We start from the raw sequence: 230,686 nt of genomic DNA on the forward strand, positions 1-230,686 counted from the left end.
GAGTCCCGGCGTCGACGACGAGGGTCGCACCGAGTGCCTGTGCCTCGGCGGTGGCGGCGTGCGGGTCGTCGGTGTGGATGTCGAGGTGGACTCCACCAGGTCCGTCGTCGATCCGCTGGACTCGCAGATGCGGGTCGCCGTAGAAGGGCTCCAGCGAGGCGAACTCGCGGTGCTCACCCCGCGGCGGGGAGACCGTGCTGCCCGAGATCGCGCGCCAGAAGGTCACCTCGCTGCCGAACACCTCCGCGGGGAAGTCGAGGAATGCGCTGAGCCACCGCACCTGCACCCGGCAGATTCTACGGTGCGTCCCACGTCGCGGACTGTCGCGGCGCGTGGGAGAACAGCAGGCGGGTCGCCGTCGTTACACTCGGACAGATGACTGCAGGACCGCTGGGGGCGGTGGGGAAGAAATTCTCGAAGGCGCGGACCGAGCAGGTCGCGGTCGTCCGTCTCGACGGCCCGATCGGGATCGCGGGGATGGGCAAGCACGGCGTCAACACCGAGTCCGTCGAGCCGGTTCTGAAGAAGGCATTCGCCACGGAGCGATTGCGGGCCGTCGTGGTCGTCATCAACTCGCCCGGTGGCTCGCCTGCGCAGTCGGAGTACATCGCCGAACGCATCCGCCAGCTGTCGGCGGAGAAGGGCGTGCCGGTCCTCGCGTTCTGTGAGGACGTCGCGGCCTCCGGCGGCTACTGGATCGCCTGCGCGGCCGATGAGATCTTCGCCGCCCACACCTCCATCGTCGGCTCGATCGGTGTCGTGTCGTCGGGCTTCGGTTTCTCGGCCGTGCTCGACCGCTTCGGTGTACAGCGCAGGCTGTACACGACCGGCGAGAACAAGGCGCGACTCGACACCTTCTCGCCCGAACAGCCCGAGGACGTCGAATGGCTGAAGGAATTGCAGGGCCAGCTGCACGAGGCGTTCATCGCGTGGGTCCGGCAGCGCCGCGGTAAAAAGCTGACCGCTTCCGACGCGGAACTCTTCAACGGCGACGTGTGGATCGGTCACCGCGCCGCGGAACTCGGGGTCGTCGACGGGATCGGGGTGATGCGCTCGGTCGTCGCCGAGCGGTACCCCGACGCGGAGATCACCGTCGTGGAGACGCCGAAGCCGCTGCTCATGAGACTCGTGGGAAGCCAGACATCGGTTGCCGGATTTGCGGAGAGCGTGACGACCGGCGTTCTGGCGGCATTCGACCGCGCCCCGTCGTTGCGGCTGTCGCTGCTCCACCGGGACTGAAAGGCCCGATCACAGCCCGTTCACATGGTTTTGCTTGTAAATTGTCCCCACGTTATCCACAGGTGCTGTTCATCGAAGGAAGAGTTCACGACGTTCCGGCGTGTGCACTTTCGTGAATTTCCTACGCGCACATTCGGCTAAACGAGTGATCGCGGTCACAAGTCGCGGGCCGGTGGCCAGCGTTTTTCCACAATTCCACAGTCTCATCCCCAAGTAGACGGTCAGTGCGCGAACGAGGGACAAATGTCCAGGACGTACATGTGGATAAATTTATGTAGGTCTACATAGCGCCTTGCTCCACACCCGTCTCGGTGATGACAGCGGGGCGCGCGGGCAGTGGTCCGGTCGAGCTGCCGCCGCGCCCGGCCGTCTCTGTGCCACCATGGAAAACGTGAGCATGGGCGACATCACTCAGGTGCCGGTGACCGACCTTCCGGATGACTTCACCGGGCAGACCGACGCGGTGATGCTCGACGTCCGTGAGGACGACGAATGGGCGTCCGGTCACATCCGGGGCGCCGTGCACATCCCGCTGGCCGAGGTGCCCGGCCGCCTTGCCGAACTCGACCCCGATCACGATCTGTACGTGGTCTGCCACTCCAGCGGCCGATCGATGCGCGTGCTGCAGTACCTCGCCCAGGTCGGATACGACGGGATCTGCGTCCGCGGCGGCATGCTCGCCTGGCAGGAACACGGCAAGCCCGTCGAGATCGGTGATACGCGACCCGCGGGCGACGCCGGCCGATGATCGACCTGTGCCCGCGGTGTCGAATCCAGGCACCGCACCGTCCCGGCCGTGAACACTGCCCCCGATGCGGCGGACCGCTCAGCGTCGTCGAGGATGCCGCGCGGGCGCTGGCCGCCCGGCAGACGCCGGCACGATCGCCGGCGCCCGGCGCGGTGCGCCCGCCGCACGTCCCGTCTCGCTCCGGCCCGGCCCCGGTGTCCGCCGGACGTCTCTACCGCAGTCGCAACGTCCGGTGGGTGGCCCGCCGCCCACCCGAGGCGATTCCTGTCCGCCGCGGCCCCTCGGGTCGACGTGGCCCCCGACTGATTCCCCGGTACGTCTACATACCCACCTGGGGTCTGCACGACGAACCGGCGGAGGTCGACACCGCGCACCAGAAACTCGAGAGTTCGCGTGTCCGACTGCAGTTCGCCCTGAACGTGGCGGGCTCTGCGCTGGCCGCGTCCGCACTGGTCCATCTCGTGCGCTACCTCCTGCTGGTCGTCAACCGCGACCGTCCGCTGCCCGAATTCCTCATCGTCGCGTCCGACTGGCTGACCATCTTCGTCGGTGTCGTCGCATTCCTCGGATTCGTCCTGGCGACGCTGGCTTTCATGCGCTGGGTCCTGGAGTTGCGCGCGGACACCTACGCCGCGGCCGGTCTCGTCGACCCGCGCCGGCCCGGTTGGGTCGCCGCGCTCGCCGGCCTGCCGCTGGTCAACCTCATCGGTGCGCCGCTGGTGGTGCAGGAGGTCGCTGTGCATCGGGTCGGCCAGGACCCCGCGCTCGATGCCGACCTCGTCGGCCGACGACTCCGCAAGTTGTGGGTCGCCTGGGTGGTGGTGAATGTGGCGGCCGGGGCGGCGATCATCGCCCGGCTCGTCGCGTGGCGCTCGGACTCGCTGCAGACCGGGGCGAACGCGATGGTGATGGTCATCGTCAGCGCAGCGGTCTCGGCTGCCTTCGCCTTCTGGATGGCACGCCGGGTGCGGACACTGTTCGACGCCGCCGCGGCGGCCCCGGTCCCGACGAGACGGTGGGTGGCGGTCGGATGAACTCAGGGGTGAACGTGGGCGCGGCCGAAAAGGTCTCCCGATCGGGCAAGCCGGCGGTGGTGGCGCACCGCGGGGCGTCGGGCGACTGTCCGGAACACACCCTGGCCGCCTACGAGCTGGCTCTCGCACAGGGCGCGGACGGCCTCGAGTGCGATGTCCGGTTGACCGCCGACCACGAACTCGTGTGCGTGCACGACCGGACCGTCGACCGGACGTCCGACGGCTCGGGGATCGTCAGCGAGATGACGCTCGCCGAACTGCGCGAGCTCGACTTCGGGAGCTGGCATGCCGCTGGTGGACCCGCGTCGATCCTGACGCTGCGGGAGCTGCTCACGCTGACCCTGGACTGGCGCCGACCCGTCCGCCTGTTCATCGAGACCAAGCATCCGGTGCGGTTCGGCAGTCTCGTCGAGCAGAAGCTCCTCGAGATGCTGCACGAGTTCGGGGTGGCGACGCCGCCGTCGGCCGATCACAGCCGCGCCGTGGTCATCTCGTTCTCGTCGGCCGGGGTCTGGCGGATCCGGCGCCACGCCCCGATGCTGCCGACGATCCTGCTCGGTGACACCGCCCGGGTCCTGGGCGGGGGCGCCGCGACCGCGGTCGGGGCGACCGGCATCGGACCGTCGGTGATGACCCTGCGGCAGTACCCGGACCTGGTCGATCGCGCCGCCGCCGCCGGTCGGGTCACCTACTGCTGGACCGTCGACGAGCAGGTCGACGTCCAGCTGTGTGCCGATCTCGGTGTGCGGTGGCTGGCCACCAACCACCCGGCGAAGGTGCGCGACTGGCTGGTCACCGTCGACTGAGCTGCCGCCCGCACGACCTGTCGGGCGCCGCGGGCCGACGTGAGAGAGTGGACCGATGGGCAAGAAGAGCAAACGGGGTAGTGGACCACGTCCGGGAAGCAATCGCGCCGAGCGCGTCGCAGCACGTAAGGCACGCCAGGCCGCAGCTCTGGCGCCGCCGCCCCGGCCCTTCGCCGGGTTCGCGTCCGAATGCGATTTCGTCGCGCTGCGGACCTTCGTCGCCTCGGCGACTGCGCGGTTGGAGCTCACCGAGCCGGCCGGTTCCCGCAACGACGTCTCGATCGTGACGATCCTGCCGGGCGCGGTACCTGCTCTCGCGCGCGACCTCGACGGTGCGACAGAGGGTTTCGTGGGTCTGCAGACCGACCCCGATCGCTCGGCGCTGACCGTCGAACTCGCCGCGGCCATCGCGTGGGCCGCTCACGCCGACGCCGGCAGTGAGTTCGACCTCGAGGCTGCCGACGAGGCCCCGAGCCTCGACGAGGTCGTGAAGACCGACGCCGCCTTGGACATCACGGTGCACCAGGACTTCGGCTGGTGGTTCGTGGAGGGCACCGAGGTCCCGGCGGAGATCACGGCCATGTTCGAGCGCGCCAACGACTCGGTGCTGCCGACCGCGCGGCTCGTGGTCGACAGCGGCGCCGGTGCGCCCTGGTGGGTCGATGCGGGCGAACGTGCGCACCTGCGCTGGATTCGACCCGAGCCGGAGGACGACCTGATGTCGGCGATGGCCCGGCTCCACGCGGCCGGTCATCTGACGATGGGTGAGGGTTCGCGGTTCGCCGGATCGTTCCGCACCCACGGATTGCTCGTCCCGGTCTTCGACCTCGACAACGAGATGCACCACGAAGAGTGGTACGCCGGTCTCAACGAGCTCGATCGCCGCCTCGGCGAAGCGCTCGCCGACACCTCGCCGCTGACGATCGAACAGCGCAGCTCCCGCAACGGCATTCGCGGTCGCCAGGTCACGCTGCGCTGACCGGCGTGGTCCGTAACCGCGCTGTTTCTGCTCCCTGAGAGCCTTCTTCTGCTCCCTGAGGTGCGAGCGAAGCGAGCCACGAAGGGGCGTGGTGACGTCCGTCGCCAGCCCTTCGTGGCTCGTCGCTTGCGCTCCTCGCACCTCAGGGAGCGAGGGTTATGTCGTTCTCTCGGATCTGGAGCGGGGGTTTCGCGGCTCTTTCGGATTGGGGCGGATGGAACTCCGTCAGATGTTCCCGCCGGCCGCGACCGGTGCGGTGGCGTCGGATGTCTTCTCGCCGTTGAACTCTCGCTCGACGAAGTTCTCCAGGTCGAAGAGGTTCCCGTTGCAGCGTTCGGCGATGGTCTGCAGGGTCGTCATGGTCGCGACCTCCTCGACCTGTTCCTTGAGGAACCACTGCACGAACTGCTCGCCTAGGTAGTCGCCGGTGTCGCGGGCCGACTTCGCCAGGTCGACGACCTGCTGGGTCACCGTCTTCTCCTGTGCGAGAGCGAGATCGATGGGCGCACGGTAGTCCTCGAACCGGTTGTTCGGTGCCGGGATGCCGGGGATCTCGACCTCCATGTCGCGGTCGAGGAAGTACTGCACGATCATCATCGCGTGATTGCGCTCTTCGACGGCCTGGCGGTAGAAGAGCTTTGCCAGCTGGGGCATGTCGTGGTTGTCGAAATAGGTGGCGACCGCGATGTACTGCTGCGAGGCGTAGAACTCGTTGCTGATCTGGTCGTGCAGCAGCTGATGGAACTTCGTGTGTTCGGACATGCGACCCATCGTAGAGACGAAAAATGGCTCTCACCAGCAAGTTCAGGCTAAGTAAGGCAAGTCTGGCCTGCGTTTGGCGACCCTTTCACGACGGCCCGCCGGCGTCGACGAGAAGCTCGTCGGGGACGGGCTGACCTGCGCGGAGGTAGCCGAAGAAATCCTCGGTCTGCTCGGTGACGGGCAACGCCAGTCCTTCGTCGGTGAAGGTGCTCTCGCCGGCCGGCGTCGTCGTCGTGATGGGGTCGCGCAGCGCGAACATGAGGGACGCGAGGTTCCAGATGTGATCTCGCTCATCGACGGTGAGCGCGTCGATGGCGCCGCCGACGAACCCGAAGAGTCGGAACGGGTTGAGCAGGACCGACGGACTGGTCGCGCGAGACACGAGTGCGGCGAGGAACTTCCGCTGATTGACCACGCGCTCGAGGTCGGCGCGCGGGAATGCGCGGGTCCGGACCAGCCCGAGAGCCTGCCGACCGTCGAGACGATGACAGCCTCTCGCCAGGCGCAGACCGGCTTTGGGGTCGTTGAGCGGTTGGTCGAGACACATGTCGACGCCACCGACCGAGTCGACGAGGGTGTCGAATCCGCCGAAGCCGATCTCGGCGTAGTGGTCGATGCGGATGCCGGTCAGGTTCTCGACGGTCTGCACGAGCAGCGCCGGACCACCGATGCTGAACGAGGCGTTGATCTTCAGGCTGCCGTGGCCCGGCACCTCCACGTACAGGTCGCGCGGGATGCTCACCACGATCGCCTTGCCGCCGCCGGGCGGGTTGTGGACGAGCATGATCGTGTCGGTGCGGGAGCCGTCGGCGTCACCCGTGGCCAGCGCCCGGCGTTGTTCCTCGGTGAGATCGGATCGCGAGTCGGTACCGACGATGAGCCAGTTGGTGCCGGGGGTGTCCGACGGGCGTCCGGCGTAGGCCGGCAGGGCGTCGATCCGGTCCAGTCTCGTGTCGTAGTAGAACAGCAGTCCCACACTGCCGAGGACGACGACGAGCAGCAGGATCATCAGGATCTTGCCCACCCGGACCGCGCGGCGCCCCGTGCGCCGGGGCCGGCGAGGACCGGCCGGCCCCGGGGTCGCGGGCGGACGTCCGACGGACCGGTCCCGGTCGCGACGGTCGCCACGCGGCGGACGAGGTCCACGAGACCGATTGTCGGGGATCGGCTCCGGCTTCTGGGTGGGCGCATACCCGCCGGGAGCGGGCCGCGCCGATGGTGGCGGCCGATCGGCCGGGGACGGGTGCGGGGGCCGGCCGGTGGGACCGGGGCCGGGCGCCCGGCGCGGGTCGGGACCGCGTGCAGGGATCCGCGGCATGGCCTGCGGATGAGCGGACGGACCGACGGCACCGGGAGGAGGGCGGTGGCCTTGTCCGGGTGGTGGCCCCGGGCGCGGAGACGGGCCCGCTGGCCGCCCGGGCGGCATCGGCGGTCCGGGGCGACCTCGCCGGAGGATCGGCGGGTCCTGCTCGTTCATCCCAACCAATGTACGCATGGGCGGTGGCCACGGATGTCGGTCGGTTGGTTGCCGACGTGGCGTCGAACCGCCCACCTGAGGTCTCGTTCCGGACCGAACGGGGTACAGGACACGCCATGACCGACAAACACGTCGCCGACGCCACGTCGCAGGACTCCGGGAACGATGACGCCCGGACCGACGGCGGGCACACCCCGCTGCGTCGCGCCATCACCGGCAAACTCCTGTTCCTGTTCATCCTGGGCGATGTCCTCGGTGCGGGCATCTATGCGCTCGTCGGGGAGGTCGCCGGTGAGGTCGGGGGAGCGATCTGGGTGCCGTTGGCGCTCGCCCTCGCGCTGGCGATGCTGACCGCGGCGTCGTATGCGGAGCTCGTCACCAAGTACCCGCGGGCCGGCGGCGCGGCGGTGTTCGCGCGGCACGCGTACCGTCATCCGCTCATCTCGTTCCTGGTGGGGTTCTGCATGCTGGCGGCCGGTGTGACGAGCGCCGCCGGGTTGGCGCTCGCCTTCGCTGGCGACTACCTGCAGGTCTTTCTGGACGTGCCCACCACCGCGGCGGCGCTGGTGTTCCTGCTCGCCGTCGCGGCGCTGAACGCCCGCGGGATCACCGAGTCCCTGCGGGCCAACGTGGTGATGACCGTGGTGGAGGTCTCCGGACTCGTGCTCGTCGTCGTGTTGGCCGGGATCGTGCTGGGTCGCGGTGACGGTGAGCCGCAGCGGGTGCTGGAGTTCACCGACGAGACGACCCCGGCTCTCGCCGTGCTGGGCGCGGCGTTGCTCGCCTACTACTCGTTCGTCGGGTTCGAGACCTCCGCGAACATGGCCGAAGAAGTCCGTGACGTGCGGCGGGTCTATCCGAAGGCGCTGTTCGGTGCGCTGATCGCCGCCGGCGTCGTCTACGTCCTCGTCGGTCTCGCCGTGTCGGTCGTCGCGCCACCGGAGCGCCTGGTGGAGTCGTCGGGCCCGTTGCTCGAGGTCGTCTCGATCGCCGATGTCGGGATCCCTGACCAGCTGTTCTCCCTGATCGCGCTCATCGCCGTCGCGAACGGCGCGCTGCTCACGATGATCATGGCGTCGCGCCTGACCTTCGGCATGGCCCGCGACGGGTTGCTGCCGGGTGCGCTGGCGAAGGTGCTGCCCGGTCGTCGGACGCCGTGGACGGCGATTGTCGCCACCACCGCCGTCGCGATGATCCTCTCGGCAACCGGGACCGTCGCGGCACTCGCCGAGACGGTGGTGCTCCTGCTGCTGTTCGTGTTCGTCAGCACCAACGTCGCCGTCCTCGTCCTGCGCCGCGACCGCACGGACACCGACCACTTCCGGGCGCCGACGATCCTGCCCGTGCTCGCGGTGATCTCCTGCATCGTCCTGATGACGCAGCAGAGCGCATCGACCTGGTTGCGCGCGGGCATCCTGATCGTCGTCGGACTCGTGCTCTATCTCCTCGCACGTGTGACCGGGTCGGGTGGGCGCCGGGTCAACGACGACGACATCGACGACGACCACAGCCCCGGGCGCCTCACCTGACGCGGATGTTGTTCGCGCGGTAGTCGTATCCGTCCTGACTCGCTCGCTCGTACTGGAATTCGACGATCTGCCCCGGCACCAGGTCCCGGAAACCGGTACCGACGATCTCGCTGTAGAACGCCCACGCCCCGCCCGGGGTGGCGTCGGAAGCGAGTACGCCCCAGCCCTCTTCGCCGTTCCACGACCGAACGGTCCCGGTGGTGTTCGGGCCGAGGGCAGCCGGCGGTGACGTAGGTGTGTCGGTGAGGGCGGTCTCCTCGATAGTCGTGAATCCGTCCGGTCCGGCGTCACCGACGCTGTGCCACAGTGCAGTTCGGAACACGCCATTGTGCTTCGGATCCGGCCGGGCCACCTCGGTCGGCCAGACCGAGAGCGCCACATATCGGCATCCGCTTTCCGCTGGCACAGCTATCGCATGGTCGAAGTCGACGACGGTCCCCGGACGCAAGCCCGGCAGGGACAGCTCGTCGAGATTCTGAACGGCCCGAACACGGACGACGAAGGTGGACACGTGGACGGTGCCGGACAACGCTGGTGACTCGATGACACCCCAGCCCTCGTCGTGGTGCCATTCGCGGATCATCCCGGTCGTCGACATCGGTCAACCGTAGGCGCCGGACCCGTGGCGCGACAGTGAATTTCCGTTGGGGCACTTCGCGTCCGGGTGGGGCGAACGCCGCTAGGACAGGGGTGCAGGCTGAGGCCTGGGAAAACGTGGGATCTCGAGCCCGGAATCCGGACGCGGCGTCATACGGCTTCTCAACGCTCCGCGAGCGATCCGATCTCGGGGGCGTCCGGGCCGAAGTGGCGGAAGAGTGCGCGGCGTCGGGAACGGGTGCCGGTCCATTCCAGATAGCGCGGACCGGCCGGTGTTCGTGCGATGACCTGGTAGACAACAGTGTTGCGGACCCACGCGAGACCGAACGCCCACGGCACCGCGGGGCGGAGACCGAGGTCGCGCATGCCGCGCACGCCGAGAAAGCCCTGCAGCATGCTCAGCAGGCGGGCGCGGGTGTAGCGCGCGGCGAGGCGGGGGAACAACCGGTAGTGCAAGCGGCTCTGGGCGTCGACGATCGCTGTCGTGAGGGCCGCGCCGGCGTCGGTCACGTCGTGCTGCGCCAGTAAGACCGCATAACTCAGCTGATGCTGGTCGCGTTCGGAGTCGAAGAGCCAGTCGTCGTCGACGCCGATCAGCCAACCGACGTACTTCCAGAGGTGCATGAGGGCGCGGGAGTCGTCACGACTCACCGGGACGCCGAGGGCGCGGACCCCCATCATCAGTGCGCCGCTGAAGAGGTTCAGCGTCGCGGCGAGGTCGGACTGGTTGATCGGCAGACCCCACTGGTCGATGTCCCAGCGGCCGTTGTGCTCGTACCGCTCGTTGACCAGGGCGTGCATGAGGCGCACATGGACGGTGAGTCGCCAGCCGTCGCCGTCGCGTGCCATCCCGCCCGGTTCGCCGACCGCGATGGCCCAGGTCTGCGTCTCGCCGAGTCGTCGGATGACCGTGTTCCCGGTGAGGCCGCCGGTCGCGACCAGCAGGTCGGCGGGACCGCCGAAGCGGTAGCCGCCGATCAGGGAGAGCTGGAGCAGGACGTCGTTGGCGTTCTGGCCGAACCGCCGATAGACGGCGGCGCCGCGGTCGCAGAGAGCGGGATCGACCCAGTCCGGTGTCTTCTCGACGAGTGCGAAGAAGTCGCGCAGGGCGTCGGGCGCATCGGAGGGCATGTCGCCGGCGAGGGCCCGCTCGAACTGGCGCATCGTGACCCGGCCGTCGGCGTCCCGCGGGAGGCGCATGGCCCGAACCAGCGCCGCGGCGGGTTCGTCCCGTGTGCGCAGCCGACGCCCGAGCTCCGCGAGCTCGGCGTCGCCGGGTTCACGGAGGTGGTTGTAGACCTTGAGCAGTCTGCCGATGCGCCGGCCGCGGGACTCGGCGGCTCGATGGCGTCGCGGGAAAGGGAGGCTCGCCGGCTCGGCGGTCGGGTCGGACGGCGCATCGACGGTCATGAGACGAATCTAGCGAATCATCTCACCCCGTTCAATGGTGGCCGGTAGGGGCGCACGGTCGGAGTGCACAGTCGACGGGCAAGGCCGCACGGTCGACGATGTCTCGGTTCTCAGCCGACCCAGGACAGATGGTCGCGGAGCAGTCCGTAGCCGATGAAGGCGACCACATCGATGACCGCGTGGGCGATCACGGGGGGCCAGATGCGGCCGGTGACCTGGAAGAAGCGCCCGTAGACCACGCCCATGACCAGATTCCCGAGTCCGCCGCCGAAGCCCTGGTACAGGTGATAGCCGCCGCGGAGGATCGCGCTGGCGGCGAGCGACGCGTTGTCGGACACGCCGAGTTGTCGCAACCGGGTGATGAAGTACGCGACCACCACGATCTCCTCGGCGGCGGCGTTGCCGATCGCGATGAGCACCAGAACCGGCCACTCCCACCAGGTGTCGGCCTGGCTGGGCACCAGGCTCGCATTGAGGCCCAGGGCCCGGGCCACGGCGACGAGTCCCAGGCCGGGCAGACCGATGACGGCGGCGAGAACCAGTCCCGAGGGGATGTCGCGGCGCGGGGTCCACCGACCCAGGCCGACGCGCGACAGTCCGATCCCGCTGCGCCACAGCAGATATATCCCCAAGGCGGCGATGGCGAACAGTCGGAGGCCGCCCATGATCTGCCGGACGGCGTCGATGAGACCGAGGTCGGAGCGGCTGGGATTGAGTGCGACCGTGGTCTCGCCGATACCGCCGGCGAGCTGCGCCTCGAGCAGTGCGAGTGCCGCGGACAGCGCCGAGAACGCGAATGTGAGGACACCGACGATGACCAGTTCGACGATGATGCCGCGTCGTTCGGTCCGGTCGGTGACGACCGGGATGCCGTGGGGCGACGGTGTGAGGTACTCGCGCAAGGCCATGCCGGTCAGCCTAGGACCCCGCGATCCGTGGTGCGGATGCGTGATCCGCGGGCGGCGTTGCTACGGAAGCCGGGTCAGTCGGGCATCGAGTTCAGGAACGGGCAGCCCGCGAGATTCCGCAGCGCGCGGGACAGTTCGAACACGTCGGAGACCGGCCGCGCGAACGGGAGGCGGACGTCGGAGTCGCTGTCGAGTCCCTCGATGCGGAACCGGATGCCGAAGCGATCGAGGCCGAGCGGCCGCACCCGTCCGGTGCGCAGCTCGACGGGAAGCTTGCGGACCAGTTGTCCGACGATGTCGGCGTGGTCGCTGTCGAGATGTTCGAGCCAGCTGCCCTCGTGCTCCCAGAAGGGGTCGGGGTCGGCGTCGGCGAGCTCGGTGGCCGACACCGACGCCGCGCCGTCCGAGGACGCGATGACCGCGGTGTCGACCTGCAGGCGCATCATCGACGCGCCGTGTCCGATGTCGAGGAGACCGTCGTCGGGGTGTTCGCCCGCGATCTCGATGGCCAGGTCGCGTTCCAGGTTGCGCGGGACCTCGTGCAACGTGCCGTTCAGCCAGATCACCGAACGCACGCGTTCACGCAAGTCGATGGGTGCCCAGTCGGTGACCTCGAGCATGGCGGGCACGCCCTCGGCGCCGTCGACGGTCCGCATCGCGTCGCCGTCGGTGGGGACGAGGACGAAGGCCTGGGACTCGAAGAGGTGCACGACGTCGATCGGGGTGGCGTCCGCACCCTCGACGGCCAGGATGGCGGAACCGCCGCGACGACAAGCCGTCTGGATCATCTCGGCATCCGTGGGGCGGTCGGTCGTCGTTCTCGTCATGACAGTCTCTCCGGTCGGCGTCGCGGGGCGCGGGTCGTATGAAAGGTAACCCTAACCTAAATACCGGGAGCGTACGCGTCAATGGTTTCGACACCCCTGCGTAGAGCCTGGGACACATGCGCGAAAGGGTCTCGGCAGGCCTGTTCCACTAGGCTCGTGTGGTGCCTGTGATCGCCTACTTCGGCCCGCCCGGAACCTTCACCGAGATGGCGCTCGACGCGGTCCTCGCCGAACAGCAGTCCGCGGCCGGCCTCGACCTGTCGGGCGGGGTCGACCGGGTCGCCGCGTCGAGCCCGGCCGCCACCATCGCCATGATCCGCACCGGAGATGCCGACTACGGCTGTGTGCCGATCGAGAGTTCGCTGGAGGGTTCGGTGCCGGCGACGATGGACGCGCTGGTACCGCCCATGGCCGACGGCGCCGACGGTCGGGTGCAGGCCTTCGCCGAGACGGTGCTCGACATCTCGTTCGCGATCGCCGCAACCGCGCCGATGGCCGCGGCCGATGTCCGCACGATCGCCGCCTACCCGGTTGCCTCCGCGCAGGTGCGTCAGTCGATCGGCGAGCTCTTCCGCAACGCCGAGTTCGTGATCGCGAGCTCCAATGCCGCTGCCGCGCAGGACGTCGCAGCCGGGAAAGCGGACGCCGCGGTCACCACGGGGCTCGCGGCGCGCCTGTCCGGACTCGTGGTGCTCGCCGACGGCGTCGCCGACGCGCGGGAGGCGACCACGCGGTTCCTCCTGCTCGGCCGGCCCGGGGTTCCGCTGCCCCGCACCGGCGCCGACAGGACCTCGGTCATCCTCGAGCTGTCGAACGAACCGGGCAGCCTGATGGCGGCGATGAACGAATTCGCTTCGCGTGGAATCGACCTCACACGGATCGAGTCGCGCCCACAGCGTGACGAGGCCCAGGGCCGCAGCATCACCGGCCGGTACCGGTTCTTCCTGGACGCGGTCGGACACATCGACGATGCGGCCGTCGCCGAAGCCCTTGCCGCCCTTCACCGCCGATGCGAGCGGGTGGTGTTCCTCGGCTCGTGGCCCGCGGTGCGCACCACCGGCTCCGCGCCGCCGGACCACACCGAGTCGCTTGCATGGGTCGACTCGATGCGTCGGGGAGGAAGTGATGGCGCGGCTGCATCTGGTCCGTCACGGTGAGACCACCTCGAACGTCATGCGTCGCCTCGACACCGCTCTGCCCGGTGCCGCACTCACCGATTTCGGTGCGCGACAGGGTGTTCGGTTCGGTCTCGAGAACGTGCCGGAACAGCACGCGGTGCTGCTCAGTTCACGCGCGCTCCGCGCCCGGCAGACCGCCGAGCTGATCGGGTCGGTGTGGGATGTGGAGACCGCGGCGATCGACGGCGTGCACGAGGTCCAGGCCGGCGAGCTCGAGGACCGCTCCGACCGCGAATCGCATGAGGTCTTCCAGGACATCATGCACCGCTGGCACGCCGGCGACCTCGACGCACGCATCCCCGGTGGCGAATCCCTCGCGATGGTCTACGACCGGTACCTGCCGACGGTCGAGGACCTCGCCGACATGTACCTCACCGGACCGGACCAGCGCGATGTGTTCCTGGTGAGTCACGGTGCGGCCATCCGCCTGATCGCCGCCCGGCTCGCCGGGATCGACTCCCGGTTCGCCGCGGCGACCCACCTCGGCAACACCGGTTCCATCGAACTCGAGTACTCCGACGGCATCTGGGTGTGCACGCGATGGGGCGCCACGACGGCCCCGTTCGAGATCGCCGACGAGCCGCTCGTCGACGAACCGATGGGCTGACGGCGTCCCTCCGTTCCCTGAGCCTGAATCTTTCACGGGTGGGTAGGGTTTCGCCGATCGGTTGTCGGTGTCGCCTTTTGATGGTTGGTGCTGGTGTGTGGGCAGGGTGGATCGCCAGCGTTGGGTTCGCTGGTTGTTCGGGTTCTGAGGTGGGGTGGGCGGCGGTGACGGGGCGCGGTGACCGAGGGGCTGGTTAGGCGGTGAGGCGTTGCCAGCCGTGGCGTATGTGGTGGTTGTAGGGCCAGTCGGTGGGTAGTCGCAGGGTGGTGGTGCGGGCGTGGGTGATGATCTTGCCGCCGACGGTGAACAGGCGGTGGCGCAAGCGTTTGGGTTCCCAGCGGCGGATGGGGTCGTGGCGGTGGTAGCCGAGGGTTTGAGTCCAGGCAATGAGGTCGGAGGCCAGGGCGACGATATCGAGCCACAGTTGGTTTTTGGCGAATGAGTCGAACGGTAGGTTGGCCATGCCGGTGTCTTTGAGGCAGCGGATACGGTCTTCGGCGCGGGCACGTTGACGGTGACGCAGTTCCAGGATCGGCAGTGTCCAGCCGCGGCCGCGGGTGTTGGTGGCGAACACGGTGTAGCGGCGGCCCTCGATGTCGGTGATGAGGTGTTGGGCTCCGTTGTGGGGATATTCGCGGCGCGCGATCAGCCGCATCCCGGGTGGCCAGGGCTCGTAGGCGGTTTCGGTGTCACGGACCGAGCGCGGCATGTGGTCGGTGATCTCGGCGACCTGGGCATCAGCTCGTGGATCGGCGTCGTCGGTGTTGATCGCGGTCACCCAGGCGGCCTCAGGCAGCACGTCCAATGCGTCTTTGACCAGTTCGGAGATGGTGAACCCGACCGAGTACTGCAGGCGTTGCTCGGCCAGGTGGGCCAGGAACTTTTTGGCACACCCGGCCGAATCGGTACGTATGAGCACCTGGGCGCGTTCAGCGGCGGGCAGCTGGGCCAACGCCGCCTCGAGGGCCGCGATGTGCATGTCCGCACCTTTGGGTGAGGCACCTCCACGCCGCAGGTCCAGGTTCAGTGTTTCCCCGGTGCCGAAGGCGCCGTGGTCGACGAACGAACACATCGGGGAATGCCCGAACACCCGCTTATACGTTTTCTGGGCCTGTTCTTTGGCCGAGCCGGCGGTCACGGTCGTGGCATCGAGATCAACGATCACCAGCCCGCCATCGATGCTGCCCGCAGTGCCCTCCAACGGGCGGGCAATGCCCCACACCCGCTCCCGCGCCGCGGCGCGAGCCGCGCTGATCGCGGTACTGACCGCCTCGACATCGGTAGCCAGCCTGCTGATCACCCGCGAAATCGTCGGATCAGAGGCCACCTGCCCGTACAACTGTGGCTGAGCCCGGACTGTGGCCACATCGGCCACACAGTCACCACCGGTCGCCAAGGTGAGCGCCAGATCCAGCACGATCTTGGCCGGATCATGGACCGTCGCCGCGGTCCGCCACGGCGCCATCGCCGCGGTCAGCTCGGCTCCCAGGCCCGAGACCTGCACGGTTTTCGTCAGCAACACCCCGCCCGAGGTCGTCAGCACCGACTCAGTGCGCGTAGGGTCCACCATCAACTCGGGATACACGTTATTCTTCACCTGCGAGGTGCCTTTCTTCTTGTGACTATTTGTTTGTGGTGAATCAATAATCACAAGGCAGACAGGCACTTTCGCGTATCACACGCCGAACACCAGCAACATCAGTGAAATATCCAGGCTGAGGAGCGAGCTTGCGAGCGTCACCCCGTTCCCTGAGGAGCGAGCTTGCGAGCGTCACGAAGGGTTACTTGATGATGGCGTCGACCGTCTTCTTCAGCGCCGACGGTTGCGACGGGCGTCGGGGAGCCTTCTCCCGGCGACGCAGCATCTCCTCACCGATCTCCCGGAGTTCCTTGCGGCTCAGCGCCTCTCGGACCTTCGGGAACCACTCGTCCTCTTCCTCCTCGATGTGGTGCTCCACGTTCTCGATCAGGACGGTGGTCTTGGCGTCGAACCGCTCGTTGTCCGGCGAGAGAGCGGCCAACTCGACGACCAGTACGTCGGCGACGTGGTGCTCCTCGTAGGACTCGAGGATGTCGTCCTCGAGATCGGGGACCCGCTTGCGGATCTCGGGGTACATCACCTCGTTCTCGATGTAGGTGTGCACGGTGAGGGCCTCGATGATCTTGTCGACGATCTTGCCCTTGGTCTTCACGGCGTTGTCGCCCTGCGACCTGAAGTCGCGGAACAGTTTGCGGATCTCCTTGTGGTCGTCCCGGAGGATGACGATGGCGTCTGAGGACATGGACGTACTCCTGAGATAGAGGGCTGCTCGATCTGCTACCCCTCGTACCGCGTTCCGCCGCAGGTCAAACATCGAGTCGGCGGCATCGGGGCGCCGGCCACGCCACTAGCCCCAGCCGTTGGCGTGCAGCCACTCGTCGTCGATGCCGAAGTGGTGTGCGATCTCGTGGACGACGGTGACCGCCACCTCGTGGACGACCTCCTCCCGCGAGTGGCACATCGCGAGGATGGGGTCGCGGTAGATGGTGATGGTGTCGGGCAGGAATCCGCCGTAGTCGGTGGTCCGCATCGTGAGTGCCACACCGTGATACAGCCCGAGGATGCCGGGTTCTTCCGGGTTGTGCGGTTCGACGAGGATCACGACGTTGTTCATCGCGTCGGTCAGTTCGCCGGGGATGGTGTCCAGCGCGTCGGACACCAGCCCGTCGAACTCGTCGTCGGACATGTACACGGCCATCGGGTCAGCCCGCCGGGGCCGGTGCTTCGGCGGGATTGGGCGCGATGCCCGGCGGGAGCGGCACCGGTGTCGGCAGGGCCCGGCCCGGGGGCGCCTCCGGGGGCGCGACCGGCGCACGCCCGTTGATCAGCAGCGCACCGCCCTTGGCGTCGCCCACCAGGGTCGCGAAGCCGCCGCGCTTGTCGGGTAGCCCGAGGTAGCACACCACCTTGCGGCTTCCGGCGAGCCAACTCGGCTCGCTGAGCACCGACCACTGGACGTTGAGCGTGGTCGCGTCGAGCTGCTTGCGCCCGCCCACGAACCGTTCGGCCTGGACCGGGCATATCGAGCCGAGGTAGCTGTTCTGGGCGCCGGTCGGCGGCCACGGCTTGTTCGACATCCGGTCGCCGAAGCGGACCGACAGATCGACGATCCCGGTCGTCTGGAAGGCATGCGGCTCAGCACAACTCACCGCGAAACCGGTCGGGGCGCGCGTTTCGGGATCGATGCCGACGCAGGTGCCCTCGGGCCAGACGTACGACTGGTTCTGGTCGGCGACCCGGCCGGAGAACTGGACCGGAGCTCCGTCGGCGCCGTTCTCCTGGACCCCGCACCGCAGCTGACGCGCGCCCTTGTCCCACTGCACCCGGGAGGGGTACATCATCCCGACGGCGAAGCGTCCCTGCGGGTCGAGGCGCCCGGCGAGATACTGGTCCACCATCACCGGGCACTGTTCGTCGCGGATCGTCGCGAACCGCTCGGCGCCGGGCCACAGCGCGTCTTCGCCGAACTCCGCGCCGGGGATCAATGCGGTGTCGATGGCTCCCGCGACCTCGAAGCGGTGTTCCTGCTCGCACGGCACATCGACCGGCTGGCCGGGGTTGCCGGCCGGCCAGTCCAGACAGTCGCCCGCGACCGACTTCGTGAAGGCGTTCTCGACCAACCGCTCACCCTCGCCGATGTTGCTGCCGCCGACGCTGCCGCTGTCGTCGAAGACCCCCGCAGCGAAGGCGATCCCGCCGGCCACGAGTGCGCCGACGACGATCGCGCCCAGGACCACGAAGACCGGGTTGCGGGCGAAAGCGCCTGGTCGGCGGGGTCCGCCGGCCGGTGCGTCGGCGTCGGCGGGGTGGCTGCGGTCGGGGTCGGGCGCGTTCATCGGGATCCATCATGCCTAACGGATCGGACGGGGCACACCCTCGTGCGCCGATGGCCGGACCGGGCCGATGCACCGCATGACCGCGCCGGTCGGGTTCGGAGACCGGTTCCTCACTCCCCGTCGGGTGCCAGGTGCCGGGCGGTGAGTCCGGTGAGCTCGCTGCGAAAGCCCTCGTACCCCTCGCGGAGCCGATCCCCGGGCCAGGCGTCGGGGAGGAGTTCCGCGGGCAGGAGCGGGTCGCGGAGGATGTGCCGCACGATGGCGGCGGCGACCTCGAATCGATCGGCGACCGTCGCCGCGGCGGCGAGTGCGTCGAGCAATTCGTCCGCGGTCGCGGCCCAGGTCGACGGCGTGAACAGTCGTGCGGCCAGCTCGGTCGACGCCTCCTCGGGAGCCGCCCGGAAGAGGCTCAGACGGCGGCGCAGTTCGGGTGGGAGCTCGATGTCGAGGTTGGCCGGGCGGGCCCAGACACCCTCCCGGATCTCGCCGAGCCGGGCCTTCCGCAGCGTGTCGCGCAGCAGGGCTCGTTCGGTCGAGCTCTCCGAACCGATCGTCACGATCGCGAGATCCCAGCTGCCGTCCCAATCCCGTCGTGTCGGGTGGAGTGCCCGGTCCTGGCGCTGCTGTCGTTCGACCAGGCGGGGCGAGAGTCGGCATCTGCCGTCGGTGCGTTCCAGGTCTCCCGCCGCGACCAGACGCGTCAGCGCCACCCGCACGGTCGATTCCCGGAGCCCGAGCTCGGTGGCCGTGGCCAGGAGCCCGTTGATCGACGCATCGGGGGAGTCAAGGCCGAGGAGGGCGCTGAGGATGACCGATCGCGCCGTGAGCTTGGGAATGTCCACGCGTCCGGGCACGGCGTCGATGCTATCGGGCGGGATCGGCTCGGCGGAGACGACGGGTATTACAAAACCCTGGCGCACAGCAGAATCATGTAATACCGTGGGTCACGACCTCCACCAGGAAGCGGGTTCCGCCATGTCCACCCACGTCGTCACCAATCAGGTCCCCGAACTCGTCGACTTCGACGCCGCGGACATTCCGGCCATCTCCGAGGCGGTTCACCGGGCGGGCGCCGACCACATGCTCGAGGACCTGCACCGTATCGGCCGTCTCGCCGGTGGTGCGGAAGCGCTCGGATGGGGCGACCTCGCCGAGTCCCACCCGCCGGAACTGCGGACCCACGACCGCTACGGCAACCGGGTGGACGAGGTCACCTACGACCCCGCCTATCACCACCTCATGCGGACGGGCATCGGTTTCGGTCTCGGTGGTACCGCATGGTCGGACCCGAGCCCGACGGCGCACTTCGAGCGTGCGGTGAAGTCGAGCGTGTGGGGTTCGGTGGACGCCGGGCACGGCTGCCCGTTGTCGATGACCTACGGGGTGGTGCCGGCACTGCGGGCCAACCCCGAACTCACCGGGCTGTACGAGCCGCTGCTCGTCTCGACGACCTATGATCCCGGTCTCCGGGCGCCGCTGTCGAAAGCGGGGCTGACCGCCGGAATGTCGATGACCGAGAAGCAGGGCGGCTCCGACGTTCGCGCGAACACCACGACCGCCGTCGTCCAACCGGACGGGACGTACCGCATCACCGGCCACAAATGGTTCACCTCCGCACCCATGAGCGATGTGTTCCTGGTGCTGGCGCAGGCGCCGGGAGGTCTGTCGTGCTTCTTCGTGCCGCGGGTGCTGCCCGACGGCTCCCGCAACACCTTTATGCTGCAGCGGCTGAAGGCCAAGCTGGGCAACCACTCCAACGCGAGCAGCGAAGTCGAGTACGACGACACGGTCGGGTGGCTCGTCGGTGACGAGGGCCGCGGGGTGGCGACGATCATCGAGATGGTGAACATGACCCGCCTGGACTGCACCCTCGGCTCGGCGACCGGCATGCGGGTCGGCGTCGCCCAGGCCGCCCATCACGCCACCCACCGCCGGGCCTTCGGCGCCGCGCTCGTCGACCAACCGCTGATGCGCAACGTGCTGGCCGATCTCGCGGTCGAGTCGGAAGGAGCCACGATGACGGCACTGTGGCTCGCGGAACTGACCGACAAGGCGACCGCAGGCGACACTCGGGCGGATGCGCTGCGGCGGATCTCGCTCGCGGTCAGCAAGTACTACGTGTGCAAACGCGCCCCGATCCATGCCGCCGAAGCGCTGGAGTGCCTGGGCGGCAACGGATATGTGGAGGAGTCACGGATGCCGCGGCTCTTCCGGGAGTCGCCGCTCATGTCGATCTGGGAGGGGTCGGGGAATGTGGCTGCGCTCGATGTGTTGCGGGCGATGGCCAAACAGCCCGACACGGTGACCGTGTTCCTCGACGAGATCGACAGTGCGGCAGGGGCGGACCGGCACCTCGACGCCGCGGCCGACGAACTCCGACGCGAGCTGGGCGACCTCGACGCGATGCAATACCGGGCCCGGCGGGTCGTCGGCCGCATGGCCCAGCTCCTCCAGGCCTCCCTGCTGGTGCGGTACGGGCATCCGGCGGTCGCCGACGCGTTCGCCGCGAGTCGGCTCGGCAACGACCGGGGCGACGTGTTCGGCACGCTGCCGTCGGGGATCGACACGGCGTCGATCATCGAACGGGTGACGCCGAAGACCGTGCAGGACAACGCCCGTGGATGAGCCGTCCGGCTCGCGGCCGGCGGCGTGGCGCGACGACCTGCGCGGCGGTCCGGACTCGTTGTTCGCCGGCCGCGCCGGACGTGAGCCGGATGTCGACTACCGCACGCTCACCTACGAGGTCACCGGCCGGATCGCCCGTATCACCTTCAACCGGCCGGATCAGGGCAACGCGATCACCGTCGACACCCCCGTCGAACTGTCGCACGCGGTGGAGCGCGCCGACCTCGACCCCGGTGTCCACGTGATCGTCGTATCCGGGCGGGGCAAGGGTTTCTGCGGCGGATACGACCTGTCGATCTTCGCCGAGAACGGCGGCGAACCGTCCGAGGCCGTCGATCCCCGGACCGGCACCGTCCGCGATCCCGTTGTGCAGGCACGTAATCACGACCCGGGCCGCACATGGGATCCCATGATCGACTACGCGATGATGAGCAGGTTCAACCGCGGTTTCGCCAGCCTGCTCCACGCGAACAAGCCGACGGTCGCCAAGCTGCACGGGTTCGCCGTCGCCGGCGGCACGGACATCGCCCTCTACGCCGACCAGATCATCTGCGCCGACGACACCAAGATCGGCTATCCGCCGACCCGGGTGTGGGGCATCCCCGCCGCGGGGATGTGGGCTCATCGGCTCGGCGATCAGCGCGCCAAACGGCTGCTGTTCACCGGCGATTGCCTGTCGGGAAAACAGGCGCACGAGTGGGGGCTGGCCGTCGAGGCGCCCCCGGCCGACGAGCTCGACGACCGGACGGAGGCATTGCTCGAGCGGATCGCCCGCATGCCGATCAATCAGCTCGTGATGGCCAAACTGGCGCTCAACAGTGCGCTCCTGGCTCAGGGGGTCGCGAATTCGGGGATGATCAGCACGGTCTTCGACGGCATCTCCCGCCACACCCGCGAGGGCTACGCCTTCCAGCAGCGGGCCGCAACCGCCGGGTTCCGGGACGCCGTCCGCGAACGCGATGAGATCAACGGCGACTGGAAGCGTGCCCAATTCCGCTCGCCGACAGAGTGATCGACGCCGCACTGGCGTGAGCGAAGTGCGCCCCGCTCTGCTCCCTGAGCTGAGGAGCGTCCGGAGCTTGCGGAGGGCGCGGCCCCCACCGCCCCCTGAGTCTGAGGAGCGTCCGGGGCTTGTGGAGGGCGCGTCACGAAGGGTCCGGCGTCCGAGGCGGTGCCCCCCGGTGCACCCCTCCGGCGTCTGTGACTGGTGGGGTTTCTGTTCACCACAGTCCACCACGGTTCACCGCTGGGGTGCGAGTGACAGCGACTGTAGTGCAACAGGATTCGATGACTATGAGGCCTGTGGAGAATTCTCGTCGTCGAACGTGATTGCGAGTAGCTTGGTGTCATGCCCTCGATCACCGAACTCCGCGACACCCTCATCTCACTGCCGTCACCACCCGACGACGGCAGTGGCTGTGCTCTGCACGAGCGGCTCGACGAGCTGCGGATGTTGCGCAACGTGCTCGATCATCAGATCGCCGTGCACGTAGCGCTTTTTGACGCATTAGGTGCCGCTGGGCGGGCGGGGTCGACCACACGGAACGCGTTGATCGAGATGGGCATGCCGCCCTCGGCCGCGCACCGCTATGTACGGATCGCCGGCGGGCTGGAGTCGGTGCCGAAGGTCGGAGACTGTGCCGCCGAGGGTTATCTGTCCGCCGAGTGCGTCGACGCAGTGATCCGCGGGCTAGCGCTCATCGACAAGCGTTCTGCCACAACGCTGTCCGACGGCGATCGCAGCGGATATGAGAGCGAGTTGCTTGCGCAGGCATTCTCCGGCGCCACCCCCGCCCAGATCGACGACCACGCCCGCGGGATCGCCCAGCGGGTCGCCGACACCGACCCCAGCACCGTGCCGGCGGCCGATGACGCATCGCTGAACACCGTGCACACCAGGATCACCGAAGACGGGCGGGTCGCGATCGCCGGAGATGTGACCGCGGTGATCGGAGAGAAGTTCGTGTCCATGATCGACGAACGGTCCTGTCCGCGTCCCGAACCCGACGGCGCTGCCGATCGTCGAGGTGCGGCCGAGCGACGCGCCGATGCGCTGGAGTTGCTGTTGGATCAAGCCGCGATCGGCGCGGCGATGACCACCGCCGGCGCACCCCGCACCCAAGTGATGGTGACCATCCCCGCCGACGGCGCTGATCCGGCACGGCTGCCGTGGATGGGGGCGGTCTCGGAGTCGACGACAAGACGGCTGTCGTGTGATGGTGGGGTGGCCGAGATCGTCCTTGACGACGAAGGGGTGCCGCTACAAATGGGCACCACGAAACGCCTGTTCCCGCATCACCTGCGGCAGGCGATCGTCGTGCGCGATCGGTGTTGTGTGAAATGCGGGGCGCCAGCAGCGCATTCGCAGGTTCACCATCTGGTTCATTGGGTCGATGGTGGTCCGACCGATCTGGACAACGGGTGCCTGTTGTGTCAACGCTGTCACACCCAGGTTCATCATCACGGCTGGCAGGTGGTGATGGGTCCCGACCGGCACCCGTGGTTGATCCCACCCGCCGATATCGACCCACGGCGCCTACCCCGACCCGCCTACAATCGGCGCACCATGCGACTCGACGACGCTCTCGTATAGCTGCCGGCCCCGCGCAGACCAGACCCTCCGGCGTCGACCCCGGCGCCACAAGACCTTTGACAACTCCACAGTGTGAAACGGAATCACCAGGGATCTCGTAGCGAAGGCACGACCCGATCCGTGCGCTTGCGCTACGAGACCCCCGGTGAGATCAGGGTGCGTCGGGCACAAGGTCCGCGTCGCCGGGGGCGGAGAGGGTGAGTACCGCCTCCGTGATTCGCGGGTCGCGCTCCAGCTCGTTCTCGAGTTGCCGGAGAGCGGTGGCCACCGAGGACTCGGCGTCGTCACCCGTGAAATCGACGGCGGCGACGAGGAACAGCTGAACGGGCCCGGTGTACTCGACGTGCAGGTAGGTGACGCGCTCGATGTTGTTGTGCGCGAGCAGGTCCCGGAGGACGCGCTGCTGGACGGCGTCGTCGACCGCCTGCCCGAGCAGGAATCGCCTGTTCTGGTTGATCAGGACGATGGCGACGACTCCGAGGAGCACGCCCACCAGGATCGACCCGATCGCGTCGTAGGTGGCCGACCCGGTGATCTGGTGCAGGAGCACTCCGACGAAGGCGATGGCCAGACCGATGAGCGCGGCCGCGTCCTCGGCGAAGACGGCACGCAGAGTCGGGTCGGAGGTGCGGAAGACCTGTCGCAGCAGACCGATCCGACGCTTGACCGCGCCGCGCTTCGCCTGTTGATACGACCGCACGAACGAAATGCCCTCGAGTACCGCGGCGATCGCCAGGACCGCATAGGCGATGCCGTAATCCGTCGCCGGCTCCGGTGACAGCAGTTCGGTGATGCCGTGCTGCACCGACACCGCGGCTCCGACCGCGAACAACCCGAAGGCCGCGAACATCGACCAGATGTATGCCTCGCGTCCGTAGCCCTGTGGATGACGGGCATCCCGGGGCCGATGCGCACGTCGCTCCGCGATCAGCAGCAGGATCTCGTTCCCGGTGTCGGCCCACGAGTGGGCCGCTTCGGCGACGAGCGACGCGGAGCCGGTGATCATCGCGGCGCCGGTCTTGGCGACGGCGATCAAGAGGTTCGACACGAACGCGATGACGACCGTCAGGAAACTCTCGCCGGGTCCGCCGGATTCGTGCTGCGCGTCGGGAGGAGTCACTGCGCCGAGTCTCCCACACGATGCGGTGCCCGCGGCCTCACCCAGATCGAGGGAGTGTCGGCCGCGCCTACACTCGCGGGAGTGGCAGCCAATTCCGACGATCCACTCGAGGCCGGGCCCGGCATCGACGCCCCGGGCCCTGAGGTCGTCGAACTGGCCACCCGACTCTTCGACATGGCGCGGTCCGGTGCCACCGACACGCTCGCCGGTTACCTCGACGCCGGCGTCCCGGCCGATCTGCGCAACCAGTCCGGTGACTCGCTCCTCATGCTCGCGGCCTACCACGGCCACGCGTCGACGGTGTCGGCCCTCCTCGACCGCGGCGCCGACACCGACCTCGCCAACGACAAAGGGCAGACGCCGTTGGCGGGCGCGGTGTTCAAGGGTTTCGACGACGTGGTGCGGGCGCTCGTCGACGCCGGGGCGGACCCGCACGTGGGAACTCCGGCCGCGGATGCCGCGGCAGCGATGTTCGGCCGTGAGGACCTGCGTCGTCTGTGGAGCTGAGACCTCCCCGGGGACCCGACGGCGTGATCGGGTTCGCATCGCGCTCTCAAGTAGGGTTTGAAGTCGTGATCGACCTGAAGACTGTTCGCGACAACCCCGACCTCGTCCGCACCTCACAGCGCTCCCGCGGTGAGGACCCGGGCCTGGTGGACGCGCTGCTCGCCGCCGACGCCGAGCGCCGGGCGGCCATCGTCGAGGCGGACGCGTTGCGATCCGAGCAGAAAGCTCTCGGCAAGCAGGTCGGCAAGGCTCAGGGCGACGACAAGCAGGCGCTGCTGGCCAAGGGCAAAGAGCTCGCCGAGCAGGTCAAAGCTGCGGTGGCGCGCCAGTCCGAGGCCGATGCGGCCGCGGCGAAGGCCCATCGGGCCATCTCCAACATCGTCGCCGATGGGGCGCCCGCCGGCGGTGAGGACGACTACGTGGTCCTCGAGCACGTCGGCGAGCCCCGCGACATCGAGAACCCGAAGGACCACCTCGAACTCGGTGAGTCGCTCGGACTGCTCGACATGGAGCGCGGCGCCAAGGTGTCGGGGTCGAGGTTCTACTTCCTTACCGGCCAGGGTGCGCAACTCCAGCTCGCACTGCTGAACATGGCCGCGGCGAAGGCCACCGCGAACGGGTTCACCCTGATGATCCCGCCGGTGCTCGTCCGGCCGGAGGTCATGGAGGGAACCGGGTTCCTCGGCGCCCATGCCGACGAGGTCTATCACCTCGACAAGGACGACGACCTGTACCTGGTCGGCACGTCGGAGGTGCCGCTCGCGGGGTACCACATGGACGAGATCCTCGACCTGTCCGACGGTCCCAAGCGGTACGCCGGCTGGTCGACCTGTTTCCGACGCGAGGCCGGCAGCTACGGCAAGGACACCCGCGGCATCATCCGCGTCCACCAGTTCGACAAGGTCGAGGGCTTCGTCTACTGCCGGCCCGAGGACGCCGAGGCCGAGCACCAGCGCCTGCTGGGCTGGGAGAAGGACATGCTCGCCGCCATCGACGTGCCGTACCGCGTGATCGATGTCGCCGGCGGCGACCTCGGCTCGTCTGCCTCGCGGAAGTACGACTGCGAGGCCTGGGTGCCGACGCAGGGCACCTATCGCGAGCTGACCTCGACGTCGACTGCACCACGTTCCAGGCACGACGCCTCTCGATCCGCTACCGCGACGAGAACGGCAAACCGCAGACTGCCGCGACGCTCAACGGAACGCTGGCGACCACCCGCTGGCTGGTCGCGATCCTCGAGAACCACCAGCAACCCGACGGTTCGGTCCGGCTGCCCGCCGAGCTCGCCAAGTTCGTGGGCACCGACGTGCTCACGCCGCGTTGAGCTGAGCTCCTGTCATGACCGCCGGCATCGTGATCGCGGTGATCGGTTCGCTGGCGTTCGCCGCGGCAGCGGTGCTGCAGGCGCTGGGCGCCGAGCAGGTTGCGCAGCGAGCGGCGATCCGTGAGGAGCGCCGTCGGTCGGCCGCCGCGCATCCGTCGTTGCGCTCCACGGCGGCCACCATGCTCACGGTGCCGTTCCTCGTCGGATTCGTCTTCGACATCATCGGTTTCGTCGCGACCATCGCGTCGGCACGGCTGATCCCGCTCTTCTTGTCGCAGACGATCATCTCCGCGCGGCTCGTGGCCACCGCGTTGCTGGCGATGGTGGTCCTGAAAGTTAGTCTGACGCTGCGGGATTGGATCTCCGGGGCGGTGATCGTGCTGTCGTTGGTGCTGCTCGCGCTCTCGGCGGGCCGCGAAGGTGTGGAGCACGATGCGTGGATGCACTGGGGGCGGTACTCGTTGCCGGACCGGCGCTGATCGCGCTGGGCGTGATCGTGATGCGCCGCTTGCGTAAGCACATCGCGGCGGTGACCGGGCTCATCGCCGGGGCCGTCTTCGGTGTGATGGCGGTGGCCTCTCGCATCCTGGACGGTCTCGACCCACTCGATCTGTCGGTGTTGTTCACCGACCCCGCGCTGTATGCGTTGCTGCTCAGCGGGATCGGCGGTTTCTACCTGTTCACGGTGGCGCTGCAGACCGGCTCGGTCAACGGTGCGGCCGCCGCCTTGGTCGTCGGGCAGACGGTCCTGCCCGGGGCGGTCGGCATCGCGTTCCTCGGCGACGTCACACGTGCCGGATGGGGTCCGGTCGCGATCGTGGCCTTCCTCGGCGCAGTTCTCGGCGGCGTCGTACTGGCGTCGTCGGGTGCCGTCACCGCGGTCGAGACGGCCGACGCGACGAATGCGCCTCGCGGGTACGGCCATCCGCCGCGCGAGGTCGAACGGCGATAGGCCGCAAGGCCCACCGTTCGCGTTGCGATTCGAGCCGCCTTCCGGGACGAATCGCATTGAGATTCTATTGGATTCCTCACACGATCGCGGCCAGCAGCCGATCCAGCGCGCGGTGGGCGCGTTCGCGTGCGGTGTCGTCGTCGGGATGCCGGGCGAGCCAGAGGGCGGCTTCGTTCATCGCACCCGACAACAGCATCGTCATCACGTCGACCAACTCGCCGTCGACGCCGACCGCCACGAGGGCCTCGCGCAGATGGGTCGCCGACCCGGCCTCGTCGAGTCGGCGCCACTCGTCCCAGCCGACCACCGCAGGTCCGTCGATCAGCAGGATGCGCACGGCCGCTCCGCTGGTGATCGCGTCCACGAACGCGTGCGACCCGGCACTCAACTGACCGGCCGGGTCGGTGCCGGCGGCTTCGGCCGCCGCGACGACCGCATCGGCGACCTGCTGATGGCAGGCCGCGGCGACCGCCGCGAACAGCGCGCCTTTGTTGCGGAAGTGGTGATAGACGGCGCCGCGGGTGACGCCCGCGGCTTCGGCGACGTCGTCGAGGGACACCTCGGAGAATCCACGATCGGCGAACTGGCGGGTGGCGGCGGCTAGGACGGCACGGGCCGTCTCGGCTGCGGCCGCGGCGGAGGCTCTCGGCACGGAAGGTTCCTTTACGTACGCTGCGTATGTATAGTCGGCTATACAAACACATCGTACGTAAAGGAGCTCCGACATGAACGTCACCAGCGTCTACCCGGTCCTCATGTCCACCGACGTGGCCGCGGCCGCAGACTTCTACCAGCGGGTTCTCGGCTTCGAGGTCACCTTCTCTGCGGACTGGTACGTCAGCATGCGCACGGGCGTGTTCGAGCTGGCGCTCGTGGACGCGACTCATCCGACGATCCCCGAGGGCCACCGCCGACCGGCCGCCGGACTGCTGGTCAACATCGAGGTCGACGACGTCGACGTGCTCTACCGGCGTCTCACGGACGAACACGGACTCCGTCCGGTGCTCGAGTTGCGCGACGAGGACTTCGGTCAGCGGCATTTCATCGTCGAAGGTCCCGACGGCGTACTCCTCGACTGCGTCCAGCCGATCCCCGCGATCGGCGAGTTCGCCGACGCCTACGTCGCCGACGCGTCGACGAACTGATCGCGATCGTCATCGTCCCGCACGACCGCTCGACGGTGGTTACTGTTCGACCATGCTGATCGGGATCCTCGCGGCGGTGTTCGCGGCGCTGGCGTACGGCACCGCGTCGGTGTTGCAGGCGCGTGGCGCGCAGAGTGTCGAGGACACCGGCGCGCCGGGTGAGGCGCCGTCGCTGCGGTCGACGATCACCGCGATGCTGACGGTGTCGTTCCTCGCGGGCACGGCGCTCGACGGCATCGGATTCCTCGGCAACATGGTCGCCGCCCGCATGATCCCGCTGTTCCTGGCACAACCGATCGTCAGTGCGAACCTCGTCGTGACCGTCGTGCTCGCCACGCTGTTCCTGCACGCGCGGTTGTCGGTCCGCGACTGGACGGCGATCGCGGTCGTCGTCGTATCGCTGGTCCTGCTGGGCTTCTCGGCCGGCGACGAGGGTCACGAGCACGAATGGTGGCTGCACTGGGCGGTGCTCGTCGTGGGAGCAGCGATCCTGGGACTCGGCGCCGCGATCCTGCCACGGATGCAGAGTCGTGTCGCGGTACTGGCGGGCCTCTCCGCCGGCGTGCTGTTCGGGGTCCTCGCGGTCGCGGTGCGCATCCTCGACGGCCTCGACCCGTTCGATCTCGGTGAACTGCTCACCGACCCGGCGCTCTACGCGATCATCCTGTGTGGCCCGGGTGGCTTCTACATGTTCACCGTCGCCCTGCAGAAGGGGTCGGTCAGCGCGGCGTCGGCCGCTCTGGTCGTCGGCGAGACGGTCGTCCCCGGTGTCATCGGCATCCTGGTGCTCGGCGACACCACGCGTGCCGGTTGGGGCGCCGTCGCCGTGATCGCCTTCGTCGCTGCCGTGGCCGGCGCGGTGGTGGTGGCGATGTCGCCGGTGGTCGAGGCGGTCGAGCGGGCCGGCGAGAACCCGGTGCCGGACGCCACCCCTGGCTGACGCCCCGGGTGTGACCTTCGGTGTGACATCCGGGCGCGGTCTCGTGCCGAGTCGGAACCGAACGACACAGCAGACGCCGCATATCGGGCAGGATGACGATCCATGCGGCTTCTCTCCCGCGGCCTCGGAACGCTGACCGCGATCCTCGGGCTGACGACGACCCTGTCCCTCCTCGCGCCCACGGTGTCGGCGGCGCCCGTTCCGGTACCAGCGGCAGCGCCGGCGCAGTTGCCGTCGCAGGACCCGTTCTACGATCCGCCCGCAGGCTACGAATCGCGGTCACCAGGCGCAGCGCTGCGGACGCGTCAGATCGAGTTGGGTTGGCGCGGAACCAGTATCCCGATCTCGGCCACCCAGATCCTCTACCGGACGACGAACCAGTTCGGCAGGCCGACGGCGACGGTCACCACGGTCATCTCGCCGCCGGGCGCTGCCGCCGGGACGCCGCGCCGCGTCGTCTCCTACCACTCGTTCTACGACGCCCTCGGCTCGCAGTGCGACCCGTCGTACACGCTGCGCGGCGGTAATGCCGCGGAGGCGCCGATCGACATCACGCTCATCTCCGGGCTCCTCGCCGCCGGTTACACCGTCGCCGCCCCCGACTACGAGGGCCGCGGGCTGCGCTGGACGATGGCGCGCGAATCGGGGTACGCCGCGCTGGACGGCGTGCGGGCCGCACTCGGTCACCTGCGGGCGCCGGCCCGGACGCCGGTCGGACTGTTCGGCTACTCCGGCGGATCGATCCCCACCGGCTTCGGTGCGGAGCTGGCGCCGCGCTACGCGCCGGAGCTGAACATCGTCGGGGCCGCCGCGGGTGGTGTGCTGGTGAACCCGGCGAACAATCTGGGGTACGTCAACGGCAGTCAGAACTGGGCCGGCGTGATCCCGGCGCTGATGGCGGTGTACGCCGAGACCTATGGCATCGACATGCAGTCCTACCTGTCCCCGAAGGGCAAGCGGGTCCTCGGACAGGTCGCGGGGGAGTGCATCGAGGCGTTCGCCGACAAGTACCCGGGTCTGACCGATCACCAGCTCCTCGTGTCGACGGTCGGCGGCCTGCTGGACGTTCCCGGTGTCCGACAGGCGATCTCGCAGAATGTGATGGGGACGCTCGGCACTCCGCGCAGCCCCATGATGCTCGGGGTCGGCAATGTCGACGGCACCGGCGACGGTGTGATGATCGCCGCCGATGTCGCGCGCCTCGCCGGCTCGTTCTGCAATCGCGGGGTGCCGACGACGTTCACCGAGTACCGCGGCTCGAACCACACCCGGGCGTTCATCCCGTGGAGCGCCGAAGCGCTCGGGTTCCTCGACCGTCGATTCTCCGTGCAGCCGGCCGGCGGGTGCGGCCGGTGACAGCGACCGTCACAGCATCACGACGGCGTGCGGACAACCCGTGAGCAGGTGGGCGACCCGCGCCGAGCGTGACGGGGATGCCGACGCGATCCGCGACGTGGTGCTCGCAGCGTTCCCGACCCCCGACGAGGCGCGGATCGTCGATGAGCTGCGGGCCGACAGCGACGCCTGGATCGACGGGCTCTCCATCGTCACGACCGACGCCGACGGCACGATCGTCGGGTACGCGTTGTATTCGCGGTGCCGCGTCGACGCGGCACCGGCGCTCACGCTCGGACCCTGCGCCGTGTTGCCGTCGTGTCAACGGTCCGGGGCGGGCTCCGCGGCCATCGTCGCGGGTCTCGACGTTGCCCGCGCGCACCGCGAGAACTTGGTGGTGGTGCTCGGCCATGCCGAGTACTACCCGAGATTCGGTTTCGTCCCGGCGTCCCGATTCGGAATCCGCGCACCGTTCGACGTCCCGGACGAGGCGATGATGGCGCTGGTGCTCGACGATGCGCGCCCGGTGCCGAGCGGGACGATCGCCTATCCGGCTGCGTTCGGGGTCTGAGAACGGACTTCGCGCCCCGGGAGACCCGGGGCGCGAAGGGTGGCCGACCTCGTCCTGCCGAGGGGAGGCGGTTCAGTCGGCGTCGGCGGACGGGCTGGCGTTGGTGCCCCCGTCCGAGACCTCGAAGTTCTTCCACTCGCCGTCGTCGTGCACCTGCATGACGGTGCCGAGGCTGTCGTCCGGTGCGGCGACGGTCTTGAACCAGTCGTATGCGCCGGTGGCGTCGTCGAACTCCTTCTCCTCGACGACGTTCTCGCTCGAATCGATGACGCGGTACTTGGCCATGATGTTCTCCTCACGGTCGTTGTGTGCGACTCGCGGTCCGACGTCCTGTCCGGCCGTGAGCCCTGTTCCTCATCGTAGAAATCTGTCCGCGCCCGGGACCCCTTGCCGAGGTCGTCGAGCTCGGATCGTGTCGCGCGCAACGGGTCGGTAACGGGTCGCGAGCGAACGTGCCGCAGGGCTACCCACAATCGCGTCGGAGTAATCGGCCGGCGTCGAATCGCGGTCCACGGACGACGAATGACTCCGGACGCGGTTGGGTACACCCCGACGGTCCGAAGGCGTCGTCACGTCGTGGGGAGGGAATCGTGGCCGATCGCATCGACGATCTCTGGGGCGGGCGCACCCCGTACGCGCCGGGTGAACGATGGCCGGTCCGGGTCGATCAGCATCTGGGCGACGGAATCGGTCCTGACGAGGTGCAACGTTGGGTTCGCTCGGCGTCGGTCCTGCATTCCAACGGCGATGCCCTCGACATCGCGGTGGTCGACGACCGGATCGTCGGCGTCCGCGGCCGGGCCGACGACCGTGTCAACCGTGGTCGCGTCGACGTCAAGGATCTCTACGGATGGCAGGCCAGTTCGTCTCGGGACCGACTGACCCGCCCGCTCGTCCGGCAGCACGGTCGGCTGGTCGAGGCGACGTGGGACGACGCAATGGGACGCATCGTCGAACGGTCCCGGGCTCTACTCGACGAACACGGACCCGCCGCGATCGGCTTCTACACGTCCGGACAGCTCTTCTTGGAGGAGTACTACACGCTCGGGGTCATCGCGCACGGGGCCATCGGCACCGACCACGTGGACGGCAACACCCGGTTGTGTACTGCGACGGCCGCAGAAGCGCTGAAGGCCTCGTTCGCCAGCGACGGTCAGCCCGGCACCTACACCGACCTCGACCATGTCGACACCATCGCGCTGTTCGGTCACAACATCGCCGACCCAGACCGTCACCTGGATGCGCATCCTCGACCGACTCGCGGGTCCCCACCCGCCGGCCATCATCTGCGTCGACCCGCGGACGACGCCGGTGGCCCGGCATGCCACCGTCCATCTGGCACCGCTGCCCGGCACGAACGTCGCGCTGATGAACGGGCTGCTGCACGAAATGATCGCCAACGATTGGGTCGACCACGACTACATCGACTCGCACACAGTCGGTTTCGACGACCTGCGTCGGATGGTCGACGACTATCCACCGGAACGCGTCGCCGAGATCTGCGATGTCCCGGCCGACGATCTCCGTCACGCCGCACGTCTGTTGGGCAGCGCCGAACGACTGGTGTCGACGGTGTTGCAGGGCTTCTACCAATCGCACCAGGCGACCGCCGCGGCGGTTCAGGTCAACAACATCCACCTCATCCGGGGGATGCTCGGGCGGCCCGGTTGCGGTCTGCTGCAGATGAACGGCCAGCCCACCGCCGAGAACACCAGGGAGTGCGGGGCCGACGGCGATCTCGCGGGGTTCCGCAACTGAGAGAACGACGCCCACGTGCGCGAACTGGCCGACCTGTGGAACTCGTACGGCAAGAATTGCTCACCGGCGAGCCGCTACAACCCGATGAGTACCGCGACCTCAACCCGGCGGCGCGGGCGCTGGTCAAGGCGGCGCCACACCTGCCACCTCCCGAGAGTCCCAGTGCCGACCACCCTTTCGCGCTGATCACGGGACGAACGGTCTACCACTTCCACACCCGCACCAAGACGGGCCGCGCTCCCGAACTCGACGGGGCGGCGCCGGAGGTGTGGGTGGAGGTCAACGCACTGGATGCCGCGCGCAGCGGTGTGCACGACGGCGACCTCGTCGAGATCGCCAGCCCGCGCGGCGCGATCCGCGCAACGGTGCGGATCGCCGCCATCCGTCGCGGCGTGCTGTTCGTGCCCTTCCACTACGGGTACTGGGACGCTGACGACGACATCGGGCACCATCGCGCGGCCAACGAGCTGACCATCACCGACTGGGACTCGGCGTCGAAGCAGCCGATCTTCAAGATGGGTGCCGCGGCGATGACGCTCGTGACTGCGAAGTGCGGGATTCGTACCGAAATCCGGTACGAATCCCGCACTCCGCGATCCGGCTACGAGTCGAGCTTCGACGCGCGGAGTTCATGCCCCTTCGACGTCAGGCAGCGTCCCGTGGGCAGATCCCACTGCCATCCGTGCAGATTGCAGGTCAGCTTTTCGCCCTCGATGACCCCGAACTTGCCGAGATCGGCCTTGAGGTGCGGGCAGCGCCGCTGGATCTCCCAGCCGTCCTTGGTGATCGACGCCGAGTCGTCGTGTGCTTCGGCGAACCAGCCGTCGGCGTAAGCGATCCGTTCGTCGGTCAGGCACTTGAAGAAGGTGTAGAGGAACTCGTTGTAACCGCCGATGCGCCAGGTGGTGAACCGCGTCGACAGGAAGATGGTGTTGACCCAGTCGGGCTCGTTGTCGCGCAGGACGGTCCGGACCAGCTCGGTGGCGATCCGGAAACCGTAGCGGTACTTGCCCTCTCCCTCCTTGGGCTCGCGCACGATGCGGTTCGGGAAGTCGATCACGACGGTCTCGGTGGCCTCGATGACCGGGCCGCCGCCGGGGGTCATCACCAGTCCGACGGGGTAGCCGATGCCGTCGCAGATCAGATCCGACTGCGCCATGATCGGCTCGAACAGCTCGCGGAGCGCGCCGATCAGCGGCTCGCCCTCGGCCGGCGCCCACGTGGCCTTCTCCGCGGCGATGACCGGTGCGAACTTCTCCTTCATCCGCTCGAGGTAGGCCCGCTTGTTCTCGCCGAAGACATCGGCGGGCGCGTAGGGATGGGTGACCTCGTTCAGCGTCGGTCCCGAGAAGTCGGCGACCGAACCCGACACCATCATCAGGCCGCGGTGCTTCTCGCCGTCGTCGGTGCCGTGGATGCGCATCTGCTCCAGGAAGGTCTCCTGGTCCGGGAAGATCGACGTGGTGTCCGCGGTCTCGCCGGACCCGAAGTCGTTGAGGTAGAACAGGTCCTCGTCGAGGAACATCGGCGGTCCGGCCGACGGCACCACCCACGTCGCCCCGACCTGCTCGATATAGGAACGCGCACGGTCCATTCCGCGCTGACGTTTCTGAGAGGCGAAGTTGGCCTTGGACTTCCGCGGAATGTCGTAGACCATCGGGTACCAGATCGCGCCGGAGTACTGCAGCAGGTGGACGTCGACGTGCCCGAACGCCTCGTCGACGACGTCCAGGTCGATCGGCCGGGCGTCGTTCATGTTGAAGCACACCGTCTCGCCGTCGGAGACGATGAGTCCACTGTCGCCGATCGGGCCGTCGGCGGGCGCCCGCAACGCGATGATCATGACGTCCAACGAACCCTTGTCGTTCGTCACCGTCGTCTTGACCGAGTCGGTGGTTTCCACGAACTTGGAGAATCCGAGCTTCTCGAGTTCGCGGCGCAGGTCCGGCACCGGGTAGTCGGGGAGCAGGACGGTGGCGTCCTTGTTCACGTTCTCGCGCAGGTTCCGCTCGTCGAAGTGATCGCGGTGCAGGTGCGAGACGTAGAGGTAATCGCAGTCGCCGAGCGTCTTCCAGTCGAGTTCGGAGTTGTCCGGGAAGGGCACCCAGGAGGCGAAGTACGTCGGGTTGACCCAGGGGTCGCAGAGGATCGATCCGGCGGTGGTCTGGATGTGGAAACCGGCATGACCGATGCTGGTGATCTGCACGAAGGGGCCTTTCATGGTGTGCGCGGGGCTGCGCGGCAGGGCACGACAGACGTCCAGGGTATCGAGCCGTGCCGGACTGGTGCGTGGGCCATGAGTCCCGCGGGATGCTCACCGTGAGGAGTCTCACGGGTCCCGTCGTGATGAACGTCGGTCACGGCGACCAGGCTGCCGACGGCGGCGAGGGCGCCGAGGAGAGTGGCTAAGCTCTCTCGCATGGAACCCGTGTACGACACCGTGATCACCGCCGCCCGCCTGTTGTGGCTGGCCGAAGGTCTGAAGTTCAAGGTGTCGGGTGTGGAACACGTACCGGCCGACGGCCCCGGCGTCGTCGCGATCAACCACACCGGCTACCTGGACTTCACCTACGCGGGTATCCCGGCCTACCTGCAGGGCCGTCGCAAGGTCCGCTTCATGGCGAAGAAGGAGGTCTTCGACAACAAGATCTCCGGGCCGATCATGCGTTCGCTCAAGCACATTCCCGTCGACCGCGCGCAGGGTGCGGACAGCTACCGCAACGCGGTCGAGTACCTCAAGCGCGGCGAGCTCGTCGGGGTCTACCCCGAGGCGACGATCAGCCGGAGCTTCGAGCTGAAGGCCTTCAAGTCCGGTGCCGCCCGCATGGCGATCGAATCCGGCGCGCCGATCGTCCCCACGGTGATCTGGGGTGCGCAGCGCGTGTGGACCAAGGGGCACCCCAAACAGCTGGGGCGCACCGGGTACAAGATCTCCATCGGCGTCTGCGAGCCCCTCGAGGCCACGGGCAGCGCCGACGCCCTCACGGCCAAGCTGCACGAGGTCATGAGTGCGAAACTCCTCGAACTGCAGGATGCCTACGGCGAGCACCCGAAGGGTGAGTTCTGGGTCCCCGCCCGGCTCGGCGGTTCGGCGCCGACACTCGAGGAGGCCAACCGGATGGACGCCCAGGAGCAGGCGGAACGTGCCGCCAAACGCGAGCCGCGGAAGGACGACCCCGGGGTCGTCTGATCGACTGTCGGCCGGTGAGGCGGCGTTAACCTGGACCCATGAGCGCAGCCAGGCACGGACACCGCGAGCCGGTGTATCGCACCTTGGAGCTCATCGCCAACGGGATCGTCCGGGCGCAGGCTCTCGACCTGCACTTCACCGGCATCGAGAACATCCCCGACTCCGGCGGCGCCGTGCTGTGCGTCAACCACACCGGCTACGTCGACTTCCTGCCGCTCGCGCTCGGGGTGCAGCGGGCCGGACGCCGGACCCGTTTCCTCATCAAGTCCGAGGTCATGGACATCGGGATCATGCGGTTCCTGGTCAACCACACCAAGACCGTCCCGGTGGACCGGTCGCGTGGCGCCGAGGCGTATCGAGCCGCGCTCGGTCGGCTGCGGGACGGCTACATCGTCGCGGTCTATCCGGAGGCGACGATCAGCCGCAGCTTCGAGCTCAAGGAGTTCAAGAGCGGTGCGGCCCGGATGGCCGCCGAGACCGGGGTGCCCATCATCCCGGCGATCGTGTGGGGTGCCCACCGCCAGTGGACGAAGGGCGGACTGCGGAACATCGGCCGGAGCCGGCTGCCGGTGCATGTCCGGTTCGGTCTGCCGTTCACCCCAGCTCCGGGTGAGTCCCCCGAGCGTGAGACCCTGAGGCTCCGCGACACCATGAACTCGATGCTCATCGAGGTCCAGGACGCCTACGGTCCGCACCCGCCGGGTGAGTTCTGGGTTCCGTCGCGACTGGGCGGTTCGGCACCGACACCTCAGGAAGCCGCGGTGATCGAAGCCGACGAGGCGCTCCGCAAAGCCGAGGCGCGGGCGAGACGAGCCGCCGAGAGATCACGGTCGAGAGAAAGCAGACGCTGATGACATTCGGTCCACCCACACTCATCGCCAGCGACGTGGACGGAACCCTCATCGACGACGAGAACCGGGTCTCCCCGCGCACGCTGGCCGTGCTCGCCGCCGCCCGTGCCGCCGGTACGGAATTCGTGCTGGCCACCGGTCGCCCCCCGCGCTGGATCGCCGAGATCACCGACCAGTTCGCCGGCACCGACGCGTTCGTCCGGTACGCGGTGTGCGCCAACGGCGCCATCATCTACGACGCCGAGCACGACCACGTGCTCTGGTCGGCCAATCTCGAACCCGACGCCCTGGTCAAACTCGGCGAGATCGCCTACCAGCAGATCCCGGGATGCGGCATCGCGGCCGAGCGGGCGGGCCGTTCCGCACACGACGCCGCGACCGCACCGTTCGTCGCGAGCGCCGGCTACGAACACGCATGGCTCAACCCCGACCACGTCGAGGTCGGTGACGACGAGGTGTTCGGCGATCCGGCCGTGAAACTCCTGGTCCGTAAGCCGGGCATGGCCTCCGACGAGATGGCTCGTCGTCTGGAGCCGATGGTCGGCGACCTCGCCCAGGTGACCTTCTCCACCGACAACGGGCTCATCGAGCTGTCCGTACCGGGCACACACAAGGCGTCTGGACTCGCCCGGCTCGCCGAGCTCACCGGACTCCCCGTCGATGCGGTGATCGCGTTCGGCGACATGCCCAATGACGCCGAGATGCTCACCTGGGCGGGCCACGGGGTCGCGATGGGACACGGTCATCCGACCGCACTCGACGCCGCCGACGAGGTCACCGTGGGCAACAATGACGACGGCGTCGCGAAGGTGCTCGAGCGTTGGTTCGCCGGAACCTGATCCGTCCCCGCGAATCGCCGGACCCGGCTCAGGCCGCCGGCGGCACCGGGGCGGGGGCACCCGGTTCGACCGGCGGCGCGGGGGCACCGGGTGCGGCCGGCGGAGGTGCCGGGGCTGCGGGATCGGCGGGCGGCGTCGGTTCGGGTGCCGGCGGGGCGCCGCCGGCGAGCGCCCGGATCGCGGTGAGCGCCGCGTAGCCGTGGACTCCCGGACAGCTGGTGCTGTTGTAGTCGCGGTGCCCGGAGATGACCGGCAGGTTCGACTGCGTGCCCGCCGCGAACTTGGTGCCCGCGAACCCCTCTGAGGTCAGCGTCGCCGTGCCCGCCGGGTTGAGTCCGGCCTTGCCGAGGCGCCAGCGCAGGAACTTGCCGGTCGCCGACACCATCGCCGCGGTCGGCGGCGCCTCCTCGAGGTTGCCGATCATCGACACCCCGAGGGTCTCCTTGTTGAACCCGCCGGTGTGCGTGCCCTCGACATTGCGGTCGAGTCCGCCGAACGCGCCCTCGAAGATCTGGCCGTACTTGTCGATGAGCACGTTGTACCCGATGTCGCACCAGTTCAGGCTGCGTGCGTGATAGGCGTAGATGCCCCGGACGATCTCCGCGGACTGCTGCGGGGTGTAGTCGTTGCTGCCGGCCGTGTGGTGCACGATCGCACCGCGCATCTGCGGCGAGTACACCGGCTGCGAACACCGGATGGACTCGTCGGCGCCCCAGGCCTGGCGGGCCACGACCTGCGGTCCGCCGGTCAGCGGCGACAGCAACGACGAACCCAGGCCGAGCAGGCTCTCGGGGCTGATGAGCGTCGCCTTCAGCGCATTGAGGGCAACCGTGGCCAACTCCGTCACCACCGTGCTCGCGGTGCCGACGGCCAGCTGGGCGAGATCGCCGCCCTGGGTTTCCGCCGCCGGGATCGCGAGGCCGTCCTTGCTCGCGGCGACCTGCACCTCACGTGCGTCGCCCACCCAGACCGGTTCGGTACCGACCGGGTTCTTCGCGCTGGGCGCCTGTCCGCGGGAGATCTGCTCCAGGACCGTCCACGGTCCCCACTTGCCGTCGGGGTTCTTCGCACGCAGCTTGAGGTCGACGTCCACGGGTCGCTCCCAGGTGAACGCCACCATCTTGATCGGCGCCTCGCGCACGATGTGCGTGACCGCCGCCCCGACCTCGCGGCCGTCGGCCATCGTCGGTGTCGCCGGGGTCGTGCTGCTCGGGTTCGATCGGGTCGGGGTCCCCGGTGCCCGGTCACCTCGAGGCGCCGGCTGTTCCCGCGTCGTCGACGGTGCCGACCGCTCGCTGCTGCTGGGCGCCTCGGTCGTCGGGGTGGCGGCGGGTTCGGTTGTCTCCGAGCTGGTTTCCGGCGGCGACGATTCTGCCGAGGGGGATTCCGGCGGCGACGATTCTGCCGATGACTCCCTCGACGGCGATCCCGACGGGGCAGAGGGATCGGTGCTCGACGATGAGCCGGCTCCCGGGACGAGACCCTTCGGCAGCGGGACCGTCAGATCCGGCAGCGGGAACGCGTCCGGATCGATCGGCGGCAGTTCGACCCCCGCCGCGGCGAGGCCGGACGTCGCCACGTCGACGATGGCGGCGGGCAGTTCCCGTAACGGGACCTGCTCGATCTCGGTGTTGGAGACCGTCTGCTTGTTGTCCACCAACTGTGGTTCGGACTGGCTCGCGATCACCACGAACGGGCTCGCGACGACCGCGGCGGCGATCGCGGCGAGCGCGATCGAAGGTTTCGGTCTGGGGTAACGCACTCAGGTCTCCTCGCAGGTTGGTCGGACCGCGGCGCTGGTGCTCCGGGGGTGTGGTCGGGTCCGCTCAGCCGTCGACATCAGCGCAGCCGACGGCGTCGAAGCCACCAGGACTTCGAAGTCGTCGACTGTGCTCGGTACGGCGGTCATCGTCGCCGTCAGGCATCGACGACGGCGGCGACACACGCCGCGCATCGGTAACTCGTGATGTTCTTGTTATCTGTGTGACGGATGTGACTGATGTGTTGATGCTCGACGATGAGGTGGCAATGAATCCGGGGACCTGACCCCCGCGCCAGAGGTCACGGCGGCCCGGGCAACTCGTGATCCGGTTGTGATCCCCTCGGGTTGGTGATCGGCATCTGAATTCACTAGGGTCACTTAAGTCCCAATCGTCACATCAGTCACAGGCGTTACGAGCGGTGCAGAAGTTCGCCGCCCGCGGCTGGTGTCGTCGCGACCGAAGGATGTGTTCTGCAGTGACCAAAGCCCGACCTACACGGCTTCTGCCGCGATGGCCGGCGAGCGGTGCGCGGCCCGGACGGGCCCGCAACCGCGCGTTGACCTGGGCCGCGGCGGGGCTGGCGCCCGCACTGCTGGCCGGTGGACTCGCTGTCGCGAGCTCATCGGAATCGGCCGAACAGGTCGAGCTCTCGGTCGGGTCGACGGTGACGCTGATCGGGCACGGTCATGGCCACGGCCGCGGAATGGGGCAATGGGGAGCGTACGGCTACGCCCGCAAGGGCTGGACGGCACAGCAGATCTTGCGCCACTACTACGGTGGCACCACCGCGGGGAAGGTGGACAGGCCCGAGATCCTGGTGGCCCTCACGGGTCAGGGCTCGGTGAATGTGCACGCGGACGCCGGCATGCGAGTCGGTGGTCAGACGGTGGCTCCCGGGCAGGCGGTCAGCCTGTCCGGGGGCACGGCCACCATCCGCAGCGGGTGCGGCGGCGGTGTGGTGCGGTCGGTGCCGGCCACCTTCGTCGAACCCCTCAGCATGGCGCCCAACCGCCCGGCCGGTGAATTCCTCAAGTTCTGCGGATCGAACAAGGCCTACCGCGGGGCCATGGGACTCGAAGGCGGGCGCGTGGTCAATCGCATCCACATCGACGACTACGTCAAGGGCGTCATCCCGCGCGAGAGCCTGCCCGCCTGGGGCGACTCCGGCGGCGCGGCGGCGCTGCAGGCGCAGGCCGTGGCGGCCCGCACCTACGCACTAGCGGCGATCGCGGGCGGCAAGAAGATCGACGACACCCAGAATTCGCAGGTCTACGGCGGTGTCTCGGGCGAGGACCGCCGGACCAACGCGGCCGCCGACGCCACCGCCGGCCAGATCCTGATGCAGAACGGTCAACCGGCCTTCACCGAGTTCTCCGCGTCGACCGGCGGCTACACGGCCGGCGGACGTTTCCCGGCCGTCGTCGACGAGGGCGACACGGTCTCGCCCAACCACAACTGGACCGCCACCGTCAGCGCGGGCAGCATCGGAATGGCGTTCGGAGTCGGTGCGCTGCGGAGCTTCGAGGTGATCGAGGCCAACGGCCTGGGCGCCGAACACGGACGCGCGATCAAGGTGCGCGCGGTCGGCTCCGGCGGGACCGCGGAGGTGAGTGGCGAGGAAGCTCGAACCAAGCTGCAGCTGAAGTCGTCGTGGTTCGCGGTCCAGGGTCAGCCCTCGCCGCCGCGGATCGTCAAACCGCCCACCGGCCCGGCGTCGCCCGGCGGCGGGGGTATCGATTTCGGCAGCCTCAACCAGCTCGCCGAACAGATCCTGCCCGGATCGTCGAAGTTCCTCGACATGGCGACGTCGGCGATGAACGGACGGTTCGCGGACCTCGGCGGGATCACCGGACCGCTGGGCCAGGCGCTCGGTGTGCCGACCCTGACCCCCGACGCCGCGGGCGTCACCCAGCTCTTCGAGAAGGGGATGATGTTCTTCACCCCGGCCACCGGACCGCGGGTCCTCGTCGGCAAGGGGCTCGAGCGCTACCAGGATCGCGGCGGCATCCCCGCGCTCGGTTTCCCGAAGCGCGACGCGTTCCGCTGAGAGCTCAGTCGCCTTCCGGTCCCGCCTTGACGATCTGGGTGGCGACCTCCACGAGTTTGGTGTTGGTGTCCTGCGACAACCTGGCGAGCAGTGCGAACGCTTCGTCGGCGTCGAGCCGGTAGCGCTCCATGATCATGCCCTTGGCCTGGCCGATGATGTCGCGCGAGCCGAGCGCGGCGCGCAGTTGCTGCTTCTCCTGGATGGCCCCGAAGGCGGTCGCGGCGTGCGCGGCGAACAGCTCGCCGAGTTGACGGGCCTCGGCGGTGAATGCCGCCGGTTCGGTGCTGTGAAGATTCAGCGCGGCCGAGTCATCGCCGTCGATGTAGAGGTAGAAGCAGGCCATCGACCGGATACCGAGATCGGCTGCCGCAGCCGCGAAGTTCGGCCAGCGCGTCTCGGTCCGCATGTCGTCGATCCAGACGGTGAGATCGGAGACCGCAGCCCGGATGCACGGGCCCTCGCCGAGGTCCCGCTGCAGATTGTCGGCCTGGCCGCCGAGGTCGCCGACCATCACCGGCGTCTCGATGGTGCCGTTCGCGACGAGGGTCACGGTCGCGTACTCGGCTCCCGGAATGGCGTCGACCGCGAATTTGGTCATCGAACGAAGCGCTGCTTCGGTGTCGTCACTCTCGCGGCGCATCTCGCCGGCGATGCGCGTCATCTGAGCCCCGAAGTCCGCCAACTCGGTCACTCCTGCCTCCTCGTGAGACGTTGTTCAGAGCGCTTCGACTGGACCGACAGCAAAGCGCAGGCTTCGAACTCCCCCAGGCGTTCAAAGAGATCATTATGCCGTACGGTGCGCGTCCGCGACGGTGACGAGTCCTTCTCGTTGCGCGACCGACCCGATGGGTGATGAAGTCATCACGTCGACGCAGAAGTCCGTGTCCGAGTACGACGCTGACGGGTGCAACGCCGACGACCGCAGGGCCGCGTGCACCTCGTCACCGGTTCGCGGGTACTCCTCGACCCGCCACCGCCAGTGCACCGCGAGCACCTCGCCCGTCGGGGTCAGACATTCCGGCAACCGTGCGATCAGTTCGTCGAGATCCGCGTCACCGAGGTAGTAGAGGACCTCACTGAGGACGATCAGGTCGAACTGGCCGGGCGGCCAGTCGGAGACGATGTCGCCGACGTGCACCTCGACGGAGTCGTGGCCGTCGAGTCGCTCGCGTGCGAGCTCCACCGCGCGCGGACTGACGTCCGTGCACAGCAGATGATCGGCGCGCGTGGCCAACTGCGCGCTGAGCACGCCGACCGAGCAGCCGGGCTCGAACACCGACCCGTACCGGGGAGAGCTCAAGGCCGCCAGGCTGAGGGCGTACTTTCGTTGTTCGTACCACCGCGACGTGAAGCCCCAGGGGTCGTCGCTGTCTCGGTACATGTCGTGGAAATAGTTGTCGGCGAGCCCTTCTCGGCTCCCGGCGGTGTGGTCGTCGGCCATGTCGTCCGTCCTGATGATCGTCGGTGTCGAGTGCCGTCCCGGGCCCTCGTCGATGCCGATGTCGTGAGCGTCTTGAGTTCACACGAAGACGAACTCCCGATCGCGGAGCAGGCGGTCGAGGATGTGCGGTCCGAGGACGGTGGCGTCTTCGGGGGCGGGTGACAGCGGGCGGATCTGGGTGTCGAAGGCCTGCACGGCCTCTCGTTTGGCGGCCTCGAGATCGTCGTTGAGGACGAAGGTCCGCATCCGCTCCCACGGGATGTCGGGATCGTCGGGTGTCGCCCAGTGCCACATCCAGATCGGATACATCCAGGTGGGGACGCCACATCGGTCGCCGACGCGTCGGGCACCCCGTCCGACGGCCTCGTGGTCGGGATGACCGTCGTGCGCCCACACCGCCAGCAGGGCCGTCGGGGTCTCGGGCTGCTCGGCGAGGGTGTGCTCGACGATGGCCTCGATCTCGTCCTCGTGGTCGGCGAGCGTGCCGTCGCCGAGCCCGCACCATCGCGTCGGTTCGATGCCCAGAACCGATGTCGCGGAGTCCACTTCGGCGCGTCGTCGGATCGCCAGCTCGGCGGGCGAGAGCGTGGGCGAACCAGGGTGCGACGCCGAGCCGTCGGACAGGCAGAGCGCGACGACCTCGATGCCACGTCGGTGGGCAGCCGCCATCAGCCCGCCGACTCCGAGTACCTCGTCGTCGGGATGGGCGGCCAGGACCACGAGCCGCCGGACGCCCGGCTCGAAGTCGGGCCACGGACCCCGCGCGGCGAACCACCGTTGCCATTCGACTTCGGGAGTTCCCTCCGCCGAGGTGGGGGTGGCGCCGAAGCGGTGCGTCGAGGGGGAGCCGTCGGCGGTCATGGACCCGCCGATCCCGGTCCGGGTGGGACGCCGTCGGTCAGTGCGCCGAGTACTGCGAGGTCTCGATCGGCGTGGGACTGCCGGATGTAGACGGTGAGATCGGCGACGGCCTGCGCGTGACCGGCGTCGGCGGACAGCGGGCCGGGACCGAGCGCGCGTCCCACCCGGTCGATCACCGCGGTCGCGACCTGTTCGACCGACCAGCGCACGGCGAAGGCGAGTCGTTTCGACGGCGCGCCCGGGTCGGTGTCGATCTCGCGTGCCGCGGCCTGCAGATGCGCCCAACCGGACGCGAGATGGGCGTCGACCGCGCCGGCGTGCATCAGCAGCAGCGGGTCGTCGGAACGGGCGGCCGCGCGGTAGAGCGGCGCCGCGACCTTGCGGGCCCCGCCGAACCAGCATGCCGCGACCCCGATCCCGCCGTGCCAGAATCCCGGCCGGTCGAGGTATGCGCCCGGTTCGCCGATCGCGTCGGCGGGCACGGCGTCGAACGTGACGGTCCCGGTGTCGGAGTCCCGCATGCCCGCGTTGGCCCAGCCCGAGCTGTCCGCGGAAACCCCCGGGTGGCCGAGGTCGACGCCGAACAACCGGTTGCCGGTGTCGGTGCGCGCGGTGACCAGCGCGTGGGTGCACGACGACGCGCCCGAGCACCACTCCTTGGTCCCGCTCAGTTCCCAGCCGTGTGCGCCTCGGCGGGCGTCGACGCCGCTCCCGCGGGTCTCGGCCGCCCACACACCCCAGAACTCGCCCGGGGCGGTCCCGCCGTCGCAGATCTCGGCGAGGATGGCGTCGGCGTCGGCGTGCGCCTCGACGAGGCGACCCGTGCTGATGTCGTCGGAGCAGGCCCGGACGAGGGCGGCGAACCGGTCGAGGGTGCATCCGCCGCCCGGGCGGGGGAGCGCGAAGGACGGGTCGCCGACGATCGCGCGTGCCCGTGCGGGCGTCACCCGGCGACCTCGTCGGGCCGGGCCCCGGACAGCTGCCGCAGGTAGCCCGCGAAGCCCTGCCGTGCGCGCCCGTCGCGTCGCGTCGAGGTGCGGACCGGCGCGTGCGCACCCCGCTCGATGACCGCGCCCGCGGCATGCAGGCGGTCGACGAGATCGACGTCCTCGTCGGTGTCGAGCTCGCGGAAACCGCCGACGTCGGCGTAGGTCGAGGCGCGGACGCCGAGATTGGCGCCGTGGACGTGACCGTGCCCGGGGGACGGGTCGTACTCCCGCAGGTACATCTCGCCGGTTCCCGCCGGCCACTCGTCGAAACCGTCCGGGGTGACCGTGCCCACGTACGCGTCCGCCCCCGCATCCGCGGCGGCGACATGCTCGGCGAGCCAGTCGCGCGGAACCGTCGAATCGGCATCGGTCGTCGCGAGCCACGTGGTGGCCGGTTCCGACGACGACGGACCCATAGACGCGAAGCCGGCTCCGCGCGCCGCGCCGACACAGCGGACGTCGACCACCACGGTCGACACCTCGTCCGTGACCAGCGTCGCGGAGTCGTCGTCGCAGGCGTCGAGCACCACGATCACCTCCACGGGGATCGGCACCGCCGTCGCCGCGGCCTGCAGGGCTTCGAGGCACGCGGGCAGACGCTCGGCCTCGTTGTGGACGGGCACCACGACGACGATGCGCTCGATCGGAGCCGTTGCCTGGTGTTCCTTGGGGAGCCCCGGAGCCTGCGGGGACACCCGGTCGTCGGGCGATCGTACGAACAGCGGCGTCACTCAAACCCCGAACTGGTCACAGGAGAGGATGGGGCCCGGGGGCTACAGGCCGACGTTCGAAACAATACCCGGCTTCCGTGCCAGGCCACGTGGCTCGGAGATTACTCAGGGAGGGTCCGTTACCCTGAGGACCCGTGGCAACCAGTAGCAGCTATGACCTGATCGTCGTCGGCTCCGGATTCTTCGGCCTCACCGTCGCCGAGCGGGCCGCGACGCAGCTGGGCAAACGGGTCCTCGTGCTCGACCGGCGCGACCACCTCGGTGGCAACGCGTACTCCGAAGCCGAGCCGACGACCGGCATCGAGATCCACAAGTACGGGGCGCACCTGTTCCACACGTCCAACGAGCGGGTGTGGGAATACGTCAACCAGTTCACCGACTTCACCGGCTATCAGCACCGGGTGTTCGCGCTGCACAACGGGCAGGCCTACCAGTTCCCGATGGGCCTCGGGCTGGTCAGCCAGTTCTTCGGCCGTTACTTCAGTCCCGACGAGGCGCGGAAGCTGATCGCCGAGCAGGCCAGCGAGATCGAGACCGCCGAGGCGCGCAATCTCGAGGAGAAGGCGATCAGCTTGATCGGCCGCCCGTTGTACGAGGCGTTCATCAAGCACTACACCGCCAAGCAGTGGCAGACCGATCCCAAGGAACTGCCCGCGGGCAACATCACCCGGCTTCCGGTCCGCTACACCTTCGACAACCGCTACTTCAACGACACCTACGAGGGTCTACCTGTCGACGGTTACACCGCGTGGCTCGAGAACATGGCGGCCGACGACCGCATCGAGGTGCGCCTGTCCACCGACTGGTTCGACGTCCGTGAGCAGCTGCGCGCCGACAGTCCCGACGCCCCGGTCGTCTACACCGGCCCCGTGGACCGTTACTTCGAGTACTCGGCCGGCCGACTCGGCTGGCGCACACTCGACTTCGAGACCGAGGTGCTCGACACCGGCGACTTCCAGGGCACACCGGTGATGAACTACAACGACGCCGACGTCCCGTTCACCCGTATCCACGAGTTCCGGCATTTCCATCCCGAGCGGGACTCCTACCCCGACGACAAGACGGTCATCATGCGGGAGTTCAGCCGGTTCGCCGAGAACGACGACGAGCCGTACTACCCGATCAACACACCCGAGGACCGGGCGATGCTGACCACCTACCGTGACCTCGCCCGCACCGAGACCGCAAGTGCCGGAGTGTTGTTCGGCGGTCGCCTGGGCACCTATCAGTACCTCGACATGCACATGGCGATCGCGAGTGCGCTCACCATGTTCGACAACACCCTGGCACCGCATCTGCGTGATGGTGCGCCGCTGGTGGCCGACCCCGCAGGAGCCGAATAGATGACGGTGACTCCCGTGAACCAATCCGAGATCCCCGACGCCGGAGTGGGGCCGTCGAAAGCGAAATCCCTTCTGCAGCGGGTGATCTTCCCGCGCGCAGGCGAACCCCTCGACGTCCGGTCGCTGTACGTCGTGGAGTCCGAGAGCAACAACCGCCGGGCGCACGCCCCCAGCCGGACCTCGGTGCTCCTCGGTGCCGAGTCCGAGGTGAGTTTCGAGACCTACTTCAACGCCTTCGCCGCGGCCTACTGGCGCCGCTGGAGCATCCTCGACTCCGTGGTGCTCCGCGTCGAGGTGATCGGCACCTGTCGCGTCGACCTGTACCGCTCCAAGGTCGACGGGTCGCGTATCGGCATCGGCGGTGATCTCGTCGACACCGACGAAACCGGCCGCGGCGTAGTCGAATTCGAGCTGGACCTCGGCCCCTTCGAAGACGGCGGCTGGATCTGGTTCGACGTCACCACCGACACCGACACCGAGATCGTCTCCGCCGGTTGGTACGCGCCCATCGAGGCGCCGACCCCGGACGCGGAGACCAAGCGCGTCACGGTGGGCATCCCGACCTTCAACCGCCCCACCGACGCGGTGAACGCGTTGGCCGCGTTGACCTCCGACCCCATGGTCGACGAGGTGATCGACGCGGTGATGATGCCCGACCAGGGCACCAAGAAGGTCGTCGACGAACCCGGGTACACCGAGGCCGCGGCCGCTCTCGGCGACCGGCTGCACATCTTCGACCAGGGCAACCTCGGCGGCTCGGGCGGGTACGCGCGCATCATGTACGAGGCGCTGCGGCTCACCGACTCGCCCTACGTCCTCTACATGGACGACGACATCGCGATCGAACCCGACTCGATCCTGCGGGCGCTGGCCATGTCGCGATTCGCGAAGGCGCCCATGCTCGTCGGCGGTCAGATGCTGAACCTGCAGGACCGCAGTCACCTCCACTGCATGGGTGAGGTCATCCGGCGCGACACCTTCATGTGGACCGCGGCGCCGTTCGTCGAGTACGACCACAACTTCTCCAAACACCCACTGCGCGACCGCGAGAACTCGAAGAACCTGCACCGGCGGATCGACGTCGAGGGCAACGGTTGGTGGATGTGCATGATCCCGCGCGAATGTGCGGAGCAGATCGGCCTCCCGATGCCCCTGTTCATCAAGTGGGACGACTGGGAGTTCGCACTCCGCGCGTCGAAGGCCGGTTACCCCACCGCCACCGTGCCGGGTATCGCGATCTGGCACATGGCCTGGAGCGACAAGGACGACGCGATCGACTGGCAGGCGTACTTCCACCTGCGCAACCGGCTCGTCGTCGCTTCGATCCACCACGACGGTCCCATCAAGGGGATCGTCCGGTCGATGACCAAGGCGACCGCGAAACACCTCCTCTGCCTGGAGTATTCGACGGTCGCGATCCAGAACGAGGCGATCCGGGACTTCCTCGCCGGACCCGATCACATCCGCAGTCTGCTGCCCACCGCGCTGCCGAAGGTCGCGCAGATGCGCAAGCAGTATCCGGACGCGGTCGTCCTCCCCTCGGCGACCGAGCTGCCGCGGACCTCGGGCGAGGCAACGCATCTCGGGACCTCGATACCGCTGAACCCGATCAGCAAGATCAAGGCGCTGACCGCCGCGGTGGTGAACAATGTCCGCCCGGCCGATCCCCGGCATCACGAGGTGCCGCAGGCCAACTTCCCACCGATCGAGGCGCGATGGTTCTCCCTCGGACGGGTCGACGGTGTCACGGTCACCACCGCCGACGGCCGCGGCGTCGTCTACCGGCAGCGCGACCGCGAGAAGATGATCGAGCTCGCCCGGGAACATTTCGCCCTCGTGAAGGAATTGCAGGACAAGTTCCCGGAGATGAAGCAGCAGTACAGGTCCGCACACCGCGACCTGACGTCGAAGGAGAGCTGGGCGGGTGTCTTCGGAATCTGATGGTCCGGTGATCGGCAGCGGGGGCGACACGGTCCTGGAGGACCGTGCGGAGACGGGGAAGGTCCCGGCCGACGACACCCCGCGTCCCCTGAACGGCGAGGAGAAGGCGCTGGTCGCCATCCAGGCCGGGCTCGGCGCCCGCCCGGGCGTCCGCCCGGCCGCGCGCGGACTGTCGCACGTGGGCGAGCACGCGCTGGGCTGGCTCGCGATCTCGGGGACCGGTTGGGCCCTGGCCCGCCGCCGCGGTGACGTACGGGCGCAACAGCTCTGGCTCGAGGCGGGAGTGGGCGCCTTCGGCGCGCACGCCGCGTCGGTGATCATCAAGCGGATCGTGCGCCGCCCGCGGCCCGCACACCCGGCGATCGCCATCGGGGTGTCGACGCCGAGCAAACTGAGTTTCCCGTCCTCACACGCCACCTCGACCACCGCGGCCGCGATCCTCATCGGCCGCGCCGCCGGCTGGGACCCGAAGGTGCTGCCCGCTGTGCTGGTCCCGCCGATGCTGCTGTCCCGACTGGTGCTGGGCGTGCACTACCCGACCGACGTCACCGCGGGTGCCGCGATCGGTGCCGCGAGCGCAGCGGCGGTCATCGTGGGCGATAAGGTGCTGCTCGAACCCACCCGGAATGACCAGGAGTCCGGACGTGCCCGCCGCGCGGCGCGCGTCCTGGCCCGGCTCGGCCTGACGGCCGCGGTCCCCGGCGGGACGCTGCGTCTTGCCGCGTCCCCCGTCATCGCGCGGGTGACACGACACAGGGAGAGTGCATGAGCGAGGAGCCGATCGAGCACGGGAAGGTTCTCGGACCGCCGAAGAACCTGACGTCCGGGCTGATCAAGGCCGTCCGGCCGCGGCAGTGGGTCAAGAACGTCCTGGTGCTCGCCGCTCCGCTCGCCGCGGGCAACATCACCGACGTCTCGGTGCTGGGCTCCGCCGGTATCGCCTTCGTCGCCTTCTGCCTCGCCGCGTCGAGCATCTACCTGGTCAACGACGCGATGGACGTCGAGTCCGACCGCAACCACCCGACCAAGCGGTTCCGGCCGATCGCGGCCGGCGTCGTCCCGGTGACCCTGGCCTATGTCCTCGCCGCCGTCCTCCTCGTCGGCTCGATCGGCATCGCGTTCCTCGCCAACTGGCAGACGGCCGTCGTCATCGCCATCTACCTGGTGATCCAGCTCGGCTACTGCTTCGGCCTGAAGAACCAGGCCGTCATCGACATCTGCATCGTGTCGTCGGGCTTCCTGCTGCGCGCCATCGCCGGTGGTGTCGCCGCCGAGATCGTGCTGTCGCAGTGGTTCCTGCTCGTGATGGCCTTCGGGTCGCTCTTCATGGCGGCGGGTAAGCGCTACGCCGAACTCCAGCTCGCCGAACGCACGGGCGCCAAGATCCGCAAGGCCCTCGAGTACTACACGACCACCTACCTGCGCTTCGTGTGGACCCTGTCGGCGACCGCGGTCGTGATCTTCTACGGCCTGTGGGCCTTCGACAAGGGCGACACCAACGTCGCGTACGCCATCTCGATGGTGCCGTTCACCGTGGCGATCCTCCGTTACGCCGTCGACGTCGACGGGGGTGCCGCGGGCGAGCCCGAGGAGATCGCGCTCGGCGATCGTGTCCTGCAGCTGCTCGCCGTGGCGTGGCTGGTGTGTGTGGGTGTCGCGGTCTATGCAGTCAATTGATGAGTCGCCAACCGGATTCCGGGCGCTGACGACCGGCCGCACCAAGGTCGCGGTCATCAGTTTCGTCGTCGGGGCCGCCGTCGTCACGACGTTCTTCGCGATCGGTGCGTGGCAGCGCCGGTGGATCGCCGACGACGGACTCATCGTCCTGCGGACGTTGCGCAACCTCTTCGCCGGCAACGGTCCGGTCTTCAACGCCGGGGAGCGGGTCGAGGCGAACACCTCGACCGCCTGGACCTACCTGCTGTGGTTCTGGGCGTGGCTCACCGACGGTCAACTCGAGTACGTCGCGCTCTGGGTGGCGCTGGTGTGCTCGGTCGCCGCGATCCCGATCGCGATGTACGGCAGCGCGCGACTGTTCGGGACACGCATCGGCGGGCTCACCGGCGACGGCTGGACCCTGCTGCTGCCGTTCGGCGCGGTCATCTACATCGCCATTCCGCCCGCGCGCGACTTCGCCACGAGCGGGCTCGAGAACGGACTCTGCATCTTCTGGGCGGCCGTCCTGTGGTGCCAGCTCGTCGCCTGGGCGCGGCGCGGCCCGCGCACGAGCCGCAGGAGCGCGGCGGCCACGCTCGTACTCGCCTTCACCGCCGGTCTGGCGCCGCTGATCCGGCCCGAACTGGCGATCCTCGGCGGCCTCGTGCTGCTGCTGGTGTTCTTCGCGCCCCTCGGCTGGAAGATGCGTCTGGGCGTCGTCGTGGTCGCGGGGACCCTGCCGGTCGGCTACCAGATCTTCCGGATGGGCTACTACGCCCTGCTGGTTCCCAACCCCGCGGTCGCCAAGGACGCCAGCGGTGCCAAGTGGGACCAGGGCTTCGCCTATCTGACCAATCTCTTCGGCCCCTACGTGCTCGTGCTGCCGGTCGTCCTGGCGGCGGTGGCCGGGGTGCTGCTGGTCGTCGGCGGCCGCATGCGGTCGAAGAGGGCCGACGCCACGGGTGCCGACGCGACCGCGGATTCGGTTGACGCAACGGCCGACTCGACGACGGACACCCGGTCGACGCGCCTCGCCGGATGGTCGCGCCGGCTGCAGTCCTCGACCGCGGTCGTGACCGTCGTGGTCCTCGCCGGCATCGTGCTGATCGTCTACTGGATGCGTCAGGGCGGCGACTTCATGCACGGCCGGGTGCTGCTCGTTCCGGTCTTCATCACCCTGTTGCCCTTGATGGTCGTGCCGGTGACGATTCCCGCCCACGTCGGTGCGGCGTTCCGTCGCCGGCCGTCGACGGACTCCGAGTCCGTGATCTCCGACCCGGTGGACGACGCGGCTCCGGCGCCCGAATCCAGCCCCGCCGACCGCCGGCGCGCGCGGGCCCAACTGGTCGGCGCGGTGGCCATGAGCGCAATGTGGATCACCGTCGTGGTGTGGGCGGTCTCCACCCACGCCAACGTGCTGCCGAACGCGGGCATCGACATCGGCCGCAGCGGCATCGTCGACGAGCGCCGCTTCTACGTCACCAACATGGGCAACGAGAATCCCGTGACCGCCGAGGATTACCTCGACTACCCGCGCATGAGCGCGATGGTCGAGAAGATCGACGAGTACCGCGAGGACGGCGGCGTCATCCTGCCGTCGTTCAACTACGACGAGTGGTACGTGGCGCAACTTCCCGGCGTGATGCCGAAGGGTGCCGAGCGGCAGGTGACCGTCTACTTCCTCAACCTCGGCATGACGAGCATGAACGCCCCGCTGGATGTGCGCGTCATCGACCAGATGGGTCTGGCGTACCCGCTCGCCGCGCACACCGAGCGTCTCGAGGACGGCCGCATCGGCCACGACAAGATCCTGCCGAGCGAGTGGGTCGTCGCCGAGGCCGGGGCATACCCGCGCCGTCCCGTGCTGCCCGGGTATCTCGACGAGGACCTGGTCCGCCAGGCCCAGGTGGCGCTGCAGTGCCCGGAGACCAAGGACCGGTTCGCCTCATTCGAGGCGCCGTGGTCCTTCGACCGCTTCAAGCACAACCTGCGCCAGGCGTTCACCTTCAACAGCTATCGCATCCAGCGTGAGCCGGAGTACGAGATCCAGCGCTGCGGCCTGGAGATGCCACCGCCGGTGAATCCGCGCTAGTGACGCGCGCCCGGGCGCGGCAGCCAACCACACGACACCAAGAGAATCCCGAGAAAACGCGGGGTCAACCTGTGGAGTTGCCGTCGAACATCTCGGATCGGTAACGTCCCCGTGGGCGCGGCCGATAGAAAGGTCGTGACTGAGGCGTTCTGAACTGCTTGGACGCCGAAGTGACGGGGGTTGTGATCGCGATCACATGGTTTGTCACGTTCGGGGGCATCGAATAGGCTCGCCGACGGTGAATCGCATGCGAGAACGACTCGTGAACGACGTCGCGCCGCGCAATGAGCCGGGGGACGAAAAATGTGTGACGCACAAGGACCGGTAGGCCACCGGGGACCATGAGTTCCGGCCGATCGGCTGAAGAGGGAGATTCTGTACATGCGTGAAGCTGCCACCGAGGCGCCGAGGCCTGCGCGCAACCGGATGAGCAACCGGTTGCTCGCCGCTTTCGTCGCCATCCTGACAGTTGTGGGACTGACCGGTGTCGTCGCCGGCCAGGCCAACGCCCGGATCGGCGGAACGCAGGTCGGCAAGCAGGAGTTCTGGGTCAACGGCTGCGGGATGCCGAACGTCAAGGTCCGCGCCTGGAAGAAGCCCGGCAACTACAAGACCGTCATCCTCCTCGACGGCATGCGCGCCCAGTACGACTACAGCGGCTGGGAGATCAACACCAACGTCCAGGAGATGGTGAAGTCCGGCGTCAACGTCGTCGAGCCCATCGGTGGACCCGCGAGCTTCTACACGGACTGGGACGCACCCAGCAACTTCAACCGGCAGCCCTACCGGTACCGCTGGAACTGCGTCATCAGCCGGACCCTGATCAGCGCGCTCGACGCCCGTGGTTTCCGCGTCGGACCGTCGAAGCGCTACGCCATCATGGGCCTGTCTATGGGCGGTAACGCCGCACTGGTCCTCGGTGCCCAGAACCGCCAGCACTTCGACCGTGCCGGTTCGCTCTCGGGTTACAACTTCCTGAGCGCGCCCGGCATGCGTACCGCGCTGCGCCTGGCGATGCTCGACGTCGACCCGAAGCCGTGGAACATCGACGCGATGTGGGGCCCGCCGTGGAGCATCCGCTGGTTCCAGAACGATCCCTTCTGGAACATCGGCCTGATGCGCGGAATGAAGGTGTTCGTCGGTTCCGGTAACGGTCTGTTCGGCCGCTACAACGCACTGCCCAACGTGTTCGACGACCTGTTCAAGGGTTCGACCCTCGAGCTGCTCGCCTTCACGCAGTCCAAGGCCTTCGAGGCCGCGGCCTTCGTCCAGGGCGTCCCGCTGATGACCTACTACGCCAACGGCACCCACGCCTGGGGCTACTGGCAGGACATGATCTGGAACGCCAAGAACCGCGGGTTCTTCCGCTGATCTGACATCGCCGGTCCGCCGGCCACACGACGCCCCGCCCGGGTTTCCGGGCGGGGCGTCGTCGTGCGTGGGCGCGCCCACCTGCTCCCTGAGGAGCGCCCGGAGCTTGCGGAGGGCGCGTCACGAAGGGTCTGGCGACCGAGGTTGCGAAGCAGGCCGGGATATCAACTGTCACACAAATCCCACGTGTCACAGCGTGGCGCGCGGACAGGCTGCGCTGTGGCGTGTAAGAAACTCCTGAGGCGTTTGATACTCATGAGGCACGTGTGACTGACGGGGAATAGGTCTCGACGCTGCGGGCGCCGGGGTACAGGGGCGAAGGAGTTCTGGAGAGTGATGCGGCGAAACAGTGGTACAGGCAGGGTCGACGCGCGACCGGCTGACGCAGGACAGGGTGACGCGCGCCCGGCCGGTCGTCGGGCGACCCTTCGCCCGGTGACGGCGGCCGTGGTCGCGCTGGCGACCGCCGCGGTGCTCGTCATCGGCAACGGTCTCGCCGGCGCCGAGCCCGCTCCGGCCCCGCCTGCCCCCGCGGCCCCGCCCGCGCCCCCGGCGTCGCCGAGCGCTCCCGCGCCCGCGCCACCGAACTCGCGCGCCCCGGTCGCTCCGGCGTCGGTGCCGGCCGCCCAGCCGGCGAGGATGACGAACACCTACTGGTACACCGACCGGCGCGTGGCCCTGTGGGTGTACTCGCCGGCGATGAACACCAACATCCAGGTGCAGATCCTGCTGGCCCGTGACTGGCACGCGAAGCCGAAGGAGAAGTTCCCGCAGCTGACGATGCTCGACGGCCTGCGAGCGCAGGACGATCAGAGCGGCTGGATCATCAACACCAAGATCGTCGACTTCTACAAGGACAAGAACGTCAACGTCATCCTGCCGATCGGTGGTGAGTCGAGCTTCTACACCGACTGGAAGGAACCCGACCGCGGCAAGAACTACAAGTGGGAGACGTTCCTCATGCGGGAACTGCCGCCCATCTTGGAGAACGATTGGCGCTCCACCGACGTCCGCGGCATCGAGGGGCTGTCGATGGGTGGCTCCGCGGCCATGATGCTGGCCGCGCGCAATCCCGGCTTCTACAAGTTCGCGGCGTCGTTCTCGGGGATCCTGCAGCTGAGTTCGTTCGGCATGCCGCAGGCCATCCAGTTCGCGGTGCGCGACGGTGGCGGCTACGACTCGATGAAGATGTTCGGCCCGCCCTCCGATCCGGCGTGGAAAGAGCACGACCCCTATCTGATGGTCGACAAACTGCAGGGCACGAGCCTGTACGTCTCCTCGGGCAACGGCATGGTCGGGCCGCACGACAAGCCGTCGGACATCCCGATGCTCGCGACCAACTATTCCGGCGTCGGACTCGAGATGCTGAGCCGCGTGACCTCGCAACAGTTCGCGATCCAGTTGAACCGCAAGGGGATTCCGGGCCAGGCCAATTACCGGCCGTCGGGCACCCACACCTGGCCGTACTGGGAGTTCGAGATGATGCAGGCGTGGCCGCAGGCCGCCGCGGCCCTCGGACTGTCGCGCGACGCGGTCGCATGCCGCGTCGACGGCGCCTTCCGCAAGGTCTGGGACGCCAACAAGGCGACCCTCGGGGGCTGCCTCACCCCGTCGTACCCGGTTGCCGGTGGCAAGGCACAGGACTTCGCCGGCGGACGAATGTTCACCGGCCCGAAGGGTCCGAAGATCGTCACCGGCGCGATCGGTGGCGCCTACGTCGCTGCCGGTGGACCGAGCGGACGTCTCGGCAAGCCGACGACCGACGAACTCCCGACCCGCGACGGCAAGGGCCGCGTCAACCACTTCGAGCATGGCCGGATCACCTGGACGGCGAAGGACGGCACCAAGGTCCTGAAGTGACGGTCAGAAGGAGGGGACGGGGCGCGGACGGTGCCCCAACCTCGACCCCACGTGTGTACGGCCTGAAACTTCGCTGAGGAATCGGACCGTTACCGCAGGTGGTGCTGGTGCGGCGGCCGGAACGGCCTCGCGCGGACGGTAGCCTGACGTGGTGTGCGATGCAGGGTGCCCCTGCGTTGCGATCGGCCGCAGGCCGGACGTGAGTGTCGCCGGACGAGACCGTCCGGCGGTGCGTTGATCTCGACCCGAAAGGTTCGGCAGGAAGTGGCGATGACAACGAAGTGTGTGCGGCTGGTGCTGGCCGTGACGGGCCTCGCTCTCGCGCTCGGGTCCGTGTCGGCCTGCGCCGATGACTCGACGGCCAGTGCGCCGATCACCAACAACCCGGTCACGACGACGTCGCTGTATTCGGCCGCTCCCTCGACGAGCGCGTCGCAGGGTTCCACATCCGAGGAGACCACCCCGTCCACGCCCGGCGGCACGTCGGAGCTGCCGGCGACCGAACCGAACCCCAGCACGAAGGTCCCGGCCAGCTTCCCCGGACCCAGCGGCCAGCCGCTCGACGACAAGGCCCGCGCGTATCTCGCCGCGTTGAAGCAGCAGGACGTCACGTTCATGGGTGACAACGACAATTCAGTGGCCCTGACGATGGCGAAGTACGTCTGTGGTGCCAAGCAGAAGGGCACCGACCCGAGCATGGTGAAGGCCTTCGTCACCGCCTCTGTGGGTCCGGGGGCGGACAACGTCGAGGAAGCGAACTCGAAGGCCGACAAGGTCATCCGCGCGGCCGAACAGCACTACTGCTGACGTGGCCGCTCGACGCAACGCCGCGGGCCGCATCCGGAAGGGTCCCGTCCCGCGGCTCGGCGCTTTCGCGCTGCTCCTCCTCGCGCTCGCGGTCATCGCGATCGTGCTCATCGTCGTGCTGGTTCTGGTGTGGCTGGCTCCGGGACCCGCGCCGATCGGCCCCGGCGGGCCGTCGACGACCCCGCCGTCGAAAGAACGGCCGGATGCACAGCCTGCGGACTGCCCGGACGTTCTGACCGTCGTCGTGCCCGGCACCTGGGAGTCGAGCGCCGACGACGATCCGTACGCGCCGTCGGCGAATCCGAACTCGTTGATGCTGCGCGTGTCGCGTGCCCTCTCGAATGACTTCGACTCGTCCCGCAGCGAGATCTACACCGTTCCCTACACGGCGCAGTTCCGGAATCCGACCAACCTCGCCGACCGGCAGGCCGATTACAACGTGTCACGCACGCAGGGATACAAGCGCGCGGCGGGCAAGATCATCTCCACCAACGAACGCTGCCCGCTGACGAGCTACGTGATCATGGGATTCAGTCAGGGTGCGGTCATCGCCGGCGATCTGGCCAGCAACATCGGCAACGGCCGGGGCGTGCTCGAGGACGGTGACCAGGATCTCGTGCTGGGCGTCGGGCTGATCGCCGACGGTCGGCGCCAACCGGGTGAGCAGAACGACATCGAGCCGAGCCCGAACGGCGTGGGCGCCGAGATCGCGCTCGGCGGCATGGGCAACCTCGTTCCCGGCATCTCCATGACCGGCCCGCGCACCGGCGGTTTCGGCGATCTCCGCGACCGGGTTCAATCCATCTGCGCCCCGGGCGATCTCATCTGTGACTCGCCGACGATCGTCAACCCGCTGGCGGCGGTGTCGAAGCTGGCGAACGCGGCGTCGAATCCCGTCCACGCGATGTACGCGACCACCCGCTACTGGGAGAACGACGGTCAGACCGCGACCCAGTGGATGTACGACTGGTCCAAGGATCTCATCGAGGACGCACCCCAGCCGAAGCACAACTGACCGGCAATCTGCCGGTCACGGCTGACCGGATGGAAGCGTCTCGGACGCGACTCACCCGACCGGGCGCATCGTCGAACTAACCGGCCGGTAACCTCTTGTCGCGGCTGCGGCCGATTCGTTTGGCGGCGCCGTCACGCTGCATTAACGTGTTGGGCTGGCCCGAGGAACACCGCAGTGCGCCGCAGACGCCGCACGCGACCTCACCAGCCGGCGATCACGATGAGAGGACAGCGATGACGCAACCCCCGAGCGATGCCGGTGCCACCTCGGCCGGATTGCGGAGGTTCCGCTTCGGCGCGGGTGGTGAGGGCAACAAGGACGAGGGCGGTGCCCGCAAGTTCGTCAAGCTGGCGCAGACGGCCGAGGAATACGGTTACGACACCTTCGCGGTGCCCGACCACCTCGGCAACCAGGTCGGTCCGCTCGCGGCCCTCGGCGCGCTGACGCAGGCCACCAGCACGATCCGCCTCGCGACCTCGGTGCTGGCCAACGGCTGGCGTCATCCCGCCCTCCTCGCCAAGGAGGCCAACACGATCGACGTCCTGAGCAGGGGACGACTCGAGTTGGGCATCGGCGCGGGGTGGATGAAAGAGGAGTTCGACAAGGCCGGCATCGAATTCGAGTCGCCCGGCGTCCGCATCCGTCGCCTCGACGAGGCGCTGACCGTCCTCGACGGCCTGATGCGCGGGGAGACGGTGAACTTCGACGGCGAGTTCTATCAGATCAACGGCCTCGAGGGAGTCCACGGCCGCGGCAGGGACCGCGTCCGCCGATCGCCGTCGGCGGCGGTGGACCCAAGATGCTCGCCCTGGCCGCCAAGCACGCCGACATCATCTCCGTCGCGCCCGGCACCACCACCGACGGCAAGATGAAGCTGTCCGACATGACCATCGAGAAGACCGCCGAGCGTGTCGACCGGATCCGGCAGGTCGCCGGCGACCGGTTCGACGAGCTCGAACTGAACTGGACGATCGCTGTCATCGTCATCACCGACGATCGGGTCGCCACCGCCGAGATGGCGCTGAAGGCGCTCGAACAGGGCTATCCGCCCAACATCGCGCACGACACCGAGTTCACCGTCGACGACGTGCTGACCTCGCCGTACATCGCGATCGGGAGCTTCGACGAGATCGCCGACCAGATCCGGGAGGTGCGCCGCCGCACCACCATGTCCTACGTAGGGGTGTTCCCCACGCAGATGGATGCTTTTGCGCCCGTGCTGGCGCAATTGAAGGGGGAGTAGGATGGCCGACGGTCTCGCGAGTCAACAGCGAGGTGACGGGTCGGTGAACCCGGGGGCGCGCGTCGAAGGGCGACGCGCGCTCATGCGAAGCCGAGCATGACGAACGCGAGTTTTTCGTTGGGTAACTGGACGTGCGCTACCGTATCCCGCGGTCGGCACAGGACGTGGACAGCAGGACTGCGTGGTGGTGTCGCCAAGACCTCGCCGGAGAACTGCGCCCGCGTGGGGGAGTCCACGAGGGGGCACAGGAGTAATGAATGCTGAGTACTGAACTCGAAGACTTTCTCGATGAGACCGGGAACATCTCTTTCACCGAGGAAGCGACCCTGGTCGACTACGTCGAGCAGAACGTCCGCGAACAGGCCGACACACTGGCCTACCGGTTCATCGACTACAGCCGCGAACGCGATGGCGAGCCCCAGGATCTGACGTGGGCGCAGTTCGGCAAGCGACTCCGCGCCGTCGCAGCACGTCTGCAGCAGGTCACCAAGCCGGGCGACCGCGTGGCGATCCTCGCGCCCCAGTCGCTGGAGTACGTGATCGGGTTCTTCGCGGCGCTCTACGCCAGCAACGTCGCCGTCCCGCTGTTCTCCCCCGACGAGCCCGGACACACCGACCGACTGCACGCGGTCCTCGACGACTGCAAGCCGACCGCGATCCTCACCTCGACGAAGTCCGCCGAGGCGGTGCGTGACTTCTTCGCGCCGCTGCCGGCCAAGGAGCGACCGCGCGTCATCGCCGTCGACGCCGTCCCCGACTCGGTCGGGTCGAGCTGGGTGGCACCGGTCGCCGGTCAGGACAAAAACAAGGACACCGTCGCCTACCTGCAGTACACCTCGGGTTCGACGCGCGTCCCGGCCGGTGTGGAGATCACCTATCAGGCGGTCGCCGCGAACGTGCTGCAGATCTCCGACACCATCGGCATCGATCGCAAGGCCCGCGGCGTCACCTGGCTGCCGATGTTCCACGACATGGGTCTGCTCACCGTGATCCTGCCTGCGCTCGGCGGCCGCTACATCACGATCATGAGCCCGCAGGCCTTCGTTCGCCGTCCCGGTCGCTGGATCAAGGAGCTCGCCGCCGCCGCCGACGGCGCGGAGACCTTCGCCGCGGCTCCCAACTTCGCCTTCGAGCACGCCGCCGCGCGCGGTCTGCCGAAGGAGGGCGAGGAGCTCGACCTCTCCAACGTCATCGGTCTGATCAACGGGTCGGAGCCGGTCACGGTCAGCTCGATGAAGAAGTTCAACGAGGCGTTCGCGCCGTACGGGCTGCCGAAGACGGCGATCAAGCCCTGTTACGGCATGGCCGAGGCCACGCTGTTCGTGTCCGCGACGCAGCGCGAGAACGAGGCGAAGGTCGTCTACGTCGACCGCGACGACCTCAACGCCGGCAGTTTCACCCTCGTCGACTCCGACGCGCCCAACGCGGTCGCGCAGGTGTCGTGTGGTCAGGTCGCGGTGAGCCAGTGGGCCACCATCGTCGACACCGAGACGGCGACCGAACAGCCCGACGGCCATGTCGGGGAGATCTGGTTGCATGGTCTGAACATCGGCGCCGGCTACTGGAACAAGCCGGAGGAGACCGAGGAGACATTCCACAACAAGCTCGTCACCCCGCTCCCGGAGAACAGTCACGCCGAGGGTGCGCCCGCGGACGCGATCTGGATGCGCACCGGCGACTTCGGGGTCTGGCTCGACGGTGAGCTCTACATCACCGGGCGAGTCAAGGACCTGGTGATCGTCGACGGCCGCAACCACTACCCGCAGGACCTCGAGTACAGCGCGCAGGAAGCCAGCGACGCGCTGCGCCCCGGCTTCGTCGCCGCGTTCTCGGTGCCGGCCAATCAGTTGCCGGGCGAGGTGTTCGAGTTCGCCGGCAGCGGTTTGAAGCCCGACGCCGACGACGCGTCCGAGCAACTGGTCATCGTCGCCGAGCGCGGACCCGGCCGCAAGGCCGACCCGCAGGAGGTCGCCGACACCGTGCGTGCCGCGGTGGCCCAGCGTCATGGCGTGATGGTCCGCGACGTCCTGCTGGTTCCGGCCGGCTCGATCCCGCGCACGTCGTCGGGCAAGATCGCGCGGCGCGCGACCCGTGCGGCCTACATCGACGGCAGTCTCCGGGGCGGCTACAAGCAGACGGCGTTCCCGGACGCCGAGTAGCGAATCTGCGGACCCGGGCGGGGTGAGTGCGTCGAGTTGCCGCGCCCGGACACCCCGCGGGCTGATAATGCACCCGGCACCAGTTCAGGTGCCCCGAGATCAGTAGTCTGGAAGCGATGTCTGAACTGAATACCGACGAGGCCCGCAGTATCGATTCCGCCGCGGCCGGCACCGACGGCGAGACCGCCGGTGACCTCACTGTCGACCAGCTTCGTGATTGGCTGCGCGAGTGGGTGTCACAGGCGACCGGGCTCCCCGTCGAGCAGATCGCCGTCGACCGTCCCATGGAGGAGCTCGGTCTCTCGTCTCGCGACGCCGTGGCGCTCGCCGCCGACGTCGAGGACAAGACCGGGGTGATCCTCACCGCGACGGTCGTCTACAACCATCCGACGATCGCCACGCTCGCGCAGCGCATCATCGAGGGCGATCCCGACGAGGGCGCCGACGGCGATGCGGACACCTTCTGGCGGCGCGAGCGCACCGCGGACGACGACATCGCGATCGTCGGGCTCTCGACCCGGTTCCCGAAGTCGGGCACGACGCCCGAGTCGACGTGGGACGCGCTCATCGCCGGCGTCGACGGTGTCTCGGACCTGCCCGCGGATCGGTGGTCGGAGTTCCGGTCCGATCCCCGGCTCGTCGAGATCCTCGACGCGGCCAACACCAAGGGCGGTTATCTCGACGACGTCCGCACGTTCGACGCCGACTTCTTCCAGATGAGTCCGCGCGAGGTCGAGATGGTCGACCCGCAGCAGCGTCTCGCGCTCGAGCTGACCTGGGAGGCACTCGAGCACGCGCACATCCCGCCGAGCGATCTCAAGGGTGCGCCGGTCGGTGTGTTCATCGGCTCCTCCACGAACGACTACCAGCTGCTGGCGACCCTCGGCCTGAGTGAGGGCGCCGAGGACACCGCCGCGTATGCGCTGACCGGCACCTCCACCGCGATCGTCGCGAACCGGGTGTCCTACTTCTACGACTTCCGCGGGCCGTCGATCGCCCTCGACACCGCGTGCTCGTCGTCGCTGGTGGCCGTTCATCAGGCCGTCCGCAGCCTGCGGACCGGCGAATCCGACCTCGCGCTGGCCGGCGGCGTCAACATGATCATCAACCCGGCGGCCACCCTCGGTTTCGACAAGATCGGCGCCCAGGCGGCGGACGGGCACGTGAAGGCGTTCTCCGCCGACGCGGACGGATTCATCCGCGCCGAGGGTGGCGGCCTGTTCGTCCTGAAGCGACTGTCCGACGCGCGCCGTGACGGTGACGACGTCCTGGCGGTCATCGCGGGCTCGGCGGTCAACAGCGACGGTCGCTCGAACGGTCTACCGGCACCCAACCCGGAGGCGCAGGTCGACGTCCTGCGGGACGCCTACGCCGACGCCGCGATCGATCCGCGCACCGTCGACTACGTGGAGGCCCACGGCACCGGGACCATCCTCGGCGATCCGATCGAGGCCGACGCCCTGGGCCGCGTCGTCGGTCGCGGGCGTCTGCCCGGCTCGCCGATGCTGCTCGGATCGGTCAAGACGAACTACGGCCACATGGAATCGGCCGCGGGCGCGGGTGCTCTGGCCAAGGTCGTGCTCGCGATGCAGCACGGCACCATCCCGGCGTCGCTGAACTACAGCGGCCCCAACCCGTACATCCAGTTCGACGCCAACAATCTCAGGGTCATCCCGGAGGCCACCGAGTGGCCGCGCTATTCCGGTCATGCCGTCGCCGGTGTCTCCGGATTCGGTTTCGGCGGCACCAACGCGCACGTCGTCGTCCGCGAGGTGCGGCCCGAGGATCTCGCGCCGGCGTCCGCGCCCGCAGGCGATGCGGGCGCATCCGAGTTGCCCGCGTCGGCGTCGCTCGTCGACGAACCCGATCTCGACGACGACGACGTCTACCTCACCGAGGCCGAGCGCGCCGTGCTCGCCGCGCAGGCGAAGAACATCGATCCGGTGATCGAGGAGACCGCGCCGGATCCGGCCGCCGGATTCGCCCCGTGCGCGGTCGAGGGTTCGGTTGTGCCGCTGGTCATCTCGGGCTTCCTGCCATCGCGTCGGCGCAAGACCGCCGCGGACCTGCTCGAGTGGCTCGAGTCCGACGAGGGACGGTCGACGCCGCTCGCCGACATCGGCCGCGCGCTGGCACACCGCAACCACGGACGCTCGCGCGCCGTCGTCATGGCCCGTACGCACGACGACGCGATCACCGGTGTCCGCGCGGTGGCCGAGGGCAAGAGCAATCCGCTTGTCTACTCGTCGGATTCGCCCGACGCCGCGTCCGCGGTCTGGCTGCTCTCCGGCTTCGGTTCGCAGCACCGCAAGATGGCCAAGCAGCTCTACACCGAGAACCCGATCTTCGCCAAGTACGTCGACCGGGTCGACGAGCTGGTGCAGAACGAGCTCGGGTACTCGATCGCGGAGATGTTCGTCGACGACGAGCAGACCTACGGCATCGAGCAGAGCCAGGTCGGCATCTACACGATCCAGGTCGCGCTCGCCGACACCCTGCGGCACCACGGCGCCGAACCCGGTGTGCTCGTGCCGCATTCGATGGGCGAGGCCTCGGCCGCGTACATCAGCGGCGGTCTCTCGCTCGAAGACGCGACCCGGGTGATCTGCCAGCGCTCGCGCCTGATGGGCGAGGGCGAGTCGATGCTCCAGGGCGACGACATCCGCCTGATGGCGCTCGTCGAGTACAGCGCCGAGGACATCACCGACGTCCTCACCGACTACCCCGACCTCGAGATCTGTGTCTACGCCGCTCCGACGCACACCGTCATCGGCGGACCGGAGTCGCAGGTCGACGCCATCGTCGAGCGTGCCGAGAAGGAGGGCAAGCTCGGACGCAAACTGGCGACCAAGGGCGCCAGTCACACCTCGCAGATGGACCCGCTCCTGGGTGAGCTGGCCTACGAACTCACCGGTATCACGCCGTTGCGGCCCACCACCGGGTTCTACAGCTCGGTCGACCGCGAGGTCTTCTACCGCGCCGGTCACGAACCCGTCCACACGATCGACTACTTCACCAAGGGCCTGCGCCACAGCGTGTGGTTCAGCCAGGCGATCGCGAAGTCGGTGGAGAACGGCCACCGCACCTTCCTGGAGCTCTCGCCGAACCCGGCCGTTCTGATCTCCGTTGCCGCGGTGACCTTCTCGGCTGGGCTGCACGACGCCGAGCTCATCGAGACGCTGCGGCGTAAGGAGGACGAGAGCTACGGACTCGTCAACGCGCTGATGAAGCTCTACGTGCACGGACATCCGGTCGACGTCGCGTCGCTGTTCGGTCGCGGTGGTCACGCGGCCATTCCGCGTACCCGCTTCGAGCGCAAGGAGTTCTGGCTCACCGCGAAGATCTCCTCGGGCGGCTCGGCCGGCACGGTCCCGGGATCGCACGTGGCACTGCCCGACGGCCGTCACGCCTGGGAGGTCAACGCGGCCGCGGTCACCGATCCGCGTGAACTGGTGCGTGCCGCGGCGGCCCAGGTCCTGGCGAATGCGGCTGTCGGGGCGTCGGTCGCGCACAGCGCCATCCCGGCATCGGGAACCCTCACGACGACGCTGAGCCCGCATCCCGGCGGTGCGGCGGTGACCGTGCACGCCAAGGCGGACAAGAACTTCCAGCTGCTGTTCGAGGCGGCGGTGACCGGCGACCTCGACGACACCGCAGGTGAGGTCACGGCCGCGCCGGCAGCCCCGGCACGGTCCGGTGCCGAGGTGTTCGCCGATGACACGGTGGTCGTCGAGGACGACGTCGTAGACGACATCGGCAACCGATGGAACCCCGAATCCGGTGAGACGGTGGGTGATCGGCTCGCGATCATCGTCGGCGAGTCCATGGGCTACGACCCCGAGGACCTGCCGCGCGAGATTCCGCTGATCGAGCTCGGTCTCGACTCGCTGATGGCGGTGCGGATCAAGAACCGCGTCGAGTACGAGTTCGACATCCCGCAGCTGCAACTGCAGGCGATGCGCCAGGCGAACCTCGCCGACGTCGAGAAGTTCGTCGACTTCGCGGTGACGCATCGCGATCAGCTCGACGATCTCGCCCAGAATGCCGCCGGCGGTGGCGAACTCGACACCGCGGCGCTCAATGCCTACATCGACGAGCAGAACGCCGGCGGTGGTGAGTCGGCAGCCTCCGCACCGGCCGGTCAGTCCGACGAGCCCGGCGAGCAGTCGCCGGAGCCGAAGCGGCACATCGCCGAGGATCTGGCCGACGTCGAGCAGGCGGTCGCGAACTCGCCCGAACCGGAGGTGTCGTCACGCGAGGAGGCGGTCGAGGAGTCGGCCGCTCCCGCGGCAACCCCGAAGCCGGCCACCGACATCACCTCGCAGCGGGCCGTCGCCGAGGCGGCCGGCTCGGACGTGCCGCCGCGGGATGCCGCCGAGCGCTTGACCTTCGGCACGTACGCGGTGGTCACCAAGGCCTCGGCCGGCGGCATCTTCAACAAGCTGCCGGTGCTGTCGGAGGACGTGGCCCAGCAGCTCACCGATCGCCTCAACGAGCGCACCGGCGGGGATCTCGACGTCGAGGACATCCTCGACTCCGAGACGATCGAGGAGATGTCGAACTACGTGCGCGAGCATCTCAATGCCGGCGCGTCGACCGACGGGTTCCTGCGCTACCTGCGCCTCGTCCCGGACGGCAAGAAGGTCTATGACCCGTCCGCCGGCGATCCGACGCCGATCCTGCTGTTCCATCCCGCGGGCGGGAACACCTCCGCCTATGAGGCGCTGCTGAAGCGTCTGCCGGCGGACCGGCCCGTCATCGGCTTCGACCGTGGAGTCGAGGGATCGATCGAAGACCGTGTGCGCGAATACCTTCCGCGCCTGCGTGAGCTGCAGCCGAACGGCCCGTACGTGCTGGTCGGCTGGTCCTTCGGCGGTGCGCTCGCCTATGGCGTCGCGCAACTCCTGCGTGAGGCCGGGGAAGAAGTTGCCTTCGTGGGCCTCATCGACGTGGTGCGCCCTCGCGCGGACATGACCGAGACGCCGGACAGCAAGCGGGCGCGGCTCGAGCGGTGGAAGGAGTTCGCGATCCGCAACTACGACCTCGACCCCGATGTACCGATCCCGATGGATCGGCTTGTGGAGGCCGACGACGAGGGGCAGTTCGCGATCATCATGGAGATGATGTCGATGTCGGGCACCAAGATCCCCGGCGGCATCATCGAACACCAGCGGACCTCGTTCATCGAGAACCGCGTGCTGAGCAGCATCGCGCCGGAACCCTACGACGGCAAGGTCGTGCTGTACCGGGCCGACAAGATGCACGCCGGCGCCGTCGAACTCGAACCGCAGTGGGCCGAGATCGACGAGGACGGCCGCTGGGGTGAGGTCGTCGACGATCTGGAGATCATCCATGTCGGCGGTGACCACCTCTCGATCGTCGACGAGCCGTACATAGCCAAGATCGGTAACGACCTGGCCGCGCGGGTCGGACGGCTCGATGAGCAGTAGCGGCACGGCTGCTCATCGTCAATCAGTGGTCGCGTAGAAAGTGAGACACCGTGGCTGACACCACCGCAGGCAAGCTCGCCGACCTCCGTCAGAAGTTGGAGGCCGCTCGCGAGCCGGGAGGCGAGAAGGCGCTCGCGAAACGCGCGGCGAAGGGGATCTGTTCTCCGCGTGAGCGTCTGAGCATGCTCTTCGATCCCGGGACCTTCGTCGAGATCGGTGCGCTGGCGAAGATGCCGGGTGCGGCCGAGAGTGGTTACGGCGACGGCGTGGTCACCGGACACGGGCTGGTGCACGGGCGTCCGGTGGCGGCGTTCTCCCACGACCAGTCGGTCTTCGGTGGAACCGTCGGTGAGATGTTCGGCCGCAAGGTCGCCTCGCTGATGGAGTGGGCGGGCAAGATCGGATGCCCGATGGTCGGTATCAACGACTCGGCCGGTGCGCGGATCCAGGATGCCGTCACCTCACTCGCGTGGTACGCCGAGATGGGTCGCCGCAACGATCTGCTCTCCGGTCTCGCGCCGCAGATCTCGGTGATCCTGGGCAAGTGCGCCGGCGGCGCGGTCTACACCCCCGCCAACACCGACATCCTGGTGGCCGTCGAGGACAAGTCGTACATGTTCGTGACCGGACCCGATGTGCTGAAACAGGTGAACGGCGAGGAGATCTCGGCCGAGGACCTCGGCAGCGCGCACAATCAGGCGCGGTGGGGCAACATCCATCACGTCGCCCCCGACGAGAAGTCCGCGTTCGACTGGGTCCGTGAGTACCTGCAGTACATGCCGTCGAGTGCCTACGAGCGGCCGCCCGTCGTCAACCCGGGTCTCGAGCCGGAGATCACCGAGTCCGACCTGTCGCTCAACGACTTCATGCCCGACAACGACAACGCCGGGTACGACATGCACGACATCATCATCAAGCTGTTCGACGACGGCGCCTTCCACGAGGTGGGAGAGTTGTTCGCGCCCAACATCATCACCGGGTACGCACGGGTCGACGGCCGGTCGGTGGGTGTGGTCGCCAATCAGCCGAGCGTGATGTCGGGTGTGCTCGACACCGACTCGTCGGAGAAGGCGACGCGTTTCGTGCGCATCTGCAACGCCTTCAGCATCCCGTTGGTGTTCCTGGTAGACACCCCGGGCATCCTCCCGGGTCTCGCGGAGGAGCAGAAGGGCACCATCCGACGCTCCGGCCGCTTCCTGTACGCCTACGTCGAAGCCGATGTCCCCAAGGTGACCGTCGTGCTGCGCAAGGCTTACGGCGGCGCCTACGCGGTGATGGGCAGCAAGCACCTCGGTGCCGACGTCAACTTCGCCTGGCCGACAGCGAAGATCGCGGTGATGGGCGCCGAGTCGGCGGCCGCGGTGCTGACCCGACGTCAGACTGAAGGTCTCTCGGCCGCCGAAGCCGACAAGATCCGGCGTGAGTTCATCGACTTCTACAACACGATGATGGCGACCCCGTACCTCGCCGCCGAGCGGGGTTACGTCGACGCGGTCATCGAGCCGTCCGAGACCCGGCTCCAGTTGCGAAAGGCGTTGGCGCAGTTGCGCGACAAGCAGGTCCTCAAGACCCCGCGCAAGCACTTCCTGATGCCGATCTAGCGACGGGCCTCGCTCCGCTCTGAGGTGCGAGCGCTACCTGTACCGCCCTCCGCTCCCTGATCGAGAAAGTCGCAGATCCCCTGCTCCCTGAGGAGCGAGCTTGCGAGCTAACCTCCTGCTCCCTGAGGAGCGAGCTTGCGAGCGTCACGAAGGGTCTTGGTGACTCGGGTCGCGAAGACCCCTTCGTGACGACGCGCCCTCCGCAAGGTCCGGGCGCTCCTCGGGGAGCAGAGTGCGTGGTAGTGCGCGGGTAGCAGGACTGCCTAGTTCTTCACCGCCCGCATGGGTCCCGGGGTCCAGAGTCCGTGGTGGGTGTCGGTGGTGATGGTCAATTCGGCGTCGGTCTGCGGGAGGATCGGGGTCAGGCTCTGAAGCATGCCCCAATCCTTGGCCCAGTCGTTGCGCAGGTACGACGGGTACACGCGCGGCCGCAACTCGTTCTCGATGATGCCGAGCGGGCCACCGGAGTCGCCGGCCATCCAGCGCTGGGAGTTGACCCGTTCGCCTTCGCGGTCCGGCGAGATCCGCCACTCCGGTGTCTCCAGAACCCCGTACTTCACCTGGGCGGGACGCTGACACGGGAAGGCGAGACCTGCCTCCCAGTCGATGAGCACCGGATCCTCGCTGCCCACCAGCGAATTCAGCGTCACCATCGACGAGACGCGTGGCGGGGTGACGGCCAGCCACTGGTCGCGCAGCGTCGAGGTGTCCTCGGCGAGAACGCGGACCACCGTCGCGCCCGGGGGCGCCTGGTCCATCGGGAAGCGCAGGTTGCGCCACTCGGGGGCACCACCGATGTCGAGCGGCACCATCTGACCGGCCGGTGCCACCGTGCCGTCCGGCGCGACGCGGCCGAACTGCAGTCGCACTCGCTGTCCGGGCCGGGTGACGGCGAGGTCGTCGATGTACTCGACCTGCCCCGCCACCGACATCGTGACGAGCGGCTGCTCGCCGGAGGGGTTCTCCGGCAACTGATACCAGTCGGACGTGAGGCGTCCGGTGCCGCTGGGGGAGTTGTAGGTTCCGAGGACCGGGGTCTGGCTCGGTGACAGACCGAACGGCAGCTTCACGGTCGACCCGTTGACGCCGGCCTGGGCGGTCTGCCCACCGCTGGTGTCGCTGGAACCGGTCGTGGTGTCGGTCTCGGCGCTGGTTCCGTCCTCGGTCGGATCGGACTGGGTGCGGTCGACTTCCGCGGTCGAGGTGCCCGACGAGGACTCCTCGGCTTCCTCTTCGGTCTCCTCGGACAGGTCCGACGCCACTCCGTTGGGGTCGAACCCTTCCATCCCGGTTCCGGCCAGCGCGGCGCCCGGCGACGGGTTGTCCTGTCCCGCCACTCGCGCGGGTGACAGCAGTCCGGCGTTCGGATCGTCCTCCACCAGTACGGCGTCGGCGAGCGCGCACGGCTGTCCTTGGAGCGCGTTGACGTTCGAGCTCAGCCACGACCACGAATTGCGCTGCGTCCAGTCCGCTTTCGCGAATGACACCAGGGTGAACAGCAGCATGATGGTCGACACGACGATGATCGACGGGCTGCGGAGTCGGGCGAACACCGACCGCGAAGTACCGGTCCGGACGGCGTCGTCGACGTAGTCGTCGCGGAAGTGTTGCCACAGACCGAGAGCGGTCAGCGCCACCGCCACCGCGAGGATCCCGGTCCAGAGCGGAATGCCCCGGACGTCGGGAACCGCGTCCCGCCAGGGGATTCCGTAGCTGCCGACGTACCACCACTGGTTGCGTCCGGAGAATGCGAGCGCCAGAACATATGCGCAGGCGGCGGCGAACAGGGTCCGGTTGCGGCGACGACGCATGATCGTGCGATCGGCGCAGGCGGTTGCCACCGCGGCGAGCGCGCCGCCGATCGCGGCGTACACGCCGAGCTGGTGGGTCCACTTGGTCGGCAGGAATGCCATCAGCACGGCCGAGCCGGCGACCATGGCGACCAGACGCCACGTGGGTGCGGTGGCGATGCCGGGCAGGCGGCGCCGATTGAGCAGCATGACCACGACCAGGACGAAGCAGGTGAACACGATGAGAATGCCGAAACGCCGGGCGATTCCGCCGTCGGCGGTGGGGTTCATCAGCATGTAGTAGCGCATCGGCTCTTCCCACCACTTGTTGGTGGGGCCGACCTGCCCGTTGACCGAGACCGCCTCCAGGATCGGTGCCAGCGGCTGGTCGGCGAAGATCTCGAACATCACCGCGAGCCCGGCGGCGAGGATCGGGAGGAGAAGCGGCCACAGACCGTCGCGCTTGCGGCGCACCGCGAGACGTTTGATCAGCGGCCGGATGCCGGCGATCAGGGCGATCGAGGCGATGACGCCGGTGGGATGGATGGTGAGGGTGAACGCCGCGGAGATGATGCCGATCGTCAGCGGGAAGAACCGGCCGGTGGCGATCGCGCGCTCGACGCACACCCAGGTGAAGATGGTGCCCAGCGCGATGAGCGGTTCGACGCGCAGTCCGTTGTTGTACGGCATCCACACCGCCAGGAAGACCAGGGCGGCAGCCCAGATCGCCGCCGTCGACTCGCGGACGGCCCGCCCGAGGCGGGGGATCGCCGCCCTGCTGATCAACCACCACGACGCCATCGCGAACATGAACGGCAGCACTCGCAACCACGGCGTCGCGGTGCTGATCTCCATCCACGCCGACAGGTAGTGGTAGTGCCAGCCGAACGGATCCTGCGGGACACCGAAGTAGCGGTAGTAGTTGTCGAGATAACCGGCCTCGCCGGCGATCCGGCCGACCGTCACCTGGTATCCGTCGTCGGCGGTGTTGCCGCCGACGAACAGCCAGATCAGCAGCACCAGGGTGACGACTCCGTCGACCGGGCGTACGCGCCACCAGCCCGCCGGGAAGATCTTGTGATGGCCGCGCGCGTCGCGGGCGTCGAGGACCGCCAGCGCGGCGAGGGAGAGGATCGTCGACGCGATGCCGAGGACCAGCAGCCAGAACTTGAGTGTCGTGGGCGTGGAGACGAACCGGGTGTCGATGGTCGACCGGAAGGAGAGTCCGTCGGTGCTGACGTCGGCCGGAAGGCTCGAGTACACACCGATGATCTGCGGCCGGGCGTTGGGATCCCGCAGATCGAAGGACCGGACGGCGCCGGTGTCATCGTCATTCGGCGCGCTCGCGCCGCTCCCGGCGCCGGCGGCGTTCTCCGGCAGGCCCTGGATCGACCCCCGCGTGCCCTCGGTGTCGGATTCGACGACGATCCGGCAGTCCGGCGCCGACTGTGCGGCCGCGCGAGGAGTGTTGAGCAGCACGACGTTTCGTTGCACGACCTGGAGCGAGTCGGCGGTGGCCCGGACGAAGAGGCCGACCTTGCCTGCCTCCGCGCCGCCTTCGGGCACCGTCGACAACAGCACTCCGCCGGACGAGGGCAAGGATGCGCCGAGTGCGCACGGAACCGTGACGTCCATCGAGACCGGGACGAACGACACGTTCGGTGCGGCGACGTTCGCCACCGAACCCTGTTGCGGCCAGGTCAGTTCGGCCTTGGTGTAGTCGACCGGCAGGAACGGGCTGAGCAGTGCGAGCAGGATGCCCACGATGCCCGCGGTGATCGCGACGATACGCGCGGTGCCGGCGTGGCGTTCGGCGAAGCCCGGGCGGCGGTCGCTCACGAATGGCGCGGTGTCGGCGGGACTTCGGGAAGAAGTGTCGGTGTCTGCCACGTCTGCCTGGTTCTCTCCGGGGTGCCGCGTCGCCGGTTCGGCGTGCGAGTGGTCGGGGTCAGTCATCTTCGGGCACCACCCTGATCGGGCCGGGGCGCGACCATCCCCAGGTGGTCGACGTTCCCGTCTGCACGTCCGCGGGTCGCGCCTGCGGCACCAGCGGGGTCAGGCGCTGCAGGTTGCCCCACTCGCGGTACCAGTCGTCGTCGAGGTAGGTGGCGAGGGTCGACGGCCGCGTGAGCGCCTCCACCGGCGCCAGCAGGCCGCCGTCCTCGGTGGCCATCCAGGTCTTGGACTGCGAGTTGGCGATCCACGACTCGGGCAGGATGCGCCACTGCGGGAGGTCGAAGACGCCGTGGTGGGCGGTCATCGGACGCTGGCACGGGAACACCGCGCCGGCGGCGAAGTCGATGAGCACGGGGTCGGTGGAGCCGACGACGGTCTGCAGGGTCTGCAGCACCGGGGCCCGCGGCGGGGTGATCGCGAGCCACTGGTCCGGGTCGAGGTTGTTGTCCCGGGCGACGATTCGCATCACGGTCGCGTCAGCGGGAACGCGGTCCATCGGGATGCGCAGGTTTCGCCACGGGCGGTTGGTCCGCTCGGGGTCGATCGGGATCGCGGGCGCGCCGACCTCCTCGAACTGTCCGTTGGCAGGAACATTCGGCCCGCTCGCTTCGCTCCCGGCGCCGGCTTCGGGCTCCCTACCGAACTGAACCTCCAACGCCTGCCCGAAGTTCGGGACGCCGTCCCGGTCGAGCGTGAAGACCGCGCCGGCGGCGGTGATGACGATCAGCGGTGAGGAGTCGCGGGCGGGCAGGCGATACCAACCGGTGGTCAGAGTGGCCTGGCCGCTGTTGGTCTCGTGGCTGCCCAGCACGGGTGTGGTCGCCGGATCGAGGCCGAATGGCAGTGCCGCGGTGCTGCCGTTGACGCCGCGAGGCCCGACGCCGCCGGTGGTTCCCGGGTTGCTGCCGTAGACGATGAATGTCTTCGACAGGTCCGCGGAGGTGTTCATCGCGCCGGGTTTCTGGGCGCCGGCCTGCGGTGTGAGGTCCGGCTTCACCCCGTCGGGACGGAATCCCTGGGACTGACCCTGCAGCGTCGACGACGCCGTGCCGCCGTCCGCCGGCGTCAGCATGCCGCGATTGGGATCGGGTTCGACGAGCACGGAATCGGCCATCGCGCAGGTGTTTCCGCGCGCGGAGTCGAGATTGGCGGACAGCAACGTGAAGGTGTCCGCGCGGCTGGTCGCGGCCTTCGCGAACACCGCGAGTTCACTGACGACGATGAGGACGGCGATCACCGCTATCGGTGCGGACGCGACCCCGATGCGCCAGCCGGCGGGCGCGGCACCGCGGTCATGGGCGAGGCCGGTCTCGTCGACGAAGTCCATCCGGAGGTGTTGCCAGATGGCGAACAGCAATGCCACCACCGCGAGCGCGAGGAGCACGGTCGACACCTGGATCCCGGCGACGACAGGTGCCTTGTCGAACCAGGCGATGCCGAAGTTGTAGGGCCACGGCCAGGCGTTCTTGCCCGCCGCCGCGGCCGCGCACGCCACCAGCAGCCCGGCGACCAGGATCGACAGGTTGCGGAGCGTGCGGCGCGCCGCCTGCCCGATCGCCACGCAGGCGACGGCGGCCAGCGCCGCGCCGAGGCCGGCGAAGATGCCGAACTGGATGGTCCACTTCGTCGGCGTGAACGACAGGAACAGGATCGTCAGCAGGGAGGCGCCCAGTGCCCGCCACACCGCGCCCGGATCGAGGCCGTCGATCCGCTTGCGGCGCAACATGATCGCCAGGACGACGAACATGGACACGGCGAACAGGAGCACCGGGATGCGGCGGGCCAGGGCGCCGTCGGTGGTGTTCACCGCGAGGAAGTAGTAGCGCAGGAGTTCCTGATACCACGCCAGCGTCGGACCGACCGAGTAACGGATCCGCAGGGCCTCGAAGACGGTCGCCAGGGTCTGGTCGCGGAAGACGATGATGACGACCAGCGCCACACCCGCGAGAAGGGGGCGAGCAGCGGCAGGAGCCCGTCTTCGGCGCGGCGTCGGACCAGGATGCGGAGCATGGGCCGGGCGCTCGCGATGAGCAGGGCGAGCGCGACGAGACCATGCGGGGCCAGGGCGAGCGTCAGCGCCGCGGTGAATGCGGCGATGACGGCCGGCAGCATTCGTCGCGTCGAGACCGTGACCTCCACCGCCCACCAGGTCGCCAGGGTGCCGAGGACGATGATTCCCTCGCTGCGCAGCCCCGAACACATCGGGAGCCAGAACGCGAGGAAGACCGCCGCGCCGGTGAGCATCGCCCACTGTGACCGCCGCACGGCGCCACCCAGGCGGGGCAGGAGAACTCGGCTGAGGATGAACCAGGCGGCCAGGCCCGCGAAAAGCGACGGGAGCCGCATCCACAGGCCGGTCGTCGAGATGGTCGACCAGTACGCCAGGAAGTTGTAGTACCAGTCGAACGGCGCTTCGGGGATGCCGTAGAAACGGTAGTAGTTCGCGAGGTATCCGGCGTCGGCGGCGTTGCGCCCCATGTTGAGGATGTAACCGTCGTCGGGTGACCCCGCCCCGAGGAAGTGCCAGACCACCAGCGTCACCGTCACGCCGATGTCGGTGGGGCCGGGCCGCAGGACCCGGCGCCACCGGAGGCGCCGGCCGACTCGTCGGTGATAGCCGTGGATGCGGTCGAGGCGTCCGACGGCCACGAGCGCGACGATCGCGGCTCCGACACCGACGACCATCACCACCCACTTGAGGATCGACGGCGACGAGTCGAAGCGATCGTCGATCTCGAGGCGGACGTCGACACCCGGGGCGGCCCGGAGCTGTTCGGGCGTGAGGTCGGTGAAGATGCCGGCGATCTGCGGGTTCGACGCCGGTTCGGCGAGGCCGACGGCGCCGCCGCCCGCGATCGCCGGTCCCGGGGGCAGGCCGACGAACTGCGCGCCGGTCGTCGTGGCGTCGGAGAAGATGCGGAGTTCGGTACAACCGGCCAGCGCGTCCCGCGGCACCGAGGCGAGCGTCTTGTTGCGGTTGGTAACAGATACGCCGTTCGCGTCGGCGACGACGAACAGCCCGTTGTCCCGCGCCTTCGCCGCGGCCGCGGGCATCGTCGACAGCACGACGGTCGACGTGTCGGCGGGGGTCGTCGACAGCATGCGACACGGGATCGAGATGTCGACGCTCCGGGCGGTCTGCGCCACGAGCGGAGCCGTGACCGATGCCGAAGTGTCGGTCTGTTGTGGCCACGTGATCGACGCCGTCGAGGTGCTGACGGGCAGGAACGGGGTCAGGATGCCGGCGACGACGGCGATGAGCCCGGCGACCGCGGCGACGAGCGCGACGGTGCGGGACTGCGGTGCGCCGGACGCACGCTGGGCAGCAGCTCCAACGGTGGTGTCGGCGTTGCCAGCGGACACTTCAGGCGACTTCGGCACAGGCGCATCGTAGTCAGCCATGCTGTGACAAACCCAAATCCCCTGACCGGATAGCTCGATGTGGCTTGGGTGGCTTCGACACGGCTCCTCGCTGCGCTCGTCACCTGCTCAACCAGCGGGAGAGGCGAGACCGCCGGAGTTCCGCCCGCTGGCCGAGCAGCGTCGTCCGAGCGCAGCGAGGCCGCCGGAGTCCCGCCCGCTGGCCGAGCAGCGTCGTCCGAGCGCAGCGAGGCCGCCGCGTCCGTCGAGGTCACGTCCCGCGCGCGACTCGGATCAGGAGAACCGCATGAGGATCGAGTGCACGGCCTGGGTGACGGTCATGCGGTCGTAGGTCTGCACGAACTCGAAGGTGCGCTCGAGATCGGGACCGGCGTCGTGCTGGTCGCGCGCCGAGAGCAGCGCCGCGAAATGCGGCCCGAGGACGGCGACATTCCACTCGTTGATCAGGTCGTCCTCCGCGTCGAGCGGCGCGCGATGGACGTTCCCGTCCCGGATGTCGGGCAACCCGACACCGTAGACCCCGGCCAGACCGGTCTTCTCCGACATCTCACGCCACCGCTTGGCGGTTCGCGAGGTGAAGTGTTCGGCGAACTGGAAGGTGCCCAGCACGATCGCGGCACCACCGATGGCCGCCTGCTCCTCGAGTGCCTTGCTCATCTCGATGAGCAGGCGTTTGTTGCCCATACGCGGCGGGATCGAGGTCGACGCGATGCGGTACGGCGTCGACTTGTCCGGGCCGGGGGTGGTCCACACCGGCATCTCGGGCAGCGGCACGACGGTCCGGCTGGCGAGGACGGACGGGTCGGTCACGGCGGGATACAGGTCGCCGATACCGAAAGCGGCGCCCATCGTCTGGGCGGTGATCCGGGTGGCCTCGTCGTCGACGCCCTCGGCGATGACGACGGCATGGCTGCGTTCGGTGTGCGCGGCCAGCGCGTGGGCGAGGTGCGCGGCGTCGGAGCTGGTCTGCGACGTGAGCAGTTCGGCACCGGTGACGATGATGTCGGGTTCGACGAGGGAGAGCAGCGTGGCCGCGTGCTCGCTGCGGACGAGCCCGTCGACGCAGATGATCTTGCCGGCCGCCCGGGCGCGGGCGACGCGGGCGAGTGTCCGCTGCGGGCTGCGTTCGACGGCGTCGGGGAGGATGACCATGACGTGACGTTCGAGGCTGCGCGCCGTCTCGTCGTCGAGGTTGTCGATCAGGTCGAGATCGAGGGAGACCAGCAGCGGCAGGATCTTGGCCAGCGACTGCGCACGTTGGGACGCGGCCATCTTGCGCTTGCGCTCGTCGAGTACAGGGTGTTCTTCGACGAGACGGGCGGCGCGTTTGAGGGCGGCGGCGGTGGCGAGCCGGGTACCGGCCGGCCCCCGGAGCTGCAGTTCGACGGCGGCGAGAGCGCCATCGGACAGCCGGCAGACCGGCGCGAACTGCATGTGGAGCTCCAGATCATCGAACAGGGTGAATGATCGCGTTTCGGACACACGTGCCTCCCCGTCAGAGCGGAAAAGCGCTCCGATCGATCTGGTGGACGCGGTTTGCTTCACATCCTGTTCGCGGCATCAGCCTGTGGTCAGCGTAACAAACCACGAACCGTGGACATGGTCGAGAAGCCCTTGGTCCCTGAGGTCCCAAGCGGCGCAAGGTATTCGGCTGTGTATCCGGGTGCGGGTGTCAGTGCCTGTTCGTAGTTGGTGGGTACAGAGAGGTGTTACCGCGGCCGCGACCAACGGGGCGGAAGGTCGCGACCGCGGCTCCGGGCGGGTCCGGGGGTGTGGTGACCCGCTACTCGGTCTGTTGCGCCAGGTCAGCGGGCTGCGTCGGCCGCTGCCTTTTCGCCGCTGGCGCCGGCGTGGGTGAGCTCACCGGTGTAGCTCTCGAGGTGTGCGCGGACGAACCACTGGAACTTCTCGAGTTCGGCGGTTTGTCCGATGAGGATGTCCTCGGTGATCGGATCGATGTCGCCGATCTTCTTGATGCCGTCGCGGTGCGAGGTGATGAACCCGTCATAGACCAGGTCGAGCGCGCCGAGGTGTGCCTGCGCGGTGTCGCGTCCGATGGAGTAGTCGTTCCACGAGCGGTCGTTCTCGATCGCCTTGGCGGTGCCCTTCGGCGACGCTCCGAGCGTGGCGATGCGTTCGGCGATGGTGTCCGCGTAGCCGCGGACGAGCTCGACCTGCGGGTCGATCATCTCGTGCACGCCGATGAAGTTCGCGCCGACGACGTTCCAGTGGATGTGCTTGAGGGTGAGGTGCAGGTCGTTCAGCGCGCTGAGGCGCTCCTGCAGGATGCCCACGACCTCGTTGGCGGCTTCGTTGCTGAGTCCAGGTGCGGTGAATGAAGGCATGACTCGAAATTAGGCCGGTACCGGCGGCGTGACGAGGGCTGCCGGCCATGAGTGACGGAACCGAGACAGCACATCACAGTGAGATAACGAAGGCCTCGAGCGTGTTTGCCGCACCGACCGTGGGGAAAAGGGAAACCCCAGGTCGGCGCGGTGTCAGACACCAGGTCAATACCCGCTGGAGCGCATCGGCGCGGGGTCGTACAACCCTGAACGGCGAGCCGTCCCGAGGTCCAGTTCCGCAGCCGGCGCCGGGATGATCTCGGTGAACTTCTGCAGGCCGCCCCAGTCACGTCCCCAGTTGTTCCGGAGGTACGTCGGCAGCAGGGTGGGTCGCAGCATCGCCTCGGTGATGCCGAGCGGACCGCCCGCGGTGCCCGACATCCAGGTCTGGCTGTTCTTCCGGGTGGCCTCGGCGTCGGGCATGATCCGCCATTGCGGTACCTCGAGGACGCCGTTGCGCACCTTCATCGGCTGCTGGCACGGGAAGACCATTCCGGGCAGCCAATCGATGAAGACCGGGTCGGTCTGGCCCACGACGTCGTTGAGGGTGGCCAGGGTGCTGACCCGCGGTGGCGTCACCGCGACCCATTCCGACGGTGCGGCCGCGGTGTCGGCGACCTCGACCCGGACGACATCGGCTCGGAGCGGTGCGTCGGCGAGCGGGAACCGCAGGTTGCGCCAGGTGGGGGTCTCGCCGATGTCGATCGGGAACATCCGGCCGAGCGCGCTCACCCGCCCGTCGGCCTCCACGCGGCCGAACTGCATAGTGACCTTCTGGCCGGCGTGCACGACCCCGATGCCGTCGACCGCCTCGACCGATCCGGCGACCGCCATCGTCAGCAGCGGGGTGTCGTCGGAACGTTCGGGCAGCTGGTACCAGTCCGAGGTCAGCGAGCCGGTACCCGACGGCGAGCCATAGCTGCCCAGGACGGGGGTCTCGGCGGGGTTCAGGCCGAACGGCAGACGCACTGTCGACCCGTTGACGCCTCGTGCGCCCTGGCCGCCTTCGGTGCCGCCCTGCGCGGACGAGCTGTCGCCGGATTCGTCTGAGCCGGCGCCGGTCTGGGCGCTGTTCTGCGCGCCGGAGGTGGTCGACGACTCGGTGTCCTCGGTGGCGTCGACGGACAGGCGATCGGGTACGCCGTTCGGGGAGAAGCCCGTCGTGTCCGGTCCGGCCAGCGCCGCGGCGATGCCGGGGGCGGGCCGACCGTCGACCGCCGCGGGCTGCAGCAGTCCGGCGGTCGGATCGGCTTCGACGAGGACGTCGTTGGCCAGCCCGCACGAGTTCCCGGTGAGAGCGCGTGCGTTGGACTTCATCCACGACCACGAATCACGTTGCTCGTAGGCGCCTTTCGCGAACGAAGCGACCATGAACAGCACCATCAGCCCGGAGATGACCGGCAGCGGCGAGAACTTGAGCTTCGAATACCACTTGTCGGCCCCGCGCGTACGGGTCTGTTCGTCGACGAAGTCGTCGCGGAAGTGGAACCACAGGCCGGCAAGTGCGGTGGCGACCGCGGCGGCGAGGATGAACCATGCGATGTTGATGCCGCCCACCGTCGGTGGGCGATCCCACCACGGGACGCCGTAGCTGCCGACGAACCACCAGCCGTTGGTGCCGGCGAAGGAGATTCCGGTGATCGCGAGCACCGCGGCGGCGAAGAAGCTGCGATTGCGTCGCGACCGCAGCACGGCCGGCGCCATCATGGCGCCCGCCGCGGCGGCGAGGCCCGCGGCGATGCCCGCGTACACACCGAAGTGGTGGGTCCACTTGGTCGGCGTGAAGGCGATGAAGAACATCGTGCCGAGGGTGACGGCGACCAGTCGCCAGATCGGTGCGCGCGCAATGCCGTTGGGATGCTCCCGCCGAAGTAGGCGGAGCAACACGACGAACAGGCACAGGATCATCGCCAGCACGCCGAAGCGTCGTGCGAGCGTGCCGTCGGCGGTCGGCAGGATCAGGTAGTAGTACCGGATCGGTTCCTGCCACCACTCCAGCGTCGGGCCGACGTCGGAGGCGACCTTGTTACCCGCGATGAGCGGCGCGAGCGGCTGATCGGCGAAGATCTGGAACAGTACCGCGGTGCCGGCCGCCAGGATGGGCGCGAGCATCGGCAGCAGGCCGTCCCGGGACCGGCGCGACACCAGGGTCTTCACGATCGGTCGGATCCCGGCGAGCAGTGCGGCGACCGCCATCAGACCGCCGGGCGCGAGCGCGAGGGTGAAGGCGGCGGTGACCACCGCGACGGCGTAGGGGAGCAGTCGGCGAGTGGCGATCGCGCGTTCCACGCAGCACCAGGTGAGCAGAGCGCCGACGGCCTCGGCCGGTTCCGGACGCAGACCGTTGTTGAACGGCAACCAGATCGCGAGGAAGACGAACGCGGCCGACCACACCGCCGGCGTGCTGTGCCGCACCGCGCGGCCCAGGCGCGGGATGACCTCTCGGCTGATGAGCCACCAGCCCAGCAACCCGAGGAGGAAGGCCGGTAGTCGCATGAACGGTGCCGCGACGCTCACGTCCGTCATGGCCGAGATGACCTGGAAGTGCCAGCCGAACGGGTCCTGCGGCACACCGAAGTAGCGGAAGTAGTTGTCGGCGTACCCGGCGTCTCCGGTGATCCGGCCGACGATGAAGTTGTAGCCGTCGTCGGAGGTGTTGGCGCCCGCGAACCACCAGAAGGCGAGAATCGCGAACACCGCGACATCGGGCGGCCGGATCGTGAACCAGCCCGACGGCAGGAAACGCTTGTGGCTGCGGCCGTCCCGGCGGTCCAGGATGCCGAGCGCGATCAGCGAGACGATCGTCATGAGGATGCCGAGCACGATCGCGGTGAGCTTCAGCAGGGTCGGGGTGCTGACGTAGCGGGTGTCGATGGTGGCGCGCAGCGACAACCCGTCACGAGAGACATCGGCGGGCAGATCGCTGTAGACGCCGACGATCTGGGGACGCATCTCGTGGTCGGCCAGCGCGAAGCCGTGCGCGGCGCCGGAGTCCGCGGCCGGTTCGGGCAGGCCCTCGAATCGTCCGCTCACCCCCTCGCCGTCGGCCCGGAAGACGATGCGACAGTTCGGATTCGATTGCGCGGCCGCTCGATCGGTGTTCAGCAGGGCGACGTTGCGGTCGGTGAGGGTCAGAGCGTCGGACGTCGCCCGGACGAAGAGCCCGCGGGCCCCGGCGTCCTGGCCGCCTTCGGGGATCGTCGACAGCAGTACTCCGCCCTGGCCGGGCAGGCGGGTGGCGAGTGAACACGGAACCGACGTCTCCATGTCGATCGGCACGAAGGAGACCAGCGGGGCGGCGACATCGGAGACGTCGCCGCCCTGCGGCCACTGCAGTTCGGCGGTCGACTGGTTCACCGGCAACAGCGGGGAGAGGATCGCCAGCAGGAATCCGAGCAGACCGGTGACGGTCGCGACGATCTTCGGGTTGACCGTGGTCGCCAGACGGGACGTACGAGGCGTACGGGACTCACTCATCGGATTGGGGCTCCACCCTGATCGAGCCGGCTCGTGACCAGCCCCATTGCGTCGTCTGTGCCGTGTCGATCCGCGCGTCCGGTGCGTCGGACACGAGCGGGGTCAGCTTCTCCAGTGCGCCCCAGTCGCGCACCCAGTCGTCCTGCAGGTACGTCGAGACCGCCGACGCGGACGTGGTGGCCTCCGAGATCCCCAGCAACCCGCCGTCCACGCCGGCCTGCCACGTCTTGGACTGGGAGTTCGTCAGCGGATAGTCACCCAGGATGCGCCACTGCGGGACCTGGGCGACGCCGTGGGACACACCCATCGGCCGCTGGCACGGGAAGTGCGACGCCACCCCGAAGTCGATGAGGGTGGGTACCGTCGAGCCGACGACTGCCTGCAGCGTCTGCAACCGCGGTGCGCGCGGCGGGGTGATCCCGATGAACTGCTTCTCGCCGAGGTTGTTGTCCTGCAGCGACAACCGCATCACGGTCGCGCGCGGCGGGGCGGCCGACATCGGTACGCGCATGTTGCGCCAGGGCATGTTCAGGATCACGGGACCGGGGTCGATGGGCAGGATGTCCGGGCCGACCTGTTCGAAGTTCCCGTCCGCACCCGGGCGGCCGAACTGCACCACCATCTTCTGCCCGAAGTTGCGTACGCCGAAGGTGTCGATGGTCGAGACGGCGCCCGCGGTGCTGAACACCAGCAGCGGCGACGCGGCACGGTCGGCGGGCAGGTCGTACCAGCCGGTCGTGAGCCGGGCCTCGCCCGGATACCCGTAGCTGCCCAGGACCGGCGTGGTGGCGGGGTCGAGCCCGTACGGCAACTTGGCGGTGGAACCGTTCACGGTTTCCGGTCCGCGCCCGCCGGTGGTCCCGGCGCCCAGCCCGCCGGTGATCGCGAACGGGCGGGCCATACTCGCCGACACGTTCATCTGTCCGGGGCGCTGGCTACCCGGCTCGGGCTGGAGGTCGTCGGGAATCCCGTTCGGGGAGAACCCGACCGGGTTCTCACCGCGCAGTGCCTGCGTCGTGGTGGCGCCGTCGGCCGGGATCAGCATGCCGGCGTTGGGGTCGAGTTCGACGAGGACATCGTCGGCGAGGCCACAGCTGTTGCCGCGCAGCGCGTTCAGGTTCTCGGCGAGTGCGGTCGACGCCGGGTACCGGGTCACCGCGGCTTTGGCGAACAGCAGCAACTCCACGATCACCAGCAGACCGGCGATCACCGCCAGTGGTGAGGAGGCGAGAAAGAGTCGTCGGCGATCGGCTCGGGTCTCGCCGGGCCCGGTGTCGGCATGTGCGAGACCGCGATTGGTCACGTAGTCCAGCCGCAGGTGTTGCCAGACCGCGACCGCGGCCGCGAGCACGGCGAGGATGAGGAACAGCGTCGACGCCTGGTAGCCGGCGATGACGGGGGCGCGGTCGAACCAGGAGATGCCGTATTCGTAGAGGAACGGCCACGAGTTGTATCCGGCCATCGCGGCGGCCATCGCGAACAACAGTCCGGAGACGAAGACCGTCAGGTTTCGCGCCGAACGGGCCGCCGACTGGGCCACGGCGACGGTGGCCGCCGCCGCGATCGCCGCCGCCAGCCCGGCGAGCACGCCGAACTGGATGGTCCACTTGGTCGGCGTGAACGCGAACAGGAGGAGGGTGACCCCGACGGCGCCGATGAGACGCCACACGGGTCCCGGGTCGACTCCGCGAATCCTCGTGCGCCGCAACATGACCGCGACCGTGACGAACAGGCCGGCGAGTAGCAGGAGCAGCGGTACGCGACGGGTGAGGGCGCCGTCGTCGGTCACGACCGAGATGAAGTAGTACCGCAGGAACTCCTGGTGCCAGGAGATGACCGGCCCGACCGAGTAGCGCAGCTTGATCGCTTCGAGGACGGTGGCCAGGGTCTGATCGCGGAACACCACGATCAGGACCAGCATGCCTGCGGCCGCGATCGGCGCGAGGAGGGCGAGCGTTGCCGCCCAACGGGATCCGTCCATCCGGTTCCGTCGGTCGATGAGGATGTGCAGCAGTGAGCGGGCCGCCACCAGCAGGATGGCCACGCCGACGACGCCGTGCGGGGCGAGCGCCAGGGTGAAGCCCGCGACGAGGGCGGCCAGTGCCGCGGGCAGGAGCCGCCGGGTCGCGATGGCGTATTCCGCTGCCCACCAGGTCAGCAGCGAACCGAGGACGATGATCCCCTCGCTGCGCAAGCCGCTGCAGAACGGCAACCAGAACGCGGTGAACGTCAGGGCGCCCGCCCAGATGGCCGACGAACTGCGCCGTACCGCGGGGCCGAGGCGTGGCAGCAGCACCCGGCTCAGGACGAACCACGACACGAGTCCGGCGACGAGTTGCGGGATGTGCATCCACAGCACCGACGGCGAGACCGACGACCACGCCGCAAGGAAGCTGTAGTACCAGTCGAACGGTGCTTCGGGGATGCCGTAGAAGCGGTAGTAGTTGGCGAGGTAGCCGAAACCGTCGGCGGTACGGCCCATGTTGAGGATGTAACCGTCGTCGGGCGAACCGGCCCCGAGGACGCTCCAAATCAGCAGGATCGCGGTGACGACCAGGTCGCTGGCCCGGGCTTTCAGTAAATGCCACCACGAGCGGGTGCGCGCGCCGATCCGCCGGTGGTACCCGCCGATGCGGTCGAGCAGCCCGAGCGCGACGACGGCGACGAGTACCGACAGCGTGGCGAGCACCATCACGATGATCTTGAGGATCGACGGGGACGACTCGTACCGGTTGTCGATGGCCACCTGCACGCGCAGGCCGTTACCAGCGGCGTCGCGTGCCTGTTCCGGGCTGAGGTTGCTGAAGATGCCGTCGACCTGCGGGCGGCGGTCCGGCGGCAGGGTCGTCGACTCGCCGAGCCCGACGAACTGCGCACCCGGGCCGGTGGGGGCGGAGAAGATGCGCAGTTCCGAGCATCGGCTCAGGTCGGCGCGGGAGGCGGTCGCGGCGAGACTGTTCCGGAAGGTCACGGTGATCGCGGCGTCGGTGGCGGTGACCCACAGCGACGACGACTTCGAGCGTGGTGCATTGGTCGGCATCGTGGCGAGGACCACGCCGTCCGGTGCCGACGCCAGCGTCGCGCACGGAATGCGGGCGTCGAGGGTCTGCGGGGTCTGCGCGATGAGCGGCGCCATCACCGACGACGTGTCGGCGTTCAGATCCTGCCCGGCCGGCCACTCGAAACCGGCATCGACGGCCTTGACCGGCAGCAGCGGGGTGAGGGCACACAGCACGATGCCGGCGATCCCCGCCACGATCGCGATCCACCGGGCGGTGCCCGCGGAGATCCTGGTCCCTTGCCCCGACGATGCCGGCCCCGACGAGGACGGTTCGGCGGAATCCTCAGGCGAGGTCGGGGCTGTCACAGGCACGGTGCCTCATCGTAAGCGACGTCCCCCGGGGTACCTAGGGCCCACCCCGCGGCTCTAAAGGTTGAGGTGCGTGAGCGCCGGTACCCCTGCTCCCTGATCCGAAAGAACGACACAACCATTGCGTCGAGAGCTGAGGAGCGGCCGGAGCTTGCGGAGGGCGCGGCCAACCACTGCTCCCTGAGCCTGGATATTTCACTGATGTTGCTGGTGTTCGGCGTGTGATACGCGAAAGTGCCTGTCTGCCTTGTGATTATTGATTCACCACAAACAAATAGTCACAAGAAGAAAGGCACCTCGCAGGTGAAGAATAACGTGTATCCCGAGTTGATGGTGGACCCTACGCGCACTGAGTCGGTGCTGACGACCTCGGGCGGGGTGTTGCTGACGAAAACCGTGCAGGTCTCGGGCCTGGGAGCCGAGCTGACCGCGGCGATGGCGCCGTGGCGGACCGCGGCGACGGTCCATGATCCGGCCAAGATCGTGCTGGATCTGGCGCTCACCTTGGCGACCGGTGGTGACTGTGTGGCCGATGTGGCCACAGTCCGGGCTCAGCCACAGTTGTACGGGCAGGTGGCCTCTGATCCGACGATTTCGCGGGTGATCAGCAGGCTGGCTACCGATGTCGAGGCGGTCAGTACCGCGATCAGCGCGGCTCGCGCCGCGGCGCGGGAGCGGGTGTGGGGCATTGCCCGCCCGTTGGAGGGCACTGCGGGCAGCATCGATGGCGGGCTGGTGATCGTTGATCTCGATGCCACGACCGTGACCGCCGGCTCGGCCAAAGAACAGGCCCAGAAAACGTATAAGCGGGTGTTCGGGCATTCCCCGATGTGTTCGTTCGTCGACCACGGCGCCTTCGGCACCGGGGAAACACTGAACCTGGACCTGCGGCGTGGAGGTGCCTCACCCAAAGGTGCGGACATGCACATCGCGGCCCTCGAGGCGGCGTTGGCCCAGCTGCCCGCCGCTGAACGCGCCCAGGTGCTCATACGTACCGATTCGGCCGGGTGTGCCAAAAAGTTCCTGGCCCACCTGGCCGAGCAACGCCTGCAGTACTCGGTCGGGTTCACCATCTCCGAACTGGTCAAAGACGCATTGGACGTGCTGCCTGAGGCCGCCTGGGTGACCGCGATCAACACCGACGACGCCGATCCACGAGCTGATGCCCAGGTCGCCGAGATCACCGACCACATGCCGCGCTCGGTCCGTGACACCGAAACCGCCTACGAGCCCTGGCCACCCGGGATGCGGCTGATCGCGCGCCGCGAATATCCCCACAACGGAGCCCAACACCTCATCACCGACATCGAGGGCCGCCGCTACACCGTGTTCGCCACCAACACCCGCGGCCGCGGCTGGACACTGCCGATCCTGGAACTGCGTCACCGTCAACGTGCCCGCGCCGAAGACCGTATCCGCTGCCTCAAAGACACCGGCATGGCCAACCTACCGTTCGACTCATTCGCCAAAAACCAACTGTGGCTCGATATCGTCGCCCTGGCCTCCGACCTCATTGCCTGGACTCAAACCCTCGGCTACCACCGCCACGACCCCATCCGCCGCTGGGAACCCAAACGCTTGCGCCACCGCCTGTTCACCGTCGGCGGCAAGATCATCACCCACGCCCGCACCACCACCCTGCGACTACCCACCGACTGGCCCTACAACCACCACATACGCCACGGCTGGCAACGCCTCACCGCCTAACCAGCCCCTCGGTCACCGCGCCCCGTCACCGCCGCCCACCCCACCTCAGAACCCGAACAACCAGCGAACCCAACGCTGGCGATCCACCCTGCCCACACACCAGCACCAACCATCAAAAGGCGACACCGACAACCGATCGGCGAAACCCTACCCACCCGTGAAAGATTCAGGCTGAGGAGCGGCCGGAGCTTGCGGAGGGCGCGGCCAACCACTGCTCCCTGAGGAGCGGCCGGAGCTTGCGGAGGGCGCGTCACGAAGGGTCCCACACCGCAAAGACCGCACAGTTCTTGCCCGCAGGCGGAGACTACCAGCAACCACCGACAATCCAAGGTGGCAACTCCGCGCAGCAAAGATTCTGTTGGACAACGTATTTCGAGCTGCCGTTTACCCTTCTTTCGTGTACAGTCGAACGTACATTCGCAGCAACGGTTCTCGGGGGAGGTGACCGTCATGTCCGACACCACACGCGTCGGTGGCGATTCGACAGCGCCGCAACCGCGTGCCGTTGAGTTGGTGGCCGATCTCCACCGCACCCTCGACAAGTTGCAGACCGTGGATCTGTCACCGTGTACCGATGCCGAACTCGCTGAAGTGGCCGCGGAGACCGAACGCGCCATCGCACGTCTGACCGTCGCCGGAGACCGGCAGATCGATCAGGCCGTCGCTCGCGACCTGCCCCGCAAGGCCGGCTGCCGGACCCTCATGCAGTACATGACACATCGGCTACGAGTCTCGAACCCGATGCGCCGCCGTAAGCAGATGGACGCCACCGCCCACCGGACCAGCCTCGGCGGCGAGGTCCTCCCACCCGAATACCCCTGCCTCGCGGAAGCTTTCGCACAAGGCGCGGTCGGCACCGCGCACGTGCAGGCCGCATTGGATGTCCTCGACCGCATCCCGGTCGCCGTCGACCACGACATCAAGGTCGCCGCTGAGCGGCAGATGGCCGAGATCGCCACCGACCACACCCCCGCTGAGATCACCCAACTCGGTGCCCGCCTGCTCGCCCACCTCGACCCCGACGGCACCCTGACCGACGACACCGACCAGAAACGACGCCGCGGCCTGTGGATCGGTCGGCAACGCGCCGATGGCACCGCCAAGATCTCCGGCACCCTGACACCCGCACTCGCCGCCCGACTCACCATGATGTTCGCCGTGTGGGGCAAACCCGGACTCAATAACCCCGACGACCCCGCCTCGCCCAGCGGGCCGGCCGGTGCCGCCGACCCCGACGCCCTGGCCACCGCAGCCGACCGCGACGGCCGCACCCTCGCCCAGTCCAATCACGACGCGCTCGACGCTGCACTCGCCGCAGGTTTCGCCGACGGCGCACTCGGCACCTCGCACCGCGGCCTGCCCGTCCAACTGATCATCAAAGCCGACCTCGGCGACCTCGTCCGCGAAGCCGGACTCGCGACCACCGCCACCGGAACCCTGCTGCCCATCCGGGACTTGATCGCGATGGCCGGTGACGTCCAGCCGTGGTTGGCGATCTTCAAAGACGCCACCACTGTGCCGCTGCACTTCGGGCGCGGCAGACGTCTGGCCACCCGCGAACAGCGCCTCGTCTCTTTCGCCCGCCCCGACGGGGAAGTGTGCTCGGCACCCGGGTGTGATCAGCCCGCCACCCAGGTCGACATGCATCACGCCCACAGGGATTGGGCCAAGGGCGGTCTCACCGACATCGACGACCTCGCCCCGGCCTGCCCGCGACATAACCGGATGGTCGGTGACCAGCCCGGGCAGTACACCACCCGCATCGCCCGGTCCGGACCCGACGAAGGCCGCTGCCTGTGGCGGTTGAACGCCGAACCCGGTGCACCGCCCAACCCCGAGCGCCTCAACCGCCGACCCGACATACCCCGGCGGTTCGCAGAACACCTGAACACCGTGCGCAACGAGATCCACGGACCTGCCACCAGGTCCGGCGATGACTCGCGCCCAACCCTTCGTGACGCGCCCTACGCAAGCTCCGGGCGCTCCTCAGGGAGCAGCGGGCGCCCCGACGCCGTCGGCTACGGCGACCGCGGCCGGCGCCTCGAACTCGCTTATCGCGAACTGGTCCATCCGCGAACACCGCCGGAGCACCTCACCACCCCACCGCTGACCCCGGTCGAAGCAGCACTCGCACGCATACTCGCTGACCATCGGTGACGGCAGAGCAAGCTCGCCGGGCCGACAGATACCAAGGCGTGCGGACCGTCAGCGGCGTCGAATCGTCAGCGCGCCGTCGAACCGTCAGTGCCGCAACGGCGCGGGACTCCACAGTCCGCTGCGGGTGGCGGTGCCGGTCTCGATCTCGGCGAGCGTGTCGACGTCGCCGTATGGCTCGTAGCGTTCGAGGGCGCCCCAGTCGCGTCCGATGTCGGCCATCAGATAGGTCGGCACCGCCGTCGCCTGCTGGGAGACCTCGAGCCAGCCGAGCGGACCGCCGCCGAAGCGGTTCTGCCACGCCGACACCGCGGCTGCCAGGTCGGAGCCCGGCTTGATGCGCCACTTCGGGATCTCCGCGACCCCGACGTCGTGGGTGAACGGGCGCTGGCACGGGAACGCCAGGCCCGAAGTCCAGTCGATGTGGACCGGGTCGGTGCTGCCGACCACGTCCTGCAGGGTGTCCATCTGCGGGATCCGCGGCGGGGTGAGCACGATGAACCGGTCCTCGGCGAGGTTGTCGTCGGTCGCGACGATCCGCACGGCGGTGGTGTCGGACGGCAACTCGTCGGTGTTGTAGCGCAGGTTGCGCCACGACGGCCGTGGACCGGGATCGATCAGTTCGGTGTCGCCGGCGGCCTCGAGGTCGGCATCGCCGGTGTCGGGACCGATCGGGTCCGCGGTGTACTCGAGCATCACGTTCGGGTTGTCGTACTCACCGGCCACCGACATCGTGAGCAGCGGGCGGTCCCGCCAATCCGGCGGCAGCGCGTACCACCCGGAGGTGAGGCGGGCCGGGACCTGGTCGAGCTTGGAGTAGCTGCCCATGACCGGCGTCGAGGCGGGATCGAGGAAGAACGGGAGCGCCGCGGTGCTGCCGTTGATCCCGGGTTCGGCGATCTCGCCGCCGCCGGTACCGCCGGGGTTGGAGTTGACGATGTCGGGGGACTGCCAGACGTCGCCGGACAGGACACCCAGCGAACCCTCGCTGGCCGTCGACTCGAGTGCTGTCGGCACACCGTTGGGGAAGAATCCCGAGGTGGACGGCACGCTGCCCGGTGCGGGCGGTGGCCCGCCGAGAGGATTGGGCAGCGTCGGGTCGACCGGGCGGAGCATGTCGCGGTCGGGGTCGGACTCCACCCAGACCTTGTCGGCCATCCCGCACGGGTTGCCGGCGACGGCGGCGAAGTTGGACCGGGGTACCGAGTACGACGAGCTCTGGTGGATGCCGGCGAAGATCGCGGTGACGATCTGGAAGACGACCACCGCCATCGCCAGATAGGCCAGCGGGGCGGCCGCCATCGAGGCGACCAGTCGTCGGTACCACCGCTGATGCGCGGCGTCGGCGCCGGTGGATTCCTCGACGTGCGGATCGGTCCCGGTGAACGGCTCGCGGAAGTGGAACCACAGTGCGACCAGCAGCAGGGCGAGCGCGGCATAGAGCAGCACGCTGCCGAGCATGATGCCGCCGATCTTGACCTGCTCGACGCCCCACGGCATGCCCCACGCGGAGTAGTAGTAGTACGAGTTCGGCGCGGTGAAGGCGAGTCCGCCGATGAACAGGACGAGCGCGCAGAACAGGGTGCGGTTTCGCCTCGAGTGCATGGACTGCTGGCTGGCGGCGATGGCCGCGATCGCGGCGAGGGCGGCCGCGATACCGGCGAAGACGCCGAAGTGGTGGGTCCATTTGGTGGGGGTGAACATGAGGAACACCAGCGATGCGAAGGTGATCGCGACGATGCGGCGGGTCGGGCCGATGGCGGTGCCGGGGATGCGGTTCTTGCGGACCAGCACTGCCGCCGAGACGACCAAGCCCAGGATCATGGCCAGTACCGCGAACCGACGGGCGATGGAACCGTCGGCGGAGAAGGCGAAGAGCGCCGAGTAGCGACCGATCTCGTTGTACCAGCTCATCGACGGCCCGAGCGCCGACTTCATGCTCGACGCCTCGACGAACGACCGCAGGGTCAGGTTCGAGAACACGACGAAGACGACGAAGGTCCCGGCGGCGAGGATCGGCGCGATGAGCGCCACGAACGACCAACGCAGCGAGCGTTTGCGATCGCGGTCGGCGGTCTCGGGATCGCCGGATGCCGATCCTGCGGATTCGGTGTCAGCGGAGGAGAGTTCGGCGACGACGCGGGCTCGCTTGATGAGCGCCATGATCATCGGGCGTGCGCCGGCGATCAGTGCCGCCACCGCGAGCAGGCCCGTCGGGCCGGCGGCGATGCTGAACGCTCCGATCAGGCACGCGACGGCGGCCGGCAGCATTCGACCGGTGGCGATGGCCCGCTCGACCGAACACCAGGTCAGCAGGGCACCCAGGCAGATGATCGGTTCGGGCCGTAGGCCGTTGTTGAAGGGGAACCAGCACGCGAGGAACGCGAACGCCGCCGTCCAGGCGACCATCGGGCGGGTCAGCGCGGCACGTCCCAGGCGGGGGAGAACCTCGTGACTGACGATGAGCCACACCAGGATTCCGCACAACAGTGCGGGCAGACGCATCCACGGACTGGCCACCGAGATGTGGCTGAGCAGTCCGAAGACCTGGTAGTACCAACCGAACGGCGCCTCGGGCGCGCCGTACCAGCGGAAGTAGTTCGCGGTGTAGTCGCTGTCCTGGGCCACCCTCGACATGGTCAGGAGGTAACCGTCGTCGGAGGTGTTGGGCCCGATCATGTGCCACACGATCAGCGCGCCGATCACCACATAGTCGCGCGCATTGAGTCGCCACCACCGTGCCGGGAAGATCCGACGATGCCGTCGGCCGTCGGTCGAGTCCAGTGCTGCCAGGGCGGACAGAGCCAGTAGCGTCGACGCCACTCCGACGATCACGACCAGCCACTTCGAGATGGTCGGCGCGGTGTTGTAGCGCGAATCGATGGTGACGTGGGCGTCGAGTCCCGCGATGTCGGCCGCCGGCCCGGCGAGATCGGTGAAGAGGCCGGTCACCTGGGGGCGCTGGTCGGACGAATACTTGAAGGCCTCTTTGTCCTCGGTCGTGCCGGCGAGTGGCTCGTCCTCGCCGTCCTCGTTCCGGATACCGCTCGTCATGCCGACGAATTCGGCGGTCACCGCGTCGGAATCGGCATGCACGACGATCTCTCGGCACCCCTGGTCGCGCATGTCCTGCAGCGTCGCCGACACCAGCGAGACGTTGCGGATGACCACCTCGACGCCCTGCCGGTCCAGGGGCGCATCGGCAGCACCGGTCTTGCGGATGAACAGGCCGCGCTCACCGGACTTCGGTGCCTGCTTGGGAGTCGTCGAGAGCAGCACCGACCCGCCGGGCGGCAGGGCGTTCACGGCAGTGCAGGGAATCGAGACGTCGAGGTCGACGGGCGTGTAGCCGATCAGCGGGGCCGACACCGAACCGATCTGACCGTTCTGCGGCCAGTCGATCTCGGCCGTTCGCTGCGACACCGGCATGAGGGGAGTCGCGAGTGCGAGCAGGAATCCGAGTAGACCGGTGACGATGGCGACGATCCTCGCTCGTCGAACGGTCTGCGCTGGCACAAAGAGAGATGGTAGCCGTTGGGATGTCTCACCCCCGTCGGCGGCGGTGCGGGCACGACGGGCGGGTGCTCACGGTCGCGCCGCGGCGACGCAGGAACGCCGATCGCCAGGTCAGGGCCAGTAAGGTGAACGCCATGTCCGACGCCGAGGTGCCCGACCGTCTGCCGATCCTGCTGCTCAACGGCCCCAACCTGAACACTCTCGGCACCCGGGAGCCGGCCGTCTACGGCTCGGACACCCTGGCCGACGTGGTCGACCTGGCCGAGCGCACCGCCGCCGAACTCGGTTTCGGTGTACGCGCGGCGCAGACCAATCACGAGGGGCAGATGCTCGACTGGATCCACGAATCCGTCGGCGAGATCAGCGGCATCGTCATCAACCCCGGGGGATGGACCCACACCTCGGTCGCCCTCGCCGATGCGCTCGTCGTCCCCGATGTCCCGATCCTCGAGGTGCACATCAGCAACGTCCATCGGCGCGAGGCATTCCGGCATCACTCCTATGTGTCACCGATCGCCGCCGGGGTCATCGCCGGTTTCGGCATCCGCGGTTACGAATTCGCGGTTCGCCGACTCGTCGATCTGGTCGGCTGACCAGAGCGGCACGGTTCCCAGGAACCGTCCAGGTTTCTCCCAGGGAGGGAGCAGTGGGCGCCGATAGCTTTCGTCGTATGCACAAGCGAACCTCTGCCTCTGCCCTTGCCTCTTCTCCTCGCCGCGTGCGCGTCGCCATCGTGTCGGCGCTGCTGGCCGGGGGCCTGCTCCTCGGTGGCTGCACCACCGACGCTCCCAGCACGTCATCGGCCTCGACCTCTGCGTCTTCGTCCGTGTCCTCCTCGATCACCACCGAAGACGCGTCAACCACCGCCACCACGATCTCGTCGTCCGCCGAAGCCGCTCAGGCGTTCCTTGCCACCCTGTCCGATGAACAACGCGAGCAGGTCACCTACGACTACGACGACGAGACCAAGACGACGTCGTGGTCGAACTTCCCGGTCACCTTCGTCGACCGCGCCGGGGTGAACCTCGCAGATCTGTCCGACGAGCAGCGGGCCGCCGCGATGAAGGTCCTGGAAGCGCTCCTCAGCGACGAGGGCTACGCCACCGTCACCGGAATCATGGGCAATGACAAATATCTTCATGAGAAGAGCAGTTCGACGGAGGAGTCGCTCGGCCAGTACTACATCGCCTTCTTCGGCGATCCGTCTGATTCGAGTGCCTGGGAGATCCAGTTCGGCGGGCACCATCTCGGCATCAACGCCACACTCGATGGCGCGGCCGATGAGATCACCTTCGCTCCCACACATCTGGGAATTCAGCCGGCGGTGTACACCGATTCCGACGGCAACGAGGTCCAACCGTTCGACGGCATCTACACCACGGCGTTCGCGTTCTACGACAGCCTGACCGACGAACAAAAGGCAGCCCTGTACCAGGGGTCGACCGTCGCGAACATGGTGTGCGCTCCCGGAAGCACTTGTGATTACCCCACGGGGACAGGAATTTCGGGCGCTGATCTGACGGATGAGCAGAAAAAGCTGCTGCTCGACGTCATCGCGAACTGGGTGGGCCTGTCCGACGAGGAGACCACCTCCGAGGCACTCGCCGAGATCGAAGCGACGCTCGACGAGACCTACATCAACTGGTCGGGAGCCACCGCCTACGACATGACACAGGGTGACGGTATCTACTTCCAGATCTCCGGCCCCGACGTGTACATCGTATTCGCCGCGCAGCAGGGTTCCGCCGGTGCCGATGTCGAGGGCGTGACGACGTCGGGCTGGGGACACGTCCATACGATTTATCGCGATCCCGGCAACGACTACGCCGGCAGCGTGACCCAGCAAGCCGCCACCGGCATGGCCGGAGGAGCGGGCGGTCCCGGCGGGCAGGCTCCGGCTGGATCTCGCCCCGCCAGTGGTTAGTTGTCAGCCTCGGGCAGCCGCCGTCAAGCGACTCGCGAGTCCAGAAATCATCGACTGGCGCAACCGTAGGGTTGCAGAACCTCCGGACTGCTGCAACTATGGAGTTGCAGCAATCAACTTAGGCGAGGGAGTATCGATGAGCGAGAACACAACCACACATGACGTGACCGATTCGGCGACAGGAGAATTCGACCGGATCGAGCGCGAGATCGCGATCGACGCACCCGCCGACCGGGTCTGGTCTCTGGTCAGCGAACCGGGATGGTTCATCAACGACAAGGCGATCACCGAGCACCGGATCGAACGCGACGGCGACCTGTCGACCATCCACGACCCGGTCCACGGCGCCTTCACCTTCCGCACCGTCGAACTCGACGAGCCGCGATACGCAGCGTTTCGATGGCTCGCCGATGCCGCTGATCCGCAATCGGATTCGACCCTCGTCGAGTTCTGGATCACGCCGGCGGACTCCGGCGTGCTCCTCAAGGTCGTGGAGTCCGGTTTCGCGTCGCTGCCGGGAACGGAAGCGGAGCGACGCGCACGGTTCGACGGCAACAACGAGGGATGGACCATCGAACTCGAGCTGGCCCGAACACATCTCGGCGGCGTGCATGCCTGACGTCGCTCCCGTCGAGGTCTTCGCCGCGCTGTCCGACGAGAGCCGATGGCAGATCCTCACGCGACTGGGTTCGGAACCCGCGTCCGCGTCACATCTCGCGGCCGAACTCCCGATCAGCAGGCAGGCGATCGCGAAACACCTTCGGGTCCTCACCGAGGCGGGGCTGGTGACGTCCTCACGTGTCGGCCGCGAGATCCGTTACGAAGCCGTGGGGGCACAGCTGTCGCGGGTTGCGCATCGGCTCGACACCATCGGCCGTGGTTGGGATCGCCGTCTGGCCGACATCAAACTCCGCGCCGAAGAGGGCTGAGCCGCACGACAACCCTCCATGATCCGAAAGAAGCGACACCCATTGCTCCCTGAGGTGCGAGGAGCGATAGCGACGAGCCTCGAAGGGTCCTGGTGAGACGACTCGAGAGACCCTTCGTGACGCTCGCAAGTTCGCTCCTCAGGGAGCAGAGGGGGCGTCGACTCGCTCCCTCAGCTCAGAGAGCGCAGGGCTCCTCAGGGGGCGGCTGTAGCGGAGGGAGCAGCGGATCCGATCACCTCGTCGATCGCCCTGGCGGTGTCGGCGGCGTGGGGTGCGCGGATCATCGAGATGTGGTCGCCGGAGACGTCGTGAAAGGTCACGGCGCCGGTCGACATCCGCCGCCACAGGCCCGGGTCATCGGGATTGGTGCGGGCGCGGATGACGCCGACGGGACCCGCGTACTCCCGGGGTCGGTACCGGCGGATCATCCTGGTGCCCAACCGGAAGAACACGATCCACTGAACCGGCGTCGGGAGCTCGACCATCCCCGCGGTGGGGACGAGGACGGCCAGCGCGAGCTCCTTCACGATTCGCTGGGGGAGCGGTTCGCGGGCAGGCGTGGGGTCGTCCCCGGTGCGGTCGGGCAGGGCGGTGTCGCGGGTGCCGCCGCGCAGCGCACGCAGGCGTCCGACGATCCCGACCTTCTCACCACGAACCCGCTTGGCCAGTGCCGGGTCGAAGAGCGAGTCCAGCACGACGACTGGATCACATGTCTCGCCGGCCTTGGTCAGCTGCGCCGCGACCTCCATCGCGACGAACCCGCCCAGCGAGTAGCCGCCGACCTGGTACGGACCGTGTGGTTGCACCGATCGCATGTCGGCGATCGCGCGTCGTGCCGCGGCGCGCACGGAATGATCAGCGCGGCCGCGCTTTTCGACGCCACGCGACTGGATCGCGTAGACCGGCCGGTCGGTCTGCAGTGCTCGGACGACCGGGGTGAGGCTGGTCGCCAGGCTACCGGCGCCGGCCACCAGGAAGATCGGCCGGCCCGTGCCCTGTCGCAGCGGGATGAGGGTGGCCCCCGACGCGTTCGCCGACCGCTCCTTCGCGGCCGACTCGATGCGCTGGGCGAACAGCGCGATGGTCGGCGCCTCGGCGAGCATCGCGGTGTTGACGTCCAGCTGGAGGTGATGCTGCACCTCGGCCAGCATCTTCGCGGCGGCCAGCGAGTCGCCGCCGAGTTCGACGAAATCCTCGTTCCGGCCGATGGATTCGAGGCCGAGGATCTGGCACCAGAACCGGTGCAGCGCCATCTCGGTCATCCCGCGGGGCGGTTCGTGATCCGGACGTGCGGGCGGCGAAGGCATGGCCGCCCGGTCCACCTTGCCGCGCTCGTTGCGCGGAAGTTCGGCGAGCACGATGATGTCGCGCGGAATCATCCACGGGGTCAACGTCTTCCCGAGCTCCTGCCGGATCTCGGCCGGGGAGGGTGACCACTTCTCGGGGTCCACGGCGACGTGGGCGGTGAGCCGTGCCTCGTCGCGGTTGGCGGTGACGACCGCGTCGGTGGTCCAGGGCAGCGCGCGGATGGCGGCTTCCACCTCGAGCGGTTCGACGAGGTACCCGCGGATCTTGATCGCGTCATCACTGCGCCCGAGGAGCGCGAGTTCGCCGGACTCGTCGAAGCGTCCGAGATCGCCGGTGCGATAACGTGTCCGGCCGTCGTGCAACCCGATGAAGCGCGTCGCCGTCAGCTCCGGATCCTGGTGGTAACCGGACGCTACATGGGCGGATTCGACGATGACCTCGCCCGTGCTGCCGACCGGCAGATCGTTCCCGTCCGCGTCGACGATCCGGACGTGCTTGTCCGACGCCGGCACGCCCACGGGGATGGCGCCGGGCTCGACGTCCCGCTCGGGCGGGAACAGGTTGAAGGCCAGGTTGCCGACCTCCGATGCGCCTGCCCAGCAACAGAAGACTCCGTCGGTCAGGATCGTGTCGCGGGCCAGCTGGATGTCGGCGCGGTGCGTCGGCTCACCGCAGGTCGACAGCAGTCGCAGGGATTCGACGGCGTCGTCGGCCGACAGCTCACCCAGCCAGGATCGCAGCAGCGACGGGGTGCAGTGCGCGGTGGTCGCCTCCTGTGCGACAAGCCAGTCCCGAAGCCCGGTCGTGGTGCGGCGGCGGACATCCCAGAGCAGCATGGTCGACCCGTTGAGCAAGCTCATCGCGAGCGCGTCGAGGCCGCCGCCGAAGCTGAGGGGCAGTAGGACGACGGCGCGGTCGTCGGGTCGCATGCCGAGGAAGCGACGGCCGTCCCGGGCGTGGTTGACCGGCATCTTCTGCGCCAGCACCACGCCTTTGGGGGTGCCGGTCGAGCCCGAGGTGAACAGCAGGACCGCCGGATCGTCAGGACCGGGCTGGTCCGCGATACGCGTCTGACCTGGTTCTCGGGCATCGGCTGCGGTGTCCAGGACATGGGCACCGGACCGTTCCAGCACGACCTCGCGTCGGTCCGGCGGCAGGAACGGGTCGAGAAGGACGAGGGGGCGTCCCGAACACAGCACCGCCAGCATCCCGATCACCGAGTCGATGTCGGATTCGATCTCCACCGCGACGGGTCGGTCCGGATCGGTGGTGGCGACGATCGTGCGCGCGAGGTCGTCGACCCGGGAGGCGGCGTCGGCGAACGTGATCGACTGCTCGGGGGTCTGGAGTGCGACGGCCTCGCCACGTACCGCGGCGACGGCTCGCCATCGGGCCGCGGCGGTGTCGGCGGCGTCGACGCCCGGAAGGTCGGTGACGACCGTGGCGCCGGTGGGAGTCACCCGGGCTTCGGGAGGGTTATGGCTGTTCATGTCCTCAAACTTCCGCGGAGCGGGAAACGTCGACGGTCATGGACGGGCCAGGCGAACTCGAGCCCGGGCAACGGTGCCACGCCGCGCGGGACTCGGCCCCTCCTCCGGTCCCGACAGCTTGCCTGGCAAACCTACCCTTAGTCGCGCGAAGGAGCACGATCGGAGCGGGTGGGAGTACGGAAGCGGCCTGGTCGGCCGGGCATGACACCGGAAGCGGAGACATCCGGCCGGTCGGCGGTAACGTGTTCACCGGTCGTCGGACGGTGTGGTCCTGCATCGCCGTCCGCGACGACGGGTGTTCGAGGCGTGCGAGGAGAGATCGACGATGCAGTACGACGAAGTGGTCTTGGGACGTCGCAGCACCCGCGGGTTCACCTCCGACCCCGTGCCTCGGGAGCTCATCGAGGAGATCCTCACCCTCGCCATGCGAGCCCCGTCGTCGATGAACACACAACCGTGGAACTTCCACGTGATCACGGGCGAACCGTTGGATCGCATCCGCGCGGGCAACACCGAGCGCAACCTGGCCGGCGTTCCCCATTCGCGAGAGTTCCGGACGGGCGCGGAGAAGTTCACCGGAACGCACCGCGACCGTCAGGTCCAGGTTGCGAAGCAACTGTTCGGCGCGATGGGCATCGCCCGCGAGGACATGGAGATGCGGCAGGACTGGGTGCTGCGGGGGTTCCGTCAGTTCGACGCCCCGGTCTGTGTGATCGTGACCTACGACCGCATCCTCGACGGCAGCGACGACACCCCGTTCGATTGCGGCGCGGTCTCGAATGCACTGGTCAACGCGGCCTGGTCGCGCGGTCTCGGCGCGGTCATCAACAGCCAGGGCATCATGCAGTCGCCCGTGGTTCGCGAGCACGCCGGCATCCCCGACGATCAGGTGATCATGAAGAGCATCGCGCTCGGCTGGCCGGATGAGACCTTCCCGGCCAATGCGGTGGTCTCCGAACGCAAGTCGGTCGCCGAGGCCGCGACGTTCGTCGGCTTCGAGTAGCGGTGGGGCTGATCCTGCCGGGGCTCAGCGTGACAGCGCCGCACGCGCGGCCGCGGCCACGCCGCCGTGATGAACCGGGCCGTGGCCCGGGAGCAGGATGTCGGCGTCGAGCTCGGTGAACCGTTCGACGCTGCGTCGCGCGGTGGGTTCGTCGTGCTGGAACAGCGACGGGATGCACTGCGGCCCGGTGATCGACGAGATCTCGTGTCCGCTCACCAGTGCGTCGCCGGACACCAGGGCGCGGCCGTCGGCGACGAGGTAGGCGCTGTGGCCGTCGGTGTGGCCGGGGCTCGCCACGGGGACCGGTGCGCCCGGGAGGTCGAGCGGTCGGTGCCCATCGGTGGAGAACCCCGACGCCCGCGCGAGACCCGCGCGGCTGAGGACGCCGAGCGGAGTGGTCTTGGCCAGCCACGCCCACAGGCGGGGATTCGCCACCTGCGGGACGAGATCGAGCGCGTTCGCCTGCTGGAGGTGGTGGCGCAGCGCGTGATCCACCTCGACCGGGTCCATGTAAACGTCGAACCCGTACTGCGCCTGCAGCTTGACGAGACCACCCAGGTGGTCGACGTGAGCATGGGTGAGGAGCGCGCCGCGTACGTCCTCGGGCTTGCGGCCGATCCGTTCGATGGATTCGACGACCTGGGCGGCCTGGCCCGGATAACCGCCGTCGATGAGCGTCAGCTCGCCGTCCTGCTCCAGCAGCACCCAGTTCACGACGTCGGTGGAGACGAAATGGGTTGTCGACGAATCGCCGTCGACCCTGGTGATGGTCATCGGTCGCGCGGTACGCAACGGGAGTCGCATCATCATCACTTCCGGACGACGAGCACGAACGGGCCGCGTTCGGTGACCTGGAAGCGCGGGTCGTCGAACACCGCCGGGTCGAAGGTGACCGTGTATCGCTTCACGTTCGGATCGTTGGGATAGACGTCCTCGGCGAGGCGGAGCGTGTAACCGTCTGCGCTGTAGCGGAACAGGAAGACATTCGGCGGGGTCCACGGGGATCGGTCGAGCGCGTCGACGAGCTGGTCGGCGTTCTCGCTTTTCGCCCAACGCTCGATCGCGGCTGCGCGCTTGTCGAATTCGGCCAGCGGGTTCGCGTAGTGCGAGGTGAGTCCCTGGAAGCCCCAGTACGGGTAAATCGACAGGAAACCGAAGTCGGCGGTGAGGACGACGTTCTCGGTGCGCGGCCGGCCGGTCTGTTCACCGATCAGCTTGTCCAGCTCCGCGAAGTACGACTCGGCGCCGGCCGGGCGGGCGTCGGCGCGTTCGCCGTATCCGTCGGTGTCGGTGTAGGCGGTGGTGATCTCGGTACCCAGATGGCCCGGGATGCTCTGTGCCATCGCGATTGCCGAGAGGACGGCGAGTGTACCCACGACCACACGAACGTCGCCGAAGCGCCGTACCGCCGCATGCGCGAGGTCGACGACACCGAAGACGCCCGCCGCGCTCAGTGTGGCCACCAGGATCGGCTCGAGACGGAACGAGAGCAGGGTCGTGCCCAGAGCCGTCATCAGCATCGACAGCAGGCAGAACAGATAGACCGTCACCACGGTGACGCCCATGGCCAGGGCGACGGTGCGGGTGCGGAAGCGCAGCAGAATCCAGAGGAGGCCGATCATCGTGATCGCGCCGACGAGGTTCAGCCCGAACATCGGCAGCGGCAGCACCGAACCGCGTTCGGGCAGATAGTGTTCGGCGGTCCCACCGCTGGCAGGGGTGTTGGTCAGGCGTGCCCACAGGTAGGGCGCCCACACCAGCAGGGCGATCAGGCCGGAGAGGACCCCGACGACGACCAGACGACCGATCACCGCGAGCACGACACCGCGCCGGCGGCTTGTCACCGTGGCCGACGGCGTGGCCTTGTTCGACGCGCTCAGCCAGCCTTGGACGGCGAAGTAACCGGCCAGCAGGACAGCTGTGAGGGCGAACAGTCCGGTGTAGAGCGTGTAGGTCGCGGCCGAGATCCCCAGGAACACACCGGACGCCGCCACCGCGGGCCAACTCGTCGCGCCGAAGAGCGGACCCATGGGCCCGTCGACGGCTCGGGTTCGTCCGCGCAGCGCGTAGGTCAGCGTGATCAGCATGGGTACGCCGATCAGCACCAGAATGGCCGCATACGGCTCCGGCGAGGCGTACAGCAACGTGACGGTGGTGACCGCGAGGCCCAGCGCGACACCGCGATCCGCGCCGAACATGCGGATGAACAGGATGACGCCGACGGCCGCGGCCACCGCCATCGACACGATCGCCCAGGTCTTGTAGGTCTCCCAGCCGGGCTGGCCGAGCAGGTTCGCGAACCGGCCGCCCCACCAGAACCAGCCGGCCGGGTAGTAGGGCGGCAGATCGGTGTAGGTCATGTCCGCGAGGTGCGGGCTCGACGTCATGCGGGTGAGGTATTCGGTGCGGAACTCCTGGTCGACCGATAGTCCGAAGAGGTAGAGACGTGTTGCGCCCAGCGGCATCCCGATGGTCACCGTGACGAAGCCCGACATCGCGGCCGCCGACAGCACCGGCACCAGCAGTCGGCCCTTGCCGTAGCGATAGAGCAGTGCGGCGATCACCAGGATGGCGATCGCCAGCACCTGTCCGGCGGTCGTCAGCGACCGGGTCACGTTGGAGGAGTTGAACGCCGGCCACTCGACGGTCCCGATGGCCGTCAGTCCCGCCATCGACACCAACCCGCCGACCACCACGGCGATCAGCAGCGACAGGACCGCGCGCCCGTAGCCCGTCGAACCCTGCGGTGCGGAGGGCGAGTCCTCTTCCGCTCCCTGAGGAGTCCCGGAGCTTGCGGAGGGACGTCTCGAAGGGTCAGGTCGGTTCATCACGTCCACTCAGACTCTGCTGTTCAGCGATTGGGCGATTCAGCGATCAGATCGGCAGCTTGCGGAAGATCGGACGCGGGATGTGGCGGAGCACCATCATGATGTAGCGGAACGGCCCCGGCACCCAGACGATCTCCTTGCCCTTGGTGGCCGCGGCCACCGCGAGGCGACCCACGTCCTCCTTGTCGACCGTGAGCGGCGCTTCCTTGACATGCGCCGACAACCGGGTGCGGACCTGGCCGGGGCGGATGACGAGGACGCGAGCACCGAAGGGGCGCAGCGCCTCTCCGAGCCCGAGGTAGAAGCCGTCGAGTCCGGCCTTGGTGGAGCCGTACACGAAGTTGCTGCGGCGCACGCGCTCGCCGGCGACCGAGCTCATCGCGATGATCTGTCCGTGGCCCTGTGCCTTGAACTTCTCGCCCAGCAGGACTCCGACGGAAACGGCTGCGGTGTAGTTGATCTCGGCTTCGGCGACCGCGAGGCCGTGGTCCTGCCAGGCCTGCTCGTCGTCGCCCTGGATGCCGAAGGCGACGATCGCGACGTCGACGTCACCGTCGGCGAACGCCTTGTCGATGACCGCCCGGTGCGTGTCGGTGGCGCGGGCGTCGAAGTCGATCTGCGTGACCTCGGTGGCGCCGGCGTTCTTGGCCTTCTCCACCGCCGCGTCGGCGGTGGGATCACCCGGCAGGGTGGCGAGGATGACCCGCGCGGGGCCCTTGCTGAGGTACTCCGCGGTGATGGCGAGCCCGATCTCGGAGCTGCCGCCCAGGACCAGGATGGACTGTGGGACGCCCACGGCGTTGATCATTGTGTACTCGCTTTCGGTGACGTACAGGTCGGGTGCGCGTGCGGCGCGTCGAAAAGGGCAGTCGGTCAGGCGAGTTCGAGTCGCCGACCCATGTCCGACATGAACACCCGGTTGGGGTCGATGCGACGACGCGTCGCGATCCAGTCGCCGATCTCCGGGTACATGGCGTGGAAGTTCTCGGCCGAGGTGCGCGAGTCCTTGGCGGTGTAGAGGCGGCCGCCCATCGCCATGACGCGGCGGTCGAGCTCGTTGAGGAACTCGGCGAGGCCGGCCTTGACCGGGAAGTCGAGGCAGACGTTCCAGCCCTTGAACGGGAAGCTCAGCGGCGCCCGGTTGCCCTCGCCGAAGAGTTTGATGACGTTGAGGAAGCTGACATGGCCCGACGCCTGGATGTCCTCGATGAGCGCGGTGAACTCGCCCTCGTTGCCGGTCGGCACGATGAACTGGTACTGGCAGAAACCGCCGCCGCGTCCGTAGGCGTTGTTCCAGTCACCGAACACGTCGAGCATGTGGTAGAACTGCGCGAGATTTTTGACCTTGCCCTCACTGGGCGGTCCGATCCGGTAGTACGCCTCGCCGACTGCGGAGAAGCTGAGCTTGTTCGCCAACCCGCGCGGGAAGATGTCGGGGAACCGGACGAGTGGCTTGTTGTTGAACGACAGCGGGTTGTCGCGGTACTTCTCCGGCAGTTCGTCGACGCGGGCGAGATTCCCCCGGGAAAACGTGCCGCGACCGAGCTTCGGCGGCGCGCTGATGGTGTCGAACCAGCCCGAGGCGTACTCGTATCCGTCCTCGAATCCGTCCTGGAGATGCAGGTCGAGGGTCTCCTGCAGCGAGCCGGTGCGCGCGGTGTCGGCGATGAAGTAGGCGCTTTCGGTGCGCTTCATCTGGATCTTGGCGCGCAACACGATGCCCGTCAGTCCGATGCCGCCGATGGTCGCCCAGAAGAGTTCGCCGTTCGGGTCGTCGGCCGAGCCGCCCGGCGTGAGGGTGAGGATGCGGCCGTCGGCGACGAGCAGCTGCATCTCGACGACGTGGTTGCCGAAGCTGCCCTGGCTGTGGTGGTTCTTCCCGTGGATGTCGTGCGCGATCGCGCCGCCCACCGTCACCTGTCGGGTACCCGGGAGCACCGGGACCCACAAGCCGTGGGGGAGCGCCGCCTGCATGAGCGTGTCCAGGGAGACGCCGGCGTCGACGTCGACCGTGGCCGACTCGTCGTCGATCGCGTAAATCCTGGTCAATGGGGTCATGTCGATCGTGAGGCCACCACTGTTCTGGCCCGACTCGTTGTACGAGCGGCCCAGCCCGCGGGCGATGACGCCGCGCTTGAGGTAGTCCGGCTTGTCCGCGTTGTCGTCGGCCACGCGGGCCACCGCCTCGGCGATGACCTCGGGGTACGGCGTGGACAGGACGTGACCCTCGATCGGGGTGGTGCGAGACCAGCCCACCAGCTTGCGGGTCGTGATCGGCAGCAACTCTTCAGTAGACATCGCTAGAGAGGTTACCTGGGCGGGGTTCACAGACCGACCGTCATGCCGGGGACGCGGAATCGTACCCATGACCTCCGAGCGCTCGTCGATGCCATCGAAAAACGCACCATTGACTGATGGCACGATCCGTGGTGGCATGCATCACAGACGTAATACTGCGCACGACGAGGAGCCCGGCATGGAAGCGCTCAGAGATGTGACCCGTTCCGACGACGGAATCGACGAGGTGTCGCAGCGCCTGCTGGCATCTGCCGCGCGGTTGTCGCGCAATGCACTGACCGAGATCGACTGGGATGCGCCGCTCGAGAAGGAGAAGTACGGCTGCAGCCCGGAGTGGTCGACTCTGTATGGAACGGCCTACTGGGAAGAGATGACCGAGCAGCAGCGGATCGCCCTCACCCGGCACGAGACCGCGTCGATCATGAGCATCGGCATCTGGTTCGAGATGATGCTGCAGGAGATGGTGATCCGCGATCAGTACCTCGGGGACTACCACCGCCCGGAGTTCCAGTTCGCCCTGACCGAGGTCGCCGACGAGTGTCGGCATTCGCTGATGTTCGCCAAGACGTCGTACAAGCTGACCGGGACCAGCTACACGCCTCATCCGCGCCTGGGTCGCTTCGGCAAGTTGTTCATGCGCGTCGCGGGCAGCGAAGTCGCCTACGCCGGAATCCTTGCCGCCGAGGAAGTCCTGGACGTGCTGCAGCGGGGCTGCATGCGTGACGATCGGGTGCTGCCGCTCGTGCGCACCGTCAACGAGATCCACGTCCTCGAGGAATCTCGCCACATGCGTTTCGCGCGAGAGGAAGTGCGCCACTTTATGGCGGAAGCCAGTTGGATTCGGCGACAGCTCAGTTCGGTGATCACCGCGATGGCCGTGTCCTACATCCTCGTCAGCCTCGTCCGCCCGAAGGCCTACGCCGACGCCGGTCTGGACCACCGTCGGGCGGTCGGAGAGATGCGCCGCAACCACCATTTCCAGTCGATGGTCCGCTCGGGTTGCGCACACCTCATGGGCTTCCTCGACGAGGTGGGTCTGCTCACCCGGCCCGCGGCACGGATCTACCGCAAGGTGCACATGCTCTGACGGACTGAGGGCGATGGCCGCTGGTGATCACGAATCCTGGTGCGGCGGAGTGATGATCGCGGCGTTGACCAGCGAGAGCAGGTCTTCGATGCCGGTGCCGTCGGGCAATTGGTCGGCGAAGTCGGTCTCCAGTGCGGCCAGGCCGTGCGCCATGGCGAAGGTTGCGACGGCGATGAGGTTACCGGGCACGCCGCCGCCCCAACCGTGGTCGGCGGCGTCGGAGACGGTGCGCGTGTGCAACTCCCATCCGCGCGCCCGTGCCGCGACCAGGTCGGGCGCCTTGTTGTCGACGAGTCGTGAGCCCATCATCAGCGTGACCGTCGCGCGATTGTCACGCGCGAATCGGACGTAGACCTGCCCCAGCGTGGCGACGGCCTCGCCGAGCGGGGCGTCGTCCGGCAGTTGCTCGAGCGCGCGCATGTGTTCGGTGTGGAGGTTGTCGAAACCGCGGACCGCGACCGCGGTAAACAACGCCCGACGATCGGCGAAGTGGTGGGCCACCGACTGATGCGTGATACCCACCCGCCGGGCGATCGCACGCAGGCTCGCGTTCTCGGGCCCGGCCTCGTCGAGTTCGGCGACAGCCGCGACGAGCAGCGATTCACGGACCTCTGGTGCGGTCCGGCGTCGGATCGGGCAAGCCGGCTTCTGCATGCCCGCGATTATGGCTCACGGCGTTCGTGACGTGGCACGACCTCGCCCTCTTGTACGAACCGGGCGGCGGCCGGCGAGGGACGCCGGCTTCGGATCTTTCTGGACTGTCTTTCGATCTGGGCGTCCAGCAGGCGATTCATTCTGCGACGATGGGGCCATGGAGCCAGCCCACGGCAGTCCGGTCGACGGCACTCGATGAGAACGACGGTGCTGGGCGTGCCCAATAGTGCGGGCGCGTATTGCGTGGGCGTAGAACGAGCGCCCGGCGCGTTGCGAGCTGCCGGCCTTGTCGAACAGCTGCGGGCGTCGGGCACGGACGTCGTCGATGCCGGCGATCTGACGACGCGGCTGTGGTTTCCCGACCGTGAGCGACCGTTCGCGCAGAACCTCGGCGAAGAGGCGGATGCACTCGTCGAGCTTTCCACCGCTGCGGCGAGCCTGCTCGCAGCGGAGCAATGTCTGCTCGTGCTCGGCGGAAGCTGCACAGTCGCCGTCGGACTCTGTGACGCGATGGCACGTGCCGGAGAACGGCCCAGGCTCGTCTACATCGACCGGCATCTGGATCTCAACACCCCGCTCGACGACGGAGGGCTCACTGAGCTGGATGGGGATGGCACACGCGCTGGGTCTCGAGGGGGCCGCGCCGGAGTTGGTCGATCTGATGTACCGCACACCGTTGTGCAGCCGTCGGAGCTGGTCTACCTCGGCGTTGATCTGAGTCGAGAAACAACTGATTGGGAACGCGGACAGGCTGCAGAACACAGAATCGCGGTCGTCGATCAGACCGCGCTCTGCGACGACCCCCGAGGTGCGGCCGCCGACGCCCGCCGGATTCTGGCGTCCGGACCGTTCCTGGTGCATCTCGATGTCGACGTACTCGACTTTCTGGACGCGCCGATCGCCGAGAACGTGAACGGCCGAAACAGCGGGCCGACCATCGCGATCCTCGGACAGGCACTCGGCGCGCTGCTACAAGATCCCGACTGCTGGGGGTTGTCGATCGGGCAGCTCGACCCGGCGCATGCGTCGGCAGATCGAACCGCGATACCCAGGCTCGTGTCGGTGCTCGTCTCGGCACTGAGCTCCACCTAGCCCCGTGTGGTGACACCCGCTCACTCGCGTCTGTACCGGCTCGATCCGCGGTGAGCTGATCCGGCCGTGTCCCGAGTCACCGACCCATGGAATAGAACTCGTGATTGGGTGCCACCGCCGTCAGGTGTGCGAGTCGGTTCGACGCGGCGAAGAACGCAGTGATCGCCCCGACGTCCCAGATCTCGTCATCGGTGAGCCCCGCTTGCCGGGCGCGAGCCATGTCGCTGTCCGCGAACAGTTCTGGGGTCCTGGTCAGGGCGAGAGTGAGCTCGACGATCGCGCGCTGACGCTCATCCAGGACCGCTCCGGCAGGGTTGGTTGCCACGTGATCGGAGAGGTGTGGATCCTTGGATCGCACGCGCAGGATGGCGCCGTGGGCGACGACGCAGTAGACGCATCTGTTCGCTCCAGACGAGGCGACCACGACCAGTTCACGTTCGGCCTTCGACAGCGGGCCCGGTTCCTCCATCAACACGTCGTGATAATCGAGGAACGCTCGCAGCTCGTTCGGGCGATGCCCCAGGGCGCGAAAGATGTTGGGGACGAAACCGGACTTCTCCGCGACGGGGTCGATCCGTTCACGAAGGTCATCCGGCAGGTCGGCGAGTTCGGTCAAGGGGAATCGGCTCGTGGTCATGGCAAGGCCTTCCGTCACAGGGGCGCACCCTGCTCGCTTCGCGAGGAGCCCATGGTCGCGCCTCGCGACGTGACTCACCACCCCGGAAGAAGGGGTCACGGCCACCACGCATGGAGTTCATGGCGGAGGTCCGCGTCGGATGGCTTCGAAGCAAGACGCGGGCGTTCGGTGGACCTTGCCAACGTGCAATGTCACATATAGAGTCCCTGCCACTGGCAGGCTGAACGCTGCTCGGCAGGCATGAGGCCAGGTCGAGACGCGGATGTCTGATGTCGATGGGGGTCCGATGAAGAAGTCCGTTGCGTATGCAGGCTCGTGGTGGATCGTGTGGGTGGTCATCGCGGTGATGTCCGTGTCGGCGTTCTACGTCGGCAAGCTGCGCCTGAGTGAGATCCCCGACCGGGCGATCGGCCACTCGCCGGCGGCGCCTGAGGCGGGCGTCGTGCGCGACAAATCGATCGAGTACGTCGTGACCGGCCCGGCGGGCTCGTCAGCGCGGGTGTCCTACATCGAGCCCGGGGGACGGGTCGTCGACGACAAGGTCTCCGTTCCGTGGCGGATGGTGCTCCGTACGCGCGAACTGACGACTTCCGTCGGGGTGCTCACTCAATCATCAGGTCGCGGCGCGGTGTCATGCGCGGTGCGGGTCAACGGGTTCGAGCGAGCGAGGCAGACCGGCTCGGGCGCCGACGGCAGCACGGTCGCCAATTGTCTGGTCCCGGTGGCGTAGATGAGCACCGACGAAGGGGAGCGGCAGATGACCACCAGACGCGAGCGGTTCGCTCGACTCCGACAGGGACTCTCCACCGAGATCCGGCGGCCCGTTCGCCGCGAGGTGCTGCGCGACAGGGCATCGCAGAGGCCGCGGTTCGCACGCTTTCTGTACGCCTGTTCGCTGCCGGTCATAGTCATCTGGTTGCTCATCGCCGGTGGTCTCAACATCGTTGTGCCCCAGCTGGAATCGACGGTCACCGAACATGCGCAGTCTTTCCTGCCCGACGAGGCGTCGTCGGTGCAGGCGCTGGTCAAGATGGGCGAGTACTTCGGCGGCGGGGGCAGCAACAACTTCGTCTATGTACTCATGGAGGGTGACGAACCGCTGGGGCCCGACGCCCGCACCTACTACGACGACCTGCTGGCTGCGCTGACCGCGGACACCGAACACGTCAATTCCGCGATGGACCTGTGGTCGAATCCCGATCTCGCTCCGGCTGCACAGAGTTCCGACGGTCACGTTGCCTACGTCCTGGTGAATCTCGCCGGGAACATGGGCACCGCGCTGGCCATGGAGTCGACCCAGTCCGCGCGGGACACGGTCGCCGCGTCGACACCGCCACCCGGTATCGACGTGCACGTCACCGGTCCGTCGGCGGTCGTCAACGACGAGATGGTGGCGATCAACGACTCCATCATCCTGCTGGTCTCGGTGTGCGCATTGCTGGTCGGCGCCGTGTTGCTACTGGTCTACCGGTCCGTCGTCACCGCGATGGTGCCACTGCTCGGGGTAGGGCTGGCGTTGGCCGTGGCCCGCGCGACCATTTCCTTCTTGGCCGAGAACGAGATCATCAAGGTATCGATCTTCGCCGCGGCGCTGTCGGCGGTGATCGTCCTGGGCGCGGGCACCAACTACGGGATCTTCCTGGTGGGCCGGTACCAGGAGGCCCGCCGAAAGGGTCGCGACCGAGAAGACGCGTACTACGATGCGCTGGCCGGCGTCCAGCACATCGTCGTGGCGTCGGCGCTGACAGTGGCCGGTGCGATGGCGTGCCTGGCGGCAACGCGTCTGGCGATGTTCAGCACCTCGGGATTGCCCTGCACCATAGCCATTCTCATCACCCTGGCGGCGCCCACCCTCGGCCCCGCGGTCCTGGCGCTCGCCACCCGGCTCGGGTTCGTGGAGCCGCGCGAGTCGGCGTCGCCACGACGCTGGCGCCGGATCGGGACCACGGTCGCCCGCTGGCCCGGCCCGGTACTCGCCGCGGCACTCGTTGTTCTCGCGGTCATGATCATCCCGCTCTCGATGTACGCCCCGAGCTACAACGAACGTCGTGCCCAGCCGGCGGACTCGCCGGCGAACGTGGGATTCGCTGCGGCAGACAGGCACCTGCCGCCCAACATCATGGCGCCGAGCGTGCTCATCGTCGAGTCCGACCATGACATGCGCAATGCGGCGGATCTGATCGCCCTTGCGCAGATGACTGATGCCGTCGCCTCGATCGACGGCGTGAACGCCGTACAGGGGATCACCCGCCCGCTCGGACAGACCCTCGACCAGGGCACCCTCACCTCCCAGGCCGGGTACATCGGTAGCCGCTTCGGTCAGATGACATCGCTTCTGCGCGATCGGATCACCGATCTCGACGCGATCGGCGTAACGGTCGATCGTCTGGACACCGCCATCGACGGCGTCGACGCCGCGCTGCAGCAGGGGGCGGCCGGCGCGGGCTCCTTGTCCGATGCCACTGCGCAATTGCAACGAACGAGCGAGTCGACGCTCACCAAGGTCGACGAACTGTCGGCGGGGATTGCGCCGATGCGTGGACTCGTCGGGTCGATCCCGCGGTGCCAGGATGTCGTCGCGTGCCGCACCGCCCTGACCGGGCTGTCCGTTCTCGACGCGTTCCCGCACTGCGGGAATCGGTCCGGGATCTCGCCGGCGGCACCCGCTCCCTGAGTGGCGCGTTGCCCACCGCCGCCGCGCAGATCCCGACGCTGCGCGCCACGGTCACCGACATCCGCGAGCTGATCGGCCCCTTGCGCACGACACTGGGTGCACTGCTCCCGCAGGTCGGCGAGATCACCGACTTCCTCGACGAGGTCAGCGGGGCGTACTCGGCGGGCAGTCCCGCGGCCGGCGGGTTCTTCCTGCCCAGCCAGGCGCTGGAGAGTCCGCTCTTCCAGAGCGGCATCCCGTACTACTTCTCCGACGACGGCAAGGCGACGCGGATGATCGTCACCCCGCAGCGCGAAGGTTTCAGCCGCGACGCGATGGACGTGAGCGCGGAGGTGATCCCGACGTCACTCGCGGCGATCAAGAACACATCGCTCGCCGGATCGACCGTCAGCATCGGCGGGCCGGGCGGCACGCTCCTCAACATCGAGTCGTTCGCGCACGAGGACTTCATCGCGATCGTCGTCGCCGCCTTCGCCTTCGTGTTCTGCGTCGTCCTGTTCCTGCTGCGCAGTCTCGTCGCGGCACTCGCCGTGATCGGGACCGTCGGGCTTTCCTATCTGTCCGCGATGGGTGTCTCGGTGTTTCTGTGGCAGGGCCTCATCGGCAATCCACTGCACTGGTCGGTCGCACCCATCGCGTTCACCTTCCTGGTGGCGGTGGGCGCCGACTACAACATGCTGTTGGTCAGTCGTTTTCGAGAGGAGTACGGGGCGGGTGGCGGCACCGGCCTGATCCGCGCGATGGTCGGTACGGGCAGCGTGGTCACCCAGGCCGGACTCACCTTCGGGATCACGATGCTGGCCATGCTCGCCAGCTACGCCCACAACGTCGCGCAGATCGGCACGACCGTGGCGATCGGACTGCTGATCGACACCCTTCTCGTCCGCACACTGGTGATGCCGGCGATCGCGCGACTGTCCGGTCGCTGGTTCTGGTGGCCGACGCCGTTCGTGTCGCTACCCGCGCGAGGAGCGGATCGGGCCACGACGACCATCGCCGATGACCGTCCCCTCGCCGAGATGCGCTCATAGGGCCCGGTCGACGGGTTTGGCGCCTGGCTCTGACGGGCACGCGGATATCTCACGACCCCGACGACAGGAGCGCGGCAGATGAGTCACAAGCCACCGAAGGACGTCCAGGAGGCTGCCCAGCGCGCGGTGCGATGGATCGACGACGGCAAGGCGGGTAAGGGGTTCACTGACACCGGCCGCCATCGGGCCCACCAGTTGGCCGACGGCAAGGACGTCGACGACGACCAGATCAAGAAGATGCGCAACTACTTCTCTCGCCACGAGGTGGACAAGAACGCGACCGGGTTCAACAACGGCGAGGACGGCTTCCCGTCAGCGGGACGTGTGGCCTGGGATGCGTGGGGCGGCGACCCGGGACGCCGGTGGGCGAATGCGCAGAAGATCGAGGGTGACTGACCGGGCGTGGAGGTCCGGCCGTGATGTCTAACGAGGCGACTCGAGCGCATCCGCGCCCAGCACTGCCGCAGCGGCGTTACGGCCCGGGATACCGCTGACCCCGCCGCCGCGACGAGCGCCCGCGCCGCACAACAGAAGTCGCGGATGCGGGGTCTCCACGCCCCACTGGCCGACTTCCGACACGGTCTCGGCCCACGGCCATTGCAACGGCCGGTGGAAGATGTGCCCGCCGGGCAGTCCGACGGCGTCCTCGAGGTCCTGCGGGGTCTTCGCCTCGATGCACGGCCGGCCGTTGGCATCGTGCGCGATCACCGCCTGGATCGGTTCCCCCAACACCGAATTCAACGAGGCGAAGGTCGCGCCGACGGCGTGTTCGACGGCGCCGGGTTCGTCGAACACGTCTGCTGGCATGTGCAGCCCGAAAAGCGTCAGCGTGTGTTTGCCCGCGAGCTCCGGGCCCAGGATCGACGGGTCGGTGAGCGTGTGGCAGTAGATCTCGCACGGCGGGACCTCCGGCACCTCACCACGATTCGCTTGCCGCCACGCGTCGTGCAGCTGGGTGGCGGTCTGGTTGATGTGGAAGGTCCCGGCGAATGCCGACGCCGGCGGGGTCGACCCGTCGCGGAGTCGCGGTAGTCGGTCGAGCAGGAGGTTGATCTTGAGTTGCGACCCGCTGGCGTCTGGCTCGCAGGGGATCGGCGTCCCGTCGAGGAACGTGTTGAACACCTGCGGCGCGCACGCGGCATAGATCATCGAACCGCGGAAGGTGCCGCTCGTCGTCTCGACGGTCCCGTCGCCGGGATCGACGCGGGTGATCTCGACGCCCGTTCTGATCTCGGCTCCCGCCGAGGTCGCCGCCTGGTAGAGCGCACCCGACACCGCGCCCATCCCGCCGACCGGGACGTCCCAGTCGCCGGTTCCGCCGCCGATCACGTGGTACAGGAAGCAGATGTTCTGGCGAAGGGACGGATCATCGAGGTCGGCGAAGGTGCCGATGAGTCCGTCGGTGGCGGCGATCCCGCGGATCAGGTCGTCGTCGAAGTACTGACGGAGCAGCGTGCCCAGCGGCAGCGTGGTGAGCGCCTCCCACAGTTCGGCGGTCGACGTGTCGGTGGTGGACTTGTCTGGGCCGACGACGAGGTCGTGCATGTCGGCGGCGGTCCGCAACGGCTGGGTCATGGTCGGGAAGACGCGGTCGGCGACCACGCCGAGCCGACGGTAGAACGACTGCCACGCGGTGAAACCGAGGTCGGAGCCGGTCACCCGCCGGAACGACGCGGCCGTCGCATCGTCATCGAGGTTGTCGACGAGGATGCCGCGCGCCGGATCCGACGGCAGGGGCGTGTACGACGAATAGCGCCGTCGGATGAGTGTGACGTCGAGGTCGAGGTCGGTGATGATCTGGCTCGGCATCAGCGAGACCAGGTACGAGTACCGCGACAACCGCGCGGAGAGACCGGCGAACGGCGTCGCCGACACCGTGGCGCCGCCGACGTGGTCGGCCTTCTCGAGGACGAGCACACGCCGGCCGGCACGAGCGAGGTAGGCCGCAGCGGTCAGGCCGTTGTGTCCCGCGCCCACCACGATGTCGTCGTACGACGCGTCGTCTCCGGTACTCATCGGTCAAGCGTTCCAGATCGACCGGCGGCGCAGGATGTGGTTGTCGACATATCCTGATGCGGTGGACATCCCCTCGGTCGAGCTCAGCAACGGCACCTCGATCCCCCTGGTGGGGCTCGGCACCTACAACATGCTCGGCCGGCCGGCTGTCAGCGCCGTCAGCTCGGCGATCAAGTCCGGTTACCGCCTCCTCGACACCGCGCCCCGGTACAGCAACGAGCTGAGTGTCGGGATGGGCCTGCACGGGACCGGCGTCCCGCGCGAGGAGATCGTCGTGCAGACCAAGTTGAGCGGCGGTGACCAGGGTTTCGACGAGGCGATCAACGCCGCCAAGGAGAGCGCTCGCCGGCTCGGTGTCGCGCATATCGACGTGTACCTCATCCACTGGCCGTGCCCCAGCCTGGGCCGCACCGTCGACTCCTGGAAAGCGCTGCTCACGCTCGCCGACGAGGGATACGTCCGCACACCCGGCGTCTCGAACTTCAAACATCACCACCTGCAGATGCTCTTCGACGAGACGGGACGCTGGCCGGTTCTGAATCAAATCCAGTGCTCTCCCTCACTGCCACGGACCGAATTGCGGGAGTTCATGTCCGACAAGGGTATTCATGCTCAGGCGTGGCATCCGACCGGCCGCAAGGAAGGCCTGCTCGCCGACCCGGTCATCCTCCGGATCGCGCGCAAGTACGGCAAGTCGCCGACGCAGATCGCGTTGCGCTGGTCGGTGCAGAACGGCATCAGCGTCGTCCCGAAGTCGTCGCACACCGGCCGTCAGGTGGAGAACGCCGACCTGTTCGACTTCGCTCTCGACCCCGCCGACCTGGCCGAACTCGCCACCCTCGACCGCGGCGAGCGCGCCGCCCGTGACTCCGACGTCGACGAGGAGTTCTGACCCGCCCGTCGACTGGGCGTCCGCTTTCGTTGACCGTGCGTTCTCGGGTCAGCGGATCTTGAAGATGACCATCCGCTGGACGACGAAGTTGATGACCGTAGCGGTGCCTTGTGCGACGACGTACGCCGCAAAGCTGTACAGCAGCGTTTCCTGCCAGGCATGCGACAGAAGCGTGTAGATGCCGACGTTGACGAAGTAGGTCACCACGTAGAGCGCGACGACCGACACGAACCGCGCCATGCTCGGTTCGGCTCGGAACGTCCATCGACGGTTCAGCAGGTACGCGACGGTGGTGCCGAGGATGAACCCCGCGGATTTCGCGGGCCAGAACGGCAGGTCCAGGCCGTATTGCAGGAGGATCGTCAGCCCGAAGTCCAGCAGCCCGGAGAACCCGCCGGTGATGACGAAGCGCACCAGCTGGGTCTTCAGACCGACGTTCGTCGACGCCTCTTCGTCGTCGAGGGGCAGCTCGATCGGCATCGGCGCATGGCGTGTGGCGAAGTCCTCGTGGCTCGGTTCGTCGTCATCGCGGACGTGGTCACCAGGGTCGGGTCGAGACACGCTGACACCCTAGCCGACGACGCCCTGGCAACCGTGCCGACGGGCGTGGCGGGGTTGCAACGCACAGTCGACGGGTCAGGCCCGCTGCGGGACCTCCGGCGGGATGGCCGCGAGCAACGCGCGGGTGTAGTCGGTCGCGGGGTCGTGGAGGATGGTCGACGCCGGTCCACTCTCCACGACCTTCCCGTCCTGCATCACCGCGACGGTGTCGCTGATCTGCTCGACGACGGCCAGGTCGTGCGCGATGAACAGGTACGTCAGCCCCTTCTGACGCTGGAGCTCGGCGAGCAGGTCGAGGACGCTGGCCTGCACCGACACGTCGAGCGACGCCGTCGACTCGTCCAGGATCAGGACCTCCGGGTCGGACGCCAGCGCGCGGGCGATGCTCACCCGCTGCCGCTGGCCGCCGGACATCTCGTGCGGATAGCGGTCGAGGTATGACGCGTCGAGGCTGACGTCGGCGAGCAACTCTTCGGCACGACTCCGCGTGCCGTCCCGGCCGTCGGTGAGGCCGTGCGTCCGCAGCGGTTCGGCGATCGACGCCGCCACCGTCATCCGCGGATCGAGCGAGGCGGCCGGGTCCTGGAACACCATGGCGACGCGGCGTCGGAGCAGGGCCTCGTCGGCACCGCGTGCCCCGATGGCCTCGACCCGCCGGCCGTCGAGGGTGACGGTCACGCTGCCCCGCACCGTCGTGCCCTGGGCGGACGTGATGAGGCCGGTGATGACGCCGGCCACGGTCGACTTCCCCGATCCCGATTCGCCGACGATCCCGAGCGTCCGGCCACGAGCGACCTGCAGGTCGACCCCGTCGGCGGCGTGCACCACCCGGCGCCCCGACGGGCCGCGGACCACATAGTCGACGCCCAGCCCGGTGACACTCAGGAGAGGCTCGTCGTCGACTCGCTTCTGAAGGGGCGACGCGCCACCACGTTCGGTGACCTTGCTCAGCAGCGGGCGTGAGTCGAGCAGCGTGCGGCTGTACTCGTCCTGCGGGTCGTCGAACAGCGTTGTGACGTCATTGCTCTCGACGATCCGGCCGGATCGCAGCACCATCACCCGGTCGGCGATCCGTCCGATGACGCCGAGGTCGTGGCTGATCCACACCACCGCCATACCGCGTTCGCGCTGGAGTTTCGCGACGAGGTCGATGATCTGTGCCTGCGTGGTCACGTCGAGTGCGGTGGTGGCCTCGTCGGCGATGAGCAGTTCCGGGTCGCAGGCCAATGCGATCGCGATAATGACGCGCTGCCGTTGGCCGCCGGACAACTGATGCGGGTATGCGCGCAAACGGCTTTCGGGGTCGGGCAGGTTCACGTCGCGCAGCAGGGTAAGGGCCCGTTCGCGTGCCTCGCCCCGCGTGAGCCCGAGATGCCGGCGCGGCCCCTCGGTCAGTTGCTGTTCGACGGTGAGCAGGGGATTGAGGCTCGACGACGGGTCCTGGAAGACGAAGCCGACACGCGAACCGTGCAGCGCCCGCAGTTTCGCCGGTGTGGCGCCGACGATTTCGGTGTCGCCGAGGCGGGCCGACCCGCGGACGTACGCGCTGGGCGCGTCGAAGAGCCCGGTGGCCGACAACACGCTCAGTGATTTGCCCGATCCGCTCTCCCCGACGATCCCGAGCGTCTCACCCGGCGCGACCGAGAAACTGATGCCGTGCACGATCTCTCGCGGACCGACACCGACGACGAGGTCCTCCACGCGCAGCACCGTTCCGTCGGAGTCGACGTGTTTCGCGGTCGACGGTGTGGTTACCGTCGGCGACTTGCGTTCGTACCCGCGGTTGCGCAGCAGCGTGCGCTGGCGCGGGTCGAGCACATCGCGTACGCCGTCGCCGACGAGGTTGAATGCGAAGACCGTCACGAGGATCGCCAGACCGGGGAACACACCCATCCACCAGGCGGTGGTGATGAACCCCTGTGCGTCGAAGAGCATCCGGCCCCACGACGGGTCCGGTGGCTGGACGCCGAGACCGAGGAACGACAGCGCCGCCTCCGACAGGATCGCGAACGCGAGCGAGATGGAGGTCTGGACGATGACCGGACCCGAGATGTTGGGCAGCACATGCCGCATGAGGATGGCCGATGTCCCCACACCCATGGTCCGCGATGCCTGGACGTACTGGGTCTGTCGCACACGCAGGGTGTCGGCGCGCGCCACCCGGGCGAAGATCGGTATGTAGACGACGCCGATTGCGATCATCGCCGAGGTGACTCCCGGTCCCAGGATGGCGACGATGGCGAGCGCGAGCAGCAGTACCGGGAAGGAGAAGACCACATCGACGATCCGCATGAGCGCGGTGTCGAGGACGCCACCGGCGAAACCGGCGACCATACTGAGGATCACGCCGACGGTGAGGGAGATCGCCACTGCGATGACCGCCACGCGCATGCTCACCGACGCGGCGAGCACCACCCGGGAGAAGACGTCGCGACCCAGGTCGTCGGTCCCGAAGAGATGGGACCAGCTGGGTGCCTGCAGCGCATTCGGGACGTCGATCTCGTTGGCGCCGTAGGGCGCGATGAGCGGACCGAACACCGCGCACACGAGGACGACCGCGATGATGACCAGCCCGATCACCGAGGTGCGGTTGCGTAGCAGCAATCGCCAGGCCGAATCGGTCGACGGAGCTCCGGCCGATTCATCGTCGACTCCGGTACCGGGTTCCGGCGGGTCGGGTGAGGTGAGGGTCATGACAGTCGGATCCTGGGATCGATGACGGCGTAGAGGATGTCGACGACGAGGTTGACGACCAGGAAGATCACCGCGATGAGCAGGATCGCACCCTGGAGAACCGGGTAGTCGCGCGCGGCGACCGAGTCGTAGACCAGCAGACCCAGTCCGGGCCAGGCGAACACGACCTCCACGACGATGACACCGCCGAGCAGACCGGCGAACTGGATACCGGAGATGGTCAGCACGGGTACGAGCGCGTTCCGTCCGACGTGATCGAGCAGAACACGCCTGGTGCTCAGCCCTTTCGATTCGGCCGTCGTCACGAAGGGTGCGTTCACCACGTCGAGCACCGACGAGCGCACGTAGCGCGTCATGATCGCCCCGGTCACCACCCCGACCGTGATCGCCGGCAGCACGAGGTGTTCGAGCCAACCGAGTGGGTCGTCGGCGAAGGGTTGGTACCCGGCCGATGGTAACCAGCCGAGCGCGGTGGAGAAGAGACCGATCAGCAGGATGCCCATCCAGAAGTCGGGCACGGAGATCCCGAACTGGCTCACCACGCGAATGACGTTGTCGGCCAACCGACCTTCCCGCAGTGCCGCCCAGAAACCGAGAGGGACGGCGATGAGCAATGCGACGACGATCGCCGCGGTCGCGAGTGTGATGGTGGCGGGAAGCCGATCGAAGAGCATCGTCGTGACCGGTTCGCTGTTGCGGAAGCTGACGCCCAGGTCGCCGGTGAAGGCAGTGCCGACATAGTTCACCAGCTGTGATGCGAGCGGCTGGTCGAGTCCGGAGGCGCTGCGCAGCGCCTCATACGATTCCGGGGTGTAGCGGGTGCCGAGTGCGATGCGGACGGGATCACCGGGCACGACCTGCATCAGGAAGAACACCGCGACGATCACGCCGAGCAACACCGCGACCGTGTAGAGCAGCCGCACGATGATGAAGCGCGCCAGCGGCGAGTGCAATGCGGTCATCTCAGCTCCTCTCCAGCCGGGCATCGCGGAACCGGATGGCCTTGTCGGGTCGGACGACATATCCCCGGAGCTGCGTCACAAAAGCCTGGGTCGACGACGGGTTGTAGAGGTAGAGGTAGCTCACGTCGTCGGCGATGATGCTCGCGGCCTCGGCGTAGATCCGCTTGCGGGCCTCGACGTCGAGTTCGGTTCGGCCCCGGTCCAACAGCGCGTCGACCTCGGGGTTCGAGTACTTCTGCGAGTTCGACGTGCCCTCGGAATGGTGTTGGGCGTAGTAGAAGTCGTCCGGGTCGATGTTGCCCAGCCAGCCCAGTAGCAGGGCGTCGAAGTCGCCGGCGGCCTGGCGATCGAGCCATGCGCCGAAGTCGAGTTGTTCGATCCGCACGTCGATCCCGACGTCGGCGAGGTTCGACGCGATCACCTGCGCCGCCGTCACCGTCTCGGGATACTCGGTGGTCACCATCAGGCGCATGTCGAGTCCGCGGATGCCGGCCTGCCGGAGCAGGTCTCTGGCGTTCGCGACGGCGGCGTCGCGGTCGAGTCCGGCGGTATAGCGGTCGTAGGGTGCGAACCAGGGACTGGTCGAGGGGATCGCGAGCTCGTTGGGCGTCGCGGTCCCGTATCCGACGACCTGCGCGATCGAGTCCCGGTCGATCGCATACGCGACCGCCTGGCGGACCCGGGTGTCGTCGAACGGTGGGGCGTCGAAGTTCATCGTGACGTACCAGTAGTCGTTGGCGACCACGGTCCCGACATCGAGTGTGTCGTCGCGGCGCAGGATGCTGAGCTGCTGGGCGGGAATGGCGTCGGTCCAATCGATCTCACCCGACCGTAGTGCGGACACCGCGGTGGTGCCCTGTGAGATGAAGCTGTAGCGGACCCCGTCGACGGCGGGTGCCCCACCCCAGTAGTCGGGATTCGACGCCAACACGATGAATGCGCCCGGCGACCGGGAGACGAACGAGAACGGCCCGGTGCCGATCGGCCTGGTCGTGATCTCACCGGATTCGACGTTGCGGCGGTTGACGATGGCCAGTCCCTTGAACCCGCCGATGCTCGTCAGCAGATTGGGGGTCGGCGCGCTGACGGTGAACCGGACCCGACGGTCGTCGAGGGCGGTGATCGACGCGATGGCCTCGAGTTTGTATGCGTTGGACAGTTCTTCGTCGATTATCCGACGGAAGGAGTATTCGACATCGGCTGCGGTCAGCGGGTCGCCGTTGTGGAACGTGACCCCGTCGCGCAGCGTGAACGTCCATTGCAGGCCGTCGGGGCTGACCTCCCAGCTCTCGGCCAGTGCCGGCCGCATCTGGAGTTGCTCGTCGGGTTCGACGAGGGTGTCGAAGACGTTCTCGAGTACTTCGAAGGTGAAGTAGGAACTGGACTTCTGCGGGTCGAGCTGGTCGGGTTCACCGGCGATGGCGGCCTTGATGGTGTTGACGGTGTCCGGCGACCCGCCACCGCATGCGGCCAGCACGGACGTGCCCAGCAAGGCGGTTCCGGCGACACCGGCGACGCGAAGGAACCCGCGGCGATCGAGAACGTCGGGTCTGCGCGGCGGAAGCTGCTCGCGCACAGATGAATACACCGACCCGCTCGGCGAATCGGTCATCACTGTCCTCCCGCCCGGCGAGTGTTCGCCTCGGAGTCTCACCGCACGTCGGCCGCGCCACGGCATGCGTGAGGCGCCCTGCTGTGCAGTGTGCCCCAGCGGTACAGGTGGTGCAACCGTGCCATACCTCCGCGGACGGAGAAATTGCGGCAGGAGGACAGGATCAGCTGTTGACCTTCGCGATCACGTTGTCGGCGTACCAGTTCAGATGGTCGATCTTGGTCTGCAGCGGCTCGGTGTCGTCGCCCATGACATACGGCAGCCGGAAGCCGACGATCACGTCAGTGATCCCTTTGTCTTCCAGCCGCTTACATCCGTCGACGGTGTAGGCGTCCATGGAGATCACGTGGATCTCGAACGGATCGTTGGTCTTTCCCTCGGCCTTGCGGATCTCGTTGATCCGGTCCAGCAGAGTCTCGAGCTCCTCGGGCGGACCGCCACCGTGCATCCAGCCGTCACCGCGGATGACCGCACGACGCAGCGCGGCGTCGGCGTGGCCGCCCACGAGTAGCGGGATGGGTTCGGTGGGCGCGGGCGTCATCTTGATCTTGGGGATGTCGTAGAACTCGCCGTGGAACTCGAAGTACTCGCCGGTGGTCAGGCCGCGGATGATGTCCATGCACTCGTCCATCCGCTTGCCGCGGCGCTTGAAGTCCACGCCCATGAAGTCGTAGTCCTCGGGCCACGGACTCGTGCCGACGCCCATCGCGAAGCGGTTGTTCGTCAGGTACGCCACCGAGCTGGCCTGCTTGGCGACCAGCGCGGGCGGGCGGACCGGCAGCTTCACCACGAAGGGTGTGAAACGGATGGTCGAGGTGACCGCGCCGAGCGCCGCGGCCTGGATGAAGGTCTCGATGAACGCCTTGCCGTCGAGGAACTCGCGATTGCCGTCGGGGGTGTACGGATACTTCGCGTCCGATTCCTCCGGATAGGCCAGCGAGTCGGGAATGGTGAAGCCGGCGTACCCCGCGGCTTCGGCGGCCTGCGCGAGCGGCGCGTAGTACGACGGATCGGTCATGGCCTCGGCATACGTGAACCGCATCATGCTCCTCGGGACGTTAGTGGAACTCCCATCACAGTAGAACACGTTCTAGTTGTGCGACATGGACTTCGTCATCGTCGCAGGTCTCCAGCGCGCAGGGGGCGGCGATTGTCGGCTGGTGGAGGCCCAGGGTCAGCGAAGCCCCGCGAGGGGATTGTCCGAAGTCGCGCCGGGGCCCGGGTGTACGCGTAGTTCGCCGGTGCCGATTCGCTCGCCGCACGCGGAGCACGTCGGCTCGACCGTCATCGTCTGGCCGCATGAGTGCGTCGACACCACTGGTGCGCCGTCCTCGGCGGTCCACCGGTCACCCCACTGACGTAACGCGGCCAGAACCGTCCAGAGGTCCCGGCCCTTCTCGGTGAGGCGGTAGTCGTAGCGCACCGGGTTGTCCTGGTACGGCTCCTTCGCCAGGATCTCGTGTTCGACGAGGGTGTCCAGCCGCTGGGTCAACACGTTGCGCGCGATCCCGAGCCGCGACGAGAACTCGTCGAATCGCGTCACGCCGAACATCGCGTCCCGGACGATCAGCAGCGTCCACCATTCGCCGACGATCTCCAGCGTCTGGGCGATCGAGCAGTTCATCTCGGCGAACGAGGCGCGGCGCATGAGATCGAGAGTAGTGGGTTGCGTGACGCAACTCAACCTGCTTGCATGAGTTGCGTGAAGCAACTCAGCAGGCAACAAGCCGTTGAAGACGGATTGTTACCCAGTTTCGGAGCAAGTCCGACCGGAGACGGTCGATGGTCGGCGACCATCGACCGTTCCTGGTGGGGATGGTCGGGCCCGCATGGCGGCGCCATCGCGGCGCTGGCTGTCCGGGTCGGCGCCGATGCAGCGCCGGGTACGTCGGTGCGCGCTCTCGATCTGCGATTCGTCGGCAAGCCCGACGGCGGGGAGTTGCTGCTGACGCCGTCGGTCCGGGAGGTCGGCCGGCACACAAGGGTCGTCGACGTCACGGTCACCCAGGCAGGCGTCGACATCGCGTCGGCATCAGTCACGACCGGGCGGGTCGGGGAATCCGCACCCACCGATGTCAGCGACCGGGTCGCGGGCGTGCCCGGCCCGGAAGGGCTCGACCCCTTCATGATTCCGCCGGAGATCGTCCCGATGGGCGCGCAGCTCGATGTGCGACCGGTCGACGGTCCGCTCGCGCTCACCGGAGCCGACGAGGCCTGGATGCGGGCATGGATCACCACCCGAACCCCGATGGCTGTCGACGCCGCCTACCTGGCCCTGCTGGCGGACTGCCTACCGCCCGCCGTCTTCCCGACTCTGACCGCGCCGCTCGCACTTCCGACGGTGGCATTCTATATGCACGTGACGGCGCCGCTGGACGACGCCACTCCGGCGCCGATCCTCGTCCATACGCGTAACACCTCGACGTCCGGCGGTTGGTCGGTCGACGACACCACGCTGCGCGACCGCGACGGTCGGCTCCTCGCCTCCGCGCGCCAGAGCCGCCGGGTTCTCGGATGGCCGGTCCGATGACGGTCACTCGCAGCGGCCCGGCGACGCCGGCGCCGACTGTCGCGCGGCCCGGCCTCGTCCTGCTCATCCTGTCCGGGGCGGCGTTCATGGCCAGCCTCGACGTCTTCATCGTCAACGTCGCCTTCGACGACATCGGTGCCGACTTCACCGGCGCGACCCTGTCCCAGATGTCCTGGATCCTCAACGCGTACGCCATCCTGTATGCGGCGCTCCTTGTTCCGGCGGGCCGGATCGTCGATCGGTACGGCCGCAAGGGCGGCTTCCTGCTCGGTCTCGCGATCTTCACCGCGGCGAGTGCGGCATGTGCCGCGGCGCAGGGCGTCTGGTGGCTGGTGGCATTCCGCGCACTGCAGGCACTCGGCGCGGCGATTCTGACCCCGGCGAGCCTGGGTCTGGTCGTGGCGACGTTGCCGCCGGAACGTCGGGCCCGGTCGGTGCGCATCTGGGCGGCCACCGGCGCCCTGGCCGCGGCCTTCGGGCCGGCCGTCGGCGGTCTTCTCGTCGAGGCGTCGTGGCGCTGGGTGTTCCTGGTCAACGTGCCCGTCGGCGTGGCGGCGATCGTCCCCGGGGCGATCGTACTGTCCCGCCCCCAAAACGTCTCGGCCAGTGGCTTTCCCGACGCGTTGGGCGCGCTTCTCCTGGTCGTCTCGGTGGGGGCCTTGACACTCGGTCTGGTCCAGGGGAGTGAGTGGGGTTGGACGGACGCGCGGATCACCGGTGCGTGGATCGTCGCCGGGGCAGGGCTCGTCGGCTTCGTCCTCAGTTCGGCGCGTCATCCCGAACCGGTGATCTCGCCTGCACTGCTGCGGATCCGGGCCTTCTCGGTCGCGAACGTGACGATGCTGCTGTTCTCCATCCCGTTCGCCGGCGCACTTCTCGCGAACATCCTGTGGTTGCAGCAGGTCTGGGGCTTCTCGCCGATCGTGACGGGTCTCGCGGTGTCAACCGGACCGCTGATGGTCCCGATCTTCGCGGCCGTGTCGCATCGCCTCAGTGCGCGGGTCCCGGTGGGGCGACTCGTCGCCTTCGGTTGTGTGCTCTTCGGTCTCGGGTCGGCCCTCATCGCCCTGTCGGTCGACGCCACACCGGATTTCGCCACCGAGTTCCTGCCGGGCTGGCTGATCGGCGGTGTCGGAGTGGGCTTCGCGTTGCCGTCGATCCTCTCCTCGGCGACCGCCGACCTCCCCGCAGATCAGGCCGCCACCGGAAGCGCGGTGGTCAACATGAGTCGTCAGATCGGCATGTCCCTGGGCGTCAGCTTGCTGGTCGCGATCATCGGCACCTCGGCGGTGTACGCCGATGTGCACGACTCGTTCCTGACCGCCTGGTGGGTACTCGCGGGAATCGCTGCGCTGGGCGCGATCTCGGCGTTGGGGATGACCCCGCGAGCGGTGCCCAATTCCGCCCCCTGAGGTGTGAGGACCCATTGCTCCTTGAGGTGTGAGGAGCGCAAGCCGCCGGGCCGAGCAAGCGACGAAGGAGCGCGTCGAGGTCGACGAGCCTCGAAGGGCATGGTGACGTGCGTCGCGAGACCCTTCGTGGCTCGCTTCGCTCGCACCTCAGGGAGCAGAGGGGGTGCGCTCGGCACGCACCTCAGGGAGCAGAAGGGGGTGCGCTCGGCACGCACCTCAGGGAGCAGAAGGGGGTGCGCTCGGCACGCACCTCATAGATCAGTGAGAGAGCAAGCGTCTAGGGACGCGTGAACCGCTCCCGGCGACCGAGGCCGCGGAGCCGCACCCACTCGGCGAACCCCTTCGGATCGCGTTGCTGCACAAGGAAGAACCAGCCGAAGCGGGCATACTCCTGCGGCAACAGCTTCCGGAGTCCGGGCTGGCTCATCAGGTAACCGCGGTTGCGGTAGGTGAAGAACCGCTTGGTGTCGTTGTCGGGGTACTGGGTGTGCATGCGACCGCCCAGGATCGGTCGAAACTCCGCCGAGCCGTCGGGGTGGAGGTATCCCGCGCGAAGGCAGGTGCCGAACCGTACGCCCGAGCGGACCAGTCGACGGTGCACCTCCACCTCGTCGCCGCGGAAGAACAGTCGCAGGTCCGGCACGCCCACCTGTTCGAGGCACCGTGCGGAGAACAGAGCGCCGTTGAACAGCGACGCGATGCCGGGCAGCAGATCGTCGTCCTGGGTCTGACCGGTGACATCTGACCCGCTCGCTTCGCTCCCGGCGTCGGCAAAGAGTTCCGATCGCTTGCGTCGCCACACGAGTCCGCGTCGCAGCGGGAAGGCGAGGGTGTCCGGGTCGTCGAGGTTGGCGACCACCGGTGACACCTCGTCGAGGTCATGCCGTGCGGCGCAGTCGAGCAGCGTCGAGAGGACCGTCGGACCGTCGGGTCGGCCGTCGTCGTCGGCGCACCAGACCCAGTCGGCGCCGAGGGCGAGCGCATGCAGCATGCCCAGCGCGAATCCGCCGGCACCGCCGAGATTGCGCTCCGATCCCAGATACGTCGTCGGAACGGGCTGCGCCGTCACGAGTTCGGCGACTTCAAGTTCGTCGGCGTTGTCGACGACGATCAGATGATCGACGGGCCGGTCCTGGCCCGACACCACGGCCAGCGACTCGGCGAGCAACTCCGCGCGACGGTGCGTGACCACGACCGCGATGACCTTCGGAGCGACGGCGCCGTCGGTCACTCCGGGGTCCCCTTCTTGTCCGCCTTCTCCAGGTCGGCGATCACCCTGCGGACGTGTGCCGCGGCATCCGGGCCCTCGTAGGCCTCGACGACCTCTTCGATGCCGCCTTCCATGCGGACCTGTCCGTGGTCGATCCACAGGGCGCGGTCGCACAGCTGGGCCAGGAACTCATTGGAATGGCTGGCGAACACCAGGATTCCCGACCGCTCGACGAGCGCCTGGAGCCGACCCCGCGCCTTGCGCATGAAGTCGGCGTCGACGGCACCGATGCCCTCGTCGAGGATGAGGATCTCCGGGTCGATGGAGGTCACCACGCCGAGTGCGATGCGCACCCGCATACCGGTGGAGTAGGTGCGCAGCGGCATCTGCAGGTAGTCGCCGAGCTCGGTGAACTCCGCGATGTCGTCGATCTTCTTGAGCATCTCCTTGCGCGTCATGCCCAGGAACATGCCGCGGATGATGATGTTCTCGTAGCCGGAGATCTCGGGGTCCATGCCGACGCCGAGGTCGAAGACGGGGGCGACCCGGCCGTGCACCCGGCAGGCGCCGCGCGTGGGTTCGTAGATGCCCGACAGCAGACGCAGCAGCGTCGACTTGCCGGCGCCGTTGTGGCCGACCAGCCCGATCCGGTCGCCGTGCTTGAGGTGCAGATTGATGTCCTTGAGCGCCTCGACGACCACCACGTTCGACTCGGTGGAGCCGATGACGCCGCCCGCCGCGCCGATCACCGACTTCTTGAGCGACCGCGTCTTGGCGTCGAAGATCGGGAAGTCCACACACGCGTCCCACGTGTCCACGCGGACGCGGGTGTCGCCGAGATCGTTGTTCCTGGCCATCGAATCCGTCCCTACACCCAGTACGCCACGCGGGCCCGGTAGTTGCGCAACACCATCATGGCCAGCACCCAGCCCACGGCGGTGCAGCCCAGGACGACGGCCCAGTGGTAGAACTCGACCGGCTCGCCCAGCAGCGGTCCGCGTGCGATCTCCAGATAGTGGAACATCGGGTTCAGCTCGACGAGCTTCAACCTCGACGAGGCCTCGCCGGTCGCGTTGCCGAGGCTCTGCGTCGTCCAGATGATCGGCGTCATGAAGAAGACCAGCTGCACCGCGGTGGTGAGGAGCTGGCCGATGTCGCGGAATCGGGTCGACAGGATGCCGAACACGATCGTCACCCAGATCGAATTGAGCACGTACAACATCAGGGCCGGGACGATCAGCGTGACGGTCCAGTTGAGCGGGGGCGGGAAGATCAGGAACAGGATGACGATGATGACGACGTTGTGCGCGAAGATGATCAGCGCACGCCACACCACTCGGTAGACGTGCACGCTCACCGGGGCCGGAAGCTGTTTGATCAGCCCCTCGTTCTTCGAGAAGACCTCGGAGCCCTCGAGGATCGAGCTCGAGATGAAGTTCCAGAAGATGAAGCCTAGCGCCACGTACGGCAGGAACACCTTGATGTCCATGCCGAAGAGCTCGCCATAGAGCAGACCCATCGCGATCGCGGTCACACCGGTCGCGATCACGATCCACAGCGGTCCCAGGACCGAACGTCGGTAGCGCTGCTTGATGTCCTGCCAGCCGAGGTGGAACCACAGCTCGCGGCTCGCGAAACCGTCGCGGAGGTCCTTGACTGCGCGCGCGAAGCTGCGCGAATCAGAGCCCTGGGGACGCGCGGGGATCGCGTCGTCGTCTACTACCGCTGACACGAGGAGTCAGCGTACCCCTCGGCCCATCCGCTGCCCGCTGCCGGTTGAGCGGGTGACCCTCAGGCGGTTGAGCCGGTGTGGCGACCTAGAGGTACTGCCCCGTGCTGTGGCCGGGTCCGCCGGCACCACCGGGGGCGGGCATGCCGGGCGGAAGCGCGCCCTGACGCATCTGCTCGAGCTGGGCGCGGGCGGCCATCTGCTGGGCGAACAGTGCGGTCTGGATGCCGTGGAAGAGTCCCTCGAGCCAGCCCACGAGCTGGGCCTGGGCGATGCGGAGCTCGGCATCCGACGGGGTGCCCTCGTCGGAGAAGGGGAGCGCGAGACGTTCGAGTTCTTCGCGCAGCTCCGGGGCGAGGCCTTCTTCGAGTTCACGCACCGACGACTGGTGGATCTCACGCAGGCGGTTCCGCGACGCGTCGTCGAGAGGAGCCGCACGGACCTCTTCGAGCAGCTGCTTGATCATCGTGCCGATGCGCATGACCTTGGCGGGTTGCTCGACCATGTCGGCGACGCTGGTCGATTCCGACGACTCGCCGTCCGTCTGCCCATCCGTGCCCGCGCCGACGACGATCACGTTGTCGGAGTCGCCGGCCGAGCCGAACGGTCCTGAGGTGGGGCCGGGTCCTGGAGTACCTTCGATAGCCATGCGTCCCATTGTGCCCGGACACCGCGAAACGGCAGATGGCCGACGTCTATCCTCGTGCCCATGGCTTTCGACGTCGCCTATGTGCGTGGATTGATTCCATCGCTCGGCGACGGCTGGATCCATCTCGACCCGCAGGCGGGGATGCAGATCCCCGATTCGGTCGCGACCGCTGTGACCACCAGTTTCCGCTCTCTGTCCGCCGTCCCGGGCGGGGTCTACCCGTCGGCTCGCGCGAGCGCGGAGGTGGTCGACGGTGCCCGGCGCGCGATCGCCGACCTCGTCGGCGGAGACGCCGCGGGTGTGGTGCTCGGACCGTCGCGGTACGTGCTGCTGGCCGGTCTGGCGGAGGCGCTCGCGCCGCATGCGTGGCTGCGGGGTGACGTCGTCGTTACGCGTCAGGACGACGAGCCGAATATCGTGCCGTGGCTGCGCGCGGCGGATCGTTATGGCGGCCGGGTTCGCTGGGCCGAGGTCGACGTCGAGACCGGCGGACTACCGGCCTGGCAGTTCGGCGATCTCGTCACTCCGGATACGGAGGTCGTCGCGGTGACGCTGGCGTCGTCCACGACGGGGGCCGTCACCGACATCAGCGAGATCGCGCCGCTGGTCCGCGAAGCCGGTGCGCTGCTGGTCGTCGACGCCACCAACGCGGCGCCGTACATCAGCCTGGACATCCACGACCTGGGTGCCGACGTCCTCGTCGTGTCTGCTGAGCGGTGGGGTGGTCCCCGCATGGCGGCCATGGCCTTCCGCGAACCCCACCTGATCGACCGGCTGAAGCTGATGTCGATGGACCCGTCCGCGCGCGGACCCGCCCGGCTCGAACCCGAACCGCATCAGGGCGCGATGCTCGCCGGATTGGTCGCTTCGGTGGAACACCTCGCCGGACTCGACGAGGCCGGCATCGGCAAGCGTCGGCGGCGTCTCGTCACGTCGATGGACGGTGTCTACGAGTATCTGCAGCGCCTCAACTATTACCTGGTCACGACGCTGTCCCAGCTCAACCATGTGAACCTCGTGGGGACCGAGGAGAACCGGATTCCCCTGGCGAGCTTCACCGTGGAGTCGGTCGGTGCCGACAAGGTCGTCCGGCGTCTGGCCGACAACGGTGTCTGCGCACTCGCCGACCTTCCCAACCGTGCACTCGCACGGATGGGCGCACCCGACTTCGGCGGTGCCGTCACGGTCGGGCTGGCCCCGTACTCGACGCCGTACGAGGTCGATCACCTGGTGCGAACGCTGGGTTCATTGGCCTGAAGTGCCCGGCAACCTTCCGAAATTCACTATGGTGTTGTTTGGGTTAACGACAATGTATGTTGTCATGCTGTGTCGGCAAAATCGATTGATGGTCCACGAAAGGGCCCGCCCCGGTCGCTCACCGCTGCGGAGGCCGAGAGCTGGATGAACCTCGTCGACGGCGGCTGGGCGCTCTTCGCCCGCGTCAACGACGAGTTCGCGAGACGAGGACTCTCCGTTTCCGATCTGCGCATTCTCGAAGCGGTCTGTACCAACCGGCAGTTGAGCGTCAGCGAGGTCGCCGACGCCGTGCACATGCGGGTCAGCACGGTGTCGCGCATGATCGGCCGGCTCAGTGACGACGGCAACATCCACCGGTTCGAGTCGAAGGCCGACGGCAGACACCGACTCGTGCGTCTGACCGATCACGGTCGGCGCACCCTCGCCCTCCATGTGAACGCCCGAGATCAGGTGATCCGGCAGTTCGTCGTCGACGCGATGACCCCGGAGGAGTTCACCGCCCTCGGCGTCGCGTTCCGCAAGATCCGCGAGGCCGTCGACGCCGCGGAGCCCGCGGCTTCCGACTGAGCCACTCTCAGCCCGCGACGCTCAGCAGCACCTTCCCGACCACGTCACCGCTGTTGAGATGGTCGTGCGCGGCGCCGGCGTCGGCGAGCGGGAACACGCGATCGACGACGGGTACGACCGTGCCGGCCTCGATCAGCGGCCAGGTCCGGGTCAGGGTCGACGCCACGACCTCGGCCTTGCCGCCGGGACCGTGTACGGGCCGGGCGCGCAGCGTCGTACCCATCACCGACAACCGCTTGGCCAGCAGATGCCCGAGGTTGATCTCGGTGGTGGTGCCGCCTTGCATGCCGATGATGACGAGGCGCCCGTCGGTGCGCAGCGCCTTCAGGTTCGACTTCAGGTACTTCGCGCCGATGATGTCGAGGATGACGTCGGCGCCGCCGGCGTCCTGGAGGATCTCGGCGAAGTCCTGGCTCGAGTAGTCGATGAGGATGTCGGCGCCGAACTCGCGGCAGCGCTCGAGCTTGTCCTGCGTGCGGGCGGTCACCGCGACGCGAGCGCCCATCGCGTGGGCGATCTGGGTGGCGTGGGTGCCGATGCCGCTGGACCCGCCGTGGATCAGCAGGAGCTCGCCGGTGGTCAGATGCGCGGTGTCGAAGATGTTCGACGACACGGTGCACGCCACCTCGGGCAGCGCCGCCGCGGACACCAGGTCGACGCCCTTGGGCACTGCGAGGACCTGCTCGACCGGGACCGCCACCTTCTCCGCGTAACCGCCGCCGGCGAGCAGCGCGCACACCTCGTCACCCTCCGACCAGCCGCTGACCCCGTCGCCGAGGGCCGAGATCCGCCCCGAGACCTCGAGTCCGAGGGTGTCCGACGCACCGGGTGGCGGCGGATAGTTGCCCGCCCGCTGCAGGATGTCGGCGCGGTTGACGCCGGCCGCGACTACATCGATCACGACTTCGCCGGACGCGGGAGTCGGGTCGGGCACATCGGACAGGGACAGGTTCTCTGATTCGACGACGATGGCTTTCACCTCTTCGATGGTGTCACAGCGCACCGCAGTGCCAGGCGAGGTCCGGTCCGACGTTCGTGTGTAACCTTGCTCGTCAGGGAAGCGTGGCAGAGCGGCCGAATGCACTCGCCTTGAAAGCGAGCGTGGGTAAAACCACCGGGGGTTCAAATCCCTCCGCTTCCGCCAGAGGTGTTACTTGTTTGCGCAGGCAAGCCAGCCGCCTGAGTCCGCGCCACCCGTGCCCTGACTGCTCGGCGCCGGCAGATGCCTGACGGTCTGCGGCGTTGACGACGGCCTTCAGATCGTCGTCTAGTGGATGACCCGCATCAGGGTGTTTGAGCAACAGTCTCTGTGGCGACCGTCGATGCGGCCCGCGAGTTGGCCTCACCTCACTGCATCGGTGCTCGACGGACCCGCTTTCCAGGGCTGCGGTGAACCTTGAAATTGACGGGGCCAATTTCAAGGTTAGTGCGTTAACCTTGAAATCACATCGTTGGTTTTCAAGGTTGGATCACCCAGTGGATCTCGAGAGATTGAGAAACAGCCCGGTCGGGGAGCTAGTGCCCATCAGGGGTTACGACCCTCGGTTCAACGAGGAGTACGAGTACTTCGGCTACGTCCCCAACAGACTGCCTGCGGGTTTCGAGTTGCAGGCGTCGACGTACTCGGTCGTTGTCGAAGCGACCGCAGCGCTCGCCCGAGCAGATCAGGCTTCTTCGCTGCTCCCCAATCCCACACTGCTGGCGCGGCCGGCGACGCGCCGCGAGGCAGTCAGCACGTCGGCTCTAGAAGGGACTTACGCGGCTCTGTCGGACGTGTTCGAGGCGGACTTCCTTGACAACGACGAGATGACCAGCTCAGTCAGTGAAGTTCGAAACTACGTAACCGCAGCGGAGCGCGCTTACGAGATGATCGGTCAAGGCCGATCGATCTCCATCCGAATGCTCGAAGACCTGCAAGCTGAACTACTCCGAGGCACACCCAGTGACGGTGCACACGCCGGTAGCGTGCGCACCTCTCAGGTCTTCATAGGTGTCGGCAACCGGCGTGTGGATTCGGCCCGCTTCGTTCCGCCTCCAGCGGACCATCGTTTGACCGATGGCTTGGAAGCGTGGCAAGCGTGGATACGCGAGGTCAACGACGTGCCCACGATCATCCGTGTTGCTGTGTCTCACTACCAGTTTGAGACGCTCCACCCGTTTCACGACGGAAACGGTCGCTTGGGTCGGCTCGTCGCGACTTTGCAGCTCATGTGCGCGGGTGAGTTGCGATACCCCATTCTGAACTTGTCTCCATGGCTAGTGCAGAGGCGCTCTGAGTATCAAGAAGGATTGCTTCGCGTGTCACAGACGGGGGACTGGGACACGTGGATTTGCTTTATGTCTGCAGCAATTCACGCCGAGGCTCTCGAGGTTGTGGCCCGAGTCGATCGGCTACTCGCCCTGCGCGAGAGCTTCCAGCTGACACTGCGCGGGTCGAAGGGCGTCGCACTGCGTATCGCTGACGACTTGGTGGGGTACCCAATGATCACGGCCACCCTCGCTTCGAAGTTGTACGGGGTTTCGTACCAAGCAGCGAACTCTGCGATAGCGAAGTTAGTGGACCTGAAAATTCTTCGACAGCGTACCGCTGGTCGGTACGACCGGATCTTTCAGTGCGATGCTGTCCTGACTGCCCTGGAGTACTGAGCGACGCCGAGGCCAGAGGAGAATGATGACGAGCACCGGTGGATTCACGGTTGCGTCGTTCAACGTCAACGGGATCCGCGCCGCGCGCCGTCGGGGGTTCGACGCCTGGCTCGCCGGACGGCAGCCCGACGTGGTCGGACTACAGGAACTGCGGTGTGGCATCGACGACGTCGGCGAGTTCGACGGTTACCACGCAGCGGTCGACGTCGGCTCCATCGCGGGACGTAACGGCGTCGCGGTGCTCACCAGAAACGAGCCGGCCGCGGTGCGCACCTGGCTGACCCATCCGCCGAAGGCTCGCGGAATGCCCGCCTTCGCTCACGAGGGTCGCTACGTCGAGGTCGACCTCGCCGATCGTCCACTGACCGTCGCCAGTCTGTATCTGCCCAAGGGCGGACTCCCAGTCGAGTTGCAGCGCCCCGGCTCGATGCGGGAGGCGCCCGACGGCGGCGCCAAACACGCACGCAAGCAACGCTTTCTGGCCGGGTTCACCCGTGAACTCGAGCGCAACCGGCTCGCCGCCCGCCGCGCCGGCCGGGAGTTCCTGCTCCTCGGCGACCTCAACGTGGCACACCTCGAACACGACGTCACCAACTGGCGCGCGGCCCGCAAGATGGAGGGCTTCCTGCCCGAGGAACGCGCCTGGTTCGGCGAGATCACCGGCCCGCGCCGGCTGGTGGACGTCGTACGCGCCCTGCACGGTGACCGTCCCGGACCGCTCACCTGGTGGAGCTGGGCGGGGGAGTCGTTCGTCAAGGACGTCGGGTGGCGCATCGACCACCAGCTCGCCTCGCCCGCGCTTGCCCGGCGGGCGCGCTCGGTGGTGGTCGACAAGGAGGCGTCGCCGGACCTTCGGCTGTCCGATCACGCCCCGCTGGTTGTCGAGTACGCCGAGCTGTGATCCGGGGTCGCGACTTCCGCGTCACGTGAATGGTGGTTGTCGCCGGGTGGCTTCGACTCGGCGCCTCGCTGGCGCTCGGTGCCGGCTCAACCAGCGGGTGGGCGGCGTGACCAGCGGTTGTCGCCGGGTGGTTTCGACTCGGCGCCTCGCTGGCGCTCGGTGCCGGCTCAACCAGCGGGTGGGCGGCGTGACCAGCGGTTGTCGCCGGGTGGCTTCGACTCGGCGCCTCGCTGGCGCTCGGTGCCGGCTCAACCAGCGGGAGGGCGGCGTGACCAGCGGTTGTCGCCGGGTGGCTTCGACTCGGCGCCTCGCTGGCGCTCGGTGCCGGCTCGACCAGCGGTGGTTGCGGTTGCGGCTGCGGCTCGACCAGCGGTGGTTGCGGCTCACCCGACCGTCAGCACCGCGCGGAGGTACTCCCACTCCATCCGTCCGTTGGTGAGGTAGCGGTCGGCGTGGGCGGCGATGGCGGCGTCGAGTTCGTCGACGCGCGCGGGGTCGTCACCGACGTTGCGGTACGCCATGATGGTCGGTCCGTAGTGCGCTTTGAAGAAGTCGCGGAACGCCCCGCCGTCGTCGAACTCGCTGATCGCCACGGTCTCGGTGACGAACTCGTGGTCGGTGACAGCTGAACCGAACAGCGACCGCACGTGGTCGGCGTCGCCCCAGAGCGGCCCCGGCTGCGCACCGGGCGGCGGTGGCGGGGCGTACGGCTTCATCACCGCGAACAACTCACCGATGAATCCCGTTGGAGTCCAGTTGATCAGGCCGATCCGTCCGGCGGGACGCACGACTCGTACGAGTTCGTCGGCGCACTTCTGGTGATTCGGCGCGAACATGACGCCCACGCACGACGTCGCGATGTCGAAGTCGTCATCGTCGAACGGGAGATCTTCGGCGTCGGCGGTGCGCCAGGTGATCGGCAGGTCGCGGTGCCGGGCTTCGCCCACGGACAGCAGTTCGGGTGTGAGGTCGCTGGCGACGACATGCCCGCCGGCTTCAGCGGCGGGTACGGCGACGTTGCCCGCGCCGGCGGCGACGTCGAGGAGTTTGTCCCCGGCGGTGATGTGCAATGCGTCGACGAGGCGTCGGCCCAGCGGCGCGATGAGGTCGGCGACGGCGGGATAGTCGCCCGACGCCCACAGCTTGCGGTGGCGGGCCTTGATCTCGGCGTCGAACGGGGTGGGGTGGGTCGTGGTCATGATGGCGGTCCCTCGAAGTTGTCGAATGGTGGTCGTCCGTGACCGGACACAACGAGCATCCGACGAACTCCGACCCGTCCTCTAGACCAACATCTGTACTGGCGGCAGTTCAGTTTCTGTACTGGTCATCAGCCGGCGACGGGTGTGTACTGGGTCGAGGGAGGTTTCGACACGGCGCCTCGCTTCGCTCGGGGCCGGCTCAACCAGCAAGAGGCGGCGCCTCGCTTCGCTCGGGGCCGGCTCAACCGGCAAGAGGTGGCGCCGGCTCGACCAGCAGTGGGGAGGCTGCGATGACATCGTATGGACAGTTCTGTCCGGTGGCCAAGGCGATGGAGTTGCTCGACGAGCGCTGGACGATTCTCATCGTCCGCGAACTGCTCTTGAGCAGTCGGCATTTCAACGAGTTGCGACGCGGGGTGCCGAAGATGTCGCCGGCGCTGCTCACCAAGCGCCTACGCAGTCTGGAACGTGCCGGGGTGATCAACCGCAGCGTTGTCGGCGGTCGTTCGGTGTACACGCTGACGGCGATGGGCGAGGAGCTCACCACGGTCGTAGAAGCGTTGAGCGCGTGGGGTATCCGCTGGATCGGCGAGCTGGGCGACGCCGACCTCGACCCGCATCTGCTCATGTGGGACATGCACCGCACCGTCCCGGTCGACCGGTGGCCGCGACGACGCACCATGGTGCAGTTCGTCTTTCGCGATGTCATCGGCAAGGCGAGCACATGGTGGCTGGTCGTCGCGGGTGGTGAGGCGCAGGTGTGCGACTTCGACCCCGGTTACGAACTCGACGCCACCGTGATGACCGATCTGCGTACTCTCACCGAGATCTGGCGGGGCGACATCGACTGGCGTCTGGCGCTCGCCGCCGACCGCGTCGAGATCCACGGTGCCGCGGAGGTGGCACGAGACGTGCCGTCGTGGATCGGGCAGAGCCTCTCGTCGGCGGTCCCGCGACCGGCGTGAGCGGGCACCGTCAGGCGATGTCCCGGCGGAACGTCGTGTAGCGACCGATGGCCGCGAACGCGGCGATGTAGGCGAGCATGACAAGTGCCCCGGCCCACTGCGGCAGCAGGTCGTCACTGCCGCCGCCCATCGTGGCGAAGAAGCTCGATCCGACGAGGGCATCGGCGGCGGACCCGGGCAGGAACTTCGACACCGATGAGGTCACGTCGAAGGTCGCCAGCGCGATGCGTGCGATCGGTTCCACGAGCTGGGTGAAGGCCAGCAGGATCACGATCGCGGCGACCTGGTTGGACACCACAGCGCCGAACGCCACCCCCATCGCGGTCCACAGCACCATCACCAGCATCGACAGGCCGATCACCTCGAGGGTGGAGCTGTCGCCGAGGAACGCGCCGTCCCCGACCGTCGCGAGGATCGGTGCCGCCGTCGCGACGACCGCCAGAGTGCCGAGCACGCCGTAGAGGAGCCCCATCGGGATGCCGGCGATCAGCTTGGCCACCAACAGGATTCCGCGTCGCGGTTCGACGAGCAGGCTCGCCGTGATGGTCTTGTGCCGGAACTCCCCGGTCACCGCGAGGCTGCCGATCACCAGGGCGAACACGTAACCGATCGGGCTGGTGAGGGCGTAGATCGAGCGGGCCAGATCGGCGCCGACGAGCGTCGTGGGTTGTTGCATGGCATTCTCGGTCGTCATCGAGAACGCCAGTGCCGCACCGATGAACCCGAGATAGGCGACCATGGCGATGAGCAGGACCCACCACATCCGCGTGGAGGTGAACTTGCGGTACTCGGCGATCAGGGCGGCCCTCATCGGACTGCCCCCGGCGACGTCGGTGCGCCGTTCGGGCCGGGATCGGCTGACCCGCCGTAGAAATGACTGGTCGGTGCGTCCGAAGACTTCGTGAGATGCAGGAAGACCGCCTCGAGATCGGCGCCGACGTCGGCGAGTTGGTGGAGTTCGATGCCCGCGGTGAAGGCGGCCGTCCCGACCGTGGCCGCACTCACGCCGGGCACCCGGAAACCGTCGTGCGTGTCCTCGAGGTGCCACCCGCGCTCGCCCGCGAGCGCGACGAACGACGCCCGCGACGGCGTCCGCACGACGACCGCGTGCTCGGCCAGCGCCTCGAAGTCGGCGAGCGTGGAGGCCCGGACCAGTTTGCCGTTGCCGATCACCACCACGTCGTCGACGGTGCTCCGCACCTCGGCGAGCACGTGGCTGGAGACCAGGACCGTTCGACCCTCGTGGGCCAGTGACCGCAGCAGCCCGCGCAGCCACACGATGCCCTGGGGGTCGAGACCGTTGGCCGGCTCGTCGAGCAGGATGATCTGCGGATCGCCGAGCAGCGCGGTGGCCAGGCCGAGGCGCTGCCGCATGCCCATCGAGTAACCACCGACGCGGCGGTCCGCGGCCTGAGCGAGTCCGACGAAGTCGAGCACTTCCCGGCACCGCGACGTCGGGACCCCGACCTGCGGGGCGAGTGCCTTCAGGTGCCCGAGTCCGGTGCGCCCGGGGTGAAAGCTCGACGCCTCGAGCGCCGCGCCGACGTGCTGGGCGGGTCGCGGGATCTCCCGGAACGGGCGGTCGCCGATGAGTGCCCGGCCGGCGGTCGGTTCGACCAGGCCCAGGAGCATCCGCAGGGTCGTGGTCTTGCCCGAACCGTTCGGTCCGAGAAACCCGGTGACGCGACCGGGGGCAACGGTGAACGACAGGTCGTCGACCGCGGTAAGGCTGCCGAATCGCTTGGTGAGACCGTCGATCGTGATCGCGGGTGACTCCATCGGTGCCTTCCGTCGGTGGGCTGGCCCATACGCTATCAAACGCGCACGTGGTCAACCGCTTTCATGTCGAAACCCGCCGTGTACGAGTCACACCCGTTGCAGGACAACACATCCGACGACGCGGTCACAACCAGTCGCGTTTCCGGAACGACAGATAGAGTCCGACGACCACGACGACGATAAGCGTCGTGCTGGTGATGAAGCCGAGTAGTCGCTCGAAACCGGGAAACGGCACGTTCTGTCCGTAGAAACCGGTGATGGCCGTCGGCACGGCGATGATCGCGGCCCACGCGGTCAGCTTCTTCATGACGGTGTTGAGTCGCGCGTCGGCGAGGGTCAGGTTGGTCTCGAAGACGGTGGTGATCATGTCGCGCAACGATTCCGTCCACTCCGACGCCCGGAGCGCGTGGTCGTAGAGGTCGGAGAAATGCGGGTCGAGTTCCGGCGGCGCGTGGTTGTCGAACCGCCGTCGTTGGATGCCGGCGATCACCTCGCGCATCGGCAGGACCACCCGTCGCAGGACGACGAGGTCCTTGCGCAGGTCGTAGGTTCGGCGCTGCAGTTCGCGGCCGGGGATGCGCTCGTCGAACAGCAGTGCCTCGAGGTCTTCGATCTCGTCGTCGAGGCGTTGCACGGCGTCGAAGTGTCCGTCCACGACGACATCGAGCAATCCGTGCACGAGCGCGCCGATCCCGTATTGCGTGGCCCCGCTGTCCGACCAACGCCGCATGACCTCGTCGATGTCGAGCGCCGGGGTCGGTCGCACGGTGATGAGTGCGTTCCGTTTGACGAAGATCGAGATGCGGTGCAGGTCGAACATCCGCGCCCGACCGTTCGCGGAGGCACGGAAGTCGGTGGCCGCGGCGCCGTCGTCATCGTCCCGGTCGTCGGCCGGCGAGTCGCCGTCGTGTAGCGACACCGCGTAGACCATCACGAAGGTGTGCCCGGTGTAGGTGACTGTCTTGACCCGTTCGGCCGCCGCGACCGTGTCCTCGATCGCGAACGGGTCGAGGTCGAGTTCGGTCGCCAACCGGGACAGGGTCTCGTGGGTGGGGCTTTCCAGATCCGCCCAGATCAACTTCTCCGGATTGTCGAGACAGGTGGAGATCTCCTCGAGGTCGAAGCCATCCACCGGGTCGCCGTTCCGCCAGATCTGACCACGGATGCGTTCGACGCCGCGAGGTCCCGACACATCCGAGGGAACTGTCATGTGGCCATCGTGACACCCGTGGGGGTGTTCCGTCGGTGCGACAGGCAGGCGAGACGTCGACCACACCGGGTGGTCGTCGCCCGCGGGTAGCATCGAAATCGGTGTCTGTGGACGGGTGCGGACACCGATTCTCCAGGTAAGGCGGCGGCATGGTCGACAGCAGTTCCCGCGGACATCGCTTGATGCCCGCGCGCACGAGCGAACAGATCCGCGAGTGGTGCGATCGTTCGGCGGTACCGGGCGAGCGGCGCGAACTGTCGGACACCGCGGCGCTTCTCATCGCCTCCGGATACCTCACCCCGGGTGGTCGTGCCATCGTGGTGCGCCGGATCTCCACCGGTCGGCCGATGCCGTCCATGTCCGCGGGTTTCGGCGATCTGCGCCGCTTGCAGCGCGCGATCGTCCAGATCGAACACCAGTTGTCGAGCCCGGTGGTGCCCGGTGTGGTCGCGGCCGTGATGCGCAACCGGCTCAACGGCCTGCAACGACGCCGCGAGGACGCACGCAAGCAGATCGTCGCCGGTAAGGGTGTGTTCGCGTCGGGGACCCGGGCGATCCGACGCGAGCGACGGGAGAACGTCTATCTCGAGATCGAGGAACGAGACCGGTTGTTCGCCGGGCTGCTGTGCACTCCGACCCCCAACGTCAACGCGTCGAGCTATGTCCGTCGCGCCGGCACCGCCGCGTTCGACCGGATCGCCGGCGTGGTGGGGCAGGTCGCCGCGAAGTCGGGCAACTCGCAGGCGGGGCAGTGGGCGGACCAGTTCCTGTCGGGCGTGCGCGAGGCACCGGGTGGTGCCTCCCAGGCCGGTGCGCCGCGTGCCGCGGCCTTCGTCGACGGCTACGAGACGCTGCTGTTCATCACCGGTCACTACTACGACCGCATCCTCGGCAACCCCGCCTGGCGCTCCGACCATTTCGAGGTCCAGCGCACCCAGGTGAACCTGCACGCCGAGGTCGCCGAGATCGCCGCCGACGTCATCGCGTTGCGGGCGGTACGCATCGACCTCGACCGGGCCAAGCGCAATGGCGGCTTCGACCGCACCTTCGCCGCGCAGATCGATCAGCGTGAGACGACACTGCGACCGGTGTGGACCGAACTCATCGACCGTGTCCAGGCGCTCGGCGAGGTCGCGCATGTCGTCGAATCCGCGGCCGTCGAGCTGCAGGTCCTCGCCGAGTACAACAAAGCGGCGACCCTGGACGACCGCATCGACGCGTTGATCGCGCGGTCGGGCGACCGCGAGATCTCCGTCGACAACGCGAAACGGCTCACCGAACAGGTCCGCAGCGGCGAAGAGCAGTTGCGCATCTATCGGGATGTGTTGCAGGGCAACATCGCGCGGATCTCGCCGGCGGTGCCGCGCGAGTTACCCGCTCGCTACGAGCCGTCGTGACCACGTGCTGAGGTAGTCCTTCTCGGTGGGGGACAGCCGCCGCAGGGTGTGCTTCTCGATGTCGACGACGGCCATCTGCGTGCTCGCGACGCATGCCGGCCGACTGGCGTCGTCGGCAACGCCGCTGCGGATCTCGTAACCGATGGTGAAGTCCACCGAACGGAAACCCTTGATCCACATCCCGATTCGCAGCGGCGAGTCGTCGTGACGCAGCTGGGCCTGGTATCGGATGTCGACGTGCACGATCATCGCGCTGGTGATCAGCGGGGCGTAGTCCTCGCCGGCGCTCAACAGCCACGCGATGCGCGCCTCCTCCATCAGCGTGACCATCCGCGCGTGGTTGATGTGTCCGAACGCGTCCATGTCCGACCAGCGCACCCCGACCTCGGCGACGAAGGCGAAGTCGTTCGGACCGAGTCCCGTGGTCGACGGTGGTTCGTGCCGCTCGGAATGCGCGTGGTGAACAGAAGGTGAAGTGGGCATCGTCGACTTTCCTCGGAGGTCCCGGTGCCCGTGAGATGCCGTGGTCACGACCTTCCACTCGGCTGAACGCCGGGTAGTCTGTGAGTCTAGATGTCCGCGTCGGGCCGATCCGGTCGGCGCGGACTCGCACGTGGTGACACGACGAGGTCCCGGGTGCACTCCGGGGGGATTGTCGGTGAGGGAGTTGGCGAGATGTCGAGGCGATTGATCGCGGGTCTGGTGTGCCTGATGGTGGGGATTCTGTCGACCCCGGCCATCGCCGACGCCGCTCCCAAACAGGTGGCGCGCATCGCCAAATCCGAGAAGCTGAGTGCGCTGCGTACCGACATCTGGGTCTTCTCACCGGCGATGAACGAGCGGATCAAGCTGTCGGTCCTCACCCCGGTCGGCGGCTCGACGCCGCGGTCGACGGTCTACATGCTCGACGGTGCCGGCGCCGAGGGTGAGGTCAGCGACTGGATCACGAAGGGTCGCGCCGGCCGCTTCTTCGCCGACAAGAACGTCAACGTCGTACTCCCCACCGGAGGAAAGGGCACCTTCTACACCGACTGGCAGAAGAAGGACGCCGCGCTCGGCAAGCCGATGTGGGAGACGTTCCTCACCAAGGAGCTGCCGCCGCTGATCGACGACCGGTTCGACGGCAACGGCCGCAACGCGGTCATCGGGCTGTCGATGGGTGGGCAGGCCGCGTTCTCCCTGGCCATCCGACACCCGGAGATGTACACCGGCGTCGCCTCGCTCAGCGGCTGCCCGCCGGTGTCCGGTCCCGTCAACGAGGCCTACGTCCGTACGACGGTCGGTCGCGACGGCGGCGACGCCACCAACATGTGGGGCCCGTTCGGCTCCGCGGGCTGGCGCGCACACGACCCGAGTCTTCATCTCGACCGGTTGCGCGGAAAGAACATCTTCATCGCCGCCGGGTCCGGCGCCATCGGCCCCCTCGACCTCCAGCGTCAGATCGAGCCGGACGAGGGGCCGCGCGACGTCGTGACGGCATCCTCGTCGGCGCTCGAACTGGGTGCCTACCGCTGTTCGCTCGAGTTCGCCATCACGATGCGTGCCGCGGGGGTGCCCTACACCGACGGTTTCCGCCTCATCGGAACCCACACGTGGGCGTACTGGGAGCGCGACCTCGCGGCCCTGTGGCCGACCATCGGCCGGGGGCTCTGACCGGCTCGGGGTCCAGGATCAGCTCCGGGGACCGTCCCAGCTCTCGGCGAACCGCAGGAACACGTCGTCCTCGGCGGCGTTGGTGACGGTCACCCGCACGCCGTCGCCGTCGAACGGGCGGACCACCACCCCGGCGTCGACGCAGGCGCGCGCGAAGTCCATCGACGCCGCTCCCAGGTCGAGCCACACGAAGTTGGCTTGCGAATCGGGGACCCGGTAGCCCGCGTCGCGCAGTCGTGCGGTGACGCGGGCCCGTTCGGCGACGACCGCGTCGGTGCGGGCCAGCAACTGGTCCCCGGCGTCGAGGCTGGCGAGCGCGGCGGCCTGGGCGACGCTGCTGACCGAGAACGGCACATGAACCTTGCCGAGGGCGGTGATGACCTCCGGATCGGCGATCGCGTAACCCACGCGCAGCCCGGCCAGCCCGTACGCCTTCGAGAAGGTGCGCAGCACCACGAGGTTGCGGAACTCGCGTCGGAGTTCGAGTGCGTCGTACGCCTGACTCGACGGCAAGCGCAGGTATTCGAAGTACGCCTCGTCGAGAGCGACGATGACGTCGGACGGCACGTTCTGCAGGAACTCCCGCAGGTCGGCTGCCTCGACCACGGTCCCGGTCGGGTTGTTGGGATTGCACACGAAGATCAGCCGCGTGCGGTCGGTGACCGCGTCGGCCATCGCGCGTAGGTCGTAGGTCAGATCGCCGGTGAGCGGGACCTGGACCGGTGTCGCGCCCGCGACGCGCGTCGCCAGGGGATAGGTCTCGAAGGACCGCCACCCGAAGACCACCTCGTCGCCCGGTCCGCTGGTGACGAGGATGAGGTTCTGGCAGAGGATGACCGACCCGCATCCCACCTGGACCTCGTCTTCGGTGACCCCGAGGCTCTTGGCCAGCGCTGCGGTCAGCTCCACCATCCCGTTGTCGGGGTAGCGGTTCACGGCTGCGGCCGCCGCGCCGATCGCCTCGACGACGCTCGGCAGCGGACCTTCGGTGACCTCGTTGCTGGCGAGCTTCACCGCTCCCGGAAACGTCTTGCCCGGTACGTATACGGGAAGGTCGTCCAGGTCGGGGCGGATTCGCAGGCTCACCCGACCAATGTAGGCCGCGACCCCGATGAGGCAGAAACCGGCTCTGACCAACCGGTTTGCTTGTGGACGCGAAGGGTGTGTAACCTTTCGACTCGGCAGTTCGAAAGGACTCCGCCAAGGAGGCGTGCCAGAGCGGCCGAATGGGACTCACTGCTAATGAGTTGTCTCGCTAAAACGGGACCGGAGGTTCAAATCCTCTCGCCTCCGCCACCGCAGTCGGCCGACGGCGGTACAACTGAATAGCACGCGCCCGTAGCTCAACGGATAGAGCATCTGACTACGGATCAGAAGGTTTGGGGTTCGAATCCCTACGGGCGCACCACAGAGGCCCGTCACCGATCCCGGTGACGGGCCTCTTCTGTGTGCACCGGAACCCTGGGTGGGTGGGCGAGGTGCCGGTGCTGTCTTCCATCCTCGCCGGCGTCCGGGACGTCGACACGAGTACGGCACTACCCCAATCGGTGGTGGGGTCTACGTGCGGAGGATCACCAACTGCTGAGTCGCCCGGGTCATCGACACGTAGCGGTCGACCGCGCCTTCGGTGCCCGCGCCGAAGGCGTCGGGGTCGACGAGCACCACGAGGTCGAACTCGAGCCCCTTGGCGAGGGTGGGGGTGAGCGACCGCACGCGGGCGGTCCCGGCGAAGCCGGGTTCGCCGATCACACAGGCGATTCCGTCTCGATGCGTCGAGGTCCAGTCGTCGACCACGGTGTCGAGGTCCGCGCGGTCGCCGTAGGTGACCGGAATGCCCGCGCGCCGAACCGAAGTCGGCACGTTCGCGTCGGGGAGCGCCGCGCGGATGACGGGGGCGGCCGCATCCATGATCTCTTCCGGGGTCCGGTAGTTGATCGTGAGTCCCGCCGAGGTGACGTCGCGCAGGCCGACGCGCCGAAGCCGCTCTGCCCATGACTCGGGGAATCCGCGTCGTGCCTGCGCGCGGTCGCCGACGACGGTGAAGCTCTTCGACGGGCAACGGTCGATCAGCATCTGCCACTGGGCGTCGGTGAGTTCCTGCGCTTCGTCGACGACGATGTGCGCGAACGGCCCGGACAGTGGGCGGGCGGTCTCGCTCACGGACCCGTCCCCGAGGTTGTGGCGCAGGTTCTCGTGCCGGAGCATCGTCATGAGTCCCTCGCCGTCGTCGTGGACCTCGGCGGCGATCAGGTCGTCGACCACCTGGTCGATCCGCTCGCGTTCCTTCGCCAGGTCCGCGCGCTGTCGGCGACGACGGGCCGACGCTGCCGGGTCCCCGATCCGGCGGTGGGCGCGGTCGAGGACCGGCAGGTCGGCATCGGTCCAGGCATCGGGGACGCTGCGCTGGAGTGCGCGTACCTCGCCGGGTGACAGCCACGGCGCACACATGCGGAGGAAGGCCGGCACCGACCACAGGTCACCGACGATCTCGGCGGCGTCCAGGATCGGCCATGCCCGCGAGAAGGTTGCCGCGAGTTCGTCATTCGCGGCCAACGCACGACGCAGCGCGTGCTGGGGCACGTCGTCGTCTTGTCGCGACGCGATGATCGACACCAGTTCTTCCCACACCTCCTCCCGCTCCTCGTTGTGTGCGGTTCCGCGCTCGGCTGCGTCGAAGGCGTCTGCCCAGTCGTCCGCGGTCAGAGTCGTCTCCATCCAGGGTGTTTCGACCACGAACGGCGTCGTCGGCGGTTGTTCGTAGAACTTCACCGCCGGCTCGACCGCCTCGACCATGCGAGCCGACGACTTCATCCGTGCCACGTCGACGTCGGCTTCGGTTGTCGCCGAATCGCCTTCGACGACGAGATCGGCGAGAGTGCAGGTCTGGACGCTCTCCTCGCCGAGGCTCGGCAGCACATCGGCGACGTAGGCGAGGTACGGCCGATGAGGTCCGACGACGAGCAACCCGCCTCGACGACCGGCGAGGCGCGGATCGGCGTAGACGAGGTAGGCGGCACGATGCAGCGCGACGACGGTCTTGCCGGTTCCCGGCCCGCCGTCGACGACGAGGGTCCCGTGCGAGCCGGCTCGGATGATCGCGTCCTGATCGGTGGCGATGGTGCCCAGGACATCTCGCATGCGCGGGGAACGACTGGCGCCGAGGTCGGCGAGGAACGCGGACTGCTCGTCGAGCGCGGCGTGGGAGGCGAGCACCGCGGGGTCGTCGACGAAGACCTCGTCCCAGTAGTCGGTGATCCGGCCGTGGGTCCAGCGGTAGCGGCGTCGGCTCACCAGTCCCATCGGGTCGCGGCGGGTGGCGGCGAAGAACGGCGCGGCCAGCGGGGTGCGCCAGTCGACGAGCAGGGTCTCGCCGGCGGCATCGGTCAGCCCGAGCCGGCCGATGTAGAGGATCTCCCCGTCGTCGCGGACCAGCCGACCCAGGCACAGGTCGAGGCCGAACCGCCGCAGCGATCGGATACGTGCGCCGAGCTGGTGGATCTCCATGTCGCGGTCGACGGCCCGACGACCCCTGCCACCGGCCTCGCGCCGAAGGTGCTGCAGGCGCTCGTCGGTGTCGGCCAAGGTGCGTCGCAGGTTCGTGGTGATCGAGGCGAAGTGTCGGGTGTCGTCGGCGACGAGGGCCGGATCGTTCTTCGGGGACAGGCTGTCGGGGAGGGCGAACACCGCGGTGGTCGTTGACGTCGCGTTGTCTTGGACTGGGGGCACAGAGATGACTCCGAATCAGCAGGTGGCAGGGGTGGTCGTCGCAGGTGAGACAGCGATTCTGCACCGGATGGGGGGTCTTGCGGCAAGCCCCTGTCCAGGGCTTATGGTGAAAGGGGCAGAGATCGGCGGGTGCGCAGGTGAAACGGACCCCGATATCACTTGTCCTGGACGTCCGCGCAGCTGTTGCAGCCCGCGGTGCTGTATGTGAAAGTACTTTCAGTTCACTACGGTGAACTCTTTTCGGTGGGGCCTGTCAGGGGGCTGCCGCCCCCGAGGGCACGGGGGTGGGGCGGCAGCGCGGCCACGGTCTCCGCGTCTCACTCGTCAGTGTTCGGGCTCATTCGACCGACTGGTTCGCTGTCGTCGCGGCATCGCCATGACCTGCGGTCTTCCGATCGTCGAGGTGGGCTCCCGACTTCGCGCCGTAAGGTCGGAGAGGGAATGACGCGCGGCGTCGAGCCGAACCGATGATTTCGGCTGAGGCCGCGCCGCGTCGACGACGACGCTCGAGAATCCGACCGGAGGCCGACGATGGGACAGCCGTACGGGGGGCCGAACCCCGGCGCTCACGACCCTCGACGCCGCGACGGAGGCGGCAGCCAGACCGGCGGGTCGCCTCGCGATCTCTACGGGCAACCCGTAGTACCGCAGCTCTATCCGCCGCTCGGTTACGCCGCGGACGGGACCCCGATGTTCCGCCCCGGCCAGCCGACCAACACCGAGCTCACCCTGGCCGAGCGCGCCGAGCGTGCCGAGGCCGAACGCGTCGCGGCGGCCGAGCGGGAGGCCGAAAGCGCCGACGGCCGACCGGGTTCACGCATCCGCAAGGTGCCCACCGCAACCCTCATCCTGACCCTGGGCGTGGTGGTGCTGCTCGTGGTGGCTTTCGTCGGGTTCCTCGGGCTGCGGGAGGAGGCACCGCAGGACCGCTTCGCCGACTCGCCGGCGGTCACCGACACCATGCCGATCCCACGCACCTTCGAACCGCCCAGCCTCACCCCGCCCGACCCGGGACAGCAGCTCCCAGGTCAACCCGGTGAGCGGATCGATCCGCAGAACAAACCGGTGACCTACGAGGCGACCATCGACGGGCAGGCCACCATCCTCTACGTCGACGACAACGGCCTGCGCTCGGAGTTCGCCCCGACGAATCCGTGGACCGTCCAGTTCACCGGCGGGGTCAACCCGCTGCGCCTCTTGGTCATCGCGGGAACGGGTAGCTCGGTGAGTTGCTCGATCACGGTCGCGGGCGAGGTGGTGGTCGAAGACACCGTGACGCCGTCATCGCCCCGCCGAACCGCGTCCTGTATCGCCTGAACGGTCACGTCTTCGGGGTCCCGGGCCGGGTGATCGGTCGGGTGACCAGGTCGTCCGATGTGTGATCGGGGCGGTTGCTCGCTACCGTGGTCACGTGAGTTCTCCGCAGACAGCCCCTGACAGCGGTCAGTCCTCCGCCACCAACGACGAGTTCAAGACGATGCTCACGTGGCGAGGCGAAGACACCGATCGACTGGAACAGGTCCGCCTGGTCGTGTCCGGCGCACGACTCAAGGCCTATGGACGGATCATCGCCGCGGCGACCGCCGACCACGAGGCGTTCTCCGCGTCCTACGAGCTGCAGACCACCGATGCCGGTGTGGTCAAGCGGCTCACCGTTCACCTGGTTCGCACTGACGGTGAGACGCAGTTCGGCATCACGCGCGACGACGAGGGCACGTGGCTGATCCGTCGTCCCGACGGTGAGACCACCCGTTCGGACTTCGACGGCGCCGAAGACGTGGACCTCGCATTGTCACCGATGTTCAACGCCTTGCCGATCCGGCGACGTGCTCTCTCGGCGTCGACTCCCGGAGCGGTCGAGATCCCGGTCGCGTACATGTACCTGCCCAGCGGAGACGTGAAGCCGGCGACGATGTCGTACACCCCGGGCACGGACGGATTCCGTGTGGTGTCGCCGCTTGCGACCACCACCATCACCGTCGACGAGAACAACTTCGTCGTCGACTACCCGGGCCTCGCGCGCCGGGTCTGACGTGTGCGGGCGGCCCCAGGGACACGGCGCGGCGGTCAGCCCACCCACACCCGGCCCTGATGGGCCTGCCGGCGTAGTTCCTGCTGCCACCCGTCGTCGCCGACCGTCACCCCGGAGATGACCTCCGCGGCGCCGGAATGCAGTTGCTCGTACGCCTTTCGCGCGCGGTGCCCGTCGTCGACGAGTACTTCGGCGGTTCCGTGGTCGCGGAGTTCGTCGCGCACGGCGGTGAGGCGGTCGATCGTCTCGCTGAGGACGTTGAGCACGGCGATGCCGTTGGCCTCGATCATCGCGCGTTGCAGGGCGGGTGCGGTGCCGGCGACCCGGGTGCCGTCACGGAAGCTGCCGGCGGCCAGGCGTAGGGCGAGGTCGCTCTCACCGGCCCCGACGGCGGCCGTGGCCGCGGCGGTCAGGTGTGGCAGATGCGAGATCGCGGCGACCGCCCGATCGTGCGCGTCGGGTGCGACCGGCACCACTCGCGAGCCGACCGTCACGGCCAGCGCGGCCACCGTGAGCCAGTCGTCGGCCGGGGTGTGATCGGTGGTGGTGACCGCCCACATGGCCCCGTCGAAGAGGGTGGCGTCGGTTGCCGCCCAGCCCGACGAACTGGTCCCGGCCATCGGATGCCCGCCGACGTATCGACCTCCGGGATGCAGATCGGCGAGTAGGCGCTCGACTTCCTGCTTGACGCTGATGACGTCGGTGACCAGGAGCCCGGGCGCGTTCTCGGCGATGGCCGTCACCAGGGGGCCGATCGTCGTCACCGGTGTCGCGAGCACGAGCAGCGCGTCCGACGACGCCGCGCGCCAAAGCGTCGCAACAAGATCCGCGGACGCGTCATACCCGTCGCCGATGGCCGCATCGACGGTCGTGGCCGACCGGTTGTAGCCGAACGCCTCGTGCCCGGCGTCGTGCAGGGCCCGCAGCAGCGAGCCGCCGATCAGGCCGAGACCCAGCACACAGACCGGCGTGGGAAGGGCGACAGCGGGGGACGACGGCGCGGCAGTCACCCTGACACGTTCCCATACCGGTCATGCCCGGTGAACCGGGACTTGGGAGTACCGGTGATAGGGGCTACGGTTTGTCGCATGGCCGGTGCCGGATTTGGGAAGTCGGGGTCGAACGCGCAGGACGTGGACGACGACATCGACGGTTTCGCCGTGGCGGTCGTCCGCGACGAGAGCGGGTGGAAGGTCACCGCGATGAAACCGTCGGCGCTCTCTGATCTCGAGGACGCCGAGACCCAGTTGCGTGAGCTGCGTTCGGCGGGCGCGGTCTTCGGGCTCCTCGACGTCGACGACGAGTTCTTCATCATCGTCCGGCCGTCGCCGACCGGGGCGCGTCTCCTGATCTCCGATGCGACCGCCTCCGTCGACTACGACATCGCGGTCGACGCATTGGACGCCCTCAACATCGAGGTCCCCGACATCGATCCGGACGAGCTCGATCAGATCGATCCGTGGGAGGAAGGGGACCTCGGGTTGCTCGCGGACCTGGGACTGCCCGACGCGGTCATGAGCATCATCGTCGGGGACACCGATCTGTACGCCGACGAACAGCTCGGCATGATCGCGGCGCGGCTCGGTTTCGCCGACGAGCTGGGCAAGGTTCTCGACTCGCTCGGCCACTGAGCCCGCACGAAGCCGCGCGATGAGTGCGCCCGCCTGGGAGGCCATGGTCCGCTCCGCGCTCGACGCGGCGGCACTGTCGGGGACCGACGACGTACCCATCGGGGCAGTCGTGTTCGACCCCGAGGGCGTCGAACTGGCCCGCGCCGCCAACCGTCGCGAGGCCGATTCCGATCCGACGGCCCACGCCGAGGTGCTTGCGCTGCGTGCCGCGGCGCGGGCGTTCGGTGATGGATGGCGGCTCCCGGGATGCACTATCGCGGTGACCGTCGAACCGTGCACCATGTGTGCCGGAGCGATCACGCTGTCCCGGGTCGACGCCGTCGTCTTCGGGGCGTGGGAGCCCAAGACCGGTGCCGTCGGTTCGCTGTGGGACGTCGTCCGCGATCCACGGCTGTCACATCGCCCCCAGGTGAAGGGCGGCGTCCTCGAAGCCGAGTGCCGCGCACTCATGGTCGACTTCTTCGCCACCCGACGACACCCGTGACCGTCGTCATCTCGGGGTCGTGAGGACTCAAGATCGGTGAGATCTCAGGGTGCAGACCGGTGGTCGGTGGCGGGCGGTCCTGGCAGATTGGACGTCAGCATCCCCGATCCGCGAGGAGTAATCATGACCGATCCGTCCGACAAGGTGACCGCGGCCTTCGACACCGCCAAGGCCAAGATCAACGAGTTCGCCGAGAGCGGCAAGGTCCAGGAGGCGCTGGGTACCGCGCGCGACAAGATCGACGAGTTCGTCGAGAGCAAGCAGGTCCAGGACGCGCTGGGCACCGCCAAGGACAAGCTCAACGATCTCGCCGAGAACGAGAAGGTCCAAGAGGCGTTCAGTACCGCCAAGGACAAGATCAACGAGGTGTCCCAGAAGTTCAACAGCCGCTGACAGGTCGCTGACCTGCGGTCATGCAGCTCAGTGCACACCTGTGGCACGGTGGGATGCGGGAGTCCGCTCCCCAGGCGGCGCCAGTGTCGAGCAGCCGGCGCGTCGGTCGTCGCCGAGTTCTTCCACATCGGACGGCACCCGGCCGCGCCGAACCTCACCGAGGAGGCTTCATGGGAACCACGGACGACGCCAAGAACAAGGCCGAAGAGCTCAAGGGTCGCGGCAAGGAAGCTGCCGGCAGCCTCACCGACGATCAGGACCTCAAGAACGAGGGCAAGGGCGACCAGGCGCAGGCCGAGGGCAAGCAGAAGATCACCGACGCCGCCGACGCCGTCAAGGGCAAGATCGACGACGTCAAGGACAAGCTGACCGGCCACTAGGCCCCCTGCTCCCTGAGGTGCGAGGAGCGATAGCGACAAGCCTCGAAGGGGCCTGCCGAGACGAGTTGCGAGGACCCTTCGTGACGCTCGCAAGCTCGCTCCTCAGGGGGCGGGGGTGGGCCTGAGCAGCCGATTTAAGTCTGACCGCGGGTCTGCGGTACAGTCTTCGGCGGTGGCGTGTCCGAGCGGCCGAAGGTGCAGCACTCGAAATGCTGTGTGCGGTAACCCCGTACCGAGGGTTCAAATCCCTCCGCCACCGCCAGAAATGGCCCCCCATCCTCACGGATGGGGGGCCATTTCGCATCTCTGGGAGAGCGGTGGTCGGTCAGCCCATACTGAACGGCTTTCCGTACACGGCGATCGACTGCGACACGTTGTCGGTGGTGATGCTCACCTTGGCGTACGACCGGGCCTGCGCGTAACCGGCGCAGCCGTTCACCATCATGGTCTCGTTGGTGTACGCCAGCGTGCCCTTGCCGCCGGAGAAGCTGATCGACGACGAGTGGCCGGCGGCACCGAACGCGTCTTTGTACTCACGGTCGTTGATGACGTAGTTGACCGCCTGGCCGGGCCCGATGGTCACGCCGGCGCCGGTCTCGGCCGTCGTGGTCGCGCTCTGGAGGTCGAAGTCGGGTGCGGTCGCGCCGGCCCTGCTGTTCGAGTTACCGCCCAGCGTCAGCTGGCAGCCGACGATGTAGCCGGCGCCGACACCGATCTTCGCGGCCGGGTCGGACGTGGTCACCACATACTTGCCGGACACCCAGGCGTTGCGGTGCAGGGGCGTGGCGCCCATCGACGGGGTGATCCGCGCGGACTCTTTGCTGCGCGTGATGGTCACCGTCGTACCGTCTTTCAACTTCTTCGTGACGGATTGCCCGGGGAGTTGGACGGTGGTGTCGGCGTGTGCGGGTGCGGCATCGAGGACGGGTATCAGTGCCGCGCAGGCGACTGCGGTCGTGGACGCGATGATCCGGGTGCGCGCGGTGCGGCGCTTGGCGACGGTCATGGGAGCTCCGATTCGGCGGGTCATGGTGGTGGGCAACGGGTTCGCGGTCAGCCGATGGAGAACGGCTTGCCGTAGAGGTTCACCTTCTGGTGCACCTCGCCGGTGGTCTCGATCGTGGTGAATGCTCGCGCCTGGGCGTATCCGCCGCAGTTCTGCACGTCGATCTGCGCGTCGTCGTAACCGAGGTGGTAGGTACCGGCCTTCTCGATGTTCTTGGTGTTCAACACCACGAACGTGACGTCGCCGGCGGCCAGCGGGACGGTCAGGGTGCCCGACAGGGAGGGTGCGGTCGGGGTCAGCGATCCGGACAGACCGCCCTGAAGGCCCTTGATGTTCACCTGGCACCCGATGATGTAACCGGTGGACAGGGTGGCGGCGGCGCCGTTCGTTGCGGTTCCGTTGCTTCCGGGCAGCGTCGTCTCGCCGGCCGCGCCGACGCTCGGTCCTGCCTTGGCGGGCTTGAGATTCGGTGCGTACAAGGTGATTTGACCGCTGACCCAGGTGGTCCTGGACACCCCGTTGGCGGCCATCGACGCCGAGACCCGCGCGCTCTCCTCGGACCGGACGATCTGGATGCCCTCACCTTTCGCGGTGCCGCCCGGAAGCCGGACGAATGCATCTGCACCCGCCGACGCGGCGCCGGCCAGCAGCGCGGCAGTGACCGATCCGCCGATGAGTGCGGACAGTCCGACGGCCCGCAGGGTTCGTTGTGTCATCTCGTGCTCTCCTCGTGTCATCTACCCGTTCGGAAACGGGGTGTCGCATGCGCGTCGGGACTCATCGCAGGGGGAGGCCCGACAGTGCGGCAGGGTGGGATCGTAGGTGAACGTACCCTAAATATGAGATGAGTGAAAAACTATGTAGTGGGTTGACACCGACCCGCCTGGTAAAGGTAGCCTAACCTCTGCAAGGCGAGGGTCTCATGCCGGTGCGAGCCGGCGGAGCCGCCCGCGAGTTCTACGAGTTCGGCTGCACGGCAGACGAACTCGCTACACATACGGGGATGTGTGAGTCAGACGTCGGCTTCATGTTCGCCGCTGAGCGGCGCCCACGACACCCATGGCTCGCTGCCCGCGGTGCACACCGGTGACGCCGTCATCGACTTCGAACGGTTCTACGAGTCCGTGGAATGGATGGCCGAGCAACTGGTCTCCTGCGGGGTCCGCGCGGGCAGTCGGGTGGGCCTCGTGATCCGCACGGGTTGGGAGTTCGTGCTTGCCTGGCATTCCTTGCTGGAGGTCGACGCCGTCACGGTTCCGATCGTCCTCGGCCCATCGTGCGAACCGGCGCATTCGTGCGAGATCGGTTTCGTGCTTGCTCATGTCGACCAATGCATCGAGGTCGAGGATCTGGTCGAAGCCGCCGTGCCCCGGAAGCACTGCCGTCAGATGTACCGCGTCGGCGACGAGTTCGTCCTCGCTGCACTCCGGACGGCGGACATGCTCCGGAACGAGGGCGGCCTCGTCGTCGACCTCGGCGACGGATCACAAGACGCCACAGGCCAACTCATCGCCGAGGCGGAGCGGATGGTGGCAGACGTCGGGCTGCGTCGTGGCGAGTATGTGTCTTTCGAAGGCGATCTCGGTACTCGCGACACCATGGTCCGGATCCTCGCCTGCGCGTCGGCCGGCGCATGCGTCGCGGTCGACGCCCCGTACGGCGAGCCCCACTGGGGTGCCCCGAGCACTCGCTGACCGATGCCCGATGCTCAGCGCAGTGCGCCCGCGACCCGGTCCGAGAGGTCGGTCTCGCGACGCCTGCGGAGGAGCTCGACGACCTCGTCGATGCCGGATTTCGATGGCAACCAGAGTGATTCGGCGAGAACCTGGATGAGTCGGGTTCGGGTGAGCCGGGCTGGCCGCCGCCCGATCCGGGTCAGGATGTCCGCGGCGGACAACGCGGTTGCGTGCTCGGCCCGTCGAACGGCGAAGGTGTGCGGCCCGAAGTCGAGGAACACGGGCGTACCCGGTTCCAGTTCGAGCTCATCGATGAACCGCTTGATCGAGCCGGTCCGTGCCTGAACCGATGCCCACGTGAAAGCCTGTGTGCCCAGCTCGGTCTCGAGTGTGACCGGTGAACCGGGGCCGATGCCGAGAAGGCCGGCGAGTGCGCTGGGTATGTTGAAACCCGTTCCGCGACACTGCGCGGGAGTGATCGTCGTCGACCAGTGCACGACGTCGTCTTCGCGGTACAGTCCGCGCGTTCGTCCCGGCGTCCGCCGCGGCCGATGTGGTCGTTCGCGTCGGGTGACGATGCCGTCGCGAATCTGGAATTCGCCGGCGCCTGCGTACGCACGGATCGTGGTGTCGCTGAACTCGTGTCGGCCCTGGATCGTCGCGATGACGTCGTCGATGGGTGCGGCGCCGTCGTGGTCGGAGAGAATCGCATCGATCTGCAGATGCACCGGCTCGTACCGGCGAAGCCCCCACTCGGCGAGGCCGTAGCGGGTGCGATCGGTCTTGACGATGCGGGCGTCCGAGGTGATGGCGTTACGGATGCTGGCCTGTGCGCGGGGAATCGGTCGCATGGCGTCGACGATCTCGCCGAAGGTCAGTGGTGCGCCGCTTTCTCCGAGCACAGCGGCGACGACGTCACCCGTCGACGAGGTCATCGCGATCGCGTGGTCACCGAGCACCGCGTATCCCGTGCGACGCAACCATCGTGCGCCGGACGCGCGGGTCAGGCTGAGGCCGGCGGCGACGGCGTCGACCGGAACCAGCCCGCCGGTGTCGGCGGCGCCGTCGGCGACCGTCTTCGTCAGCTTGGCGACGGCGCGCAACGTGCCCCGGATGATCCAATCCTCGGTCGTGCGCAGGCCGGAGGCCCTGGCCACCACGCGCCAGCAAGGTGCGTCGTCAACGCCGACGAGGGCCCCGGCGATCGGTACGTCGGCAACGAGCCGGACGGCGTCGGCGATCGGGGCGGTCGCACGATGGATCGCGGTGGACACTTCGGCCAGCGGGGGTGTCGTGCCGACCACGGAGGCGAGTCGCCGACGCAGTGAGCGGTCGATCTGGGTGACTCGCTCGCGGGACGATCCGAGGAGCTCGGCCACCTCGGATTGCGTCCGTGGGTGCAGGGCGTAGATGCGCTCGGTCAGTACTCGACGGTCCCGGTCCGAGAGCCCCGCCTCGAAGTCGGCGATGGCGGCTTTCGCCGCTGCCTCGGTGCCCGATCGCCCGGCCGTCGGTGGCACATTCGGGGACGCGGTCATCGGTGGCAGTTCCTCAGCGGACGGTGGCGGGTCGCCGGTCGGCAGTGACAACAAAGGCTACCCGCGCGGGACTCAGGCCTGACCGTCCGACGGTTCGATGTCCCGACGGAGTTGCCCGGTGATCTCGTCGATCTTCGCTCCCGTCGTGGGCGCGAAACGCGAGTCGTCGAAGCGAGGCCTCCCGTCGACACGCAAGTCGTACCGCCGGAGTTTGTCCCGCACCGGATCTTTCATCTCCGCGAAGACGAGTTCGATGTCGTGGGTGCGGAGGTAATCGTCGAGTTCGACGAGTTCGTCGACAGCGGTGGCGTCGATGTCGACGATGGGCTCGGCGGCGATGATCACGGTGTGGAGCTCTCGCCCCGCTGTTCTCGCCTCGCGGACTTTGCCTCGGACGTAGTCGTCGAACATGCCGCCGTTGGCGAAGAACAACGGGGCGTCGAATCGGATGATGAGCACACCGTCGATGCGTTCGGCCTCGGGATGGCGGGTCACATCGTGGTAGCCGCGCAGTCCCGGAACCCGCCCCAACTCCGTCCGGTACGGTCGCCACGCGAGATTCACGAAGGCGATGAACGACAGGCCGATCGCAACCAGGATGCCCTGCAGGACACCGATCAGCGCGACACCGAGGAACGCGGCGATCGACAGCGCACCCTCGACCCAGTTTGCGCGGAACAGCGCCACCACGCCGGAGATGTCGATCAACGAGATGGCCGCGGCGATCACGACGGCGGCCAGCGCTGCTGACGGAAGGTAGGCGGTGACTCCCGGTGCGACGAAGATGAACACGACGATCAGAAGCGCCCCGACGACCGCGGCGAGTTGGGATTTGGCGCCGGCCTGTTCGGCCACCGGGGTGCGGGAGGACGACGCCGAGATCGCGAAGCCGCTCAGGAAGCCGGTGGCGATGTTCGCGGTGCCGATGGCCGCCATCTCCTGGCTGCCGTTGACCTGGTCACCCGCACGCGCGGCGAATGTTCGCGACAGCACGCTGGTGTCCGCGAACGCGATCAGCGCGATACCGACGGCCGGGCCGATCAGGCTGATGACGTCGTCGAGGGTCACGCCTTCCAGGGACGGCGACGGGAATCCGCGGGGCATCGCTCCGACGACCGGCAGGTCATCGGACCAGCCGAAGACCGCGACTGCGATGATCGAGGCCACCACGGCGACCAGGACTCCCGGAATGGCTTTGCGCCAGAACTTGAGTGCGAAGATCAGGACCAGGCACGACACCCCGATGACCGTCGGCAGCAGTTCGGCCTCCCCGGACGCGACACCCTTGACGATGTTGATCGCCTCCTGGATGACCGAGTCACCGTCGACGCTGAAGCCCAACAGTTTCGGCAACTGGCTGAGCACCACGACCAGTGCGATCCCGTTGAGGTAGCCGATGCGGATGGGTTTGGACAGCAGGTCGGTGACGAAGCCGAGCCGGAGGAGGCCGCCGATCAGCAGCACCAGACCGACCTCGATGGCGAGTACGCCGGCCAAAGCGATGCGCTCGGCGTCGAATGCTGCGAGCGGAATGATCGACGCCGCGATGATCGGGGCGAGCGACGAGTCGGGGCCGAGGACCAAGATGCGGGACGGTCCGACTACGGCGTAGACGAGCAGCGGTATGACCGTTGCGTAGAGACCGGTGACCGGTGGCAACCCGGCGACTTCGGCGTACCCCATGCCGGCGGGAATGAGCAACGCTGTCAGGACGATCCCGGCGACGATGTCACCCTTCAGCCATGACTGCTCGTAGCTGCGGAGCACTCCCAGTCCGGGCAGGAATCGTGAGACCGTTTCCGGTTGCATCAGGCGATTATGAGCCCTGGCGGCGGTTTCGGCCTCTCTTTGCCCAGTAGTTGTCGTGCCGTTTGCGATTGTGTCAGGCGGTGACCGCCCGGGGGCGTGTCGCGGGTCCGTTGTCCGCGGCGGGATCACGGGCGACAGGGCCAGGGCGATGGTGCCGGTGACCGTGAGATGCGCGGGGGCTTCGGCGTGCAGGGTGCGACGATGCCGGGACAGGTCGACGACGGTGATGTCGACCATGGTCGCACCCGCCAGATGAGTCCCCGGGAAAGCGACATCGAGCAGTGCGGAGTGAAGCGGGAGGGCGGCGTCGACATGGACGACGACGCGTTCCCGGGCGACGATCGCAGACGTGACCCGGGTGACCAGCGTCGGGAACCACACCCCGGTCGGGCACAGGGATTGGCAGACGGGCTCGCCGTCGGCATCGAGGTAGAACGCGATCTTGCGGTGCAGCGATTCGGTGCGGAGGGACAGGTCGCCGGCGACGACGTCCGGTCCGACGGTGCGTAACGGTGTTCCCCACGTCGCGGTGTCGAACGATCTGGTCACGGTGACGCCTTTCAGAGAGGGCAGAATGTCGAACAAGGTCACCGCATCAGATCTACTCCGCATCATGTTGCTGCGGAACGCATCCGGGCGCTAAGAGTTCGTCAATTCGACTGCTGGCCGTCGAAGGTCTCGAGTGCGAAGTCGCGTGCCGCGTCGAGAGCTCCCGGCTCGACCCCCATCCCGGCGGTCACCAGCGCGCCCTCATGGAGGATGAACAGTCGCTGTGCCAATGTGTGCGAGTCGGGCACGCCGGCCTTCGTCGCGATCGAGGTGAAGAGGTCCTGGAGCTCGTGCTTCTGCCCGACGATGATCGAGAACGCGGGATGCCCGGGATCGCTGATCTCGGCGTGCGCGTTGATCATTGCGCAGCCCTTGTGGCCGCGGTCCTCCGACCAGTCCCGCGTGGCGTCGAAGATCGCCGCGAGTTGTGCGCTCGGCGACGCATCGGCGGCGTCCAGGCGGGACCGGAGGAACTCTTGCCAGGCGGCGTTGCGGGCACGCAGATACTCGACGACCAGTTGCTCCTTGGAGCCGAAGCGGTCGTAGAGCGTGCGTTTCGTGACGCCCGCGGCTGCCGCGATGGAGTCGACACCGACCGCGTGGATGCCGTGTTCGTAGAACAGTGCCGAGGCCGCGTCGAGGATGAGTCGGGCCTTGGGTGTCCACTCCACGGTCGAGAGTGTGGTCTCGGCAGTCACATGACAAAGACTACACCGATCGGTAAGGTCGTCTGCATGCGAACTTCACAGATCGGTATACCTGCGCGATGGGTGACAGTTGTCATGTCGGCGGTGTTCGTCGTCTGTTGGTCGTCGGGTTTCATCGGCGCGAAGCTGGGCGCGGGTGAGGCGCCGGTGCTCACGGTCCTCATGTGGCGATTCCTGGTGGTCGCGGTCGTACTCGGGGCCGCGGTGTACTTCCGGTGGCGTCGGCGTGGCCTCGCGCCGATGTCCGGGCGAGCGGTCGGTTCCCAGGTCGTCATCGGTGCGCTCTCGCAAGCCGGCTACACGGTCACGGTGTACTGGGCGATCGCTCTCGGCGTCAGCACCGGGACGACCGCACTCATCGACGGTGTCCAACCGCTCGTCGTCGCCGCACTGGCAGGTCCGTTGCTCGGGGCGGTCACCCACCGACGACGGTGGTGGGGTCTGCTCGTCGGGGCGGCCGGGGTTGTACTGGTCACCTGGTCGGACGCGACGTCATCCGCGGACGCGCCGTGGTGGGCGTATCTCGTCCCGCTGCTCGGTATGGCCGCGCTGGTTGCCGCCACCTTCCTCGAACGACGCGTCGTCGACCCGCCGTCACCCATGATCATCCTGGCGATCCACTGCGGCGTCTCCGCGGTGATCTTCACCGCGGCAGGCCTTCTCGCGGGGGTGGCGGTGCCGCCGGCCGACCGCACCTTCTGGCTGGCGATCGCCTGGCTGTCGATCCTGTCGACGCTCGGCGGTTACGGGCTGTACTGGATACTTCTACGACGGTCCGGCGTCACCTCGGTGAACACGCTGATGTTCCTGATGCCGCCCGTCACCGCGGTGTGGGGCACCGCGATGTACGGCGAACCCTTCGGCTGGGCAACGGCTCTCGGGCTTGCCATGGCCGGTGGCGCCACCTGGGTCGTGAATCGGGCGGAGTCGTCGACCAAGGTGCGTGACCGGCGCCGGGCTGCTGAAGCTGTGGGGGCATTGTGATCCGCCTGGCGGACCCAATCGCCCCGACTCACCCGGTGGGATCTGCCCGGCCGTCGTCGGCGCGCCAGGTCACCGTGACGGGAACCTGGTCGTCCCACGGCTGTCGCGTGACCAGGTCGGCAACGCGTACGTATCCGCGTTCGAACTCGCCGATGGCCGGGTCGACGAGTCGGTATTCCTGCGTCTGACGGAGGATCGGCTGCGCGTCGAGCAGCACGATCCGGACCTCCCCGGGCTCGAAATGACAACGCCGCTGTAGGGATTCGATGAGCTGCTCGTTGGAGAGATGCCCGTCGCCGAAGTTCCATCCCATCGCCGTGCTGCAGATTCGTTCGCCGTCGGTCAGTACATACTCCGACTCCGCAACGCCGTTCTCATCCGGCCCGCTCGCTCCGCTCCCGGCGCCGGCCATCGCTCGGTGCGCCAACGTGAACAGGGCCCGACCGTGACTGTTGAACGAGCGGAACGCATATCCCATGTAGAGCGGTATCTGGGCCGCTTCGGGGCTGCCGTAGAACCGTTCGAGCTGCGCGGCCGGCATCGACGCGATGGCGACGATGCCCTGTTCGATCTTCGCCGACGCGGACGGCTTGATGCACCACAGGCCGGTGTCCCAATTGCCGGCGTAGTAGCGCATGCCGGGCAGGAACGAGACCTTGCGCGGCATCAGGTTCCCGATGATCACCGTGCCGGCAGAAACTGCGAACAGCAGTAGCGGCCAGGGTGATTGGAGGTCGGCGAGTCCGATGTCGGGGTGACCCACGAAGATCGCCAGGATGCCGAACATCATGAAGACGTTCCACTCCAGCGGGACGCCCATCGGGATCGACGACAGGATGCCGAAATGAAAGATCAGCATGATCGTCGCCGCCACCGCGGTCACCCACCCGCCGTGGGAGAAGAACAGGACGAGCGGCACGAGTCCTTCGACCGCAGTGGAGAAGTGCGCGATCCATCGTGATCGACGGCCCGGCCGCAGGTCGTCGGGAAAGTCCTCGAAGAACTTCCGTTTGATCTTCGGGGAACGCCAGATCGGGTTGTTGGACATCATCGTCGCGATGACGAAGGGGAAGTGCTTGTTCAACTTCGACGTCGCTGCCCCGAGCCAGATGCAGAGGAAGACCAGCTTCGCGGCGACGATCATGTCGACCCCGCTGAAGAGGAACGCCACGGTGAACGCGCCGTAGACCTCACCGCGCGCCGCGAGGAAGACGGTCTTGTCACGCAGACCGATCGCCGCGAGCACACCCAGGACGGCCCAGATGTGCCAGCTGGGGAGGACTCCGACGGTCGTGTCCAGCTCCGGGATAGCGCCGGTACCCGGACTGAACAACGCTATGACCAGCAAGGCGAGTAGCGCGCCATAGAGGATGACGTCGACCGGGTTACGGGAATCGCCGGCAGTCAACGGAATCCGCGGCCATGGTGGCTGCCGGATGGTCTTCGGTCGCAACCAATACAGGATCGAACCGAGCGGCGGGAAGAACCGGTTGTTCAGCGGCCCGAACCCGCACCCGAGGCCCACGACCTCGAACAGCATCGTGTACAGCACGATCTTCTGGAAGACGATCGGCTCGTTGTACCAGTCGGCGACGTCGAAGAAGCCGTCGATCCCGGGTGTGCTGATCACGATGACCCAGCCGACAAGCACGTAGAGGAGGATCTTGCCCACATAGAACAGGTGCAGCGCCACCGGCGTCCCGAACCCGACCTCGGCCCAGTGCCGCGCCATCGGCTCGATCTTCTCCGCGCGCGTGCCCTGACTCCAGGTCGGGAAGTCGATCTCCGGCGTGGTCTGCTTCAGGAATCCCATTGACCGAGAACCTAACAAACCAAGTGCTTGCTTGGTGCTGATTCGGTGACGCTGTGGAGAAACGTGGATGACATCCGATGCGGTGCAGACGTTGGGTCCCGCCGCCGGCAGAATCGCCTAGCCTCGTCGTGTGGCAGCGTTCGATCAGTTATCGCCCGCGGAGTCGGGCCTGCTCGTGTATTTCGACGTCGCGACGATAGGCCGAGGTGCCGCATACGCACAGCAGGGGCGCGTAGCTCTCGACGACTGGGACCCGCTATTCATGTCGGCGACCGGGACCTGCGTCGGTTCGAGTGGCGAACTCTACTCACTCGAGATCGGGTTCGGTGACGGCGCCCGCGGATACGTGGTCGATGTCGCTGAATGCGACTGTCCGGTCGGTGCCAACTGCAAGCACGCCGTTGCTCTGGCGCTGGGGGTGATGCGTGCTGGGCTCATCGGTGCGTTGCCTCAACACGTTGGGCACGCGTCGGAGCCGTGGCGGGCTTTGCTGGGTGACCTTGTCGCCGGTGCCACCTCGAAAGAGCCGGGATCGGCTCCCATCGGTCTGCTCGTCGAGCTCGACGATCCCGAGTGGATGAGCCTGAAGACGGTGACATTGCGCCTGGTGACCCCCGGCAAGAAGGGCAACTGGGTACGCACGGGGATCACGTGGAGTTCCATCGAGCCGGGATATGTGACCGAGTACTACAGGTCCACCACCGACCATCCGGCTGAGCACTTCGACCCCGTTCACCTGGCACGAGTCCGTGCCGTCCACCTCTGCGCCGGGGACAAACACCTGTACGGGACCTCCCAGGTTCACCGATTGGACCAGGCGTCCGCCGAGATCTGGACCGCTCTACGGGCGGCGGTAGACGATGGTGTCGTACTGGTGGCGCATAAGTCGACGGGCGCCAAGAAAGTCGAGCTGCTTCCACCCGCGACGCCCGCGTTGACCGTTGATCGCGGCGACGAGGGTCTCGTGGTGTCGGGCGGTGTCGACTTCCCGACTGTCGGGCCGTCTGAGGACGACGCTCTGATGCTGTTCGGATCGGTGCCTCACGGAGCGAGCCTGGTACGAGGCGGCACGATGTTCCTGGCGCCGCTCGTCGACGACGGGTCGTCGAAAGCCCTCCGGGCACTGCTCGACGCCGGGACGATCAGGATTCCCGACACTGACATCGCGGAGTTCGCCGACGAGGTCCTCCCCGACCTCGCCGGTCGGATGTCCGTGACCGTGGCCGATGGCGCCGTGACCCGACCCGAGATCACCGGTCCCGACGCGGCAGTCACGCTTCGGGTCGCCGACGACGGCGGCGCGCACCTCGAGTGGGGTGTCGTCTACCGCGTGAACGGGAGCAGACGATTCTTCCCGTCCGGGCAGAGCTCGGGGTTCGGTGACGACGTGGCCGAACGTCGCCTGTGGAAGCAACTCCGTGGTCACCTCGAAGCTGCGGCTCGGGTGTGTGATCGATGGCAGATCCAGGTCGCCGGGTTTCCGGGAAGCAAGTTCGCAGACGATCCGGAACTCGCCGAGATGAGTCGCGACGAGGCTCTCGCATCGGCATCGGTTGCGCTCCTGACCCGCCGCTACCGTTACTCGCCCGTCGACACCGCGCGTTTCGTCACCGAGGTCGCCCCGGAGCTGCGGGCTGCCGGCATCGAGGTGGAGATCGTCGGCGAGCTCCCCGACTACCGTGCCGCCGAGGTCGTCCCCGAGATCGGTTTCGGTGCCGAACGGTCCGATGACAACGACTGGCTCGGCCTGTCGATCACCGTCGAGGTCGACGGCGTCGCAGTGCCGCTGCACCAGGTGCTGACGGCGTTGTCGAACGGAGCGACACACATGCTGTTGCCCGACGGGGCCTATTTCGTGCTAGACACCCCGGAGCTGCAACGCCTGGCCGAACTGGTGGCCGAGGCCCGCGCACTGGGTGAACTCGACCGTGGGCGGGTCCGCCGGGATACGCACAACGCCACGTTGTGGGACGAGCTGCTCGAACTGGGGACGGTCGACGACGATCTCACGAAGTGGCGCGAGCAGTTGCGTCGTCTGGCCGCCGCGACACCGCCGGTGCCTTGTCCGGTGCCGACCGGGCTGCATGCGGACTTGCGTGACTATCAGAGGGCCGGCCTCGACTGGCTGAACTTCCTGTGGGAGAACAGAATCGGCGGAGTGCTGGCCGACGACATGGGGCTGGGCAAGACCCTCCAGTCCCTGGCATTGATCGCGAAGGTCATCGAGGAGGAACCGCAGGCTCGCTTTCTCGTTGTCGCACCGACCAGCGTGATCTCGAACTGGGCGGTCGAAGCGGAACGGTTCGTACCAGGTCTGAGGATTGCAACGGTGACCGAGACGAGCGGACGGGCGAAGATCGCGTTCGCCGATCGTATTGCGGGAGCGCAACTGGTCGTCACCTCGTACGCGCTGATGCGCATCGGGATCGACGAGTTCACATCGGCCAGTTGGTCGGCCGTGTTCTTCGACGAGGCACAGTTCGTCAAGAATCACGCGAGCAAAGCTCATCAGTGCGCTCGCCGTCTTGATGCCGAGGTCAAGATCGCGATCACCGGCACGCCACTGGAGAACAACCTGATGGAACTGTGGTCGCTGATGGCGTTGACCGTGCCGGGTCTGTTCCCGTCGGCGAAGACCTTCACGTCGTACTTCCGGAAGCCGATCGAAAGTGGCACGGAGCCCGGGCGGTTGGCGTTGCTACGACGACGGATTCGTCCGATCATGCTGCGGCGCACGAAGCACCAGGTCGCCACGGACCTGCCCGCCAAGCAGGAACAGGTGCTGTCGATCAGCCTGAACGCGAAGCACGACAAGCTGTATCAGACGCGCCTCACTCGGGAACGGCAGAGCGTGCTCGGCCTGCTCGACGACTTCGAAGCCAACCGGTTCCAGATCTTCCGATCGCTCACCATGCTCCGGCAACTGAGCCTGCACGCCGGGCTCGTCGACGAGAAGCACACCGACATGGACTCGGCCAAGATCGAGTTCCTCGTCGAGCAGATTCCCGAGCTCATCGCCGAAGGTCATTCCGCCCTGATCTTCAGCCAGTTCACCGGTTTCCTCCGATTGGTCGAACGCGCCCTCGACGATGCCGGAGTCGAATACAGCTACCTCGACGGATCGATGACCGCGCGTCGGCGCACTGCGGCGATCAAGCAGTTCACGAGCGGGGCGTCGAAGGTGTTTTTGATCAGTCTCAAGGCGGGCGGTTTCGGGCTGAACCTGACCGAGGCGGACTACTGCTTCGTGTGTGATCCGTGGTGGAACCCGGCGGCCGAGGCCCAGGCCGTGGACCGCGCCCATCGCATCGGTCAGACTCGTCCGGTCACGGTCTATCGCCTGGTGTCGGCGAACACGATCGAAGAGAAAGTGGTTGCGCTGCAACAACGTAAGCGCGACCTGTTCGACGCCGTCGTCGACGATGGTGACCTTTTCGGCGCCGCCATCGGCGCCGATGACATCCGCGAGTTGCTCGGCGGGACCACGCCGGGGGCTGACGAGCGAAGCCGCCTAGGGCCCGACGATGTGCGGCTCAGGTGGGTCGAAGCTGGGATTGTCCGGAAGCGGTGTCTGACCCAGACCGTCACCGATCTCCTTGATGGTCTTCACTCCCGACAGCTTCGACGCGCCGCGGCGGGCGAGCGAGTCGTCGTACCACTCGAACCACGGATAGCCGTATCGCTGGTACTCGGTGATCGTCGGTGGAGCATGGTGCGGTGCGGACCCGGTGAGATCGTGCCATGCGTCACTGTTGACGATCCGCACGGTCGCCTCGACGGTGTCGCCCACCGCCCAGTTCTCGCGCGGCTCGAGCGGACTGGCGATGGACTGGGTGATCGACCCACCCGCGCCGAGGCCCATCGCGGAGTCGGATGTAGGTGCGGGACAGAAGTTCAGGGTGCCGAGATCAGCCGGCGGCTCCGGCGTCGCGCGTCGAGCAGCCAGGCGCTCGTTCCATGTCGACGCGCGGAGGGGCGTGACCTGGATGCGTATCGCGCCGTCGTCGGACCCGACGAGCTGCTCCGCGGCGGTGTAACCGGAGCCGAGTGGCATGGCGACGAACTGACGGACGGATCTCTCGTCGACGCGGAAACCGTCGAGCCAGGGTTGTTCGGGTACCTCGAAATAGTCCTCGGCGTCGAAGTCCACGGTTTGCGCGAAATCCTCGCCGGTGATCGCATCGATCCCGCCGACAGACATGCGTACGAGGAACGGGTAGTCGGTCGGGGAGGTGAAGCGAAACCATGCCGCCTCGGCCTGCCACATGGGGAGCAGCGTGTCGGACTCGGACCAATCGGCATGCCGGCCTCGAAGTCTGCCTGCGTTCGTGAGGTGGAAGCGTCCCAGCCCGGGCGGTAGACCGAATGTGGTCTGGTCATCGGGGACGCGCAGGGTTCGCTGCACTGCGATGGACAGGCGGGCCTCGGCGTGGACCTCCGGGAATGCGAAGTCCAAACAGTCGTCGTCGATGGTCATGGGCATTGGGGACCTCCACGGAGTCGGTTGTGGCTCGAGGGTATGCACGGGGTCCGACATCTTCAGGCGTGCGCTGTCCTGCACAGGAATCGGCCACCTCGTCGTCAACCGTGGTGTACTGGATTGATGATGTACGTCGTGATTGCCGTCTTCGTGGTGGTCATGGCGGCGGCCCTCGTCGTCTTAATGGGAATGGCCATCGGCGCGTTCTCGGCGATGTTCTCGGGCATGCGCGACGACCGACGCGCCCGGAGGTCGGAGGTACGGTTGCGGTCGGGCAACCCGGGCCCGGCGCGGGCACCCCAGGACTCCCCGACGGATCCGTTGGGCGACCTCGCCGACACGCTTCGACTCGCACAGGCTCGACGCTGGGAGTCGTGTCAGGCAATCCGCGAGCGACTGGACGGCGATTCCACTGACTGTGGGAAGGCCGGTGCCGGCGGGTTCAGGCTCCGTGCCCTGGACATCTGGTGCGGTCGGTCGCCCGAGGGGATCGACGTCGGATCCGACACCGGCGCACTCGACCGCTTCGCATCCGACCCGATAGGCCAGATCGCGTGGACGACCGCGGCGGTTGCCGACCGCATCAGTGAACTACCCGCGTGGCGTCTCGACTTCTTCGATCGCCACTCCGTGCGCGTCGACCTGGGCAGTGAGGTCACCGCAATCGCGAGCGCGGCCGTCGGCCTTCGCGACCAGTTCGCGCTGCTCGGCGAGGCGCCGTCGGGACACCTGGCCGCCGACCCGGAAGTGGTCTCGACCTTCGCCGACAAATCGTTCCTCCTTTCGGGGCGACTCGACGAACTCGTGCGGCGACTCGAGGCGTTCGCCGGGTACGAGCAGATCGTCGCGCAGATTCAACATCGCCAGGAGAAGCAAGCGTGGCTCGACCGTGTCGGTGAGATCGACGATTTCGAGCACGCCGTCGCCACCGAATGGGATCGGGCAGAGGCCGATCGGGTGCGGCACCTGGCCGACGAATCGGATGTGCTGGCCTCGATCTACCTCGATGAGATTGCGCCGCTGGTGAAATCGCTGAAGCGCGATCGACTGTAGGCTTCTGGCACCGTGATCACTTTGGGGCAGTGACGATCTGGAACAGCACTTCCCGGCGGACGACGAAGCCGAGCTGCTCGTACAGTCGGATTGCGCCGACGTTGCGGGCATCGGCATGGAGGATCGGAAGATCGCCGCGTGCCCGGATGCGGTGCGCCAGGTCGAGTACGAGTCGTGAGGCGAGTCCGAGGCCGCGATGGTCGGGGTCCGTGCACACGGCGCTGATCTCGGTGTATCCCGGTAGGCTCAACCGTTCGCCACCCATCGCGATGAGGCGGCCGTTGCGTCGGATCCGACGTAGGTGCCCATCTCGATGGTCCTCGGCCGGAACGGGCCTGGGCGGGTGAGTCGGACCAGCTCGGTCATCTCGGGCACATCCTCGTGCGCCAGTGTCACGGCTTCGTCGTCTGGTCGAGTGTCGAGTCCGGCGTCGATCATCTGCACGCCGGGCAGATCCATCGTCGTATCCCATTCGGCGGGAGCTCGATTCGTGACCACCGGCAGGAACAGGGAGCCACCCGGACCGACGAGTTGGGCGGCGTCCGACCAGTCTTCCGCGGTGGGGGAGTCGGGCAGAGCCGCCATGGGGCATACGTCGGGGTGGTACCGCAGGGCCGCACCGTGGCGCTGCGCGAAGTGGGCATGCGGTCCGGTCAGGGCCGCGAGAGCCGGATTTTCGAGCATCGCGTGACCTGCGACGCCATGTTCGGATGTTCGTTCGTCGGTGATGCGGTCGGTCACACGGTGACGATACGCCCGCGCGGTGGGGGCCGGTGCTCGGGTGTCTTCGCACTTCAGGGTCGTCCGCCGAACCCAGGGCGTCCTGGCCCACGCAGCACCGTGACCCGCATCCAGGTCTCGGTGCCAGATAAGGGGACGTCAGGTCGAGGCTTTGTCGGACCCCTGGGCGAGTATCGACATATGACTGAATGGATACCGCTGATCGGCGGATTGGCTACTGCGTTGATCGGCGCGCTTGCTGTGACTGTGAAAGCGCGCGGCGACATGGCTACCAAGGGGAGCTGGGAGAGAATAATGCTGCTGATAGAGATCAGCGAGAAGCTGCCGGAAGGCAACCTGCGTCTTCGGCTCGACCAGTACAGGGATGTGCTCGTGCGCGGCGCACTACTGAGTTCCACCCGTGTTCGTGCCCGTTGGTTCTTCTTCTGTTCGTTCCGGGTGGGATCCTCGCTCTCACCGGCAGCGGTATCGGACTCGCGGGAGTGATAGCCGACGACGCTGCAATGGAGTCGATCGCAATGTCGCTGTTCTGGACCGGTTTCGTAGTCATGTTGCTTGCGCTGTTCGTTCCGATGGCGCCGCAACTGCCGCCTGGGGCGCCGCGCCGCAAGGCCAACAGCGAATTGATTGAATTCAGAAGACAGGTTCTCGAGGATTTCCCGAACATCGAATCCGAGAAGGGCCTTTCGATAGCTTCGGATGTCCTCGCGGCGATGAGACGGTAAGTGGTGTAGCCCAAGAGTCTGAAGTTGGATCGTTTGATCACTGGATGACGATGCGCCCGGTTGGGTACGCGAGAATCCGATAGCCGACTCGTAGACCAGACGGTCGCCGAGTCCGAGAACTTCGGAGTCCTCAGGTCAGTACGATCTCCACTGGCACCCCGTTGCCGAGGGTGTGTCCGACAGGTGAGCTGGCCCGGACCTTGGCGTGCAGTTCGTCAAGCTTCTCGCGCGGTGCGTCGGAGTCGAGTGTGACTCTCGCGGTGATGGATTCGAAGCCTGCGTGACCTTCTGCAAGGCCGAGGAACACGTGCAGGTCGAGGTCGCCCTTCAGGTCGATTCGCAGGTCCTTGAGCTCGATGCCCGCAGTGGTGGCGTTCGCGGCATAGCCGACAGCCAGGCAGTTGCCCAGGGCGCCGAGCAACTGCTCGACCGGGTTGGGTGCCGTGTCGCCGCAACCGAGGGCGGCGGGCTCATCTGACGCCACAGGCGGGAAGTTTCGAATACGGGCCTCGGATGCGAACGAACCGGTCCACCGGACGTGCGCGGCCCACGTTGTCTGTGCCTTGGTCGCATCTCCTTGGATCGCTGCGACCACTTGGCCGACGGCGTCGATGTCCACGTCGTTGAGGCGGGTGGCGGTCTCGGTCATGGTGCTCCTTCGACGGTCTGGTTGCCGACGAAGCTATCGGGCGCAGCTGAGTACGCCGACAGTCTGCATCACCGTGAGCGGAACACTTGGATGTTGTCGCAGCCAGGAGCATCCTGCACCACAGGGGTCAGTACCCCCGCGACCGCCAGACCTCAACTCGATGGCCAGACCTCGATCGAAGTCCAGGAGTCGAGATGAGGTTCGCCGGTGGCCGAGTCACCCAACGGACTGTTGAGCACAGACGCTGCGCCTGTCTACCAGGAGATCTCGATCTCCAGCTCGGACTCCTCGGCGCCCCGTTCGATCTCGATCTTCAACTGCACCGTGTCCGGGATGTCGACGCGCACTGTCTTGTTGTTCTCCACATACGACACTTCGTTGTGGCGTGCGATCGCGTCGGCGAGTTCGTGAATTCGCTTCGCTGCTTCTTCACGGGTGAGCTGTGTCTTGGTCTTGTGCTCGAACAGTTCGTCGCTCATCAGTCCATCTGAGCCCACCGCTGGAGCGCGGTCAAGCGTGTCGCGTGCCGAAGTCGAGAGTTCACCGCAGCTCAATGCGGTGGCAGTGGACGCGTCCAGTATATTGTTCAGCATGCTGAATAATATGGGTGAACGACGCGCCGTGCGTACGGCAGTGGAAGCTCGGGTGTGAGTGTGACACCCGTGGATCAGGTCTCGGTGCCGCTCGCACTGTTCGACTATGTGCCGGTCGTGCTGGGTGCGGTCGGAGCCTTCCTCGTCGCGCGACGCCTGGGGGCGGCGCTTGCGTACATCGGTGCCGCGATGATCTTCGCGGGTGGGTTTGCCAAGGCGACGGAGAAGCTCTTGTCGGCCACTGGTATCGCGGACATCCCGAGGCTCGCGGATGCCCTGTTCCCTGTGATGGGTTGCGGGTTCCTGCTTCTGGCCGCTAGCGCGTGGGGAGTCCGCAATATTGCTCTCGCGGCGCCCGTAGTGGGTGCGGCTGCCATCGGCGTCGCGGTACCGGATATCGCGGGCCGGTACCTGGTCGGTGTCATCGTCGGAGCCACCGCGCTGTACGCAGCTCTCGCGCGCGACGCATGGCGCGACCGAGATGTGACGACGGTGGCGTTTCTGGTGGTCTGTCTGGTGGGCACTTACACGTTGGGGCCGTTGGCAGGGCAGGAGCAGACGGTCGCGTTGCAGTGGATCGAGCAGTCGATCAACACGTTCAGTCAAGGAGCATTCGCTGTCGCGGCCTGGCGTCTGAGCGTCGGATCACGGAACAGAGTCTCGGTTGGGACGTTCGCCGAGGCGCAGCGAACACGTGTACCGAGACGCGGACCTAGGCGTTCCAGCTGATGTCGGTCCGCGCCAGTAGCGTGATGGTGTTGCGGTCCAGCCAGATTGGCGTGTTGATCGGCTGGGTGGCGTAGAGTCCGCGGCTCGCCGCGACGACGCGGTCGTACTGGCTCGGCCAGTTGATCTCGCTGGCGATGGCGTCGAGCGTGGGCCTCCCGCGACCAAGGGCGCGCCTCACGTGGGTCGGGGCGGGAAGCCGATCGGACTTGCTGGAGTTGCACACCTGGCAGGCCACCACAAGATTGGTGAGTCCGTCGATACCTACGCGCGACCAGGGGCGAGCGCCGTGCAGACACCGGGGAACAAGGTCAGCTTGTCGCCGTGTGCGGTAACCACTTTCCGGGAATCGGTCCCCATCCAGGAATCGTCGTACAGGAAGCGCGAGTTGATGTCGCCTGATGTCAGGTTCTGGAGTAGTTTCAGCGGATACCTCACCAGCGTGCGCTTGACTGTCGAGTGTGCGGCGCGATAAGCGTCAGAGTCGTGGGGCCCGCCGACGTAGAGCACTCTCGCCCGTGGCCCCACATTCGACGAGCACAGAGTCGCAACGACATTGAAGATGACCCCGCGACCGTCAGCGGACTGACGAAGTAGGTGACCGTCGAGCGGTCGCAGCTGTCGCGCGTACAGTTCGATGACCCGGTCGGTCAGGTCGTCGAGGCTGATGTCGACCTCAGCGTTTGCGTCGGCGGGAACCGACTCGACTGCGAGGTCCAGCAGCGCGACGAGCACGGCCAGCTTGTACGTTGCCGTCCGCCTGCCGCCCTCGAGAATCGCCACGAGCTTCTGCCCGAGTTCGAGCGGATCGGCGGGCGCGGACATGGGGTCGAGTCTATGTCGCTGCCAGCGGACGCATGTGCGCGACGACCTTCTCCCAGTTCTCGTAGTCCGGCTGCCCGAAGTGGATGTGCTCGCCCTGGAATTGCTCGACCCCACGCGCGGTCCGGTCGTCGATGATGTAATGGCCGAGATTCAGATTCTTGTGATGCGAGAGAATCAGGCGTTTGTAGGCGGGCGAGTCTTCGCCTCGACCGAAATGCAACTTCACCCAGAGCAGTTTCTCGGTCCAGGCCAGCGGATTGTCCCACGGTGCGGTGGACAGGATGTAGGTGTCGAACAGCCCGGACAATTCGTGAAACGCTTCGATGGCGCCGGGCATCGGCTCCATCAACGAGAAGATTCCCGGGACGTCATCGAGGTCGCCGTGGAACCGCTGCTGCTCGGCCTCGCTCAGTTTCGCGATGCCGGACTCGAAGTCGACGAGAGTGTTGTCCATGTCGATGTAGAGGACTTTCTTGGAAGGTGTGCTCATGGTTCCTCCTGTGGTGAGAATTGAACTGTCACATCGAGAGTGGGTCGCAGTCCCCGAGCGTCAGTCACTGTTGTGCTGGAGCCGCGGCTGCAGGTTGACGATCCTGTCACCGGCGGGCCTACCCCGTCGAACGGTCTGTAACCGTGGGGCCGGGTGAAGCCGGTCGTGGAGTCGGGGCAGCCCGTTGTCGACGAAGTCGAACCACTGGTAGAGCCCCGTGAACAGATGGTCGCGTCCGAAGCAGCGGGCGTCGACGCGTCGAACAGCCCAAAGGTCGGTTCCGTCGAGGACGAACTCGACGGTGGGGTAGTCACCCGCGAGATCGTCGAGTAGGCCCTGAGTGAATCGCGGGCGCCTGACGTCCGATTCGAGGTGCCCGAAGATGTCGATGCACGGAGCGTCAAGGGAGATGCCGATCGACGACGTGAAATGCGCTGTAGGAAGTGCGATGGTGGCGTCGGAACGGATGGGGAAGGACCCGCCGCAGAAGGTGGCGAGTTCGTCGCGGATCAGCAGGCGGAACCGATCCGGTCCGAGATTTTCGGGGTCGATCACCGGCGCGCGGTCTGGACGGGGCCGACCGACATCACAGATGAAGCTGGGATCCGGGACGTTCCAGACTTCGCGCAGCGTCTGCGCGGCGATCTCCGCCAAGGCGGCGGGTCCCTGGTGCCGTTCGCAGGTCAAGCGCCCGTCAGTTCGTTTCCGCCAACCGGACGTTCGAATGAGATCGTCCAAACCGGTTGTCTCACAGGCGATGGTGGCGTGCAATGACCCGTGTCTCCGCCGGCCGAATCGCAGAGCGAAGCGGAGGCCGGTGTTTTCCGTCGGCATGACGAAGACGATGTCGTCGAGTTCCATCGTTGCCAGCCGAGCTGTCAGCGTGCGTTCGAAGTGAGCCCACGCCGTTTCTACGGCTGCCTCGAAGGTGTCCTTGGCCATGGTTGTCTCCTTTCCGGCCACGTTCGACCTCGACGAGGACCCGAACGCGGGCGAGCTGGGGAGTGCTCTCGAATGGGAGCGGTGAGATGGTCCGCGCCGTAGCCGGCGCAGGATCACTTGACGCCCTCAGGATAGAACGCAGGTCCGACACTCTGTAGCCGGACATCGCGGAGAGGCTCTCGACCGAGAGCACCACGACCCACCGGTCAGTCCAACATCGATGATGTGTCAGACGGACCAGGCATCATGACCCCATGCCCCCGATCGACCTCCTGGCCGAAGCTGTTATGCGGATGAAAGCTGGTGCGCCACTCGCCAAGGTCAGTGTCGTCGTGCCCGACCACGGCTCCGGACGGGATGTCCTCCACAGTCTGGCTCGAGCAGGGTCCGTGGCCAGCACTAGCGTTCTCACGCTTCAGCAAGTCGTCTCGAATCTCGCGGGTCCAACTCTCGCACCTCGCCTGGCACTCGCATATCCACTGCTGGAAGCCGCGATTGCGCGAGTCCTCGCCGACGTCCCGGGAGTCTTCACCGACGTCGCCGACCAATCCATCACGGCGCAAGCCCTCGCCGGCGCGGCTTGGGAACTCACCGCAATCGACGAGCCGCGGGTGGACTCACCGACGCCCCTGGTCGCCGACCTCCTCCGCGTATATCGCGCAGCGATCGAGCGTCTGATCACCAGGTACTACCTCCCGCACGAGGCGTATGCGATTGCAGTTGAACGTCTGGCCGACCTCGGCGCGGTGATCGTCTACCACCCTGTCAGCAGGACCCGCGCCGAGCAGAAGCTCCTGCGTGCACTCCAACAACACGGTGAGACCGTCGAACAGGCGGTCACCGTCTCGCCAACCCGGATCATCCACACCTCTGACGCCGACGACGAGGTCAGAGCCGTTGTCCGCCTCGTGCGCAAGCATCTGGCCGGGGGCACACCCGGCCACCGCATCGGCGTCTTCTACGGCAGCGATGACCCATACCTACCACTGCTCCACGAACACCTCACCGCCGGTCACATCGCCTTCACCGGGCCCGAATGCCACACGCTCGTCGACAGACCCACCGGCCGTGCACTACTCGGGCTGCTCAAGCTCGACCTCGACGGGATGCCGCGCCGCGAACTCTTCACCCTCCTCGCCGGGGGTGCAGTCCGGCGCCCCGAAATCGACGACGACCCGATCTCGCAACGTCGGCTCGAACGCCTCACCCGCGAGGACGAACCCATCGTCGGCGGCGCCGACTGGGAACGACTCACCCGTGTCGGTGCACATGAAGAGCATCATGCGATGGCCGTAGCGCTGTACACGTACGTCAGACAGCTGCAAGCCGACCTGCACGCCATCGTCGAAGCGCCCGACTGGACCACCGCGGCCGGACGGCTGGTTGCACTGGTCGACCGCTACTTCCGTACACCCACGCGCGAGGTCGCTGCGGCCGACTTTGCCACTACCCGGGCCGACTGCATCAGCCTTGCCGGCATGGACGGCATCGCACCGCCGCCGAACGCTGCGCGCGTTCTGGATGCGGTCAGCGTGCGCCTGACTGCGCACCGAACAATGCATGGAGACTCCGGCGCAGGCGTGACCATCGGACCGATCGCCGCGGGCGCCGGGCGCGACCTGGACGTCAGTGTCGTCATGGGCAGCGCTGAAGGGATCATCCCCGCACCCCGCCGCGACGATCCGCTGCTACCTGCAGAACTCACCGGCATCACCGCCCGCGAGCGTATGGAACGGCAACGTATCGCCTTCGCGAGTGCGGTCAGCACAGGGCGCACGGAACGGATCGTCACGTTCCCCCGCGGCAACCTGCGCGGTGGCGCGGAGAGGGTGCCGTCACGATGGCTCATCCCGGCGATGGGCGGACTGGCCGGTCGTGACGTCAATGTCGTGAACTGGCAACGCGAAACCGAGAACGTGGAGCCGATCGTCGCGGTCGAATCTTTCGACGTCGCCGCCCAGCGCGCCGACGACCGAATAGGTGCATCAGCCGCATCCGACACCGAATGGCGGCTCCGCGAGCTCGCAGCCGTCCCCGCCGATCAACGCCGCGGCGCCCTCGACGACCCGATCATCAACCTCGGCATGAACCTGCGCAGCGACCGCCTGAACGGCCGCTTCACCCGGTTCAACGGCAACCTGTCGACGGTCAAGGAGCTGATCACCACCTTCGACCGCCCGGTGTCGCCGACCGGTCTCGAACTCTGGGTGCAAAGTCCCTATCAGTACTTCCTCGAACACATTCTGCAGCTCCGTGCGCTGGGCGACCCCGACGAGGTCGCCCAGATCGACGCCCTCACCCGCGGCACTCTCATTCACACGATCCTCGAGCGCTACGTTCTCGACACCATCGACGGCGCCGAACTGGACCTCGCCCGTCTGCACCTCGTCGCCCATGAGGTACTCGACGAAGCGCAGGCCAACAGTCCCGGCTGGCTCGAGCAACTGTGGGCCAAAGACCGCGGCATCATGCTCCGCGATCTCGCCGACTGGCACAAGCACAACCGCGCCGACCAAGACGATGGCTGGCGCCCGACGCACGCTGAACAGACATTCGGCACCGACTCGGCAGCCGAGGTGTCACTGGCGCTCGGCGACAACAGAATCCGCTTCCGCGGCCAGATCGATCGCATCGACCGACACAGCGGCGGCCGCATCCGCGTCACCGACTACAAGACCGGCAAGGGTGACAAGTACAAGGACCTTTCCGACGTCGCTCCCACCAATTCGGGGCTACAGTTCCAGCTCCCCGTCTACGGACTGTTCGCCCGCACGCTAGGAGCCGACGTCGAGGCCCGGTACTGGTTCGTGACCTCCACAGGCAAGTTCGCCTCCATCGGCTATCCCGTCACCGACGACGTCATCGCGACCCTGATCGACGACATGGCCCTCGTCCACCGCTCGATTCTCGCCGGCCACTTCCCGCCCAAGGTCGAGGACACACACTGGGAGCTGCCGGTCATCGACCTCCTCGGCCGCGCCGGACTCCGCCGTGCCTGGGCTGCGTTGGAGGACGTTGACGAAATCGCCGACTATGTACGGAAGTACGGAGGCTGACATGACCGCACTCCCTCTTGCCGACCAAGCAGCCCGCGATCGGATCACCTCCGACACCGCCACCACCCTGTTCGTCGAAGCCGGCGCCGGCAGCGGCAAAACCCACTCCCTGGTCGGCCGCATCTGCCGGCTCGTCCTGCACGACGGCATCGAACTCGATCGGATCGCCGCCATCACGTTCACCGAGAAGGCCGCAGCCGAACTTCGCGAACGAATCCGAGTCGAGTTGGCTGAGCACGACACCGAACGTGCCCGCGGTGCCCTCGAACAGATCGACACCGCGGCCATCGGCACCCTGCATGCGTTCGCCGCCCGCATCATCAGTGAGCATCCACTCGAAGCCGGTGTACCCCGCGCATCGCGGTCGTCGACGCGATGGGGTCGCAGCTGTCGTTCGAACGCCGCTGGCGACGCATGCGCACCCGCCTTTTCACCGACGCCGCGCCGCCGATTCTCGTCGACGCCATGGGCATCATCATGGCGGCCGGCGCCTCGCTCGATCAGATGCGCGCGCTCGCCGACGCACTCGACCGCAACTGGGACCGCCTCACCCTCGACGACAACCCACAAGGCATCGCTCCCGCACACATCGACCGCATGCTGTGGGAGGCAGACGCGATCGCCGACAACCTCGCCGATTGCCTCGACCTCGACGACAAGCTCGCGCAGAAGCTGACCGAGCTGCAGGAGTGGCGCATCCTTGTTGCGGCAGAACGCGATGCGACAGGATGGATACCTGTAGCGGCTCTCTGTCCAGGCCCGGGAAACGGTGGCGCAGGGAAGAACTGGCGCGGTGGGTCCGCTCAGGTCAAAGAGATCAAGACTCGAGTCAAGGCGTTGCGTGACGAGATCTGTCCCGACATCGTCGGCACCTATGTCGACGGCGCAGTTCGCGTGGTGGTGCGGCATCTGTCCGAGATCGTCCTCGACGAAGCGCGCGAGCGGCAGCGGAGCGGCCAACTCGAATTCCATGACCTACTCGTCCTCGCTCGCGACGTGCTCAGCAAGCACGCCGTCGCCGCGACCACCCACGAGCGCTACCAACGGGTGCTGCTCGACGAGTTCCAGGACACCGACCCGCTGCAACTCGAGCTGGCGCAACGTATCGTCGCCGGCACCGACGAAGCGGGCAGGCTGTTCACAGTGGGTGACCCCAAGCAGTCCATCTACCGCTTCCGCCGGGCCGACATCGCCGCCTACATGGCCGCGCGTGACCAGACCCCTGCCGCCGACGTCGTCCAACTGACGACCAACTTCCGCTCCACACGGCCGGTCATCGAATGGATCAACACGGTGTTCGGTCGGATGATCGTCGCCGACGGTCACGTCCAGGCGACCTACACGCCGCTAGACCCCGTGCCGAGCAGGCCTCGGTGGGACATCGAGTGGGGTCCGGAACCATTCGTATTCCCTGACAACGACGAGCCCGTCGACGATGAGGCTTCGCTGTCGCCGGCGGAGGCGATTCGAGCACGGGAGTCTCGCGATGTCGCCCGGATCATCGCAACGGCTGTCGACAAGGGCTGGTGTCGAGAGTCGCGAGCCGACGACGAGACCTACGGGCATGCGGCATTGACATGGAAAGACATCTGCATCCTCATCCCGTCGCGCACGGTTCTGCCCTTCCTGGAGAAGAGTCTGGATGCAGCAGGGATCGAGTTCCGTTCGGAAGCATCGAGTCTCGTCTATTCGACGCAGGAGGTTCATGACCTGCTGGTGACCTGTCGGGCGCTGGCCAACACCGCAGACGAAGCGGCGCTCGTCGCCGCGCTGCGCACACCGCTGTTCGGTTGTGGCGACGACGACCTGCTGCGATGGAGCGCAGCGAACGGCCGATGGAGTATCCACGCCGACGCTCCGACCGAGGTGCTCGGATCCTCACCCGTTGCCGCCGCTTATCGGTACCTGCGCGAGCTGTCATTCGAGCTCGGTGACCTGAATCCCAGTGCCCTGCTCAGCCGTTTGGCGACCGACCGACGCGTCTTCGAGGTCTCGATGGATTCGCCCCGACACCGCGATGTGTGGCGACGACTGCGGTTCGTCATCGATCAGGCTCGCGCGTGGTACGCCGAGGATCGGGGATCGTTGCGCGACTACATCGACTGGGCCGACACCCAGGCCGACGAGAACGCGCGTGTGGCCGAGACCGTCCTTCCCGAGATCGGCGTGGACGCCGTGCGGATCATGACCATCCACGCCGCCAAGGGTCTGCAGTTTCCGATGGTCGTGGTTGCCGGGATGAGCGGCGGATTCCGCACGCTGCCGGAGTCCTTGCTCTGGGATGCGAGCGGCACACTGCAGGCATGCGTGTCGAAGTCGGTGACGTCGAAGGGGTACAAGCCGGCAGCCGACGCGGAGAAGGCCCACGCCGAGGCTGAGAAGAAGCGCCTCCTCTACGTTGCCTGCACTCGCGCAGAGAGTCACCTCGCCGTTTCCGGATACACGGGCAAAGGTGCCTCGTGGAGTGTGACGCTGGCTCCCGCGCTGGACGGTCTACCGAACAGGGTGCCCGAGCTGATCGAACCGGTACGACGCGACGACGATCCGATCGAGCAGTTCGAGCGGCAGCCCTGGGATGAGTGGACAGCCGAGACGGCCGCAATCGAGGTGTCGTCGGCGTTGCGTGCGTCGTACTCGGCGACGCGGATAGTGCACGGTGATGATGCCGCCGAGGTTGCGCTGCTGGACCGCTACCGTGAGGCCGGCCTGCTGACAGTCGAAGCAGGAGAGAATGTTTCACCCGGCGTCGGAGGCGTCGACAGCGGGGCTTCGCTGGGCACCGCCCTGCACGGGGTCTTGGAGCAGACCGAGTTAGGCGCGGTCCTCGACGAGACCTTCGAGGCGGTGGCCCGCCAGGCTGCTGCTGCCGTCGGCATCGTCGATGTCGACCACTTCGTCGCACTGGCCCGATCTGCACTCGAGTCCGAATCCGTCCATCGCGCGGCTGTCGGCGAGCACTGGAAGGAGATGCAGCTCGCGGGGCTCGGTCCCGATGGCACAACGGTGGTCGAAGGCATCGCGGATCTGGTCTACCGCGACCCCGACGGCGGACTCGTCATCGCGGACTACAAGACCGACGTCGGAGTAACCGCGCACACGCTCGAGGCCTACTGGGCACAGTTGGCGATCTACGCCGATCTGCTGCGAAAGGCGACGGGTGAGAGGGTCGTTCGGTTGGAGTTGGTGTTCTGTCGGGTGGGGCAAGCGGCTGTGCTAGCAAGGAGTGCGCACTAGCGGCATCCCGTGGTCACATCGCTCCATGTTCGGCGAGTGGCAGCCCGCTGGTCGCCGGAGCGACCGTAAGCAGTTCGGATATTGCCGAGTGCTGAGTGGTGCTCGAAGGAACCGTTCGAGGTCGAACGACAGTCAGCGTATAGTCGATTCAGCGGTCACGGTCCGAAGGGCAAATGTGAATCCAATAGTGATGCACCCTGTGTCTCTTCAAGCGATCTGTTGAGCAAGAGCTCGAACCCCGGTTGCGAACTCATTCAGACTGAGAACCTTATGGCCACCCTGTAGAGAGTACGGCGAAATGCCCAATTGTTCTCGTGTCACGACAATTAGTTCACTAGGAACAATGCGCGGAATGGTCTTGGTCACCCACGGCCATCTCTCGCCAATCCATGATTCGCCGTTACTGTTCACGGTAACAAAATCAGGATCGAACGAGGCGCTGCCAGCAATCTCAAGCACTGCATATGCTCCGCGAGCCTCCTTCGCGAAGATTAATACTAGGTCGCCAGGCGCGAACCTTGGCCTCCCTCTTGCGGGACTGGAAAACCAGTGAGGATGGCGCCACTGTTCGAGGCTCGGCGCTCCATTCTCAGCTTTGATCCATAGCGTGCGGCTCGGGTCACGCGCATCCGTCAAGATGCGCTCAACGGCCGCGTCCGTAGTTTCTTGCGCGTCGACAGTCGCCGACTTCGGTGTTGCGGGCAACGCTGACGCTAACTCCTCCGCGCGAAGCAATGCAGCCTCGTCGACCTCGGTTGCACTCGACCACCACTCGTCGTAGATACGGCCTGCTTCGATAATCTCCGGAGCGATCAGCGAAACAGAGAGTTCCGCATTGTGGCGCGCAGTCAGGCCAAGACCGGAGGACGTGAGATTCGCCGAACCGGCCAGGCCAAAGTCGTCTGCGAGGTATACCTTTGCATGAAGTCTCGGGTGGGTGCGAACGCTGACGTCTGCTCGGAGCAATGATCTCAGTCCTGCTGCAGACAAGTAACCGCCTGCTAGGGCCACTGGGTCTAACTTGGTAAGCAATCTCCAGGTCGCCTCATGGCCGCGTGCGATCATGCTGATCTTGTGCGCCACGTCGACAGTCAGGTACGGGCTGGACAAGGACACTCCGCTGCGAGCCGACCGGAGTGCCTCGAACAGAGACGATCCAGCCCGAACCTGAGTCCGGTCCACGTTGGGAACCATTTCGTCACCATAGCTAGAAAACGCAGTGCGTCAGCCTGGTTTGGTCCGTTTGGCTCGCGCGGCTGCACGGACAGAACCTACTTCCCGTAAGAGTATTTCCGACTCCCTGCAGTAAGCGTGAGAGGGTCTGTGGCTTCTTTCTCGCGAGTGACGACACTAGCGTTCGAGCAAAGCGCCCAAACGCTCCTCGCTGATCACATGGATTCGTTCGCCGCGACGTTTGCGTTCGCGGACCTCGAACAGCTTGCTTCCCTCGCCGACCCCTACCGTATTCGCCATACTGCCGGCCCGGACGAGGACTGTCGTCCTGTCTGTGACCGTGGATTGGACGGTTCCGCCGGCGCGACTGATCATCTGCGCCAACTTGCGTTGCGACCCCATTGCGAACCGGCCTGTGAGCGTCACATGATGTCCCCGTATCGATTTCGGCCCGGACTTGTCTCTCATGTCGACATCTCGTAGCTGCCGAAGCGCCTGAGATGCTTGCAACCCGCTCACGTATCGAAGGCCGTGATGTGCGGTGGCGTGCCACATCCAACATTTCAGATCGTCGGGGATGTCCAAGTCGCGGATGCCGGGCACGTGACTACTGTCGAAATCGTCGCCCGTCAACAAGGTACCGGCTAGCAACCCGACCTGGTAGATGTCCACCCACGTTGCCCAGTTCTGTCGTTCGTCCATGTTGTTCGGGGAGTAGGCAGGGGTGTAGGCGTCGATAGCAGAGCGTCTCGGGGTCAGGGAGTGTTTGGAGATACCGAAGTCGCCCAGCACAAGATGCCCATCTCGGATGAAGACGTTGGCGGGCTTGATGTCACGGTGAGTCACGCCACTTGCGTGCATGAGTGCGAGCACTTTCAACAGACGGCTGATCTCGCGACGGACTCGACCTGGAGTCCAACCGCGCCAGTCACGGTCGTCTGCCAGATCGGCGACGGTCCCTTCGGGCATGTACTCCGTCACAAGGACATAGCGAGTGCGCCGGCCCGCCCCGGTGCCGAACGCAAACGAATCGAGAAGCTCGACCACCTCCGAGTATCCGGACAGCAGGTTGCCAAAGTGTGCCTCGCAATGCCAGTCGTCAGCGGACGCACAGATCTTGACGCAGACGGTGGTGGCTTTGCGTTGTCCGCGGCCCGACATTGCCGTCGCGCGGTACACAGAGCCGTAACCTCCACCGGCGATGTACGCCTGAATACAGTACTTCCGGCCATCGTCGTTGGTGATCGTCTGACCTGGGCGGAGCCGGGGTGAAGTCGACGCCATCGTTCAACGATAGGCGTCGCCGGCAGACGTGAGACCGAGAATCGAGAACCTTCGCATCGGTACCCAAGCTATGAAAGTCGCTTGTCACACCCCCGGCGGCAACTCCCCGAACCTGAACACGCGGTCGAAGACCTGTACGAAAGTCGATGAGACCGGGCCACCCGTCGGATTGGCATTGGCGTCCGCGGCACGTGGCCAGCGGTAGGTCACGGTGACGCTCACCGGAGTGAATCCGCTGACCCGGGTGTGTCCGGTCGGGCGGTTGGTGACACCAAGGTACTTTCCGGGCCGGAAGAGCAGCACCACGGCCGGCGACGAGACGGTGCCGCCCGCGACGTCGAACGTCGCCCACATCAGGGACGGGCAGTTAGGCGCGCGATCCAGCGATCGCGCCATCGGTGCGCGACGCGCTACCCATCGCAGTCCGGGCTGCCCGAAGGGGGACCGACCGCGCGGAGGCCGAGCTTGACCTCCGACGAATTCAGATCGAGGCATAATCCTTGCCCCGCTGTTCCGGCCACCGGTTGGCTCCGTTGCGGAGCAGCTGATGCTGCGGGCGCGGCCAGGGTGATGGTCAGTAGCGCAACCGCGACCACGATCAGTTGATGGACGGCACGTAGGCGTGAGCCGGACATGGTTGTCTCCCCTGGGAGCGTCGGACGGTGGATGCAGTTGCGAAGCTACGCCGGTGAGGCGCCGCGGTTGCTGGATTCGGCCGAGGCGGTCAAATAGCTGCGATCGAAGACGAGCCGGCGTCCCACACGAGTCCGCGACCCCGTGCCGCCGGTAGTAGTTCGAGCACCTTCTGCTGTACCTCAGCGACCGGATGGCCGAGCAGGACACCGTAAGCGACAGCCACGCTGGGTGTTCGCTGGTGTCCGGCCACGCAGTGCAACAGCACGGTTCTGCCCTGGGCGCGCAGACCACGAACCGCGTCTGCGGTGTCGGCGATCACGAACTCCAGGTTCGGGTTGTCGGCTGGATCGTCGGAGTCGATCAACCGTGATTCGACGATGTCGGCAGCGCCCGCGAAGCAAGTCTGACGTCGACCGACCCGGCACATCGACACCACTGCGTCAGCCCCATGGTCGACCGTGGCGTGCGTCCCCAACAACACGCCGTCGTCGTACGGATGCGCCACCACCTCGGTGGCGACATGCTCCCGATAGCGGACGTCTTCGACGGTCGGCCATCCCTTCGGATCTGCGCGCCCGTCGCGCGCGGCCAAGGTGCCGAGGCGCACCAGGTCCCGCGCATCGCTCGGCCGGTCCTCCGGTGAGCAACCCTGCCGAGGCCAACCGTGTAGCGCGCGCCTCCAGGACCAGGGCACCGCGCTTGCGCCCCAACGGGCACCGAGTAGACCGCCCGCGATTGCTGCGACGGTGTCCGTGTCGTTCCCGATGCGGATGGCGGTATCGAGCGCGTGCTGCAGGTGGCGGCACGGAACGTCGTCCGGGATCGGCGTCTGCATGATCGCGGCGACGGCGGCCTGGAGCGCGGTCACCGTGAAACCGTTGGGAGTGAACGTTTTCGGATCTACGGTCGTCGCCTCGTCGAGCCATTGCGACCACCGCGACCTGCGGTCGGAGGGCAACAGGTCGAGGCCGGTGGACACAGCGACCCGCCCGGTGAGCACGGCTGTGCGGATGGCTTCGGACCACAGCACACACGAGTCGCCGGCCAGCGGGTCGGCGTGGGTCAGCTCCGCTACGGCGCGGGTGGCGATCGCCAGTCGGTCCCGGTCGTGGAGGTGCGCCAGCGCGACCGGTGCGGTTCGCATGAGCGCTCCGTTGCCTGCCGACCGCGGATGTGTCTGCGCAAAACGCGCTGCCTCGTCCCGCATGAGGGACCCGACGCGCTCATGGTTGGAAGCTGACCCGCGTCGAACGGCGCTCAGCACCGCGCGGGTCTGTACTCCGACATCTGGTGGGTTGCCGTCGAACCAACTCAGAAAGTTCGTCGCGATGGCGTCGATCGCGTCCTCAGAGGTGAGATCGGCGCCCTTGGCAGCAACGAGTGCGATCGCCATGGCCATCGACGTGTCGTCGCTCCACTCGCCGGGTGCGAAGTCGCCCAGTCCGCCGCCGAGCATCATCGGTCTCTCGTCAGAACCCAGACTTCTGCTTTCGAACTCGTACGGAACGCCGAGCGCGTCCCCGGCGGCTGTACCGAGGAGAACCCCTGCGGCTCGGTCGAGTTGGGCGATGGTGAGTCGACTCACGTGAGGTCCTTTCAGTCGGATGGGTGGGAACAAGCGGACATCCTCAATGGCGTCGGCCACGCTTGCGGTTCGTCCGGTGGTACGAGGCGCGCATCGCCTTGGATGCATACACGCTGTCCAGGGCGCCTGCGCTGACTCCGAAGCGGTCGAGCATCGCGATCTCGTCGGCGATGGCCGCACGGTCCTCGGGACGAGCCTCCTGCATGGCGTACTCGAGCTTCTGACGCGATCGTGCGAGGCGCCGCGAACCGCCGTCGATGTCGCCGGCCTCGTACGCTCGGGAGGCCTCCAGCTTGTCCTGCTGACCTTCTTGGTAGAGACGCTCGGAGTACACCTTCGGGTCAGGGACACGGCCTGCAGCCTCGTCGCCAGGGACGACGTTCACGACGACGGGCAGCGACACCGTGTGTTCCACGAGGGACGCGGTCTCGACGTAGCGCAGCTGCAACGTTGCCAGTTCGGTCAGGCCGAGGGCGGAAATCGAACCGACCTTCATGCGCAGCAGCAGTTTTCGTTCCTCGAGTGCGTAGAGATCACCCAGCTCGATCATCACCTCACCATCGCCGATCTGGTGCGCGGGAAGATCGTTGAACAACGCGAGCTCGTGGACGCGCTGGTCGTATCGAACGGTCAAGGTGACCGCTTGCGCCGACTTCGAGAGCAGGCCGTCGACCTCACCCGCGATGGCAGCACCGGCGGCATCCGGATTATCGGCGAACACATGATTTCCGTTGCCGGCGCGCGAGATCGCCGACAGCAACGTTTCGTCGTACCCGCGGCCGTAGCCCATGGTGGAGGTGACGATCCCTTTGGATCCTGCTTTCGCCGTGATGCCCGCGAACTCGTCGACGTCGCGGATCCCGCTGTTGATGTGACCGTCGCTGATCACCAGGACGGTCCCGCCGCGGATACCGGCAGACTCCCCGGCGCGCCGTATCTCCTGCAGGCCGCGTAGATAACCCGACGACAAGTCAGTGCAACCGCCGGTTTCGATGGCCCTGATCGCGTCGACGGCGCGCTGCTTGTCCATCAACGACGACGCAGGCAGCGCCACCTGGGCCGTGTCGTCGAACGTGACGACGCCGAACACATCGTGCGGGTCGAGTTGGGCGACCACCCCGGCCAGCGCCTTCTTGGCGCCGTCGAGCGGCGCGCCGGACATGGAGCCGCTGCGGTCGAGAACGACCTGCAGGGCCGTCGGGGGCCGGTTCGCAGTCGGCGCCTCCGGTGCCACCAGCTCCACGAGAACCGTCAGCTCATCGGCGGATTCCAGGGCGACGACGTCGACATCGAGTGCGGCAGAGAGCTTCATGATGCTCCTTCGGTGGTGAGGTGGGCGTGTGCGCCCTGGAGAGGTGAGGCCCGTGCGGACGGCGGGGAAATGCGCCTTGAGACACCCTTTACGCAGGAATGCGATTAGTAGTTTGCGCGAATTCTCGCATAGTGTCAAGCGGTGGCTTCGAGATCGTCTGAACAATTGACTGACTATCCGCGCCCCAACGTCGCCGTCGACATCGCCGTGCTGACCGTCGCTGCAGGTGCTGTGCACGTTGTCGTACAGCGGCATCCCGACTCGGGGCGCGTGGCTTTGCCAGGTCGGTTCGTGAGGGAGCGACGTTCGGTCACTGACACCGTGCGTGAGGTACTTGAGCTGAAGCTGGGGCTCTCGCCCGATCACGTTCATCCGCATCTTCTGGCGGTGTTCAGTGATCCTGATCGAGATCCACGGGGCTGGACGATCTCGATCGCGCATGTGGTCGCGTTGCGAGCCGACGACCTGGGTGGGGTGACCGGAGAACTCGTCGAGGTGACGCCGGACGGGGCTCTGGCTTCAGGGGAGCGGCTGCTGTACGACCACGACGCCATACTGGCAGCAGCCACCGACAATCTGCGCGAGCGCTACGAGGACAAGCCCGACCCGGACAATCTGCTGCGGGAGCCGTACACCCTGTCAGAACTGCGAGAGCTTCACGAGGCGATCCTGGGGCGACGCTTGATGCGGGATTCGTTCAACCGGCGGGTCCAGCCTCTGCTGGCGCCGCAGACCGACGGCGACGGAAACCCGGTCACACGTGTCGCCGGCGGCCGTCCGGCGCGGCTGTTCGCGAAGGAGGCGCCGCCGACGGCAACCTTCGGATGGCGGTTGCCGAGTGCGGATCCGCCGGCTTTCTGATGCGAAAGAGTCTTCAAATCGCTGGTCCCTACCTGCGAGTCCTGCGCCCTGGTCCTCAGTGGGGGCAGGATGAGTGACAGTCGAGGTGTCGACGTAGATGAACCGCCTGGTGGAAGGGGAACGCGGTGGTGACAGTACTTCCTGCGACTCCGCGATTCGCGGCGTCGAGTGAAGAGACTGTGTTCAAGGCGATCGTCGGACAGTTGCTTGAGGACGACCTGCTGATCGTCGGACAGCGCGTCACCGACCACGCGAAGGATCACGAGATCGATTTCCTCGTTGCCATCGCCGGCGCCGGAATCGTCTGCGTCGAAGTGAAAGGCGGTGAAGTGTGGCACGACGGAACATCGTGGTGGCAGGAGCGGGCAGGGCAGTCTGCCAAACGTATCGACCCCGTCGGGCAGGCCCGCGGCGGCTGCTACGCACTGCGAGAGTTCGTCGAATCGGATCCGAGATGGACTCAGGGGCGGGTGAGATGGGATCACATGGCCGTGTTCCCGCACTCGGAAGTCGGGCCCGCGTTCGCGCTGGCGGACTGTCCGCGGTGGAAGATCGTCGACCGCAATCAGATTGAGCAGATATCGCCGCTGATTCGAGAGGTTCTGCTGCAGAAAGTCGGGAGCCTTCCGGTCCTCGACGGTCCCGGGATCGAGCAGCTCGCCACGGTGCTGAGCGGGCGTGGCCTGCCGCAGCGCGACGTTGTGGCCCGCGCGCTGGAGAACGAAGAGGTGGCCGACGCTCTGACCTCTCAGCAGGCTGTCATCCTACGGGCCGCCCATCAACTCCGTCGCGTCGAGATCCGGGGTGGCGCCGGAAGCGGCAAGACGTTCCTCGCCATCGAACAAGCTCGGCGTCTGGCGCGTGACGGACAACGTGTTGCGCTGGTTTGCTATTCACACGGACTCGCTTCGTATCTCGAGCGGCTCACCGCAACCTGGAGTCGCAAGGAACGACCCGCCTATGTGGGCGAGTTCCATGAACTGGGAATCACGTGGGGAGCCGCAAGCGGACCCGACGAGCAGGAGCGCACCAAGGCCGCGTCGGACTTCTGGGAGTACACGCTGCCGCAGCAGATGTACGAACTGGCCCAGGCGCTTTCGCCGGGCAGGCGATTCGACGCGATCGTGGTCGACGAAGCGCAGGACTTCGCCGACGAATGGTGGAAGCCGATGCTCGCCTGCCTGCGTGACGAGGACACCAGCGGGATCTTCGTGTTCAGCGACGAGGCCCAGCGTGTGTTCGCTCGGCAGGGGTCGCCGCCCGTCGACCTGGTGCCACTCGTCCTCGACCACAATCTGCGCAACACCAAACAGATCGCAGAGGCGTTCAAACCGCTCGTCGGACAACGGATGAGGCTCAACGGTGGCGACGGGCCGTCGGTCCGGTTCATCGCCTGCACGGCTGAGGAAGCACTCGGTGTGGCCGACGATCAGATCGACCCGCTGCTCGAGGACGGATGGCGCCCGGAAGACATCGCGCTGCTGACGACCGGCAGCCGACACGAGGAACAGAAGGCGCGCCAGTCGCAGGGAAACCGGGAGTACTGGTCGTCGTTCTGGGATGCCGAACAGGTCTTCTACGGTCACGTGCTGGGTTTCAAAGGTCTGGAACGGCGCGTCATCGTGCTTGCGCTCAACGAGGAGAAGTCGTGGGAGCGGTCACGCGAGCGGCTCTACGTCGGGCTGTCTCGGGCGCGTGATCAGTTGATCGTTTGCGGAGACCCGCAATTCGTTTTGGAGGTCGGCGGTCCCGAGGTGGCCCGGCGTCTCGTTCCATCAGGGGACGGAACGCGTAGATCTCGCTGATGTGTTGCCGCGCGCGAGCCGGACGGACGCCGAGACTTCACCTGCGCTTCACCAGCCATTGGAAGTGCTACGCCACGCTGGCGCCCATGGCCCGACCTCATCGAGCAGACCGTCCCACGTCCAGGCGCACGATTCTGCGGACTGCCGCTACGGGGGCGCTCCTCGTCCCGGTCGGGTCCGCGCTGGCAGCCTGCGGGTCGTCGAATCCTGGTTCGGCGACGCCGAGTCTGGTCAGAAACCGGCCGGTCCTCACCCACGGGGTGGCCACCGGCGAGGTGACCAGCGGAGGGGCGCTGGTGTGGGCGCGGTCGGACCGGCCGGCGACCATGATCGTCGAGACCGCATCGAGCGAGTCCTTCGGCGCTGCACGGAAATTCCGCGGACCGCAGGTGACGCCCGCCGGCGACGGGACCGGCCGACTGCGGGTGGCCGGCCTGGAGCCCGGCCAGACCGTGCACTATCGCGTCACCTTCGAAGGTGAGGACGGCGCGCTCTCCGAACCGGCGACCGGAATCTTCACGACAGCTCCGGTACGAGACGGCGACATCAGGTTCCAGTGGTCCGGCGACGTGGTCGGGCAGGGGTGGGGCATCAACCCCGATATGGGCGGGATGACCATCTTCGCCACCATGGCCGACCGTGACCCGCAGTTCTTCATCCACTCCGGCGACGCCATCTACGCCGACAACCCGGTCGAGGCGACTCAGGAACAGAACGACGGGAAGACCTATCGGAACATCACCAGTCCGGCGAAGGCTCAGGTGGCGCAGACCGTCGAGCAGTTTCGTGGAAACTACGCATACAACCTGACCGACGACCACTTCCGACGCTTCGTCGGATCAGTCCCGCAGCTGGTGCAGTGGGACGACCACGAGGTCGTCAACAACTGGTTCCCCGGGGAGAGTCTCGAGGGGCAGGGCCGCGAGGGATACACCGAGATGAGCGTCGACGTATTGGCGCGCAACGGACGTCAGGCCTGGCAGGAATGGCAACCCGTCGAGATCGGTGCCTCGGATCGTCTGTACCGCAGGGTGTCATACGGTCCGCTGCTCGACGTCTTCATCCTCGACATGCGCAGCCACAAGGACCCGAACCCCGATGCGTGGTCGAGGGACGACGTCGACGGCTTGCTCGGTTCGGAACAGGCCCAGTGGCTCATCGACGGACTGCGGGGTTCGACGGCGACCTGGAAGATCGTCGCCAATGACCTGCCGCTGAGCATCGTCGTGGAGGACAAGAACACGACACCGCCGGACGGTCCGAAGGCGATGGAAGCGGTGGCCCAGGGAGATGAGGGCGATCCGCTTGGTCGTGAGATCGCGTTCTCCCGCATCCTGTCTCAGACGAAGAACGTCCGGAACGTGGTGTTCCTGACCGCCGATGTCCACTACACCGCCGCGATCTCCTATGAGCCCGACCGTGCCGGCTTCAAGGACTTCGCCCCGTTCTGGGAGTTCGTCGCCGGACCGCTGCACGCGGGTGCGTTCCCGGAGAGCCCGTTGGACAGCACATTCGGTGCCGAGTACGAATTCGTCCATGCGCCCACCGAGTCGAATGTGTCACCGGCCGAGGGGTTTCAACACTTCGGCGAGGTGACGATCGACGGCCGGACCAAGGTGCTGAGCGTGGATCTGGTCGACGCGTCGGGCAAGACCCTGTACCGAAAGGACCTCGAGCCGGCGTCGTGACGACCCGTTGACAGAGTGCGGGATTCGTCCCGGAATCCGGTGCCGTTCCCGCACTCTGCGGAAGCTGCTCACTCGCTCAGCGGCCGCAGGAACTCTCCGGTCACCTCGACAGCGGGTGCGGACGACCCGCCTCCGACGACGAGCGTCGCGAACGCCAGGTCCCCGACGATCCCGGCGAACCAGCCATGCGGGTTCTTGTTGTCGCCGTACTCCGCCGTGCCGGTCTTGCCGCCGAGGCCGGGGATGTCGCGTAGTGCGGTTGCCGTCCCGCGGGTGACGGTGTCACGCATCATGCCTCGGAGCGCACGAGTGATGTCGCCCGGGATCTGTTGCGGTTCCACGTCTCCCGTCGTGTCCCTCCCGCGAACCAGACCGGGGGTCACGGTCTCACCGCGCGCGAGGCTCGCCTCGGCCAGGGCGAGACCGAAGGGGCTGACGGTCACCGTACCCTGACCGATACCGTTCTCGACCCGCAACGCAGGCGAATCGGCGCGGGGCACCGACCCGGTGACGGTCGTCAGGCCCGGAACGGTGTAGTCCGCGCCGATGCCGAACCGTCGTGCCATTGCGGTGAGCGCGTCGTCGGGCAGCCTGTTCGCGAGGGCGCCCATCGTCGTGTTGCACGAGCGCGCGAAAGCTGTTGACAGTGGCACGGTCCCGAGGTCGAAGTCGTCCTCGTTCGGGATCGTCCGACCTTCGATTGTGGTGCGGCCAGGACAGCGGACCTGTGACGTCGGTTGCACGGCTCCGGCGTCCAGTGCTGCTGCGGTCGTGATGGTCTTGAACGTCGAACCCGGAGGGTAGAGCCCGGACAGTGAGACCGATCCCGACCTGTCGGCGGCGTCGTTCTGCGCGACGGCGACGATGCCCCCGGTGGACGGCTTGATGGCCACGACCATGGCAGGGCGTCGTTCGCCGTCGACGGCGAGTTGCGCACGGGTCTGGACATCGCGATCGAGGGTCGTGCGTACCGGTGGCGTGACACCGGGTTGCGCCGAGTCGACGAGATGAGTGGGTGTGCCGTCGGCGCCGACGATCTGGACGGACCACCCCGCCGTGGCGTCGATGTGCTCGCGCCAGATCTCCTCGAGTCCCGACATCGCCGGCGAATGCAGTGCTCTGGTGGCGCTGAGCAGCGCGCCCTGCTCGTTGAGCGCGACACCCGGGATCGGCTCCACCGAGCGCCGGACGCGCCGGAGATCGGACTCGCGGAGCCGGATCACCGTGTGCTGCGGCGCATTGTTGCCTGCGAAGGCCGCGCGGATACCGGCGGCGGTCATACCGGGTTCGACGGGTCGGAGGGCGCGGGCGAGCATCTCCGCCGAATCGAGTTGCGCGCGTTGCAACGCGACCAGGGTGACGGCCTGCCAGGTCATGAGCGGCCGATCGTTGGTGTCGAGGACCGGCGTCCGGTAGGCGCGATCGTCGCTGTACGAGAACGATTCCCCGGCACGGAGTTGCCGGTGCAGGACGGAGGGCTGCCACCGGATCTTCCATTGGGAATCCGACTCGGCGAGAACGACAGAGGTCTGATACTCGACGCTCCGATCGCGGATCTGCCAGCGATGGTCGAGTGTGCCGCTGACCTCCTTGTCGTCGACCAGGTCGGCCGCGACCGAGAGCTTGGGCGTGCGGCCCATGCCATCGAACATGGCGGTGATCGCCGCGCCTGCCGCGGTCGGATCGTCGGTGAGCGCCGCGGCTCTGGTGGCATCGCCCTCCTGCAGCGCGGCCGCGAACGACCGTAGCGCGTCCTCAGGTGATTCTGAGGACAGGAAGCAACCCGACATCGTGCCCACGATCGCCATACATGCACTCACCAGTGCCCACCATCGACGCATGACCCGAGCCAACCCATCGGGACGCCGTGATGCCAAGTTTCGGCACGCGATCGGCCGATAGCGGTTCGCTATCGTCGCTGTTCCTGGTCCGGTTTCAGGTCAGTCATCCGGTCTTCGGAGTTCGGTGACAATCACGCGGGCCACCTCTCCGATGGCGCGGTCGACCTCGGGTAGCGCCATCTCGGATCTCGCGCTCATCGTGAACACCGCGACCGCGATCGGCACTTCGCCGGGGAACTCGATGACGCCGATCTCGTTGCGAACGGCGACGAGCGTGCCCGTCTTTCCCGCGACGCTCACCCGGCGGAAGGGAAACCCCGATGCGAGGCGCGAAGTGAAGACCTGTTTCCTCATCGTCTGGCGAATGAACTCGCACGACGCGGTGGACGCTGCGCGATCGGTCCAGATCGCGTCGAGCAGCGTCGTGCAGTCGCGCGGTGTCGCAGCACTGGAGTAGGCGGCGTCGTAGGCGCTGACCGAGGCGTCGAAGTCGGGATCGGCCAGGGCGGCGAAGGCCTCGGCGACGGTGCTCGTGCCGGTCTCCCGCTGCAGACGCGCGTGCGATTCGGCGACACCACCGACGATGCGGGTGTGTGTGAGGCCGAGGTCGACCAGGTCGTCGTGGATCTGCGGCAGTCCGATGTGGGCGAGTATGACGTCGGCGGCGACATTGTCCGAGACGGTCATCATCGAGGTGGCCAGGTCGCGCCAGGAAATGATGACCGGGTCGGAGAACAAGGCGAGCCCGGTCGGGCCCTGAGCCCACCGGGTGGGATCGACGGTGGTTGACGCCGTGAGATCGATGTCGCCGCGATCTGCCATGCGGCACAGGGAGACCAACACCGCGAGTTTGTACACCGACGCGAGGACGACCGGGGTGTCGGCGTCGTGGCAGTACTCGACCGGCGTCGGACCGATGGTCCGAACATGCACGCACCCCGAACAGCCGGCGTCGGCGAAGGTCTCGTGGACAGCGCGGTCGAGCTCGGTGCGGACCGACTCGGGCAGGGGCGCCGACGAGCTCACGTCGCCTTGCCGATCCGGTAGAGGGCGGCGGTGACGACCTCCGCCACCTCGCTGAGGCCGGGTTCGCGGTAGACGACGCGAAGGCGCAGCGCGGTGGCGTCCGGTCCGACGGACAGGCAGCGAACGGCGTCGACCGCAGCAAGGACATCGCTATCAACGGTCAGCGCGAAGGCGTGCCCGGCAGCTACTGCCGCCAGTACTTGGTCGGCGGACGTCACCGGATTCAGCTGCGGGTCGAGGCCGGACTCTCGGAGCCGGTCGATCAGCTGGTCGTGCGCAGGCGGGTTGAACGCCCGTGGTGTGTGGCAGAAGTGCAACCCCGCGAGTTGACGCAGGCGCGGCCGGTCGGCATCTGCTGTCGGATGCGAAGCAGGCAGCACGACCGAACGCTTGAGGACGACGATCGGGCCGCTGCTCAAAGAGCCGGTGACACAGGGCGCTTCGACGACCGCAAGGTCGAGTGACCCGACCGACACCTGTTCGACGAGATCGACCGTCGAGGAGCTGACCGTGTCCTGTCCGGACGCGACCCCGGCGATGCGGCGTGCCAGCGTGGCCGTGATCGTCGGGCCGACCAGTGATGGGGTACCCCAACGCAATACCTCGGTCCGCTGGTGCAGCCGCCGGGCCTCGCCGACGAATCTCGAGGCGTCGTCGACGAGTAGACGCGCGCGCGGAAGCAGTTCGCGTCCGGCATCGGTGAGTTCGGCGCCGCGAGTGGTGCGTCGGATGAGCTGGAGTCCCAGCTGCTTCTCCAGGCGACGCAGACCCTGCGACACCGGCGGCTGTGTCATCTCAAGGCGCGTAGCGGCCTCGCCGAAGTGGCCCTCCTCGGCCACGGCGACGAAGAACCGCAAGTGCCTGATCAGATCCACGGGTTCCAGGATGGCATGGTTGCACCCGGGAAGGCTTCAGCTGGGAAGTGACCACACACAGCGCCTGACGTTGGGGCAGTATGCGTCGCATACCGGACCCAAATGCCCCAACTCGATATGTGACCGTGCACGATCCTGCACAACTCCGCAGTGGTCGACGTTTCGCTGACAGATCCGTTCCTGATCATCTGTCAGCGCAAGAACACCGCTGCCGCGTCGGCGAGGTCGAGCAGCGGTTGCGGAAAGATACCGAGCGCGACCGTCACCAGAGTGCACAGGGCGATGCCAGACGTCGTCAGCACACTCGGTTTCACCACGTGCGGGGCGCCGGAGGTGGGGACGTCGTCGAAGAACATGGCGACGATGATGCGGACGTAGACGTAGGCGGCGATGGCGCTGCTGATGACGCCGATGACCACCAGGACGCCGCCGCCGGAACCGGCCGCGGCGGCGAAGACGTCGAATTTGGCGATGAAGCCACTGGTCAGCGGAATGCCCGCGAAGGAGAGCAGGTACACCGAGAACATGGCGCCCACCAGCGGGTAACGGCGCCCCAACCCCGACCACTGGGTGAGGTAGGTGGCCTCGCGGCCGGACAGGTGCGGGTTTCGCGGCAGCGGTGACGTGCCGTGGATGGCGACTGTGCGGGCGGAGGGACCGGAGTCGGTGTCGGGCTCGCGGATGACGGCGACGGTGGCGAAGGCGCCGAGAGTGGTGAACGCGTAGGCGGCGAGGTAGAACAGCGTGGCGCCGAGTCCGGCCTCGTCGAAGGCGATCAGGCCGAGCAGGATGAACCCGGCGTGCGCGATGGACGAGTACGCGAGCATCCGCTTGACGTCGTTCTGGGTCACCGCCATGACCGAGGCGATGACCATCGACGCGATGGCCACCGCCCACAACGCGGGTTCCCACTGCTCCCTCAGGCCCGGGAAGCCGACGTAGAAGACCCGGAGCAGCGCGCCGAAAGCGGCGACCTTGGTGGCGGCGGCCATGAATGCGGTTACCGGCGTCGGAGCGCCCTGATAGACATCGGGAATCCACGAATGGAACGGCACCGCACCCACTTTGAAGAGCAGGCCGACGGCGAGCAGCGCCAGCCCGATGAGTGCCAGTGTCGTGTCACCGCCGCTGTCGGCGGTCGCCGAGATCGACGCACCGATCGTCGAGAGGTTCAGCGAACCCGTGGCGCCGTAGACGAAGGCCGCTCCGAACAGGAAGAACGCGGACGAGAACGCGCCCAGCAGAAAGTACTTCAGGGAGGCTTCCTGCGAGATGAGGCGCCGACGCCGGGCCAGTCCGCACAGCAGATACAGCGGGAGCGAGAACACCTCCAGCGCGATGAACATCGTGAGCAGGTCCCCACACGCCGGGAACAGCATCATCCCGCCCACCGCGAGCAGGGCCAGGGGAAAGACCTCGGTCGTCACCGCTCCGGCGCGGGTGGCCTCGAACTCGGCATCGGTGTTGGGTACCGAGGCACCGGAGGGGGTGAACATGTCGGCGTCCACACCGCCACCGGCCGGGCCGCCACGCGTGGTCGCGTCGTCTCCGCCGCCGACCCCGGCGAGCCTTCGCATCGTCACCGGTGCGACCACTCGCTCGAGTCGGCGCTCGGCCATGAACCCGACGGCGACGACCGCGATGATCAGCAGCAGCCCTTGTAGATACAGTGCCGGTCGGTCGATCACGACCGCACCCGACATCGCGAACTCGCCGTTCGCGCCATCGTGTGTCTGCGCGACCGCCACCGCGATCAGGGCACCCAATCCGACGACCAACCCGCCGAGCGCGAGCGAGAGTTGCAGGGGATACCGCAGACGACGCGGCGCGAACGCCTCGACCAGGACCCCGACGACCCCCACGCCGAAGACGATGAGCATCGGTGCGAGAGATGCGTATTCGACGCTGGGGGTGTCGATGGCGGCCAGCGTCATCGGACCGTCGACGAGGGTGGTCGATGTCATCAGTTGCCCTCCGGATCAGACTCGGCGACGGCCGGTTCGGGCGCCTCGACGCCGACAGTGGTGAGGGTTGCCTGTACCGCCGGATCTATCAGGTCGATCATCGGCTTCGGATACACCCCCAGCGCGATGAGCAGAGCCAGCAGCGGAGCGACGACCACGAGTTCGCGACCCGCCAGGTCCCGCATCGACGACAAGCGGTCGCCGGCCGGTTTCATCGGCCCGCCCATCATGCGCTGATACGTCCACAGGATGTAGATCGCCGACAGGACGAGCGCCGAGCAGGCGATCACCGCGGCCACCGGGTAGCGGGTGAAGGTGCCGATGAGAACCAGGAACTCGCTGATGAACGGGGCCAGCCCCGGGAGCGAGAGGGTGGCGAGCCCGGCGACGAGAAAGGTGCCGGCGAGGACGGGCGCGACCTTCTGCACGCCGCCGTAGTCGGCGATCAGGGTGCTCCCACGACGTGATACGAGGAAGCCGGCGATGAGGAACAGTGCGGCGGTGGAGATCCCGTGGTTGACCATGTAGAGCGTCGACCCGGTCTGGCCCTGGTCGGTCATCGCGAAGATGCCGAGGATGATGAAGCCGAAGTGCGAGATGGAGGTGTAGGCGATGAGCCGCATCACGTCGGTCTGGCCGATTGCCAGGACCGCGCCGTAGACGATGCTGACGACCGCGAGTCCGCAGACGAGCGGCGCGAAGTACTGGGATGCGTCCGGGAACAGCTGCATGCAGAATCGCAGCATCGCGAAGGTCCCGACCTTGTCGATCACGGCCATCATCAGCACCGCCGAGGCGGGCGTGGCGGCGACGGCGGCGTCGGGCAACCACGAATGCAACGGCCACAGCGGTGCTTTCACCGCGAAGGCGAACAGGAAGCCGAGGAACAGGAGTTTGGCCAACCCGGTCGAGTCATCGATCTGTCCGCTCGCGACAGCTGCGGCGATGTCCGGCAGCGCGAACGTCCCGCCACCGTCTGGGCCCACCCCGTCCTGGGCGGTCACCACGTACAGTCCGATGACCGCGGCCAACAGAAGGAGTCCGCCGAAGAGGTTGTACAACAGGAACTTCACCGCGGCTGCCGATCGGTTGGGTCCGGTGCCGAACCCGCCGATCAGGAAGTACATCGGGATGAGCATCGCCTCGAAGAAGATGTAGAACAGCAGCACGTCGAGCGCGACGAAACTCATCAGCACCATCGCCTCGGTGGCGAGGAACAGCGCCAGGTAGATGTGCGGGCCCTTCTGCGCGCGGCCACCCGAATTGTCCAGCGAGCCCGCCGACTCGGCATCGCGCCAGCCGGCCACGAGCAGCAGGGGCAGGAGCGCCGCGGTAAGCAGCACCAGGACGAGTCCGATGCCGTCGAGCCCCAGCGCATACCGCGTACCCAGCGCCGGTATCCAGCTGACGTCTTCGACGAACTGGTAGCGCTCCCCACCGGGATCGAAACCGGCCGCGAGACCGACCGAGAGGACGAGGACAGCCACGGACACCACGAGCGCGAACCATCTCGCCGCGGTCGCCCGGTGCGCCGGGACCGCGAGGACAAGGGCCGCGCCGACGGCGGGCGCAACCCAGAGGATGGTCAACCAGGGGATGCTCACAGGACGTTCACCGCCATCACCAGGGCCACGATCACGGTGGTACCCGCGAACATCGACAAGGCATACGACCGGACATAACCGTTCTGCCACCCGCGTATTCGACGCGACGCGCCGGTCACCGCATCACCGACACCACTGGTGAGCGCGTCGACGCCGTCGGACTCGACCGCGACGAGGCCGGCGGTGACCCGCTGACCCGGCCGCATCAGCAGCTCCTCGTTGACGGCGTCGCCGTACAGATCGCGGCGAGCGGCGACGGTGAGCACGGATACGTCCTCGGGCGCGGTCACCGGCACCGGTCGAGTCGCGTACTGACGGTAGGCGACAGCCACGCCGACGGCGACCACGAGCAGGATGATCGCCGTCATGGCCCACACCGGGACGAGATGGTGCTCGGTGTGTTCTCCGACAACGGGTTCGAGCCACGTCTCCAGCGATCCGCCGATGGCCAGAAGGCCGCCCGATGCAACGGAGCCGAGCGCGATCAGGATCATCGGGCCGGTCATGACACGCGGCGACTCGTGCGGGTGAGGTGCCGGCGCGTGCGTGCCGTCGTGCCAACGCTTCTCGCCGAAGAAGGTGAGCAACATGACCCGGGTCATGTAGAACGCGGTGATCCCGGCGCCGAGAAGTGCTGCGCCACCGAGGATCAGACCTTTCGCTCCACCCGCTCCGAACGCGGCCTCGATGATGTGATCCTTCGAGTAGAAGCCCGCGAACGGCGGCACACCGATGATCGCGAGATACCCGACGCCGAAGGTGACGAACGTGATCGGCATGAGGGCGCGCAGTCCGCCGTAGCGACGCATGTCGGTCTCGTCGTTCATCCCGTGCATCACCGAACCCGCACCGAGGAACAACCCCGCCTTGAAGAACCCGTGGGTGAGGAGGTGCATGATGGCGAACGCGTAACCCGCCGGACCGAGCCCGGCGGCCAGCACCATGTACCCGATCTGGCTCATCGTCGACGCGGCGAGCGCCTTCTTGATGTCGTCCTTCGCGCAACCGATGACGGCACCGAACAACAGGGTGACCGCGCCGACGACCACAACCCCGACCTGGGCGGCGGGGGCGAGGTCGAAGATCGGGCCCGAGCGCACGATGAGGTAGACGCCTGCGGTCACCATGGTCGCGGCGTGGATCAGCGCCGACACCGGCGTCGGGCCCTCCATCGCGTCGCCCAGCCACGACTGCAGCGGCACCTGCGCCGACTTGCCGCATGCGGCGAGAAGCAGCACGAAACCCAGTGCGGTGAGTGTCGTCTCGCCTGCCTGGGAAGCACCGTCGAACACCGCGGTGAAGGCCACTGAGCCAAAGGCGGCGAACATGATCATCAGGGCGACAGCGAGCCCGATGTCGCCGACCCGGTTGACGACGAATGCCTTCTTGGCCGCGGTGGCCGCCGACGGCTTGTGCTGCCAGAAACCGATCAGCAGGTACGACGCGAGTCCGACGCCTTCCCAGCCGAGGTAGAGACCCAGGTAGTTGTCGGCCAGGACCAGGACGAGCATGGCCGCGAGAAACAGGTTGAGGTAGGCGAAGAATCGGCGACGATCCGGATCGTGCTGCATGTAGCCGATCGAATAGACGTGGATGAGCGAGCCGACGCCGGTGATCAGCAGGACGAAGCACATCGACAGCTGGTCGAGGAGAAACCCGAAGTCGACCTGGAGCTCGCCCACCGGTACCCAACTGAACAGGACGTCCGACACGACGCGGTCGTCGGCAGATCGGGACACCATGCCGATGAACATGATCAGCGCCACCGCGAACGACGCGATCGCGAGGCCCGTCCCGAGCAAATGCCCCCACCGGTCCGTGGCGCGACCACCGAGAAGGAGGATCGCCGCACCCAGAAGCGGCAGAGCCGGTATCAGCCAGAGCAATGACGCAGTGAGTTCGGCGTTCACCAATCCTCCTCTACCTCTTCAGCAGATCCGCGTCGTCGACCGACGCCGAGCGGCGTGATCGGAAGATGGTCATGATGATCGCCAGCCCGACCACCACTTCCGCCGCGGCGACGACCATGGTGAAGAACGCGATGACCTGGCCGTCGAACGACTGGTTCATCCGGGCGAAGGTGACGAAGGCGAGGTTGGCCGCATTGAGCATGAGCTCGACGCACATGAACACGACGATCGCGTTGCGTCGCAGCAGTACTCCGGCCGCGCCGATGGTGAACAGCAGCGCTGCGAGGTAGAGGTAGTTCTCCGGGTTCACCGGTCGGTCCCCGGGTCGTCGGCCGGGCGGGTGCGGAGTGTCCGCGCGGCCAGGATGGCGTTGACCGACAGGTCCGACGGCGACCCGTCGGGCAGACGGGCCGGCACGTCGACCGCGTTGTGTCGCGCGTAGACCCCGGGTGTCGGCAGCGGGGTCAGGTTGACCCCACTGCGGAACCGCGCCTGCGACAGTTCTTTCTGGGTGAGTCGTGGGCCGAAACGCTCCCGGTGCGCGAGCACCATGGCGCCGAGCGTGGCGGCGATGAGGAGGGCTCCGGTGAGCTCGAACGCCCACAGGTAGCGGACGAAGATCAGCTCGGCGATGGCCTCCACACCGGCGTCGCTCTGCGCGGCCACCACGTCGGGGTTGGTGGCACCGGTGACGACACCGACGGTGGCGCTGCCGATCCCGGCGATCAACAGGATCCCGAAGCCGACACCGAGCAACACCGCGGACAGTCGCTGGCCGCGCAGGGTCTCCCGCAGTGAGTCCGACGAGTCGACGCCGATCAGCATGATGACGAACAGGAACAGCATCATCACCGCACCGGTGTACACGACCACCTGCACCACGCCCAGGAACAGCGCCCCCTGCGCGACGTAGAAGACGGCCAGCACGATCATCGTGGTGGCCAGGAAGATCGCCGAGTAGACGGCCTTGGTGGCGAAGACGACACCCAGCGCACCGGCAACCGCGACGGCCCCGAGAACCCAGAACTGGATCGCCTCACCGGTGGAGGTTCGCACCACCTCGTCGGCGAGCCACAGGGTGCCACCGGAAGTCATGACCGCGGCTCGCGTCTGGTCGGGACAGTCGGATCGGGCAGGGCGACCCGCCCGTCGGACGTCACCTCGCCCCGGTAGTAGTTCTCCTCGGTGGAGCCCGGCGCCATCGCGTGCGGCGGCGCGTCGACGCCGGGCTGCAGCGGGGCCAGCAGACGGTCCTTCTCGTAGATGAGGTCGGCGCGATTGTCATCGGCGAGTTCGTAGTCGTTGGTCATCGTGAGCGCGCGCGTGGGGCACGCCTCGATGCAGAGCCCGCAACCGATGCACCGCAGATAGTTGATCTGGTAGACGCGCCCGTACCGTTCGCCGGGCGAGTAGCGCTCGTCGGGTGTGTTGTCGGCGCCCTCCACATAGATGGCGTCAGCCGGGCACGCCCACGCGCACAGCTCGCACCCGATGCACTTCTCGAGACCGTCGGGGTGCCGATTCAGTTGATGGCGACCGTGATAGCGCGCTGCGGTCGGCCGTTTCTGCTCGGGGTACTGCTCCGTGATTGTGGGTTGGAACATGCCGCCGAAGGTGACGCGCAATCCGCTCACCGGTTTCAGGAAGTCAGGCATCGGTGGTCTCCCTCACGGTGCTGGGCATCGGCGGCACGGGGAATCCGCCGGCCATCGGGTCGAACTCGTCGGGTGCGGCGGACGGGTCTGCGGAGTCCTGCGTCGGGTCCGGGATGTCGGGGACCCGCATCAACCGCCACACCGCGTAGGCGATGAGCCCGGTGACGACGAGTCCGGCGCCGGCGGAGACCAGCGCGCGGGTGAGGTCGGCGTCCTCGCCGGCGAAGGCTGCGCGGATGATCGCGACGACCATCACCCAGGTGAGCGAGATGGGGATCAGGACCTTCCAGCCCAGATTCATGAACTGGTCGTATCGCAGGCGCGGCAGACTGGTTCGCAGCCAGATGAACACGAACAGGAACGCCCACACCTTGAGCGTGAACCAGAGGACGGGCCACCAACCGGAGTTCGCCCAGTCGAACGTGCTCAGCGGCCACGGCGCCTGCCAACCGCCGAGGAACAGAGTGGTGGCGAGCGCGGAGACGGTGACCATGTTGATGTACTCGGCGAGCATGAACATGGCGAACTTCAACGACGAGTACTCGGTGTGGAACCCGCCGACCAGCTCACCCTCGGCCTCGGGCAGATCGAAGGGCGCCCGGTTGGTCTCGCCGACCATCGAGATGGCGTAGATGACGAACGAGGGCAGCAGCAACAACACGTACCAGTGGTACTCCTGGGCGGCAACGATTCCCGACGTCGACATCGTCGCGGCGTCGAGGAACACCGCGGCGAAGGTGAGTCCCATCGCGATCTCGTACGAGATGACCTGTGCCGTCGAGCGGAGTCCGCCGAGCAGCGGATAGGTCGAGCCCGACGACCAGCCGGCCAGCACGATCCCGTAGACACCCACCGACGTGACCGCCAGGACATACAGCACTCCGACGGGGAGATCGGTGAGCTGCAACGGAGTCTGGTGACCGAATACCGACACCATCGGCCCGAACGGGATGACCGCAAAGGCCATCACCGCCGGGACGACCGCGATGATCGGTGCCAGCAGATAGATCACCTTGTCGACGCCGGTGGGGATGATCCCCTCCTTGAGTGCGAGTTTCACGCCGTCGGCGAGGCTCTGCAGGATCCCCTTGGGGCCGACCCGATTCGGCCCGAGGCGGGTCTGCATGCGTGCCATGATCTTTCGCTCGAGCAGGATGGCGATGAGCGGATTGAGCACAAGGAACACGAACACGGCCAGCGCCTTGGCGACGACGAGCCAGATCGGGTCCTGGCCGAAGTCGTCGAGGGTCGGGAAATCGGTGGCGAGGTTCACGCGGCACCCCCTGCGGCGTCGGTTGTGTCGGCCGGGGCCGGCGCGAGGGCCACGAGGTCACCCTCCTGCACGCGAAGCGTGGCGTGGACGTGCGAGCCGGGTGAGAACAGCGGGAGCCACACGACCCGATCCGGCATGTCGGTGATCTCCACCGGCAAAACGATGGCGCCGTCGGCGGTGCTGACGCGCAGGAGGTCGCCCGACCCGACACCGGCTTCGGCGGCGGTCGACGGCGCGAGCCGGGCCACCGACGGACGGGCGGTGCCGGCGAGGTGCGGTTCCCCGTCTTGCATCCGGCCGTCGTCGAGCAGCGTGTGCCACCCCGCCAGAACCGCCTGGCCGGCAGTCGGGCCGGGCTGCGGCCTGTCATCGGCGTCGATGGGGGCCCGCCGGCCGGACCATGCGCCGATGCGTCGCAGGTCGATGTGGATGGTCGGGACGTCGGCGCACCGCATGTCGACACCCATCTGCCGGGCGATCGCGTCGAGGATGCGGTGGTCTGATAGGTGGCCCGAGTCCGTCAGGGCGGTGGTGAAGCTCCGCGGGCGGCCCTCCCAGTCGACGAACGTGCCCTCCTTCTCCGCGACGGCAGCCACCGGGAAGACCACGTTCGCGCAGCGTGTGACGGCGCTGAGGCGTTGCTCGAGGCTGACGACGAACGGTGCGGCGGTCAGCGCCTCGGTCGCCGCGACGGGGTCGGGGAGGTCGTCGACGTCGACGCCGCCGATCACCAGCGAGAGCCCGTGATAGCGCGCGGCGTCGATGATCCCGGCGGTGTCGCGTCCGGGCCGCGGGTCGAGATCGGTGCCCCAGATCTCCGACACCGCCTTGCGGGCGTCCTCGTCGTCGAGTGGCCGGCCGCCGGGTAGCAGGCCCGGCAGGGCGCCCGCTTCGAGCGCGCCTCGTTCGCCGGCGCGGCGCGGAATCCAGGCCAGCCGGGCGCCGGTGCGGTCGGCCAGTGCCGCGACTGCGGCCAACGCGCCGGGCCGGGTGGCCAGCCGTTCACCGACGAGGATGACCGAGCCGGCGGGCCGCAGGTGCGCGGTCACCTCCTCCGATTGCAGCACCTGTGCCTCGCTGCCGGGAACGGACCGGAGGACCGCGGCGTCGAGTTTGGTGGCGCCGCGGCTCGCGAACGGGGCGACCGTCGCGACGCGCTGCCCGGCGGTGCGTACTGCCCGCCGGAGACGGAGGAAGACGATCGGGGACTCTTCCTCGGGTTCGAAACCGGCGAGCAGCACCGCTGGTGCGGCGGACAGGTCGTCGTAGGTGGTCGCGAGTCCGTGACCGGCGATACGCGCGGCGAGGAAGGCGGCCTCCTCGGTGCTGTGGCTTCGGGCGCGGAAGTCGATGTCGTTGGTGTGCAACACGGTTCGCGCGAAGCGGGAGTACGCGTAGGCGTCCTCCACGGTCAACCGGCCACCCGTGAGTACACCGACGTTGCCCGGTGAACGGGTCAAGCCCTCGGCCGCCGCGCGCACGGCGTCGGCCCACGACACCTCACGGAGATCGCCGTGCCGGTCCCGGACGAGCGGGGCGGTGATCCGGTCGGGCGACGACGTGTAGGCGAACGCCCATCGCCCCTTGTCGCAGTTCCACTCCGAGTTGACCTCGGGATCGTCACCGGCCAGCCGGCGCAGCACCTTTCCACGGCGGTGATCGGTGCGCTGGGCGCATCCACTCGCACAGTGTTCGCACACGCTCGGCGTCGACACCAGGTCGAACGGCCGGGCGCGGAACCGGTACTGCGCCCCCGTCAGCGCACCGACGGGGCAGATCTGCACGGTGTTGCCGGAGAAGTAGGAGTCGAACGGTTCGTCGGCGTAGATGCTGACCTGTTGTAGCGCACCGCGATCCGCGAGCTCGATGAGCGGATCACCCGCGACCTGTGTGGAGAATCGGGTGCAGCGGGCACACAACACACATCGCTCCCGGTCGAGCAGGACCTCCGACGACAAGGGGACCGGCTTGGTGAAGGTCCGCTTGACGCCGTCGAACCGCGACTCGGAACGGCCGGCCGACATCGCCTGGTTCTGCAGCGGGCACTCACCGCCCTTGTCGCATACCGGGCAGTCCAGCGGGTGGTTGATCAGGAGGAGTTCCATCACCCCGCGTTGCGCTCCCGCCGCGATCTCCGAGCTGAGCTGCGTCCGCACCACCATCCCCTCGGTGGCCACCGTCGTGCATGACGCGAGCGGCTTTCGCTGCCCCTCGACCTCGACGAGACACTGCCGGCAGGCACCGACCGGTTCGAGGAGCGGATGGTCGCAGAAGCGCGGGATCGTGATCCCGATCTGCTCGGCCGCGCGGATCACCAACGTGCCCTTGGGTACCCGGACGGCGCGGCCGTCGATGGTGATGCCGACCAGGTTGTCGGTTGCGGCCGCCGGGTCGCTCCCGTGGGTGAGTGTCATCGGACGACTCCTGCCCAGACGGTCGACCGTGAATGGTCGAACGGGCACCCGTGGTCGAGGTGGGCGAGGTACTCGTCGCGGAAGTACTTCAGCGACGACACGATCGGGCTGCCCGCTCCGTCCCCGAGCGCGCAGAACGACTTCCCGACGATGCTGTTGGTGACATCGGCGAGGGTGTCGAGGTCCGCGGCGGTTCCGCCCTCGTGCTCCAGCCGGTGCAGCAGTTGCACCAGCCAGTACGTGCCCTCGCGGCACGGGGTGCATTTACCGCAGGACTCGTGTTCGTAGAACTCCGTCCACCGCAGGACCGCGCCGACGACGCAGGTCGTCTCGTCGAAGATCTGCAGGGCCTTGGTGCCCAGCATCGAACCGGCCGCGCCGACGCCCTCGTAGTCGAGCGGGACGTCGAGGTGCTCCGGCGTCAGCAGTGGTGTCGACGACCCGCCCGGTGTCCAGAACTTCAGCTCGTGCCCGGCGCGCACCCCGCCCGCCCGGTCGAGTAGCTCTCGTAGCGAAACACCCAGCGGCGCTTCGTATTGTCCGGGACGCGTCACGTGCCCCGACAGCGAGTAGAGGGTGAACCCGGGTGACTTCTCGGTGCCCATGGACCGGAACCAGTCGACGCCGTTGCGGATGATAGCCGGGACGCTCGCGATCGACTCCACGTTGTTCACGACCGTCGGACTCGCGTACAGGCCGGCGACCGCCGGGAAGGGCGGGCGCAGACGCGGTTGTCCCCGGCGGCCCTCGAGCGAATCGAGCAGGGCGGTTTCCTCGCCGCAGATGTAGGCGCCCGCGCCGGCGTGGACGACCAGTTCGAGATCGAAGCCGGATCCCAGGATGTCCGTGCCGAGATAGCCTGCGGCGTACGCCTCGTCGACGGCGGTGCGCAGTCGACGGAGAACCGAGGCGACTTCGCCGCGCACGTAGATGAACGCGTGGTGCGCGCGGATGGCGTACGCCGCGATGATCACGCCTTCGACGAGGGTGTGCGGCGACGCGAGCATCAGCGGCATGTCCTTGCACGTGCCCGGCTCGGATTCGTCGGCGTTGACCACGAGATAGTGCGGGACAGACGGGTCGGTCTGCGTGGAATCCTGCTGGGGAATGAACGACCACTTCATCCCGACCGGGAACCCCGCGCCGCCTCGGCCACGGAGACCGGAGGCCTTGACCGTCTCGATGATGTCGTCGGGGGGAGTGGTCAGTGCGGTCGACAACGCTCGATAACCGTTGTGGCGCAGATAGTTGTCCAGGGTCCAGGATTGCGGTTCGTCCCAGTGGCGGGACAGGATCGGGGTCTCGGGGGGTTCGGGTTCGGGGTCGGGTTGTGGTGGTTGCGAGGTGGCTTCGACTCGGCTCCTCGCTGCGCTCGGTGCCGGCTCAACCAGCGGAGAAGGTGCCGGCTCAACCAGCGGAGAGGGTGGTTGCGAGGTGGCTTCGACTCGGCGCCTCGCTTCGCTCGGTGCCGGCTCAACCAGCGGAGAAGGTGCCGGCTCAACCAGCGGAGAGGGTGGTTGCGAGGTGGCTTCGACTCGGCTCCTCGCTGCGCTCGGTGCCGGCTCAACCAGCGGAGAGGGTGGTTGCGAGGTGGCTTCGACTCGGCTCCTCGCTTCGCTCGGTGCCGGCTCAACCAGCGGAGGGGCGCTCGGTGCCGGCTCAACCAGCGGAGGGGAGGGCTCAGCCAGCGGCGGGGTGGGCTGAACCAGCGGAGGGGCGCTCGGTGCCGGCTCAACCAGCGGAGGACGGGCCCCGGCCAGGTCGCGTTCGGTCTCGCGGAACGATCGCACGGGGCCGGTACCGCGAGCCGGGGTGACCTCGACACCGGCGCGAAGGTCCTCGATGAGCTCGATGGTCGACTCTGGGGTCTGGTCGTCGAAGAACTCCCAGTTGACCATCACCACCGGCGCGAAGTCGCAGGCCGCATTGCATTCGACGTGTTCGACGGTGATGCGGTGGTCGGCCGTCGTGTCCCCGGGTTCCACGCCCAGGTGCTCGCAGACCGAACGGAGGATCTCGTCGCCACCCAGGGTCGCGCACAGGGTGTTCGTGCAGACCCCGACGAGGTACTCGCCGGTGGGTGTGCGTCGGTACATGGAGTAGAAGGTGGCGACCGAGGCCACCTGGGCGGGTGTCAGATCCAGTTGTGCGGCACAGAATTCGACACCGGCACGTGTGAGACGGCCGTCGTGGGATTGCACCAGGTGAAGCAGCGGCAGCAGCGCCGACCGCGCCTGCGGATAGCGGGCGATGATCGGAAGTGCCTCTGCGGTCAGCTGTTCGATGACCTCGTCGGGGTAACCGGCCGGGCCGTCGAAGGTGATCGGTGGGACGGGTGCTCCGTGCGCCGGCGCCGATCCCTCCGGCGGGGGTGCGGTGCTCAGGTCCACGAACACGGGATCGGTCATCGGTCCACGCCTCCCATCACGGGGTCGATGCTGGCCACCGCCGTGATGACGTCGGCCACCATCCCGCCTTCGCACATCGCCGCGACGGCCTGCAGATTCGTGAACGACGGGTCGCGGAAGTGGACGCGGTACGGCCGGGTGCCGCCGTCGCTGACCATGTGCACGCCGAGCTCGCCCCGCGGTGATTCGACGGCGACGTAGCACTGGCCGGCCGGGACGCGCATCCCCTCGGTGACGAGTTTGAAGTGGTGGATGAGGGCTTCCATGGAGGTGCCCATGATCCGGGCGATGTGCTCGGGCGAGTTGCCCAGTCCGTCCGGTCCGAGCGCGAGGTCGGCCGGCCAGGCGAGCTTGCGGTCCGCGACCATCACCGGCCCCGGCCGGAGCCGTTCCAGACACTGCTCCACGATGCGGATCGACTCGCGCATCTCGCGCACGCGGATCAGGTAGCGGCCGTAGGAGTCGCACGTGTCCTCGGTGATGACGTCGAACTCGTAGTTCTCGTAGCCGCAGTACGGCTCGGCGCGGCGCAGGTCGTGGGGGTAACCGGTGGACCGCAGCACCGGACCGGTGATCCCGAGTGCCATGCAACCGGTGAGGTCGAGATAACCGACGCCCTGGGTCCGCGCCTTCCAGATGTAGTTGTCGTTCAGCAGGTCTCCGAGTTCGTCCAGGCGGCCGGGGAGCTGTCGGATCACCTCGGCGACCCGGTCGATGCCATCCTCCGGCAGGTCCTGTGCGACACCTCCGGGGCGGATGTAGGCGTGGTTCATCCGCAGGCCGGTGATGAGTTCGAAGAGGTCGAGAATCATCTCCCGCTCGCGGAAACCGAGGAACATCGCCGTCACGGCACCGAGTTCCATTCCGCCGGTGGCCAGCGCGACGAGATGGCTGGAGATGCGGTTGAGCTCCATCAGCATCACCCGGATGACGGTGGCGCGTTCCGGGATGTCGTCGGTGATACCGAGGAGCTTCTCCACGCCGAGGCAGTAGGCGGTCTCGTTGAAGAACGGTGACAAGTAGTCCATCCGGGTGACGAACGTGACGCCCTGCGTCCAGTTGCGGTACTCGAGGTTTTTCTCGATCCCGGTGTGCAGGTAGCCGATTCCGCAGCGGGCCTCGGTGACGGTCTCGCCCTCGATCTCGAGGATCAGGCGCAGGACGCCGTGCGTCGACGGGTGTTGCGGACCCATGTTGACGACGATGCGTTCGTCTCCCGGTTGCTGCTCGGCGCGGGTACGGACGTCGGACACGATCGAGTCCCAGTCCTGTCCCGACACGGTGTAGGTGTGCGTATGGGTGTCGGTCATCAGTTGTACGACCTCCTCCGGTCCGGCGGGTCGACGCGGGTTCCCTTGTATTCCACCGGGACTCCGCCGAGCGGGTAGTCCTTGCGCTGGGGGTGGCCCTCCCAGTCGTCGGGCATCTCGATCCGGGTCAGTGAGCGATGGCCGTCGAAAACGATGCCGAAGAAGTCGTAGGTCTCGCGTTCGTGCCAGTCATTGGTGGGGTAGATGTCGCAGATGCTCGGGATGTGCGGGTCGGCATCGGGCGCCGCGACCTCGAGACGGACGCGACGCCCGTGGGTCAGGGAGGCGAGCGGATAGATGGCATGGAGTTCGCGGCCCGGGTCGCCGGGATAGTGGACCCCGCTCACGCCGAGGCAGAGTTCGAATCGCAACGCGGGCGCGTTGCGCAGAGTCAGTGCGACGGCGGGAAGGTGCTGTCGTACAACGTGAATGGTCATCTCGCCCCGGAAGACCACGACCTTCTCGATCGCGTCGTCGTAGCCGTCGCCCATCTCGTGGAGCAGACAGTCGGCGATCTCGTCGAAATACCCGCCGTAGGGTCGGGACGTACTGGGCGGCAGCGTCACCGGCCGGACCAGGCCGCCGTACCCCGACGTGTCGCCGGTTCCGGGCGGACCGAACAACCCGTGTCGGACGCCGATCTGCTCCGCGTCGTGCGGTGGGGGTGCCGGGTTCTCGGGGTCCTGATGGCCTGCGGGCGTGGTCATCGGAGCAACCCCTTCAGCTCGATCGTCGGGGTGGCCTGGAGGGCGGCACGTTCGGCCGCCCAGATGGCCTCCTCGCGATTGACACCGAGCGGCATCTCCTGGATCTTCTCGTGCAGCTTCAGGATGGCGTGCAGCAACATCTCCGGGCGTGGCGGACAGCCCGGCAGGTAGATGTCGACAGGGACCACATGATCGACGCCCTGGACGATCGCGTAGTTGTTGAACATCCCGCCCGACGACGCGCAGACCCCCATGGCGAGAACCCATTTGGGCTCCGGCATCTGGTCGTAGATCTGCCGGAGGACAGGGGCCATCTTCTGGCTGACGCGGCCGGCGACGATCATGAGATCGGCCTGTCGCGGCGACGCCCGGAATGCCTCCATGCCGAACCGGGCGAGGTCGTACCGTCCCGAGGTGGTGGCCATCATCTCGATGGCGCAGCAGGCCAACCCGAACGTCGCCGGCCAGAGTGAGCCCTTGCGCATGAACCCGGCCAGATCCTCGACGGTACTCAGCAGGAATCCGCTGGGGAGTCGTTCCTCGAGTCCCATGGGTGACCTCCTTGCCGTATCGGATCGGTGAAAAGCGCTCAGTCCCAACTCAGTCCGCCGCGACGCCACTCGTAGGCGTACGCGACGGAGACGTTGACGATGAACAGGAGCATGGCCATGAGGCCGAACCACCCGAGTGAGTCGAAGGCGACCGCCCACGGGTAGAGGAACACGATCTCGATGTCGAAGATGATGAAGAGCATCGCGGTGAGGTAGTACTTGACCGGTACGCGCTGGATCGAGCCGGTTGCCACCGTGCCGCCGGCGGTGCGTCGCGTCGGGTAGACCAGACTCTGTTCGACCGGCTCGATGCCGCACTCGTAGGGCTCGAGTTTGGCGCGGTTGTACCGTTTCGGACCGATCGCGATGCCGATGAAGACGCTGAAAACGGCAAACGCCACGCCGATTGCCCCGAGGATCATGATCGGGACGTAGGCGTTCAAAGCGCGGACCCCTCCTCGCTTGTGGCGACCGGAGTGCACCTGTTCGGTGCGGCCGGCCCGGGTGTTCGTCCTATCCGTGCCGTCGGCCGATCTGGTCCGGCAGTACGAATGTGAGCTGTAACACAAGCCTAGTGTGAGTGTGTGGCGCGAGTCACTGTTTTCTAGAGTTCGGCGTTTCCGATCATGTCGACGAACGCACGCGGAAGAGTGATCGGGTCGACGGGCAGGACGGCCACGGCGTCGGCGCGGGACCAGTCCGCGAGCCACCGGTCGTCGGCACGCCCGAGAAGGACGAGCACCGGTGGACAGGGATCGAGTTCGTCTTTCATCTGCTTGGCCAGGCCCATGCCACCGGCCGGGGTGGCTTCCCCGTCGGCGATCACGGCGTCGACGACACCGGCGTCGAGCTGCGCGAACACCATTGGGGCGGTGGCGACCTCGATGTAGCTGACCGGTGGGATGCCCGGGTCGGGCCGGGTTCCGATCGCGCCGATGACCTGCGCGCGGGTCTGCGCGTCGTCGGAATAGACCAGCACGCGCAGGGCCCGCGCAGACTGGGAGTCGGTCACGGTTGGCATGCTACAACCCGGCACCCTCGCCGAGCCCTGGAACATGCGCGCGTCTGCACATCGGCGTCACGAGCGTGCGCCGCTCTCAGTGCTCGGTGGAGAACCCCGTGCGACGGCGGTGCACCTCGAGCGCGAACGTGACGAGCTGATCGATCAGGTCCGGGTAGGGCACGCCGGTCGCCTCCCACAGCTTGGGGTACATCGATCCCGGGGTGAAACCCGGGATGGTGTTGACCTCGTTGAGCAGCCAGCCACGGCCGGACTCCTCGTAGAAGAAGTCGACGCGGGCCATGCCGGTGCAGCGCATCGCGGTGAACGTCCTCGCCGCGAGCTCGCGGACCTCGGCGGCCGCCGCGTCGGACACCGCAGCGGGGATGACCAGCTGGGCGGCGCCGGTGACGTACTTGTCCTCGTAGTCGTAGAACTCGCTCCCGGGTTTGATCTCGCCCGGCACCGAGGTCTCGGGCGCCGTGTCACCGAGAACGGCGACCTCGATCTCGCGCCCGGTGACGGCCTCCTCGATGATGACCACGTTGTCGTATCGGAGCGCGAGATTCACCGCCGTGTCGAGTTCGGCCTCGTCGTGCGCCTCGGTGATGCCCACCGACGAGCCAAGGTTCGCCGGCTTGACGAACACCGGGAGCCCCAGCGCATCGATCGCGCGGGCGGTGATCGTCTCCGGGTCGTCGACACCGTCGCGGAACTCGACCCAGCGGCACTGCGGGATGCCTGCCTGCTCGGCGACGATCTTGGCCATCGCCTTGTCCATGCATACCGCGGACGACAACACACCCGCGCCCACATACGGCAGCTTGAACAGCTCGAGCATCCCCTGGATGGTGCCGTCCTCACCGTGCGGTCCATGGAGAAGGGGAAGGACGACCGTGATGGCCTCGTCCGCGTGACCACGCAGTTCGGTCAGCGGGTCGACGGCGGTTCCGGCGACCTCGAGGGTGTCGGGGAGTGGCGTGCCGTCGGCGATGGCGGCGATCGCCTTGTCGTTGCGCAACCACGTGCCGTCCTTGGCGATGCCGATGGGGACCAGGTCGTATTTGGCCCGGTCGGCCGCGGCCAGGACATGAGCCGCTGTGACCCGCGACACATCGTGCTCGGCGGAGACGCCACCGTAGAGAACCACCAGACGCAACAGCCGAGAAGACATGCCTGTCACGATACGGCCCCGTGCAATCGGGTTCTCGGCGTGTGCTGGGGACTCGGCTAGCGTGAGACCGTGCATTTCAGAGCAAGCGAGGTCGCGGAGGCCGTGGGCGGGGAGCTGCTGGGCCCCGACGTGCAGATCGACGGGGCGAGCATCGACTCGCGGAGTGTTCGGCCGGGCCAGCTGTTCGTGCCGATCGTCGCCGAGCGCGACGGCCACGATTTCATCAAGTCCGCACTCGACGGCGGGGCCACCGCCTACCTCTCCTCGAGGGTCGACCCGGTCGGCGGGACCGCCATCCGCGTCGCCGACACCGCGCTCGCCCTCGCCGACCTCGGTCGAGCGGTCCGCGCCCGGGTCCCCGATCGCGTGGTGGGCATCACCGGCTCGGTAGGCAAGACCTCGACCAAGGATCTGCTCGCGGGTGTGCTGCGCACCACCTACCGCACCGCGGCGAGCGAGAAGTCGTTCAACAACGAGCTCGGGCTGCCGATCACCCTCGCCGCGGCCGCCGACGACGTGGAGGCGGTGGTCCTCGAGATGGGCGCCCGCGGCGTCGGGCACATCGACCTGCTGTGTTCCATCGCGAAACCGACGGTCGGCGTGATCACCCGCGTCGAGGGCGTGCACCTGGAGCTGTTCGGTGACATCGAGTCCGTCGCGCGCGCGAAGGGTGAACTGGTGGAATCGCTCCCGGCCGACGGGATCGCGGTGCTCAATGCCGACCATCGGTACGTCGCGGCGATGGCGGATCGCACCTCGGCGCGTGTCCTGCGCTACGGGCTGTCGCCGGACGCCGATGTGTACGCGTCCGACATCGTCCTGGACGACGAGTTGCGCGCGACGTTCCGGCTGCACACACCGTGGGGTTCGACGGAGGTCCGACTGGGCGCCCGCGGCGAGCACCAGGTCCCCAACGCGCTGGCGGCGGCGGCTGCCGCCGGCGGGCTAGGGGTGCCGGTCGAGTCGATGGCGGACGGGTTCCTCGCCGCCGAATTGTCCGGTCTACGAATGGAACTCGCCACCTCGTCGCGAGGCGTCACGGTCCTCAACGATGCCTACAACGCCAACCCGACGTCGATGTCGGCTGCGCTGCGGTCGCTGGCGACACTCCCCGCGTCGCGTCGGGTGGCGGTTCTCGGCACCATGGCCGAACTCGGCGCCGACTCGCCAGACCAGCACCGTGCGATCGCACTGGAGGCCAGGGATCTGGGCATCGAGGTCATCGCGGTCGCCGAGGCCGACTACGGTGACACCGCTCGGCACGTTTCCGACGTCGACGGCGTGTCGGCCGAACTCGGCGACCTCGACGACGGGACCGCAGTGCTGGTCAAGGGGAGTCGGGTCGCGGCGCTCGAGCGCGTGGCGGAGGCGCTGCTGGACTGAGGGGGTTTCGACAAGCTCAACCGGCGGGGGAGAGCTCAACCGGCGGGCATCAGTGGTGGAAGTGTGACCCGTCGCCCTCGCGTGGCATCGGGCTCTCCAGGCGGTTGAGGAAGTCGACCTCGGTCCGGATGTCGGCGATGAGTGCACGGGCGAGGTCGTGACTCAGCCCGGCGCGCACGACGATTCGCTGCACGGACAGGTCGGCGAGGTCGTCGGCCATCGGGTATGCGGGAACGAGCCAGCCCTTCATGCGCAGGCGGTCGGACAGGTCGTAGAGGTTCCAGTTCTCGCTGTGCCCGGCCTTCAGTTTCCAGGCGAAGACCGGGATCGTGTCGCCCTTGCTGACCAATTCGAGGCCGTCGATCTGGGCGATCTGTCCGGAAAGCCATTGCGCCACATCGAGAGAACCCTGCTGGACCTGGGTGAAGCCGTCGCGGCCGAGCCGCAGGAACACGTAGTACTGCAGCAGGACCTGTGCGCCGGGACGGGAGAAGTTGAGTGCCAGGGTCGGCATGTCGCCGCCGAGGTAGGAGCAGTGGAACACCATGCTCTCGGGCAGTGCGTCGGTGTCGCGCCACACGATCCAGCCGACACCTGGATAGACCAGTCCGTACTTGTGGCCCGAGGTGTTGATCGAGACGACACGGTCGACACGGAAGTCCCATTCGAGGTCCGGCTGACAGAAGGGGGCGATCATCGCACCCGACGCGCCGTCGATGTGGATCTTCACGTCGAGTCCGGTGTCGGCCTGGATCTCGTCGAGCTTGGCCGCGATCGCGGTGACCGGCTCGTACATGCCGGTGTAGGTCTGTCCCATGATGGCGACGACCCCGATCGTGTTCTCGTCCACGTACTTCTCGAGCTCGTGACCGTCGAGGACGAGGTGGTCGGGGCTGATCGGTACCCATTTGGGCTCGACCTCGAAGTAGTTGCAGAACTTCTCCCAGCACACCTGGACCGCCGTCGACAGCACGATGTTGGGATTCTCGGTTGACTTGCCCTCGGCGCGGCGCCGGGTCTGCCAGTGCCGTTTGAGCGCGAGCCCACCGAGCATGCAGGCCTCCGACGAGCCGATCGTCGAGGTACCGATCGCGTTGTCGACGTCCGGGTTGTGCCACAGGTCGGCGAGGATGCGCCAGCACCGGTCCTCGATCGCGGCCGTCTGCGGGTACTCGTCCTTGTCGATCATGTTCTTGTCGAAGGTCTCCGAGTACAACTTCTTGGCCTCGTCGTCCATCCACGTCGACACGAAGGTCGCGAGGTTCAGGCGGGCGTTCCCGTCGAGCATCGCCTCGTCGTGCACGATCTGATAGGCGGTGTCGGGCAACAACATCGAGTCACCCAGTGCGAACTTGGGGAGGTCGGTCGCCTCGCCTTCGCGGTTGAAGACGGTGCGCAGGGTCATCGCATCGCCGATGTTGGTGGTGGCGCGGGCGCCACCGCTCTTGTTGTGGACGCCCGGGTCGGTGGTCATGGACACCGAACCTATCCGACCCGGACGACCGGCGGGTGGCGATCTTTCACCCTCGTCCCGCGTTTGCGTGGATCACCTCCCGCAGGTAGACGGCCAGGCCGGGGGCCTGCGCGTCGTAGTGCTCGGTGAACCGCGGGTCCGCGACGTACAAGTCGGCAAGGCACACCTGCATGGCGTGATCACAGTCGTAGAAGCGCCCGATCTGTGCGCGGTGCTCTTCGGCGAGCGAGTTCGCCTCGGCGGTGCCAGGAGTCACCCCGCGACGCATCGCGTCCGCGAGCCGTCGTTCCAGGTCGTCGGTCTCGTCCTTGATGCGCTGCCAGTCCTCCTTGGAGAACTGCCCGGTCCGCTTCTGGCTCTGCTTCCACGCGTCGGTGTTCCCCCAGCGTTCCTCGGCCTCGGCGGCGTACTCCTCGCCTGGCCATTGGTCGCCGAAGATCTCGGCCTGCTCGGCCGCCGACAGGGCAATGCCTTCCTTCTTGGCGTTCATCATCTCCTCCAGTGCTGCGACCATCCGGAGCAAGCGATCGATCCGGCCGGTCAGCAGCTCGCGCTGCGTCTCGAGGTGACCCATGGGGTCCACATCCGGATCGTCGAGCAGGGTCGCTATCTGCTCGAGGGAGAAGCCCAGCTCACGGTAGGTGAGTACCTGGTGGAGACGTTCGACGTCGGTGTCGTCGTAGACGCGATACCCGGCTGGTGTCCGACCGGACGGCACCACCAGGCCGATCTGGTCGTAGTGATGCAGCGTGCGGATGCTGACGCCGACCATGCCGGCGACGACACCGACGGTCAGCTCCCGGGTGTCCACCTTGGAAGTGTGCTTTTCCTCGCTCACATCGACAACCCTGCTGCCTGACGTCGCGTGAGGGTCAAGTGTGCGGAGCGACCGGTGCCGTCGGCGTCACAGAAACTTGACATGTGTATCAGATTGGAAACCAGGGTACGTGTGCACCGATCTCGGGCCGTCGGCCCGGTAGTGTTGGTATCACCTGCAACACCAGTAACACGCGTACCACGATCTGGAGTCACCGCATGTCCGTGCCGTATGGCCGCAGCCCCCGCCGAGGCCTCGGCATCCGAACCCTGCTGACGGCGGCGGCCACCATCGTCGCTCTCCTCGCCGGACTCGTCACGGCCGGCGGGGCCCAGGCAGCGGACGGATACGCATACGTGAATCTCGGTGACAGCTACAGCGCAGGCGCATCGGTGTTCCCCCAGGCGACGAGCGCGGCGACCTTCTGCTCGAACTCGGCGATCAACTACTCCAGCCTCGTTGCCAAACGACGCGGGACCGAGGTCGTCGATGTCAGTTGCGCGGGCGCGACGACCGAAGACCTCACCAAGTCGCAGTATCGGTGGCAGGGACCGCAGATCAGCGCGATCGGACCGGCCACCCGCTTGATCACCCTCACGATCGGCGCGAACAACAACAGACTGTTCAGCAATTCGACCTCGGCCTGCCAGCGGGCGTGGATGGCCGCGCCGTTGTCAGCGACCCCATGTCGCGACGAGTTCGGTACCTCGTTGGTCGACAAGATCAAATCCTCGACCTACCCCGACCTCGTGAACGCCCTGCGCCTCGTCGGCCGCGAAGCGCCGCGCGCACGCGTCGTCCTCGTCGGATATCCGCAGATCTTCCCGGCCACGGGTTCGGCGCTCTGCTCGGCGTCGTTGCTCACGACACCCGGGGACACCGCATACCTGCATCGTGTCTTCAAAGCCCTCAACGACGCCATGCGCCGCGCCGCCGCAGCCACCCGCGTGACCTTCGTCGACATGACCAAGGTCTCCGCGGGCCACGACGCCTGCGCGGGCGAACGGCGATGGGTCGAGCCGACGCTCGGTGCGGTCAGCTTCCCCGCGATGCACGCCAACGCGCGCGGCCAGAAGGCGATGGCCGACCAGGTCGTGGCCGCGCTGCGGTGAGGGACCGCTGTGCGGGCTGCTCGCCGTGTAGAGGCACTGCTCACTGGTCGGTAGGGGGGTACTCATGGGACTCATTCGGTCGTACACCAGGCTCAGCGACGATGAACTGCGCGAAATCAACATGATGGGTTCGGCCCGGGACATCGCCGACTTCGTCAGCAGCCTCCGTCAAGCCGACCCGACCATCTCCACCGACATCGACAAGGCGTATCAGGCACTCGAGCTGATGTTCGACCGATCGGCGATGCCGGTGAACCCGGTCCGAGGGCAAGGAATGGTGCCCGGCAACATCGACTTCGGCGAAGGTGTCCCGAACTACATGAGTCCCGAGTACGTGGTGGCCACCCGGGACATCCTCGCGCACATCACCTTCGACACGTTGCTCGATGACACCACCGCGACAGAACTCGCTCGCCAGGAGGTGTGGCCGATGATGCGCCATTGGGACGATGGGGCTGTCGAGTACTTGCGAGAAAAGTACGCGATCATGGCTGGTTTCGTCAGCCTGGCCGCCGATCTCGACAACCACCTGGTGCTGGAGCTTGTGTAGGACAGACGTGCCGCCGTGGGTCGGTTCGAAGCCGGCTCGAACAGTTTGGCTCGGCTGCCCGACTGACGCCCCATAGAAGAACTACGGCGCGAAACCGATGACCGCGGTGCCCTTCTGGCAGGCCGCAAGGACGCCTTCGAGCTGAGACGGCGCGCAGGTCCAGCCGGCCACCGACTGCTGTTGACCGGTGGTGATCTTCGGTCCGTACTGGGTGGCGATGGTCCGTGCCGAATCGCAGGACACGTCGCCGGCGAGGATCATGACACGCAACGCGCCGTCGGGGCCCGGGATGGTGCCGCAAGTGGTGTCGGAGTCGTCGGACGCGGTCGCACTCGACGCCGTGGTCGACACCGGCTTGCGGCCGGGGACCACCGGCGGCGAGGTGGCGGGCTGTTCGGCGGACGGTGGTCCCGACTCCGCGGCGCCGGCCTGAGAGGTCGACGAAGCGGTGGTCACGTCCTCTTCCGCGCCGCAGGCCACGAGCGTCGACATCGCCGCCGCGAGTCCCAGGGTCGCCGCCGCGACCCTGATCGGTCGGCGAGAGCGGCTCGTGGTGGGACCGGTGGGACGAGTTCTGCGCGACATGGTTCACTACGGTAGCGAATGCGGTGTCGTCGACCGCACCGGTGGCCGGTGCCGGCCGTCGGTTTGGGATGGGCGTGCCCGACCTGCGAAGATGCTGCACGTGAGCAGTACCGGAACCGAAGTCGCCGACCCCACCTACACCGTCGGCACCACCCTCGCCGGCACCCGTGGGCGCACGGGGACGATCACCACACCGCATGGTCAGATCCACACCCCCGCGTTCATCCCCGTCGGTACCAAAGCGACCGTGAAGACGGTCCTCCCGGAATCGGTCTCCGCCCTCGGCGCCCAGGCCGTGCTCGCCAACGCCTACCACCTGTATCTGCAGCCGGGGCCGGAGATCATCGACGCGGCCGGCGGGCTCGGCGCGTTCATGAACTGGCGAGGGCCCACGTACACCGACAGCGGCGGCTTCCAGGTGATGTCACTGGGTGCGGGGTTCAAGAAGGTCATCTCGATGGAGGCCACCGGCACCCCCGACGACGACCTCACCGCCAACGGCAAAGAACGGCTCTCGCGGGTCGACGACGACGGGGTGACCTTCAAGTCGCACCTCGACGGTTCGGCGCATCGCTTCACGCCGGAGGTGTCGATGCAGATCCAACACCAGCTGGGGGCCGACATCATCTTTGCCTTCGACGAGCTGACCACCCTGATGAACACTCGCGAGTACCAGGTGAATTCGCTCGAGCGCACCCGGTTGTGGGCGATTCGCTGTCTCGCCGAACACAATCGGCTGAGCGTCGAACGCGCACACCGGCCGCAACAGTCGCTCTGGGGTGTCATCCAGGGCGCCCAGTACGAGGATCTGCGGCGCAAGGCCGCTCGCGACCTCGTCGCCTTGAGCGAGGCGGACCGCGCGGCCGGCGGAAAGGGCTTCGGCGGCTACGGCATCGGCGGAGCACTCGAGAAGGACAACCTCGGCACCATCGTCGGTTGGGTCAACGACGAACTCCCGGAGGACTCCCCGAAACACCTCTTGGGGATCAGTGAACCCGACGACATCTTCACCGCCATCGAGAACGGCGTCGACACATTCGACTGCGTATCGCCGACCCGGGTCGCCCGCAACGGTGCGATCTACTCACTCGACGGCCGGTACAACGTCACGAATGCCAAGTACCGCAGTGACTTCCGGACGCTCGACCCCGAGGTCGAGAACTACACGTCGCAGTACAGCCGGGCCTACCTGCATCATCTGTTCAAGGCGAAGGAAGGCCTCGGCCCCACGCTGGCGACCCTGCACAACGTGTCCTTCATCGTCACGCTCGTCGACCGGGCCCGCCAGGCCATCGAGAACGGCACATACACCGAGTACCGCGACGAGTTCCTCCGGCGTTACTACGGAGGTCCCCGGTAGGCGTGACCATTGCTCAGAACGGTGGCGGGTTGGCGTCGTTCCAGCGCTTCTCGGCGCGTTGGTGGCGTCGGAAGTCGTTGTCGCGCTGGGTGTTGAGTCTGTCTCGGGCGGGGTGATCGGGTGACCGTCTGGGGAAGAGCTTGTTGAACAGGTCGCGTCCGCTGAAGGCGTTGCCGACGAACATGTGCCCGGTGGGTGTGGTGAACCAGGCGGTCTGGAGTTCGTCTTGGTGGTCCTGCCAGCTGGTGAAGGTCTTGATGCGGTGATGGAACCGGCACAGCGGTTTGAGGTTGCGCGCATCGGTCGGGCCACCGCGACGCGGGTCGGCGTGGTCGAAGGGTTCGGTGTGGTCGAGATCGATCTGCCAGACCGGGGCGTTGCAGCCCGGGAAGGTGCAGCACAGTTCGCCGGCACGCACCAGGGCCTGCAGCTTCTTCGACGGGGTGTACCGCGTTGTCGAACTGTCTGCGTCTGGAGCCGGTGAACCGTCGGGTCCGGTAGGAGCGGGGTGGATGTAGGTGCGGCGCGCTTCGGCGAGCAGCTGCCGGGCGGTGTCGGCGTCGATGATGCCGTGGCGGTCGAGGAAGGCGGGATCGTTGTCGAGACCGATCAGGGTCGACAGGTTCACCACGATGTGAAAGGTCGCGCGCGGCGCAGCCGAATCCGACGCCGAGGCGGCCGGCTCAGCCGGGTCATCGACAACGACGTCGGCTGACGGGTCGACGATGGTGTCCGCCTCCGTCATCGCAGCAGTTGGTGCAGGCGGCTCGGCGGTATCCACTGTCGCTGCGTCGGAGTCTGGTGCTGTGTCGGGTTCGGTTGCGGCAGGTCGACAGTCGTCGCATAGGCAGGTGATGGCGGCTTCGCCGCGCGAAAGTGCTTTGAGGGCATCGACCCGGCGATTGGCCAACTTTCGCGGGTCACCGGCGTGGACCGCGGTGGCCATCGCTGTCAGGCGGGCGTCGAACTCGGCGGCATCAGCGTTGGGAAGCGTGCCGGAGATCCGGGACTGCCCGGGTGTGAAGCGGTCGGGGGTGATGGTCACCTTGCGGTCGGACTTCACCCGCTCCTTGCGTCGACGGACCGCGTCGGGCGCCCACTTGGCGACGATGGAATCGACCATAGCGGTGAACCGCGCCGTCGACATCGGTGCGCGGGCGAAGATCGCCTCGGCGAGATGGGCGTCGACGGTCTGCATCTCTTCGTCGTCGGTGATGAGGTCGGTGCGTTTGAGGGCGATGAGGAAGCGGCGCTTGTCGATTCGACCGCACGCGAGTGCGTGTCCGGTGAAGGAGAGTCGGTAGCGCAGTGCGTCGCCGGCTTCGATGAGGTCTTTCGCCTCGGCCGGTGTCACGGTGAGGGTGGCGCCGACTTCGGCGATGGCCTGTTCGAGACCGTTCGGTCCGAACTGCTCGTAGGGGTTCTCACCCGCGGCCACTCGCGCGGACAGGGCATCGAAGGCCTCAATCGAATCAAGTTCGCCGCTGTGCGTCTCGGCGCGCCGCTGCGCGTAGTCCATCTCGCGTTCGTCGTGAATGAGGCTGGCAACGACCATCATTCGATGCGCGGACGCTGCCGCCAAGCCCGCGCAGTGGTTGAGGACCTCGACGAGTTCGGATGCGGAGAGTTCATGGTCGGGACGAAAGCGCGGCTCGACCGACTCCTGTGATGGGTCCACCGATGTAGTGGATCCGGCCCCCGCCCCCGATGACATACCTCCACGATACTCGAATATATGTTCGAGTCAAGGGTGATCTCTGGATTTCTCGGGGTGGTCTGGCAATCGAATCACGCCGCACCGACAAGAGTGACGCGTCGCCTCGGTGGCCTCGACGGACGCGGCGTCCTCGCTTCGCTCGGTCGACGCTGCTCGACCAGCGGGACACTGCGGCGCTGCTCGACCAGCGGGGCACTTCGACGCGGCTCGACCAGCGGGACACTGCGGCGGTGCTCGACCAACAGAGGGCGGCGCACCACAACGAGCGACGGCGGACGGGTGTCAGCGGGAGTCCTCGGCAACCATCCGTTCGCGGATGCCGCCGGCGACCCCGGTGCTGTCCGGGTTGGGGTCGTGGATCGCACCCGCGTGCGGCTCGACCGGTGTCCCCTTCTCGGTCTCGGACTTCGCCGTCGCCGCCGAGAACCGCTCGGTGATCCCGGGCATGAGATGGTGAGAAGCGTTGGCGGCCTTGGCCTTGTAGCCGACCGGTTGGTCCAGCTTCGGGTCGGTGCAGGCTGCCACGATCGCGTCGACCACGATCTGCGGATCGTCCATCGCGGACATCCGCGGTTCGTGTCCGGTGTAGTTGGCGGCGTGGACCCACCATGGGGTGTCCACGGCCCACGGCATGATGGTGCCGACCTCGATGGCGTCGTCGCCGGCCATGCGCAGCTCTTCGCTGATCGAGTGCCCGAGGCTCCGAACCGCCGCTTTCGTTGCGGCGTAGGTGTTCTGGAGTGCGATGGGTACCTCGCTGTCGACCGAGCCCACGTTGATGAGTGTGCCGCGACCCTGCGACCGGAAGACGCGCAGCGCCGCATGTGCGCCGTAGATCAGGCCCTTCAGGTTCACGTCGACGAGGCGAGCGTGGTCCTCGGTCGGGATGTCCCAGAAGTACCCGACCGCGCCGACGCCGACGTTGTTCACCCACACGTCGATCGATTCGAGCCATTCGAGCGCGGCGGACGCGAGATGGGCGACGGCACGCGGATCGCTGACATCGGTGGGCACCGCCAGCGCCGACCCGCCCTTGCCGGTGATCTCTGCGACGACCTCGTCGAGGACCGCGGTTCGACGCGCCGCGACGACGACGTTCGCGCCGAGTTCTCCGAGTCGCACCGCGGCGCCGCGTCCGAATCCGCTCGACGCGCCGGCGATCACGACGGTGGAGCCGTTGATTTCCTTGTTGTCTGTCATGGTGATCGCCTACCCGAGGCGGGGTTCACCAAACCGAGAGGAGGCGCGCTCAGCCCGCGGCGCGGGACTGCCGGAAGGACTCGATCGCGGCGAGATCGTACGAGTTCGCCCCGGTCCCGATGCCCTGGGCGACGTGCGCGGCCACCGCGCAACCGAGTTCGGCGGAGTCGGCGAGACCGAGCCCGCGCAGCCGGCCGGTCAAGAACCCGGCGGAGAACGAGTCGCCGCAACCGGTGGTGTCCACGACGTCCACCTCGAACGCCGGCACCGCGACCACGTCGTCGCCGGTCACGACCAGCGCACCGTCGGCACCGCGGGTGAGCGCGACGCAACCGACACCGCGGTCCAGGAGCGCCCGTGCGCCGTAGGTGAGGTCGTCGGTTCCGGTCAGTCCCCGGGTCTGCTCGTCGTTGGGCAGCAGGTAGTCGAGGTGGGGAAGTGCGTCGGCGATCCACTCGAGAAGGCCGGGGTCGCCAGCCGACAGCAGATCGGCCGACGTCGTGATCCCGCGGTCGCGCGCCCGGCCGAGGAGCTCTGCGGCGACGGCGCCGCCCAGGAATTCCGGGCCGCCGAGGTGCAGGTGGTCGAGCCCGGTCAGCGCGTCTGCACCCAGGTCGTCGGGCGTGAACTGTGCGTTCGCCCCGATGCAGTGCCACGCGGGACGGTCTCCATTGGGTCGGACGGGTATGACCGATGACGACGTCTGGACCCCGGGCTTCGGAACCAGGCCGCCGGTGTCGACGCCTTCGGCGTCCAGCAGTGCGGTCAGCGAACGCCCGATCGTGTCGTCGCCGATCGCTCCGTGGGTCCGGACCGTGGCGCCCAGCCGACTGAGGACGAGCGCGGTTCCGCCCGCGGTACCGGCGGCGGAGAAACCGATGGACTGGACGAGCGCGCCGTCGGACCCCGCCGGGATGGACTCGATCCCGACGACGTGGATGTCCAGCACATGGACGCCCACGGTTGCGATCGTCGGCGGTTCGAGCCGCGGTGAGGGTGTCACGTCCGGTTCTCCTTGGGTGTCCCGTAGTCCAGCCGGATCGCCTGGGCGACAGTGGACTGCTGTTGGTCCTCGGTGAGTTCGCGAGGCCGGCCCATGCTGCTGGTCCGGTGAAAGAGGGTCGCGAGCCACTCCAGCAGCAGGGCGTTCTCCACCGCGTGGGCCAGGCTGGAGCCGCGTGCCACCGAACCGTGGTTCGCCATCAGCGCGACCTGGGTGTCGACCAGCGCGTCGGCGACGATCCCGGCGAGCTCCGGGCTCCCGAACGTGGCGTACGGCGCGACCGGGATGGCACCGCCGAGGCCGAGTTGCTGGTAGTGCAGCACCGGTAACGAGGTCAGTCCGCTGACGCAGGCGACCGCGGTCCCGAAGGGTGCGTGGGTGTGGACGATCGCCTGTGTGCCGGTTTCCTCGTAGACGCGGAGGTGCAGGTCCAGCTCGGACGACGGCGCGATCGGCCCGTCGACGACGTCGCCGGCAAGGGACACCACCGTCACGTCGGTCGCGGCACAGTTCGCGAGCACGACCCCGGTTCCGGTGATCGCGACGTGATCGCCCGCACGCGCCGACACGTTGCCGGAGGTGCCGATCAGCAGACCTTCGGCCGCCAGCCGTCGAGCGGCTGCGGCGACCTCGTCGCGTATCGACGGGTCGCTCATCGGCCGAATGCGTCGGTCCGCACTCCGCGGAGAAGGATCGCCGGGCATGTCGCGGAACTCGGAGCGCATTCGGTACGTTGGGACCACATACCGGACATTTACGCACATGCCTTTGCTCCCGGCACCCGGTATGAAATACCCGAGCACCAGCGAGAGAGACGATGAGACGCGGAAAGCGCCGAAAACGCCGACGACACCAGTCGGCCCCCTGTTGCGAATTGCATGACCCGGGTCTTCCGCCCGGCCCCGACACCGGGACGGTCTCATGCTGACCCTCCTCGGAATCGGACTCGGAATCCTGGTGGTCTTCCTGATCACCGCCCTCACCGGTTACTTCGTGGCCCAGGAATTCGGCTACATGGCGGTCGACCGGTCCCGCCTCAAAGCCCGTGCCGAGACCGGTGACGCCGCCGCGAATCGCGCGCTCGCGGTCACCCGCCGCACGTCCTTCATGCTCTCCGGCGCCCAGCTGGGCATCACTGTCACCGGCCTTCTCGTCGGCTACGTGGCCGAACCCCTGATCGGTTCCGGCGTCGGCGAGCTGCTCGGCGGCGTGGGTATCCCGGTGGGCGTGGGTGTCGCGATCGGCACGATCATCGCGATCATCTTCTCCACCGTCGTGCAGATGGTCTTCGGTGAGCTGTTCCCAAAGAACCTCGCCATCGCCCGGCCCGAGCCGGTCGCACGGTGGCTCGCCCGTTCGACGACGATCTACCTGGCCGTATTCGGTTGGCTCATCGCATTGTTCGACAAGTCGTCGAACCTGCTGCTGCGAGCGCTGCGCATCGAGCCCGTGCACGACGTCGAGCATTCGGCGTCGGTGCGCGACCTCGAGCACATCGTCGCCGAGTCCCGCGACGCGGGTGACCTGCCCGACGAGCTGTCCGTCCTGCTCGACCGTGTGCTCGAATTCCCCACGCGCACCGCAGAACACGCGATGATCCCGCGACCGAACACCGATCATGTCGACGCCGATCTGGCGGCGGGTGAGGTGCTGACACTGATGAGCACCGGCCACACGCGGTACCCCGTGCTGGCCGGCGGTGACGACGAGGTACGCGGCGTGATCCACCTCCAGGACCTCCTGGAGTGGAGCTACGCGCTGAAAAAACAACCGCCGCAGGCTGATTCGTCGGCCACCGCGGTCGACCTGTGTCGTCCCGCAGTGGTGGTGCCCTCGACACTCCCGCTGCCCGAGGTGTTGGAGACCCTCGCGGACGCACACGACGAGATGGCGGTGGTCATCGACGAATACGGCGGCTTCGCCGGGGTCGTGACCGCCGAGGACATCGCCGAGGAACTGGTCGGCGAGATCGACGACGAACACGACTCCGAGGCGACCGTCGCGATCGAGGAGAGCCCCGAGGGATGGCGCGTGCGGGGTGACGCACACGTCGACGAGGTCTCCCGGACGGTCGGCTGGGACCTCCCCGAAGGCGACTACGAGACGATGGCCGGACTGGTGATCGCCGAATTCGTCGGACTCCCGGAGGTCGGGGACACGGTGACGATCGAGATCGATCCCGATCCGTCGACCCTGCTCGAAGACGACGAGGCGCCACCCCGCACCGTGCGGGCCACGGTGCTGGAAGTCGACAAGCGCGTCCCCGCTCTGCTGTCGATGAGCGTGGCACACAACGACAACAACCCGGGCGAGAAGAGCCCGGACGACAAGAACCGGGGCGAGAAGAAGAACCCGGCCGAGAACGGAGAGGAGAGCGACAATGGATAACCCGTGGGTCGTCGCGGCCGTCACCGTGGGCCTGATCGCGTCCAGCGCCTTCTTCGTCGCGGTCGAGTTCGCCCTCATCGCCGCGCGTCGGCACCGGCTCGAAGACGCGGCTGCGACCAGCGGCAGCGCCCGCGCAGCACTGCGCAGCGCATCGGAACTGTCGGTGTTGCTCGCCGGATCGCAGCTCGGCATCACGGTGTGCACGCTGGCACTGGGTTCGGTCACGAAACCCGCTGTGCACTACTGGCTCACGCCGCTGTTCGCCGGCTGGGGCCTGCCGTACTGGTCGGCCGACGTGATCGGCTTCGTCCTCGCCCTCGTCATCGTGACGTTCCTGCACCTCGTCGTCGGTGAGATGGCGCCGAAGTCGTGGGCCATCGCCCACCCCGAGAAGTCGGCGATCATGCTCGCGATCCCGATGCGCGCCTTCATGTGGGTGACCCGTCCGTTCATCGTCCAGCTCAACCACCTCGCCAACTGGTGCCTCAAGCGTGTCGGCGTCGAACCGGTGGACCAGGTCGCGACCGGGCAGGACAGCGACGCCCTCCGCCACCTGGTGGAGCACTCGGCCACCGTGGGCACACTCGACGAGCGGTACCACGCCCACCTGACGAGTGCTCTGGAACTGGAGTCGTTGACCGTCGGCGACGTCGTGACCCCCAACGACCATCTGGCCGTGGTCGGTCCGGCCGCGGACGCCGATGAGATCCAGACGGCCGGCCGGACCTCGGGCCACCTGCGGCTGCTGGTGCGCGACGATGCGTCCGGGGCGCCGGTCCGCGGTGTCGTGCACGTGCGCGACAGCCTGACCGCGTCGCCCGGCACCACGGCGGCCGATCTCATGCGCCCGGTCCTGAGCGTCGAGTCGGCGCAGCCGGTGTACGAGACGCTCACCGCCATGCGGGAACAGCGCGCCCACCTCGCGCTCGTCACCGATGGGGGCCGCGCGGTCGGACTCATCACCATCAACGACGTGCTCCAGCGGTTGCTGGCGACCACGGCGTAGGAGGGTTGACGAGCGCGCGTCGCTTACCCTTCGTGGCTCGTCGCTTGCGCTCCTCGCACCTCAGGGAGCAGGGATTATGCGTTCTGGGGACGTGGGCCGCTAGGTCCACTCGTCGGCCGTCAGGAACCACGGTTCGGCCGGCAGCGCGGCGGGATCGAACCGCTTCGCCAGTTGCTCTGCGCGCACAGGCTCGTCCCGGTCGCCGAGCCCCAGTGAATGGGCGATGCGGGACAACACGGTCGACGTCGCCACCCCTGCGGCGGCGAGGTCGGCCAGGGTCACCGCCCCGTCCCGCTTGCTGAGCCGGATTCCGTTGGCGTTGAGCACCATCGGGACGTGCGCGTACGTCGGCGGGGTCTTCCCGAGCAGCGTCGCCAGGTAGGCCTGCCGGGGCGCCGACGACAACAGATCGTCCCCGCGGACGACCTGGTCGACGCCCTGCGCGGCATCGTCGACGACGACGGCCAGGTTGTAGGCCGGGGTGCCGTCGTTGCGCAGCAGCACGAAGTCGTCGACCGCGCCCATGTAGGGGCCGTGCAGCAGGTCGTCGACGCCGTACTCCCGGACGTCGGCCCGCAGCCGGATCGCGGGTGGCCGGGTGGCACGGCGTTCGTCGCGCTCGGCGGCGGTGAGGTCGCGGCACGTGCCCGGGTAGGCGCCCTGCGGCGCATGGGGTGCGGACGGCGCGTCGAGGATCTCTCGGCGGGTGCAGAAACACTCGAAGGTGCGGCCGGCGTCGCGCAGGTCGTCGAGGACGGCACGGTATGCCTCGAGCCGGTCGGTCTGGTGGACGACGGGCGGGTCCCAGTCGAGGCCCAGGGCCGCGAGATCGGACAACTGCCGGGAATCCGCACCCTCGACGGCTCGGTCGAGATCCTCCATCCGGATCAGGAATTGTCGGCCGGTGGTCCGCGCGAAGAGCCAGGCGAGCACGGCGGTCCGCAGATTGCCGACGTGGAGGTCTCCGGAGGGGGAGGGCGCGTACCGGCCCGCTCGCTGCGTCGACACCGCGTCGAGATTACCGGTCGGCGATGAGAATCCGCGCTGCGGCCGGTCTGCCTGTAACGGCCCGGACGACGACACGCCGGGTATGCGGCGGCGCGTAGGCGTTGCGGTCCCGTCGACGAGTGAGGAACGATGAGTTTCATGGATCTCCCGGTCATGCCGCCTGTTGCGCCGATGCTGGCCAAGGCGGTGACCAGCGTGCCGCCGCAGCCCGACGGTTCGGTGGCGTGGTCGTATGAACCCAAGTGGGATGGTTTTCGCGCGTTGGTCTTCCGCGACGGCGACGAGGTGACGATCGGATCGCGAGGCGGCAAGGACCTGGCCCGGTACTTCCCCGAGATCGTCGCGGCGGTGAAGGACGAACTGCCCGACAAGGTGGTCCTCGACGGTGAGATCGGGGTGCCGGCACTGATCGGCGACACGCATCGGCTCGACTGGGATTCGCTCGCGCAGCGCATCCATCCGGCGGAATCGCGCGTCACCATGCTCGCGGAGAAGACACCGGCGATCTTCATCGGATTCGACGCGCTGGCGCTGGAGTCGACGAGCGTGATGGCCGAACCCTTCGAGGTGCGCCGGGAGGCCCTGCTACGGGCCGTCGGTCCGGGCGGCCGGGACCGACGCGTGCATGTCAGCCGGGTGACGAGCGACCCGGCGGTCGCCGAGGACTGGTTCTCCGCCTTCGAAGGCGCCGGGCTCGACGGCGTCGTCGCCAAGCGACTCGACGGCGTGTACGTCGAGAACAAGCGGGAGATGCTGAAGATCAAACACAAGCGGACCGCGGACTGTGTCATCTTCGGGTATCGAATCCACAAGTCGGGCACGGGGATCGGATCGATGCTGCTCGGACTGTACGGCGACGACGGCGAACTGCGGATGGTCGGCGGGGCGGGTGCCTTCTCCGACGCCAAGCGGATCGAGTTGCAGCAGATGTTCGAGCCGATGCGGCTGGACCCGGAGAAGGCGTCGCCGGGCGAGCCGACGCGGTGGCGTTCGGAGAAATCGGGGGAGTGGATCCCGATCCGTCCGGAGCTGGTCGCGGAGTTCGCCTATGACCAGATGGAGAACCATCGCTTTCGGCACACGGTGAAATTCCTTCGCTGGCGGCCCGATCGAGAACCGGAGAGCTGCGGTTACGACCAGCTCGACGTCCCGCTGACCTACGATCTCCACGACGTCCTCGAAGGAGAATGACCATGGCATCTCGTTCGCCCGCCGAGGAACTCGACGTCGACGGGGTCGCCGTCCGGATGAGCAACCCGGACAAGATCTACTTCCCCGAACTCGGCGAGAACGGCGGCCGCAAGCGCGATCTCGTCGGGTACTACCGCACCGTCGCACTCGGCGACACGGGTGGCAGGGCCGACGACAGCGGCGACGGACCGCTGATGCGCGCCACCCGCGACCGCCCGACCTTTCTGCAGCGCTTCCCCGACGGCGTCGAGGGCGAGGAGATCTACCAGAAGCACATCGCGAAGAAGCGGCCCGAGCATGTGCAGTCCACCCCGATCGTGTTCCCCTCCAAACGAACCGGCGACGCGATCCGTCCCACGGTGCCGGCTGATCTCGTGTGGGGCGCGAACCTGGGGACCGTCACCTTCCATACCTGGCCGACCCTCCACCCCGACAACGACCATCCCGATCAGCTTCGCATCGACCTCGATCCGCAACCCGGCACGACGTTCGAGGATGTCCGGCGTGTGGCGATCGAGGGGCTCAAGCCCCTGCTCGACGAACTGGGCTTCACCGGTTTCGTGAAGACCTCGGGCGGTCGGGGAGTACACGTGTACGTGCCCATCGAACCGCTGTGGGACTTCATCGCGACCCGACGCTGCGTCATCGCGATCGCCCGGGAACTCGAACGCCGCGACCCGGACGCGGTCACCACATCGTGGTGGAAAGAAGAACGCGGAGAACGGATCTTCATCGATTACAACCAGAACGCCCGCGACCGCACCATGGCGTCCCCGTACTCCGTTCGACGCAGCGCCCGCGCCCGGGTGTCGACGCCGGTGACGTGGGACGAACTCGCCGACGTCGATCCGGACGACTGCACCATCGCGACCGTCCCGAAGCTCCTGGAAGATCGCGGCGACCCATGGGCCGACATCGCCGACCACCGGCGCGGCGTCGAGAAACTGCTGGAGATGGTGCAGGCCCATGACGCAAAGGGACTGGGCGACATGCCTTATCCGCCCAGCTATCCCAAGATGCCGGGCGAGCCGCCGCGCGTACAGCCGAGCAAGAAGGTCGCCGAGCACTGGGATGAGAAGGGCAACCGACGCTCCGACGGCTGATGCCCGGGTTCCGTATGGGTCAGCGGCGCAGCGCCTCGGCCGCCCAGGTCGCGAAACTCTGCCAGCCCACATCAGGGAACCGGCGGTGCAGCGTCGGGATGTCGACCTCGTACCCGCGGTCGCCGAGGAACGTGAACATCGCCCGCATGTCCTCGGACTCGATACGTTCGGGATCGTAGGACTCCGCCGTGACCGTGGTGCCGAGAACGTCGCCGATGATGCGCGCCATCTCCTCGGGCGTCGGCTGATCGGACGCGAGGTCGATGCGCTGGCCGACGTGGACGTCCGGGGCGGCGAACAGAGTGGCGACGAGTCGGCCGAGGTCGCGCCGCGAGAGTTGTTGCAGCGGCTTGTCCGCGGGCATCGCGATCGGCATCACGCCCGCCGCGAGCGCGTCGGCTCCGCCGAGCAGGTTGTCGAAGAAGTAGGCCGGGCCGACGATCGTGTGCGGGATCTCGGTGGCTGCGAGCATCTGCTCGACCTCGAACTTGGAATCGAAATGCGGCACGCCGGTCTGACGATCGGCCGAGGCCACCGAGGAGAACACGAGGTACGGGATCGACGCGGACGTGGCGGCTTCGATCAGCGCACGACCCTGACCGATCTCGGCCTCGACGCCGGATTCGAACGGGGTGGTGAGCGCGAACACGCCCGCGGACCCGGTGAATGCCTCGGTGAGACCCGACCCGCTCACGATGTCCCCGACGGCGAGTTCGACGCCTCGGTCGGCCAGGCGTGCCGCCTTGCTCGACACCGCGTCCCGCACAACGGCGCGGACCGGGAAACCGGCCTCGAGCAGCGCGTCGAGCACAGCGCCGCCCTGCCCTCCGGTGGCTCCGACGACAACGACAGGAGAGGAATCGGCCATGTCGTCGACCCTAGCGGTCACACTCGACGGCCGGACGGTTTGGGTGAGTGCGCCGTCGGCGGCTATCATCTCGACGTTGGAGGATTCGCCTAGTGGCCTATGGCGCTCGCCTGGAACGCGGGTTGGGTTAACAGCCCTCAGGGGTTCGAATCCCCTATCCTCCGCCACCGAAGGTCCGCAGTGACACCCGTATTACCGGGTGACACTGCGGACCTTCGTCGTATCCCCGAGCGTGCGGGCCGAGTGTGATCGAGCCGCGCGGACCGGTTCGAGGACCCCGGCTCCGGCCGCCGGAACCCCTCGCTACACTGGACGACGGATCCCGCGCGGCGTGCATCCTGTGAACTCCCCCAGGGCCGGAAGGCAGCAAGGGTCAACGGGCTCTCTCGGGTGCGCGGGGTCCCCTATTTTCCCGATACGAAGTTTCAGGTCAGGGGCGTCGGCCACCCGCACCGGCGTCGAGCCGCGAGAGGGCCAACGTTGAATTTTCACTCGATGAGTGCCGACCAACTCCGGAACACCCAGACGGAACTGACCAAGCAATACGAGGCGCTGCGCGCGCTGGGTCTCAAGCTCGACCTCACCCGCGGCAAGCCGGCCCCCGAGCAGCTCGATCTCTCGAACGGTCTCCTGTCGCTGCCCGGTGACGAGTATCGAGACGGCGCGGGCACCGACACCCGCAACTACGGCGGACTCAACGGACTGCCCGAGTTGCGCGGCATCTTCGGGGAACTCCTCGCCGTCGACCCCGACAACCTCCTCGCGCTCGGCAACTCGAGCCTCGAGATCATGCACGACCTCACGGTCTTCGGGCTGTTGCACGGCACCGTCGACTCCGACGAGCCGTGGGGACGTCAGACGATCAAGTTCCTGTGCCCGTCGCCCGGTTATGACCGCCACTTCGCGATCACCGAGAGCTTCGGCATCGAGATGATCCCGGTGCCGATGCTGCCCGACGGCCCCGACGTGCGGGTGTGCGCCGAACTCGTCGCCGCCGACCCGAGCATCAAGGGCATGTGGGCGGTGCCCACCTACTCGAACCCGACCGGCGTCACCTTCTCCGAGGAAGTGACCCGCGGACTGCTCGAGATGCCCGCGGCGCCGGACTTCCGGATCTACTGGGACAACGCCTACGTCGTCCACACGCTGGTGGAGACCCCGCCGACGCCGCTGCCGATCCTGGAGATGGCGGCGCAGGCCGGGCACCCGAACCGCGTGTACGTCCTCGGCTCGACGTCGAAGATCACCTTCGCCGGCGCCGGCGTCTCGTTCTTCGGGTCGTCGCCGGAGAATCTGGCCTGGTTCAGCAAGTACCTGTCGCTGAAGACCATCGGACCCGACAAGGTCAATCAGCTGCGTCACCTCAAGTTCTTCGGCGATGCCGACGGTGTGCGGGCGCACATGGCCCGCCACCGGGAGATCCTCGCTCCGAAATTCAAGCTCGTGCTCGACATCCTCGAGGACCGGCTCACGGAGTCGAAGGTGGCGTCGTGGTCGGAGCCGGAGGGCGGCTACTTCATCAGCCTCGACGTCGTCGACGGCGCGGCCCGACGCACCATCGAGCTGGCCAAAGAAGCCGGTATCGCGCTCACCGCCGCCGGATCGGCGTTCCCGTACAAGACCGATCCGCACGATCAGAACATCCGACTCGCACCGACGTTCCCGAACACCGACGACCTGCGGGCTGCGATGGACGGGGTGTCCACGTGCGTGCTGCTGGCCGCGGCGGAGAACCTGCTCGCCCGCTCCAGCTGACCCGACACGCCGATCCCGGCGTTAGATTGCTCTCATTCTCCGGCGAGTGCGCTGGCGTGCGCGCCACTTTGTGACAGGCTTTCAAATCGTGAATCTGCCCAGGCCGGTTCTTCTCGCAACCGGTTTCGCCGTCGTGGGGGTCATCGCACTGGCACTCCAGGATGTCGTCGTACCCCTGGGCGCCCAATTCTGGGGTTTGCTGCACAACCAGATCGATCTCTCGGTGTATCAGGCGGGTGCCCGGGCGGTCGCCAACGGCGTCAGTCTCTACGACGTCAAGATGATCGGCGACCTGGACTACACCTACTCGCCGTTCTCCGCCTTGCTGTTCAGTCCGCTGGCCTGGATGTCCTTCGACGTCGCCCGCATGTTGTGGTCGGCGGGCATCGTCGTGGCGCTCTATCTGGTGATCATGCTGAGCTTCCGCAGCCTCGGCCGGCCGGTGACCTGGCCGTTGCGCGTGATCGCGGCGTCGCTGGTGGCGGTGGCGATGTTGTTCGAGCCGGTTCGTACGACGATCTGGTACGGGCAGATCAATGTGTTCCTGATGCTCGTGATCGTGGCCGATCTGGCGCGTCCGGACGGTGGACGCCTCAAGGGGTTCTGGACCGGAGTCGCCGCGGGAATCAAGCTGACGCCCCTCATTTTCGCCGGTTACTTCCTCGTGCAACGGAACTGGCGCGCCCTCGCCGGGGTGGTGGGCGGCTTCGCCACCACCATGCTCATCGGGTTCGCCGCCTTGCCCGGGGACTCGTGGTCGTACTGGACGGGCAAACTGTTCGAGTCCGACCGGGTCGGTTCGGCTCAGTTGCGCGGTAACCAGTCCCTGCGCGGCATGCTGGCCAACCACCTCGACACCGACAATCCGCCGACGCTGCTCTGGCTCGCCCTGGTGCTGGCAGGGCTGGCGGTCGGCTTCGCGGTGGCGACGTACGCCCATCGCAAAGGTCAGGAACTCCTCGCCGTCAGCATTGTCGGGATGACCGCCTGCGTGGTGTCGCCGATGTCGTGGGGCCACCACTGGGTGTGGTTCATCCCGATCCTGGTCATCGGAATCCACCTGGTCCTCGACACCCGGCAGCCGCGGTCGCCGCGGGTGTGGGCCGGGGTGGGCGCGGCGGCACTGGTGCTTCTCGCGTTCTCGTGGCCGACGCATGTACCGGCGCTGATCCCGGACGGTTATTACACGGGGCTGTACGTCAAGACCCGCATCACGTGGCTCAACTGGTTCACGGTCAGCCCATATCTGTGGGCCTACCTCGGCGTGCTCGTCGCGACG

Annotated in this window: 180 protein-coding genes, 5 tRNA genes, 1 other RNA gene and 8 pseudogenes (2 of these 194 running past the window's edge); 94 read left to right on the forward strand and 100 right to left on the reverse strand. The window is 67.5% G+C overall.

All coding sequences use genetic code 11. From position 1 onward, the window contains the following. A protein-coding gene (locus MVF96_RS01320; protein ID WP_247450890.1) for a VOC family protein crosses the window boundary here: on the reverse strand, nt 1-286 show its 5' end (the start). 464 nt of this gene lie to the left of the window's left edge; only the first 286 of its 750 coding nucleotides appear in the window; the start codon lies at nt 284-286; its stop codon lies off the left edge, out of view. 89 nt (nt 287-375) lie between these two features. On the opposite strand from MVF96_RS01320, the gene MVF96_RS01325 reads away from it, so the two are divergent. The 5 genes from MVF96_RS01325 to MVF96_RS01345 all read left to right on the forward strand — a co-directional run bounded on the left by MVF96_RS01325 (nt 376) and on the right by MVF96_RS01345 (nt 4,806). Then, nucleotides 376-1,239, forward strand: coding sequence for a S49 family peptidase (locus tag MVF96_RS01325; protein WP_137809856.1), 864 nt, complete (start codon nt 376-378; stop codon nt 1,237-1,239). A 397-nt stretch (nt 1,240-1,636) separates the two neighbouring features. After that, nucleotides 1,637-1,987, forward strand: coding sequence for a rhodanese-like domain-containing protein (locus MVF96_RS01330; protein ID WP_205333324.1), 351 nt, complete (start codon nt 1,637-1,639; stop codon nt 1,985-1,987). After that, nucleotides 1,984-3,021: a DUF4328 domain-containing protein gene (locus MVF96_RS01335; protein WP_137809858.1), complete on the forward strand. Its 1,038-nt coding sequence runs from the start codon at nt 1,984-1,986 to the stop codon at nt 3,019-3,021. Before MVF96_RS01330 ends, MVF96_RS01335 begins: the two co-directional genes overlap by 4 nt. Beyond that, nucleotides 3,018-3,827 carry a glycerophosphodiester phosphodiesterase family protein gene (locus MVF96_RS01340; RefSeq protein WP_058253733.1) on the forward strand — a complete coding sequence of 270 codons (810 nt, stop codon included), beginning with the start codon at nt 3,018-3,020 and terminating at the stop codon, nt 3,825-3,827. Before MVF96_RS01335 ends, MVF96_RS01340 begins: the two co-directional genes overlap by 4 nt. A 55-nt stretch (nt 3,828-3,882) precedes the next feature. After that, nucleotides 3,883-4,806 carry a DUF5926 family protein gene (locus MVF96_RS01345; protein ID WP_065631277.1) on the forward strand — a complete coding sequence of 308 codons (924 nt, stop codon included), beginning with the start codon at nt 3,883-3,885 and terminating at the stop codon, nt 4,804-4,806. A gap of 225 nt (nt 4,807-5,031) precedes the next feature. On the opposite strand, the gene MVF96_RS01350 is transcribed toward MVF96_RS01345, so the two are convergent. Both MVF96_RS01350 and MVF96_RS01355 read right to left on the reverse strand, forming a co-directional pair. Next, on the reverse strand, nt 5,032-5,568 hold the full coding sequence (locus tag MVF96_RS01350) for a ferritin (protein ID WP_058253734.1): 537 nt from the start codon (nt 5,566-5,568) through the stop codon (nt 5,032-5,034). An 85-nt stretch (nt 5,569-5,653) separates the two neighbouring features. Continuing rightward, nucleotides 5,654-6,886 (reverse strand): LCP family protein, encoded by a 1,233-nt coding sequence (locus MVF96_RS01355; protein WP_247450891.1) that lies wholly within the window; start codon nt 6,884-6,886, stop codon nt 5,654-5,656. A 275-nt stretch (nt 6,887-7,161) separates the two neighbouring features. On the opposite strand from MVF96_RS01355, the gene MVF96_RS01360 reads away from it, so the two are divergent. Next, nucleotides 7,162-8,574: an APC family permease gene (locus MVF96_RS01360; protein WP_247450893.1), complete on the forward strand. Its 1,413-nt coding sequence runs from the start codon at nt 7,162-7,164 to the stop codon at nt 8,572-8,574. Here MVF96_RS01360 and MVF96_RS01365 read toward each other — a convergent pair. The 4 genes from MVF96_RS01365 to MVF96_RS01380 all read right to left on the reverse strand — a co-directional run bounded on the left by MVF96_RS01365 (nt 8,567) and on the right by MVF96_RS01380 (nt 12,316). Continuing rightward, a complete protein-coding gene (locus tag MVF96_RS01365) occupies nt 8,567-9,172 on the reverse strand; it encodes a cold-shock protein (RefSeq protein WP_247450894.1) in 606 nt (201 codons plus the stop codon). The genes MVF96_RS01360 and MVF96_RS01365 overlap by 8 nt on opposite strands. Nucleotides 9,173-9,333: 161 nt before the next feature. Beyond that, nucleotides 9,334-10,581, reverse strand: a complete 1,248-nt coding sequence (locus tag MVF96_RS01370; protein WP_247450895.1) for an oxygenase MpaB family protein — start codon at nt 10,579-10,581, stop codon at nt 9,334-9,336. A 110-nt stretch (nt 10,582-10,691) separates the two neighbouring features. Beyond that, on the reverse strand, nt 10,692-11,489 hold the full coding sequence (locus MVF96_RS01375; RefSeq protein ID WP_247450897.1) for a CPBP family intramembrane glutamic endopeptidase: 798 nt from the start codon (nt 11,487-11,489) through the stop codon (nt 10,692-10,694). 74 nt (nt 11,490-11,563) lie between these two features. Continuing rightward, nucleotides 11,564-12,316, reverse strand: coding sequence for a DUF2470 domain-containing protein (locus MVF96_RS01380; protein WP_247450898.1), 753 nt, complete (start codon nt 12,314-12,316; stop codon nt 11,564-11,566). 158 nt (nt 12,317-12,474) lie between these two features. On the opposite strand from MVF96_RS01380, the gene pheA reads away from it, so the two are divergent. Both pheA and MVF96_RS01390 read left to right on the forward strand, forming a co-directional pair. Then, the gene (gene pheA / locus MVF96_RS01385; RefSeq protein ID WP_247450900.1) at nt 12,475-13,473 is read left to right on the forward strand and encodes a prephenate dehydratase; all 999 of its coding nucleotides are present in this window, start codon (nt 12,475-12,477) and stop codon (nt 13,471-13,473) included. Continuing rightward, entirely contained in the window at nt 13,442-14,101 is a 660-nt protein-coding gene (locus tag MVF96_RS01390) for a histidine phosphatase family protein (RefSeq protein WP_058253726.1), read from the forward strand. The genes pheA and MVF96_RS01390 overlap by 32 nt, the downstream gene beginning before the upstream one ends. A gap of 193 nt (nt 14,102-14,294) precedes the next feature. On the opposite strand, the gene MVF96_RS01395 is transcribed toward MVF96_RS01390, so the two are convergent. The 5 genes from MVF96_RS01395 to MVF96_RS01415 all read right to left on the reverse strand — a co-directional run bounded on the left by MVF96_RS01395 (nt 14,295) and on the right by MVF96_RS01415 (nt 18,831). Then, complete coding sequence (locus tag MVF96_RS01395) at nt 14,295-15,671, reverse strand: IS1380 family transposase (protein ID WP_275892326.1); 1,377 nt, start codon at nt 15,669-15,671, stop codon at nt 14,295-14,297. Between the two features lie 211 nt (nt 15,672-15,882). After that, complete coding sequence (locus MVF96_RS01400) at nt 15,883-16,383, reverse strand: hemerythrin domain-containing protein (protein ID WP_058250908.1); 501 nt, start codon at nt 16,381-16,383, stop codon at nt 15,883-15,885. 105 nt (nt 16,384-16,488) lie between these two features. Next, entirely contained in the window at nt 16,489-16,839 is a 351-nt protein-coding gene (locus MVF96_RS01405) for a metallopeptidase family protein (RefSeq protein WP_058250909.1), read from the reverse strand. Nucleotides 16,840-16,843: 4 nt separating this feature from the next. Further along, the gene (locus tag MVF96_RS01410) at nt 16,844-17,977 is read right to left on the reverse strand and encodes a septum formation family protein (RefSeq protein WP_247450902.1); all 1,134 of its coding nucleotides are present in this window, start codon (nt 17,975-17,977) and stop codon (nt 16,844-16,846) included. Between the two features lie 110 nt (nt 17,978-18,087). Continuing rightward, a complete protein-coding gene (locus tag MVF96_RS01415) occupies nt 18,088-18,831 on the reverse strand; it encodes a PaaX family transcriptional regulator C-terminal domain-containing protein (RefSeq protein WP_247450903.1) in 744 nt (247 codons plus the stop codon). Nucleotides 18,832-18,952: 121 nt separating this feature from the next. Here MVF96_RS01415 and MVF96_RS01420 point away from each other — a divergent pair, with 121 nt between their 5' ends. From MVF96_RS01420 to MVF96_RS01430, 3 genes are all read left to right on the forward strand, one after another. Beyond that, complete coding sequence (locus tag MVF96_RS01420; RefSeq protein WP_247450904.1) at nt 18,953-20,602, forward strand: acyl-CoA dehydrogenase family protein; 1,650 nt, start codon at nt 18,953-18,955, stop codon at nt 20,600-20,602. Then, on the forward strand, nt 20,595-21,614 hold the full coding sequence (locus MVF96_RS01425) for a crotonase/enoyl-CoA hydratase family protein (protein ID WP_247450906.1): 1,020 nt from the start codon (nt 20,595-20,597) through the stop codon (nt 21,612-21,614). Before MVF96_RS01420 ends, MVF96_RS01425 begins: the two co-directional genes overlap by 8 nt. A gap of 336 nt (nt 21,615-21,950) precedes the next feature. After that, nucleotides 21,951-23,195: an HNH endonuclease gene (locus MVF96_RS01430; protein WP_247450907.1), complete on the forward strand. Its 1,245-nt coding sequence runs from the start codon at nt 21,951-21,953 to the stop codon at nt 23,193-23,195. Between the two features lie 151 nt (nt 23,196-23,346). Here MVF96_RS01430 and MVF96_RS01435 read toward each other — a convergent pair whose 3' ends face one another. Continuing rightward, nucleotides 23,347-24,315: a cation diffusion facilitator family transporter gene (locus MVF96_RS01435; protein WP_058250913.1), complete on the reverse strand. Its 969-nt coding sequence runs from the start codon at nt 24,313-24,315 to the stop codon at nt 23,347-23,349. An 81-nt stretch (nt 24,316-24,396) separates the two neighbouring features. Between MVF96_RS01435 and MVF96_RS01440 the strand changes: the two genes are divergently transcribed. The 3 genes and pseudogenes from MVF96_RS01440 (at nt 24,397) to MVF96_RS01450 (ending at nt 27,098) form a co-directional block, all read left to right on the forward strand. After that, the gene (locus MVF96_RS01440) at nt 24,397-24,822 is read left to right on the forward strand and encodes an ankyrin repeat domain-containing protein (RefSeq protein ID WP_247450908.1); all 426 of its coding nucleotides are present in this window, start codon (nt 24,397-24,399) and stop codon (nt 24,820-24,822) included. A gap of 65 nt (nt 24,823-24,887) precedes the next feature. Then, nucleotides 24,888-26,146, forward strand: a pseudogene (gene serS / locus MVF96_RS01445) (serine--tRNA ligase). Nucleotides 26,147-26,160: 14 nt separating this feature from the next. Further along, nucleotides 26,161-27,098: pseudogene (locus MVF96_RS01450) on the forward strand (EamA/RhaT family transporter). A gap of 76 nt (nt 27,099-27,174) precedes the next feature. Here the strand turns inward: MVF96_RS01450 and MVF96_RS01455 are convergent. Next, the gene (locus tag MVF96_RS01455; protein WP_078111886.1) at nt 27,175-27,750 is read right to left on the reverse strand and encodes a helix-turn-helix domain-containing protein; all 576 of its coding nucleotides are present in this window, start codon (nt 27,748-27,750) and stop codon (nt 27,175-27,177) included. A 73-nt stretch (nt 27,751-27,823) separates the two neighbouring features. Here MVF96_RS01455 and MVF96_RS01460 point away from each other — a divergent pair, with 73 nt between their 5' ends. The 4 genes from MVF96_RS01460 (at nt 27,824) to MVF96_RS01475 (ending at nt 31,089) form a co-directional block, all read left to right on the forward strand. Further along, a complete protein-coding gene (locus tag MVF96_RS01460; protein WP_078111885.1) occupies nt 27,824-28,243 on the forward strand; it encodes a VOC family protein in 420 nt (139 codons plus the stop codon). Nucleotides 28,244-28,295: 52 nt separating this feature from the next. Next, the gene (locus tag MVF96_RS01465) at nt 28,296-29,183 is read left to right on the forward strand and encodes a DMT family transporter (RefSeq protein WP_058250918.1); all 888 of its coding nucleotides are present in this window, start codon (nt 28,296-28,298) and stop codon (nt 29,181-29,183) included. Between the two features lie 102 nt (nt 29,184-29,285). Continuing rightward, nucleotides 29,286-30,539: a lipase family protein gene (locus tag MVF96_RS01470; protein ID WP_247450909.1), complete on the forward strand. Its 1,254-nt coding sequence runs from the start codon at nt 29,286-29,288 to the stop codon at nt 30,537-30,539. A 40-nt stretch (nt 30,540-30,579) separates the two neighbouring features. After that, on the forward strand, nt 30,580-31,089 hold the full coding sequence (locus tag MVF96_RS01475) for a GNAT family N-acetyltransferase (protein WP_165629215.1): 510 nt from the start codon (nt 30,580-30,582) through the stop codon (nt 31,087-31,089). Between the two features lie 72 nt (nt 31,090-31,161). Here MVF96_RS01475 and MVF96_RS01480 read toward each other — a convergent pair whose 3' ends face one another. Beyond that, the gene (locus MVF96_RS01480; RefSeq protein WP_058250921.1) at nt 31,162-31,374 is read right to left on the reverse strand and encodes a hypothetical protein; all 213 of its coding nucleotides are present in this window, start codon (nt 31,372-31,374) and stop codon (nt 31,162-31,164) included. A 302-nt stretch (nt 31,375-31,676) separates the two neighbouring features. On the opposite strand from MVF96_RS01480, the pseudogene MVF96_RS01485 reads away from it, so the two are divergent. Beyond that, nucleotides 31,677-33,564, forward strand: a pseudogene (locus tag MVF96_RS01485) (molybdopterin oxidoreductase family protein). Here MVF96_RS01485 and MVF96_RS01490 read toward each other — a convergent pair. Next, complete coding sequence (locus tag MVF96_RS01490) at nt 33,449-35,053, reverse strand: Rieske 2Fe-2S domain-containing protein (RefSeq protein WP_165629214.1); 1,605 nt, start codon at nt 35,051-35,053, stop codon at nt 33,449-33,451. The pseudogene MVF96_RS01485 and the gene MVF96_RS01490 overlap by 116 nt on opposite strands. A gap of 213 nt (nt 35,054-35,266) precedes the next feature. On the opposite strand from MVF96_RS01490, the gene MVF96_RS01495 reads away from it, so the two are divergent. The 3 genes from MVF96_RS01495 to MVF96_RS01505 are packed head-to-tail and all read left to right on the forward strand — an operon-like array spanning nt 35,267 to nt 37,727. Next, nucleotides 35,267-36,037 carry a lysophospholipid acyltransferase family protein gene (locus MVF96_RS01495; protein ID WP_058250924.1) on the forward strand — a complete coding sequence of 257 codons (771 nt, stop codon included), beginning with the start codon at nt 35,267-35,269 and terminating at the stop codon, nt 36,035-36,037. Nucleotides 36,038-36,075: 38 nt separating this feature from the next. Beyond that, entirely contained in the window at nt 36,076-36,888 is an 813-nt protein-coding gene (locus MVF96_RS01500; RefSeq protein WP_065631261.1) for a lysophospholipid acyltransferase family protein, read from the forward strand. Beyond that, complete coding sequence (locus MVF96_RS01505) at nt 36,888-37,727, forward strand: Cof-type HAD-IIB family hydrolase (RefSeq protein WP_065631260.1); 840 nt, start codon at nt 36,888-36,890, stop codon at nt 37,725-37,727. The genes MVF96_RS01500 and MVF96_RS01505 overlap by 1 nt, the downstream gene beginning before the upstream one ends. 28 nt (nt 37,728-37,755) lie before the next feature. Here MVF96_RS01505 and MVF96_RS01510 read toward each other — a convergent pair whose 3' ends face one another. Beyond that, nucleotides 37,756-39,489, reverse strand: coding sequence for a peptidoglycan recognition protein family protein (locus tag MVF96_RS01510; protein ID WP_065631259.1), 1,734 nt, complete (start codon nt 39,487-39,489; stop codon nt 37,756-37,758). Between the two features lie 464 nt (nt 39,490-39,953). Here MVF96_RS01510 and MVF96_RS01515 point away from each other — a divergent pair, with 464 nt between their 5' ends. Further along, entirely contained in the window at nt 39,954-41,537 is a 1,584-nt protein-coding gene (locus tag MVF96_RS01515; protein WP_247450911.1) for a SpoIID/LytB domain-containing protein, read from the forward strand. Nucleotides 41,538-41,541: 4 nt separating this feature from the next. On the opposite strand, the gene MVF96_RS01520 is transcribed toward MVF96_RS01515, so the two are convergent. The 5 genes from MVF96_RS01520 to MVF96_RS01540 form a co-directional block, all read right to left on the reverse strand. Further along, nucleotides 41,542-42,228, reverse strand: coding sequence for a GAF and ANTAR domain-containing protein (locus MVF96_RS01520; protein WP_226512100.1), 687 nt, complete (start codon nt 42,226-42,228; stop codon nt 41,542-41,544). A 93-nt stretch (nt 42,229-42,321) separates the two neighbouring features. Continuing rightward, nucleotides 42,322-42,978 carry a class I SAM-dependent DNA methyltransferase gene (locus MVF96_RS01525; protein ID WP_247450913.1) on the reverse strand — a complete coding sequence of 219 codons (657 nt, stop codon included), beginning with the start codon at nt 42,976-42,978 and terminating at the stop codon, nt 42,322-42,324. Between the two features lie 78 nt (nt 42,979-43,056). Further along, on the reverse strand, nt 43,057-43,839 hold the full coding sequence (locus tag MVF96_RS01530; protein WP_247450915.1) for a PIG-L deacetylase family protein: 783 nt from the start codon (nt 43,837-43,839) through the stop codon (nt 43,057-43,059). Continuing rightward, nucleotides 43,836-44,786 carry an acyl-CoA dehydrogenase family protein gene (locus tag MVF96_RS01535; protein ID WP_247450916.1) on the reverse strand — a complete coding sequence of 317 codons (951 nt, stop codon included), beginning with the start codon at nt 44,784-44,786 and terminating at the stop codon, nt 43,836-43,838. Before MVF96_RS01535 ends, MVF96_RS01530 begins: the two co-directional genes overlap by 4 nt. Continuing rightward, entirely contained in the window at nt 44,783-45,559 is a 777-nt protein-coding gene (locus tag MVF96_RS01540; RefSeq protein WP_247450918.1) for a glycosyltransferase family 2 protein, read from the reverse strand. The genes MVF96_RS01535 and MVF96_RS01540 overlap by 4 nt, the downstream gene beginning before the upstream one ends. Nucleotides 45,560-45,693: 134 nt before the next feature. Here MVF96_RS01540 and glf point away from each other — a divergent pair, with 134 nt between their 5' ends. The 13 genes and pseudogenes from glf to MVF96_RS01605 all read left to right on the forward strand — a co-directional run bounded on the left by glf (nt 45,694) and on the right by MVF96_RS01605 (nt 68,097). Further along, nucleotides 45,694-46,902, forward strand: coding sequence for a UDP-galactopyranose mutase (gene glf, locus MVF96_RS01545; protein ID WP_058250931.1), 1,209 nt, complete (start codon nt 45,694-45,696; stop codon nt 46,900-46,902). Beyond that, nucleotides 46,903-48,843, forward strand: coding sequence for a glycosyltransferase (locus MVF96_RS01550; protein ID WP_247450920.1), 1,941 nt, complete (start codon nt 46,903-46,905; stop codon nt 48,841-48,843). Beyond that, nucleotides 48,827-49,612, forward strand: a complete 786-nt coding sequence (locus MVF96_RS01555) for a phosphatase PAP2 family protein (protein ID WP_374100779.1) — start codon at nt 48,827-48,829, stop codon at nt 49,610-49,612. Before MVF96_RS01550 ends, MVF96_RS01555 begins: the two co-directional genes overlap by 17 nt. Beyond that, the gene (locus MVF96_RS01560) at nt 49,609-50,520 is read left to right on the forward strand and encodes a decaprenyl-phosphate phosphoribosyltransferase (protein ID WP_065631254.1); all 912 of its coding nucleotides are present in this window, start codon (nt 49,609-49,611) and stop codon (nt 50,518-50,520) included. The genes MVF96_RS01555 and MVF96_RS01560 overlap by 4 nt, the downstream gene beginning before the upstream one ends. Further along, a complete protein-coding gene (locus tag MVF96_RS01565) occupies nt 50,507-52,591 on the forward strand; it encodes an arabinofuranosyltransferase AftB family protein (protein ID WP_247450922.1) in 2,085 nt (694 codons plus the stop codon). Before MVF96_RS01560 ends, MVF96_RS01565 begins: the two co-directional genes overlap by 14 nt. A 381-nt stretch (nt 52,592-52,972) precedes the next feature. Further along, a complete protein-coding gene (locus MVF96_RS01570) occupies nt 52,973-53,962 on the forward strand; it encodes an alpha/beta hydrolase (protein ID WP_247450924.1) in 990 nt (329 codons plus the stop codon). A gap of 336 nt (nt 53,963-54,298) precedes the next feature. After that, a complete protein-coding gene (locus MVF96_RS01575; protein WP_247450925.1) occupies nt 54,299-55,822 on the forward strand; it encodes an alpha/beta hydrolase-fold protein in 1,524 nt (507 codons plus the stop codon). A gap of 270 nt (nt 55,823-56,092) precedes the next feature. Further along, complete coding sequence (locus MVF96_RS01580) at nt 56,093-56,629, forward strand: DUF732 domain-containing protein (RefSeq protein WP_065631375.1); 537 nt, start codon at nt 56,093-56,095, stop codon at nt 56,627-56,629. A 1-nt stretch (nt 56,630) separates the two neighbouring features. After that, nucleotides 56,631-57,644 (forward strand): cutinase family protein, encoded by a 1,014-nt coding sequence (locus MVF96_RS01585; protein WP_247450927.1) that lies wholly within the window; start codon nt 56,631-56,633, stop codon nt 57,642-57,644. A gap of 233 nt (nt 57,645-57,877) precedes the next feature. After that, nucleotides 57,878-58,887, forward strand: a pseudogene (locus MVF96_RS01590) (LLM class F420-dependent oxidoreductase). Nucleotides 58,888-59,144: 257 nt separating this feature from the next. Beyond that, the gene (fadD32, locus tag MVF96_RS01595) at nt 59,145-61,046 is read left to right on the forward strand and encodes a long-chain-fatty-acid--AMP ligase FadD32 (protein ID WP_058250938.1); all 1,902 of its coding nucleotides are present in this window, start codon (nt 59,145-59,147) and stop codon (nt 61,044-61,046) included. Between the two features lie 116 nt (nt 61,047-61,162). Beyond that, on the forward strand, nt 61,163-66,496 hold the full coding sequence (pks13, locus tag MVF96_RS01600) for a polyketide synthase Pks13 (protein WP_247450929.1): 5,334 nt from the start codon (nt 61,163-61,165) through the stop codon (nt 66,494-66,496). A gap of 50 nt (nt 66,497-66,546) precedes the next feature. Next, nucleotides 66,547-68,097, forward strand: coding sequence for an acyl-CoA carboxylase subunit beta (locus MVF96_RS01605; RefSeq protein WP_068970990.1), 1,551 nt, complete (start codon nt 66,547-66,549; stop codon nt 68,095-68,097). 263 nt (nt 68,098-68,360) lie between these two features. On the opposite strand, the gene MVF96_RS01610 is transcribed toward MVF96_RS01605, so the two are convergent. The 6 genes and pseudogenes from MVF96_RS01610 to MVF96_RS01635 form a co-directional block, all read right to left on the reverse strand. Next, entirely contained in the window at nt 68,361-71,843 is a 3,483-nt protein-coding gene (locus MVF96_RS01610; protein ID WP_247450931.1) for an arabinosyltransferase domain-containing protein, read from the reverse strand. Next, nucleotides 71,836-75,245, reverse strand: a pseudogene (locus MVF96_RS01615) (arabinosyltransferase domain-containing protein). Before MVF96_RS01615 ends, MVF96_RS01610 begins: the two are co-directional and overlap by 8 nt. A 252-nt stretch (nt 75,246-75,497) precedes the next feature. Beyond that, nucleotides 75,498-76,706, reverse strand: coding sequence for a DICT sensory domain-containing protein (locus MVF96_RS01620; protein WP_068970989.1), 1,209 nt, complete (start codon nt 76,704-76,706; stop codon nt 75,498-75,500). 323 nt (nt 76,707-77,029) lie between these two features. Next, a complete protein-coding gene (locus MVF96_RS01625) occupies nt 77,030-77,569 on the reverse strand; it encodes a Dps family protein (protein WP_058250943.1) in 540 nt (179 codons plus the stop codon). Nucleotides 77,570-77,734: 165 nt separating this feature from the next. Further along, a complete protein-coding gene (locus tag MVF96_RS01630) occupies nt 77,735-81,046 on the reverse strand; it encodes an arabinosyltransferase domain-containing protein (RefSeq protein ID WP_247450933.1) in 3,312 nt (1,103 codons plus the stop codon). Next, nucleotides 81,039-84,419, reverse strand: a complete 3,381-nt coding sequence (locus MVF96_RS01635; RefSeq protein WP_247450935.1) for an arabinosyltransferase domain-containing protein — start codon at nt 84,417-84,419, stop codon at nt 81,039-81,041. The genes MVF96_RS01630 and MVF96_RS01635 overlap by 8 nt, the downstream gene beginning before the upstream one ends. Nucleotides 84,420-84,746: 327 nt before the next feature. Between MVF96_RS01635 and MVF96_RS01640 the strand changes: the two genes are divergently transcribed. Beyond that, nucleotides 84,747-86,123 carry an IS1380 family transposase gene (locus MVF96_RS01640; protein WP_275892326.1) on the forward strand — a complete coding sequence of 459 codons (1,377 nt, stop codon included), beginning with the start codon at nt 84,747-84,749 and terminating at the stop codon, nt 86,121-86,123. A gap of 450 nt (nt 86,124-86,573) precedes the next feature. Further along, nucleotides 86,574-88,280 carry an HNH endonuclease signature motif containing protein gene (locus tag MVF96_RS01645; protein WP_247450936.1) on the forward strand — a complete coding sequence of 569 codons (1,707 nt, stop codon included), beginning with the start codon at nt 86,574-86,576 and terminating at the stop codon, nt 88,278-88,280. Between the two features lie 84 nt (nt 88,281-88,364). On the opposite strand, the gene MVF96_RS01650 is transcribed toward MVF96_RS01645, so the two are convergent. Continuing rightward, nucleotides 88,365-91,793 (reverse strand): arabinosyltransferase domain-containing protein, encoded by a 3,429-nt coding sequence (locus tag MVF96_RS01650; RefSeq protein ID WP_247450938.1) that lies wholly within the window; start codon nt 91,791-91,793, stop codon nt 88,365-88,367. Nucleotides 91,794-91,927: 134 nt separating this feature from the next. On the opposite strand from MVF96_RS01650, the gene aroQ reads away from it, so the two are divergent. The 4 genes from aroQ (at nt 91,928) to MVF96_RS01670 (ending at nt 94,646) form a co-directional block, all read left to right on the forward strand. After that, entirely contained in the window at nt 91,928-92,386 is a 459-nt protein-coding gene (gene aroQ / locus MVF96_RS01655) for a type II 3-dehydroquinate dehydratase (RefSeq protein WP_068971650.1), read from the forward strand. A 77-nt stretch (nt 92,387-92,463) separates the two neighbouring features. Continuing rightward, entirely contained in the window at nt 92,464-93,717 is a 1,254-nt protein-coding gene (locus MVF96_RS01660) for a DUF3500 domain-containing protein (protein WP_247450940.1), read from the forward strand. 136 nt (nt 93,718-93,853) lie between these two features. Continuing rightward, complete coding sequence (locus MVF96_RS01665) at nt 93,854-94,336, forward strand: SRPBCC domain-containing protein (protein ID WP_137811045.1); 483 nt, start codon at nt 93,854-93,856, stop codon at nt 94,334-94,336. After that, nucleotides 94,329-94,646: an ArsR/SmtB family transcription factor gene (locus MVF96_RS01670; protein ID WP_068971647.1), complete on the forward strand. Its 318-nt coding sequence runs from the start codon at nt 94,329-94,331 to the stop codon at nt 94,644-94,646. Before MVF96_RS01665 ends, MVF96_RS01670 begins: the two co-directional genes overlap by 8 nt. A gap of 194 nt (nt 94,647-94,840) precedes the next feature. Here the strand turns inward: MVF96_RS01670 and MVF96_RS01675 are convergent, their stop codons facing one another. Further along, nucleotides 94,841-97,444, reverse strand: coding sequence for an AMP-binding protein (locus MVF96_RS01675; protein WP_137810761.1), 2,604 nt, complete (start codon nt 97,442-97,444; stop codon nt 94,841-94,843). 325 nt (nt 97,445-97,769) lie between these two features. On the opposite strand from MVF96_RS01675, the gene MVF96_RS01680 reads away from it, so the two are divergent. Further along, nucleotides 97,770-98,447: a nitroreductase gene (locus tag MVF96_RS01680; protein WP_065631369.1), complete on the forward strand. Its 678-nt coding sequence runs from the start codon at nt 97,770-97,772 to the stop codon at nt 98,445-98,447. Between the two features lie 24 nt (nt 98,448-98,471). Here MVF96_RS01680 and MVF96_RS01685 read toward each other — a convergent pair whose 3' ends face one another. The 4 genes from MVF96_RS01685 to MVF96_RS01700 form a co-directional block, all read right to left on the reverse strand. Next, nucleotides 98,472-99,251: an MBL fold metallo-hydrolase gene (locus MVF96_RS01685; protein ID WP_247452179.1), complete on the reverse strand. Its 780-nt coding sequence runs from the start codon at nt 99,249-99,251 to the stop codon at nt 98,472-98,474. A gap of 5 nt (nt 99,252-99,256) precedes the next feature. Beyond that, nucleotides 99,257-101,275: a galactan 5-O-arabinofuranosyltransferase gene (locus MVF96_RS01690; RefSeq protein ID WP_247450942.1), complete on the reverse strand. Its 2,019-nt coding sequence runs from the start codon at nt 101,273-101,275 to the stop codon at nt 99,257-99,259. Nucleotides 101,276-101,321: 46 nt separating this feature from the next. Next, a complete protein-coding gene (locus MVF96_RS01695; protein WP_065631239.1) occupies nt 101,322-102,083 on the reverse strand; it encodes a decaprenylphospho-beta-D-erythro-pentofuranosid-2-ulose 2-reductase in 762 nt (253 codons plus the stop codon). A gap of 65 nt (nt 102,084-102,148) precedes the next feature. Then, a complete protein-coding gene (locus MVF96_RS01700) occupies nt 102,149-103,573 on the reverse strand; it encodes a decaprenylphosphoryl-beta-D-ribose oxidase (RefSeq protein ID WP_058250950.1) in 1,425 nt (474 codons plus the stop codon). 178 nt (nt 103,574-103,751) lie between these two features. On the opposite strand from MVF96_RS01700, the gene MVF96_RS01705 reads away from it, so the two are divergent. After that, the gene (locus MVF96_RS01705) at nt 103,752-104,660 is read left to right on the forward strand and encodes an AurF N-oxygenase family protein (protein WP_247450943.1); all 909 of its coding nucleotides are present in this window, start codon (nt 103,752-103,754) and stop codon (nt 104,658-104,660) included. Between the two features lie 27 nt (nt 104,661-104,687). Here the strand turns inward: MVF96_RS01705 and MVF96_RS01710 are convergent, their stop codons facing one another. Continuing rightward, complete coding sequence (locus tag MVF96_RS01710; RefSeq protein ID WP_247450945.1) at nt 104,688-105,314, reverse strand: TetR/AcrR family transcriptional regulator; 627 nt, start codon at nt 105,312-105,314, stop codon at nt 104,688-104,690. A gap of 195 nt (nt 105,315-105,509) precedes the next feature. Between MVF96_RS01710 and MVF96_RS01715 the strand changes: the two genes are divergently transcribed. Further along, nucleotides 105,510-106,406, forward strand: coding sequence for an arginase family protein (locus MVF96_RS01715; protein WP_336283993.1), 897 nt, complete (start codon nt 105,510-105,512; stop codon nt 106,404-106,406). 76 nt (nt 106,407-106,482) lie between these two features. Here MVF96_RS01715 and MVF96_RS01720 read toward each other — a convergent pair whose 3' ends face one another. Next, complete coding sequence (locus tag MVF96_RS01720; RefSeq protein WP_247450949.1) at nt 106,483-107,043, reverse strand: peroxidase-related enzyme; 561 nt, start codon at nt 107,041-107,043, stop codon at nt 106,483-106,485. Nucleotides 107,044-107,305: 262 nt separating this feature from the next. On the opposite strand from MVF96_RS01720, the gene MVF96_RS01725 reads away from it, so the two are divergent. From MVF96_RS01725 to MVF96_RS01735, 4 genes are all read left to right on the forward strand, one after another. After that, entirely contained in the window at nt 107,306-107,773 is a 468-nt protein-coding gene (locus MVF96_RS01725; protein ID WP_247450951.1) for an MmpS family transport accessory protein, read from the forward strand. After that, nucleotides 107,774-109,717, forward strand: a complete 1,944-nt coding sequence (locus MVF96_RS24610; protein WP_418930412.1) for an MMPL family transporter — start codon at nt 107,774-107,776, stop codon at nt 109,715-109,717. Nucleotides 109,718-109,725: 8 nt separating this feature from the next. Beyond that, entirely contained in the window at nt 109,726-110,748 is a 1,023-nt protein-coding gene (locus MVF96_RS24615; protein ID WP_418930413.1) for an MMPL family transporter, read from the forward strand. A gap of 78 nt (nt 110,749-110,826) precedes the next feature. Beyond that, entirely contained in the window at nt 110,827-111,144 is a 318-nt protein-coding gene (locus MVF96_RS01735) for a hypothetical protein (protein ID WP_078111854.1), read from the forward strand. A 27-nt stretch (nt 111,145-111,171) separates the two neighbouring features. Here the strand turns inward: MVF96_RS01735 and MVF96_RS01740 are convergent, their stop codons facing one another. Continuing rightward, nucleotides 111,172-112,764 carry a phytoene desaturase family protein gene (locus MVF96_RS01740; protein ID WP_247450953.1) on the reverse strand — a complete coding sequence of 531 codons (1,593 nt, stop codon included), beginning with the start codon at nt 112,762-112,764 and terminating at the stop codon, nt 111,172-111,174. 61 nt (nt 112,765-112,825) lie between these two features. Between MVF96_RS01740 and MVF96_RS01745 the strand changes: the two genes are divergently transcribed. Continuing rightward, nucleotides 112,826-113,656 carry an aldo/keto reductase gene (locus MVF96_RS01745; RefSeq protein WP_247450955.1) on the forward strand — a complete coding sequence of 277 codons (831 nt, stop codon included), beginning with the start codon at nt 112,826-112,828 and terminating at the stop codon, nt 113,654-113,656. 48 nt (nt 113,657-113,704) lie between these two features. On the opposite strand, the gene MVF96_RS01750 is transcribed toward MVF96_RS01745, so the two are convergent. From MVF96_RS01750 to MVF96_RS01775, 6 genes are all read right to left on the reverse strand, one after another. Further along, nucleotides 113,705-114,217, reverse strand: a complete 513-nt coding sequence (locus MVF96_RS01750) for a GtrA family protein (RefSeq protein ID WP_247450957.1) — start codon at nt 114,215-114,217, stop codon at nt 113,705-113,707. Nucleotides 114,218-114,292: 75 nt separating this feature from the next. Then, entirely contained in the window at nt 114,293-116,911 is a 2,619-nt protein-coding gene (locus tag MVF96_RS01755) for an ABC transporter ATP-binding protein/permease (protein WP_247450959.1), read from the reverse strand. After that, nucleotides 116,908-117,873 carry an ABC transporter permease gene (locus MVF96_RS01760; RefSeq protein WP_247450961.1) on the reverse strand — a complete coding sequence of 322 codons (966 nt, stop codon included), beginning with the start codon at nt 117,871-117,873 and terminating at the stop codon, nt 116,908-116,910. The genes MVF96_RS01755 and MVF96_RS01760 overlap by 4 nt, the downstream gene beginning before the upstream one ends. A 1-nt stretch (nt 117,874) precedes the next feature. Continuing rightward, on the reverse strand, nt 117,875-119,485 hold the full coding sequence (locus MVF96_RS01765) for an ABC transporter substrate-binding protein (protein ID WP_247450963.1): 1,611 nt from the start codon (nt 119,483-119,485) through the stop codon (nt 117,875-117,877). Between the two features lie 163 nt (nt 119,486-119,648). Continuing rightward, complete coding sequence (locus MVF96_RS01770) at nt 119,649-120,527, reverse strand: TIGR03619 family F420-dependent LLM class oxidoreductase (protein WP_058251131.1); 879 nt, start codon at nt 120,525-120,527, stop codon at nt 119,649-119,651. Nucleotides 120,528-120,659: 132 nt separating this feature from the next. Next, nucleotides 120,660-121,133: a winged helix-turn-helix transcriptional regulator gene (locus tag MVF96_RS01775; RefSeq protein ID WP_247450965.1), complete on the reverse strand. Its 474-nt coding sequence runs from the start codon at nt 121,131-121,133 to the stop codon at nt 120,660-120,662. 54 nt (nt 121,134-121,187) lie between these two features. On the opposite strand from MVF96_RS01775, the gene MVF96_RS01780 reads away from it, so the two are divergent. Together MVF96_RS01780 and MVF96_RS01785 are read left to right on the forward strand one after the other, a co-directional pair. Continuing rightward, nucleotides 121,188-122,015 (forward strand): acyl-CoA thioesterase, encoded by an 828-nt coding sequence (locus MVF96_RS01780; RefSeq protein WP_247452180.1) that lies wholly within the window; start codon nt 121,188-121,190, stop codon nt 122,013-122,015. Beyond that, on the forward strand, nt 122,000-123,427 hold the full coding sequence (locus MVF96_RS01785; RefSeq protein WP_247450967.1) for a DHA2 family efflux MFS transporter permease subunit: 1,428 nt from the start codon (nt 122,000-122,002) through the stop codon (nt 123,425-123,427). The genes MVF96_RS01780 and MVF96_RS01785 overlap by 16 nt, the downstream gene beginning before the upstream one ends. A 277-nt stretch (nt 123,428-123,704) precedes the next feature. Here MVF96_RS01785 and glfT1 read toward each other — a convergent pair whose 3' ends face one another. The 4 genes from glfT1 to MVF96_RS01805 all read right to left on the reverse strand — a co-directional run bounded on the left by glfT1 (nt 123,705) and on the right by MVF96_RS01805 (nt 127,015). After that, nucleotides 123,705-124,658, reverse strand: a complete 954-nt coding sequence (glfT1, locus tag MVF96_RS01790) for a galactofuranosyltransferase GlfT1 (protein WP_247450969.1) — start codon at nt 124,656-124,658, stop codon at nt 123,705-123,707. Continuing rightward, on the reverse strand, nt 124,655-125,494 hold the full coding sequence (gene wzt / locus MVF96_RS01795; protein ID WP_137810774.1) for a galactan export ABC transporter ATP-binding subunit Wzt/RfbE: 840 nt from the start codon (nt 125,492-125,494) through the stop codon (nt 124,655-124,657). Before wzt ends, glfT1 begins: the two co-directional genes overlap by 4 nt. A gap of 11 nt (nt 125,495-125,505) precedes the next feature. Next, the gene (gene wzm / locus MVF96_RS01800) at nt 125,506-126,369 is read right to left on the reverse strand and encodes a galactan export ABC transporter permease subunit Wzm/RfbD (RefSeq protein WP_247450971.1); all 864 of its coding nucleotides are present in this window, start codon (nt 126,367-126,369) and stop codon (nt 125,506-125,508) included. Nucleotides 126,370-126,454: 85 nt separating this feature from the next. After that, on the reverse strand, nt 126,455-127,015 hold the full coding sequence (locus MVF96_RS01805; protein ID WP_247450972.1) for a bacterial proteasome activator family protein: 561 nt from the start codon (nt 127,013-127,015) through the stop codon (nt 126,455-126,457). Nucleotides 127,016-127,075: 60 nt separating this feature from the next. On the opposite strand from MVF96_RS01805, the gene MVF96_RS01810 reads away from it, so the two are divergent. Together MVF96_RS01810 and MVF96_RS01815 are read left to right on the forward strand one after the other, a co-directional pair. Then, nucleotides 127,076-128,272 (forward strand): cysteine desulfurase-like protein, encoded by a 1,197-nt coding sequence (locus MVF96_RS01810; protein ID WP_247450974.1) that lies wholly within the window; start codon nt 127,076-127,078, stop codon nt 128,270-128,272. A 144-nt stretch (nt 128,273-128,416) separates the two neighbouring features. After that, on the forward strand, nt 128,417-128,839 hold the full coding sequence (locus tag MVF96_RS01815; protein ID WP_247450976.1) for a MarR family winged helix-turn-helix transcriptional regulator: 423 nt from the start codon (nt 128,417-128,419) through the stop codon (nt 128,837-128,839). A 7-nt stretch (nt 128,840-128,846) separates the two neighbouring features. Here the strand turns inward: MVF96_RS01815 and MVF96_RS01820 are convergent, their stop codons facing one another. Beyond that, nucleotides 128,847-129,818 (reverse strand): NAD(P)H-quinone oxidoreductase, encoded by a 972-nt coding sequence (locus tag MVF96_RS01820; RefSeq protein WP_247450978.1) that lies wholly within the window; start codon nt 129,816-129,818, stop codon nt 128,847-128,849. A 77-nt stretch (nt 129,819-129,895) separates the two neighbouring features. Here MVF96_RS01820 and MVF96_RS01825 point away from each other — a divergent pair. The 3 genes from MVF96_RS01825 (at nt 129,896) to MVF96_RS01835 (ending at nt 132,386) form a co-directional block, all read left to right on the forward strand. Beyond that, nucleotides 129,896-129,983, forward strand: a tRNA-Ser gene (locus MVF96_RS01825). A gap of 332 nt (nt 129,984-130,315) precedes the next feature. Next, nucleotides 130,316-131,485: a Fic family protein gene (locus tag MVF96_RS01830; RefSeq protein WP_226512129.1), complete on the forward strand. Its 1,170-nt coding sequence runs from the start codon at nt 130,316-130,318 to the stop codon at nt 131,483-131,485. A 25-nt stretch (nt 131,486-131,510) separates the two neighbouring features. Further along, nucleotides 131,511-132,386: an exodeoxyribonuclease III gene (locus MVF96_RS01835; RefSeq protein WP_247452181.1), complete on the forward strand. Its 876-nt coding sequence runs from the start codon at nt 131,511-131,513 to the stop codon at nt 132,384-132,386. A gap of 383 nt (nt 132,387-132,769) precedes the next feature. Here MVF96_RS01835 and MVF96_RS01840 read toward each other — a convergent pair whose 3' ends face one another. Then, nucleotides 132,770-133,585: a class I SAM-dependent methyltransferase gene (locus MVF96_RS01840; RefSeq protein WP_065631221.1), complete on the reverse strand. Its 816-nt coding sequence runs from the start codon at nt 133,583-133,585 to the stop codon at nt 132,770-132,772. Nucleotides 133,586-133,875: 290 nt separating this feature from the next. Between MVF96_RS01840 and MVF96_RS01845 the strand changes: the two genes are divergently transcribed. Then, nucleotides 133,876-134,550, forward strand: a complete 675-nt coding sequence (locus tag MVF96_RS01845; protein WP_247450980.1) for a winged helix-turn-helix transcriptional regulator — start codon at nt 133,876-133,878, stop codon at nt 134,548-134,550. A 10-nt stretch (nt 134,551-134,560) separates the two neighbouring features. On the opposite strand, the gene MVF96_RS01850 is transcribed toward MVF96_RS01845, so the two are convergent. The 3 genes from MVF96_RS01850 to MVF96_RS01860 form a co-directional block, all read right to left on the reverse strand. Next, entirely contained in the window at nt 134,561-135,361 is an 801-nt protein-coding gene (locus tag MVF96_RS01850; RefSeq protein ID WP_247450981.1) for an ABC transporter permease subunit, read from the reverse strand. Further along, nucleotides 135,358-136,329 carry an ABC transporter ATP-binding protein gene (locus tag MVF96_RS01855; RefSeq protein ID WP_247450983.1) on the reverse strand — a complete coding sequence of 324 codons (972 nt, stop codon included), beginning with the start codon at nt 136,327-136,329 and terminating at the stop codon, nt 135,358-135,360. Before MVF96_RS01855 ends, MVF96_RS01850 begins: the two co-directional genes overlap by 4 nt. Nucleotides 136,330-136,453: 124 nt before the next feature. Next, nucleotides 136,454-137,539 (reverse strand): magnesium transporter CorA family protein, encoded by a 1,086-nt coding sequence (locus MVF96_RS01860; protein ID WP_247450985.1) that lies wholly within the window; start codon nt 137,537-137,539, stop codon nt 136,454-136,456. 149 nt (nt 137,540-137,688) lie between these two features. On the opposite strand from MVF96_RS01860, the gene MVF96_RS01865 reads away from it, so the two are divergent. After that, nucleotides 137,689-138,936 (forward strand): hypothetical protein, encoded by a 1,248-nt coding sequence (locus tag MVF96_RS01865; RefSeq protein ID WP_159369858.1) that lies wholly within the window; start codon nt 137,689-137,691, stop codon nt 138,934-138,936. Here the strand turns inward: MVF96_RS01865 and MVF96_RS01870 are convergent. Beyond that, a complete protein-coding gene (locus MVF96_RS01870) occupies nt 138,910-139,419 on the reverse strand; it encodes an acyl-CoA thioesterase (protein ID WP_247450986.1) in 510 nt (169 codons plus the stop codon). The genes MVF96_RS01865 and MVF96_RS01870 overlap by 27 nt on opposite strands. A 192-nt stretch (nt 139,420-139,611) precedes the next feature. On the opposite strand from MVF96_RS01870, the gene MVF96_RS01875 reads away from it, so the two are divergent. After that, entirely contained in the window at nt 139,612-140,589 is a 978-nt protein-coding gene (locus MVF96_RS01875; RefSeq protein ID WP_058250980.1) for an alpha/beta hydrolase, read from the forward strand. A gap of 18 nt (nt 140,590-140,607) precedes the next feature. Here the strand turns inward: MVF96_RS01875 and hisC are convergent, their stop codons facing one another. Further along, nucleotides 140,608-141,675, reverse strand: a complete 1,068-nt coding sequence (gene hisC, locus MVF96_RS01880; RefSeq protein WP_247450987.1) for a histidinol-phosphate transaminase — start codon at nt 141,673-141,675, stop codon at nt 140,608-140,610. 118 nt (nt 141,676-141,793) lie between these two features. On the opposite strand from hisC, the gene MVF96_RS01885 reads away from it, so the two are divergent. Both MVF96_RS01885 and MVF96_RS01890 read left to right on the forward strand, forming a co-directional pair. Then, nucleotides 141,794-141,885: transfer RNA gene (locus MVF96_RS01885), tRNA-Ser, on the forward strand. 36 nt (nt 141,886-141,921) lie between these two features. Beyond that, nucleotides 141,922-141,997: transfer RNA gene (locus MVF96_RS01890), tRNA-Arg, on the forward strand. A 149-nt stretch (nt 141,998-142,146) separates the two neighbouring features. On the opposite strand, the gene helR is transcribed toward MVF96_RS01890, so the two are convergent. Further along, a complete protein-coding gene (gene helR, locus MVF96_RS01895) occupies nt 142,147-144,315 on the reverse strand; it encodes an RNA polymerase recycling motor ATPase HelR (RefSeq protein ID WP_272498766.1) in 2,169 nt (722 codons plus the stop codon). 531 nt (nt 144,316-144,846) lie between these two features. On the opposite strand from helR, the gene MVF96_RS01900 reads away from it, so the two are divergent. Next, a complete protein-coding gene (locus MVF96_RS01900) occupies nt 144,847-145,632 on the forward strand; it encodes a hypothetical protein (RefSeq protein WP_247450988.1) in 786 nt (261 codons plus the stop codon). A 160-nt stretch (nt 145,633-145,792) separates the two neighbouring features. Beyond that, nucleotides 145,793-146,347 carry a putative glycolipid-binding domain-containing protein gene (locus MVF96_RS01905; RefSeq protein WP_082652894.1) on the forward strand — a complete coding sequence of 185 codons (555 nt, stop codon included), beginning with the start codon at nt 145,793-145,795 and terminating at the stop codon, nt 146,345-146,347. Nucleotides 146,348-146,382: 35 nt separating this feature from the next. Here the strand turns inward: MVF96_RS01905 and MVF96_RS01910 are convergent, their stop codons facing one another. After that, nucleotides 146,383-147,357, reverse strand: coding sequence for a prephenate dehydrogenase (locus MVF96_RS01910; protein ID WP_226512220.1), 975 nt, complete (start codon nt 147,355-147,357; stop codon nt 146,383-146,385). A 78-nt stretch (nt 147,358-147,435) separates the two neighbouring features. On the opposite strand from MVF96_RS01910, the gene MVF96_RS01915 reads away from it, so the two are divergent. The 5 genes from MVF96_RS01915 to MVF96_RS01935 all read left to right on the forward strand — a co-directional run bounded on the left by MVF96_RS01915 (nt 147,436) and on the right by MVF96_RS01935 (nt 149,497). After that, complete coding sequence (locus MVF96_RS01915; RefSeq protein ID WP_058250986.1) at nt 147,436-147,978, forward strand: tRNA adenosine deaminase-associated protein; 543 nt, start codon at nt 147,436-147,438, stop codon at nt 147,976-147,978. A 19-nt stretch (nt 147,979-147,997) separates the two neighbouring features. After that, on the forward strand, nt 147,998-148,462 hold the full coding sequence (locus tag MVF96_RS01920; protein WP_171011642.1) for a nucleoside deaminase: 465 nt from the start codon (nt 147,998-148,000) through the stop codon (nt 148,460-148,462). A gap of 123 nt (nt 148,463-148,585) precedes the next feature. Further along, nucleotides 148,586-148,855, forward strand: a complete 270-nt coding sequence (locus tag MVF96_RS01925) for a hypothetical protein (RefSeq protein WP_137810127.1) — start codon at nt 148,586-148,588, stop codon at nt 148,853-148,855. 170 nt (nt 148,856-149,025) lie between these two features. Next, nucleotides 149,026-149,235, forward strand: coding sequence for a CsbD family protein (locus MVF96_RS01930; RefSeq protein WP_058250988.1), 210 nt, complete (start codon nt 149,026-149,028; stop codon nt 149,233-149,235). 171 nt (nt 149,236-149,406) lie between these two features. Further along, nucleotides 149,407-149,497 (forward strand) — tRNA-Ser (locus MVF96_RS01935). 63 nt (nt 149,498-149,560) lie between these two features. Here the strand turns inward: MVF96_RS01935 and MVF96_RS01940 are convergent. After that, nucleotides 149,561-150,241 carry an MspA family porin gene (locus MVF96_RS01940; protein ID WP_238994991.1) on the reverse strand — a complete coding sequence of 227 codons (681 nt, stop codon included), beginning with the start codon at nt 150,239-150,241 and terminating at the stop codon, nt 149,561-149,563. A 47-nt stretch (nt 150,242-150,288) separates the two neighbouring features. Then, a complete protein-coding gene (locus MVF96_RS01945; protein ID WP_159369866.1) occupies nt 150,289-150,957 on the reverse strand; it encodes an MspA family porin in 669 nt (222 codons plus the stop codon). A gap of 291 nt (nt 150,958-151,248) precedes the next feature. On the opposite strand from MVF96_RS01945, the gene MVF96_RS01950 reads away from it, so the two are divergent. After that, nucleotides 151,249-151,935 carry an AMP-binding protein gene (locus MVF96_RS01950; RefSeq protein ID WP_247450990.1) on the forward strand — a complete coding sequence of 229 codons (687 nt, stop codon included), beginning with the start codon at nt 151,249-151,251 and terminating at the stop codon, nt 151,933-151,935. 14 nt (nt 151,936-151,949) lie between these two features. On the opposite strand, the gene MVF96_RS01955 is transcribed toward MVF96_RS01950, so the two are convergent. From MVF96_RS01955 to MVF96_RS01965, 3 genes are all read right to left on the reverse strand, one after another. Continuing rightward, nucleotides 151,950-153,455, reverse strand: coding sequence for a sigma factor-like helix-turn-helix DNA-binding protein (locus MVF96_RS01955; RefSeq protein ID WP_247450992.1), 1,506 nt, complete (start codon nt 153,453-153,455; stop codon nt 151,950-151,952). Between the two features lie 72 nt (nt 153,456-153,527). Continuing rightward, nucleotides 153,528-155,264: a SulP family inorganic anion transporter gene (locus MVF96_RS01960; protein ID WP_247452183.1), complete on the reverse strand. Its 1,737-nt coding sequence runs from the start codon at nt 155,262-155,264 to the stop codon at nt 153,528-153,530. Between the two features lie 650 nt (nt 155,265-155,914). Next, nucleotides 155,915-156,511, reverse strand: a complete 597-nt coding sequence (locus MVF96_RS01965) for a TetR/AcrR family transcriptional regulator (protein WP_226512227.1) — start codon at nt 156,509-156,511, stop codon at nt 155,915-155,917. Nucleotides 156,512-156,547: 36 nt separating this feature from the next. Between MVF96_RS01965 and MVF96_RS01970 the strand changes: the two genes are divergently transcribed. Continuing rightward, nucleotides 156,548-157,504 (forward strand): DMT family transporter, encoded by a 957-nt coding sequence (locus MVF96_RS01970; RefSeq protein WP_247450994.1) that lies wholly within the window; start codon nt 156,548-156,550, stop codon nt 157,502-157,504. A 28-nt stretch (nt 157,505-157,532) separates the two neighbouring features. Here the strand turns inward: MVF96_RS01970 and MVF96_RS01975 are convergent, their stop codons facing one another. Next, a complete protein-coding gene (locus MVF96_RS01975) occupies nt 157,533-159,317 on the reverse strand; it encodes a DUF3556 domain-containing protein (protein WP_247450996.1) in 1,785 nt (594 codons plus the stop codon). Nucleotides 159,318-159,447: 130 nt separating this feature from the next. Here MVF96_RS01975 and MVF96_RS01980 point away from each other — a divergent pair, with 130 nt between their 5' ends. Both MVF96_RS01980 and MVF96_RS01985 read left to right on the forward strand, forming a co-directional pair. After that, on the forward strand, nt 159,448-163,677 hold the full coding sequence (locus MVF96_RS01980) for a DEAD/DEAH box helicase (protein ID WP_247450998.1): 4,230 nt from the start codon (nt 159,448-159,450) through the stop codon (nt 163,675-163,677). Nucleotides 163,678-163,920: 243 nt separating this feature from the next. After that, complete coding sequence (locus MVF96_RS01985) at nt 163,921-164,850, forward strand: hypothetical protein (RefSeq protein WP_247450999.1); 930 nt, start codon at nt 163,921-163,923, stop codon at nt 164,848-164,850. Nucleotides 164,851-164,866: 16 nt separating this feature from the next. Here the strand turns inward: MVF96_RS01985 and MVF96_RS01990 are convergent. Further along, a pseudogene (locus tag MVF96_RS01990) lies at nt 164,867-165,591 on the reverse strand (GNAT family N-acetyltransferase). Between the two features lie 180 nt (nt 165,592-165,771). Here MVF96_RS01990 and MVF96_RS01995 point away from each other — a divergent pair. Together MVF96_RS01995 and MVF96_RS02000 are read left to right on the forward strand one after the other, a co-directional pair. Next, nucleotides 165,772-166,077: a hypothetical protein gene (locus MVF96_RS01995; RefSeq protein ID WP_247451001.1), complete on the forward strand. Its 306-nt coding sequence runs from the start codon at nt 165,772-165,774 to the stop codon at nt 166,075-166,077. Between the two features lie 17 nt (nt 166,078-166,094). Beyond that, nucleotides 166,095-166,316: a hypothetical protein gene (locus tag MVF96_RS02000; RefSeq protein WP_247451003.1), complete on the forward strand. Its 222-nt coding sequence runs from the start codon at nt 166,095-166,097 to the stop codon at nt 166,314-166,316. A 130-nt stretch (nt 166,317-166,446) separates the two neighbouring features. On the opposite strand, the gene MVF96_RS02005 is transcribed toward MVF96_RS02000, so the two are convergent. Then, nucleotides 166,447-166,965: an OsmC family protein gene (locus MVF96_RS02005; RefSeq protein WP_247451005.1), complete on the reverse strand. Its 519-nt coding sequence runs from the start codon at nt 166,963-166,965 to the stop codon at nt 166,447-166,449. Nucleotides 166,966-167,219: 254 nt separating this feature from the next. Continuing rightward, nucleotides 167,220-167,444, reverse strand: a complete 225-nt coding sequence (locus tag MVF96_RS02010) for an amphi-Trp domain-containing protein (RefSeq protein ID WP_247451007.1) — start codon at nt 167,442-167,444, stop codon at nt 167,220-167,222. Nucleotides 167,445-167,612: 168 nt separating this feature from the next. Here MVF96_RS02010 and MVF96_RS02015 point away from each other — a divergent pair, with 168 nt between their 5' ends. After that, nucleotides 167,613-168,287 carry a hypothetical protein gene (locus tag MVF96_RS02015; RefSeq protein WP_137810113.1) on the forward strand — a complete coding sequence of 225 codons (675 nt, stop codon included), beginning with the start codon at nt 167,613-167,615 and terminating at the stop codon, nt 168,285-168,287. Here the strand turns inward: MVF96_RS02015 and MVF96_RS02020 are convergent. The 3 genes and pseudogenes from MVF96_RS02020 to MVF96_RS02030 all read right to left on the reverse strand — a co-directional run bounded on the left by MVF96_RS02020 (nt 168,271) and on the right by MVF96_RS02030 (nt 170,541). After that, nucleotides 168,271-169,109, reverse strand: a pseudogene (locus MVF96_RS02020) (HNH endonuclease family protein). The gene MVF96_RS02015 and the pseudogene MVF96_RS02020 overlap by 17 nt on opposite strands. 10 nt (nt 169,110-169,119) lie before the next feature. After that, nucleotides 169,120-169,599, reverse strand: a complete 480-nt coding sequence (locus MVF96_RS02025; RefSeq protein WP_065631191.1) for a 5' nucleotidase, NT5C type — start codon at nt 169,597-169,599, stop codon at nt 169,120-169,122. A gap of 60 nt (nt 169,600-169,659) precedes the next feature. Further along, on the reverse strand, nt 169,660-170,541 hold the full coding sequence (locus MVF96_RS02030; RefSeq protein WP_247451008.1) for a TY-Chap domain-containing protein: 882 nt from the start codon (nt 170,539-170,541) through the stop codon (nt 169,660-169,662). 254 nt (nt 170,542-170,795) lie between these two features. Between MVF96_RS02030 and MVF96_RS02035 the strand changes: the two genes are divergently transcribed. The 3 genes and pseudogenes from MVF96_RS02035 to MVF96_RS02045 all read left to right on the forward strand — a co-directional run bounded on the left by MVF96_RS02035 (nt 170,796) and on the right by MVF96_RS02045 (nt 176,831). Beyond that, nucleotides 170,796-173,597 carry a PD-(D/E)XK nuclease family protein gene (locus MVF96_RS02035; protein ID WP_247451010.1) on the forward strand — a complete coding sequence of 934 codons (2,802 nt, stop codon included), beginning with the start codon at nt 170,796-170,798 and terminating at the stop codon, nt 173,595-173,597. A gap of 1 nt (nt 173,598) precedes the next feature. Then, nucleotides 173,599-173,883, forward strand: a pseudogene (locus tag MVF96_RS02040) (UvrD-helicase domain-containing protein); the annotation flags it as partial. A gap of 89 nt (nt 173,884-173,972) precedes the next feature. Continuing rightward, nucleotides 173,973-176,831 (forward strand): UvrD-helicase domain-containing protein, encoded by a 2,859-nt coding sequence (locus MVF96_RS02045; RefSeq protein ID WP_247451012.1) that lies wholly within the window; start codon nt 173,973-173,975, stop codon nt 176,829-176,831. Between the two features lie 207 nt (nt 176,832-177,038). Here the strand turns inward: MVF96_RS02045 and MVF96_RS02050 are convergent, their stop codons facing one another. From MVF96_RS02050 to MVF96_RS02070, 5 genes are all read right to left on the reverse strand, one after another. Beyond that, nucleotides 177,039-178,025, reverse strand: a complete 987-nt coding sequence (locus tag MVF96_RS02050) for a phospholipase D-like domain-containing protein (protein WP_238994998.1) — start codon at nt 178,023-178,025, stop codon at nt 177,039-177,041. A 156-nt stretch (nt 178,026-178,181) separates the two neighbouring features. After that, nucleotides 178,182-179,288, reverse strand: a complete 1,107-nt coding sequence (locus tag MVF96_RS02055; protein ID WP_247451014.1) for a protein kinase domain-containing protein — start codon at nt 179,286-179,288, stop codon at nt 178,182-178,184. Between the two features lie 84 nt (nt 179,289-179,372). Next, nucleotides 179,373-179,684, reverse strand: a complete 312-nt coding sequence (locus MVF96_RS02060; protein WP_083207384.1) for an LppP/LprE family lipoprotein — start codon at nt 179,682-179,684, stop codon at nt 179,373-179,375. Between the two features lie 328 nt (nt 179,685-180,012). Further along, complete coding sequence (locus MVF96_RS02065; protein WP_247451016.1) at nt 180,013-181,509, reverse strand: ADP-ribosylglycohydrolase family protein; 1,497 nt, start codon at nt 181,507-181,509, stop codon at nt 180,013-180,015. Nucleotides 181,510-181,552: 43 nt separating this feature from the next. Then, nucleotides 181,553-182,821: a vWA domain-containing protein gene (locus MVF96_RS02070; protein ID WP_247451017.1), complete on the reverse strand. Its 1,269-nt coding sequence runs from the start codon at nt 182,819-182,821 to the stop codon at nt 181,553-181,555. A 141-nt stretch (nt 182,822-182,962) separates the two neighbouring features. On the opposite strand from MVF96_RS02070, the gene MVF96_RS02075 reads away from it, so the two are divergent. From MVF96_RS02075 to MVF96_RS02085, 3 genes are all read left to right on the forward strand, one after another. Continuing rightward, nucleotides 182,963-183,682, forward strand: coding sequence for an NUDIX hydrolase (locus MVF96_RS02075; RefSeq protein WP_247451019.1), 720 nt, complete (start codon nt 182,963-182,965; stop codon nt 183,680-183,682). Nucleotides 183,683-183,807: 125 nt separating this feature from the next. Further along, nucleotides 183,808-185,487 (forward strand): nuclease-related domain-containing DEAD/DEAH box helicase, encoded by a 1,680-nt coding sequence (locus MVF96_RS02080; RefSeq protein WP_247451021.1) that lies wholly within the window; start codon nt 183,808-183,810, stop codon nt 185,485-185,487. 86 nt (nt 185,488-185,573) lie between these two features. Continuing rightward, on the forward strand, nt 185,574-187,175 hold the full coding sequence (locus MVF96_RS02085) for an alkaline phosphatase D family protein (protein ID WP_247451023.1): 1,602 nt from the start codon (nt 185,574-185,576) through the stop codon (nt 187,173-187,175). A 68-nt stretch (nt 187,176-187,243) separates the two neighbouring features. Here the strand turns inward: MVF96_RS02085 and MVF96_RS02090 are convergent, their stop codons facing one another. The 18 genes from MVF96_RS02090 to MVF96_RS02175 form a co-directional block, all read right to left on the reverse strand. Next, entirely contained in the window at nt 187,244-189,016 is a 1,773-nt protein-coding gene (locus MVF96_RS02090; protein ID WP_247451025.1) for a penicillin-binding transpeptidase domain-containing protein, read from the reverse strand. A gap of 99 nt (nt 189,017-189,115) precedes the next feature. Next, nucleotides 189,116-190,042, reverse strand: coding sequence for a serine hydrolase (locus MVF96_RS02095; protein ID WP_247451026.1), 927 nt, complete (start codon nt 190,040-190,042; stop codon nt 189,116-189,118). After that, nucleotides 190,039-190,917 (reverse strand): LysR family transcriptional regulator, encoded by an 879-nt coding sequence (locus tag MVF96_RS02100; protein ID WP_247451028.1) that lies wholly within the window; start codon nt 190,915-190,917, stop codon nt 190,039-190,041. The genes MVF96_RS02095 and MVF96_RS02100 overlap by 4 nt, the downstream gene beginning before the upstream one ends. A gap of 191 nt (nt 190,918-191,108) precedes the next feature. Continuing rightward, on the reverse strand, nt 191,109-192,881 hold the full coding sequence (gene nuoN / locus MVF96_RS02105; protein ID WP_247451030.1) for an NADH-quinone oxidoreductase subunit NuoN: 1,773 nt from the start codon (nt 192,879-192,881) through the stop codon (nt 191,109-191,111). Further along, the gene (locus MVF96_RS02110; RefSeq protein ID WP_247451032.1) at nt 192,881-194,485 is read right to left on the reverse strand and encodes an NADH-quinone oxidoreductase subunit M; all 1,605 of its coding nucleotides are present in this window, start codon (nt 194,483-194,485) and stop codon (nt 192,881-192,883) included. Before MVF96_RS02110 ends, nuoN begins: the two co-directional genes overlap by 1 nt. After that, nucleotides 194,482-196,395 (reverse strand): NADH-quinone oxidoreductase subunit L, encoded by a 1,914-nt coding sequence (gene nuoL, locus MVF96_RS02115; RefSeq protein WP_247451034.1) that lies wholly within the window; start codon nt 196,393-196,395, stop codon nt 194,482-194,484. Before nuoL ends, MVF96_RS02110 begins: the two co-directional genes overlap by 4 nt. A gap of 10 nt (nt 196,396-196,405) precedes the next feature. Continuing rightward, nucleotides 196,406-196,705 (reverse strand): NADH-quinone oxidoreductase subunit NuoK, encoded by a 300-nt coding sequence (gene nuoK / locus MVF96_RS02120; RefSeq protein ID WP_058251017.1) that lies wholly within the window; start codon nt 196,703-196,705, stop codon nt 196,406-196,408. Beyond that, complete coding sequence (locus tag MVF96_RS02125; RefSeq protein WP_137810097.1) at nt 196,702-197,490, reverse strand: NADH-quinone oxidoreductase subunit J; 789 nt, start codon at nt 197,488-197,490, stop codon at nt 196,702-196,704. Before MVF96_RS02125 ends, nuoK begins: the two co-directional genes overlap by 4 nt. After that, entirely contained in the window at nt 197,487-198,050 is a 564-nt protein-coding gene (nuoI, locus tag MVF96_RS02130) for an NADH-quinone oxidoreductase subunit NuoI (protein ID WP_137810096.1), read from the reverse strand. The genes MVF96_RS02125 and nuoI overlap by 4 nt, the downstream gene beginning before the upstream one ends. Then, complete coding sequence (gene nuoH, locus MVF96_RS02135; protein ID WP_247451036.1) at nt 198,043-199,323, reverse strand: NADH-quinone oxidoreductase subunit NuoH; 1,281 nt, start codon at nt 199,321-199,323, stop codon at nt 198,043-198,045. Before nuoH ends, nuoI begins: the two co-directional genes overlap by 8 nt. Continuing rightward, complete coding sequence (locus tag MVF96_RS02140) at nt 199,320-201,737, reverse strand: NADH-quinone oxidoreductase subunit G (protein WP_247451038.1); 2,418 nt, start codon at nt 201,735-201,737, stop codon at nt 199,320-199,322. Before MVF96_RS02140 ends, nuoH begins: the two co-directional genes overlap by 4 nt. Then, a complete protein-coding gene (gene nuoF, locus MVF96_RS02145; protein WP_247451040.1) occupies nt 201,734-204,145 on the reverse strand; it encodes an NADH-quinone oxidoreductase subunit NuoF in 2,412 nt (803 codons plus the stop codon). Before nuoF ends, MVF96_RS02140 begins: the two co-directional genes overlap by 4 nt. After that, nucleotides 204,142-205,455, reverse strand: a complete 1,314-nt coding sequence (nuoD, locus tag MVF96_RS02150) for an NADH dehydrogenase (quinone) subunit D (protein WP_065631169.1) — start codon at nt 205,453-205,455, stop codon at nt 204,142-204,144. The genes nuoF and nuoD overlap by 4 nt, the downstream gene beginning before the upstream one ends. Beyond that, nucleotides 205,455-206,162 (reverse strand): NADH-quinone oxidoreductase subunit C, encoded by a 708-nt coding sequence (locus MVF96_RS02155; RefSeq protein ID WP_065631168.1) that lies wholly within the window; start codon nt 206,160-206,162, stop codon nt 205,455-205,457. Before MVF96_RS02155 ends, nuoD begins: the two co-directional genes overlap by 1 nt. Next, nucleotides 206,159-206,713 (reverse strand): NuoB/complex I 20 kDa subunit family protein, encoded by a 555-nt coding sequence (locus MVF96_RS02160; protein ID WP_004021558.1) that lies wholly within the window; start codon nt 206,711-206,713, stop codon nt 206,159-206,161. Before MVF96_RS02160 ends, MVF96_RS02155 begins: the two co-directional genes overlap by 4 nt. Before the next feature lie 38 nt (nt 206,714-206,751). Continuing rightward, nucleotides 206,752-207,156, reverse strand: coding sequence for an NADH-quinone oxidoreductase subunit A (locus MVF96_RS02165; protein WP_247451042.1), 405 nt, complete (start codon nt 207,154-207,156; stop codon nt 206,752-206,754). A gap of 161 nt (nt 207,157-207,317) precedes the next feature. Beyond that, nucleotides 207,318-207,725: a hypothetical protein gene (locus MVF96_RS02170; protein ID WP_068972076.1), complete on the reverse strand. Its 408-nt coding sequence runs from the start codon at nt 207,723-207,725 to the stop codon at nt 207,318-207,320. 85 nt (nt 207,726-207,810) lie between these two features. After that, nucleotides 207,811-208,887, reverse strand: coding sequence for a D-alanine--D-alanine ligase family protein (locus MVF96_RS02175; protein WP_247451043.1), 1,077 nt, complete (start codon nt 208,885-208,887; stop codon nt 207,811-207,813). 69 nt (nt 208,888-208,956) lie between these two features. On the opposite strand from MVF96_RS02175, the gene MVF96_RS02180 reads away from it, so the two are divergent. After that, entirely contained in the window at nt 208,957-210,270 is a 1,314-nt protein-coding gene (locus tag MVF96_RS02180) for a UDP-N-acetylmuramoyl-tripeptide--D-alanyl-D-alanine ligase (protein ID WP_065631165.1), read from the forward strand. A gap of 49 nt (nt 210,271-210,319) precedes the next feature. Here the strand turns inward: MVF96_RS02180 and MVF96_RS02185 are convergent, their stop codons facing one another. After that, nucleotides 210,320-211,744, reverse strand: a complete 1,425-nt coding sequence (locus tag MVF96_RS02185) for a glutamate decarboxylase (RefSeq protein ID WP_247451045.1) — start codon at nt 211,742-211,744, stop codon at nt 210,320-210,322. A gap of 46 nt (nt 211,745-211,790) precedes the next feature. Next, a complete protein-coding gene (locus MVF96_RS02190) occupies nt 211,791-212,555 on the reverse strand; it encodes a MerR family transcriptional regulator (protein WP_247451047.1) in 765 nt (254 codons plus the stop codon). Nucleotides 212,556-212,779: 224 nt separating this feature from the next. On the opposite strand from MVF96_RS02190, the gene MVF96_RS02195 reads away from it, so the two are divergent. Together MVF96_RS02195 and MVF96_RS02200 are read left to right on the forward strand one after the other, a co-directional pair. Next, the gene (locus tag MVF96_RS02195) at nt 212,780-213,673 is read left to right on the forward strand and encodes an SGNH/GDSL hydrolase family protein (RefSeq protein WP_247451049.1); all 894 of its coding nucleotides are present in this window, start codon (nt 212,780-212,782) and stop codon (nt 213,671-213,673) included. Nucleotides 213,674-213,737: 64 nt separating this feature from the next. Beyond that, on the forward strand, nt 213,738-214,223 hold the full coding sequence (locus MVF96_RS02200; RefSeq protein WP_247451051.1) for a DUF1877 family protein: 486 nt from the start codon (nt 213,738-213,740) through the stop codon (nt 214,221-214,223). A gap of 81 nt (nt 214,224-214,304) precedes the next feature. Here the strand turns inward: MVF96_RS02200 and MVF96_RS02205 are convergent, their stop codons facing one another. After that, a complete protein-coding gene (locus tag MVF96_RS02205) occupies nt 214,305-214,808 on the reverse strand; it encodes a hypothetical protein (protein WP_247451054.1) in 504 nt (167 codons plus the stop codon). 91 nt (nt 214,809-214,899) lie between these two features. On the opposite strand from MVF96_RS02205, the gene tgt reads away from it, so the two are divergent. Next, nucleotides 214,900-216,168, forward strand: coding sequence for a tRNA guanosine(34) transglycosylase Tgt (gene tgt, locus MVF96_RS02210; RefSeq protein ID WP_068972075.1), 1,269 nt, complete (start codon nt 214,900-214,902; stop codon nt 216,166-216,168). Nucleotides 216,169-216,181: 13 nt separating this feature from the next. Here the strand turns inward: tgt and MVF96_RS02215 are convergent, their stop codons facing one another. The 4 genes from MVF96_RS02215 to MVF96_RS02230 all read right to left on the reverse strand — a co-directional run bounded on the left by MVF96_RS02215 (nt 216,182) and on the right by MVF96_RS02230 (nt 220,744). Continuing rightward, nucleotides 216,182-217,882, reverse strand: coding sequence for an HNH endonuclease signature motif containing protein (locus tag MVF96_RS02215; RefSeq protein WP_418930414.1), 1,701 nt, complete (start codon nt 217,880-217,882; stop codon nt 216,182-216,184). Nucleotides 217,883-218,167: 285 nt separating this feature from the next. Then, on the reverse strand, nt 218,168-219,085 hold the full coding sequence (locus MVF96_RS02220) for an SDR family NAD(P)-dependent oxidoreductase (RefSeq protein WP_247451060.1): 918 nt from the start codon (nt 219,083-219,085) through the stop codon (nt 218,168-218,170). A gap of 49 nt (nt 219,086-219,134) precedes the next feature. Further along, on the reverse strand, nt 219,135-220,088 hold the full coding sequence (locus MVF96_RS02225; RefSeq protein ID WP_159369895.1) for a carbohydrate kinase family protein: 954 nt from the start codon (nt 220,086-220,088) through the stop codon (nt 219,135-219,137). Next, the gene (locus tag MVF96_RS02230; RefSeq protein ID WP_078111809.1) at nt 220,085-220,744 is read right to left on the reverse strand and encodes a class II aldolase/adducin family protein; all 660 of its coding nucleotides are present in this window, start codon (nt 220,742-220,744) and stop codon (nt 220,085-220,087) included. The genes MVF96_RS02225 and MVF96_RS02230 overlap by 4 nt, the downstream gene beginning before the upstream one ends. A 265-nt stretch (nt 220,745-221,009) precedes the next feature. On the opposite strand from MVF96_RS02230, the gene MVF96_RS02235 reads away from it, so the two are divergent. Both MVF96_RS02235 and MVF96_RS02240 read left to right on the forward strand, forming a co-directional pair. After that, nucleotides 221,010-222,476, forward strand: coding sequence for a hemolysin family protein (locus tag MVF96_RS02235; RefSeq protein WP_247451062.1), 1,467 nt, complete (start codon nt 221,010-221,012; stop codon nt 222,474-222,476). Further along, entirely contained in the window at nt 222,469-223,482 is a 1,014-nt protein-coding gene (locus MVF96_RS02240; RefSeq protein WP_065631156.1) for a hemolysin family protein, read from the forward strand. The genes MVF96_RS02235 and MVF96_RS02240 overlap by 8 nt, the downstream gene beginning before the upstream one ends. A gap of 99 nt (nt 223,483-223,581) precedes the next feature. On the opposite strand, the gene gluQRS is transcribed toward MVF96_RS02240, so the two are convergent. Further along, the gene (gene gluQRS / locus MVF96_RS02245) at nt 223,582-224,490 is read right to left on the reverse strand and encodes a tRNA glutamyl-Q(34) synthetase GluQRS (protein WP_247451064.1); all 909 of its coding nucleotides are present in this window, start codon (nt 224,488-224,490) and stop codon (nt 223,582-223,584) included. Between the two features lie 138 nt (nt 224,491-224,628). Here gluQRS and MVF96_RS02250 point away from each other — a divergent pair, with 138 nt between their 5' ends. Further along, nucleotides 224,629-225,681, forward strand: a complete 1,053-nt coding sequence (locus tag MVF96_RS02250; protein WP_137808698.1) for an ATP-dependent DNA ligase — start codon at nt 224,629-224,631, stop codon at nt 225,679-225,681. A 2-nt stretch (nt 225,682-225,683) separates the two neighbouring features. After that, a complete protein-coding gene (locus MVF96_RS02255; RefSeq protein WP_247451066.1) occupies nt 225,684-226,784 on the forward strand; it encodes a DNA polymerase domain-containing protein in 1,101 nt (366 codons plus the stop codon). Nucleotides 226,785-226,803: 19 nt separating this feature from the next. On the opposite strand, the gene MVF96_RS02260 is transcribed toward MVF96_RS02255, so the two are convergent. Beyond that, entirely contained in the window at nt 226,804-227,652 is an 849-nt protein-coding gene (locus tag MVF96_RS02260) for an NmrA/HSCARG family protein (protein WP_078111806.1), read from the reverse strand. Nucleotides 227,653-227,730: 78 nt separating this feature from the next. Between MVF96_RS02260 and MVF96_RS02265 the strand changes: the two genes are divergently transcribed. The 4 genes from MVF96_RS02265 to MVF96_RS02280 form a co-directional block, all read left to right on the forward strand. After that, nucleotides 227,731-227,819, forward strand: a tRNA-Ser gene (locus MVF96_RS02265). A 147-nt stretch (nt 227,820-227,966) separates the two neighbouring features. Then, nucleotides 227,967-228,061, forward strand: an RNA gene (gene ffs / locus MVF96_RS02270) — signal recognition particle sRNA small type. A gap of 71 nt (nt 228,062-228,132) precedes the next feature. Then, a complete protein-coding gene (locus tag MVF96_RS02275) occupies nt 228,133-229,407 on the forward strand; it encodes an aspartate aminotransferase type Ic (protein WP_247451068.1) in 1,275 nt (424 codons plus the stop codon). 88 nt (nt 229,408-229,495) lie between these two features. Then, on the forward strand, nt 229,496-230,686 hold the 5' portion of the coding sequence (locus MVF96_RS02280; RefSeq protein ID WP_247451070.1) for a glycosyltransferase 87 family protein. 318 nt of this gene lie beyond the right edge of the window; 1,191 of the gene's 1,509 nt are visible here — the first part of the coding sequence; its start codon is at nt 229,496-229,498; the stop codon falls past the right edge of the window.

It is taken from the genome of Gordonia hongkongensis (assembly GCF_023078355.1).
Classification (GTDB): Bacteria; Actinomycetota; Actinomycetes; order Mycobacteriales; family Mycobacteriaceae; genus Gordonia; species Gordonia hongkongensis.

Bases quoted from the DNA above. Each gene is read 5' to 3' on its own strand.
- MVF96_RS01325 (WP_137809856.1), top strand. From the start codon at position 376: ATGACTGCAGGACCGCTGGGGGCGGTGGGGAAGAAATTCTCGAAGGCG.
- MVF96_RS01330 (WP_205333324.1), top strand. From the start codon at position 1,637: ATGGGCGACATCACTCAGGTGCCGGTGACCGACCTTCCGGATGACTTC.
- MVF96_RS01335 (WP_137809858.1), top strand. From the start codon at position 1,984: ATGATCGACCTGTGCCCGCGGTGTCGAATCCAGGCACCGCACCGTCCC.
- MVF96_RS01340 (WP_058253733.1), top strand. From the start codon at position 3,018: ATGAACTCAGGGGTGAACGTGGGCGCGGCCGAAAAGGTCTCCCGATCG.
- MVF96_RS01345 (WP_065631277.1), top strand. From the start codon at position 3,883: ATGGGCAAGAAGAGCAAACGGGGTAGTGGACCACGTCCGGGAAGCAAT.
- MVF96_RS01350 (WP_058253734.1), bottom strand. From the start codon at position 5,568: ATGTCCGAACACACGAAGTTCCATCAGCTGCTGCACGACCAGATCAGC.
- MVF96_RS01355 (WP_247450891.1), bottom strand. From the start codon at position 6,886: ATGCCGCGGATCCCTGCACGCGGTCCCGACCCGCGCCGGGCGCCCGGC.
- MVF96_RS01360 (WP_247450893.1), top strand. From the start codon at position 7,162: ATGACCGACAAACACGTCGCCGACGCCACGTCGCAGGACTCCGGGAAC.
- MVF96_RS01365 (WP_247450894.1), bottom strand. From the start codon at position 9,172: ATGTCGACGACCGGGATGATCCGCGAATGGCACCACGACGAGGGCTGG.
- MVF96_RS01370 (WP_247450895.1), bottom strand. From the start codon at position 10,581: ATGACCGTCGATGCGCCGTCCGACCCGACCGCCGAGCCGGCGAGCCTC.
- MVF96_RS01375 (WP_247450897.1), bottom strand. From the start codon at position 11,489: ATGGCCTTGCGCGAGTACCTCACACCGTCGCCCCACGGCATCCCGGTC.
- MVF96_RS01380 (WP_247450898.1), bottom strand. From the start codon at position 12,316: ATGACGAGAACGACGACCGACCGCCCCACGGATGCCGAGATGATCCAG.
- MVF96_RS01390 (WP_058253726.1), top strand. From the start codon at position 13,442: ATGGCGCGGCTGCATCTGGTCCGTCACGGTGAGACCACCTCGAACGTC.
- MVF96_RS01395 (WP_275892326.1), bottom strand. From the start codon at position 15,671: ATGGTGGACCCTACGCGCACTGAGTCGGTGCTGACGACCTCGGGCGGG.
- MVF96_RS01400 (WP_058250908.1), bottom strand. From the start codon at position 16,383: ATGTCCTCAGACGCCATCGTCATCCTCCGGGACGACCACAAGGAGATC.
- MVF96_RS01405 (WP_058250909.1), bottom strand. From the start codon at position 16,839: ATGGCCGTGTACATGTCCGACGACGAGTTCGACGGGCTGGTGTCCGAC.
- MVF96_RS01410 (WP_247450902.1), bottom strand. From the start codon at position 17,977: ATGAACGCGCCCGACCCCGACCGCAGCCACCCCGCCGACGCCGACGCA.
- MVF96_RS01420 (WP_247450904.1), top strand. From the start codon at position 18,953: ATGTCCACCCACGTCGTCACCAATCAGGTCCCCGAACTCGTCGACTTC.
- MVF96_RS01430 (WP_247450907.1), top strand. From the start codon at position 21,951: ATGCCCTCGATCACCGAACTCCGCGACACCCTCATCTCACTGCCGTCA.
- MVF96_RS01460 (WP_078111885.1), top strand. From the start codon at position 27,824: ATGAACGTCACCAGCGTCTACCCGGTCCTCATGTCCACCGACGTGGCC.
- MVF96_RS01465 (WP_058250918.1), top strand. From the start codon at position 28,296: ATGCTGATCGGGATCCTCGCGGCGGTGTTCGCGGCGCTGGCGTACGGC.
- MVF96_RS01470 (WP_247450909.1), top strand. From the start codon at position 29,286: ATGCGGCTTCTCTCCCGCGGCCTCGGAACGCTGACCGCGATCCTCGGG.
- MVF96_RS01480 (WP_058250921.1), bottom strand. From the start codon at position 31,374: ATGGCCAAGTACCGCGTCATCGATTCGAGCGAGAACGTCGTCGAGGAG.
- MVF96_RS01495 (WP_058250924.1), top strand. From the start codon at position 35,267: ATGGAACCCGTGTACGACACCGTGATCACCGCCGCCCGCCTGTTGTGG.
- MVF96_RS01500 (WP_065631261.1), top strand. From the start codon at position 36,076: ATGAGCGCAGCCAGGCACGGACACCGCGAGCCGGTGTATCGCACCTTG.
- MVF96_RS01505 (WP_065631260.1), top strand. From the start codon at position 36,888: ATGACATTCGGTCCACCCACACTCATCGCCAGCGACGTGGACGGAACC.
- MVF96_RS01515 (WP_247450911.1), top strand. From the start codon at position 39,954: ATGTGTTCTGCAGTGACCAAAGCCCGACCTACACGGCTTCTGCCGCGA.
- MVF96_RS01525 (WP_247450913.1), bottom strand. From the start codon at position 42,978: ATGGCCGACGACCACACCGCCGGGAGCCGAGAAGGGCTCGCCGACAAC.
- MVF96_RS01530 (WP_247450915.1), bottom strand. From the start codon at position 43,839: ATGACCGCCGACGGCTCCCCCTCGACGCACCGCTTCGGCGCCACCCCC.
- MVF96_RS01550 (WP_247450920.1), top strand. From the start codon at position 46,903: ATGACGGTGACTCCCGTGAACCAATCCGAGATCCCCGACGCCGGAGTG.
- MVF96_RS01560 (WP_065631254.1), top strand. From the start codon at position 49,609: ATGAGCGAGGAGCCGATCGAGCACGGGAAGGTTCTCGGACCGCCGAAG.
- MVF96_RS01565 (WP_247450922.1), top strand. From the start codon at position 50,507: ATGCAGTCAATTGATGAGTCGCCAACCGGATTCCGGGCGCTGACGACC.
- MVF96_RS01570 (WP_247450924.1), top strand. From the start codon at position 52,973: ATGCGTGAAGCTGCCACCGAGGCGCCGAGGCCTGCGCGCAACCGGATG.
- MVF96_RS01575 (WP_247450925.1), top strand. From the start codon at position 54,299: ATGCGGCGAAACAGTGGTACAGGCAGGGTCGACGCGCGACCGGCTGAC.
- MVF96_RS01580 (WP_065631375.1), top strand. From the start codon at position 56,093: ATGACAACGAAGTGTGTGCGGCTGGTGCTGGCCGTGACGGGCCTCGCT.
- fadD32 (WP_058250938.1), top strand. From the start codon at position 59,145: ATGCTGAGTACTGAACTCGAAGACTTTCTCGATGAGACCGGGAACATC.
- pks13 (WP_247450929.1), top strand. From the start codon at position 61,163: ATGTCTGAACTGAATACCGACGAGGCCCGCAGTATCGATTCCGCCGCG.
- MVF96_RS01610 (WP_247450931.1), bottom strand. From the start codon at position 71,843: ATGACTGACCCCGACCACTCGCACGCCGAACCGGCGACGCGGCACCCC.
- MVF96_RS01625 (WP_058250943.1), bottom strand. From the start codon at position 77,569: ATGCCTTCATTCACCGCACCTGGACTCAGCAACGAAGCCGCCAACGAG.
- MVF96_RS01630 (WP_247450933.1), bottom strand. From the start codon at position 81,046: ATGAGTGAGTCCCGTACGCCTCGTACGTCCCGTCTGGCGACCACGGTC.
- MVF96_RS01640 (WP_275892326.1), top strand. From the start codon at position 84,747: ATGGTGGACCCTACGCGCACTGAGTCGGTGCTGACGACCTCGGGCGGG.
- MVF96_RS01645 (WP_247450936.1), top strand. From the start codon at position 86,574: ATGTCCGACACCACACGCGTCGGTGGCGATTCGACAGCGCCGCAACCG.
- aroQ (WP_068971650.1), top strand. From the start codon at position 91,928: ATGTCCGACGCCGAGGTGCCCGACCGTCTGCCGATCCTGCTGCTCAAC.
- MVF96_RS01660 (WP_247450940.1), top strand. From the start codon at position 92,464: ATGCACAAGCGAACCTCTGCCTCTGCCCTTGCCTCTTCTCCTCGCCGC.
- MVF96_RS01665 (WP_137811045.1), top strand. From the start codon at position 93,854: ATGAGCGAGAACACAACCACACATGACGTGACCGATTCGGCGACAGGA.
- MVF96_RS01670 (WP_068971647.1), top strand. From the start codon at position 94,329: ATGCCTGACGTCGCTCCCGTCGAGGTCTTCGCCGCGCTGTCCGACGAG.
- MVF96_RS01675 (WP_137810761.1), bottom strand. From the start codon at position 97,444: ATGAACAGCCATAACCCTCCCGAAGCCCGGGTGACTCCCACCGGCGCC.
- MVF96_RS01680 (WP_065631369.1), top strand. From the start codon at position 97,770: ATGCAGTACGACGAAGTGGTCTTGGGACGTCGCAGCACCCGCGGGTTC.
- MVF96_RS01685 (WP_247452179.1), bottom strand. From the start codon at position 99,251: ATGCGACTCCCGTTGCGTACCGCGCGACCGATGACCATCACCAGGGTC.
- MVF96_RS01690 (WP_247450942.1), bottom strand. From the start codon at position 101,275: ATGAACCGACCTGACCCTTCGAGACGTCCCTCCGCAAGCTCCGGGACT.
- MVF96_RS01695 (WP_065631239.1), bottom strand. From the start codon at position 102,083: ATGATCAACGCCGTGGGCGTCCCACAGTCCATCCTGGTCCTGGGCGGC.
- MVF96_RS01700 (WP_058250950.1), bottom strand. From the start codon at position 103,573: ATGTCTACTGAAGAGTTGCTGCCGATCACGACCCGCAAGCTGGTGGGC.
- MVF96_RS01705 (WP_247450943.1), top strand. From the start codon at position 103,752: ATGGAAGCGCTCAGAGATGTGACCCGTTCCGACGACGGAATCGACGAG.
- MVF96_RS01710 (WP_247450945.1), bottom strand. From the start codon at position 105,314: ATGCAGAAGCCGGCTTGCCCGATCCGACGCCGGACCGCACCAGAGGTC.
- MVF96_RS01715 (WP_336283993.1), top strand. From the start codon at position 105,510: ATGAGAACGACGGTGCTGGGCGTGCCCAATAGTGCGGGCGCGTATTGC.
- MVF96_RS01720 (WP_247450949.1), bottom strand. From the start codon at position 107,043: ATGACCACGAGCCGATTCCCCTTGACCGAACTCGCCGACCTGCCGGAT.
- MVF96_RS01725 (WP_247450951.1), top strand. From the start codon at position 107,306: ATGTCTGATGTCGATGGGGGTCCGATGAAGAAGTCCGTTGCGTATGCA.
- MVF96_RS24610 (WP_418930412.1), top strand. From the start codon at position 107,774: ATGAGCACCGACGAAGGGGAGCGGCAGATGACCACCAGACGCGAGCGG.
- MVF96_RS01735 (WP_078111854.1), top strand. From the start codon at position 110,827: ATGAGTCACAAGCCACCGAAGGACGTCCAGGAGGCTGCCCAGCGCGCG.
- MVF96_RS01740 (WP_247450953.1), bottom strand. From the start codon at position 112,764: ATGAGTACCGGAGACGACGCGTCGTACGACGACATCGTGGTGGGCGCG.
- MVF96_RS01755 (WP_247450959.1), bottom strand. From the start codon at position 116,911: ATGACCCTCACCTCACCCGACCCGCCGGAACCCGGTACCGGAGTCGAC.
- MVF96_RS01760 (WP_247450961.1), bottom strand. From the start codon at position 117,873: ATGACCGCATTGCACTCGCCGCTGGCGCGCTTCATCATCGTGCGGCTG.
- MVF96_RS01765 (WP_247450963.1), bottom strand. From the start codon at position 119,485: ATGACCGATTCGCCGAGCGGGTCGGTGTATTCATCTGTGCGCGAGCAG.
- MVF96_RS01770 (WP_058251131.1), bottom strand. From the start codon at position 120,527: ATGCGGTTCACGTATGCCGAGGCCATGACCGATCCGTCGTACTACGCG.
- MVF96_RS01775 (WP_247450965.1), bottom strand. From the start codon at position 121,133: ATGCGCCGCGCCTCGTTCGCCGAGATGAACTGCTCGATCGCCCAGACG.
- MVF96_RS01785 (WP_247450967.1), top strand. From the start codon at position 122,000: ATGGCCGGTCCGATGACGGTCACTCGCAGCGGCCCGGCGACGCCGGCG.
- wzt (WP_137810774.1), bottom strand. From the start codon at position 125,494: ATGGCCAGGAACAACGATCTCGGCGACACCCGCGTCCGCGTGGACACG.
- MVF96_RS01805 (WP_247450972.1), bottom strand. From the start codon at position 127,015: ATGGCTATCGAAGGTACTCCAGGACCCGGCCCCACCTCAGGACCGTTC.
- MVF96_RS01810 (WP_247450974.1), top strand. From the start codon at position 127,076: ATGGCTTTCGACGTCGCCTATGTGCGTGGATTGATTCCATCGCTCGGC.
- MVF96_RS01815 (WP_247450976.1), top strand. From the start codon at position 128,417: ATGAACCTCGTCGACGGCGGCTGGGCGCTCTTCGCCCGCGTCAACGAC.
- MVF96_RS01835 (WP_247452181.1), top strand. From the start codon at position 131,511: ATGACGAGCACCGGTGGATTCACGGTTGCGTCGTTCAACGTCAACGGG.
- MVF96_RS01840 (WP_065631221.1), bottom strand. From the start codon at position 133,585: ATGACCACGACCCACCCCACCCCGTTCGACGCCGAGATCAAGGCCCGC.
- MVF96_RS01845 (WP_247450980.1), top strand. From the start codon at position 133,876: ATGACATCGTATGGACAGTTCTGTCCGGTGGCCAAGGCGATGGAGTTG.
- MVF96_RS01850 (WP_247450981.1), bottom strand. From the start codon at position 135,361: ATGAGGGCCGCCCTGATCGCCGAGTACCGCAAGTTCACCTCCACGCGG.
- MVF96_RS01855 (WP_247450983.1), bottom strand. From the start codon at position 136,329: ATGGAGTCACCCGCGATCACGATCGACGGTCTCACCAAGCGATTCGGC.
- MVF96_RS01860 (WP_247450985.1), bottom strand. From the start codon at position 137,539: ATGACAGTTCCCTCGGATGTGTCGGGACCTCGCGGCGTCGAACGCATC.
- MVF96_RS01865 (WP_159369858.1), top strand. From the start codon at position 137,689: ATGGTCGACAGCAGTTCCCGCGGACATCGCTTGATGCCCGCGCGCACG.
- MVF96_RS01870 (WP_247450986.1), bottom strand. From the start codon at position 139,419: ATGCCCACTTCACCTTCTGTTCACCACGCGCATTCCGAGCGGCACGAA.
- MVF96_RS01875 (WP_058250980.1), top strand. From the start codon at position 139,612: ATGTCGAGGCGATTGATCGCGGGTCTGGTGTGCCTGATGGTGGGGATT.
- MVF96_RS01900 (WP_247450988.1), top strand. From the start codon at position 144,847: ATGGGACAGCCGTACGGGGGGCCGAACCCCGGCGCTCACGACCCTCGA.
- MVF96_RS01905 (WP_082652894.1), top strand. From the start codon at position 145,793: ATGCTCACGTGGCGAGGCGAAGACACCGATCGACTGGAACAGGTCCGC.
- MVF96_RS01915 (WP_058250986.1), top strand. From the start codon at position 147,436: ATGGCCGGTGCCGGATTTGGGAAGTCGGGGTCGAACGCGCAGGACGTG.
- MVF96_RS01920 (WP_171011642.1), top strand. From the start codon at position 147,998: ATGAGTGCGCCCGCCTGGGAGGCCATGGTCCGCTCCGCGCTCGACGCG.
- MVF96_RS01925 (WP_137810127.1), top strand. From the start codon at position 148,586: ATGACCGATCCGTCCGACAAGGTGACCGCGGCCTTCGACACCGCCAAG.
- MVF96_RS01930 (WP_058250988.1), top strand. From the start codon at position 149,026: ATGGGAACCACGGACGACGCCAAGAACAAGGCCGAAGAGCTCAAGGGT.
- MVF96_RS01940 (WP_238994991.1), bottom strand. From the start codon at position 150,241: ATGACCGTCGCCAAGCGCCGCACCGCGCGCACCCGGATCATCGCGTCC.
- MVF96_RS01945 (WP_159369866.1), bottom strand. From the start codon at position 150,957: ATGACACAACGAACCCTGCGGGCCGTCGGACTGTCCGCACTCATCGGC.
- MVF96_RS01955 (WP_247450992.1), bottom strand. From the start codon at position 153,455: ATGACCGCGTCCCCGAATGTGCCACCGACGGCCGGGCGATCGGGCACC.
- MVF96_RS01960 (WP_247452183.1), bottom strand. From the start codon at position 155,264: ATGCAACCGGAAACGGTCTCACGATTCCTGCCCGGACTGGGAGTGCTC.
- MVF96_RS01970 (WP_247450994.1), top strand. From the start codon at position 156,548: ATGCGAACTTCACAGATCGGTATACCTGCGCGATGGGTGACAGTTGTC.
- MVF96_RS01975 (WP_247450996.1), bottom strand. From the start codon at position 159,317: ATGGGATTCCTGAAGCAGACCACGCCGGAGATCGACTTCCCGACCTGG.
- MVF96_RS01985 (WP_247450999.1), top strand. From the start codon at position 163,921: ATGATGTACGTCGTGATTGCCGTCTTCGTGGTGGTCATGGCGGCGGCC.
- MVF96_RS01995 (WP_247451001.1), top strand. From the start codon at position 165,772: ATGACTGAATGGATACCGCTGATCGGCGGATTGGCTACTGCGTTGATC.
- MVF96_RS02000 (WP_247451003.1), top strand. From the start codon at position 166,095: ATGGAGTCGATCGCAATGTCGCTGTTCTGGACCGGTTTCGTAGTCATG.
- MVF96_RS02005 (WP_247451005.1), bottom strand. From the start codon at position 166,965: ATGACCGAGACCGCCACCCGCCTCAACGACGTGGACATCGACGCCGTC.
- MVF96_RS02010 (WP_247451007.1), bottom strand. From the start codon at position 167,444: ATGAGCGACGAACTGTTCGAGCACAAGACCAAGACACAGCTCACCCGT.
- MVF96_RS02025 (WP_065631191.1), bottom strand. From the start codon at position 169,599: ATGAGCACACCTTCCAAGAAAGTCCTCTACATCGACATGGACAACACT.
- MVF96_RS02030 (WP_247451008.1), bottom strand. From the start codon at position 170,541: ATGGCCAAGGACACCTTCGAGGCAGCCGTAGAAACGGCGTGGGCTCAC.
- MVF96_RS02035 (WP_247451010.1), top strand. From the start codon at position 170,796: ATGCCCCCGATCGACCTCCTGGCCGAAGCTGTTATGCGGATGAAAGCT.
- MVF96_RS02045 (WP_247451012.1), top strand. From the start codon at position 173,973: ATGGGGTCGCAGCTGTCGTTCGAACGCCGCTGGCGACGCATGCGCACC.
- MVF96_RS02050 (WP_238994998.1), bottom strand. From the start codon at position 178,025: ATGGTTCCCAACGTGGACCGGACTCAGGTTCGGGCTGGATCGTCTCTG.
- MVF96_RS02055 (WP_247451014.1), bottom strand. From the start codon at position 179,288: ATGGCGTCGACTTCACCCCGGCTCCGCCCAGGTCAGACGATCACCAAC.
- MVF96_RS02060 (WP_083207384.1), bottom strand. From the start codon at position 179,684: ATGGCGCGATCGCTGGATCGCGCGCCTAACTGCCCGTCCCTGATGTGG.
- MVF96_RS02070 (WP_247451017.1), bottom strand. From the start codon at position 182,821: ATGAAGCTCTCTGCCGCACTCGATGTCGACGTCGTCGCCCTGGAATCC.
- MVF96_RS02085 (WP_247451023.1), top strand. From the start codon at position 185,574: ATGGCCCGACCTCATCGAGCAGACCGTCCCACGTCCAGGCGCACGATT.
- MVF96_RS02090 (WP_247451025.1), bottom strand. From the start codon at position 189,016: ATGCGTCGATGGTGGGCACTGGTGAGTGCATGTATGGCGATCGTGGGC.
- nuoN (WP_247451030.1), bottom strand. From the start codon at position 192,881: ATGACATCGACCACCCTCGTCGACGGTCCGATGACGCTGGCCGCCATC.
- MVF96_RS02125 (WP_137810097.1), bottom strand. From the start codon at position 197,490: ATGACTTCCGGTGGCACCCTGTGGCTCGCCGACGAGGTGGTGCGAACC.
- nuoI (WP_137810096.1), bottom strand. From the start codon at position 198,050: ATGCCTGACTTCCTGAAACCGGTGAGCGGATTGCGCGTCACCTTCGGC.
- MVF96_RS02140 (WP_247451038.1), bottom strand. From the start codon at position 201,737: ATGACACTCACCCACGGGAGCGACCCGGCGGCCGCAACCGACAACCTG.
- nuoF (WP_247451040.1), bottom strand. From the start codon at position 204,145: ATGACCGATCCCGTGTTCGTGGACCTGAGCACCGCACCCCCGCCGGAG.
- nuoD (WP_065631169.1), bottom strand. From the start codon at position 205,455: ATGACCGACACCCATACGCACACCTACACCGTGTCGGGACAGGACTGG.
- MVF96_RS02155 (WP_065631168.1), bottom strand. From the start codon at position 206,162: ATGACCACGCCCGCAGGCCATCAGGACCCCGAGAACCCGGCACCCCCA.
- MVF96_RS02160 (WP_004021558.1), bottom strand. From the start codon at position 206,713: ATGGGACTCGAGGAACGACTCCCCAGCGGATTCCTGCTGAGTACCGTC.
- MVF96_RS02175 (WP_247451043.1), bottom strand. From the start codon at position 208,887: ATGTCTTCTCGGCTGTTGCGTCTGGTGGTTCTCTACGGTGGCGTCTCC.
- MVF96_RS02185 (WP_247451045.1), bottom strand. From the start codon at position 211,744: ATGACCACCGACCCGGGCGTCCACAACAAGAGCGGTGGCGCCCGCGCC.
- MVF96_RS02195 (WP_247451049.1), top strand. From the start codon at position 212,780: ATGTCCGTGCCGTATGGCCGCAGCCCCCGCCGAGGCCTCGGCATCCGA.
- MVF96_RS02200 (WP_247451051.1), top strand. From the start codon at position 213,738: ATGGGACTCATTCGGTCGTACACCAGGCTCAGCGACGATGAACTGCGC.
- MVF96_RS02205 (WP_247451054.1), bottom strand. From the start codon at position 214,808: ATGTCGCGCAGAACTCGTCCCACCGGTCCCACCACGAGCCGCTCTCGC.
- tgt (WP_068972075.1), top strand. From the start codon at position 214,900: ATGCTGCACGTGAGCAGTACCGGAACCGAAGTCGCCGACCCCACCTAC.
- MVF96_RS02215 (WP_418930414.1), bottom strand. From the start codon at position 217,882: ATGTCATCGGGGGCGGGGGCCGGATCCACTACATCGGTGGACCCATCA.
- MVF96_RS02220 (WP_247451060.1), bottom strand. From the start codon at position 219,085: ATGACAGACAACAAGGAAATCAACGGCTCCACCGTCGTGATCGCCGGC.
- MVF96_RS02230 (WP_078111809.1), bottom strand. From the start codon at position 220,744: ATGAGCGACCCGTCGATACGCGACGAGGTCGCCGCAGCCGCTCGACGG.
- MVF96_RS02235 (WP_247451062.1), top strand. From the start codon at position 221,010: ATGCTGACCCTCCTCGGAATCGGACTCGGAATCCTGGTGGTCTTCCTG.
- MVF96_RS02240 (WP_065631156.1), top strand. From the start codon at position 222,469: ATGGATAACCCGTGGGTCGTCGCGGCCGTCACCGTGGGCCTGATCGCG.
- MVF96_RS02250 (WP_137808698.1), top strand. From the start codon at position 224,629: ATGGATCTCCCGGTCATGCCGCCTGTTGCGCCGATGCTGGCCAAGGCG.
- MVF96_RS02255 (WP_247451066.1), top strand. From the start codon at position 225,684: ATGGCATCTCGTTCGCCCGCCGAGGAACTCGACGTCGACGGGGTCGCC.
- MVF96_RS02260 (WP_078111806.1), bottom strand. From the start codon at position 227,652: ATGGCCGATTCCTCTCCTGTCGTTGTCGTCGGAGCCACCGGAGGGCAG.